Origin of the sequence: Rhizobium mayense (genome assembly GCF_030272705.1) — a bacterium.
Lineage (GTDB): Bacteria > Pseudomonadota > Alphaproteobacteria > Rhizobiales > Rhizobiaceae > Rhizobium > Rhizobium mayense.
The window spans coordinates 228704-457675 of the sequence record NZ_JARFYM010000002.1; the positions used below are offsets into that span (position 1 = coordinate 228704).

Annotated in this window: 218 protein-coding genes (2 of these 218 only partly in view); 124 read left to right on the forward strand and 94 right to left on the reverse strand. The window is 59.4% G+C overall.

All coding sequences use genetic code 11. The features are described 5' to 3' along the window. Both PY649_RS03735 and PY649_RS03740 read left to right on the forward strand, forming a co-directional pair. Nucleotides 1–209, forward strand: partial view of a YoaK family protein gene (locus tag PY649_RS03735; protein ID WP_285866812.1) — the 3' portion only. Its footprint begins 538 nt before the window's first position; only the last 209 of its 747 coding nucleotides appear in the window; its start codon lies beyond the left edge, outside the window; the stop codon is at nucleotides 207–209. A gap of 179 nt (nucleotides 210–388) precedes the next feature. Then, a complete protein-coding gene (locus PY649_RS03740; protein WP_285866814.1) occupies nucleotides 389–1159 on the forward strand; it encodes a gamma-glutamyl-gamma-aminobutyrate hydrolase family protein in 771 nt (256 codons plus the stop codon). 9 nt (nucleotides 1160–1168) lie between these two features. On the opposite strand, the gene PY649_RS03745 is transcribed toward PY649_RS03740, so the two are convergent. Next, nucleotides 1169–2203, reverse strand: coding sequence for an aldo/keto reductase (locus PY649_RS03745; protein WP_285866815.1), 1035 nt, complete (start codon nucleotides 2201–2203; stop codon nucleotides 1169–1171). Between the two features lie 93 nt (nucleotides 2204–2296). On the opposite strand from PY649_RS03745, the gene PY649_RS03750 reads away from it, so the two are divergent. After that, nucleotides 2297–3199 carry a LysR family transcriptional regulator gene (locus PY649_RS03750; RefSeq protein ID WP_285866816.1) on the forward strand — a complete coding sequence of 301 codons (903 nt, stop codon included), beginning with the start codon at nucleotides 2297–2299 and terminating at the stop codon, nucleotides 3197–3199. A gap of 81 nt (nucleotides 3200–3280) precedes the next feature. On the opposite strand, the gene PY649_RS03755 is transcribed toward PY649_RS03750, so the two are convergent. The 6 genes from PY649_RS03755 to PY649_RS03780 form a co-directional block, all read right to left on the reverse strand. After that, nucleotides 3281–4702, reverse strand: coding sequence for a hypothetical protein (locus PY649_RS03755; protein WP_285866817.1), 1422 nt, complete (start codon nucleotides 4700–4702; stop codon nucleotides 3281–3283). Continuing rightward, complete coding sequence (locus tag PY649_RS03760; protein WP_285866818.1) at nucleotides 4699–7545, reverse strand: peroxidase family protein; 2847 nt, start codon at nucleotides 7543–7545, stop codon at nucleotides 4699–4701. The genes PY649_RS03755 and PY649_RS03760 overlap by 4 nt, the downstream gene beginning before the upstream one ends. A 170-nt stretch (nucleotides 7546–7715) precedes the next feature. Continuing rightward, nucleotides 7716–9434 (reverse strand): thiamine pyrophosphate-binding protein, encoded by a 1719-nt coding sequence (locus tag PY649_RS03765; protein WP_285866819.1) that lies wholly within the window; start codon nucleotides 9432–9434, stop codon nucleotides 7716–7718. A 440-nt stretch (nucleotides 9435–9874) separates the two neighbouring features. Continuing rightward, nucleotides 9875–12436 carry a patatin-like phospholipase family protein gene (locus tag PY649_RS03770; protein WP_285866820.1) on the reverse strand — a complete coding sequence of 854 codons (2562 nt, stop codon included), beginning with the start codon at nucleotides 12434–12436 and terminating at the stop codon, nucleotides 9875–9877. Between the two features lie 123 nt (nucleotides 12437–12559). Next, nucleotides 12560–13354, reverse strand: coding sequence for a bestrophin-like domain (locus tag PY649_RS03775; protein ID WP_285866821.1), 795 nt, complete (start codon nucleotides 13352–13354; stop codon nucleotides 12560–12562). A 223-nt stretch (nucleotides 13355–13577) separates the two neighbouring features. Next, complete coding sequence (locus tag PY649_RS03780) at nucleotides 13578–14528, reverse strand: sensor domain-containing diguanylate cyclase (RefSeq protein ID WP_285866822.1); 951 nt, start codon at nucleotides 14526–14528, stop codon at nucleotides 13578–13580. A gap of 245 nt (nucleotides 14529–14773) precedes the next feature. Here PY649_RS03780 and PY649_RS03785 point away from each other — a divergent pair, with 245 nt between their 5' ends. Beyond that, entirely contained in the window at nucleotides 14774–14989 is a 216-nt protein-coding gene (locus PY649_RS03785; protein WP_285866823.1) for a hypothetical protein, read from the forward strand. Next, entirely contained in the window at nucleotides 14946–15431 is a 486-nt protein-coding gene (locus PY649_RS03790) for a sulfatase/phosphatase domain-containing protein (RefSeq protein ID WP_285867184.1), read from the forward strand. Before PY649_RS03785 ends, PY649_RS03790 begins: the two co-directional genes overlap by 44 nt. A gap of 70 nt (nucleotides 15432–15501) precedes the next feature. Here the strand turns inward: PY649_RS03790 and PY649_RS03795 are convergent, their stop codons facing one another. The 9 genes from PY649_RS03795 to PY649_RS03835 all read right to left on the reverse strand — a co-directional run bounded on the left by PY649_RS03795 (nucleotide 15502) and on the right by PY649_RS03835 (nucleotide 22368). After that, a complete protein-coding gene (locus PY649_RS03795) occupies nucleotides 15502–16161 on the reverse strand; it encodes a peroxiredoxin (protein WP_285866824.1) in 660 nt (219 codons plus the stop codon). A 116-nt stretch (nucleotides 16162–16277) separates the two neighbouring features. Next, nucleotides 16278–16862, reverse strand: a complete 585-nt coding sequence (locus PY649_RS03800) for an RBBP9/YdeN family alpha/beta hydrolase (protein WP_285866825.1) — start codon at nucleotides 16860–16862, stop codon at nucleotides 16278–16280. 73 nt (nucleotides 16863–16935) lie between these two features. Continuing rightward, a complete protein-coding gene (locus tag PY649_RS03805) occupies nucleotides 16936–17079 on the reverse strand; it encodes a hypothetical protein (RefSeq protein WP_285866826.1) in 144 nt (47 codons plus the stop codon). A gap of 15 nt (nucleotides 17080–17094) precedes the next feature. Continuing rightward, nucleotides 17095–17280 carry a hypothetical protein gene (locus PY649_RS03810; protein WP_285866827.1) on the reverse strand — a complete coding sequence of 62 codons (186 nt, stop codon included), beginning with the start codon at nucleotides 17278–17280 and terminating at the stop codon, nucleotides 17095–17097. A 146-nt stretch (nucleotides 17281–17426) separates the two neighbouring features. Next, on the reverse strand, nucleotides 17427–18203 hold the full coding sequence (locus PY649_RS03815; protein ID WP_285866828.1) for an ABC transporter permease: 777 nt from the start codon (nucleotides 18201–18203) through the stop codon (nucleotides 17427–17429). Nucleotides 18204–18205: 2 nt separating this feature from the next. Then, nucleotides 18206–19024: an ABC transporter permease gene (locus PY649_RS03820; protein ID WP_285866829.1), complete on the reverse strand. Its 819-nt coding sequence runs from the start codon at nucleotides 19022–19024 to the stop codon at nucleotides 18206–18208. Between the two features lie 33 nt (nucleotides 19025–19057). After that, nucleotides 19058–20134 carry an ABC transporter substrate-binding protein gene (locus PY649_RS03825; protein WP_285866830.1) on the reverse strand — a complete coding sequence of 359 codons (1077 nt, stop codon included), beginning with the start codon at nucleotides 20132–20134 and terminating at the stop codon, nucleotides 19058–19060. A 22-nt stretch (nucleotides 20135–20156) separates the two neighbouring features. Further along, entirely contained in the window at nucleotides 20157–20999 is an 843-nt protein-coding gene (locus tag PY649_RS03830; protein ID WP_285866831.1) for an ABC transporter ATP-binding protein, read from the reverse strand. 13 nt (nucleotides 21000–21012) lie between these two features. Then, a complete protein-coding gene (locus PY649_RS03835) occupies nucleotides 21013–22368 on the reverse strand; it encodes an LLM class flavin-dependent oxidoreductase (RefSeq protein ID WP_285866832.1) in 1356 nt (451 codons plus the stop codon). Nucleotides 22369–23042: 674 nt separating this feature from the next. Between PY649_RS03835 and PY649_RS03840 the strand changes: the two genes are divergently transcribed. Then, nucleotides 23043–23852, forward strand: coding sequence for a mechanosensitive ion channel family protein (locus tag PY649_RS03840; protein WP_285866833.1), 810 nt, complete (start codon nucleotides 23043–23045; stop codon nucleotides 23850–23852). A 97-nt stretch (nucleotides 23853–23949) separates the two neighbouring features. Here PY649_RS03840 and PY649_RS03845 read toward each other — a convergent pair whose 3' ends face one another. Beyond that, nucleotides 23950–24228 (reverse strand): hypothetical protein, encoded by a 279-nt coding sequence (locus tag PY649_RS03845; protein WP_285866834.1) that lies wholly within the window; start codon nucleotides 24226–24228, stop codon nucleotides 23950–23952. A 174-nt stretch (nucleotides 24229–24402) separates the two neighbouring features. On the opposite strand from PY649_RS03845, the gene PY649_RS03850 reads away from it, so the two are divergent. The 3 genes from PY649_RS03850 (at nucleotide 24403) to PY649_RS03860 (ending at nucleotide 25882) form a co-directional block, all read left to right on the forward strand. Further along, nucleotides 24403–24927 carry a hypothetical protein gene (locus PY649_RS03850; RefSeq protein ID WP_285866835.1) on the forward strand — a complete coding sequence of 175 codons (525 nt, stop codon included), beginning with the start codon at nucleotides 24403–24405 and terminating at the stop codon, nucleotides 24925–24927. 152 nt (nucleotides 24928–25079) lie between these two features. Then, a complete protein-coding gene (locus PY649_RS03855) occupies nucleotides 25080–25244 on the forward strand; it encodes a DUF1328 domain-containing protein (protein ID WP_285866836.1) in 165 nt (54 codons plus the stop codon). 419 nt (nucleotides 25245–25663) lie between these two features. Further along, nucleotides 25664–25882, forward strand: coding sequence for a hypothetical protein (locus tag PY649_RS03860; protein WP_285866837.1), 219 nt, complete (start codon nucleotides 25664–25666; stop codon nucleotides 25880–25882). A gap of 24 nt (nucleotides 25883–25906) precedes the next feature. Here PY649_RS03860 and PY649_RS03865 read toward each other — a convergent pair whose 3' ends face one another. The 4 genes from PY649_RS03865 to PY649_RS03880 form a co-directional block, all read right to left on the reverse strand. Further along, nucleotides 25907–26536 carry a ParB-like protein gene (locus tag PY649_RS03865; RefSeq protein ID WP_285866838.1) on the reverse strand — a complete coding sequence of 210 codons (630 nt, stop codon included), beginning with the start codon at nucleotides 26534–26536 and terminating at the stop codon, nucleotides 25907–25909. A gap of 610 nt (nucleotides 26537–27146) precedes the next feature. Then, on the reverse strand, nucleotides 27147–27410 hold the full coding sequence (locus PY649_RS03870) for a hypothetical protein (protein WP_285866839.1): 264 nt from the start codon (nucleotides 27408–27410) through the stop codon (nucleotides 27147–27149). A 37-nt stretch (nucleotides 27411–27447) separates the two neighbouring features. Next, entirely contained in the window at nucleotides 27448–28113 is a 666-nt protein-coding gene (locus tag PY649_RS03875) for an acyl-homoserine-lactone synthase (RefSeq protein ID WP_285866840.1), read from the reverse strand. Between the two features lie 79 nt (nucleotides 28114–28192). After that, nucleotides 28193–28936: a LuxR family transcriptional regulator gene (locus PY649_RS03880; RefSeq protein WP_285866841.1), complete on the reverse strand. Its 744-nt coding sequence runs from the start codon at nucleotides 28934–28936 to the stop codon at nucleotides 28193–28195. Nucleotides 28937–29062: 126 nt separating this feature from the next. On the opposite strand from PY649_RS03880, the gene PY649_RS03885 reads away from it, so the two are divergent. Together PY649_RS03885 and PY649_RS03890 are read left to right on the forward strand one after the other, a co-directional pair. Then, the gene (locus PY649_RS03885) at nucleotides 29063–29272 is read left to right on the forward strand and encodes a hypothetical protein (RefSeq protein ID WP_285866842.1); all 210 of its coding nucleotides are present in this window, start codon (nucleotides 29063–29065) and stop codon (nucleotides 29270–29272) included. Nucleotides 29273–29581: 309 nt separating this feature from the next. After that, nucleotides 29582–30007: a hypothetical protein gene (locus PY649_RS03890; RefSeq protein ID WP_285866843.1), complete on the forward strand. Its 426-nt coding sequence runs from the start codon at nucleotides 29582–29584 to the stop codon at nucleotides 30005–30007. Between the two features lie 401 nt (nucleotides 30008–30408). Here PY649_RS03890 and PY649_RS03895 read toward each other — a convergent pair whose 3' ends face one another. The 7 genes from PY649_RS03895 to PY649_RS03925 all read right to left on the reverse strand — a co-directional run bounded on the left by PY649_RS03895 (nucleotide 30409) and on the right by PY649_RS03925 (nucleotide 39191). Further along, nucleotides 30409–32169 carry a glycerol-3-phosphate dehydrogenase/oxidase gene (locus tag PY649_RS03895; RefSeq protein ID WP_285866844.1) on the reverse strand — a complete coding sequence of 587 codons (1761 nt, stop codon included), beginning with the start codon at nucleotides 32167–32169 and terminating at the stop codon, nucleotides 30409–30411. Nucleotides 32170–32228: 59 nt separating this feature from the next. Continuing rightward, nucleotides 32229–33758 (reverse strand): FGGY-family carbohydrate kinase, encoded by a 1530-nt coding sequence (locus tag PY649_RS03900; protein WP_285866845.1) that lies wholly within the window; start codon nucleotides 33756–33758, stop codon nucleotides 32229–32231. 90 nt (nucleotides 33759–33848) lie between these two features. Further along, nucleotides 33849–34691 (reverse strand): DeoR/GlpR family DNA-binding transcription regulator, encoded by an 843-nt coding sequence (locus tag PY649_RS03905; protein ID WP_285866846.1) that lies wholly within the window; start codon nucleotides 34689–34691, stop codon nucleotides 33849–33851. A gap of 172 nt (nucleotides 34692–34863) precedes the next feature. After that, nucleotides 34864–35811 (reverse strand): D-ribose ABC transporter substrate-binding protein, encoded by a 948-nt coding sequence (locus PY649_RS03910; protein WP_285866847.1) that lies wholly within the window; start codon nucleotides 35809–35811, stop codon nucleotides 34864–34866. Between the two features lie 115 nt (nucleotides 35812–35926). Continuing rightward, a complete protein-coding gene (locus tag PY649_RS03915; RefSeq protein WP_285866848.1) occupies nucleotides 35927–36979 on the reverse strand; it encodes an ABC transporter permease in 1053 nt (350 codons plus the stop codon). 23 nt (nucleotides 36980–37002) lie between these two features. Beyond that, entirely contained in the window at nucleotides 37003–38547 is a 1545-nt protein-coding gene (locus PY649_RS03920) for a sugar ABC transporter ATP-binding protein (protein ID WP_285866849.1), read from the reverse strand. Continuing rightward, nucleotides 38544–39191, reverse strand: a complete 648-nt coding sequence (locus PY649_RS03925) for a DUF2291 domain-containing protein (RefSeq protein ID WP_285866850.1) — start codon at nucleotides 39189–39191, stop codon at nucleotides 38544–38546. Before PY649_RS03925 ends, PY649_RS03920 begins: the two co-directional genes overlap by 4 nt. Nucleotides 39192–40061: 870 nt before the next feature. Here PY649_RS03925 and PY649_RS03930 point away from each other — a divergent pair. The 16 genes from PY649_RS03930 to copC all read left to right on the forward strand — a co-directional run bounded on the left by PY649_RS03930 (nucleotide 40062) and on the right by copC (nucleotide 56928). After that, on the forward strand, nucleotides 40062–41615 hold the full coding sequence (locus tag PY649_RS03930; RefSeq protein WP_285866851.1) for an FGGY-family carbohydrate kinase: 1554 nt from the start codon (nucleotides 40062–40064) through the stop codon (nucleotides 41613–41615). 69 nt (nucleotides 41616–41684) lie between these two features. Continuing rightward, entirely contained in the window at nucleotides 41685–43196 is a 1512-nt protein-coding gene (locus PY649_RS03935; RefSeq protein WP_285866852.1) for a glycerol-3-phosphate dehydrogenase, read from the forward strand. Between the two features lie 21 nt (nucleotides 43197–43217). Beyond that, nucleotides 43218–44150, forward strand: a complete 933-nt coding sequence (locus PY649_RS03940; RefSeq protein ID WP_285866853.1) for a sugar phosphate isomerase/epimerase family protein — start codon at nucleotides 43218–43220, stop codon at nucleotides 44148–44150. 121 nt (nucleotides 44151–44271) lie between these two features. Then, a complete protein-coding gene (locus tag PY649_RS03945; protein ID WP_285866854.1) occupies nucleotides 44272–45222 on the forward strand; it encodes a sugar-binding transcriptional regulator in 951 nt (316 codons plus the stop codon). Between the two features lie 92 nt (nucleotides 45223–45314). Continuing rightward, entirely contained in the window at nucleotides 45315–46091 is a 777-nt protein-coding gene (locus PY649_RS03950) for a DeoR/GlpR family DNA-binding transcription regulator (protein ID WP_285866855.1), read from the forward strand. Beyond that, a complete protein-coding gene (locus tag PY649_RS03955; protein ID WP_285866856.1) occupies nucleotides 46088–46873 on the forward strand; it encodes a triose-phosphate isomerase in 786 nt (261 codons plus the stop codon). Before PY649_RS03950 ends, PY649_RS03955 begins: the two co-directional genes overlap by 4 nt. Further along, nucleotides 46870–47325, forward strand: a complete 456-nt coding sequence (gene derI / locus PY649_RS03960; protein WP_285866857.1) for a D-erythrulose-4-phosphate isomerase — start codon at nucleotides 46870–46872, stop codon at nucleotides 47323–47325. Before PY649_RS03955 ends, derI begins: the two co-directional genes overlap by 4 nt. A gap of 329 nt (nucleotides 47326–47654) precedes the next feature. Beyond that, the gene (locus tag PY649_RS03965; protein WP_285866858.1) at nucleotides 47655–49379 is read left to right on the forward strand and encodes an ABC transporter ATP-binding protein; all 1725 of its coding nucleotides are present in this window, start codon (nucleotides 47655–47657) and stop codon (nucleotides 49377–49379) included. 310 nt (nucleotides 49380–49689) lie between these two features. Further along, complete coding sequence (locus PY649_RS03970) at nucleotides 49690–50385, forward strand: FadR/GntR family transcriptional regulator (protein ID WP_285866859.1); 696 nt, start codon at nucleotides 49690–49692, stop codon at nucleotides 50383–50385. Next, nucleotides 50382–51548: a PLP-dependent transferase gene (locus PY649_RS03975; protein WP_285866860.1), complete on the forward strand. Its 1167-nt coding sequence runs from the start codon at nucleotides 50382–50384 to the stop codon at nucleotides 51546–51548. Before PY649_RS03970 ends, PY649_RS03975 begins: the two co-directional genes overlap by 4 nt. A gap of 48 nt (nucleotides 51549–51596) precedes the next feature. Continuing rightward, nucleotides 51597–52856 carry an ABC transporter substrate-binding protein gene (locus PY649_RS03980; RefSeq protein WP_285867185.1) on the forward strand — a complete coding sequence of 420 codons (1260 nt, stop codon included), beginning with the start codon at nucleotides 51597–51599 and terminating at the stop codon, nucleotides 52854–52856. 90 nt (nucleotides 52857–52946) lie between these two features. Beyond that, nucleotides 52947–53882, forward strand: a complete 936-nt coding sequence (locus PY649_RS03985) for a carbohydrate ABC transporter permease (protein ID WP_285866861.1) — start codon at nucleotides 52947–52949, stop codon at nucleotides 53880–53882. Nucleotides 53883–53885: 3 nt separating this feature from the next. Continuing rightward, entirely contained in the window at nucleotides 53886–54716 is an 831-nt protein-coding gene (locus tag PY649_RS03990) for a carbohydrate ABC transporter permease (RefSeq protein WP_285866862.1), read from the forward strand. Nucleotides 54717–54720: 4 nt separating this feature from the next. Then, a complete protein-coding gene (locus tag PY649_RS03995) occupies nucleotides 54721–55779 on the forward strand; it encodes an ABC transporter ATP-binding protein (RefSeq protein ID WP_285866863.1) in 1059 nt (352 codons plus the stop codon). Between the two features lie 76 nt (nucleotides 55780–55855). After that, entirely contained in the window at nucleotides 55856–56272 is a 417-nt protein-coding gene (locus PY649_RS04000) for a hypothetical protein (protein WP_285866864.1), read from the forward strand. A gap of 287 nt (nucleotides 56273–56559) precedes the next feature. Next, nucleotides 56560–56928 carry a copper homeostasis periplasmic binding protein CopC gene (copC, locus tag PY649_RS04005; protein ID WP_285866865.1) on the forward strand — a complete coding sequence of 123 codons (369 nt, stop codon included), beginning with the start codon at nucleotides 56560–56562 and terminating at the stop codon, nucleotides 56926–56928. Between the two features lie 87 nt (nucleotides 56929–57015). Here copC and PY649_RS04010 read toward each other — a convergent pair whose 3' ends face one another. Continuing rightward, nucleotides 57016–57684: a methyltransferase family protein gene (locus tag PY649_RS04010; RefSeq protein ID WP_285866866.1), complete on the reverse strand. Its 669-nt coding sequence runs from the start codon at nucleotides 57682–57684 to the stop codon at nucleotides 57016–57018. A gap of 281 nt (nucleotides 57685–57965) precedes the next feature. Between PY649_RS04010 and PY649_RS04015 the strand changes: the two genes are divergently transcribed. The 4 genes from PY649_RS04015 (at nucleotide 57966) to ehuR (ending at nucleotide 63062) form a co-directional block, all read left to right on the forward strand. Further along, nucleotides 57966–58460 (forward strand): Lrp/AsnC family transcriptional regulator, encoded by a 495-nt coding sequence (locus PY649_RS04015; protein WP_285866867.1) that lies wholly within the window; start codon nucleotides 57966–57968, stop codon nucleotides 58458–58460. Nucleotides 58461–58581: 121 nt separating this feature from the next. After that, nucleotides 58582–60078, forward strand: a complete 1497-nt coding sequence (locus PY649_RS04020) for an NAD-dependent succinate-semialdehyde dehydrogenase (RefSeq protein WP_285866869.1) — start codon at nucleotides 58582–58584, stop codon at nucleotides 60076–60078. A 34-nt stretch (nucleotides 60079–60112) separates the two neighbouring features. Further along, a complete protein-coding gene (locus PY649_RS04025; protein WP_285866870.1) occupies nucleotides 60113–61492 on the forward strand; it encodes an aspartate aminotransferase family protein in 1380 nt (459 codons plus the stop codon). A 139-nt stretch (nucleotides 61493–61631) separates the two neighbouring features. Next, on the forward strand, nucleotides 61632–63062 hold the full coding sequence (gene ehuR, locus PY649_RS04030; protein ID WP_285866871.1) for a MocR-like ectoine utilization transcription factor EhuR: 1431 nt from the start codon (nucleotides 61632–61634) through the stop codon (nucleotides 63060–63062). 45 nt (nucleotides 63063–63107) lie between these two features. On the opposite strand, the gene ehuA is transcribed toward ehuR, so the two are convergent. From ehuA to eutB, 8 genes are all read right to left on the reverse strand, one after another. Beyond that, nucleotides 63108–63872 carry an ectoine/hydroxyectoine ABC transporter ATP-binding protein EhuA gene (gene ehuA, locus PY649_RS04035; RefSeq protein WP_285866872.1) on the reverse strand — a complete coding sequence of 255 codons (765 nt, stop codon included), beginning with the start codon at nucleotides 63870–63872 and terminating at the stop codon, nucleotides 63108–63110. Continuing rightward, complete coding sequence (gene ehuD / locus PY649_RS04040; protein ID WP_285866873.1) at nucleotides 63869–64561, reverse strand: ectoine/hydroxyectoine ABC transporter permease subunit EhuD; 693 nt, start codon at nucleotides 64559–64561, stop codon at nucleotides 63869–63871. Before ehuD ends, ehuA begins: the two co-directional genes overlap by 4 nt. After that, on the reverse strand, nucleotides 64558–65223 hold the full coding sequence (gene ehuC, locus PY649_RS04045) for an ectoine/hydroxyectoine ABC transporter permease subunit EhuC (protein ID WP_285866874.1): 666 nt from the start codon (nucleotides 65221–65223) through the stop codon (nucleotides 64558–64560). The genes ehuD and ehuC overlap by 4 nt, the downstream gene beginning before the upstream one ends. Before the next feature lie 94 nt (nucleotides 65224–65317). After that, nucleotides 65318–66175 (reverse strand): ectoine/hydroxyectoine ABC transporter substrate-binding protein EhuB, encoded by an 858-nt coding sequence (gene ehuB, locus PY649_RS04050; RefSeq protein WP_285866875.1) that lies wholly within the window; start codon nucleotides 66173–66175, stop codon nucleotides 65318–65320. A 103-nt stretch (nucleotides 66176–66278) separates the two neighbouring features. After that, complete coding sequence (doeB, locus tag PY649_RS04055; protein WP_285866876.1) at nucleotides 66279–67295, reverse strand: N(2)-acetyl-L-2,4-diaminobutanoate deacetylase DoeB; 1017 nt, start codon at nucleotides 67293–67295, stop codon at nucleotides 66279–66281. A gap of 9 nt (nucleotides 67296–67304) precedes the next feature. Then, entirely contained in the window at nucleotides 67305–68483 is a 1179-nt protein-coding gene (gene doeA / locus PY649_RS04060; protein WP_285866877.1) for an ectoine hydrolase DoeA, read from the reverse strand. Then, complete coding sequence (gene eutC / locus PY649_RS04065) at nucleotides 68480–69496, reverse strand: ectoine utilization protein EutC (protein ID WP_285866878.1); 1017 nt, start codon at nucleotides 69494–69496, stop codon at nucleotides 68480–68482. Before eutC ends, doeA begins: the two co-directional genes overlap by 4 nt. Continuing rightward, nucleotides 69496–70470 (reverse strand): hydroxyectoine utilization dehydratase EutB, encoded by a 975-nt coding sequence (gene eutB / locus PY649_RS04070; protein ID WP_432761323.1) that lies wholly within the window; start codon nucleotides 70468–70470, stop codon nucleotides 69496–69498. Before eutB ends, eutC begins: the two co-directional genes overlap by 1 nt. Before the next feature lie 381 nt (nucleotides 70471–70851). On the opposite strand from eutB, the gene PY649_RS04075 reads away from it, so the two are divergent. After that, on the forward strand, nucleotides 70852–71736 hold the full coding sequence (locus PY649_RS04075) for an AraC family transcriptional regulator (protein ID WP_285866880.1): 885 nt from the start codon (nucleotides 70852–70854) through the stop codon (nucleotides 71734–71736). 138 nt (nucleotides 71737–71874) lie between these two features. Here PY649_RS04075 and minE read toward each other — a convergent pair whose 3' ends face one another. The 13 genes from minE to otnK form a co-directional block, all read right to left on the reverse strand. Next, nucleotides 71875–72135 carry a cell division topological specificity factor MinE gene (gene minE, locus PY649_RS04080; protein ID WP_285866881.1) on the reverse strand — a complete coding sequence of 87 codons (261 nt, stop codon included), beginning with the start codon at nucleotides 72133–72135 and terminating at the stop codon, nucleotides 71875–71877. After that, nucleotides 72132–72947, reverse strand: coding sequence for a septum site-determining protein MinD (gene minD, locus PY649_RS04085; protein ID WP_285866882.1), 816 nt, complete (start codon nucleotides 72945–72947; stop codon nucleotides 72132–72134). Before minD ends, minE begins: the two co-directional genes overlap by 4 nt. A 32-nt stretch (nucleotides 72948–72979) precedes the next feature. After that, on the reverse strand, nucleotides 72980–73717 hold the full coding sequence (gene minC, locus PY649_RS04090; RefSeq protein ID WP_285866883.1) for a septum site-determining protein MinC: 738 nt from the start codon (nucleotides 73715–73717) through the stop codon (nucleotides 72980–72982). Between the two features lie 288 nt (nucleotides 73718–74005). Next, complete coding sequence (locus tag PY649_RS04095) at nucleotides 74006–74710, reverse strand: EAL domain-containing protein (protein ID WP_285866884.1); 705 nt, start codon at nucleotides 74708–74710, stop codon at nucleotides 74006–74008. 326 nt (nucleotides 74711–75036) lie between these two features. Then, nucleotides 75037–75375, reverse strand: coding sequence for a slr1659 superfamily regulator (locus PY649_RS04100; RefSeq protein ID WP_285866885.1), 339 nt, complete (start codon nucleotides 75373–75375; stop codon nucleotides 75037–75039). Between the two features lie 8 nt (nucleotides 75376–75383). After that, nucleotides 75384–75950: a slr1658 superfamily regulator gene (locus tag PY649_RS04105; RefSeq protein WP_285866886.1), complete on the reverse strand. Its 567-nt coding sequence runs from the start codon at nucleotides 75948–75950 to the stop codon at nucleotides 75384–75386. Between the two features lie 4 nt (nucleotides 75951–75954). Beyond that, the gene (locus PY649_RS04110) at nucleotides 75955–78315 is read right to left on the reverse strand and encodes a SpoIIE family protein phosphatase (protein WP_285866887.1); all 2361 of its coding nucleotides are present in this window, start codon (nucleotides 78313–78315) and stop codon (nucleotides 75955–75957) included. Then, entirely contained in the window at nucleotides 78312–79490 is a 1179-nt protein-coding gene (locus PY649_RS04115; protein ID WP_285866889.1) for a class I SAM-dependent methyltransferase, read from the reverse strand. The genes PY649_RS04110 and PY649_RS04115 overlap by 4 nt, the downstream gene beginning before the upstream one ends. Beyond that, a complete protein-coding gene (locus PY649_RS04120; protein WP_285866890.1) occupies nucleotides 79487–80005 on the reverse strand; it encodes a ubiquinone biosynthesis methyltransferase UbiE in 519 nt (172 codons plus the stop codon). The genes PY649_RS04115 and PY649_RS04120 overlap by 4 nt, the downstream gene beginning before the upstream one ends. Nucleotides 80006–80082: 77 nt before the next feature. Beyond that, nucleotides 80083–81750 (reverse strand): putative bifunctional diguanylate cyclase/phosphodiesterase, encoded by a 1668-nt coding sequence (locus tag PY649_RS04125; protein ID WP_285866891.1) that lies wholly within the window; start codon nucleotides 81748–81750, stop codon nucleotides 80083–80085. Nucleotides 81751–82192: 442 nt separating this feature from the next. Then, nucleotides 82193–82399 (reverse strand): KTSC domain-containing protein, encoded by a 207-nt coding sequence (locus PY649_RS04130; RefSeq protein ID WP_285866893.1) that lies wholly within the window; start codon nucleotides 82397–82399, stop codon nucleotides 82193–82195. A gap of 188 nt (nucleotides 82400–82587) precedes the next feature. Next, nucleotides 82588–83226, reverse strand: coding sequence for a 3-oxo-tetronate 4-phosphate decarboxylase (gene otnC / locus PY649_RS04135; RefSeq protein ID WP_285866894.1), 639 nt, complete (start codon nucleotides 83224–83226; stop codon nucleotides 82588–82590). Next, nucleotides 83223–84512: a 3-oxo-tetronate kinase gene (gene otnK / locus PY649_RS04140; RefSeq protein ID WP_285866895.1), complete on the reverse strand. Its 1290-nt coding sequence runs from the start codon at nucleotides 84510–84512 to the stop codon at nucleotides 83223–83225. Before otnK ends, otnC begins: the two co-directional genes overlap by 4 nt. A 295-nt stretch (nucleotides 84513–84807) precedes the next feature. Between otnK and PY649_RS04145 the strand changes: the two genes are divergently transcribed. From PY649_RS04145 to PY649_RS04160, 5 genes are all read left to right on the forward strand, one after another. Further along, nucleotides 84808–85554, forward strand: coding sequence for an SDR family oxidoreductase (locus PY649_RS04145; RefSeq protein WP_285866896.1), 747 nt, complete (start codon nucleotides 84808–84810; stop codon nucleotides 85552–85554). Between the two features lie 42 nt (nucleotides 85555–85596). After that, nucleotides 85597–86631 (forward strand): RNA polymerase subunit sigma-70, encoded by a 1035-nt coding sequence (locus tag PY649_RS04150; RefSeq protein WP_285866897.1) that lies wholly within the window; start codon nucleotides 85597–85599, stop codon nucleotides 86629–86631. A gap of 154 nt (nucleotides 86632–86785) precedes the next feature. Then, nucleotides 86786–86971 carry a hypothetical protein gene (locus PY649_RS35030; RefSeq protein WP_349644406.1) on the forward strand — a complete coding sequence of 62 codons (186 nt, stop codon included), beginning with the start codon at nucleotides 86786–86788 and terminating at the stop codon, nucleotides 86969–86971. An 826-nt stretch (nucleotides 86972–87797) separates the two neighbouring features. Continuing rightward, complete coding sequence (gene rpsU / locus PY649_RS04155) at nucleotides 87798–88034, forward strand: 30S ribosomal protein S21 (RefSeq protein ID WP_285866898.1); 237 nt, start codon at nucleotides 87798–87800, stop codon at nucleotides 88032–88034. 65 nt (nucleotides 88035–88099) lie between these two features. After that, a complete protein-coding gene (locus PY649_RS04160) occupies nucleotides 88100–88294 on the forward strand; it encodes a hypothetical protein (RefSeq protein WP_285867186.1) in 195 nt (64 codons plus the stop codon). A 3-nt stretch (nucleotides 88295–88297) separates the two neighbouring features. On the opposite strand, the gene PY649_RS04165 is transcribed toward PY649_RS04160, so the two are convergent. Then, complete coding sequence (locus PY649_RS04165) at nucleotides 88298–88639, reverse strand: uracil-DNA glycosylase family protein (RefSeq protein WP_285866899.1); 342 nt, start codon at nucleotides 88637–88639, stop codon at nucleotides 88298–88300. 368 nt (nucleotides 88640–89007) lie between these two features. On the opposite strand from PY649_RS04165, the gene PY649_RS04170 reads away from it, so the two are divergent. From PY649_RS04170 to PY649_RS04180, 3 genes are all read left to right on the forward strand, one after another. After that, nucleotides 89008–89406: a DUF1236 domain-containing protein gene (locus PY649_RS04170; protein ID WP_285866900.1), complete on the forward strand. Its 399-nt coding sequence runs from the start codon at nucleotides 89008–89010 to the stop codon at nucleotides 89404–89406. 140 nt (nucleotides 89407–89546) lie between these two features. Beyond that, nucleotides 89547–89726, forward strand: coding sequence for a hypothetical protein (locus PY649_RS04175; protein WP_285866901.1), 180 nt, complete (start codon nucleotides 89547–89549; stop codon nucleotides 89724–89726). A 53-nt stretch (nucleotides 89727–89779) separates the two neighbouring features. Beyond that, nucleotides 89780–90508 carry a DUF1236 domain-containing protein gene (locus PY649_RS04180; RefSeq protein WP_285866902.1) on the forward strand — a complete coding sequence of 243 codons (729 nt, stop codon included), beginning with the start codon at nucleotides 89780–89782 and terminating at the stop codon, nucleotides 90506–90508. 181 nt (nucleotides 90509–90689) lie between these two features. Here the strand turns inward: PY649_RS04180 and PY649_RS04185 are convergent, their stop codons facing one another. Together PY649_RS04185 and PY649_RS04190 are read right to left on the reverse strand one after the other, a co-directional pair. After that, nucleotides 90690–91340 (reverse strand): hypothetical protein, encoded by a 651-nt coding sequence (locus PY649_RS04185; RefSeq protein WP_285866903.1) that lies wholly within the window; start codon nucleotides 91338–91340, stop codon nucleotides 90690–90692. A 373-nt stretch (nucleotides 91341–91713) separates the two neighbouring features. Beyond that, nucleotides 91714–92418 carry a transcriptional regulator NanR gene (locus tag PY649_RS04190; protein WP_285866905.1) on the reverse strand — a complete coding sequence of 235 codons (705 nt, stop codon included), beginning with the start codon at nucleotides 92416–92418 and terminating at the stop codon, nucleotides 91714–91716. 184 nt (nucleotides 92419–92602) lie between these two features. Here PY649_RS04190 and oiaX point away from each other — a divergent pair, with 184 nt between their 5' ends. The 18 genes from oiaX to PY649_RS04280 all read left to right on the forward strand — a co-directional run bounded on the left by oiaX (nucleotide 92603) and on the right by PY649_RS04280 (nucleotide 113284). Then, nucleotides 92603–93862, forward strand: a complete 1260-nt coding sequence (oiaX, locus tag PY649_RS04195; RefSeq protein WP_285866906.1) for a 3-oxo-isoapionate-4-phosphate decarboxylase OiaX — start codon at nucleotides 92603–92605, stop codon at nucleotides 93860–93862. Between the two features lie 5 nt (nucleotides 93863–93867). Further along, nucleotides 93868–95202 (forward strand): four-carbon acid sugar kinase family protein, encoded by a 1335-nt coding sequence (locus PY649_RS04200; protein WP_285866907.1) that lies wholly within the window; start codon nucleotides 93868–93870, stop codon nucleotides 95200–95202. 95 nt (nucleotides 95203–95297) lie between these two features. Further along, nucleotides 95298–96125: a phosphogluconate dehydrogenase C-terminal domain-containing protein gene (locus tag PY649_RS04205; RefSeq protein ID WP_285866908.1), complete on the forward strand. Its 828-nt coding sequence runs from the start codon at nucleotides 95298–95300 to the stop codon at nucleotides 96123–96125. A 78-nt stretch (nucleotides 96126–96203) separates the two neighbouring features. After that, nucleotides 96204–97145, forward strand: coding sequence for a D-ribose ABC transporter substrate-binding protein (locus PY649_RS04210; RefSeq protein WP_285866909.1), 942 nt, complete (start codon nucleotides 96204–96206; stop codon nucleotides 97143–97145). Between the two features lie 76 nt (nucleotides 97146–97221). Beyond that, entirely contained in the window at nucleotides 97222–97866 is a 645-nt protein-coding gene (locus PY649_RS04215) for a DUF2291 family protein (RefSeq protein ID WP_285866910.1), read from the forward strand. A 2-nt stretch (nucleotides 97867–97868) separates the two neighbouring features. Then, nucleotides 97869–99416 carry a sugar ABC transporter ATP-binding protein gene (locus PY649_RS04220; RefSeq protein ID WP_432761318.1) on the forward strand — a complete coding sequence of 516 codons (1548 nt, stop codon included), beginning with the start codon at nucleotides 97869–97871 and terminating at the stop codon, nucleotides 99414–99416. Then, nucleotides 99413–100477 (forward strand): ABC transporter permease, encoded by a 1065-nt coding sequence (locus PY649_RS04225; protein ID WP_285866911.1) that lies wholly within the window; start codon nucleotides 99413–99415, stop codon nucleotides 100475–100477. Before PY649_RS04220 ends, PY649_RS04225 begins: the two co-directional genes overlap by 4 nt. A gap of 2 nt (nucleotides 100478–100479) precedes the next feature. Continuing rightward, complete coding sequence (locus PY649_RS04230) at nucleotides 100480–101514, forward strand: Gfo/Idh/MocA family protein (RefSeq protein WP_285866912.1); 1035 nt, start codon at nucleotides 100480–100482, stop codon at nucleotides 101512–101514. Then, nucleotides 101511–103394 (forward strand): D-apionate lactonase, encoded by a 1884-nt coding sequence (gene apnL, locus PY649_RS04235; protein ID WP_285866913.1) that lies wholly within the window; start codon nucleotides 101511–101513, stop codon nucleotides 103392–103394. Before PY649_RS04230 ends, apnL begins: the two co-directional genes overlap by 4 nt. 58 nt (nucleotides 103395–103452) lie before the next feature. Beyond that, nucleotides 103453–104472, forward strand: a complete 1020-nt coding sequence (locus tag PY649_RS04240) for a dihydroxyacetone kinase subunit DhaK (RefSeq protein WP_285866914.1) — start codon at nucleotides 103453–103455, stop codon at nucleotides 104470–104472. Then, complete coding sequence (gene dhaL, locus PY649_RS04245; RefSeq protein WP_285866915.1) at nucleotides 104469–105113, forward strand: dihydroxyacetone kinase subunit DhaL; 645 nt, start codon at nucleotides 104469–104471, stop codon at nucleotides 105111–105113. The genes PY649_RS04240 and dhaL overlap by 4 nt, the downstream gene beginning before the upstream one ends. A gap of 84 nt (nucleotides 105114–105197) precedes the next feature. Beyond that, the gene (locus PY649_RS04250; RefSeq protein ID WP_285866916.1) at nucleotides 105198–106451 is read left to right on the forward strand and encodes an extracellular solute-binding protein; all 1254 of its coding nucleotides are present in this window, start codon (nucleotides 105198–105200) and stop codon (nucleotides 106449–106451) included. Nucleotides 106452–106553: 102 nt separating this feature from the next. Next, complete coding sequence (locus tag PY649_RS04255; RefSeq protein ID WP_285866917.1) at nucleotides 106554–107453, forward strand: carbohydrate ABC transporter permease; 900 nt, start codon at nucleotides 106554–106556, stop codon at nucleotides 107451–107453. Further along, a complete protein-coding gene (locus tag PY649_RS04260; RefSeq protein WP_285866918.1) occupies nucleotides 107450–108337 on the forward strand; it encodes a carbohydrate ABC transporter permease in 888 nt (295 codons plus the stop codon). The genes PY649_RS04255 and PY649_RS04260 overlap by 4 nt, the downstream gene beginning before the upstream one ends. Before the next feature lie 38 nt (nucleotides 108338–108375). Beyond that, a complete protein-coding gene (locus PY649_RS04265; protein WP_285866919.1) occupies nucleotides 108376–109890 on the forward strand; it encodes a DUF5060 domain-containing protein in 1515 nt (504 codons plus the stop codon). A gap of 22 nt (nucleotides 109891–109912) precedes the next feature. Continuing rightward, nucleotides 109913–110977: an ABC transporter ATP-binding protein gene (locus PY649_RS04270; protein ID WP_285866920.1), complete on the forward strand. Its 1065-nt coding sequence runs from the start codon at nucleotides 109913–109915 to the stop codon at nucleotides 110975–110977. A gap of 163 nt (nucleotides 110978–111140) precedes the next feature. After that, a complete protein-coding gene (locus tag PY649_RS04275) occupies nucleotides 111141–112124 on the forward strand; it encodes a mannonate dehydratase (RefSeq protein WP_285866921.1) in 984 nt (327 codons plus the stop codon). Nucleotides 112125–112429: 305 nt separating this feature from the next. Beyond that, a complete protein-coding gene (locus PY649_RS04280) occupies nucleotides 112430–113284 on the forward strand; it encodes a transporter substrate-binding domain-containing protein (protein WP_285866922.1) in 855 nt (284 codons plus the stop codon). A gap of 68 nt (nucleotides 113285–113352) precedes the next feature. Here the strand turns inward: PY649_RS04280 and PY649_RS04285 are convergent, their stop codons facing one another. Genes PY649_RS04285 through PY649_RS04295 form a run of 3 tightly spaced genes read right to left on the reverse strand, consistent with a single transcriptional unit; the run spans nucleotide 113353 to nucleotide 115849 of the window. After that, on the reverse strand, nucleotides 113353–114273 hold the full coding sequence (locus PY649_RS04285) for a polysaccharide deacetylase family protein (RefSeq protein ID WP_285866923.1): 921 nt from the start codon (nucleotides 114271–114273) through the stop codon (nucleotides 113353–113355). Between the two features lie 14 nt (nucleotides 114274–114287). Then, complete coding sequence (locus PY649_RS04290; RefSeq protein WP_285866924.1) at nucleotides 114288–115049, reverse strand: SDR family NAD(P)-dependent oxidoreductase; 762 nt, start codon at nucleotides 115047–115049, stop codon at nucleotides 114288–114290. Between the two features lie 14 nt (nucleotides 115050–115063). Next, on the reverse strand, nucleotides 115064–115849 hold the full coding sequence (locus tag PY649_RS04295) for an IclR family transcriptional regulator (RefSeq protein WP_285866925.1): 786 nt from the start codon (nucleotides 115847–115849) through the stop codon (nucleotides 115064–115066). A 101-nt stretch (nucleotides 115850–115950) separates the two neighbouring features. Between PY649_RS04295 and PY649_RS04300 the strand changes: the two genes are divergently transcribed. From PY649_RS04300 to PY649_RS04310, 3 genes are read left to right on the forward strand one after another with little or no spacing between them, the layout of a single operon-like run. Further along, on the forward strand, nucleotides 115951–116694 hold the full coding sequence (locus PY649_RS04300; protein WP_285866926.1) for an SDR family NAD(P)-dependent oxidoreductase: 744 nt from the start codon (nucleotides 115951–115953) through the stop codon (nucleotides 116692–116694). A gap of 15 nt (nucleotides 116695–116709) precedes the next feature. Beyond that, nucleotides 116710–117435, forward strand: a complete 726-nt coding sequence (locus tag PY649_RS04305; RefSeq protein ID WP_285866927.1) for an ABC transporter permease — start codon at nucleotides 116710–116712, stop codon at nucleotides 117433–117435. Next, nucleotides 117432–118118, forward strand: coding sequence for an ABC transporter permease (locus tag PY649_RS04310; protein WP_285866928.1), 687 nt, complete (start codon nucleotides 117432–117434; stop codon nucleotides 118116–118118). The genes PY649_RS04305 and PY649_RS04310 overlap by 4 nt, the downstream gene beginning before the upstream one ends. A 50-nt stretch (nucleotides 118119–118168) precedes the next feature. Here PY649_RS04310 and PY649_RS04315 read toward each other — a convergent pair whose 3' ends face one another. Then, nucleotides 118169–119080 (reverse strand): LysR family transcriptional regulator, encoded by a 912-nt coding sequence (locus PY649_RS04315; RefSeq protein ID WP_285866929.1) that lies wholly within the window; start codon nucleotides 119078–119080, stop codon nucleotides 118169–118171. Between the two features lie 96 nt (nucleotides 119081–119176). Between PY649_RS04315 and PY649_RS04320 the strand changes: the two genes are divergently transcribed. Together PY649_RS04320 and PY649_RS04325 are read left to right on the forward strand one after the other, a co-directional pair. Further along, a complete protein-coding gene (locus tag PY649_RS04320; RefSeq protein WP_285866930.1) occupies nucleotides 119177–120052 on the forward strand; it encodes an aldo/keto reductase family oxidoreductase in 876 nt (291 codons plus the stop codon). A gap of 161 nt (nucleotides 120053–120213) precedes the next feature. Continuing rightward, the gene (locus PY649_RS04325) at nucleotides 120214–120888 is read left to right on the forward strand and encodes an HAD family hydrolase (RefSeq protein ID WP_285866931.1); all 675 of its coding nucleotides are present in this window, start codon (nucleotides 120214–120216) and stop codon (nucleotides 120886–120888) included. Between the two features lie 20 nt (nucleotides 120889–120908). On the opposite strand, the gene PY649_RS04330 is transcribed toward PY649_RS04325, so the two are convergent. Beyond that, a complete protein-coding gene (locus PY649_RS04330) occupies nucleotides 120909–121931 on the reverse strand; it encodes a LacI family DNA-binding transcriptional regulator (protein WP_285867188.1) in 1023 nt (340 codons plus the stop codon). 94 nt (nucleotides 121932–122025) lie between these two features. On the opposite strand from PY649_RS04330, the gene PY649_RS04335 reads away from it, so the two are divergent. From PY649_RS04335 to glgB, 5 genes are all read left to right on the forward strand, one after another. Next, nucleotides 122026–123219: a phytanoyl-CoA dioxygenase family protein gene (locus PY649_RS04335; protein WP_285866932.1), complete on the forward strand. Its 1194-nt coding sequence runs from the start codon at nucleotides 122026–122028 to the stop codon at nucleotides 123217–123219. Between the two features lie 98 nt (nucleotides 123220–123317). Beyond that, entirely contained in the window at nucleotides 123318–124139 is an 822-nt protein-coding gene (locus PY649_RS04340; RefSeq protein ID WP_285866933.1) for an SDR family oxidoreductase, read from the forward strand. A 203-nt stretch (nucleotides 124140–124342) separates the two neighbouring features. Then, nucleotides 124343–127573 (forward strand): maltotransferase domain-containing protein, encoded by a 3231-nt coding sequence (locus tag PY649_RS04345; protein WP_285866934.1) that lies wholly within the window; start codon nucleotides 124343–124345, stop codon nucleotides 127571–127573. Beyond that, entirely contained in the window at nucleotides 127574–130852 is a 3279-nt protein-coding gene (treS, locus tag PY649_RS04350) for a maltose alpha-D-glucosyltransferase (protein WP_285866935.1), read from the forward strand. Further along, on the forward strand, nucleotides 130852–133059 hold the full coding sequence (gene glgB, locus PY649_RS04355; RefSeq protein WP_285866936.1) for a 1,4-alpha-glucan branching protein GlgB: 2208 nt from the start codon (nucleotides 130852–130854) through the stop codon (nucleotides 133057–133059). The genes treS and glgB overlap by 1 nt, the downstream gene beginning before the upstream one ends. Before the next feature lie 70 nt (nucleotides 133060–133129). On the opposite strand, the gene treZ is transcribed toward glgB, so the two are convergent. Next, nucleotides 133130–134866, reverse strand: coding sequence for a malto-oligosyltrehalose trehalohydrolase (gene treZ / locus PY649_RS04360; protein ID WP_349644407.1), 1737 nt, complete (start codon nucleotides 134864–134866; stop codon nucleotides 133130–133132). Between the two features lie 178 nt (nucleotides 134867–135044). Between treZ and treY the strand changes: the two genes are divergently transcribed. The 3 genes from treY (at nucleotide 135045) to PY649_RS04375 (ending at nucleotide 142160) form a co-directional block, all read left to right on the forward strand. After that, nucleotides 135045–137546, forward strand: a complete 2502-nt coding sequence (gene treY / locus PY649_RS04365; RefSeq protein ID WP_285866938.1) for a malto-oligosyltrehalose synthase — start codon at nucleotides 135045–135047, stop codon at nucleotides 137544–137546. Between the two features lie 80 nt (nucleotides 137547–137626). Next, nucleotides 137627–139702, forward strand: a complete 2076-nt coding sequence (gene glgX / locus PY649_RS04370) for a glycogen debranching protein GlgX (RefSeq protein WP_285866939.1) — start codon at nucleotides 137627–137629, stop codon at nucleotides 139700–139702. A 280-nt stretch (nucleotides 139703–139982) separates the two neighbouring features. After that, nucleotides 139983–142160 carry a CHASE2 domain-containing protein gene (locus PY649_RS04375; protein WP_285866940.1) on the forward strand — a complete coding sequence of 726 codons (2178 nt, stop codon included), beginning with the start codon at nucleotides 139983–139985 and terminating at the stop codon, nucleotides 142158–142160. Nucleotides 142161–142193: 33 nt separating this feature from the next. On the opposite strand, the gene PY649_RS04380 is transcribed toward PY649_RS04375, so the two are convergent. The 4 genes from PY649_RS04380 to queC all read right to left on the reverse strand — a co-directional run bounded on the left by PY649_RS04380 (nucleotide 142194) and on the right by queC (nucleotide 145251). Beyond that, nucleotides 142194–143237: a FecR family protein gene (locus tag PY649_RS04380; RefSeq protein ID WP_285866941.1), complete on the reverse strand. Its 1044-nt coding sequence runs from the start codon at nucleotides 143235–143237 to the stop codon at nucleotides 142194–142196. Nucleotides 143238–143450: 213 nt separating this feature from the next. Further along, nucleotides 143451–144188, reverse strand: a complete 738-nt coding sequence (gene queE / locus PY649_RS04385; RefSeq protein WP_285866942.1) for a 7-carboxy-7-deazaguanine synthase QueE — start codon at nucleotides 144186–144188, stop codon at nucleotides 143451–143453. Next, entirely contained in the window at nucleotides 144185–144541 is a 357-nt protein-coding gene (gene queD / locus PY649_RS04390; protein WP_285866944.1) for a 6-carboxytetrahydropterin synthase QueD, read from the reverse strand. Before queD ends, queE begins: the two co-directional genes overlap by 4 nt. Next, complete coding sequence (gene queC / locus PY649_RS04395; protein ID WP_285866945.1) at nucleotides 144541–145251, reverse strand: 7-cyano-7-deazaguanine synthase QueC; 711 nt, start codon at nucleotides 145249–145251, stop codon at nucleotides 144541–144543. Before queC ends, queD begins: the two co-directional genes overlap by 1 nt. 201 nt (nucleotides 145252–145452) lie before the next feature. Between queC and PY649_RS35145 the strand changes: the two genes are divergently transcribed. Together PY649_RS35145 and PY649_RS04400 are read left to right on the forward strand one after the other, a co-directional pair. Beyond that, a complete protein-coding gene (locus tag PY649_RS35145) occupies nucleotides 145453–145710 on the forward strand; it encodes an invasion associated locus B family protein (RefSeq protein WP_432761324.1) in 258 nt (85 codons plus the stop codon). A 220-nt stretch (nucleotides 145711–145930) separates the two neighbouring features. Continuing rightward, nucleotides 145931–146842 carry a hypothetical protein gene (locus PY649_RS04400; protein ID WP_285866946.1) on the forward strand — a complete coding sequence of 304 codons (912 nt, stop codon included), beginning with the start codon at nucleotides 145931–145933 and terminating at the stop codon, nucleotides 146840–146842. A gap of 139 nt (nucleotides 146843–146981) precedes the next feature. Here the strand turns inward: PY649_RS04400 and PY649_RS04405 are convergent, their stop codons facing one another. After that, a complete protein-coding gene (locus PY649_RS04405) occupies nucleotides 146982–147143 on the reverse strand; it encodes a hypothetical protein (RefSeq protein ID WP_285866947.1) in 162 nt (53 codons plus the stop codon). Between the two features lie 502 nt (nucleotides 147144–147645). Here PY649_RS04405 and PY649_RS04410 point away from each other — a divergent pair. The 11 genes from PY649_RS04410 to PY649_RS04460 are packed head-to-tail and all read left to right on the forward strand — an operon-like array spanning nucleotide 147646 to nucleotide 159328. Further along, nucleotides 147646–149406: a substrate-binding domain-containing protein gene (locus PY649_RS04410; RefSeq protein WP_285866948.1), complete on the forward strand. Its 1761-nt coding sequence runs from the start codon at nucleotides 147646–147648 to the stop codon at nucleotides 149404–149406. Between the two features lie 28 nt (nucleotides 149407–149434). Next, on the forward strand, nucleotides 149435–150652 hold the full coding sequence (locus tag PY649_RS04415; RefSeq protein WP_285866949.1) for an ABC transporter substrate-binding protein: 1218 nt from the start codon (nucleotides 149435–149437) through the stop codon (nucleotides 150650–150652). Between the two features lie 30 nt (nucleotides 150653–150682). Beyond that, a complete protein-coding gene (locus PY649_RS04420) occupies nucleotides 150683–151594 on the forward strand; it encodes a carbohydrate ABC transporter permease (RefSeq protein ID WP_285866950.1) in 912 nt (303 codons plus the stop codon). Further along, nucleotides 151591–152418: a carbohydrate ABC transporter permease gene (locus PY649_RS04425; protein WP_285866951.1), complete on the forward strand. Its 828-nt coding sequence runs from the start codon at nucleotides 151591–151593 to the stop codon at nucleotides 152416–152418. Before PY649_RS04420 ends, PY649_RS04425 begins: the two co-directional genes overlap by 4 nt. Nucleotides 152419–152421: 3 nt before the next feature. Next, the gene (locus tag PY649_RS04430; protein ID WP_285866952.1) at nucleotides 152422–153201 is read left to right on the forward strand and encodes an enoyl-CoA hydratase/isomerase family protein; all 780 of its coding nucleotides are present in this window, start codon (nucleotides 152422–152424) and stop codon (nucleotides 153199–153201) included. A 2-nt stretch (nucleotides 153202–153203) separates the two neighbouring features. Continuing rightward, the gene (locus tag PY649_RS04435; protein WP_285866953.1) at nucleotides 153204–153962 is read left to right on the forward strand and encodes an SDR family NAD(P)-dependent oxidoreductase; all 759 of its coding nucleotides are present in this window, start codon (nucleotides 153204–153206) and stop codon (nucleotides 153960–153962) included. Further along, on the forward strand, nucleotides 153962–155044 hold the full coding sequence (locus tag PY649_RS04440) for a hypothetical protein (RefSeq protein WP_285866954.1): 1083 nt from the start codon (nucleotides 153962–153964) through the stop codon (nucleotides 155042–155044). The genes PY649_RS04435 and PY649_RS04440 overlap by 1 nt, the downstream gene beginning before the upstream one ends. Before the next feature lies 1 nt (nucleotide 155045). After that, nucleotides 155046–156098 (forward strand): ABC transporter ATP-binding protein, encoded by a 1053-nt coding sequence (locus PY649_RS04445; protein WP_285866955.1) that lies wholly within the window; start codon nucleotides 155046–155048, stop codon nucleotides 156096–156098. Continuing rightward, on the forward strand, nucleotides 156098–156958 hold the full coding sequence (locus PY649_RS04450; RefSeq protein WP_285866956.1) for an SMP-30/gluconolactonase/LRE family protein: 861 nt from the start codon (nucleotides 156098–156100) through the stop codon (nucleotides 156956–156958). The genes PY649_RS04445 and PY649_RS04450 overlap by 1 nt, the downstream gene beginning before the upstream one ends. After that, nucleotides 156955–158088: a type 2 periplasmic-binding domain-containing protein gene (locus PY649_RS04455; RefSeq protein ID WP_285866957.1), complete on the forward strand. Its 1134-nt coding sequence runs from the start codon at nucleotides 156955–156957 to the stop codon at nucleotides 158086–158088. The genes PY649_RS04450 and PY649_RS04455 overlap by 4 nt, the downstream gene beginning before the upstream one ends. 16 nt (nucleotides 158089–158104) lie before the next feature. Next, nucleotides 158105–159328, forward strand: coding sequence for a CaiB/BaiF CoA transferase family protein (locus PY649_RS04460; protein WP_285866958.1), 1224 nt, complete (start codon nucleotides 158105–158107; stop codon nucleotides 159326–159328). Between the two features lie 42 nt (nucleotides 159329–159370). Here the strand turns inward: PY649_RS04460 and PY649_RS04465 are convergent, their stop codons facing one another. Next, nucleotides 159371–160699: an aminotransferase-like domain-containing protein gene (locus PY649_RS04465; protein ID WP_285866960.1), complete on the reverse strand. Its 1329-nt coding sequence runs from the start codon at nucleotides 160697–160699 to the stop codon at nucleotides 159371–159373. A 102-nt stretch (nucleotides 160700–160801) separates the two neighbouring features. On the opposite strand from PY649_RS04465, the gene PY649_RS04470 reads away from it, so the two are divergent. The 5 genes from PY649_RS04470 (at nucleotide 160802) to PY649_RS04490 (ending at nucleotide 165695) form a co-directional block, all read left to right on the forward strand. Beyond that, nucleotides 160802–161779, forward strand: coding sequence for a substrate-binding domain-containing protein (locus tag PY649_RS04470; protein WP_285866961.1), 978 nt, complete (start codon nucleotides 160802–160804; stop codon nucleotides 161777–161779). Between the two features lie 44 nt (nucleotides 161780–161823). Further along, nucleotides 161824–162714 carry an ABC transporter substrate-binding protein gene (locus PY649_RS04475; protein ID WP_285866963.1) on the forward strand — a complete coding sequence of 297 codons (891 nt, stop codon included), beginning with the start codon at nucleotides 161824–161826 and terminating at the stop codon, nucleotides 162712–162714. Beyond that, on the forward strand, nucleotides 162711–163655 hold the full coding sequence (locus tag PY649_RS04480) for an amino acid ABC transporter permease (RefSeq protein ID WP_285866964.1): 945 nt from the start codon (nucleotides 162711–162713) through the stop codon (nucleotides 163653–163655). Before PY649_RS04475 ends, PY649_RS04480 begins: the two co-directional genes overlap by 4 nt. Nucleotides 163656–163669: 14 nt before the next feature. After that, entirely contained in the window at nucleotides 163670–164431 is a 762-nt protein-coding gene (locus PY649_RS04485; RefSeq protein WP_285867189.1) for an amino acid ABC transporter ATP-binding protein, read from the forward strand. 79 nt (nucleotides 164432–164510) lie between these two features. Then, on the forward strand, nucleotides 164511–165695 hold the full coding sequence (locus PY649_RS04490; RefSeq protein ID WP_285866965.1) for a M20 aminoacylase family protein: 1185 nt from the start codon (nucleotides 164511–164513) through the stop codon (nucleotides 165693–165695). A gap of 81 nt (nucleotides 165696–165776) precedes the next feature. Here the strand turns inward: PY649_RS04490 and PY649_RS04495 are convergent, their stop codons facing one another. From PY649_RS04495 to PY649_RS04520, 6 genes are all read right to left on the reverse strand, one after another. Continuing rightward, entirely contained in the window at nucleotides 165777–166190 is a 414-nt protein-coding gene (locus tag PY649_RS04495) for a curlin (RefSeq protein ID WP_285866966.1), read from the reverse strand. 174 nt (nucleotides 166191–166364) lie between these two features. After that, nucleotides 166365–166766: a curli-like amyloid fiber formation chaperone CsgH gene (csgH, locus tag PY649_RS04500; RefSeq protein ID WP_285866967.1), complete on the reverse strand. Its 402-nt coding sequence runs from the start codon at nucleotides 166764–166766 to the stop codon at nucleotides 166365–166367. A gap of 71 nt (nucleotides 166767–166837) precedes the next feature. After that, nucleotides 166838–167275, reverse strand: a complete 438-nt coding sequence (locus PY649_RS04505; protein WP_285866968.1) for a curlin — start codon at nucleotides 167273–167275, stop codon at nucleotides 166838–166840. Nucleotides 167276–167600: 325 nt separating this feature from the next. Further along, entirely contained in the window at nucleotides 167601–168440 is an 840-nt protein-coding gene (locus PY649_RS04510) for an alpha/beta fold hydrolase (protein ID WP_285866969.1), read from the reverse strand. Between the two features lie 13 nt (nucleotides 168441–168453). Then, the gene (locus PY649_RS04515) at nucleotides 168454–169089 is read right to left on the reverse strand and encodes a TMEM175 family protein (protein WP_285866970.1); all 636 of its coding nucleotides are present in this window, start codon (nucleotides 169087–169089) and stop codon (nucleotides 168454–168456) included. A gap of 34 nt (nucleotides 169090–169123) precedes the next feature. After that, on the reverse strand, nucleotides 169124–169834 hold the full coding sequence (locus tag PY649_RS04520) for an alpha/beta fold hydrolase (protein ID WP_285866971.1): 711 nt from the start codon (nucleotides 169832–169834) through the stop codon (nucleotides 169124–169126). A gap of 150 nt (nucleotides 169835–169984) precedes the next feature. On the opposite strand from PY649_RS04520, the gene PY649_RS04525 reads away from it, so the two are divergent. The 3 genes from PY649_RS04525 to PY649_RS04535 all read left to right on the forward strand — a co-directional run bounded on the left by PY649_RS04525 (nucleotide 169985) and on the right by PY649_RS04535 (nucleotide 172327). Next, on the forward strand, nucleotides 169985–170605 hold the full coding sequence (locus tag PY649_RS04525; RefSeq protein WP_285866972.1) for a CGNR zinc finger domain-containing protein: 621 nt from the start codon (nucleotides 169985–169987) through the stop codon (nucleotides 170603–170605). A gap of 284 nt (nucleotides 170606–170889) precedes the next feature. Beyond that, entirely contained in the window at nucleotides 170890–171585 is a 696-nt protein-coding gene (locus PY649_RS04530) for a GntR family transcriptional regulator (protein ID WP_432761319.1), read from the forward strand. A gap of 67 nt (nucleotides 171586–171652) precedes the next feature. Next, entirely contained in the window at nucleotides 171653–172327 is a 675-nt protein-coding gene (locus tag PY649_RS04535) for a GntR family transcriptional regulator (protein WP_285867190.1), read from the forward strand. 9 nt (nucleotides 172328–172336) lie between these two features. Here PY649_RS04535 and PY649_RS04540 read toward each other — a convergent pair whose 3' ends face one another. Continuing rightward, nucleotides 172337–174226, reverse strand: coding sequence for a bifunctional sugar phosphate isomerase/epimerase/4-hydroxyphenylpyruvate dioxygenase family protein (locus PY649_RS04540; protein WP_285866974.1), 1890 nt, complete (start codon nucleotides 174224–174226; stop codon nucleotides 172337–172339). Nucleotides 174227–174471: 245 nt separating this feature from the next. Between PY649_RS04540 and PY649_RS04545 the strand changes: the two genes are divergently transcribed. The 7 genes from PY649_RS04545 (at nucleotide 174472) to PY649_RS04575 (ending at nucleotide 179911) form a co-directional block, all read left to right on the forward strand. Beyond that, on the forward strand, nucleotides 174472–175302 hold the full coding sequence (locus PY649_RS04545) for a transporter substrate-binding domain-containing protein (RefSeq protein ID WP_285866975.1): 831 nt from the start codon (nucleotides 174472–174474) through the stop codon (nucleotides 175300–175302). A 110-nt stretch (nucleotides 175303–175412) separates the two neighbouring features. Further along, on the forward strand, nucleotides 175413–175862 hold the full coding sequence (aroQ, locus tag PY649_RS04550; RefSeq protein ID WP_285866976.1) for a type II 3-dehydroquinate dehydratase: 450 nt from the start codon (nucleotides 175413–175415) through the stop codon (nucleotides 175860–175862). Next, nucleotides 175859–176527, forward strand: a complete 669-nt coding sequence (locus PY649_RS04555; RefSeq protein ID WP_285866977.1) for an amino acid ABC transporter permease — start codon at nucleotides 175859–175861, stop codon at nucleotides 176525–176527. Before aroQ ends, PY649_RS04555 begins: the two co-directional genes overlap by 4 nt. Nucleotides 176528–176537: 10 nt before the next feature. Then, entirely contained in the window at nucleotides 176538–177182 is a 645-nt protein-coding gene (locus PY649_RS04560) for an amino acid ABC transporter permease (RefSeq protein ID WP_285866978.1), read from the forward strand. Between the two features lie 79 nt (nucleotides 177183–177261). Beyond that, nucleotides 177262–177990 (forward strand): amino acid ABC transporter ATP-binding protein, encoded by a 729-nt coding sequence (locus tag PY649_RS04565; protein WP_285867191.1) that lies wholly within the window; start codon nucleotides 177262–177264, stop codon nucleotides 177988–177990. Between the two features lie 15 nt (nucleotides 177991–178005). Continuing rightward, nucleotides 178006–179091 carry a Gfo/Idh/MocA family protein gene (locus PY649_RS04570; protein ID WP_285866979.1) on the forward strand — a complete coding sequence of 362 codons (1086 nt, stop codon included), beginning with the start codon at nucleotides 178006–178008 and terminating at the stop codon, nucleotides 179089–179091. Then, entirely contained in the window at nucleotides 179084–179911 is an 828-nt protein-coding gene (locus tag PY649_RS04575) for a shikimate dehydrogenase family protein (RefSeq protein WP_285867192.1), read from the forward strand. The genes PY649_RS04570 and PY649_RS04575 overlap by 8 nt, the downstream gene beginning before the upstream one ends. Nucleotides 179912–179973: 62 nt before the next feature. On the opposite strand, the gene PY649_RS04580 is transcribed toward PY649_RS04575, so the two are convergent. Continuing rightward, nucleotides 179974–180942 carry a GlxA family transcriptional regulator gene (locus PY649_RS04580; protein ID WP_285866980.1) on the reverse strand — a complete coding sequence of 323 codons (969 nt, stop codon included), beginning with the start codon at nucleotides 180940–180942 and terminating at the stop codon, nucleotides 179974–179976. Between the two features lie 189 nt (nucleotides 180943–181131). Between PY649_RS04580 and PY649_RS04585 the strand changes: the two genes are divergently transcribed. The 3 genes from PY649_RS04585 (at nucleotide 181132) to PY649_RS04595 (ending at nucleotide 183132) form a co-directional block, all read left to right on the forward strand. Continuing rightward, the gene (locus tag PY649_RS04585; protein ID WP_285866981.1) at nucleotides 181132–181266 is read left to right on the forward strand and encodes a hypothetical protein; all 135 of its coding nucleotides are present in this window, start codon (nucleotides 181132–181134) and stop codon (nucleotides 181264–181266) included. Nucleotides 181267–181412: 146 nt separating this feature from the next. Beyond that, the gene (locus tag PY649_RS04590; protein ID WP_285866982.1) at nucleotides 181413–181826 is read left to right on the forward strand and encodes an organic hydroperoxide resistance protein; all 414 of its coding nucleotides are present in this window, start codon (nucleotides 181413–181415) and stop codon (nucleotides 181824–181826) included. A 13-nt stretch (nucleotides 181827–181839) separates the two neighbouring features. After that, nucleotides 181840–183132 (forward strand): epoxide hydrolase family protein, encoded by a 1293-nt coding sequence (locus tag PY649_RS04595; RefSeq protein WP_285866983.1) that lies wholly within the window; start codon nucleotides 181840–181842, stop codon nucleotides 183130–183132. Nucleotides 183133–183333: 201 nt separating this feature from the next. Here the strand turns inward: PY649_RS04595 and PY649_RS04600 are convergent, their stop codons facing one another. Next, nucleotides 183334–184206 (reverse strand): undecaprenyl-diphosphate phosphatase, encoded by an 873-nt coding sequence (locus tag PY649_RS04600; protein WP_285866984.1) that lies wholly within the window; start codon nucleotides 184204–184206, stop codon nucleotides 183334–183336. A 293-nt stretch (nucleotides 184207–184499) separates the two neighbouring features. Between PY649_RS04600 and PY649_RS04605 the strand changes: the two genes are divergently transcribed. From PY649_RS04605 to PY649_RS04615, 3 genes are all read left to right on the forward strand, one after another. Then, a complete protein-coding gene (locus tag PY649_RS04605; protein WP_285866985.1) occupies nucleotides 184500–184805 on the forward strand; it encodes a hypothetical protein in 306 nt (101 codons plus the stop codon). A 545-nt stretch (nucleotides 184806–185350) separates the two neighbouring features. Then, nucleotides 185351–186187 (forward strand): creatininase family protein, encoded by an 837-nt coding sequence (locus PY649_RS04610; RefSeq protein ID WP_285866986.1) that lies wholly within the window; start codon nucleotides 185351–185353, stop codon nucleotides 186185–186187. Next, nucleotides 186184–187356: a YncE family protein gene (locus tag PY649_RS04615; protein ID WP_285866987.1), complete on the forward strand. Its 1173-nt coding sequence runs from the start codon at nucleotides 186184–186186 to the stop codon at nucleotides 187354–187356. The genes PY649_RS04610 and PY649_RS04615 overlap by 4 nt, the downstream gene beginning before the upstream one ends. Nucleotides 187357–187378: 22 nt before the next feature. On the opposite strand, the gene PY649_RS04620 is transcribed toward PY649_RS04615, so the two are convergent. Then, a complete protein-coding gene (locus tag PY649_RS04620) occupies nucleotides 187379–188761 on the reverse strand; it encodes a sensor histidine kinase (RefSeq protein WP_285866988.1) in 1383 nt (460 codons plus the stop codon). Further along, nucleotides 188739–189422, reverse strand: coding sequence for a response regulator transcription factor (locus PY649_RS04625; protein ID WP_285866989.1), 684 nt, complete (start codon nucleotides 189420–189422; stop codon nucleotides 188739–188741). The genes PY649_RS04620 and PY649_RS04625 overlap by 23 nt, the downstream gene beginning before the upstream one ends. Before the next feature lie 229 nt (nucleotides 189423–189651). On the opposite strand from PY649_RS04625, the gene PY649_RS04630 reads away from it, so the two are divergent. From PY649_RS04630 to PY649_RS04670, 9 genes are all read left to right on the forward strand, one after another. After that, a complete protein-coding gene (locus PY649_RS04630) occupies nucleotides 189652–190341 on the forward strand; it encodes a response regulator transcription factor (protein ID WP_285866990.1) in 690 nt (229 codons plus the stop codon). A 175-nt stretch (nucleotides 190342–190516) separates the two neighbouring features. Further along, the gene (locus PY649_RS04635) at nucleotides 190517–191728 is read left to right on the forward strand and encodes an efflux RND transporter periplasmic adaptor subunit (protein WP_285867193.1); all 1212 of its coding nucleotides are present in this window, start codon (nucleotides 190517–190519) and stop codon (nucleotides 191726–191728) included. Then, entirely contained in the window at nucleotides 191725–194883 is a 3159-nt protein-coding gene (locus PY649_RS04640) for an efflux RND transporter permease subunit (RefSeq protein ID WP_285866991.1), read from the forward strand. The genes PY649_RS04635 and PY649_RS04640 overlap by 4 nt, the downstream gene beginning before the upstream one ends. Then, entirely contained in the window at nucleotides 194867–196300 is a 1434-nt protein-coding gene (locus tag PY649_RS04645) for an ABC-2 transporter permease (protein WP_285866992.1), read from the forward strand. Before PY649_RS04640 ends, PY649_RS04645 begins: the two co-directional genes overlap by 17 nt. Further along, nucleotides 196297–197028: an ABC transporter ATP-binding protein gene (locus PY649_RS04650; RefSeq protein ID WP_285866993.1), complete on the forward strand. Its 732-nt coding sequence runs from the start codon at nucleotides 196297–196299 to the stop codon at nucleotides 197026–197028. Before PY649_RS04645 ends, PY649_RS04650 begins: the two co-directional genes overlap by 4 nt. A gap of 119 nt (nucleotides 197029–197147) precedes the next feature. After that, the gene (locus PY649_RS04655) at nucleotides 197148–198206 is read left to right on the forward strand and encodes an ABC transporter substrate-binding protein (RefSeq protein ID WP_285866994.1); all 1059 of its coding nucleotides are present in this window, start codon (nucleotides 197148–197150) and stop codon (nucleotides 198204–198206) included. Further along, complete coding sequence (locus PY649_RS04660) at nucleotides 198203–199237, forward strand: FecCD family ABC transporter permease (protein WP_285866996.1); 1035 nt, start codon at nucleotides 198203–198205, stop codon at nucleotides 199235–199237. The genes PY649_RS04655 and PY649_RS04660 overlap by 4 nt, the downstream gene beginning before the upstream one ends. After that, nucleotides 199227–200015 carry an ABC transporter ATP-binding protein gene (locus PY649_RS04665; protein ID WP_285866997.1) on the forward strand — a complete coding sequence of 263 codons (789 nt, stop codon included), beginning with the start codon at nucleotides 199227–199229 and terminating at the stop codon, nucleotides 200013–200015. Before PY649_RS04660 ends, PY649_RS04665 begins: the two co-directional genes overlap by 11 nt. After that, nucleotides 200012–200740, forward strand: coding sequence for a molybdate ABC transporter substrate-binding protein (locus PY649_RS04670; RefSeq protein WP_285866998.1), 729 nt, complete (start codon nucleotides 200012–200014; stop codon nucleotides 200738–200740). Before PY649_RS04665 ends, PY649_RS04670 begins: the two co-directional genes overlap by 4 nt. 31 nt (nucleotides 200741–200771) lie before the next feature. Here the strand turns inward: PY649_RS04670 and PY649_RS04675 are convergent, their stop codons facing one another. From PY649_RS04675 to PY649_RS04705, 7 genes are all read right to left on the reverse strand, one after another. Continuing rightward, nucleotides 200772–201848: an ABC transporter ATP-binding protein gene (locus tag PY649_RS04675; RefSeq protein WP_285866999.1), complete on the reverse strand. Its 1077-nt coding sequence runs from the start codon at nucleotides 201846–201848 to the stop codon at nucleotides 200772–200774. Nucleotides 201849–202005: 157 nt separating this feature from the next. Continuing rightward, nucleotides 202006–202959 (reverse strand): SIS domain-containing protein, encoded by a 954-nt coding sequence (locus tag PY649_RS04680; protein WP_285867000.1) that lies wholly within the window; start codon nucleotides 202957–202959, stop codon nucleotides 202006–202008. A gap of 31 nt (nucleotides 202960–202990) precedes the next feature. Continuing rightward, nucleotides 202991–203833, reverse strand: a complete 843-nt coding sequence (locus PY649_RS04685) for a carbohydrate ABC transporter permease (RefSeq protein WP_432761325.1) — start codon at nucleotides 203831–203833, stop codon at nucleotides 202991–202993. A 35-nt stretch (nucleotides 203834–203868) separates the two neighbouring features. After that, entirely contained in the window at nucleotides 203869–204774 is a 906-nt protein-coding gene (locus PY649_RS04690) for a carbohydrate ABC transporter permease (protein ID WP_285867002.1), read from the reverse strand. Between the two features lie 18 nt (nucleotides 204775–204792). Beyond that, entirely contained in the window at nucleotides 204793–206064 is a 1272-nt protein-coding gene (locus PY649_RS04695; protein WP_285867003.1) for an ABC transporter substrate-binding protein, read from the reverse strand. A gap of 13 nt (nucleotides 206065–206077) precedes the next feature. Further along, entirely contained in the window at nucleotides 206078–207046 is a 969-nt protein-coding gene (locus PY649_RS04700; protein WP_285867005.1) for an N-acetylglucosamine kinase, read from the reverse strand. Beyond that, nucleotides 207043–207846: a DeoR/GlpR family DNA-binding transcription regulator gene (locus tag PY649_RS04705; RefSeq protein ID WP_432761326.1), complete on the reverse strand. Its 804-nt coding sequence runs from the start codon at nucleotides 207844–207846 to the stop codon at nucleotides 207043–207045. Before PY649_RS04705 ends, PY649_RS04700 begins: the two co-directional genes overlap by 4 nt. A 125-nt stretch (nucleotides 207847–207971) precedes the next feature. Between PY649_RS04705 and PY649_RS04710 the strand changes: the two genes are divergently transcribed. After that, complete coding sequence (locus tag PY649_RS04710; protein WP_285867007.1) at nucleotides 207972–209258, forward strand: D-tagatose-bisphosphate aldolase, class II, non-catalytic subunit; 1287 nt, start codon at nucleotides 207972–207974, stop codon at nucleotides 209256–209258. Between the two features lie 131 nt (nucleotides 209259–209389). Here PY649_RS04710 and PY649_RS04715 read toward each other — a convergent pair whose 3' ends face one another. The 6 genes from PY649_RS04715 to PY649_RS04740 all read right to left on the reverse strand — a co-directional run bounded on the left by PY649_RS04715 (nucleotide 209390) and on the right by PY649_RS04740 (nucleotide 216994). After that, a complete protein-coding gene (locus tag PY649_RS04715) occupies nucleotides 209390–211018 on the reverse strand; it encodes an MFS transporter (protein WP_285867008.1) in 1629 nt (542 codons plus the stop codon). Nucleotides 211019–211513: 495 nt separating this feature from the next. Next, nucleotides 211514–212710: a glycoside hydrolase family 172 protein gene (locus tag PY649_RS04720; RefSeq protein WP_285867009.1), complete on the reverse strand. Its 1197-nt coding sequence runs from the start codon at nucleotides 212708–212710 to the stop codon at nucleotides 211514–211516. 28 nt (nucleotides 212711–212738) lie between these two features. Continuing rightward, entirely contained in the window at nucleotides 212739–213587 is an 849-nt protein-coding gene (locus tag PY649_RS04725; protein WP_285867010.1) for a carbohydrate ABC transporter permease, read from the reverse strand. Then, entirely contained in the window at nucleotides 213577–214521 is a 945-nt protein-coding gene (locus tag PY649_RS04730) for a carbohydrate ABC transporter permease (RefSeq protein WP_285867011.1), read from the reverse strand. The genes PY649_RS04725 and PY649_RS04730 overlap by 11 nt, the downstream gene beginning before the upstream one ends. 59 nt (nucleotides 214522–214580) lie before the next feature. After that, entirely contained in the window at nucleotides 214581–215933 is a 1353-nt protein-coding gene (locus tag PY649_RS04735; RefSeq protein WP_285867012.1) for an ABC transporter substrate-binding protein, read from the reverse strand. Between the two features lie 56 nt (nucleotides 215934–215989). Then, on the reverse strand, nucleotides 215990–216994 hold the full coding sequence (locus tag PY649_RS04740; RefSeq protein WP_285867013.1) for a LacI family DNA-binding transcriptional regulator: 1005 nt from the start codon (nucleotides 216992–216994) through the stop codon (nucleotides 215990–215992). A 203-nt stretch (nucleotides 216995–217197) separates the two neighbouring features. Between PY649_RS04740 and PY649_RS04745 the strand changes: the two genes are divergently transcribed. The 3 genes from PY649_RS04745 (at nucleotide 217198) to PY649_RS04755 (ending at nucleotide 218495) form a co-directional block, all read left to right on the forward strand. Then, nucleotides 217198–217515 carry an ArsR/SmtB family transcription factor gene (locus PY649_RS04745; protein WP_285867014.1) on the forward strand — a complete coding sequence of 106 codons (318 nt, stop codon included), beginning with the start codon at nucleotides 217198–217200 and terminating at the stop codon, nucleotides 217513–217515. Then, nucleotides 217512–217997: an SRPBCC family protein gene (locus PY649_RS04750; protein ID WP_285867015.1), complete on the forward strand. Its 486-nt coding sequence runs from the start codon at nucleotides 217512–217514 to the stop codon at nucleotides 217995–217997. The genes PY649_RS04745 and PY649_RS04750 overlap by 4 nt, the downstream gene beginning before the upstream one ends. Before the next feature lie 84 nt (nucleotides 217998–218081). Beyond that, nucleotides 218082–218495: an MAPEG family protein gene (locus tag PY649_RS04755; RefSeq protein ID WP_285867016.1), complete on the forward strand. Its 414-nt coding sequence runs from the start codon at nucleotides 218082–218084 to the stop codon at nucleotides 218493–218495. Nucleotides 218496–218528: 33 nt separating this feature from the next. On the opposite strand, the gene PY649_RS04760 is transcribed toward PY649_RS04755, so the two are convergent. Continuing rightward, nucleotides 218529–219728, reverse strand: a complete 1200-nt coding sequence (locus PY649_RS04760; RefSeq protein WP_285867018.1) for an ROK family transcriptional regulator — start codon at nucleotides 219726–219728, stop codon at nucleotides 218529–218531. 226 nt (nucleotides 219729–219954) lie between these two features. Here PY649_RS04760 and PY649_RS04765 point away from each other — a divergent pair, with 226 nt between their 5' ends. The 6 genes from PY649_RS04765 to PY649_RS04790 all read left to right on the forward strand — a co-directional run bounded on the left by PY649_RS04765 (nucleotide 219955) and on the right by PY649_RS04790 (nucleotide 226016). Beyond that, nucleotides 219955–221193 (forward strand): extracellular solute-binding protein, encoded by a 1239-nt coding sequence (locus tag PY649_RS04765; RefSeq protein ID WP_285867020.1) that lies wholly within the window; start codon nucleotides 219955–219957, stop codon nucleotides 221191–221193. Between the two features lie 74 nt (nucleotides 221194–221267). Continuing rightward, nucleotides 221268–222152, forward strand: a complete 885-nt coding sequence (locus PY649_RS04770) for a carbohydrate ABC transporter permease (protein ID WP_285867021.1) — start codon at nucleotides 221268–221270, stop codon at nucleotides 222150–222152. Continuing rightward, nucleotides 222152–222997 (forward strand): carbohydrate ABC transporter permease, encoded by an 846-nt coding sequence (locus tag PY649_RS04775; RefSeq protein ID WP_285867023.1) that lies wholly within the window; start codon nucleotides 222152–222154, stop codon nucleotides 222995–222997. Before PY649_RS04770 ends, PY649_RS04775 begins: the two co-directional genes overlap by 1 nt. Then, nucleotides 222994–224016 carry an SIS domain-containing protein gene (locus tag PY649_RS04780; protein WP_285867025.1) on the forward strand — a complete coding sequence of 341 codons (1023 nt, stop codon included), beginning with the start codon at nucleotides 222994–222996 and terminating at the stop codon, nucleotides 224014–224016. Before PY649_RS04775 ends, PY649_RS04780 begins: the two co-directional genes overlap by 4 nt. After that, nucleotides 224017–224946, forward strand: coding sequence for a PfkB family carbohydrate kinase (locus tag PY649_RS04785; protein WP_285867027.1), 930 nt, complete (start codon nucleotides 224017–224019; stop codon nucleotides 224944–224946). It abuts the gene before it with no gap. After that, the gene (locus PY649_RS04790; RefSeq protein ID WP_285867029.1) at nucleotides 224943–226016 is read left to right on the forward strand and encodes an ABC transporter ATP-binding protein; all 1074 of its coding nucleotides are present in this window, start codon (nucleotides 224943–224945) and stop codon (nucleotides 226014–226016) included. The genes PY649_RS04785 and PY649_RS04790 overlap by 4 nt, the downstream gene beginning before the upstream one ends. 14 nt (nucleotides 226017–226030) lie before the next feature. Here PY649_RS04790 and PY649_RS04795 read toward each other — a convergent pair whose 3' ends face one another. The 4 genes from PY649_RS04795 to ada form a co-directional block, all read right to left on the reverse strand. Further along, a complete protein-coding gene (locus PY649_RS04795) occupies nucleotides 226031–226780 on the reverse strand; it encodes a 2OG-Fe(II) oxygenase (protein WP_285867031.1) in 750 nt (249 codons plus the stop codon). After that, nucleotides 226777–227343, reverse strand: a complete 567-nt coding sequence (locus tag PY649_RS04800) for a methylated-DNA--[protein]-cysteine S-methyltransferase (RefSeq protein ID WP_285867033.1) — start codon at nucleotides 227341–227343, stop codon at nucleotides 226777–226779. The genes PY649_RS04795 and PY649_RS04800 overlap by 4 nt, the downstream gene beginning before the upstream one ends. Nucleotides 227344–227488: 145 nt before the next feature. Continuing rightward, nucleotides 227489–228142, reverse strand: a complete 654-nt coding sequence (locus PY649_RS04805; RefSeq protein WP_285867035.1) for a hypothetical protein — start codon at nucleotides 228140–228142, stop codon at nucleotides 227489–227491. Nucleotides 228143–228226: 84 nt separating this feature from the next. After that, on the reverse strand, nucleotides 228227–228972 hold the 3' portion of the coding sequence (gene ada / locus PY649_RS04810; protein WP_285867037.1) for a bifunctional DNA-binding transcriptional regulator/O6-methylguanine-DNA methyltransferase Ada. 346 nt of this gene lie beyond the right edge of the window; the window shows 746 of its 1092 coding nt (coding positions 347–1092); its start codon lies beyond the right edge, outside the window — the gene reads right to left on this strand; the stop codon is at nucleotides 228227–228229.

Here is a 228972-nt window from a genome sequence, read left to right on the forward strand (position 1 = left end):
CTCGACATAACCTGACCAAGCTGCGGCTGCACCTGTACACCATCGCTGCCTTCCTGATCGGCGGCATTCTCGGAGTCGTCATCTACCGCGCCGTTGGCGGCTACCTTCTCATCATAGCCGCGGTTTTGTTGACGGTGATCGCGCTGGACGCAATTCGGCGCGCGAAAAAGACGCTGTCCGCTCTGGGCACCGTCTCGTCGTCGTCCTGATTTGCCCCGCGCTCATCGTCCGCTCTGTTCAGATTATCGGAATTGTGTATTTCGATTTAGGGCCGCGATAGTTCTTGCGCGATCGTCGCACCAGCGGCGATAGTGTCGATCGCCGTCACGGATGAGCCTGATGATTTAGGCGCGCGGCAGGCATTTGCGACTTGAAGGTGAACCAGAAAATGACGAGACCCGTGATCGGCGTAATCGGGAATGCCCGTCTCATGGAAAGCCAATATTCTGCCCAACACGTCGGAGAAAACAATCTTCGCGCCGTAGCTGAGGTCGCCTGCGCATTGCCGCTGATGTTTGCCGGCAACCCGAAACTTACCAATATTCCGGACTTGCTGGCCATCGTCGACGGTGTTCTCCTGACAGGTGCAAGGGCCAATGTGCATCCGAGACACTTCAACACCGCGCCGGATCCCAAGCATGAGCCTTATGACGAGAATCGCGACGCCTTGGCATTGCCGCTGATCGAGGCGTGCGTGGCCCGTAGCCTGCCTGTTTTCGGCATATGCCGTGGTTTTCAGGAAATGAACGTTGCCGCCGGCGGATCGCTGCATCCCGAAATTCGCGAATTGCCCGGACGCATGAACCACCGGATGCCGCGCCTGGAGAATGGCGAAATCCACCCTGATCCGGAGGTGGTTTTTGCCGACCGCCACGATGTCCGGCTTGTCCCGGAGGGAACCTTCGCGCGCATTCTTGGCCGGGACGTGATTCGGGTAAATTCCCTTCACGGACAAGGCATTCTCGAACTCGGCGAAAGGGTTGTCGCCGAGGGCATTGCGGAGGATGGCACGATCGAAGCGATCCGGTTCAAGGATGCTTCGGGTTTTGCGCTCGGCGTGCAATGGCACGCCGAATACGATCCTCAAATCAATCCCGTAAACCGTGCCTTATTCCAGGCGTTCGGCGACGCGGTGAGAAGGCATCGGGAAAGCCGCTAAGCAGAAACGTCAAACAAGCGGCGGGTTCAATTTGGCAAACCCTTCCTGGCGCCTGTAGGGAAAATAGGGATAGGGCGCCGTCACCAAGCTCGCCCGATCCAGCCTGTCGATCTGTTCCTTCGTCAGCGACCAGCCGACGGCACCGAGATTCTGGCGCAACTGTTCCTCGTTGCGCGCGCCAATTATGACACTTGAAACAGTCGGCCGGTTGATGAGCCAGTTGATAGCGATCTGCGGTACTGTCTTGCCCGTTTCAGCCGCGATGCCATCGAGCGCCTCGACAATGTCGAAGAGCTTTTCGTCATCGACCGGCGGGCCGTAGGCGGCAGTGTCGCGCAGGCGGCTTTTCTCGGGGAGCGGTTGGCCGCGGCGGATCTTGCCCGTCAGCCTGCCCCATGCAAGTGGGCTCCAGACGAGTGCGCCGACATTCTGGTCAGCGGCGAGCGGCATCAGTTCCCATTCGTAGTCGCGGCCCGCAAGCGAGTAATAGACCTGATGCGCCACGTAGCGCGGATAGACATGCTTTTCCGCGACCGCCAGCGATTTCATGAGTTCCCAGCCCGCGAAATTGGAGGCGCCGACATAGCGAAGCTTTCCCGCTGTCACCAGACGATCGAGTGTGGAAAGCGTTTCCTCGACCGGTGTCGAGGCATCGAAGGCGTGCAATTGCAGCAGATCGATATGGGCCGTCCCGAGGCGGCGCAGAGCGTCGTCAACCGATTTGATCAGCCGCGAGCGCGATGTTCCCCAATCGCCCGGTCCGTCGCCCGTTGGAAGTGCGGTCTTGGTCGAGATCAGGACGGCATCCCGCCTGCCCCGTATCGCCTGGCCAAGCACCTCTTCCGATGCGCCAGCTGAATAGACATCGGCCGTATCGAAAAGATTGACGCCGGCTTCAAGGCAGATATCGACGAGACGCCGCGCCTCCACTGCATCCGTTGTCCCCCAAGCTCCGAACAGCGGGCCGCTGCCGCCAAAGGTGCCCGCTCCAAAGCTTAGTACGGGCACCCTCAGTCCAGATGCGCCGAGATTTCTGTATTCCATTGGTCTGTCTCCTGCCGTTTCAACAGAGATAGACGCTGCATCTAATGTGATATAGATTGCCTCCAGGAAATGCATTTGTGATTTCAATTCATCATGAGCCGTCAGGACATTAATCGCTCCGGCGAGATGGAAGTCTTCGTGCGCGCAGTCGAACTCGGCGGCTTCACCGCAGCGGCAGCAGCCTGCCGCATGACGCCGTCGGCCGTCAGTAAACTGGTCACTCGTCTTGAAGCGCGCCTCGGTGCGCGCCTTGTCAACCGCTCGACAAGGCGCCTGCAGCTGACGCCGGAGGGATGCGCTTTCTATGAGCGTAGCATCACGATCCTCGCAGATATCACGGAGGCCGAGCGGTACGCCTCGGCCGGTGAGCAGGCGGCGGGACGCATTCGCATCAATACCAGTGGCTCTTTCGGCAATCATGTATTGGCGCCGCTCATTCCCTCTTTCATGGCGCTGCATCCCGCCGTCTCGCTCGATATCTTTCACACCGACAGGGTCGTGGATTTGATGGAGGAGCGAGCCGATGTTGCAATCCGCACCGGCCCGCTCAAGAATTCAAGCCTGACCGCCCGCAAACTCGGCGTCGCACGCAGGGTCATCGTTGCCTCACCGGACTATCTCCGGCGTCACGGCGCGCCGAAATCGCTTGCCGAGCTCGAAAAACATTGCCGCATCGGCTTTTCCTATTCCCGCGTCATCGAAGGCTGGCCCATGCGGCGCGGCGGCGAAACAATAACAATTTCTGTTACGCCGGGCCTGCAAGTCAGCGATGGCGAAGCCATGCGCCATCTTGCGCTTGCCGGTGCCGGCATGGCACGGCTTACTGCCTTCACGGTCAAGGCAGATATCGATGCGGGCCGTCTCGTGGTTGTTCTCGAGGAGCTCAACCCAGGCGATGTCGAGGAATTTTATGCCGTCTACATCGGTCAGGGCGGCCCCCTGCCCGCGCGTGTCCGGGCGCTTCTGGAGTTCTTGCGTGACAATGTCAGACTGTGACGAGAAACGGTCTTCAATCATCTCTTTATGACCGGTTGCGGTAATCCTACCAGACATCCCGGGAACGCGCCCGCGCGCTCGTCAATGCCAGTCCTGATGATGGGAACGGTGAACGTCCGTAAGCCCATTTCTGAAGAACCGGTCGTAGTAGTCGATCTCGACGTGATGCGCCTGCAGCCAGACACCGGGCACGTGGATCGCATCGCAATGGGCGGGGAACCGGCCATGCGTTTCGTAGATATAGGTGCAGATGTCCCGCGCACAGCCGATGACATCGTCATTGTAGACGGCAGCTTCCGCCAGATAGCGCTTGCCGTAGTCGTCCTTATAGATCTCGGCAAAAAGCGCCTGGTCATTGAAGAGACCGTTCTTGCCGAACTTCTCCTCGACGACCGCGGCAACGGCGTCAGCCATGCTGTCGTAATAGGGTGGCGACATGCCCTTGATCAGATGCTCCCCCTTGAAACGCAGTCCGATCGGGTTGCTGCGCAGGTTGGAATAGCGTGGCAGCGGTACCTGCCAGCGCAGGATGTCCATCAGGCGCCAGCGTGGCGTCACGACATCGAAGCCCAGCATGGGGCCGTAAGTCTTCAGGAATTTCGGATCGCCGAGGAGAACCGGCGGGCTGATGGAGCCATGGATCCAGGCGCCGAGCCCCATGGCATCAGCAGTCAGGAATATGTTCTGCAACAGCAGGTCGGCCTCGATCTGCGTGCGCAGAGAACCAATGACGCCGAGCGGGATCTTGATATCCTTGTTCAGAAAGCCCTTGTCCACCCAGCGCTTTACGCCAGCGAGCCGATAGAAGTTGCGGTCGTCGACGATTGCCGGCCGGGCGCCGTCGGGCTGGGTCAGAAGGTACATCATGCCGTTGATATACTGTCGCGAGAGGTCGACAACCGGCAGGAAGATCGTCGTGCCCGGTAGGTTCGACAGGAAGCGATTGGAATCGAGATAAGCCGGAAAGGCACGCTTGCCGTCCGGAACGTCGAGGCGGTGATCGAGAATGCGCACCTTCGCCTCTGCTGCCCGGGCGATCAGCCTTTCCGCTGTCAGCGCTTTCTCGCCGTCCGGTGGCGGCGGCAATTTGCGGATGAAATAGGTGCCGCTATCGTTGATCATGAAGAAATGCGTGCCCTGGGCGTTGTCGGGGCTGCCGGCGGTGCGGCCCTCCATGACAAGGTTCGGCTTGGCCATGATCGGCTGATGCGTGGCTGGATCTTCAAAGGGCCGGTCGGGCATGGTGAGCCCCGTCGAACCCGTGATGGCGATCAGCATCGCCTCTTCGAGCTCCGAAAGAGGTTCGCGCGGATTTTGCGACTCGTAACTCATCGTCCCGGCCAGCACCGAGCTTCCCTGGCTAACACGATGGGTGCGCCGTCGCCATATCGTCTCGATCAACGGCCTGCGGAAAAGCGCGTCGAGCCCGCGATTGCCGGTCGAGGTTCCGGCCGCTGTCGGGCTTGTTGGCGAAAGGTCATCCGCTCCGGGTATGTCCGTCATGATGCCCTCCTTTCCAGATCCTGCTTTTCTCCGCCGAAGAGGACAGGCCGCCAGGGCACGAAGGCGCTGGCATTGCGCGGCAGCATCGACGCCAGATCCGGGCAATGCCGCAGGATCAGGCTCGTCATGCCGTTGTTGGCGATCCAGTCCATCCCGAAGGGCGAATAGACTTCCGGACGGAAGTCCACCGTCAGGAAGCGATCACTCTGCAGCCGGCGTGACGCCATGAGGATGAAGATGCGGAAAGCCGTGTCGCTGAAGCCGAAGCCTTCCGGCGGCGGTTCAGCAAAGAGACCAACCACCGTGTCGATGCGGTCGATGTCGCCGTAGATCTCCTTGAGCAGCCGCACGTCCTCAGGATTGGTCGACAACTCCTCCCAATGCTTGATCCGCGGCCGGTGCAGGCCGGCCCTGAAATCATTGTAGCGCGGCACGCCACGGCGCCGCGTCCGCACGAGGTCGACGACGGAAAGATCGATGATCTCCTTGTCGCGCGTGAACGCTTGGAGTGCGCGGGGGAAATTGTGCAGCGTGATGGCGCCGGGATGGGCCGTGCCGAAGGAATAGAGCGTGTTGCGAAGACCGTATTGCCGCATCATCTCATCGGCGCCCGCGCCCTGGATGTCCATGAAACTCTTTTCGGCGATCCTGGCACCCGTCTTGTGGTTGTAGAAGCAATAATCGTCCGGCAGCAACGGATGCATGCGGTAAACGGTGACGAAATCCTCGGTCAACGAATAGGGCGTGCCGTGATGGTCCGGCATCGTCTTCGGAATGCCGGTGGAGGCATGCGCGTCTACCAGCCAGAGGCCCGCCTTTGTCAGCCAGTCATTGGCGGGCGGGCCGTTCCAATTGCTGGAGAGGCCAACCTCGATCGCCTTGGTCGCAAGGATTGCCGGCGTCCATTCGACCGTGTGGATCTTGGCTATCAGCGCCGAGACGATCAGCCTGGCGGTCTGGTAGACGCGTTCGTCCTCCCAATTGCCATATTGGCGTCGAAGCTCGTCGCAGAGCAGATTGTGTTCACGGGCAAACAGCGTGTGCATGGCGCTCAAGCCGAGCCACCAGCTCTCGTTGAAGCCCGTCACTTCGAAGCCGTGGACGTCGACCGGCAGGTGCCCGTCGACAAGGCGTATCTTCGGACCCTCGCGCAGATCCTTGGCTTTCTTGCTGTCGGGACCGTAAACCTCCGATCCGTCCCACCAATGCGAAGCAGCATTGCCGAAATAGATGGGTGGCTTGCCGTCATAGCCGCTGATCTCCATGTTTCCGGCAATTCGCATCACGTCTTCCGGCTTGCCACCGACCTCGCTGGTCCATTTCATGCCGGCGGGAAGGCCCACGACGACGTCCTTTTCTCCGAGCGGATGGCGGGCATGGTTGACCCAATCATGGACCTGAAACTGGATCCAGGCGGCAGCGAGGATGTTGAGTGAGCGCGCCGGAATGAACGTGTCACGATGCAGCAATTGCTGCGCAACCATCACCGGATTGGGCGTGTCGAACAGTTCGGGCGCAAAAACCGGCGGGAGGTTGCGGCCGAAGGTCGAGCCGACGGCGCCCATCTTCGGCGCCGACAGATCGTTGAACGTGCCGTCATAGGTCCGCATCTGCCGCTCGCCTTCGGCAATAGCCGGCGGCGGCGTCGGGCGAGCGACCGGCGGCGCCTCGACCGGGTCGGTCCCGATCAGGTTCTTTTCGCGCAGGACGTAGCGGAAAGCGTCGAGATTGAGCAGGCTCAGCCGCAGCGGCAGCCGGTGCCAGACGATGAACCGGTTGATGACGAGAAAAGCGCTACGCGCAATGCTCCCCGCCACCCGATTGCGAAGCGGAACCGGGGTCGTCCAGCGGAAACTGTGGCGATAGGCGGCGCTCGCATCGTAGACCACCTTGCGTGCCCGGTTGAGATTGCCGAGCGGCCTGAAGGCATCGGTCGTGTTCCAGGGGTTGAAAGCCAGTTCGTCGACAAGGCGGGCATTGGCAATGGTTTCGGCATCGCCAGTCTTCGGTTTGCTGACCTGGAGGTCTGCCACCTTGATCGGAGGCGAGGCGGTCTCCGTCCATTCAATGGACGTGTCCTCGATCGGCGTCGACCTCGGGTCGGCGAAAAGCTGGAGACAGAGTTCGTAATTGATGTCCCCGACCTCCAGCCGCCGGGCAAGCTCTGTGGAGAGATAGCCAGGATCGGTCTCGGAAGGATCGGGAGCATGCGGCGCATTCGGTGCCGGACGGAAGAAATAGCGCACCGCCAACCTGTCGCCCCAACAGATCGCGCCGCGGCTCCAGAATGTCTCAAGCGCCAGGCTGCGGATTTTACGATTGCGTCCGGTCGTGACGTTGCGGATCATCCGCAGGGTTTCGGAGGGCCCGAAAGTGAAGGCGAGGCCGATCACCCCAAAGAGCCGGCTCAAGCCTCCGCCCGCCGTTGCCTTGGCGAAGGCAACGAACTGCTTGGCGTCGCGTGCATGGGAAACGGGGAAATTGGTCGCCAAGAGATCGTGCTTCTCCTGATCCGAGACATTGATCCGCACCGCCAAGCCGCGCAGATCGGGTTTATAGTCTGGCTGACCGTAGCCGCTGGCATTGGAGAGGCGCAGCATCGCGGAATAGCTCTTACCGGGCTCGGCAAACCCGAACCTAAGATTTTCGGGCAGATCATCGACGAACTTCAGCTCTGCGTCGATAGCTGCAAAGACCGCCTTGCTGTGAAACGCGCGCTGAATATCGGCCGCCTTGGCATAGGCGCGCGTCTTGTATTGGACACGCATCATATCCTGAGCGAGGCCCTCGAATGCCAAGCGCTCGGCCTCCACTCCCCCTTGATAGGACTCACTCCACTCCATTCTCGTTCACCCTCCTTGAACGCATCGGACAATGGCTTCTGGCGCACCGTGCCGATGGGAATGCATGGGATTGAAAAGAGGCGGACGATCCCCCGTTTTCCCGCCGCCGTCCGCGATGCGACCGAGAAACGCCTTCTGATCTCGGCCCATTGCGCCGACGAACAAATTGGTTATTGCATACCCCGACCCGGGAGAATCCGCTCCTCGACCATTTCCGCGATACCAGACAGAAGCCCTTTCGGCGAAGGACTGTAATGCGGCAGCGCAAGTCGCGTAATGTGGGCATCGATGATCGTGGGCTTGCCTGATGCGAGTGCCTCGTCGAAGGCTCTTTCGAACTCGTCGATCGTCTCCACCCTGTATCCCTGTGCGCCGCAGGCCCTGGCATAGGCGACGTAGTCTGGATTGCCGAATTCCACCAGACCCGATTCCGCGTAAGCTTCGAGCTGATAAAGCTTGATGAGCTTAAACTCGCCGTCGTTGAAAATGATCCAGATGACAGGGATGTCGTATTGAACGGCGGTCAGAAGCTCGAAACCCGACAACAAATAGCACCCGTCGCCACAGCCAACGATCACGGGACGGTCAGGATTGGCGCATTTGGCGCCAAGCGCGCCATTGACATGTCCGGCCATCGGCCCGAACCCGCCGGGCTTGCGGAAGAACTGTCCCGGCGAAAGCTCAAGATAATAGCCGAGCCAGGCGAGGTGCGCGCCCGCATCTGCAAGCATAATGGCATTCGGCGGCAGGCGCTTGGAGACCGCTTGGGCCAGCTGTCCGGGATGGATATCATCGGTGAGATGGACGATCCGCTCCGCGTCGTAGTCGCGCCCCACGGCAGGCCGAGGTGGCACGGCGGCAGCCTTCGGCCATATTTCCTTGTTGAGCGCCGCGACCGCGCGTTTCGCATCGCCGATGATGGCGGCGTCTGCCTTATAGACCTTGTCGATCTCGCCGATATCGATGTTGATGTGGACGAGCGTCTTGCCAGTCAGGAGGTCATCGCGAAAATTGAAGGTGGCGTGCTGCGCGAAGGAATTCCCCACCGCAAAGATCACATCGGCATCGAGGAAAGCCTTCCAGGCCGCGCTGTGGCCGCTGTCGCAGAACACACCGACAGAGAGAGGATGGCGCTCCGAGATGATGCCTTTTCCATCGAGCGTCGTCGCGAACGGTATCTGATAGCGCTCCAGGAGTTCCGTCAACTCCAGGCCCGCGCCGCTGCGAACGGCCCCGAAGCCGATCAAGGCCAATATCTTCTTATTTTTGGCAATAGCATCCGCCAGAAGCCCAACAACCTCGCTCACCCGCTTGGGATCCGGTAGCACTGGACGCCGCTGGAGATTGATATCGCGGTAGTTGTCAACGGATACGCCATGATGCGTCAGGTTTTCCGGGACATGGATGTGAACCGGGCCAGGGCGGCCGTCAAAGGCCAGATTGACGGCCTCTTCGACAACGTCGCAGGTTTTGGCAGCATCCGTTAGCAGAAACGACTTCTTCGTGGTGGCCGCGAACATCGCCTGGGAATCCGGAGTGCGACTGACGCCGGAGGTTTCGTTCAGTGCGCCCTTTCCCTTCCAATCGAGGGAGGCGTAGCCGGAAACGGCCACTACCGGATAGGAATCCGACATGGCAACGGCCAGACCGGAGAACAAATTGAAGGCGCCCGGCCCCGCAGTCGCAAAGCAAAAGCCCAAACGATCCGAATGCATGGCATAGCCGCACGCCATGAACGAAGCCGCCTGTTCGTGGCGGGTAATGACGGCCTTGATTGAGGAATGTTTGAGGGCAAGCATGAGACCTGCGGCATTCTCGCCGGCTCCGCCAAAAGCGGCACCGACCCCCACTCCCTCAAGTGCCTTTACGATCGCCTCGTAGACTCTCATCGAGAACACCCCCCAAACGCACATATGGACTGGTGCGCCTATTTCCCAACTGCGCTGTCAATACGGAAAGACACTGCTTCTGCGTTTCAAGCATTCGCAAATATTAGGAAATATCTATAAGAGCCAAATCTGCCTGCTCAGACCCGTCGCGTTCCGCGCGAAAAAATCCAAGCAACCGAAGCTGAAATATGCTGTCGAATCAAACTGCGACTAGACGGGATGATGGCGCTATCCCTTATCGTTCCGACCATCTTTGCGCATTTTGAAATAAACTTCAACCTCAGATTACCACAAGGAAATAACGTCGAACCGCGGCTCCGATTATCTCGACCATAACAATGTTTAACGCAGTTTTTCTAGAGCAATTTATGATCGAAAACCCACCCAGTCAGACCGCAGCCGCTGTCGGGTCCGCCGAGGAGGCATGCACATGGCTGTCTCTAAAGTCGCGCGCTGAAGCGGTCGCGCGTCTGTGGCGGAACATTGAGCAATGCGAGTGCCGTTAGAAGCTCATCGCTCCACCCGGCTGGCAAAGCCGATGGCTCAGCGAACTCATCGGCGCCACTGAGAAAGTGCTGGACGGCATGGAAGCCGAGCGCACGATAGACCTCGAACTGCTCCTCGCTGAAAAATTGATCGAGCGTCGTCTCGTGCGGAAACGTCGGGTTCCGCCGCTTATAGTCCATGATGTAGTCATTCTCGTCGCCGGTTAGCGACGACTTCACGTAAAGCAATATGCCCTTCTCGTCCTCACCATATTCTATGATTCCGACGGCGGCATGAGGTCCCCTGGATTTTATTGGCCCGCCGGTATTGGATGCCATCTCGTTGGCCACTTCCAATGTTCTCTTCTGGATGTGCTGCCAGGGAAGCTCGATGCGGATACCGAGATCGATGCGCGCCATGACCTGGAGCTTCACGAAAGACTCAAACGTCATGCTCGGGTCAGCTTCCGCGTCGATGGCAAGGATGACCTTGCAGCGGCGGCGCAGCAATTCGTATATGCCGAGATTTTCGATATGGCCGCCGTCGGTCAGATAGACATTCAGCTTTTTCTCATCCAAACGACCCGCGGTTTCATTGGCGAAATACCAAGTACCGAAATTCGACCACCACCGGTTCCACCAGCGACGCAACGCGTCGAGCCTTGCCGGATTGGCAAGCCAGTAACCGAGACGGACGTTCAGTAAGGAAAGGCTGAAGGTCAATATTCTGACGGTATGGTTTCCCATATTCGCGGATGCTGCCGCACCGGACGTGGCCATCGCTGTCGCAAGACTGAGCGACGGGACAACATCCTCCATCTCCTGCGTCGCCACATAGCGCGTTGCCTGGCTACCGATAAACAACGGGCTAAAGATGAAATTGTCGGCATTGCGACCACGCTTGTTGAGGGCCTTCGACGCGATCAGATTGATCGTGGTGTTGACAAGAAGATAGGGCGAATAGGCGGCTCCCCGGCTCCAATGGCCTCTCCCGGCATCGAACTGTTTTAACGACGAGAATTTCCAGCGGTCGACATCGATCGATGGCTTGTTGCTTCCAAGACGTACACGCTCAAACAGGAAGGCCCGACTGAGACGGTCCCGGTAGAGCTGGTTGAGCGAGTTGGAGTTGGGACCGATGAAGAGGCAGACGAAGGCGAGCAGCAAGGCGACCCACAGATAGAGCGACCCGATGGCACCGAGCCTCCCGATCGCAGGGATATGGTCCGCGACAAGGGCAGACGCCGCAGAAAGCCATGACGGCGCGACGGGCGTGGGCGGAGGAGCAGAGCCCAGGTCGGCAACGGGCGTAATCTCCCAGAAACTGAGATAGAGATAGGAGACCCATAGCAGCAGCGGCACGACGAGGGCGGCAAGATAGAGGGCGATGCGGCTCGCATATTTCTGCAGCGCTGCCGTCCAGGTCGCCTCTCCAAGCGTCGCTCTCGCGATGTTGGCGAGCTTCTGTGCCGCGCCGATTAGCGCGAGCGCTGTAGGGAGGAGGACGCTGGCGAGCCCGGGAACCACATGCGCGATGGCCAAAAGGAGGCTCTTCAAGCCGCTGTTTTCAAGACCAGCAATGTTTGCCTCAGCGGTCGTTGATCCCTCGAACATACCGCTGAGGATGAGCGGTTGCAGTTCGAGGAGAAAGGCGCCGGCGATGACAGCCACAAGCCAACCGAGCATCCATGCAAGCCGTTCGCGCGTCACCAACTGGCTAGTCTGAAATGTCAGGGAGGTTGCGATCGCGCTGACGAACATCAGGGCTAAGACGACGATGGTTACATTGATCGTCAATGTAAAGGCTTCCAGGCCCTTGATGGTGATCAAGGGTAGCCCGCTGCCGCTGAGTGGAAAGCCGACGATATCCGGCTGCCCTAGATCGGTGGAACGAGGATTGCAGGCGACGGTGAATACGGCAAGTAGAAGCAGGATTGGCAGGACGATCAGCGCGTTCACCAGCAGTCCGCGCATCAAAAGCGCAAAGCTCGTCAGATAATCGATCGTTCCGTTCGGGACGAGGAAGTTCGAATAGTTTCTGAGATGCTGGATTTCCGGCGTCTCCTGGGAATCGAGCTTGCTGGCAAAAGGAAACGTATAGGGCTCCTGCATCATGCCCGAGACGATGGATGTACCGATGTAGCCGCCGCCGGACACCGTGGAGAGATAATCGAACGCGTCGAAGACATGTGGCTCGCCATCGCGCGTCAGCGAATCCAGCGCCTGCGAGGCACCCAGGCAAAAAGCGGCGGAACGGATGCCGCCGCCGGAAAACGAAAGCCCGGTCAGGTTGCTGCCGGTCTCCATCCGAACCGTGCCGCGCCTGCTTGTCCCAGTATAGTCCTGCGACAGTTTCGCGGCATGACGGGGGACGTGGAACCTCATGCCTGCGGCGCCTTGCGTTGTCGAGTGGCGGTGGGCGCGATCCGCTTCGACGCCGCCACTTTGTAGTGACTCCCGCCGGAAATTGACGACATCCAGCTCCCGTTTGAAGATTGCTTCGAAATCCAGGGTCATGCGCCCCACCCATCACCGAGAACGGTTGTCGCCCAAAAAAATGCGCCCTAGAACTGTATCAGAAATGTCTTGCGGCGTAAGACGCATTCTCGTCCCACGGAGCCACGTCCGATCCCGCGTCGGCTAACGCAACATGTCCTCCAGCGCGTTCCGCATGGATGTGCTCGGTATTCCAAAGACACCACCATAGGGCTTGTCCAGATCGGCGATAACGAAGATGACAGTCGAAATCGCTAGCGCCCCAATGCCGATCGCAACGACCGTGAAGCGATTATGCTTCGCCTGAAGGCCAAAGCTGACAAAAACCAACATTAGCCAGAACATCAATACGCGCGAAAAGAGACCCGACATCGTGCCTTGCGCATCCTCGATCACGGCCTCGCGCCGGTGCATGACGTCGTCAAAAGACAGGCGGCAAGCAGCAAGCTGGTTCTGATGAAATGCATCCTTTGGGTCGAGCGCTGCAAGTGACAGCCCGACGCCGGTAATTAGCGCCTTCAAAGTGCTGTCCTCACCGACGCGCGCGACTCCTGCCAAATTGGGAAGCACGACGCCGGCCGGCTTCTCCTCCTCAGGCCAAGTGCTCGCGATAACGCCGGCGGTATATTCGCGCAGAACAGCTCTCATGGCTTCGGTTTCCGCTCCATAGCCCTGCAGACATTGGTCGAACGCAGCAAGGCTTGCGGCATACATGCGGCGATCACGATCGGTGGTATCGAAAGAAGACTTCACCGATGCCAAGAGCAGGCTGAGAACCAGGGCGGTGAAGGTCACAAGCAGGCCCGTCACCAGCCGCAGCGCCTCGATGTTGTGATCCGAGAGATGCTGATCCGACAGCCGCTGCCTCAAGTAAAATCCAAGGGCCGCGCTCGCCGCCAGCAAACCGAACGCCACGAAAGCCAACTGAATTTCGCCCATGATCCCGTTGCCAGCTTGGTTTGCGTTCAATCCTCATCGCGCCGGGTCCAGTGCAAACCCGGTCGCGCTGTTTCCAAGATTCGAGAAACAGTCCCCAATTTATAATCCTGCTATTCCCGGACTAGCGCAAGCGAGAGCGCACCGCTCCATCATTTTAGGCTCTTCATAAAGGTCCAGCATAAGTATGTTCAGCTGAAAGCGAAGAATAGCTGCGCCAAAAGAGCTATCGCTTTCCTTCGGAAGGCGAATCTATATTGATCTGCAGCCGGTCGCGGCCGGCGACTTTGGCGCCGTAAAGGGCAAGATCAGCGCGTCGATAGACTTCTGCCAGCATGTCGCCCCCTCTGGCGACGGCCAGGCCCGCCGAGAACGTGTAGGAAAAATCCGACGGATCCGGAAGCGGTCTGCTGTCGCGCACGATCGCGAGCATGCAGTGAATGATACTCGCGGCTTCATCAGTGGACGTCCTTGGCATGACCAGGACGAATTCCTCTCCCCCCACTCGGCCGAAACAATCTGTTCGACGCACCTGAGCCTGGATCAGCCCGGCGAAGTCTCTCAAAATCATGTCGCCGGCGTGGTGGCCAAGACTGTCATTGATATATTTGAAATTGTCGATGTCGAAGATGGCTAGGCATCCGAGCGTTTGATCGGCGGCAGCCGGCACTCCCAGCAGCTCTTGCAGCCGTGCCATGACATAGCGCCGGTTGGCGACGCCGGTCAGCTCGTCCGTCTGCGCAGCTTTGATCGCCACATCGCGATCTTGTCGCAGGTCACGTTCGTTCGCCCTGATCCGAGTGATGTCGCTGGCAATACACAGCATCCAACCGTTTTCGCGCACGGTCTCCGTCATCCAAAGCCAACGACCGTCGTGGAGGTCCGTCTCGAAGGCGCGAAAGCTCACTTTGCCGCGCCGCGACTGCGTGGAGCGCAGCCATTCTTCGAAATTCACCGCGGCGATCACCGTGCCCCGCTTCAGACTATAATTGCACCGCATAATATCCGCCCAAAGCGGCTGCTGATCGGTCGCGATAAAGAAGGCTGAACGAAATGCGGGATTGGCAAATTGCAGTCGATCTTCAGCATCGTAGAGCGCGATCAACACCTGGGTGTCCGCCGCCATCGGGCCGAGCTGTTCAAGAAGTTTTCTTGTGTCGTTGTTCAGGGAAATCATTGTCCACTTCGCAACAAGGACTCGGAGCTTTGAACCTAAATGCTATAGCGGAAAAAATTCGTAAAGCTAAAATACCGACTTGCTTAAGGATCGTGTCGCTCTGACGCACCGCGGCCCCATTCCAGCCGTCACGGCCAGAGGGCCGGCGGGGTGATATGCGCATTGAAAAACCAGGCAGACACCGGTCGCGCAAGCGAATGCGGTGACGAGATCTGGTCTGTCACCGCATCGCGCGAAGCCGCAAGATGCTGACAAGCGCCGAACTCGACAAATTTACGGAAGACGGGACGGTCAACAAGTGGCTCGCCGACTTCGATAAGATGTTCCAGGAGTTCGGAACGGTCAAAAACCCGCTTCCGCCGGAGCAATATTACGAGGCAAAGCTGTTCGCCCGAGCCAAGCGTCCGCGTTCCCGCGATCGTCTGGTCGCCGGGCCGTGTCCAATCCGGGCGTGTCGTTGACGATCTCGTATCGCTATTCGATTTCGGGCCGACAATCCTGGAACTAGCCGGCCTGCAGAAACCCAAGTGGATGGAAGCCCGCTCGCTGCTTCCCTATCTGACGGGCGAGCAAACGGAAGCTCGGGAATTTGTTTTCGCCGAACATGCGGGCGACCGCATCCTGAGCGGCACCGAGTTCATGACGATGATCCGCGACAGGCGCTGGAAACTCGTCCACTTCGTTGAGAGCGACGAAGGTCAGCTTTTCGATCTTATCGCCGATCCGCAAGAGATCGACGACCTGTGGGATAAAGCCGAACATCAGGACACGAAACGTCTGCTGATCAACGAAATTCTCAAATGGCGCATTCGCAGCGATCTGAAGACACAAGGCTGGACGGAAGCAATCGTCCAAGCCGGCGCCGGCCATAGTCCGATCAAGAAGACACCCGAAGCCCGCTGAAGCCAGGGCGATCGGCTTCGTAAAGAGGGAACGCGGCTCGGATCTGAGACGCGTTCCCGAGTGTGCCTACTTAGGCCGACGGCTGCTTCGTCTTGCGGAGATAGGGCAGGATAGTGTCGAACGCGCCGAAACGGGTGATGGCGTCCTCGTTGGATACGGCGGCGGTTATGATGACATCCTCGCCCTGCTGCCAGTTCGCCGGCGTGGCAACCTGATGCTTCGCGGTCAATTGAATGGAATCGATGGCGCGCAGGATTTCATTGAAATTGCGGCCCGTCGTCATCGGATAGGTCAGGATCAGCTTGATCTTCTTGTCGGGGCCGATGACGAAAACCGAGCGCACGGTGGCGTTGTCGGCGGGCGTGCGGCCTTCCGAGCTTTCACCAGCACCGGCCGGCAGCATGTCATAGAGCTTCGCGACGTTGAGGTCCTTGTCGCCGATCAGCGGATATTCGACTTCGAAACCGGTCGCCGTCTTGATGTCGCTCTTCCACTTGCTGTGGCTTTCGACCGGATCGACGGAAATGCCGATGATCTTCACGCCACGATTGGCGAATTCCTGCTCGAGGCCCGCCATTGCGCCGAGCTCGGTCGTGCAGACCGGTGTGAAATTCTTGGGATGCGAAAAAAGCACCGCCCAGCCGTTGCCAATCCAGTCGTGGAATTGAATCTGTCCACGGGTCGTGTCGGCGGTAAAATCGGGTGCGATATCGTTGATACGCAGGCTCATGGTGTATCCTCCAAATAGTGGATCGTCGTCCTTGTTAAGATAATTGACGACTAAAGTTGGGTTCAAAGAATCTGCCAAAGGATGGCGTTTAATGCTTTCAAAGAAAAGCCTTCTTGTTAAACGGTCGCACCAGCCGCGGACATTGAATTCCGCGGTCTCCGGCGTCTAGCGCGCACCTTCAGCATCTCCAGCATGCCATACCCACTCGGCCAGCGCCCGAAGCCGCTCGCGACATTGATATGGCCCGCAAGGCCGATATTCCGGATATCGGACTTCCAGAGGTGCCCGAACAGCGTAAGGCGGTCAAGCGTCATATATATGTCGTTCAGGCTTCCGATCGCCATGCTGGGAAAGGGCAAAGCCTCGGTGGGCATGGTTCCGAAAGAGATATGCCCCGCATGCAGCGCCTCGGCCGCCGGAAGATCACAGGGCGCGACGAGCAACGCGCCTTTGACTCGTTGCGCCGTCGGGCGGCCCGCCAGCCTCGCGGCCAGCACGCAACCGAGGCTGTGAGCGACGATGTACGCATCCCCCGCCTCCTCCAGCGCCGCGTCAAGCCTCGTCATCCACGCTCGCAGGTTTGGATGATCCCAATCCTCCTGATCCAGCAGACGGCAATCCGGCTGATCCTGCAGCCAGTAATGTTGCCAATGCCCCTCTCCCGACCCAAACAGACCCGGCAAGATCAGCACTCTGCTCATCACAGCCCCATCATCGCGATTTGAAGATGCGGCACGCGCCGCGCGAAGGGTTCGCAATCAGGGGAATTGAGCATCAGATCACCCTCGCCACGAGCGCGAACAGAAATACGAACGACGAGACGACCGAGCAAACTTCGATACCATGGACGAGATGGGCTCGGGCGGTGTTCGGAAACCGTTTCACAACCGGTCGTCGCAGATCGAAAGCCAGTGCCATGACCTGCCTCCTTCCTCAATACCAGGGTGCCGGTGTAGAGCACCAATAGTAAAACTCGTAGTCGCGAGCCGATCGCTCACGATCGTCATCCGAAGTGATTGGTCTTTCGATCGGTTTGCCGAGAGCGCCCGGCTCGCTCATTTGGCGGGGCGCAAGACGGCTGAGGGCTATCTTCAAGCCGCTGATGAAGTCGAATTTCATGCGATCCTCCATCTCGTTGATCGGGCCGCGCGTTCGTGGTCCAAGCTTCGACAGGCCATCGATGACCAGATTTTGTCTATAAAAATACTGGATTAAAAGGAACGACCGTCTTTCCTTGCTTGGAAAACAGGAAAACTGTTTCGTCCTCAGGGCGTCTGTTTCGGCCGCCAGCGCAGCAGATAAGATTCCAGGACATGGGCAAGACGATTCAATGAGAAACCGACAAGACCGAGAACGAGAACGCCGACCATCACGAGAGCCATGTCGAACCGCTCGCGGCCGGCGATGACCAGACCACCAACGCCCCGGCCGACAGCGAGGAAATATTCGGCGCCCACGGTCGCAAGCCAGGCATAGATCAGGCCGAGATGCACGCCTGTCGCGATCGAGGGCATGGCCGAGGGGAGATAGATGCGCAGCACGCGCTGCCTCGCGTTGAATTTCAAGGCGCGTCCGACCTCGATCAGATCGTCCGGTGCATCCCGCATGCCGTCATAGGTATTGAGCACGATCGGAATGAACGAGGCCAGCGCCACGAAGACAATCTTCGCCTGTTCGCCGAAACCAAACCAGACCGAGATCAGCGGTATCCAGGCGAGAAGGGAGATCTGCTTCAAGCCGTTGAAGGTCGGCATGACCAGCCTGTCGGCAAGGCGCGAGAGCGCCAGTACCGTCGCGAAGGTGACGCCAAGAACGCAGCCGATCAGAAAACCGGCGATATTGCGCATCAGGCTGGAGCCGAGTTCGCCGATGAGATCGTTGTCGATGAGCTCGCGCTTTGCTGTGCGTGCAACATCCTCGAGAGATGGTAGAAAACGCGGGTCAGCAAGTCCGGTTCGGCTCGATACTTCCCAGGCAATGAATATCAGGATCGGCAAGGTTATGCCGCGGCGGAACCGGACTGTCCTGCTTGCGGTCGCCATCGTCAGATCTCCTGTCGCTTCCAGCGCTGGATCAGCGTCTCGGTGCGATCCAAGCTCTTGTCCATGATGAAACCGACGAGGCCGATGGCGATCATCGCGACGATGACGGTATCGAGCCAGAACATTTGCCGCCCCCATACCAGCAGGTAGCCGAGTCCTTCCGACGAAGCCAGAAGCTCGACCCCGACGAGCGAAGTCCAGGAATGGGTGAGGCCATAGCGAATGCCAGTGAACATGGCGGGCACGGCGCCGGGCAGGACAACCAGCCGCAAGGTTTGCCAACGGCTGAAGCGCAGAGCCCTGCCAACCTCCAGATATTTCGGCGAGACGCCACGAATGCCGGTGAAGGTATTCAGTGCCATCGGCACGATCGCGCCCTTGGCGATGATGATGATCTTCAGGGTCTCCTCAATCCCGACGAGGAGCATCAGGAGTGGTATCCAGCCAAGGGTCGGAATCTGTGCGAAGGCGAGGAAGAGCGGCTTTACATAGTCCTCGACCCTCTCCGAAAGCCCCATCGCAATGCCGAGGACGAGGCCAGCGCTTGCGCCGAGGGCGAAGCCGATGACGACCCGGCGCAGGCTGACGCCGGTGTGATAAAGGAGTTCGCCGCTGACGATCATGTCCCGCGCGGTTTGATAGACGTAATTGGGCGGCGGCAGGATCTGTTCGGGGAGCCAGCCTCTGGCGGAAGCGATCCACCAGAGGACGATCAGCACAAGAGGCAAGATCAGGCCGGTTCCGGCGATGATCAGGCGCTTTCGCCATGGCTGTGCCGGATGGAGGCCAGCATGCCCGGCAGTTTCGAGAAACGCGGTCATGCCGCCTCCTTCACCCTGTCCTTCGGATTACGATCAGGACGCAACCGGCTTTCCGTCCGCACCATAGGGCTGCCAGAACTTTTGCAGGCCTAGCCGTTCCAGCGAGTTGTTGAGATATTTCGGCTCGAACCAGCCGTTGAGATCTACCTCGCGGCGAATGAGGCCGTATTCCTTGCTCTTCACCGCCTGCTCCTTGTACAGCGAAACGAGCAGATCATCGATCAGCGGCGAGTTGCGGTAGGCGAGCTTGTCGTTTCGGAAAAATTCGTCGAGTACCGGGATCGGCGTACCGGCCTTGTGCCAGAGTTCCAGCAATGCGCTACGATTCGACTCGTCGGACGACCATTGGGCCGCCTTCACGAAAGCGTCGACGACGCGCTGCGTAATATCCGGATGCGCATCGATGAAGGCTTCGCGGCCGATGATTCCGGCGTTGCGGCCGAAGCGAGGATCATCCCCCTTCGTCGTATAGACGATGTCGGCGGAGCCCTTGGCTGCGAGATTTATGAGATCGGTATCACCGAATGCGGCATCGATATCCTTGCTAGCGAGAGCCGCCACCGTTCCCGCACTATCGAGATTGATGACTTGCAGGTCGCGCTCGGTCAGCCCATGCGCCTGCAGTATCTTGATAGCGGCCAAGTGGCCGTTGGTGCCGCGCTGCAGGGCAACCTTGCGGCCCTTCAGATCCTCGATCTTTCTGATATTGGAGTCCTTGGCGACCGCCAGATAGAGCGGTTTGCGCGCGCCACTGGCGAGAAGATATTTGGTCTTGAGACCGGTAGCACGCCCGATCAGCGCGGGCAGGTCACCTTGATAGGCAAAATCGAGCTGGTTGTTGGCAAAGCCCTCGTTCACGGCCGGGCCGGCGCCCTTGAAGAAGGTCCATTCGACCTTGATGTTCGGATCATTGGCGAACTCCTTCTCCAGATATTCGCCGGCGCGGGCGGTCGCTGCCGAAGTGCCTTCCGAATAGGGGCGATTGTCGACACCGATCGCTGCATAGCCGACATGGATGACCAGGGGCTCTTCCGCATGGGCGGAGGCGGCAAACATGCCCAAGACGAAGACTACACCGGCCGCCAGACGAGAAATATTTGTCAGTTTCATAAGGTTGCTCCGTTTTTTTGATTTATCTTGCGATTGCGACGGCCGGTCTGGCATCGGCCGGTCGCTGGCTCACGCCGGATGAGACCGGGCGCGAACCGGACAGTGGTTGCGTCGTGGCATTGAGACTTTCCAGAACACGATTGCGCACTGCGGCGAGCGCGTTTGAGGTTCGTTCGCGCAGGCGCGGCAATTCCACCGGAATGATTTCACGGATGCGGCCGGGCCGCGGCGACATGACGACGACGCGGTCGCCGAGATAGACCGCTTCATCGACGTCGTGCGTCACCAGCACCATGGTGATCCGCTCCTTGGCCCAAATCTCCTGCAGCTCGTCCTGCAGCCGTGCCTTGGTGATGGCGTCGAGAGCGCCGAAGGGCTCATCGAGAAACAGTACGTCCGGGCGATTGACCAAGCCGCGGGCAATGCCGGCGCGTTGGGCCATACCGCCCGAAAGCTGATGCGGATAGGCGTCGGCAAAGCCGGAAAGCCCGACGAGTTGTAGATGCTCGTCGACGAGCCGTTTCTTCTCGGTCTTGCTGTGCGCGGAATTTTCCAGTCCGAGCGCCACATTGCGGGCGACCGTCAGCCATGGGAAAAGCCGAGGTTCCTGGAAGACGATGCCGCGGTCGAGACTGGGCTCCGTGACCCGCTTGCCTGCATGTGTGATCGAACCGGATGTGGCAGCATCGAGCCCGGAGCCGAGGCGCAACAACGTCGATTTTCCGCAGCCGCTGGCGCCGACGATGGTGACGAACTCGCCCTCGGCAATGTCGAGGCTGACATCGTCCAGCGCCGTCAGGCTTTCGCCATTGACCTGGAACCGCCGCGTCACATGGCTGATCCTCAGATGGGAAGGATTGCTCATCGTCTTCTCCCGCCTATTCGGCAGCAACGGCCGCGCGGGCCGGATGCTGCGGCACGCGCAGACCCAGATTTTCGCGCAGGGTCTTGCCTTCGTATTCGCTGCGGAAAAGGCCGCGACGGCGAAGTTTAGGCAGAACGTGCTCGACAAAATCGTAGAGACCGACCGGCAGATGCGGCGGCATGACGTTGAAGCCGTCGGCAGCGCCGGTCTTGAACCATTCTTCCATCTGGTCGGCGATCTGCACCGGCGTTCCGACGATCTGCCAGTGGCCGCGGGCGCCGGCCACGCGCAGGTAGAGCTGGCGGATGGTCAGATTTTCACGGCGGGCAAGATCGAGAAGCAGCTTCTGCCGGCTCTTGCCGCCGTTGGTCTCCGGCAGATCTGGAACAGGTCCGTCGATCGGATATTGCGAAAGATCCACCCCGCCGGACATGCCGGCGAGCAGGGAGAGACCGACGACAGGATGGATCAGATCCTGGATCTGTTCGAATTTCTCCTGCGCTTCCGCCTCCGTGCGGCCGATAACGGGAAAGATGCCCGGCATGATCTTAAGGTCATCCCTGGCGCGGCCATATTTCGCGAGACGTCCCTTGAGGTCGGCGTAAAAGGCCCTGGCATCGTCGATGGTCTGGTGCGCGGTGAAAACGACCTCTGCTGTGCGTGCCGCGAGCTCCTTGCCGGGATCGGAGGAGCCCGCCTGTACCAGCACCGGATGACCCTGCGGTGCACGCGCGACATTCAGCGGGCCACGTACCTTGAAGTGCTTGCCCCTATGATTGAGGATGTGCTGCTTTTCGGGATCGAAATAGATCCCACTTTCCTTGTCGCGCGGAAAAGAGTCCTCTTCCCAAGTATCCCAGAGGCCGCGCACGACGTCGGCGAACTCTTCGGCCCGGTCATAACGTTCGGCATGGGCATAGTGTTCGTCCCGCCCGAAATTGTGGGCTTCGTGATCACTGGAGGAGGTAACGAGATTCCATCCGGCGCGTCCGCCGCTGATATGGTCGAGTGAGGCGAATTTGCGGGCGATGTGATAGGGCTCATTGAACGAGGTCGAGGCTGTGGCGACGAAACCGATATTCTTGGTGACGGCGGCGAGAGCCGACAGCAGGGTGATTGGCTCGAACTGCGCCACATATCGAGTAGCGGTGCGATGCAGGGCTTCCGTGTCCGCGCCGCGCGTCCCGACACCGTCCGCCATGAAGATGAGATCGAATTTCGCCGCCTCCGCAATCTGGGCGAGCTCGACATAATGCGCAAAATTCGACCCGGCGTCGGCCTGTGCGTCGGGATGGCGCCAGGCGGCGATATGGTGGCCGGTCGGATAAAGGAAGGCTCCAAGCTTTAGCTGACGTTGTCTGCCGGTCATCGTTCTCTCCTCGATGGCTGTGAGGAAAGGCTAACAGCAAATGCTATAATCTATAGAAATTATATTCTATTTAAGCGGACCGCATCGGATTTTGTCGATGCTCGCGGGGCCCATCGTGCGGACAACGTTCCGCCCGACGGGCGAAGGATCAAAAAGCCGGTCCGCCACTGAAATATTTCGCTTGATACCTCGACTGGATAATCCGTTGAAACGCCCGTTTTGTCGAAAGCGCTAATACATATTGGCGACTATTGGAGCGCCTTGGCATGTGGCAATTTTCTAATGGAATTCGGGGCGGTGCTGAGTCGAAGAATTTCGTGCAGCTACAAGGCGGACAGATGACTGCTTTGCGGCGGACTGAATGAAGAGAACTCGCTGCTAACCGCCAGAAAGCTGCGAGTTCTTTTCGTCTTGTGCACCGCCTGACAGCTGAAATCTCTTCCAACCAGGAACGAGCGTTTACCAAGGCTCACTAAAGGGTAGCCGCATCGCGCAACATTTCCCGACTGAGACGGAGTCCTTGGCCCGCAGTCGCATGTCATCGCCATCTCGATATCGATCGGGCAGTCAGGCTTTATCCGCGCAAAAATTGCAACATCTTCATTGAAAACGAATTCAGCGGACTATTTCAGACCAAATCATAGTTGCCACTGCTTGAAGGGATGGCTTTTCCGATGGAAAATCAACCGGTCAACCTCATCCTCGCCGCGCGCGCCGCGTTCAGCCAAGCAGCGGCGCTGGTTGTACAATACAGCTTCTCCATTCTCGGCGCGATTATTCTTCTCATTGCTGGTTGGATTCTATCCGGAGTGGTCAGCCGGTGGGCCTACAAGGGCCTGTCAAAAATTCATGGGATCGATGAGACGCTTGCCCGCTTTTTTGAAAGCGTCCTGCACTACAGTATTCTCATCTTTGTCTTCGTCGCTGTGCTGGCGCAATTCGGCATTCAAACAGCATCAATCGTTGCCGCTCTCGGTGCGGCCGGCTTGGCAATCGGCCTGGCTTTACAAGGCACGCTCCAAAACATTGCAGCCGGCATCATGCTTCTGGTCCTGAGACCGTTGCGTGTGGGGGAGCATATCCAGACAATCAACGTCGAAGGAACTATTGTCGAAATAGGCTTGTTCGCGACCGAAATGAAGACAGCCGATGGCCTGTACCTGATGGCTCCTAATTCCACGCTCTGGAATACAGCGATCACAAATCACAGCCGCCAAGCCAGCCGACGCCAGCAACTGTCGGTCGCCGTGGGCAATGACGTCGATATCGACATCGTGACGCAGACGCTCCTCGAGATCGTAAAATCGGACGAACGTGTGCGCAAGGATCCGCCGCCACGCGTCTATTCAGACGATCTCACCGCTGAGAAAACGGTATTGATGATAGAATACTGGGCAAGGACCAGGGAATGGTCAGAGACGCGTCACGACATGATCGACCTGCTGAGACGTGGCATTGCCGCTAAAGGCATCATGCTCAAGTAGAACGAGAAAATGGCGACGACGTCCAGCCGCAAGTCTTTTCAGGGGCGATAGGACCTATCGCCTCCCTTTGGCCATGTCCTCACACATCGGGAATTATTCAGGACGCTTTGCCGACCGCCTCCGCGTATTCGGCGAACGTCCTGGATATCCCTTGACCCGCGTCGTCATTGGCAAGCAGCAACACGCGGATGGGGAAGAGCATCGCCTTTTGGTTGGCTTCCGAAAGGCCGCGGGCTTCTCCGTTGACGCCGTGCCGCGCACGTTCCAACGCCTGCTGCACCTCGCCACGAGAAACGATGCCGCTGTCGACAAGAAGAGCATTGATTGAAGCGATGGCGGTGAGGAGACCTTCGAGTTGTAGGTTGGCGGTGTTCAAGGTTCGACTCCTTCGTGGATGAGAGGTGGCTATAAACGGCATTCTGTTCTTGAAGTTCCGAACGCTGGCTGGCGCCTGGCGCAACTGCGATGCGACGGTTGTCAGAGGTGTCGCCACGATGATGACTGAATTGCGTGGTGTTCCCTTCTTTTCCGGCAATGGGACTATTTACGCATGGAATGGATTAATCGCTACATCGATCAACCGCTGCTCGATGGCGCAGCTAATTGGCTTCGAACCTGGCATACCTTTTCCAGGCAACCTCCAGAGCGGCTCGAGCCTACCTGGCATCTCGCCGTGCTCTCGTCTCTTTTGATTGCCGCCGAACATTGTCTGCAAGGCTCCGAGTTCATACTCAGCATTTCAGTTCTCATCATGCTGGCACTTCCTTCCGCATGGAAGCTCCTTTTCTCGAAGAAAAAGACCGATACCTATGGTCGCCGAGAATATGCGCTACTTAGGACAGCCGCATTCGCAAGACGGGAGGCAGAATGGTCAGTGCGAATGACCGTCTTGATCCTGTCCGCGGGCCTTCCATTCTTCACCGGATCAGCTGACGCGACGGGCGCATTTTTTGTGTTCGGAGCAAGTATTTGGTTTGTCCTGACGGCACCCGTTAAATTCTACCTTCAGGCGGCAGAACCGCCAGAACCCAACGAGGGCGACAGATCGTTCCAACGCGGCGTCCAATTTGGATAGCCCGCGGGGGTCTTTGCCATCGAACCTGTTCCCGGCTTGAAAAGCCGATACCCTAGCTGGGCCGAAAGCTCAGCTAAGGCTGGGGGCATGACGTCTCGGAACCAATATCAATGAACTCCGTTATCTCCCACATGAATCGAAAGGAGATCGCAATGCTTTACTACGCTCTGGTGTTCTTTGTTGTGGCGCTGATTGCCGGTGTTCTCGGATTTGGGGGCATCGCGGGCGCCTCTGCTTCGATCGCCCAATTTCTATTCTTCCTTTTCTTGATTTTGTTTGTCATCTCGCTGGTCATGCAGGTGGTGAGACGACCATAAAAGCAAGAAAGAAGCAGCGTTTGTAACAACAACCCGGCTAAGGGATCGCAGCTTCGGCGATGAGGAAGCATTGAACTTCCGATGACCGCTCGGGGGAGAGAAGGTTTATTTGGATAAAAAGGCCCTATCCGGGTGATGGATAGGGCAAATGATAGTCCAGCTGTCGGGCGCGGGCACGTCCGACGGTTGATTTAGAACATATTTTTATGACAACTTCTATACGTAATTTGGCCTACCCGATCGACGGCAGTAGGTCGCGACGGATTTTCGTAATACTAGCTGATTTTCATCGACGCCGCCGCTCCAACCTCCCGCTTCCAAGCAGCGCGATAACACTTATGTGATAGTCACCATGGCCAGGTTGACTCGCAATTTGCGCGATCTAAGCTTCAGTTCTGAACTATTGTTGAGGTGTCGCCATGACTTATTTCGAGGAGACGCGAAGAATAGCATGCGAAAATGACGCCGGGCGCCGCATCGTCATTATCGAACAGTTGAAATGGCCCAAATTTGCCTTCGCGGATCGGCCGGTTGGCCCCGTCTTCGACTACATGACGGAAGACGGCCAGATCGCCAACAAGCTGGACGACGAGAATTTCCTTTTGCTGCTGACGGATGAAGTCTTCCACCGCGCCTAACTGGGCGTAGCTGAGCCTGCAGATTTATTCGGCAACCCGGCCGCACCAGCCTGGCAGGTAATCAGCATCCTTGCTCTTGGCAAACTCCAGCGATTTTTCCAGCGCCGCATCGAAATCCCGATCGACTTCTTTGCGCTTTAGGCGGCGGCGCAGGAAATCCGCCCAGAGAAATTCGCTGAACGGTGTTGTATCCTTGGCAAAGCCGCCGGCACGCCGCAACTCGCCCGCCAGCGAACGGAATGGATCATCGACCAGATCCTTGATGCTTTTTGGAATATCTTCGTAGCCGCGTCGTTTGCCGTCCTCATCGAAGGGATGCATCCAGTCGTGGCAATCCATTACGAACCAAAAGGAATCCCCATCAAGCCTCGAAAGATCGGCCACCGCCGTCACCAGAACATCCTTTACGCCTTCCTCATAGAGCGCAAGGGACAGGTGATGATGGTCGATGACATAAAATCGGCCGCGCGGCCCACGAACCGCTGGCATCATGTGATTTCCCAGAAATTTTCCGGCTTTTTCGCCATGGGCCTCTGCTGTCGCACGCCACGCCTTTCGCTTGGCTTTAACCTCGCGCATACCAACGGTTATCTGGGTAGGCCTAAGTTCCTCGATTGGAACAGGATGCAGGATCGGTTCGCGCGCCATAGCCATCAGAAGACCCTCCGCACAGAGATATTCCAGCAGATTAACACAACCGACGCGTCCGGCAACTCGCCCGAGGGCAGTAATTTAGCATAACGGCATATGTAATTGACGCTGTGCCGATTGTAGCCGCTCGACTTTTTGCCAGGACAGCCGATCACTGATCTCCATTTCAGTGACATGCAAATCGAGGCGACGGCGATTGGAAGCCGACAACGGCATTCCTCGGGAATGCGGGACAATGACATCCGCGATTTCGCCAGCCCGCAGTGCACAATAGGCGAGAAACCGCCGCGAATGGCAAGCTTCGCACATCCCTCATAAAAGATACTCCTAATGCGCCACTTGGATCGGCGCAAATAGAGAAGGGGGATATAGTGATGGGCTACGACTGGGATGGCGTGAAATCACGCCGCATGCGTGCATTGAAGCTTGGCATATCTCTGTTTATCTTCGCGATGACATTGGTAGGGCCAACAATGTTCCTTTTGCATTTTCGGTGAGGTTGGCGCTGCCGCGTGAATGGCGGACCCATTTCTGTTCGCCATGGGTGAGTGATTGGGTCGACGAGGACGCCGACCCAATGACATTGGATACCCAGACGCCCGCGTCAGAAACTTTAAGTGTGAGGGAGAACCAGCAGATTCTCCCGGCCGTTTTGCATCGCGATCCGCTCTTTCTCACGAACAAGCCCTCCGAGGTCGATATCGGGGTCACGATCCGGATCCAAGCCCTCCCAGTCCAGCGCCACTTGCAACAGCGCCATATTCGTAAGGTGGACGAGGTTACGAAGCTGTAGCGCTTCGGCTCTTTCTTTCGCTGCGGAAATCAGCCGGAACATTCTGGCAAATTCACGCGCTCTCAGGGTATCGTCTTGGGGCATGCGCGCCTCCTATTTCCAGAGACGAAGATCGGGTTTTTCATGCCGCGAGCTCCAACAGTCGGGTCGCGACAGATCGTTCGGGTTTGGGGCGGGCATATAGTGGAGCCGACACGTTGAGCATCATCCGCATGTTCCGGAGAACACGCTGCGAGACCTCGAATGCACCGCAGCAGACGGGAAATCTCCCATATCCGTCGCAGCGGCCAAGTTCCTCGACTTCGGCACCTGCCCGCTTGTACACACGCTTGAGATAGGGTTCGTAGTTGGAGATCATGGTGTGGATGCCATGGTCGAGTGCACATTCGCAAAGTGCGAGCAACAACAAGCTAAAAGCCCGGCCCGCATCGATGTCGGGAAAATCACGTGCGACGGCAGCTTCGTCGATACACATGCGCGTGCCTTCCCAAATTCCCGGGGCAACTAAGTCTGTTGCAGCTGGAAACGTATCTCGAAAGACGTCGTAGAGGAGCGTCGGCCCTGTCGTCGGCATTAGCCGTACGCCTCCGTAAAACCGCATGCGGCGCTCGTCGCACCAAACAAGGTAGGCGGGGCCGAGAGCATCATAGCAGTCGCGTTCATAAGGCCCAACGACAGTTACGTCCCAGCCGAGCGTATCGGCAAAGATCGCCTTCCGAAGGCGAAACATCTGATCGAGGATGTTCGCATACTTATGATATTCATGAGCTTGGATGACTATGAACATTTTCGCCTCCAACAGTTTTTGTCGCAAGGCAAGAATGAGCCGGAAAACCGCGGTCGGGAATTCCCTCAAATGGAGCCCCTCATTTGAGGGGATAGGTCAGGGGAGTGATGATGCGGAGCTGGACAGCTTTGGTTGTGGCTGCCGATAGGGTGGCGCAACCCAGCTTGAATCGCGCCGTCTTCAGATAATCGCGCGTCGTATGTTCGGAGATGTCGAGAATCAGCGCAATGTCCTTGTAATCCTTGCCAAGTGCTGTCCAGTGCAGACACTCGATCTCCCTCGGGCTCAAGGATGGCACCGGATCATGCTCGCCATAGAGCTCCAGCATGGCTTTGCCATGGATGAGATGGGCGAGTTCCGTCCATTCCATTCGGCAATTTGCCACCAATTCTTGCCACCTATCGATCGGCAAATCGGAGTTGATCGAAAGCAACGATCTGCGCCTGGCCTTGTCGGCTACGGGAATAGAATAACCGTTGCCGCCGAGACCATGTTTCTGCGCGTCGACCAATAGCGCATAGGCCTCTGGCGTCGGCTCCACCTCGCTCCAGTCAAACGGAAGCTGACGGAGAAAGCCTTCCCTGACAACGGGATCAATCTTGACATAGCCATGGAGAAGATATCGGGAGACCCAGGCATCGGGATAGGTGGTGCGAACAAACGGCGCGTCGATCCTGTCCATGATGGTCTGCGCGAGATGGTAAGTCACATAGTCGACGTCATATGCCGCCTGCAGAGACCGAATGGCGGTGTCGACATTGGACGCCGCTTTGATCTCGTTGAAGGCGTGCTCGAATTTTGGGCTGTCTAAACTTCCCCGCATGATGCATCACCCAGCTACATCATGATCTTACCGCGAGATCGGTTCGACAAACAAGAGCATCTCCCCACATATGAGGGGAATGACGTTCGCAAACACGGTCCGCTATCTTTGGCTTAGGAGAGCGATATGGGCCAGTCGGATGAAGCCGAGCAGGCGGTAGGCCAAGCCGCCACTGGACTAAAAACGAGCTGGCACGATATGGCCGGCTCGGAAGCGTTGATACGCGCACTGATCGCGGAACGAAGCCAACGGACAAACGAAGCGCTGTTCTGGATTCGGGTCTATCGTGCTCTGTCCTCCGAAGACATCGACGCAATCCCCCCTTTTTTGCGATGAAGGCCCGCAGGGGCCTGCTATATTTGCGACGACTTCCACCAACCGTGCGCAACTCTCTGAGACGCCCTCAGAAGATGGCATCGGGCTTCATCGGAATCTGTAGTGCCTGCTCCATCATGCCGGAATCCGGCGAAGCGGATCTCGCGCAAACGGAGCCGAAACCCAGTCCCCGGCCTTTTTGACAGACTTCTCATGCCGTCTCGTCGGACTAATCACCGTGGAGTACTTTACCGCTCGCTGGCTTTGTAATGTAATAGGGACAAAGCACAATTTATTGTCTTCGAAGTAAAAATCACAGAGGGGTCAAAGATGCGCCTCGTAGCGATTTTATTTCTTATTGCCGGCTTCGCGTACGACACTGCGCACGCTTTTCAGGAATGCAATGGAAACCCGCATGTTCGTGTGATGTGGGAGAAGCAAATCATTGAAGTCGACGGCACCTTCTTCCAAATGAAAAAGGAAAAACTCTCCAAGAAGACTGGGCGTCTCGTCGGACACGACATGGTCTTCGTTCACAACGGCGCCGGTAGCGACACCCTCATTCGACACCGCGTTTCCACCTCCTATAACTGCGTCGCCGGCGAAGGTAATGTTGGCCTAAAGCAGGCGGATGTGCAGGGGTATCAGGCCAACCCCCTTATAGAGGACAATTCTCCACCTGCGGATGCGACCATCACGGGCAGCCGGTCTAGCGCCGCCTCTGGAAAAGGACACGGCGGCGGCAAACACAAATAGGTAGCCTCCTCTGCCTCGTGACAAACAAATTCGTCACACAAATATTGAGGCGACTTTACACAATAACCAGCAAGAGGGCGGCTCATCTTCTTCTCGGAAACCGCCCATAAAAATAGATGATAATCAAATTATTAGTGCAGCACGCTGGAATTGTAGAAAAGCATCGTTGATCAACAAGGCGAAAGGCTGGAACCTCCGCGACTTTCCGAGATGGGAAGAAGATTGTCATAAATTATGTGATCTTGTTAGTTTAGGCTGTTATGAAATTTGATGGGATGCCAAGAGCCTTCCGTGAAGTTTTCGGGAAGTCCCACCAATCCCGACTTATTCAAGACATTAAAACAAACAAATAAAGCGGCTCGGCGATCCTTTGCATCGCCGAGCCGCTTTCCGATAACACCTCAAGCGGAAGTCGGGCCTGCCGTCGTTCTGGCTTCCGAAAATGCGCGCTCAGCCCCGTCTTCCAGCCGCCGGCCATGAAAGGTCGACATGGTGGTGACGACCTCTTCGATTTCTGCTGTAAGCCTTTGTTCCGTCCATCCAAGCGCCTCGGCGGCAATTGCGCCGATATCGCGCAAGCCTTGCATGGTCAACGCACCCTCGATCGCAAGCGTCGTGCGCCGGAACACCACGTCTGAAAGATGGGTGACAAGCTCTTGCCGCACGATCCAATCGATTTCCAGAGCACTGTAATGCGAAGCCCCGGAGAGGCGCACGGTGTCGGTATGTGCCGAGGGATATTCGAGGATCGCTGTGGCAGTGGTTCCATAGCGGCTCAAGAGCTGGTCGATACGCTCCGGCGCTGTACCGGTTCGTTTCGCAGCAGCGCGCACCCATTCTCCGCGCGCCGCCGAATTTGTCGGGAAATCGCGTCCACCGCCGATCGCCAGGTGTTTTGTGGATTGGCTACGAACGCGGTCCAGGCGCTTGAGAACGAGATCTGCAACCTCCTCGGCGAAGCCACGGAAGGTCGTCCACTTGCCGCCCACGAGGGAGACGATCGCAAACGGACGATCCGACTGCGGCTCGACTACCGGCGCGGAATGGTCGCGGCTGATCAGGCCCGGCGACGACGCGTCCGAAGCCGGCAGAGGCCGGATGCCGCTATAGCTGTAGACCACCTGCTCCCGCCCGAAACGAAGACTTGGCAGCAGCGACTGGACGCTTTCGAGGAAATAGTCGATCTCCGGCTCTTCGCACCGGACATTGTCGGGATCGTCACAGGGAATATCCGTCGATCCGACCAAAGCGAGACCGAGATAGCTATAGACGAGGCAAATACGGCCGTCGTCGGCTTCGAAGTAGATCATATGGCCGTTCAGGCCGCGCACGAGCTCGGGGTGATCGAGCAGGATATGCGAACCTTTCGTACCGCCGATAAGATGCGAGGGCGCGCCGAGCAGATCGTTGACGCGGTCGATCCAAGGGCCGGCGGCGTTGACGACAAGCTTCGGGGAAGCGGAAAATGTCGTGCCGTCGGCTCGCTCGAAGCTGAGTTTCCCACCCGCCGACGACGTCAGCGTGGTGAAGTTTGCGGCCAGCGCGCTCTTGTTGGCCTGAAGTCCATCCATGACCAGTTCATAGACGAGCCGTTCAGGCCGGCTGATCTTGGCATCGTAGTAAATGCCGCCCGCCACGATATCGGGGGTGACATGCGGCATTTCCTTGAGCGCGCGCTTCTTCAGCAGGAACCGGTGGCGCGGCATGACGCGGTTGCGCGACCCGAAAAAGTCATAGAGTGCGAGCCCAATCTTGATGAGAACGGCGCCGCGGCTGCGGGGGGCCGTCGTTGAGCCTGTCAGCGTGCGCAAAGCCGCCCATATGCCTCGCGTCCATGAGAAAATCGGGATGAAGGTCGGCAGCGCCTCGACGCAATGCGGCGCGTTCTGAAGCAGGAGATTGCGTTCCAGCGTCGACTGGGCAACCAGGCCGAACTCGCCCGTCTCCAAATATTTTAAGCCGCCATGAATAAGGCGCGACGGCGCAGCGCTCGTTCCCGACCCGAAGTCGGCCTTGTCGACGATGAGACAATTGACACCCTGGGCGGCAAGATCACGAAATAGCCCGGCGCCATTCACGCCAGCACCAAGAATGACGACGTCTATGTCCTTGTCCGGCAATGTCGCAAATCGTTGTTTCAAATCAGCGGTGATATCGGTCATACCATGGTTTCCTACTGAACTGCCGTTGGCGCGAGCTGCCCGCGCGGCGGCCAATTGTCCTAATCTCGCGATTCAGCGGGGGCGAGGCGGCCGATCTTCGGCCAGATTGGGGTCATCGCCTTGGCGATCTCCCGAAAGAGATCGTATCTCTCGCGATAATAGATGCTGCGGGATGCATCGGGATGGCAGGTTCTGGCAATTTTGCCGACGTCGCGGGGATCGCTCTGCGGATCCGCATAAAGACCAACACCCGCACCCGCGCAAACAGCTGCGCCCCAGGCCGCCGCCTCGTCTGTCTCCGTCACAGTCACCGGAATGCCCAGCACGTCGGCGAACATCTGGACGACCCTCGGATTGCGGGAAATACCGCCGGCAAGCCGCGCCTCCCCAAAGGCAAAACCGTCACTCAGGGCATCGACATGGATCTTATGATTGAAGGCAATTCCTTCAAGGACCGCCCGCAGCATGTCGCCGCGATCATGCCAACCGCCCAGGCCGAAGAAGCCGGCGCTTGCGGAAGCGCCATAGGGCGAGCCAAACAGATAAGGGTGAAAAAGCGCAGTCGAGGGACGCTCGAATGCGGCATCTATCTCGGGCGCCAGCAGCGCATGGATCGACCCGCCGGAGGCTTCGCTGCTTGCGCGTTCGCTGGCACAGAGCCGGTCGAGAAACCAATCGTAATTCGCCGTCGAAGCCGGAGAGATCGACATATTGTTCCATTGACCGGCCGCAATGGCATTGCGGCAGAACCAGCGCCTGTCGACGCGCGGCTCGGACGACAAGGTTTCGTTGATCGAGTAGGTGCCGGCAATCACCGCAACCACGCCGGAGGCGTAGCCACCCGCACCGAGAGCGGACGCGGTGACGTCGTGCAAGCCGGCCACGACAGGCGTTCCTTCGGCAAGACCCGTACGCGCGGCGGCAACCCGCGTCACATGGCCGACGACCTCGTCGGAACGGGCGGCCGGCGGCAAGGCATCGGCCAGTGCCTCCAGCCCGAAGAGCTTGAGTGCATCCTGCGAATAATCCTGGCTTCTGACATTGGTGAAGGAGGTACTTGCCTCTGTGCGATCGGTGCCGATCGCCTCGGTCAGGCAAAAGCGAAGCCAGTCCTTGCAGCTCATGATATGGCCGATTTCCGCAAATCGGCTCGGCTCCTGCTCCTTGACCCAGGCAAGGAGCGCCGATGGCGCCGAGACATGCGGCAATTGCCCGGTGAGCTCTATGGCTTCGTCGGCGACCGGACTTTCGAGCCAGCGATCGACGACGGCCCCTGCCCTGCTGTCGAGCGACAGGATCGCATGCCCCAGCGGCCTGCGGGACCGATCGAGCATATAGATGCCGTCACCGTGAGCGGTTGCGGCAACCGCCTGTATGTCGGACGCGGGACGCTTGCTGAGGCTGATCGCTTCAGCGATCGCGTCCGCTGTCGCCGTCCAAAGCTCATCCATGTCCCGTTCGATGTGCCGGGCCTTGGGTATGAACTGCGTGACCCGCCGCCGCGCGACTGCAATCGGCGTTCCGTCGATATCGAAGATGACAGCCTTTGTGACCGTCAGACCGCTATCAATTCCGAGCAGACTCGGCATTTTCATTACTCCGGATAGTGGAAAGGCCACAGGCATGATCCGGTCTGCGAGGAGCTGGCCGCTTTCCGGCCCCGCCTTTCATCGCCACTGTCATGACCGGCCCCCATCGCCCTTGGCGATGACAACATTGATATCTTTGGACCGCATGCGATCGATGTGGACGGACGGCGTCTGGTCATCGACGATCACTGCGTCAAACTCGCTGAGTGCCGCGAAACTGTGCAACGCGCGCCGCTCGAATTTCGTATGGTCGGCCAGAAGGACGCGTCTGACGGCGCTGTCGAACATCGCCCGTTTCGTGTCGACTATTTCCGGTGACTGATGGAAGACGATATCGTCGGTGATCGCCGACATCGAAATGAAGGCGGTATCCGCCCTCAGCCGGGTGATCTCGTTGATCGTCATTCGCCCCATGAAGGCGTTGCACCAACTGTAATACTGGCCGCCGAGGGCCAGAAGCGTCACGTCATGCATCCCCTTGAGCGTATTCATGAGGGTCAGCGAATTGGTGATCGCCGTCAGCGGAACCTTGGCGGAGAGATGGGCGGCCATCTGCAGCACGGTCGTGGAATCGTCGAAGAAGATCGCCTGGCCGGGCTCGACGAACTGCATCGCCGCGGCGGCAATCGCTTTCTTTTCGGCCGCCTGCCGGTTTGAACGATAGACATCGCTGGACTCGATGAGGCTGGTTGCGGCGGCCGTGACGATGCCGCGCGTCTTGCGGAAAAGACCGCGGCTTACGAGCTCGTCGACATCGCGATGAGCAGTCATCAGACTGATTCCGAACCTGTCGGTCAGATCCTCGATACGCATGGAGCCCTCCGTCATGACGGCCTCGGCAATCATCTGCCGGCGAACGAGCTGGCGGGTATGCCGGCTGTCACTTGGCAATTCGTCCAAGAGGGATGCTCCTAAGCTTGTCTTCCGTGTCACTTGAGCCTCTGCCGCTGAATCTCGTCGATGTCAGTTTCGTACAGCGAATGCAGTGCGAAGGCAAAAAGAGGAGTTGGAACAACCCTTTGCATTGCGCATGTCCTGGCCGTCGCCCGCGAATTTGCAGCGGCCGAATAGAGGGAGCGCCGCTGCCGGCGCTCCCCTGTTGTCATTACTGCTGCAGGACGAACGGAGCCGTGTACTTGTCCACATTGTCCTTGGTGATCAGGATGCAATCGAAGAGCTGCTTCTCGCTCTTGGCGCCGGTTTTGCCCGTCTTGATGACGTTGTCGGCCTGCTTGACGGCTTCCGCGGAGAAAGTCGCAACCGGCTGCAGCACCGTGTACTGCAGTTCGCCGGCTTTAATAGCAGCAACCGCATCCGGCGAACCGTCAAAACCGCCGACCTTGATCTTGGCGAGCTTGCCGGCTTCCTTCAGCGCGGCAATTGCGCCAAGCGCCATTTCGTCGTTGCCGGAAATGACGCCGACGATGTCGGGATTGGCCTGCAGCATGGACTGCATCTTGTCGTGACCCTGGGTGCGATCCCAGTTGGCTACTTCCTTGGCGACCTTCTGGAGGTCCGGATACTGCGTCAGCACCGTCTCGTAACCGTTGGAGCGGGTTGCGGCATTGTTGTCGGACGGAGCGCCAAGCAGCTCGGCATACTTGCCCTTGTCGCCGACGCTTTCGACCCACTGCTGGGCGCCAAGTGCGGCACCCTGCGCATTGTTGGAAACGAGCTGCGCCTTGGCGAGACCTTCCTGGTTGATTTCAGCATTGACGAGGACGACCGGGATGCCGGCAGCCACTGCCTTCTTCACGGCGCCGACCGAGCCATCGGCATTGGCCGGGTCGAGGATGATCGCGACGGACTTGTTGGTAATTGCGGTGTCGATCAGATTGCTTTCAGTATTGGTATCGCCCTTGTGGGCGGCGACGGTCGCGGTGTAGCCCAGCTTCTCAGCCGTTGCCTTCGCGATATTGCCTTCCGTCAGCCAGTAGGGGTTGGCCGGATCATTGACGATGATCGTCATCTGACCAGCGGCCCATGCCGCTCCCGTCAGAAGCGGCGCCACCGCGACAGCCGTCATAACAATACGCAAACCTTTTTTAAACATTACTCTCTCTCCCATTTGATGAGGTCAGATAAAACCGGCGAACCGGCGGTGCTTTCCGCAATCGGCGGGCTGTTCGAAGCAGGTCTGCCGTCGTGGACAAGTTCAGTTGCGATCGTCAGGCCGATTTGGTCCGACGGCCGTATTGGATGCTGTTCATGAGAACCGCGAGCACGATGACTGCGCCGGTAAAAACGGTCTGCCAGTAGGCGGACACACCGATGATGACGAGACCGTCCGATAGGAAGCCGATGACGAAAGCGCCGAGCATGGTGCCGCGGACAGTGCCGCGGCCGCCGGTGAGCGCCGCGCCACCGATCACAACTGCTGCGATCGCGGTCAATTCATAGGTGGTGCCCGCGGTCGGACCGGCCGAGGTGAGCTGCGACGACAGCACCAGGCCGGCAATGGCGGCGCAGACACCGGAAAGAACATAGACGATGATCTTCACGCGCTTGACCGGCACGCCCGACAGGTCGGCCGCGCGCTCATTGCCGCCGGAGGCATAGAGCCACCGACCGAAAGCCGTGCGGCTCAACACCACACCGCAGATGATCGCCAGCGCCGCCAATACGACGACGCCGATCGGAATGCCTGCCAGGCGGTTGAAGCCGAGCCAGTCAAAACCGGTATTGCCGAGTTCCGGTCGACCACCGAGATTGTTGTAGGTTAACCCGTTCGTCATCAGCAGCGCGATGCCGCGTGCCACATAGAGAACGCCGAGCGACGCTACGAAGGCTGGCACGCGCAAATAAGCAATCAGCACCCCGTTCACCGCGCCCACCACTGCGCCGAGGGCGCAAGTGATCACGACGACCGCCCAGACGGGCGGGTACAGGATGACGCCGAAACTCTGCAGCGTCACGCCTTGCATCATGAAACCGGCGATACAGCCCGCGAGCCCGAGCGTGGAACCGACGGAAAGGTCGATGCCGCCGTTCAGGATCACCAGAAGCATGCCGATTGCCAGGATGCCGAAAATCGCGACATGCGAGGCCATGATCAGGAAATTGTTGAGCGTGAAATAATAGGGCGAAAGAAACGAAAAGACTGCGATGATGATGATCAGCGCGAAGAACGCGCGACCCTCGAGGATCAGCCGGACAATATTGGTATCCCGCTTCTGCCCGTTGGCAACCGCTTTCTTTTCAGTGATATTCGTGACTGACATAATCAGTGCTCCATAATTGCCGGCTAGTGCGCGACCACTGCTTCGCCAGAGGCGGCCATGATCTTCTCTTTGGTGACGTCGGGGCCGAATTCGGCGGATATCTTCCCTCGGCGCATGACGATGATGCGGTGGGCAATGCTGAGGCATTCGCCGACTTCCGAGGTCGAATAGATCACCGCCAGGCCCTGCTTGGCGCGTTCGGCCAAAAGCTTGAAGACTTCCGCCTTCGCGCCGACATCGATGCCGCGGCTTGGTTCGTCGAGCAGCATGACCTTGGGTTCGGTCGCCAGCATCTTGCCGATCACGACCTTCTGCTGGTTGCCGCCCGAAAGGGAGCCGATCGCCGCGTCGCCGCCGTCCGTCTTGATATGAACCTTGCGGATCGAGTCGTTCACCAGCTCGCGCTCGCGCCCGCCGGAGGTCAGCAATCCCTTGGTGAACGCGGCGATGCTTGCGAGAGAAAGGTTGGAGCCGACCGTCATTGTCTGGACGAGGCCATCACGCTGGCGGTCTTCAGGCACCAGCACCAGGCCGTTGGCGATGCGTCCGGCAATGTTGAGATTGCCGACGTCGCGGCCTTCGAGCAGAACCCTGCCGCCATCAGATCGAAGACGTCCCGCGACGCATTCGAGCAGCTCGGTGCGGCCTGCCCCCATCAAACCATAGATGCAGACGATCTCGCCGGCGCGGACCTGCAGCGAAAGACGGTCCACTGCTTTGTAGGCAGCGCCGGAAGGGCCCGGAACCGTCAAATCTTCGAGCGCGAGCGCCACGTCACCGATCTTGTGGCCGCTGGGCGGACTTCCGAGATCGAAGTTTTCGCCGACCATGTTGCGGACGATCCATTCGAGGTCGATGTCCTTGCGCTCGGCATAAGCCGTCATGTTGCCGTCACGAAGCACGACCGCGTGGTGGGTGATCTGAAGCGCTTCTTCGAGATGGTGCGAGATATAAACGATAGAGACGCCGCGGCTCGTCAGGTCGCGAATGACCTTGAAGAGAACCTCCACCTCGCTGGCGCTGAGCGCCGAGGTGGGCTCGTCCATGATGAGGATGCGCGAATTGACCGACAGCGCGCGGGCGATCTCGACGATCTGCTGCTGACCGAGGCGAAGATCCTCGACAGGGGTCAACGGATCGATCTCCTCCTCGAGTTCCGCCATCAGGGCGCGCGTCTGGCGCTCCTCTTCGGCAAAGTCCACGCCGCCACTTTTGATGATCTCGCGGCCCATGAAAATATTGTCGCGGACATTGAGATTGGGAGCGAGGCTCAATTCTTGATGGATAATCGAGATACCGCATTCACGGGCATGGGTGGAGGAGGAAAACGAAACCGGTTGACCGTCAAGGACGATCTCGCCGGAACTCGGCTGAACGACGCCGGAAAGGATCTTCATCAGCGTCGACTTGCCCGCGCCGTTTTCGCCGAACAACGTGGTCACTTGGCCGCGGTGGATGTCGAAATTGACGCCCTTCAGAGCATGAACGTTACCATAGGATTTTGCGATATTGCGGGCGGCAAGGACGACCTCGCCCCGCGCGCCCTCATTTTGCGGCGCTGCACTCATTTGACTTCAACCTTCACCGGAGTGACGAGCCAGTTTTTGGGATTGATGAGCTTGAAGACGCCGACAACAGTCGCAGACTTGCCCGAGAGATTGTCGACGTCGAGTCCGGCAAGAACGGTCTTCTTCATCTCATTGTTGATTGCCGAGCCCGCATCCTGATATTCGATCTGATTGGTGAACTGGCCGAATTCGATGGTGCCCGTGGCATCGCGCAGGTCGGTGCCGTTGACGGCCGGACCTGTCTGGACGCGCACGACGACTTCGCCCGGCAGCCCGTCGACCTTAAGCTCGTTGTAATTGGCCTTTCGCGCACCGAAAACACCGGTCAGCGAAACCGGCAGAACCGGACCGGTACTCGTGGCCACACCGTATTTGTCGCCCGCCGCCTTCTTGTCCGCCGCAATCGCGTTGGCGAGATCGGGAGCATCGACGGCACGCTTTTCGACATTCGCCAACACTTTCGGGAATTCCTGAACGCCGTAGGCCTCCGGTGAGAACGCCTGCTCGCGCACGTCATTTTCGGAACCGATCTTGACGACGGTCGTATCGAAGGCGATCGCCGCCACAACAACCACGGCAGCGGCCACCGCAGCCAAAAGCGTGAATTTCGGCTTGGAAGCCGCGTTTTGAATTTGTGCACTCATGTTCGAAAGACCTTCGGCGCTATCGGCCGGATTGCTCTGTTGACAAGGAAACGGAAAAGGCCAGTCGCTGGCGGCCTGTCTTGGCGGAACGGCGTGCCTCGTCCACCGACACGCTTGTCCGGGTGTGAAGCCGGACTGCATCTTAAAGCGGAATGGCTCATCGAAGTTCCTCCTTGGTTGCCGGTGCTTGTCTCCTCCAATCACCTAGCCTCGCAACAAAAGCATGTGACATTAGCTGCGATAGAAATATGTTATTAACGCCACAAACCATGTTATAACTTTTTCGTCGTGTCAACGGCCCCTCGTCGCTTCAGCGGTTTCGTGACACATTTTCCATTTGCGAGACAGACCGAGTTGCAATGACCACCACATTCGCCGCCATCGCAAGCGCCTTGACATCCGCCAAGCTCGACTCAAGTTTCATAAACGAACCAGCGCTTAAATATCCTATTGAATATCAATAGTATTTTGCGCCGTGCGGTTAAGTTACTTGACGAGCCTCACCTTGATCGAGGCCGCACCGCTACTCAATCGCACAATGCCCGTCTTTCGAATTTCAATTGCTTCCGAAAGATCAGAGCCAATTGACATCATCTATTTTATATGAAAAAAATTACATTGCCAGAAAAAAATTACGCACACCATGATATCTTTGTGTTATAAGGTGATCGCGGGTTAAGGCGGGCAAATTCGAGCTTATTGAGGTTTCGGCGCGTGCGCGGTTCAATGAAGGCGATAAGGCGCCGCCCAGCGTGCCGTAGTCATCTTGGGCATGCGGCATCAAGAGGGCTGTGGAGGAACGAGGAATGGTTATGACACAGGAATTGGCCGCCGCTGAGGCACGTCTTGACGCGCCGGAGCTGTCGCTCGATGCTTAACAACGAAACGATCATCATCGGAATCGATGCGGGAACCTCCGTCATCAAGGCCGTAGCCTTCGAGCTTTCGGGCCGACAGATCGCATTCGCCTCCGCGCGCAACCAATACACGATGGGAGACGACGGCTCCGCGACACAACCGCTTGGGCGAACATGGTCGGACTGCATCAGCGCCCTGCGCGGGCTCGCCGACAAGGTTAGCGACCTTGCCGCGCGTACCGCCGTCATCGCCGTAACCGGCCAGGGCGACGGCACATGGCTCGTCGGCTCCGGCAACATCCCCGTCGGCGACGCCTGGCTTTGGCTGGATGCGCGGGCAGCCTCGACCGTTAATCGCCTGAATAGCCGTCCGGACAATCGTGCACGCTTCGAGGCAACCGGCACCGGGCTCAACACCTGCCAGCAGGGCCCTCAGCTCGCGCATATGGACCGTTATATGCCGGAGCTTCTCGATCGTGCCGAGACGGCCCTGCATTGCAAGGATTGGCTCTACCTCAATCTCACTGGCGTTCGCGCGACCGACCCGTCGGAGGCAAGCTTCACCTTCGGCAATTTCCGCACGCGTCGATACGATTCCGTCGTCATCGATACGCTCAGCCTCAATCACAGGAAGTCCCTTCTGCCCGAGATTATCGAAGGAACCGAGATCACGCATCCGCTGTCGGCGGATGCGGCAGGCGCGACCGGCCTGTTGGCCGGCACGCCGGTCTGCCTCGGTTATGTCGATATGGTCATGACGGCGCTCGGCGCCGGAGTTCGAACCGCCGGCCAGAATGCCGCTTGCTCGACAATCGGTTCCACGGGCGTGCATATGCGCGCCAAGGCGGTCTCCGACGTCCAGCTCAATGCCGAGGGCACCGGCTATGTGATCACCCTGCCGATACCCGGCATCGTCACCCAGGTTCAGACCAATATGGGCGCGACGATCAATATCGACTGGATTCTGCAGATTGCCGCCGACCTGATGTCGGAAGCCGGCAAGCCGGTTGCCGCCTCCGACCTCATTTCGCGGATCGATGCATGGTTTGCTGAGAGCCGCCCCGGCTCCATTCTCTATCATCCTTATGTTTCCGAAGCGGGAGAGCGCGGCCCCTTCGTCAACGCCCACGCCCGTGCCGGGTTCACCGGTCTCTCCATTCGCCACGGTTTTCCAGATCTAATTCGCGCCGTTGTCGAAGGGCTCGGCATGGCGACGCGCGATTGTTACGCGGCCATGGGAAACATGCCGCTTGAACTGCGCATAACGGGCGGAGCGGCACGTAGCAGCGCGCTGCGTCAATCGCTCTCGGCCGCGGTCGACGCGCCGGTCAGGATTTCCGAACGCCAGGAGGCGGGAGCCGCCGGTGTCGCCATGATGGCCGCGGTCGCAATCGGTGCCTACGCGAACATGGACGACTGTATTGCCGAATGGGTGACGCCGCTGCTTGGCGAAGCCGAAGCGCCCGACGCGGAACAGGCGCGCCGCTGCGATCGATTGTTCGCCGCTTATGTGGACGTACGGCAGGCGATCACTCCCGCATGGGACATGCTTGCCGCGCAGCCATGAGGATAGGCAAGCCACCCGCATGGGCAGACAGATGATTTTTGATGCAGAAGGCATCTTAAGGAGCTTGAAATGACTGAATCCGAAATCCTCGATCTGTTCGTGATCGGAGGCGGTATTAACGGCGCAGGCATCGCCCGGGATGCAGCCGGTCGAGGCCTCTCCGTCATGCTCTGCGAGAAAGACGATTTGGCTGAGGGCACGTCGTCCCGCTCTGGGAAGCTTGTTCACGGCGGCCTGCGTTATCTGGAATATTACGAGTTTCGCCTGGTGCGCGAAGCCTTGATCGAGCGCGAGGTCCTGCTGAACTCCGCAAGCCATATCATCTGGCCGATGCGTTTCGTGCTGCCGCACAGCCCGACGGATCGCCCAGCCTGGCTCGTCCGCCTCGGCCTCTTCCTCTACGACCACCTGGGCGGCCGCAAGCGGTTGCCCGGCACCCGCTCTCTCGACCTACGTCGCGATCCGGAAGGCGCACCGATCGTCGATCAATATACCAAGGGCTTCGAATATTCCGATTGTTGGGTCGACGATGCGCGACTCGTGTTGCTGAATGCGCTCGATGCGGCCGAGAAGGGCGCTCAGATCCTGACGCGCACTGCCTGTGTCAGCGCTCGCCGCGAGAACGGCAGCTGGGTCGTCCAGATGCGCGACCAGCGCTCCGGCGACCTGCGCACGGTGCGGGCACGCGTCCTTGTGAACGCTGCCGGCCCATGGGTCAACGATATCATCGGCCGCGTCGCCGGCTCCAACAGCCAGCGCAAGGTCCGGCTCGTCAAGGGCAGCCATATCATCGTCCCGAAATTCTGGAGCGGTCAGCATGCTTATCTGGTTCAGAACCATGACCGGCGCGTGATCTTCATCAATCCTTACGAGGGAGAGATGGCCCTTATCGGCACCACGGATATTCCCTACGAAGGCAAGCCGGAAGAAGTGAAGGCCGACGAGCAGGAGATGGACTATCTGATCGCCGCCGTGAACCGCTATTTCAAGGAAAAACTGCGCCGTTCCGACGTGATCTCAAGCTTCTCCGGCGTGCGTCCATTGTTCGACGATGGCAAAGGCAACCCTTCGGCTGTGACGCGCGACTATGTCTTCGATCTTGACGAGACCGGCGGTGCGCCAATGCTCAACGTTTTCGGCGGCAAGATCACGACTTTCCGCAAGCTGTCCGAACACGCGCTGCAGAAGCTCGCCAAGTTCTTTCCCAAGATGGGCGGCGACTGGACCGGTGCCGCGACATTACCCGGCGGCGACATTCCGAATGCCGACTACACCAGCTTCGCCGACACGCTGCGAGGGGCCTATCCCTGGATGCCGCGCACGCTCGTGAATCACTACGGCCATCTCTATGGGGGACGGACCAAGAGCATCGTGGGCGACGCCACATCGCTCGCCGGCCTTGGGCGCCATTTCGGCGGCAATCTCTACGAGGCGGAGGTGCGCTACCTTGTTACTTACGAATGGGCACAGACCGTGGACGATGTTCTCCTGCGGCGCACTAAGGAAGGCCTGCATATGACCGCTCAGGAGAAAGCGGATTTCTCGGCTTGGTTCGAAAGCGAACTGGCTCTGGCCGCCTGAGATATCCAAGGAGCCGACTCTATGCCATTGACACTTTCGCTCAACACCAATCCGCTTGTGAACCGTTTCGCCGAGCCGGACGACCTCATCGAGACGGTTGCGCGCGACCTCAGAATCCGCGATCTGCAATTGACGCATGAATTCATCAATCCGAGCTGGCGGGCGCCGGTGATCCGACGGCTGACCCGCACGATGCGGGCGGCGTTAGAGCGCACCGGCGTTCGCGTCACCTCGGGCATGACCGGCCCCTATGGGCGCCTCAACCATTTCGGCCATCCCGACGCCGATGTTCGGCGCCACTATGTCGACTGGTTCAAGACCTTTGCCGACATCATCGCCGATCTCGGCGGCCAGTCGGTCGGCACGCAATTCGCTATCTTCACCTACAAGGATTTCGACGATCCGGCACGGCGGGAGAGCCTCATCCAGGTTGCGATCGATTGCTGGGCCGAGGTTGCCGAGTACGCGCGTTCGGCCGGCCTTTCCTATGTATTCTGGGAGCCGATGAGCATCGGCCGCGAATTCGGCGAGACGATCAGCGAATGCATCAAGCTGCAGGACCGCCTGACGGCGACCAATCTCGCGGTGCCGATGTGGATGATGGCCGATATCGATCATGGCGATGTCACCTCGGCAAATCCCGACGATTATGATCCCTATGCCTGGGCGCGCGCCGTTCCCGAGGTTTCTCCGATCATCCACATCAAGCAAAGCCTGATGGACAAGGGCGGCCATCGGCCGTTCACAGCGGAATTCAATGCGAAGGGCCGCATCCAGCCGGCGCCGTTGCTGCAGGCATTCAAAGAAGGCGGTGCCCAGAACAACGAGATCTGTCTCGAGCTGTCGTTCAAGGAACGCGAGCCCAATGATCGTCAGGTTGTCTCCCAAATCGCCGAAAGCATCGCCTTCTGGGCGCCTCATATCGACACTGGCGCAGGCGATCTGCGCATCTGATAGTTGCAAGAACCACGTAGGGCTTTACGACATCTCGTCACGGCATCGAATTTGATTCTCGATCAGCAATGCCGCAACAGCAATGAAGCCAAATGCGGGACGGAATGGAAGGGGACAATTGATGGTCGATGCGGATGAGTCGCTCGCCGTGCGCGCCGCCTGGCTGCACTATGCGGGCGGATTGACACAGTCGGAGGTGGCCAAGCGCCTTGGCGTGCCCTCCGTCAAGGCCCACCGCCTGATCGCACGGGCGGTGGCCGAAGGCGTGGTCAAGGTGACGATCGACGGCGATATCGTCGAATGCGTGGAGCTCGAGACCCGGCTGGCGGAACGTTTCGGCCTGCAATATTGCGAGGTGGCGCCGGATCTTGGTGAGGAAGGTTTCGAGTTTCGTGCTCTTGGGCAAGCCGGTGCCGGCTTCCTGAAGCGGGAGATCGAGCGCGGCGACAACAAGGTCATCGGCCTCGGCCACGGTCGAACATTGTCATCGGCCGTGCACCATATGCCGAGGCTCAATGCGAAAGGCCTGCGATTTGTCTCTATGCTCGGCGGGCTGTCGCGAAACTATGTGGCCAATCCCTATGACGTGATGCACCGCATCGCCGAAAAGACCGGCGCGCATGCCTATATGATGCCCGTGCCGTTTTTTGCCAATACGGGCGAAGACCGCGAGGTTATGCTTGCGCAGCGCGGGGTCAAAGAAGTGTTCGATCTTGCCAACAATGCCGACCTCAAACTTGTCGGTCTCGGCACGGTCGATACCGATGCGCAGCTTGTCCTCTCGGGCATGGTTGAGCCGCGCGAAATCGCGGAAATCGCAGCCTCCGGCGGCGTGGGCGAAATTCTGGGACATTTCTTCGACGCTGACGGGCGCATTCTCGAGACGACGCTGACGGCGCGAACCCTGTCGGCCTCCTTGCCGCGATCGAAAACCGAAAGGCTGGTCGCCTTGGCGGGCGGCGTTGCGAAGGCCGAGGCCATCCGCGCAGTCCTCAAGAGCCGCTGTCTTTACGGCCTGATTACCGATGAACGAACTGCCCAGGCGCTTCTGGACCCTGCCGCAATCACATAGAATTATAACAAAGTAACAAAATTTACGTGGAAATTTGTGATAAATGTGTTATATTATTGGGTATGTGATCGGGAGAAAACCGGGGCGCCAAGGTGAAGCGAGAAGAACGGCAACAAGCGATCATCAATTTGCTCATCGAGCATAAGAGCGTCGACCTCGACGACTTGGCCGATCGCTTTGCCGTATCGAAGATGACCATTCATCGCGACCTCGACGATCTCGAACAGGCGGGCGTCGTCCGCAAGATCCGAGGCGGAGCGACGATTGACGCTGGAGTGCAGTTCGAAAGCGACTTCCGCATCCGCGAACGCCAGGGAAATGAAGCCAAAGTCGCCATGGCGCGTCGCGCGCTGGAGCTTGTCGAACCGGGCATGACCGTCATGGTCAACGACGGCTCCATGGCCGCCGTTCTCGGCGAAATGTTGTTGCAGAAACGGCCGCTGACGCTGATCACCAACAATGCCGCAATCATCGAAAGGCTGAAGAACGAAAGCGCCATCACGCTGATTGCGCTGGGCGGCATATATTCTCCGAAGTTCAATGCGTTCTTGGGCGTGGTAACGGAGGAGGCGCTGTTTCGCCTCAGGGCGGATATCGCCTTCATCTCGACGCCCGCTGTTTCCGGCACCCTTGCCTATCACATGGACGACAACGTCGTGCGCGCGAAGCGGGCGATGATCGCCTCTGCAAGCAGGACCTGCCTGCTGGTCAATCACCAGCGCATAGGACATACCGCCCTGCATGTCATGGCCGATCTCGCCGATTTCGATGTCATCATTACCGACAGCGCTCCCGAGCCTGCCGCTGTCGAGCAGCTCGCACGCGCCAACATCAACCTGACCATCGCCTCGAACTGGGAGACGACATGAGCGCCACACCTCGATTCTGGATTGGAACCAGTTGGAAGATGAACAAGACGCTGGCGGAAGCCAGCAGTTATGCCGATGCGCTACGTGCCGCCGATGGCGAACGGGATCCGCGGATCCAACGTTTCGTCATTCCGCCGTTTACGGCGGTGCGTGAGATCAAGGCTCTGCTTGCCGACACCTCCGTCAAGGTGGGAGCGCAGAATATGCACTGGGCCGATCAGGGCGCCTGGACTGGCGAGATTTCGCCTCTTATGCTCAAGGATTGCAATCTCGACATCGTCGAACTCGGACACTCCGAACGCCGCGAGCATTTTGGCGAGACCAACGAGACGGTCGGTCTGAAGACCGAAGCCGCTATCCGCCATGGCCTGATCCCGCTCATCTGCATCGGCGAGACGCTGGCCGACCGGGAAAGCGGTCGGGCAACGGACATTTTGAAAACTCAGGTTCTCGGTGCTTTTTCGAAGCTGTCCGAACCGCAGAAGGGTGCGCAGATCCTTCTTGCCTACGAACCTGTCTGGGCAATCGGCGAAAAGGGAATTCCCGCCTCGCCTGACTATGCCGACGCACGCCACGCCGAGATCGTATCCACCGCGCAAGCCGTGCTCGGTCGCCGAGTCCCCTGCCTCTATGGGGGATCGGTCAATCCGGGGAACTGTGAAGAACTTATAACGTGCCCGAACATCGACGGGCTTTTCATCGGTCGCTCGGCCTGGAACGTCGAGGGTTACCTCGGCATCCTCGCCCAATGCACCGCCAAACTCCAAGGAGACGAACGTTGAAGATTGCAATTGCAGGAGACAGTGCGGGCGAAGGCCTCGCAAAAATTCTCGCCGAGCACCTCAAGGGCCGCTACGACGTGCAGGAAGTTTCGCGTACGGACGCGGGTCCCGACCCGTTCTACGCGAATCTTGCCGATCGCGTCGCCTCGGGCGTTATCGATGGCACCTATGACAAGGCAATCCTCGTCTGCGGCACCGGCATCGGCGTCAACATCTCGGCCAACAAGGTGCCCGGCATCCGCGCCGCGCTGACGCATGACACCTATTCGGCCGAACGCGCCGCACTGTCGAATAACGCGCAGATTATTACGATGGGCTCGCGCGTCATCGGGCCGGAACTTGCCAAAGCCATCGCCGAGACCTTCCTCACACACACATTCGATGAAGAGGGTCGCTCGGCCGGCAATGTGAAGGCCATCAACGAACTCGACGCGAAATATAACGCGCGTTGATTTGGACTGTGCAGGCATTGCCGTGTGTCGTAGCTTCCAGTCGACACGCGGCAATGACGCCTCAATAATCCAGGAATAACGTAGCCGCGCCAATTCCTCAGGGAATTGCAGCGTAGCGCACCAGATGAATCGCCGCGCGTCACGACACCTGCCGTTGGGGATGACAACGCCTGGTTCGTCAGCTATAAGGTCCCTGCGACTCATGAGGGAGATCAGTTAGATGAGAAAATTCGGCACCCATCAGCGCTGAACAGCGACGCCGAATGCGGACTGCTGTTCAGTCCATCCTTGTCTAACAAATTGATCTCTCGTGCCCTTGGAGGGCATCCATGTTTCGTCGCTTCTTTTCCTATTATGCGCGTTACAAGACCCTGTTTTTTCTCGATTTTGGCTGCGCGGTCGTCGCTGGCCTTCTCGAGCTGGGCTTTCCGCTGGCGGTCAAGCTCTTCGTCGATGAGCTGCTGCCAGGCCGTGACTGGGGTCTGATTGCCGCAACCGCTGCGCTGCTATTGATCGTCTATGCGCTTAACACCGGCCTGATGGCTGTGGTCAACTATTGGGGCCATGCGCTGGGCATCTCGATCGAATCCGACATGCGCCGCCAGGCCTTCGACCACATCCAGAAGCTCTCGTTCCGGTATTTCGACAACAACAGAACCGGGCATCTGATCACCCACGTCACCAAGGATCTCGAGGAGGTGGGCGAAATGGCCCACCACGGGCCCGAAGATGTCTTCATCGCCATCATGACCTTCGTCGGCGCCTTCCTGCTGATGTTTTCGGTGCAATGGAAGCTGGCGCTGCTGACGACGATCATCGTGCCGTTCATGACCTGGCTCGTCAGCCGTTACGGCGCCAGGATGACATTGAACTGGCGCAGCCTGTTCAACAAGGTGGGAGACTTCAACACCCGAGTGCAGGAGAGCGTCGGCGGCATCCGCGTCGTCAAAGCTTTCGCCAACGAGGATTACGAAAGCCGGCTCTTTGCCCGCAGCAACGAGGACTACAAGGCCACCAAGCTCAACGCCTATGCCTATATGACGGCCAGCGTCGCGCTCAGCTATTTCAGCACGCGCTTCGTGCAGCTCGTGGTCATGGTGGCTGGAACCTGGTTCGTGGTTTCCGGCGAACTGACCTATGGCGGCTTCGTCAGCTTCCTTCTCCTGATCAATGTCTTCTTCCACCCGATCGACAAAATCACCACGGTGCTCGAAATGTATCCGAAGGGCATCGCCGGCTTCAAACGCTTCCTGTCGCTGATCGACACGCAGCCCGACCTCGCTGATCGCCCCAACGCGATTGCGGTCGACCATCTCAAGGGCGATATCGTCTACAAGAACGTCAGCTTCGGCTATTCGGATCACGGCACGATCTTCGAAGGCCTGAACCTGCAGATATCGGCCGGAGAAACCGTGGCCTTCGTCGGTGCTTCGGGGACTGGCAAGACGACGATCTGCTCGCTGCTGCCGCGCTTCTACGATGTGACAGCTGGCAGCATCACCATCGACGGCATCGACATCCGCGACATGACGCAGGCCTCCCTGCGCAGCCAGATCGGCATCGTGCAGCAGGACGTCTTCCTATTTGGATCGACCATTCGCGAGAACATCGCCTATGGGCGGCTTGGCGCGAGCGATCAGGACATCATGGAGTCACTGCGTCGCGCATCGCTCGACGAATTCGTCTGCTCCCTGCCGGACGGTCTCGACACGGCGACTGGCGAACGCGGTGTGAAGCTCTCGGGCGGGCAGAAGCAGCGCCTGTCCATCGCGCGCATTTTCCTCAAGAACCCGCCGATTCTCATTCTCGACGAGGCAACGTCGGCGCTCGACACGGCAACTGAGTATGCCATCCAGCAGGCGCTGGCAGAGCTCTCGAAGGGACGCACGACCCTCGTGGTGGCGCATCGGCTGGCGACCATCCGCAATGCGGATCGCATCATTGTCATGGGATCGAACGGCATCGTCGAACAGGGTACGCATGCTGAACTGCTGACCAGCGGCGGCCGCTATTCACGGCTTCACAACGCCCAGTTCGGCGCATTCTCGCGATAAAGACGCGCATTTTCATGATCGAGCCCGGCCTCGGTCGATGAGCATCGACTGTAGCTTATGATCCAAGGGCGGTTTCCTCGGAACCCGCCCGTTTCATTTGGTGGCCTAGCGATCCTTTTCGCCGCCATCGGTGAGGCCCGTACGAGTGAAGCGATCGCCTCATCCTCATCCGCCAACCGCCATCTCACATAGTTCCGGCGAACCCGCCGCCGCGACATCATAAGATGGTTTCGAAAAAAGCGCTGGTGAACGACAAAAAACGATTGACCTGATGGCAGATGTCAGACCAATTTATGACATGGCAAAGACAATGCTCACCCCTCTCCCGTCGATCGACCGGACGCGCCAAGTTATCGACGCGCTGTCCGATTTCATCGAGTCCTCCAAGCTCCAGGCGGGCGACCGGCTGCCGACCGAGCGTGAGTTGGGGGCTGCCCTCTCCGTGGGGCGCTCGACGGTCCGGGAAGTGATCACGCATTTCCAGGCATTGGGTGTGATGGAAACCCGCAAAGGCAGCGGCACCTATCTGCTGAAGCCGGTTTCGAAGGCGACCATCCATATGCCGTTGTCTCTCGACACGGCACATCTGCGCGATGCGCTGCTACAGACGCTTGAGGTTCGTCGCGGCATCGAATGCGAGGCCGGAATGGTTGCCGCCAAGAAACGCACGACCAAGGATATCGCGATCATCGAGGAGAAGCTCGACGAGATGGAGCGCGTCCATATCGCGAAGGGCACCTCCGGTCCGGAAGATCTTGCGTTTCACCTTGCCGTCTACGACGCCACCCACAATCCGTTGTTCAAGCAGCTTCTCGAACAGATGCGTGGAACTTTCGAGCGCTTCTGGACCCACCCCTTCGACCGGCAGGACTTTGCCCGCCGGTCCTTTCCCTTTCACCGCACGCTGTTCAACGCAATCGTCGCCCGGGATCCCGAGGCGGCACGCGCCGAAACATTGAAAATTCTCGACGTCGTCGAGGAAGACATCAAGGAAATGTCCAAATGACTGACGGGCTAGAGCCGTTCGAACTCGCTTCTCTGATCACGGCCCATGACGACGGCAATTTCGCCGAGGCCGTGGTGCCGCCGATTTTTCAGACATCGCTTTTCACCTTTGCCGATTACGACGACATGATCGCTTCCTATCGCGGCGAGAAGGTACGGCCGATCTATACGCGCGGCCTCAACCCGACCGTGCGCATGTTCGAGGAAATGCTGGCGAAGCTGGAAGGCGCAGAGGATGCACTCGGCTTTGCGAGCGGCATGTCAGCTATCTCGTCGGCCGTGTTGAGCTTCGTCGAGCCCGGCGATCGGATCGTGGCGGTCAAGCATGTCTACCCGGACGCCTTCCGCCTCTTCGGCACGATCCTGAAGCGCATGAAGGTCGAGGTAACCTATGTCGATGGCCGCGACGAGGAAGCCGTTGCCAAGGCGCTGCCCGGCGCCAAGGTTCTTTATCTAGAAAGTCCGACGAGCTGGGTGATGGAAGCCCACGATGTCGGTGCGCTCGCGGCGCTCGCCAGGCAGCATGGCGCCGTTTCCATGATCGACAACAGTTGGGCCAGCCCCTATTTCCAGCGGCCGTTGACGCTTGGCGTCGATCTCGTCATCCACTCCGCCTCCAAATATCTTGGAGGCCATAGCGACGTCGTTGCCGGTATTGTCGCCGGCTCGAAGCAGATGATTGCGCGCCTGAAGGCCGAGGCATACCCTTATCTCGGCGGCAAGCTTTCGCCTTTCGACGCCTGGTTGTTGATCCGTGGCCTTCGCACTCTGCCGATCCGCATGAGGGCGCATGAGACGGCCGCGATGACGATCGCCAAACGGCTGCAGGAACTCGATGTCGTCGAACAGGTCTGCCATCCGGGCCTTGCCAACCGATTGCCCGCCGGCCTCAACGGCACCTCGGGCCTGTTTTCATTCATCTTCCGCGAAGGCGTCGATATCCGCGCCTTCGCCGATCACCTCAAGCTCTTCAAACTGGGTGTGAGCTGGGGTGGGCACGAAAGCCTGATCGTACCGGGCGAGGTCGTGCTTCAGCAGAAGGCACAGCCGAATTCCGCGCATACCTTTGGTATCAACGCGCGGTCCGTACGTCTCCATGTCGGTCTCGAAGGAACCGAGGCATTGTGGAGAGATATCGAGGAAGCGATCGCCGCCGCCTCATAAGAGCATCAACCTAAGAGGAACACCTAAAAAGGGGAACTGAGCATGAAAATGAAAACACTGATCACCGCAACACTTTTCGCCACGATGATGGCGGGTACGGCACTCGCCGACACCACGCTGAAACTCGTCGAAGTCATCACCAGCCCGGAACGCACCGAGACGCTCAAGTCGATCGTCGCCAAGTTCGAGGCAGCCAACCCCGGCACGAAGGTCGACATCATTTCCTTGCCCTGGAACGAAGCCTTCCAGAAGTTCGCGACCATGGTTTCGGCCGGCGACACGCCGGACGTGATGGAAATGCCCGACACCTGGCTGTCGCTCTACGGCAACAACGGCATGCTCGAAAGCCTGGAGCCCTATCTCGCCAAGTGGGAGCATACGAAGGAACTGACGCCTCGCGCCCTGGAACTCGGCCGCGACGTTAAGAACACGGCCTATATGCTGCCTTACGGCTTCTACCTGCGCGCCATGTTCTACAACAAGAAGCTCCTGCAGCAGGCCGGCGTGAGCGAGCCCCCGAAGACGCTGGACGATTTCGTCAAGGCATCCGAGGCGGTCTCCAAGCTTCCCGGCAAATACGGCTACTGCATGCGCGGCGGCCCCGGCGGCCTGAACGGCTGGATGATTTTCGCGGCCTCCATGGCCGGCGACAACAAGTACTTCAAGGATGACGGCACCTCGACGATGAACGGCCCGGGCTGGGCCAAGGGCATCGAGTGGATGGTCGACCTCTACAAGAAGGGCTATGCGCCGAAGGATAGCGTCAACTGGGGCTTCAACGAAGTCGTCGCCGGCTTCTATTCCGGCACCTGCGCCTTCCTCGACCAGGATCCGGATGCCCTGATTGCAGTCGCCGAGCGCATGAAAAGCGATGACTTCGGCGTAGCACCGCTGCCGAAAGGACCGGATGGCAAGTCCTTCCCGACCATCGGCTACGGCGGCTGGTCGATGTTCTCCAGCAGCCAGAACAAGGATCTTTCCTGGAAGCTGATCGCAACGCTCGAAGGGCCGGAAGGCAACCTCACATGGAACAAGAAGATCGGCGCACTGCCGGCCTATACCGCCGCTGAAAAGGACCCCTTCTACGCCGGCGACCAGTTCAAGGGGTGGTTCCAGGAACTGGCCGATAAGAACACGGTTCCGACCGTCATGCCGACCTATCTCGAGGAATTTGCCTTCTTCAAGGATTCGCTCGCCATCAAGACGTCGCAGCAGGCACTGCTCGGCGATATCTCGGCAAAGGATCTGGCTGATCAATGGGCCGATTATCTGACCAAGGCGCAGCAGAAGTTCCTCGCCAAGAAATAAGTTCGCCCCCCGGCGGCGGAGCAATCCGCCGCCGTTTTTCCGCACATGAAACAGACGGCGTCCGAACGCCGCGAACGGGAACTTTGGCCGATGACCATCACCGCCGACATGCTCGACAGGCGTCACGACCGCAGGCCGTGGCTGAAGCGCCTTGCCGATGCCTCGGAGCCCTACCTCTATAGCGCCCCCGCGCTCATCCTCATTATCGCCGTCATGCTGGTGCCGCTCGTAATCGGTATTTCCTACGCATTTCGGGATATCCAGCTGCTCAACCCGTTTTCCGGCGGCTTTATCGGCCTGCAGCATTTCCGCGATCTTTCAAAGGACGGCGCCTTCTACTGGGCGCTGAAGAACACGCTCTGGTGGACCGGCGCGTCGGTCGTTTTGCAGTTCATCTTCGGACTGATCCTTGCCCTGCTGCTGGACAAGCCGTTTTTCGGCAGGGCGATCGTCCAGGCACTGGTGTTTCTGCCGTGGGCTGTTCCGTCCTTCCTTGCCGGCTTGAACTGGGCATGGCTTTTCAATCCCGTGATCGGGCCTATTCCGCACTGGCTCTTCGATCTCGGCCTGATGAAGGAGCCGGGCAATATCCTTTCGGATCCCCAATATGCGATGTGGGGACCGATCGTCGCCAATGTCTGGTGGGGTATTCCCTTCTTCGCCATCACATTGCTCGCCGCTCTCCAGGCAATCCCGCGCGATCTCTATGAAGCCGCTTCCATCGACGGTGCGGGCTGTTTCCAGCGCTTCCGTTCGATCACGCTCCCCTTCCTGGCACCGACGATCGCCATCACAGTGCTGCTGCGCACGGTCTGGATCTCGAACTTCGCCGACCTGATCGTCGTAATGACGGGCGGTGGGCCGGCCGACCGCACCCAGATCGTCGCAAGCTACATCTTCACCCAGGCCTTCAAGCGGCTCGATTTCGGCTATGCCTCGGCCATCGCGCTGGTGCTGCTCGTTCTGCTGCTCGCCTATTCCATGTTGATCATCCTGCTGCGGCAGACCCTGCTGGCCAAGGATTGAACCATGAGACGATCAATCATCCCCACCATTGCGCATCGCCTGGCAATCCTTTGCTACGTGGTATTTGCGCTCTTCCCGCTCTTCTGGCTGCTGAAGGTGTCGGTCACGCCGAACGACCTGCTCTATACGGAAGGCGTACGTATGTGGCCGTCGCGCACCACGTGGGAGCACTACGCTTTCGTGCTGCAACACAGCGACTTTCCCACATTCTTTGAAAACAGCCTGATCGTCTCGGCCTCGACGGCGATCGCCGTGACCATCTGCGCATCGCTTTCCGGCTACGCGCTCTCGCGCTTCACCTTCCGCGCCAAATACTGGATCGTTGCCCTAATGCTGCTGACGCAGATGTTTCCGCTGGTCATGCTGGTGGCGCCCATCTTCAAGATCCTGACGCCGCTGCATCTGACCAACAGTCTGACCGGCCTCGTCATCGTCTACACGGCTTTCAACGTGCCCTTTGCCACCTTCCTGATGCAGTCCTTCTTCGACGGCATCCCGAAGGACCTCGAAGAGGCGGCGATGATCGACGGAGCGACGCAGTTCACCGCGTTCCGGCAGATCATTCTGCCGCTGACCCTTCCCGGTATTGCCGCCACACTTGGTTTCGTCTTCACGGCCGCCTGGAGTGAGTTGCTGTTCGCGCTGATGCTCATCAATGGCAATCAGGCAGCGACCTTCCCGGTCGGGCTTCTCACCTTCGTTTCGAAATTCTCCGTGGATTTCGGGCAGATGATGGCCGCGGGCGTCATGGCGCTCATTCCGGCCGGCCTCTTTTTCCTGCTCATCCAGCGTTATCTCGTGCAGGGCCTGACGGCCGGCGCGGTCAAGGGATAGTCAAATGGCATCGATCGATATCCAGAACGTCAAGAAAGCCTATGGCCACGTGCAGGTGCTGCACGACATCGATCTCAGGATCAAGGATGGCGAATTCGTCGTCCTTGTCGGCCCGTCCGGCTGCGGCAAGTCAACGCTGCTCAGGATGATCGCCGGTCTCGAGGACATTAGCGGCGGCGAGATCCGCATTGCCGACAACCGCGTGAACGAGCTTCATCCGAAGGACCGCGACATCGCCATGGTGTTCCAGTCCTATGCGCTCTATCCGCATATGAACGTCGCCGGCAACATGAGCTACAGCCTCAAGCTCCGGAAGATCGCGAAGGACAAGATCGGAAAAGCCGTCGCGGCCGCGGCGTCGAAGCTCGGGCTCGACCCGTTGCTCGAACGCCGTCCAAAGGCGCTTTCCGGCGGGCAGCGCCAACGCGTCGCGATGGGTCGCGCCATCGTGCGCCAGCCGAAGGCCTTCCTATTCGACGAGCCGCTTTCGAACCTTGACGCGCGCCTGCGCGAACAGATGCGAGCCGAAATCAAGAAACTGCACGGTGATCTCAAGGCGACCTCGATCTACGTGACCCACGATCAGATCGAGGCGATGACATTGGCGGACCGGATTGTTGCCATGCATGGCGGTGTGGTCCAGCAGGTCGGCAGCCCGCTCGAGCTTTACGATCGCCCCGCCAATCTCTTCGTGGCCGGCTTCATCGGCTCGCCCGGCATGAATTTCCTGGACGCGACTTACGAGGCCGGCGGTTTGAAACTGAAGGACGGAACCATCGTCTCGCCTTCGGTATCGCCGAATCTGCCGGCCGGCGCCAAGGTGACACTCGGGATTCGGCCGGAACACGTGGTGCTATCGGCTGACAACTCCGGCATCAGCGCCGATGTGGAGCTCGTAGAGCCCACCGGTTTCGGCATTATCCTCCATCTTTCGCTCCACGGCCTGCCGTTCAAGGTCTTCACGCTCGATCGCGAGGTGCTGAAGGCGGGGCCGACGGTGAAGGTGATATTCCCGCCGCAACAGGTGCATGTCTTCGACAGCGAGGGAAAACGGGCCGCATAGCAACGTCTCAGGAGGCTGCAATTGCCGCATTGAGCTTGCTCGGCTAACGTCTTAGGAACGTTGTCGGCAAGCGGGCATGGGGACGTCAGTGGGAAAGAAGCTCTCGGGGACAACGCAGTGGATGGTGCGCATCTTGTGCGCTCTCGCGCTGACGTTCGTCGGCTTCGCCCATCAGTCGCCCGTTTCCAACACCGATGAGCTCACGCCCGCCCAGCTGGCGCAATACCAGCTACCGGACGGAACCCTGCCGGTTCTGTGCGTCATCTACAAGGGGACGGACGGCAAGGAACACGCCAAGACGCATGCGCCGGGATGCGAGGCATGCCGGATCGCTGCGGCGACCTTGCTTCCCGCGCCGCCGACGGATGTTTGCGAGCATCTCGCCTCTATCGACCATGACGTGCTCGCACCGAGAACCGAAGCTTTCCATCGCAAGCTCTATCCGCCGAACACCGGCCCCCGCGCGCCACCCTTCCAACAGATCCTTGCCTGAGCCTGCGTTGCGGCGGGTGCCGTGACGCTTTTTATCAACGGCGGCCGAAGATGCACGAGACCTGATCGTGCCGGCTGCGGGTGGATTGCCTCATGTTGATTGTCGGACGCGAAACCGGTTGCCTCGGCATCCTGAATGCGTGGCACATCCGCGTAAGGCGCTGTCGAAACGATCGCTCCTCCCGGCAGACATTTTTCCCCACGTCGCCGTCCAATATGTGAAGGGAAAATCCAATGTTCACTAAAGACCAGAGAACCCGTGGATCATCAACCAGAAGGAAGATCAACATGCCCCGGACGAAGAAGCTCGTTCTTATTGCCGCCGCAGCCAGCCTTGTATTTGCCGGCCAGGCATTCGCCCACGCCCAGCTCAAATCGGCCGTGCCGGCTGCAGACAGCACGGTGAAACAGGCACCATCAGAACTCGACCTTACCTTCACCGAAGGACTGAACCTCAAGTTCAGCGGCGTGAAGGTCACCGGTCCTGGAAAGGCCGCGGTAAAGACAGGCGAAGGCATGCTGATGAACGGGGATAGCACGCTGATGGTCCCGATCACTGACAAGCTGACAGCCGGCAAATACACGGTGGAGTGGCATGCCCTTTCCGCCGACGGCCATAAGACCAACGGGACCTACAGCTTCACCGTCGCGCCATAGCACCGCCGATACGGCGGCGATCCGCCTGATCGCTTGATGCCATACGCTGGCCCGTGCGATCAGGCTGATCTTTTCGGCGGATACGGTTTACCAAACGTATGGAACGAACCGATATCGCACGCGCGCCGCATAATCTTGATAGCCGCTCAGCTCCGCGGTTAAAGCACGCTCCTCATGCACCGCCCGCCAGGCGATACCCAAGATGAACACTGCGGAGAATGCGAGGCCGCGCCAGGAGCCAAGCATTAGCGGCATGCCAATAAGGAAAAACAACGCGCTCGCATACATCGGGTGACGAACAATGGCATAGGGGCCGGTATCGATCACTTTCTGATCTTTTTGGATCTTCACCACCGGCGCAGCAAAGGCGTTCTCGCGAAACGTCCACCAGGTGCCGAGCATGTTGACCAGCATGCCAAGCCCGCCAAGCACTTGAAGCCATGGCGGCACCGCTCGGAAGCCGGTCCGAGCCGCGTCCCAACCCATGAAGTACAGCCAGCCCAAGAAGGCAAAAACGAAAAACGTCAGCCAGACGCGATCCCATGGCTTTTGATCACGCTGTAGCGGGGATGCCATACGTTCACGCAGCAGCCGCGGGCTATGCTTCGACAGCCACAGGATCATCGCTAAGCCGCCGAACACGAAGAAAGCAATCAAGACCCAGGCGCCCGGATAAACCAGCGTACCCGCCGGCCAGAGGATCAGCCCAGCAATGAAGATCGACCAGGCCAGGAGCTGGAGCAAATAGATCGCCATGGCGCACTCCAAAAACCATCAGCAGGAGAAACCGGAGGCGCACCTAGAAACAAGCACGCTTCTCCCAACAACGCCATTTTGACCAATAAATAAAATCAATTCGACGTTGATATTGTTCCTCGCAGAATGCGACCGGATTCCTATGCTGTCGCGATTCCGAATGCAGCCGCCTTAGGGTAGACCAATTCCTCAAAGGGTCCGATTCCGGGATATGCGCTTGTCAGTCCCGGTATTGAATGTCATTGGTCGAGTCGTCAGCTAATTCACAAGCAGTTCTCCAAATGAAACTTGATGCAATCGATTTGCGAATATTGGACGCCATTCAACGGGATGGCCGCATCACCAAACTGGCGCTCGCGGAAAAGGTGGGGCTTTCGCCGACCCCTTGCTGGCTTCGCCTTCGCAAGCTGGAGAAGGCCGGCATCATTACCGGCTATCATGCCCATCTGTCGGTTCGCCGGCTCGCGGCGGTTGCAAGCATCATGGTCGAAGTCACACTCGCCAACCATCGCCAGAGCGACTTCGAACGTTTCGAACGAGCTATCTCCACCATTCCCGAAATTGTCGCCTGCTGGTCCGTCGGCGGCGGCGTCGATTACATTCTGAAGATCATGACGCCCAATATCGATGCCTATCAGCGCCTGATCGATAGCCTTCTGGATCGCGATCTCGGCATCGAGCGTTATTTTACGTATATCGTGACGAAGACCGTCAAGGACGAGACCGTTCTTCCGATCGCCGATCTCCTTTCCACCGAGCCTCAGGGCGACGAATAGAGAATCTCTCTACGACTACCCTGCTCTTTAGGCCCTTCCTCTCTTCCAGTCGCAACCAATGGACAATCTCTCGCGGCACTCCGTGAGAACATTGAGGCACCTGGAAAAGAGAGGTTTGCCGATGACCGCACTGCGCGCCCGACCCACCTATCATGAAGCCCTATCTCGATTGAACGACCGGCATTTGCTGCGAGACCTTTCCTATGTCGGCGGCCGATGGGTCGCCGGCAAGACGGGCGCGAGCTTCAACGTCGCCGATCCTGCCTCTGTTACGACGCTTGCCTGGGTCGCAAGTCTCGGTAGGGATGAAACAATTGAGGCGATCGATACCGCGGCGGCCGCGTTTCCAGCCTGGCGCTCGCTCCTGCCGCAGCAGCGAGCATCGATCCTGCGCAAGTGGCATGAGCTGATGCTTGCCGCGAAGGAGGATCTGGCGCTGATCATGACGCTGGAACAAGGCAAGCCCCTCGCCGAATCCCGCGGCGAGATCGACTATGCTGCCGGCTTCATCGAATGGTATGCGGAGGAAGCCAAGCGGATCAATGCCGAGAGCGTCACCAGCCACCTGCCGGACACGGAAATGATCGTCCGCAGGGAGGCATTGGGTGTCGTCGGCATCGTTACGCCCTGGAATTTTCCCTCCGCCATGCTCACCCGCAAGGCCGCGGCAGCCCTCGCCGCTGGATGCACCGTCGTTGCCCATCCATCGTCCGAGACGCCGCTGTCGGCGCTTGCCCTTGCCGAACTCGGTGAGCGTGCCGGCCTTCCCGCCGGCGCCTTCAACATCGTCACCGGCGACGCCTCAACGATCGTCGGCGCTCTCTGCGAGGATGCCCGGGTGCGGGCGCTGAGCTTCACCGGCTCGACCGGCGTCGGCAAGCTGATTGCCGGGCAATGCGCTGCCACCATGAAGCGGCTGGTGATGGAGCTCGGCGGGCATGCGCCCTTGATCATCTTTGACGACGCCGACCTCGATCGCGCCGTCGACATTGCCGTCAATGCCAAGTTTGCGACGTCGGGCCAGGATTGCCTGGCCGCCAACCGCATCTTCGTGCAGCGCTCGATCATGGAACCCTTCGCCGCGGCCTTTGCCAAGCGGATAGCAGCCCTGAAGGTCGGTGACGGACTGACGGACGCCGTCGATATCGGCCCGCTGATGCACGAGCGAGCCGTGGCGAAAGTCGAGGAACATGTGGCCGATGCGCTGAATCGTGGCGCAAGGCTTGCCGTCGGCGGAAAGCGTCATGCAGCAGGGCCGCTCTTCTTCGAACCGACGCTGCTGGTAAATCCGTCACCGGCTGCGTTGATCATGCAGGAGGAGACCTTCGGACCGGTCGCCGCGGTAACGTCATTCGACACAGAGGCCGAGGTCGTCGCGCGCGCCAACGATACCGAATACGGGCTCGTCGCCTATGTCGTGACGCAAAACGGCGCCCGGCAGATGCGCCTCGGCCGGGCTCTGGATTACGGCATGGTGGCGATCAATCGCGTCAAGATCACCGGCGGACCTGTTCCCTTCGGTGGCTGGAAGCAATCCGGCCTCGGCCGGGAGGGCTCGCGCCACGGCATCGAGGCTTTCACCGAGCTCAAGTATCTCTGCATCGACACGGCTGCCTGACGGGCCTCCCACTCTCAGCACAAGGAAAAATATCATGTTGGACAAACGGAACGAACTGAATGCGTGGGACAGGGATCACTTCTTTCACCCTTCGACCCACATGGGTACGCATGCGCGCGGCGAAACGCCGACCCGAGTCATCGGCGGCGGCGAAGGTGTCTACATTACCGACACCAACGGCAAGAAGAGCCTCGATGCCTTTGCCGGCCTCTACTGCGTCAATGTCGGCTATGGCCGGCAGAAAATCGCTGATGCCATCGCCGAACAGGCAAAGAACCTCGCCTACTACCACGCCTATGTCGGACACGGCACGGAAGCGTCGATCACGCTCTCCAAGATGATCATCGACCGGGCGCCGAAAGGCATGAGCCGCGTCTATTTCGGCCTTTCCGGTTCGGACGCCAACGAGACAAACATCAAGCTCATCTGGTATTACAACAACATCCTCGGCCGGCCGGAAAAGAAGAAGATCATTTCCCGCTGGCGCGGCTATCATGGATCAGGCGTCATGACCGGTAGCCTCACCGGCCTCGAACTCTTCCACAAGGCTTTCGACCTGCCGCTCGAACCCATTCTGCATACCGAGACACCCTACTTCTTCCGCCGACCTGATCGGTCGATGAATGGGGAACAGTTCGCGCAATATTGCGCGGACAAGCTCGAAGAGATGATCCTGTCCGAAGGTCCGGAAACGGTCGCGGCCTTCATCGGCGAGCCGATCCTCGGCACCGGCGGCATCGTTCCGCCGCCGAAGACCTATTGGCAGAAGATCCAGGCCGTGCTCGACAAGTACGACGTCCTGCTCGTCGCCGATGAGGTCGTCACCGGCTTTGGCCGCCTCGGAACGATGTTCGGCTCGGACCATTACGGCATGAAGCCGGATCTGATCACCATCGCCAAGGGTCTGACCTCGGCCTATGCGCCGCTTTCCGGCACCATCGTCTCAGACAAGATGTGGCAGGTGCTCGTGCAAGGTTCCGATCAGCTCGGCGCCATCGGCCATGGCTGGACCTATTCCTCGCACCCGATCTGCGCGGCTGCGGGCATTGCCAATCTCGAACTGATTGATGAACTCGGCATCGTCGAGAATGCCGGTTCGACCGGTGCCTACTTCCGGTCCGAACTTGCCAAGGCCGTCGGCGATCACAAGCATGTCGGCGAGGTCCGGGGCGATGGGCTCATGGCGGCCATCGAGTTCGTCGAAGACCGGGACGACCGCAAGTTTTTCGATCCGGCGAAGAAGATCGGCCCGCAAATCGCGGCAGCTCTGCTCGAGCGCGGCGTGATCGGTCGGGCTATGCCTCAGGGAGACATTCTCGGCTTTGCGCCTCCCCTGTGCCTGACGCGCGACGAAGCTGATATCGTCGTCAAGGCGACGGCGGAAGCGATCAAAAGCGTATTTTCAAACCTGTGATGCGGTGCCAGTAGGCGCGAGGCATAAATGAGGATCGCTCAGTCTGTTGTTGACAATGGACTGAGCGACTTGGCTTGGTCATCGCCATGCCGCATTGAATGGTGTACATGGATGTCCTGCAATTGTACCGGATCAATCCATGCTTCGTCATGATTCAAAAGACCAGCACAGTGATGCCTGGAAACCAGTCCTCCAGCATCGCAAGGGCGTGACCAAGCATAAGCTGCTCACCGACAAGATCATTTCCGATATCGACGAAGGCATCCTGCCAGTTCATACGCAGATGCCGACGCATCGTGATCTCGCCCATGCGCTGGGAATTTCGGTTCAGACCGTGAGCCTCAGCTACAAGGAAGCAGAGCGACGCGGCTATTTGCGCGGCGAAGTGGGTCGCGGCACCTTCGTCCGCAGTCGCATCACCGAACGTGCCGACAGCTTCATGCTCGACCGCGATCCAAGCGGCAGCGCCGACCTTTCCATCATCCGGGCCGTTTATACCGAAGCACACGAGCGATCGGCGCGCGAACTGATGCAGGCTCTCGCCGAAAGCGACAACAGCAGTTTCATGCGGCCGTGCCGGCCGATCGCCGGTCTCGATGCCCATCGCGCCGCGGCGCGGACCTGGCTGGCGCGCCTGTCCGTCAATGCCGACCCCGATCGTATCCTGATCACGAATGGCGCTGCCCATGGCCTTTTCCTGGCCGTGGCCTCTGTGGTGCGCCCCGGCGAGGTTGTCTTGACCGAGAACCTCACCGATCACGGCATTATTGGCCTCGCCAACGTGTTGGGCTTTACGCTACGCGGCCTGCCGACCGATCGCGAAGGCATCTTGCCAGAAGCTTTCGAGGCGGCCTGCGCAGTCAGCGACGTGTCGGCGCTGGTCATCATTCCCTCGCTCGGCAACCCCACGAGCCATGTCATGGGTGCGGAGCGGCGCCGTGCCATCGCCGACATCGCGCGCCGGCATGGCATCTTCGTCATCGAGGACGAGGTCTATAAGCCGATGCTGCGGGATCCCCTGCCCTCCATGCCCGATCTGCTGCCCGAACTCGGCTTCTTCGTCACGAGCTTTACCAAGTCGGTGATGACGGGCTTGCGCATCGGCTATCTCGTCGTTCCGGCGCACTTCTCCATCCGCGTCGCGTCGATCCTGCGCGTCACGGGGTGGAGCGCCACCAATGTCGTCGCGGAAATGGCCTCACGCTGGGTTCTGGATGGTACCGCCGATGCACTGATTGCCGTTCAGAGAAGCGAGGCACAGGCCAGGCAGGCGATCGTATCGGAGGTGATGGGTTCCTTTGTCGCCGGCAGCCACCCTCTCTCCCTATGCGCATGGTTGTCACTTCCCGAGCGTTGGACGGAGGAGGGGCTTGTCCGCGCACTAGCCCGCAAGGGTGTCGCCGTCACACCATCCGATCCATTCGTCGCCGGAGGCGACCGGCCGGTCAGCGGAATTCGCATCTGCCTCGGCGGTCGCCTGTCACACTCGGCCCTTCGCTCGGCGCTCGAAACGGTTCGCGGCGCCTTCGAGCAATTGCCGCCAATTTTCGACGTGGGATCAATCGCTTAGAATAAGAACCGGCGCCGGATACATCCGGCACAAGTTCCTTTTCGGTCACAAGACGGAGCGCAGAAACTCCTTGGTGCGATCTTCGTTCGGAGCACTGAAAATCGCTTCGGGCTTGCCCTCTTCGCAAATGCGACCCTTGTCGAAGAAGCAGACGCGATCGGACACCTCTCGCGCGAACCGCATTTCATGGGTCACCAGCAGCATCGTCAGATCGTGCTCGTGGGCAAGATCACGAATGACGCCGAGCACTTCTCCCACGAGTTGCGGATCGAGCGCGGACGTCGGCTCGTCGAACAGCAACACGCGCGGGCGCATGGCAAGGGCGCGGGCTATGGCGACGCGCTGCTGCTGGCCGCCAGAAAGCTGACTTGGATAGTGATCCTTCTTCTCGGAAAGACCGACCATGCGCAAGAGCTCGATGGCGCGAGCCTCCGCTTCCGCCCGGCTCAATCCGAGCACGCGCGTCGGCGCCTCGACGATATTGCGCAGCACAGTCATATGCGGAAACAGATTGAAGCTCTGGAATACCATGCCGACATGCGTGCGGATCTTGCGCAGATGTGCCTCGCTGGCGAGGAAGCGTCCGCGGCCGTTTTCCTCGTGGTAGGACATGCCGGCCAGATACAACGTGCCTTCCTGGAAAGGTTCGAGCGTCATCAGGATGCGCAGCACTGTCGATTTGCCCGAGCCCGACGGTCCAATCAAGGTCACCTTCTCGCCGGGTGCGACTTCGAAACAGAAATCATCGAGCACGGTAAAGTTGCCATAGCGCTTGGTGACGTCGTGAAAGCGGATCAGGGATTCGGTCATCTCAATGCAATTCCATGTTTCGGCAACGCCTTCTCGAGCCAATGAATGGCCGCCGAGCAGACGAGCGTGAGGATGAGAAAGATCAGGCCAACCATAGACAGCGGCACCAGATATTCGAAAGTCCGGTCGCCGATGAGGTTGGCGAGGTTCAGCATGTCGACCACAGTGACGACAGACAGAACCGGTGTCTCCTTGAGCATGGAGACGAGATAGTTGCCCATGGCCGGGATGATGCGCGGGATTGCCTGTGGGATGATGATGTCCCAATAGGTCAGGCCGCGTCCCAAATTGAGCGCCGTCGCCGCTTCCCATTGGCCGCGCGGCACGGCATCCAGGCCGCCACGATAAACCTCCGAGGTATAGGCCGAATATTGCAGGCCGAGTGCCAGCGCTCCGGTGAGAAAGGCCGGCAGGACGATCCCGTAGATCGGCAACACATAATACAAGAAGAAGAGCTGCACGAGCAGCGGTGTATCGCGCAGGAATTCAATAACCAGCGCCGTCGGCCAGGAGATCGCCGCGATGCTGCTGCGTCGCAGAAGCGCGAACACCAGCCCAAGAACCAGGGCGATCGCAAATCCAGCCGCCGCCGCCTCCAGCGTCACGATCAATCCGATGCCGAGAATCGGCAGGATCGATAGTGCAAAGGAGAGCGTCGATGTGGTGTCCCAAGTGAAGCCATACATCATGCCGGCGCCCTCCCCGGAAAGGCGGCGCCGCGACGAAAGATCGTCTCAAGCCAGCGCATGAAGGCAAAGAGGATAAGCGCCATGATGAAATATCCCATCAGCGTCAGTGAGTAGATCGTTACGCTGTCCAGGGTGATGTTGCGCAACTGCTGCGCCTGGAACGTCAGGTCGCTGATCGAGATCAGCGACACCAGCGCCGTGTCCTTCAGGTTCTGGACAGCAAGGTTGCCGAATGGCGGCATCATCTCCACCACCGCCTGGGGCAGGATGATATGGAAGAGCGTCTGTCCGTGCCCGAAGTTCAGGGCGCGTGCCGCTTCATGCTGCGTGTCGGGAACCGACTGTAGCGCACCACGCACCACTTCCGCGCCGTAGGCACCGATGTTCAACGCCAGGCCGACGACGCCCGTCGTGATTGGGTCGAATGATATTCCGATCAGCGGCAGCGCATAATAAAGCCAGAAGAGCTGCACCAAGAGCGATGTGCCCCGGAATATTTCTATGTAGATCAGCGCGATCCAGGAAAGCAGGCGCCCGGCGGCGAACCTGGCAAGACCGGCCGCGAAAGCAAAGATCGCGCCGAGCAGCATCGATGTGACGGCGATGATCGCCGTCACCTCTGCGCCCTTCAGCAGCGCTGGAAGATAATGCGTCCAGCTCATGTCAGGGTTACCTCCGTCCGCAAGATGCAAGGGGGCAGATCGGCCCAACCCTTGCCCACAGGCAAGGACCAAGCCGATCCGGATATCGCCAGCCTCACTTGCCCGCGCACAGGTCTTCCGTGTTCTTGGTCCGCGCAGCCTCGACGCTTTCGGCGCTCAGTCCGTAAGACATCAGGATCTTCTTGTAGTCATCCGTCTTCTTGAAGGCGGCGAGCGCGGTGTTGAACGCCTTGTAGAGATCCTTGTCCTCGGGCCGGAAATCGAAACCGCCATAGCTTCTGACCGACTTGCCCTGAATGATCGGATCGGTGAAGGGAGCTGCCTGCTCGACATTCGTGCCGCCCTGAACCAGCTTGGCGACCGTCAGCTCCGTTGCTGCATAGGCATCGGCACGGCCGGTCTGGATGGTCGAGAGCGCGTCGGCGTTGGCCTGGATCATGACGATCTGAGAGTCCGGAATGCCGAGACCATGGAAGAAGTCGAGCTGATCGGCACCCGATACGATTGCCACCTTGAGAGACGGATCCTTCTTGATATCCTCATAGGAATGCAGCTTCTTCGGATTGCCCTTCGGCACCAGCAGACCTTCGCCGTAGCTTGAATTCGGCGTGGTGAACTGAACCTGCTTGCAACGCTCAGGCAGGATGTTCTGCTCGGCCGCAACGAAATCGAAGCGCTTGGCCTTCAGGCCGGGAATAAGCGATCCGAATGGCGTCACGGTCCAATCGACCTCCTTCACGCCCATCGACTTCAGGACGGCATTGGCAACATCAGGACCGATGCCCTTGGCCGCGCCGCTCTCGTCCATATAGCTGTAGGGGACCTCATTGGCGCTGGCGCCGCGGATATAACCATCCTTCTTGATCTGGTCGATGCTGGTAGCATGGGCAGAAGCAGCTAGGCCGATGGTCAGGCCCATGGCGGCAAGGCTGCGGTAAAAATTCGATGTCATCGTTCACTCCTCTGTGGTTGAATTCCGTCATCGGCTGTCCGGTGTTCCGGATCTTTGCCGCAACGGGGTGGTGATCCGCGCCGCGCTACGGCGGCGCGGCAATTCAGGTCCCGGCTGTCAGCGTTGCGACGACAGCCAGGCAATCTCCAGTCTTGATGAGACCGGGGAAATGACGTGCGGCAAGGATACCGTCCAGTGCTGCCCGATGCTCAAACGGTGCCGAGCCAGTGCGGCCGATTGGATGGACACGGGCAATGATTTCTCCGGCCGCAACCATGTCGCCTAGATCCTTCACGGGTTCGAAAAGACCATCCGTTTCGGCGAAGACGAAGCAATCGGAGGACGGCATATCGAGCCACTGCGTTGCTTCGGCCTCCGGCGCGCCGGCAACAATACCGGCCTGCTTCAAGACGTTCAGAACACCACGCTTGGCAATGGAAGCCGTACGCGCTGATATGGTTCCACCGCCCGAAAGCTCGGTCGTCACAAAAACCTTGCCCATCTCCTCGGCGGTCGTGTCGTACATGCCGACCGCATCGATCTCGATCATCCGCATGGAATAGGGCGCGGAGAACGCGGCAACGGCATCGAAACAAGCCTTTTCCTGCCGCTTATCCGGCAGCGCATGGGCTGCGGCATAGGGCAGGAAATCGAGCGTTTGGCCGCCGGAATGGAAGTCCAGCACGACATCGGCCAGCGGCAACAGGTAGCGGGTAAAATAATCGGCGATTTTTTCCGTCGGGCCGCCGTCAGACCGGCCCGGAAAACTGCGATTGAGATTGCCCTTGTCGATCGGCGACGTGCGAGTACCCGCTCGGAAGGCGGGATAGTTCATCGCCGGGACGATGATGACCCTGCCCTTGATCTCTTCTGTCTTCAGAGTCCGGGCGAGATCGAAGAGCGCGACGGGCCCCTCATATTCATCGCCATGGTTGGCACCGGTCAGAAGCGCCGTCGGCCCATCGCCGTTTTTGACGACGCAGATCGGGATCATGATCGAGCCCCAGGCGGAATCGTCGCGTGACCAGGGCAGGCGCAGGTGACCATGTTGGATGCCTTCACGATCGAAATCGACAGTCGGCGTTACGGGTGATGGGCGTGTGATCGTCATGCTGTTCATGTCCGGTGATCACTTCACAACCAGTTTGCGGGGCACGTTGGACAGGCATTCGACGCCGGTCTGCGTGATCACGATGCTTTCGGTGATCTCCATACCCATGGTTTCTAGCCAGAGACCCGTCATGAAATGGAAGGTCATACCGGGCAGCAGTTCCGTGCGGTCGCCGGGGCGCAGGCTCATGGTCCGCTCACCCCAATCCGGCGGATAGGAGAGACCGATCGAGTAGCCGCTGCGGTTGTCCTTGACGATCCCGTATTTCTTCAACACCGCGAAGAAGGCATTGGCGATGTCCTCGCAGGCATTGCCAGGTCTAGCGGCGGCAAGACCGGCCTCCATGCCTTCGAGCGTCGCCTTCTCGGCATCGAGGAAGGCTTGCGTCGGCTTGCCGAGGAAGACGGTTCGCGACAGCGGGCAGTGATAGCGGCGATAGCACCCTGCAATTTCGAAGAAGGTGCCCTCGCCGTCCTTCATCGGCTTGTCGTCCCAGGTCAGATGCGGCGCGGACGCATCGGCGCCCGAAGGCAACAAGGGAACGATCGCGGCATAGTCGCCACCGAAGCCATCTGCGCCACGGATGCCCGCGTCATAGATTTCAGCCACGAGATCGGATTTGCGAACGCCTGGCTCGACCTTTTCGACGATCCGCTTGTGCATAGCCTCGACGATGCGGCCAGCCTTGCGCATATAGTCCAGTTCGGTCGGGCTCTTGACAGCGCGCTGCCAGTTCACGAGCCCCTGGGCATCCTTGAAGCGTGCATTCGGCAGATGCTTGACCAATGAGGCATAGGCAGCCGCCGTAAACCAGTAATTGTCCATTTCGACAGCGATCGAGGCATTGGCCCAGCCGCGCTCCTCGATGATCTTGGACAGCAGATCCATCGGGTGGCGCTCGTTCGACTGCACATAGTGATCGGGATAGCCGATGATGTTGTCGTGGCTGAGATAAGCGGTGCGTTTCGCGCCGTTGGCATCCTGGCCGCGTCCATACCAGATCGGCTCGCCGGAGCCGGGCACCAGCACGCATTGATGCACATAGAAGGACCACCCGTCATAGCCCGTCAGCCAATGCATGTTGGACGGATCGGTCACGATGACGAGATCGACGCCTGCCTGCTCCATGGCGCGCCGCGTCTTGGCAAGCCGCTCGGCATATTCGGAGCGGGTGAAATTGAGGGTCGGTTCGCTCACGCTGGGTCTCCTGATGCTTTTGTCGTTTCAATTGCTTGTCCGGCGCCTGCCTGGACGGCGCGGCGATGGGCAAGCGTGGCAATGGCCGTGTCCTGGACGCCGGTGCCGGTCAGATCGCAAAAGGTGATTGCTTCGTTTGACTGACGACCGGCCGCCTGGCCGCTGATGATGGCGCCGAGTTCGGGGAAAGCCGCGTCCGCGCTCACAAGTCCCGCGGCGATAGCATGATGCAATTCGCCGAGCCGGCGGGTCTGCTTCAGGCTGTCGGCGACATAGAGTGTGGCGCGCAGGATCGCTGCCGGATCGATCTCGTTCTTGTGCTCGGCATCCGAGCCCATGGCGGTGAGATGCTGGCCCGGCTCCAGCCAGGAGGCGTCGACAATCGGTCTGTCCGAAGGGGTGGTAGTAACGATGATGTCGGCGCCGCCGCAGGCCTGGTGGGCGTCAGCCTCGGCCGAGACCGGGAAACCGAGCTCCGCCGTCAGCTCCCTGGCAACTTGTTTCGCCTTTTCCGTATCGCGTGCCCAGATACGGGCTGCCTCGATCGGCCGTACCAGAGTCAAAGCGCGAAGCTGCAAACGTGCCTGCATGCCGGCGCCGAAAATTGCCGCGACCCGAGCGTCCGGGCGGGCAAGATGCTTTGCGGCAACGGCGCCGGCGGCGGCCGTTCGCACATCCGTCAGATAGCCGTTGTCGAGCAAAAGCGCCTCGACCAGGCCGGTATGCGCCGACAGCAGCATCATCAACCCGTTGGTGCTGGGCAGACCGATTGACGGATTGTTGAAAAAGCCCGGGCTTACCTTGATCGCGAAACTGTCGAGATCCGGCACATAGGCCGTCTTGACATCGACTTCACCGCGATGAGCGGGAATATCCAGCCGCATGATCGGCGGCATCTCCACCGCCTTGGTCGCCAGGGCCGCAAAGGCTTGCTCGACGCAATCGACCGCATCCCCGTCAAGCTGCACGATTCTACGCAAATCGGTTTCCGTCAGCACAAGCACGCGCGCCATCACGCCACTCCCGTCTTGATGTCGTCGACAATCTTGCGATGGACCGCCGGATCGATGTTGCCGCCGGACACGACGATGGCCGTCGGGCCTTCAGGCTTGACCTTACCGGCAAGCAGCGCCGCGATACCGACCGCACCCGCCCCTTCGACGGTCTCGCCTTCGACCGTTGCCGCATGGCGGACGCCTGTTGCTAGTTCGTCCTCGGTGAGCAGGATCACATCGTCGAGAAGGTCGCGGCACATCGCAAATGTCAGGCGATTGTCGAGCCCGATGCCGCCGCCCAGCGAATCCGCCAGGGTTTCAATCTCGTCGACTTCAACGGGTGCGCCAGCGGCAAGGCTTGCTGCCATCGCTGCTCCCAGCTCCATCGATATGCCGATGACCCTGGCCTTTGGTCGCCTGCCTTTGATCGCAGCGGCAACGCCTGACGCCAATCCGCCACCCGACAGAGGCACGAGGACAAGCGCCACATCCCACGGGTCGTCCGCGATCTCGAGTCCGATAGTTCCCTGGCCGGCGATCACGCGGGCATCGTCAAAGGGCGGCACGAAGCTCATGCCTTCTTCACTCACCAAGCGCTTGACTTCGCGCATGGCATCATCCTGAGAACGGCCAACGATGCGGACATCGGCCCCAAGGCTGCGGATCGCCTCGACCTTGTTTGCAGGCACGAGCGCCGACAGGCAAATGGTCGCCCGCGCGCCCAATGCCTTGCCGGCATGGGCGACTGCTCTGCCGTGATTGCCCGTGGAGGCCGTTACCAATCCGCGAGAACGTTCCTCCTCGCTGAGACACAGGATCGCATTGGTGGCTCCGCGAAGCTTGAAGCTGCCGGTTGTCTGGTGATTTTCCAGCTTGAGAAACACGGGCGCGTCGGATTGAAGGGAAAGCGCCTGCGACCGCAGCAAGGGCGTGCGGAGAACGTGTCCGGCAATGCGCCGCCGTGCCTCTTCGATATCGGGCAATATCACCATTGCCGTCATCGCGCAGTCCGTTGCTTTGGAAGGGCTGTGACTGACGTCAGCACGATTTCATGTCTCTTTCACGATTGATGTTCATGACATCAGCGTGAAAGAGACAAAAGATCATGTCAATCTGAATATTGTTTCATTACAATTTTGAGGTGCTTAATCGCGCGACACGACCCCTTCGGGGCGACCCGTTCGTGGGTTCGAGGCTAAATTTACTCAGTCGGGAAATGTGGATGACACGGGTTATCTGCTCTGCGCGCCGTTCGTTGACAAATTGTGCGTAGCCCTTGGCAAGGTTCTGCGAACCGTGAGAAAAACCGCAAGATCGGTCGAGCGCGTCATTCCGGCGTGCGCTTAGCTGGTGCTGCCACGGAGGACAAAACGATGAAGGCGGCGCTTCAAAACTACCATGCCCGGATGCAGCGGGTGTTGGATCATATAGACCGGCATCTGGACGATGATCTGGACCTGGACGCGCTGAGCAGCGTCGCAGCCTACTCGAAATATCACTTACACCGGCAGTTCACAGCGACCTTCGGGCTATCCGTGTATCGCTATGTCCAGCTCGCCCGCATGAAGCGCGCATCCCGATGCCTGGCCTCGGACGACGCCCAAAGCGTCACGGACATAGCGATGGATGCCGGCTACGATGCGCCGGATGCTTTCGCCCGCGCCTTTCGGCAACGATTCGGGCAATCGCCTTCGTCGTTCCGGAAATCCCCCGATTGGGATCCGTGGCTCTCGGCCTTCGGGCCGCTCGACAACGCGAGGAGCAAACTCATGCAGATTATATTTACCCACGACGACGTGACGATCCGCAACGTGCCTCCCACGCCAGTGGCGGTCATGGAGCATCGGGGCGACCGCGCGACGCTGGAGGCTACCTTCGAGCGGTTCCGCGCCTGGCGCAAGGCCGCCGGCCTATCGCCAGAGACCAGCCCCACCTTTACGGTCTTCCGTTCCGAAAGGACCCCCGCGGTCCCGGCCGACTACGCCATGGACCTGTGCATCGGGACTGACCAGCCGATCGCGCCGGACGACGCGCAGATGAAGGCCGGTATGATCCCCGGCGGACGTTGCGCGGTGCTGCGCTACCCCGGCAACACCCAAAATCTCGAGCCCGCCGCGCTCTTCCTCTATCGGGACTGGCTTCCGGCCAGCGGCGAGGAAGCACGCGACTTCCCGATCTATTGCCGGCGGCAGCTTTCTCTCATCCCGGAGGTGCCGGCACATGAGGTGGTGGTCGAGCTGTTTCTGCCGCTAAAATAGCGCCCTGCGACGGCGGCCAGTCCCTTCCGATTGCAGGAAACGGACAGGCCGCAATCCACCAAATCTCGGTCTTTGTGGGTTCGCGGCCTGGTTCAATTGCTCGGGTACGCTGCTGTATTGGTAACCCCGAGCGGCTCTTCAAGCAGCCTGGACAACTGCGTTCAGCGGGATTTCCACGTCGATTTCCAGGGTCGAGACGTGCTCGTTGCAATCCATCTTGACTTGCACCTTATCGCCCTCGAGCTGCACGTGCTTTGCTATCACGCCAAGGATTTCCTCCCTCAGCAGCGACACCAGGTCCGAACCCGCCGACGAGCGTTCGTGGGCGAGAAGCACTTGCAAGCGTTCCCGCGCCGCCGGTGCGGTTCTTTGCTTGCCGAATAGACGAAAAATGTTCATGCCGCCCTCCGTCCGAATATCTTGCCGAATATGTTCCGCCTTTCGCCAGGAATTGTGATCGGCAGAACCTCGCCGGTGAGCCTGCGAGCCGCATCGAAATAGGCCATCGCGGGTGCGCTGCGGGTATCGGCCAGCGTGACGGGGGCGCCGATATTGGAGGCGCGTAGAACATCCATGCTTTCAGGAATGATGCCGAGGAGCGGAATGGACAGAATCTCCAGCACATCGTCGACCTTGAGCATATCGCCCCGCTCTGCGCGGGTAGCGTCGTAGCGGGTCAGGAGCAGGTGCTTCTCGATCCGCTCGCCGCGCTCGGCCTTGGCGGTCTTGGCATCCAGCAGGCCAATGATCCGGTCCGAGTCGCGCACCGACGAGACTTCCGGGTTGGTGACGACCACCGCCGTGTCGGCGTGGCGCATGGCCAGGGTGGCGCCGCGTTCGATGCCTGCGGGGCTGTCGCAGATGATCCAATCGAAATGCTGCTTCAAGTCGTTTATGACGCGCTCGACACCCTCAGGCGTTAAATTATCCTTGTCCCGGGTTTGCGAGGCCGGTAGCAAGAACAGCGTCTCCAGCCTTTTGTCGCGGATTAGCGCCTGGGGGAGCTTGGCGTCGCCATGTATGACATTGATCAGGTCGTAGACGACCCTCCGCTCCGCGCCCATGACAAGGTCCAGATTCCGCAGCCCGACGTCAAAATCGACGACGACGACTTTATCATTTCTCTGCGCCAGGGCCGCTCCGAGTGCGGCAGTCGAAGTCGTCTTGCCAACCCCGCCCTTGCCTGACGTGACTACGATGACTTTCCCCATCTTGCTCTCCTCTGTCCTGGCCGGCTGTCGGCTCAGATAAGTTTCTCTGCCATGATCGCGTCACCCTCGAGCCAGAGCTGGACAGCCTGTCCGCGAAGGTTGGGGGCCATGTCTTCCGCCATTTTGTAGATGCCGTCGATCGCGACCAGTTCGGCCTCAAGCTTGCGGCAAAAGATGCGCGCCGATGCGTTTCCGACCGACCCAGCCATGGCTCGGCCGCGCAAACTGCCGTAGATATGGACCGACCCACCGGCGATGACCTCTGCGCCTGAAGCGACCGATCCGATAACGGTGACATCGCCTTCCGGGAAGATCACCGACTGACCCGAGCGTACCGGTTCCCGGATGACGATGGATTGGGTCGCCGGACGAGTGTCTGTCGCCGCTGGCTTACCGCACACCTCGACGACTGGCTCCTTCGCCGGAGCCTCGTTTACAGGGACCTCGATATCGGAAACCGGCCGACCACCCTTGAGCGCGGGAGGCATGCCCGGCCCCAGGATAGAAGGGCGCGCGCCCTCAATACCCATGATGCTGACATTGCGTCGGGCAAGCTCTCCGATCAGGTCCTTCAGCTGCGACCGGTCAATCGACAGGTCCGTCAGGTCGAGCACGACCGGCCGTCCTAAAAAGAAACCCGCCGAACGCGCGGCGAGATCGTCCAACCTGATCAACCAATCTTCGATGGGAAGATCCGGGGAAAGCATGACCGCCAGGAAGGAACGGCCTTTAATGCGGATCGAGCGAGCGTCTGTTAGCACTTTGGTCATCTGTGTGAATAATTCGTTGACCCTGTGTACCGCCGCCATGGTTAATAAATAGTTAACGCGATCAAGGTGACCCCCAGCATCGCATCGCCAAGACGCCAATTTTATTGGGGAATGTCAGATACTTATGACAGTGACCGCCGATCGGGGCTGTGTTAAGGAAGTCATCAAAAATTGGAACGGCCACGAGAACTCGTCGGCGCCGTTATCGAGGCCATAGATGCGGGGGCGCCGAAAGAGGCGAATTGGCCGCTTAGTGGGAAGAACTGAGCAATCGTCTTCCGACTCAGATCATTGATTCGGTAGCGCGGCTGGTTTTCCGAACAGAAAACCTTGCACATGAGTCGCGCCGGAAGCGCGGGCAGCATCCAGGTGTTCTTCCGTTTCGATGCCTTCGGCAACGATGATCGGGGCGACGCAAGACGCAAAGCCGACGAGATACTGCAGGCTGTTCTGCCCCTTTTCAGAGATCCGGACATTCCGCACCAGCGAAGGTTCGATCTTGATTATGTCGGCCGGGACTGTCAGCAGCCGGGCAGGCGTCGCCATGCCTGCTCCGAAGTTGTCGATGGCCACGCGGCAACCAAGCGCGCGAACGGCCGCCAGCCTTTCGACACCCTCGTTCACCAGCGGATAGGTCTCCGTGATTTCAAGGATAAGCCGCGAAGCGAGTTCTGAACGGCGCTCGATTTGACGGAGAATCTGCTTCCAGTGGTCTCGGTCGGACAGATTGGCAGCCGAAATGTTGCATCCGAGCACAAGATTTTGATCCTTGGCCAGCCTCGACAGAACGAGATCCAGCATGCGTGCATCAAGATCGAAGGAAGCGAGGGAAGATTCCAGATAAGGTGCAAAAGTGCTTGCACTGTGAACGACGCCACGAGCGTCCGAAATCCGCGCGAAGCACTCCCAATAGAGTACCTCCTCCGGAACATCAATTTGGCTGACCTTTTGTGCGGCAAAACTCAATCCGCGATCGGAAACAGCCTTGGACATAATGGGAAGCGCCTCCAGCGATGCTGTTTTCAGTCACGATTTTCGACTGTGGGCGGGGGCCGCCAAACCTCTTTATGCGAATTTTCCGGCAACGGAAACGATACAACCGAACGGCGCTCCCGGGTCAATTGAATTTCGTATGTTAGTAACTTATAAGTACATCGGATGGGGTAATTGTGTCAAATCCTCAATCACTGCGGGATTTTATGCAACCCTGTTTTTCTATTGAAAGCAGTGCCCGCTCCCTCGCCGTAAGCAATCCGTCATCAAAAGCTTACGCGATTCGGCTCTCCAAATCAGAGCCAAATGCCATAAGCATTGCAAAATCAACTGAGCCGGAGGTCGAGGTCGCGATAAAGCTTCTTCAAGTTTGGCAGGGATTTTTGTTGCCACGAAATCTGTTTGGAACCGCGCACCGTCATATGCACATCGGCGCGTTTGCGGGCCTCTATCGTCAGTTTCGCTAGCAGGTTTATACCCGACGAGTTCAGAAACTGGAGCCCCGTGAGATCGAGTGTCAGCCGTTCAGGGTGTTTCTCGAGCAGATCCATCGCTAACTGAAAGATCGGAGCATAGGCGTCCGATCCCGACAAACGCATAGAACCTTCGAAGAACACAACGTATCCTTCAGTCCAAACACGAAATGCCTCTCCTCTGATTTCCATGGTCAAACTCAGCCATTTTGAACGGAAGGGACTGGTAAGGCAGCATAGGTCTCCAGACGCGTTCGACCGCTCGGCCGGTTCGCATCAAATACCCACGCCAATTCAGCGTCATAGTCGCTCATCAGCGTCAGTAAGCCAAGGCCGGACTCCGTGCCGAACGTCAGCGCGGCGTTCTTCTCAATTTGCCGAATGAGCAGCTCCGCCGGATCATCGGCGGTGATGTGCGAAAGCAGATGCTGAAAACGTGTTGCATTTTCGTTGTCGATAAAATTCGAAACCTTCATCCGAAACCGTTCTCCGTCGATGGAAGCCGAAATATCAATCTCCCCGGACACACGAAACTTCACGGCATTTTCGATGAGTTCATTCGCTACATAGCCGATGTCATGGCGCACCTGATGGTAGACCTGACGTAAGCGCCTGTAACGCAAAGCCGTTATTTCAGCGATAAAATCGGAGGTCATCGAACAATGGGACCAACTCAGATCGAGCGGTCCGTCAAGCAATCGAAGAAAAGTGGCACTACCTGCACTGCTTGTTACAAGATCTGCCAGCCCAAACACGACGATCGCCATGTTATCACCTATGTCTCATTACAACCAGAGTTATGTCATCGTGAATCTTCTGCGACCCAATATAAGTCATGAGGTTGTCCAGAATGCCGTTCATCACATCCTGGGCACTGCCGCCATAAAGATCACGGGCCGATTCACAAAGCCGTTCAATCCCATACAATTCGCCCTGCCGGTTTTCGGCTTCGGTGACCCCGTCCGTATGCAGGATGATCATGTCGCCGCTTCCAAACGTGACGTCTCTGGTATCGACAAACTCGGAAATATCTGAATCGATCCCGACCGGAAGCCCGAGGTCGACAGTTTCGATCCGCTCAACCTCTCCGCCTTGTCTGACAACAATCAGATCCTCGTGTTGGCCGGAGAGCGTCAATCGCTCCCCGTCATAGTCGAGAAAGGCAAGGGTCAAGTGTTTGTCGGTTTTCGTGCGCTCGATATTCTTGTAGATGGTGCGGTTGAGGTCGTTCAGGAATTTCGCGGGATCGGTCTCTCCGGCCTCCTGCAAGGCACGCGCCACGGACTGAACCATCAGCATGAGCACGCCGCTTTCAAGGCCGTGACCGGTAACGTCCCCTATTCCGATCTTGAGCCTTTTTCCGTCTTGCAGGATATCGTAATAGTCGCCGCCGACCTCATCGGCTGGACGCATGAAAGCGGCGATCTCAAGCTGTTCGATCGCCGCCAGCTCGTTTTGGCGCGGCAAGACCATGAGCTGTATCCTTTGGGCGACAGCCAACTCGGCACCGAGGCGAACGTTCTCGCTCTTCAATTGCGTGTTCAGTACCGAGATTTCCTCTTTCGCCTCGGCAATTTCCTTTGTTCGTTCCTCCACCATCGTTTCGAGGTTTTCGGTGTGGAAGCTTATGTCCTCCGCCATGCGGTTGAATGCAACGCCGGCCTCGCCGACCTCGTCGCGCGACGCGATATCGACCCTTACCGAATAGTCTTTTGCTTGGATACGCCGCGCGGCGCTGGCGAGCGCGCTGATGCCGCTGGTGATGCGCTTCGAAACCGCAAATACCGCCGCAGTGACAATCATCAACGATATGCAGATCGCAAGGATCTGATAGAGAAGAATGCGGTTTGTCGCACGCGATATTTCGTCCTGTGCGGCAAACAGAGAGGCATAGATTTCCCGTTCCGGCACGACGATCCCGAGCGACATCGCTTCCTTTTGAACAGGCCCGGAAACCCAAAGGTTCGTAGGCGCGATCTGCTTGACGACAACCAGGTAGGGGATCTTCTCGCCCTGCTCGTCTAGCGAAATATGCTGAATCACGCCGTCACGGTCCAAGGGGAGCGTTGCCAGCGCCTTCTGCGTGCTGTTGCGGAATGAGCGATCAAGGCCGGTCACGCCCTTGTCGCCGGTGTCGCTGGAGGCCCGCAAGCCAATGATCTTCTCGCCTTCATGGTTGATGGCAACCACATTGCCATTCGACATCGTCAGGAAGCCGAAGCCGGTGTCGGCAACCTTCACGCTCTCGACGATGCCGGCCAGTTGATCCAGCGTGATGTCGGCTCCGGCGATACCGGCAACGTCCCGGCGGTCAGGTGACCAGAGAGGATTGAAGAAGCTGACGATCAGCTTGCCCGTAATCGCGTCGGTATAGGGAGCAGTCTGCGTGATATCGTCCGCGACGGGGCGCGTGCCCGGCTGACGAGCCCACTGCTGCCAGGATTCGTATAGGCCCGGAAAGAAAAAATCCCAGAAATTGGCCTCGTTGTGCCCCGGATAGAGGCGGTCAAAGGTCTGCGCCTGAGTGGTGTAAGGCACAGTCCTGAAGATCGGCCGTTCCTTGGGCCCGATATAATACATCTGCAGCTTGGAATAGCCGTTCTTCAGCAGGTTCGGCGCAACGAGATCGACAACCGTGCTGGTCTCGATGTCCTTTTCCACTGCAGGCAGCGGCTGATGATTTTGGTCGAGCAAATAGCCCCAAACGCTGATCACCGAGGTCGAACCCGGAAGATTTTGGGCCCAATGACCTTTTGGATCATAGACAAGCTTTATGGCGCCAGGTTCGGACCGCGCCAGCGCCTCGCCGATCGCGTCATTTCGGTTGGGATGATCAATCTGCGCCTGAAGAACGCCGGCGAGTGTTTTGACGTCCGAATGCACCTGATTGAGAAGCAGCCCGACGCGGGCAGCCGTCGAGTCCGCATAGGACTGGATATAGTCCTGGCTCGCCCGTTCAAGACCCTGGCCCACTTCGGATGTGGCGTCGCGGGACAATCGCTGCACGTTCCACAGCGCCAATCCGCCGCTGACAAGAAGGTCAAAAAGGACGGCACCTCCCACGACGAGGACAAATTTCGCTCGAAACGACCAGATGCTGGGAATGGCAAATGGACCGATTTTCCTGTTCATAGCGGCTTCCGCCCGGAGGCCGCCCATATGGGCCAGCCGGCATAACCTTTCGGATGAAGGGCAGCGAAGATGTGATCCTGGAAGCCCTGGCGGAAACGCTTGATGAATTCCGATGTGTCGCCCCGGCGAACAGACATCTCGCCGGCATAGACGTTCTCCCAGGCGGCGATCACATCCGCAAAGTCTTGTGGATCGCCATCGAGGTTGCTGACCATGAAGCTTTCCATCTCGATGGCCTCGAAGCCCGCATCCCGCAGGAGCCGGCGGCTTTTGGGCCCCATTTCGACATCCATGTCGAAATGGCTGAACAGCGTCGCCACTTCGTTATAGGTCCATTGTATGCTTGCCGCCCGTGGCTCACCAAGACAGTGGGAATTCTTTTCATTCGTTATGTAAACACGCCCGCCGGGCTTGCAGATGCGGTAGAGTTCCCTGAGCAGGACATCGGGCCGATTGAAGATTTGCAGCGAATGGCGACAGGTCACCAGGTCAAACTGATTGTCTTCGAGCAGCATCTCAGATGCGTCGCCGTAGGTATATTCGATATCGCGGATATCGAAATCGGCAGCGACCCTGCGTGCATAGTCAAGACTGACGGCAGAATGATCGAGCGCCACGATTCTCGCCGGCTTGAACTCCTTATGGACCAATACGGCGAAATCACCGATCCCACAGCAAATGTCCGCCATCGCAATGCCGGCGCGCATGCCGTGGCGCGGCAAAATCTCGCGTTCATGACGCCAGGTCATTTTCGTCTGGGTCCGCAGGATGGGAATGAAGCTCTGGTCTTCGACGAAAGTCTGTCCCGGATAAAAGGCGGCGTCATACGCCTCGACGGCGATTTTCGGTTCGATGGCGCTCAGATGATGGAATGTCCTGGTCGCCCAGCCAACGACACTGGACGTCACCACAACGAAACGAAGGTCTCGCCGTGCGCGGCTGGCATTGACCAAAAGGCGCGCCAAGGCGTGATAGGCCGTCGCATTCATATGAATGAGACGTTTAACATTGATGTAGAACACGCCTCTGACTTGATTGATGCTCTTTTCGAGCAGGGCAGTCGTCTCGGCGATTTCGATGGGCGACAACGGCCGCAGGATGCCTGAGAGCGAAAACTCCTGACTGTTCAGGTCGAACTGAGCTGAAAACAGCGGAACCGGTTCGTGCGAGCTCAATTCAGTAATCCCTCCACCGGAATGTCTAATATCACCGTGAGAGCCCGGCCATCCACCTCCCGCAGCGAGAGCGACGCGTCGTAGTTGATCGCCAAGCCAAGCAGGATGATGTCTTCCTGAACTGAGTTTTCGTCGGCAAGCGCGTCGAGGTAACTTTCCAGCGCGCCGCTTCCCGAAGCCTTGGCAGATGCATCACGGTACAGATGCCGTTGCTCGGGAGTACATGGGAAGGTCAAGGCGATCCGCTCCAGGTGATCCCCTCGGGAAATATCGCAGTGAAGCCGCCCGGGAACACTGCCTGAGCGGAAGGAGATCTCAAAAAGCTCGTTCAGCGCGGATGAAAGGAGATTGGCATGCCGGACCGGATCGCTTCGATCATGACTCACCATGCGCGCAACGTAATTCGACATCTGATTGCAATGGAGCCAATCCGACATGAAAACTTCCATTTCCATTTCCAACTCCAGCATGGGGCGAAATGGTAAAGCGGTGCGGTTCGTGCTCTGCTCGCTCAAGGCCGATCCCCCTGAATTGCCAAATATTCGCGACGATCCGAGGGGCCAGTCTGACAGGTCCCCCGAGCTCCCACTGTCTATTTTTCGTGGTGCCACCCCGCCGTGTCGTTGCGCCGGAGAAAGTCTAGGACCGAAGAGGCGGGCAGAGGCTCGCCAAGAAAATATCCCTGCAAACGATCGCAACCAGCGGCGATGAGCCAAGTGACTTGAGCTTGATCTTCCACGCCCTCGGCGGTGACCTTCATTCCCAGCCCATGCGCCAGCGCAACGATAAAGCGGACGATCGTCTGGCTCTTGGGGTCGCTCGTCAGATCCCTAATGAAATATTTGTCGATCTTGATGGAGTCGAAGGGGAAATTCTTCAAATAGCTTAGAGAAGAATATTCCGTGCCAAAGTCGTCGAGCGAGATCTGAATACCGAGGACATTGAGGGTATTCAACGTATCGAGATTGTTGATCGTACGCTCGAGCAAAACACCTTCGGTGATTTCGAGCTCAAGGCGTTCAGCCGGAAATCCGATCGTGTCGAGCGTCTGCGATACCCGGTCGGTGAAGCCTCCGGTCAAAAACTCTGCGGGCGACAGATTGACCGCGACCGTACAGTGTGACGGCCAACTCATTGCCTGCCGGCAGGCTTCCTCCAACACCCACTGACCGATTTCCGGCATCATTCCATCGGCCTCTGCCACTGGTATGAACGCCGACGGTGGGATGGCACCCATGATCGGATGCTGCCATCGCAACAAGGCCTCGAAGCCGACGACAGACCCCGAAGAATCCACCAACGGCTGGTATTCGATAAAAAATTCGCCGTGCTGAAGCGCGACACGCAGGCTCCGTCGTAACAACTCTCTCTGTTCCAAAACCATCATCATGGCTGGCTCGAACGTTCGAGCGCGTCCCCTTCCCTCACTTTTCGCAGCGTATAGGGCGATGTCGGCGGCGCGCATCAGTTGATCTTCCTCATTGCCATCGCGAGGGGCAAGCGCTACGCCGATACTTGCGCCTGAAAACACCGCGATGCCATTCACCAGGAATGGCCTTTTAAAGGCGCTTACCAGCGAATCCGCCAACCGCTCCGCCTCTGCCGGCTGGTCATCCCGGAGCTGAATAATGGCAAATTCATCGCCTGCCAGCCGGTAGGCCGTTTCATCCGGTCCCAGAACGTTGCGGATGCGCTCGGCGGTTTGCTGCAAGACGATATCACCTGCAGCGTGACCCAGAGTATCGTTAATCGGCTTGAACTCGTCGAGATCCAACTGCATCAGCGCGATAGCTGTTTTTCCGTCCGATAAGGCATCGCGCAGTCGCGCGCCGAACTGTCGCCGGTTCGGTAGATCGGTCAGGGCATCGTGATTGGCTTCATGCAGCAGAAGCGCCCTGTCTACGTCTTCGGGCGACGGATTCCGCTGAAGCGAGTTCCTCGTCTCAATAACCGCGAGACCATTGGTCGGCCGAAATAGAATGAGATCTGATAGCGCTTCGCCGGCTCTTTGGACCTGCACATTCCGCGGCCATCCAATATTACTCGTCTGTTCCGCGAATATATTCATGCCCGGATCCTGCAGCTCCGGGTATATCCCAAACAGCGTGGCATGAGAGGTCTTGTCGTCGCCGTAGAAACTCCTGAACCTCTCGGACGACATTATGAGATTGAAATCGCTATCATAAAACGAAAAAAGCACTTCATGTGCGCTACCTGTCGGCAGAGGTATGTCGGACTTAAAAACGCTACTGGCTGCCATTCCGGTCTCCGTCTTACCTGGGAACTTTCCGGCTTCGTAATCGCTTTCAATTTCCTCTCGTCTTAGGACTTAACGGACCGACAACCCGGATACTCGCCATACGGCAAGGATCAAATGTATATTTCGAATATTCTGCATAAATAATTTAATAAATAACGAACCCCAGCTGCTGCACTTGCTCGATTTCGAATGACAATCCGCATCGCGAGCAACGCCACACTGATAGCAATTCGCAAATTCTCATTTACATTATGCTAATGAAATCAGTGCTGTCAAACGTTCAACCCCCGTTTGCGAAATACACGCAAAACAGGCTCTGGTTACGCAATTACTTTGATTGACTGCTTCCGCCTTCGCTCGGCGAAATGGGGACTCGCTGTTCGCAGCGACCCCTTCGGAGTATGGGCTACATATCTATAGCCCATCACCCAACATCGAGCGCCTAAGCTACGCGCTCGAAACGCGTACGAATATGTTCAATATAGTGCTGGCCAGGAGAGGAGGCCTCTACCATGGCCAAAGCAGCCTCTTCCGGAACGCCCGCAAAATGCCGCTCCTCGCCGTTCTTGAAACGAATATAAAGACGGCCATCGTCAGGATGGAAAAAGACGGATTTGATAATCCGCGATGAAACTGGAAGCTCTTTCATGGTCACCTCGCTTTTGAGGTTGTTGTGCCATCAAAACTACAACATCGAATGAAGTGACCTAGTTAAGAGAATGTAGCGTTTTGCTTAAAAATCTAGCGATTCTAGGCTATTAACACTTCGATACCTGATGGAACGGGCTGGCTGCGCCAGCCCGGCACGATGGCCGTTCGCGCGAAAGAGCAGGCGAGCTATTTGCCCTTTCCGAAGGTGACGAGCAGCTCTTCGATTTGGGCCGCGTTCAAGGTGTTGTGCGGAAGCTGGCGCATCACCATGATGAGTTTTGCGGTTTCCTCCAGCTCCTCGGCAGCGAAGACAGCGCCTTTGAGATCGGGACCGGTGACCACCGGTCCATGATTGGCGAGAAGAACGGCGGCGACCTCGCCCTTCAGCGCCCGGATCATGTCGCCCAAGGCAGGATCGCCCGGCCTCACATAGGAGAGAAGCTTCACTTGGCCGACGCGCATGACGACATAAGGCGTGATCGGCTCGATGCAATTGTCCGAATCGACGTCGGAGAGGCATGACAAAGCCGTGGCGTAGGTCGAATGCAGATGCACGACCGCGCCGGTCCCAGCACGCGTCTCGTAGAAGGCTCGATGCAGGAAGACCTCTTTCGACGGCTTGTCGCCGGAGATATGGACGCCGTTGAGATCCAGTTTCGAAATCCTGGCGGGATCGAGAAATCCCAGGCAGGAATTCGTGGGGGTGATCAGGATCCCATCGTCCACGGCAACGCTGATATTGCCGGCCGATCCGACCGAATAACCGCGTTCGAACAGTGATTTCGAGAGCAGTACCAATTCCTCTCGAATTTTTGCCTCCGTCACGCCAGCCTCCCTTCTTCCGGCAGCTTGCCTTCCATAAGGGCAAGAGCGCGTTCAAAAAAATCCCGCTGTCCGAAATTGCCGGATTTCAGCGCCAAGGCCAGCGGTGCCCTGTTCGTCAACACGGGCACGCCCGGCGCAATCTCCGGCCCGATCGTCAAGGCATCCAGATCAAGCGCCGACACGACGGCACCCGACGTCTCGCCGCCGGCAACAACCAAACGTCTGATACCGCGACTGACGAGCTGCCGGGCAACTGCCGCAAACAGATTATCCAGATGTCCGGCAACGGTCTCCCGGCCGTAACGTTCCTGCAGAGCCGCGACCTTCTCCGGTGTGTCGGAGGAGTAGACGAGCGGCGCCTCCCCGACATGCGCAAGCACGAAATCGGTTACCGCATGAACATCGAGCGCGCCGTCCATCACCGCTTCCACCGCGATCGGCATCACCGGATGATATTCGGCGTGGTAGGCAACCTGCTGCAGCGTCGCCTGCGAGCAACTGCCTGCGAGAATAGCCTCCGGTCCTGTAATGCCTTCAAAAGCGCCGCCCGCCGGTTTTGCCAATCTGTCGGCGGCGAAGTTCTTTGCCAGCCCAAGGGCAATGCCCGAACCGCCGGTCAGCAAAGGTACTCCCGCAGCCGCCTCGCCGATCTCCAAAAGGTCCTCATCCGAGATCGCGTCAACGACGACAAGGACTTCGCCTTGACGGGAACCCTCTTCGAGAGCGTTGCGAATAGCGTCGCCGCCGTTGCGCACGACGCGCCAGGGAACAAAGCCGACCGGCTCTCGGCATTGAAGCCGCAGCCACCGTCGCAGGTCACTGTCCGTCATCGGATTCAACGGGTGGGTGCGCAGGCTGGACTCGTTGAGCGGGACGTCGCCCACAAAGAGATTTCCTTGATAAAGCGTCCGACCCGCGCCCGGAAAGGCCGGACAAACGATGACACCCCTCGCTCCAAGAGCGGATGCCAGCGCCTCCCCCACCGGGCCGATATTGCCTTTCGGGGTCGAATCAAAGGTGGAGCAATACTTGAACACGATCTGCTGGCACCCCTGCTCCCGGAGCCACGACAAGGCCCGCAGCGACTGCGCCACGGCCTCCGCGGCCGGTATCGAGCGCGTTTTCAATGCCACGACCCCGGCTTCGCAATCGGCCGGCGCAGGCTTGTCGGGAATGCCCAGGAACTGGGTTGTCGCGAGCCCTGCGACTGCGCCGTACCCTTTGGCTATGGTGTTCGCTATGTCGCTCGCGCCGGTGAAGTCGTCGGCAATCACGCCCAGGAGCATTTAAATTCCTCCGATAATTCCACGCGCCGCCCCGCGCGGCGGGAAGATAGCCCGACTTGTCACCGCTGTTGAGAGGCCAAAGCAGCAAAAATAATGTCGAACCGAGCGGCTCCAGTGGAAAACCTATCAGCGTCAAAGGAAGCCGCCGGCATTCTGCTGGATGAATTGTCCGGCTTTTGAATCGCGTCCACCTTAAAAAATTTCTGACCTCGCACCGATGATTTCCGCCCACTCGCGCTGTCCTAATCAATGGGCGCGCCTGGATGGTCCGGCGGCCCGGACAGAGAGGTGATCCATGGGATCGTTACAAGGTCAGAATGTCGTTGTGGTAGGCGGAAGCCGGGGTGTCGGCCGCTCGATCGCAGAAGCCGCCCTGAGCGAGGGAGCGACGGTGTTGACAGTCGCGCGGGGGGAACTCGCCCTGGCGCATTTTGCCGGGGAGAATCCGGGCGTGAAGACACTCGCGGTCGACGCGACCGCGGACTCTGCACCCAAAGAAGTCTTCGCCGCGCTGGGGCCGGATGTACTGGTGATCTGCGCAGGCGCTATCCCTCCGGCTGCGCCCGTGCATGAACTAAGCTGGCAGGCGTTCTCCGCAAACTGGGAAACGGACGTCAAAGCGTCGTTCCTATTTTGCAGGGCTGCTCTGCGGGGTCCACTCAAGCCGGGAACGCGGATTATCCTGATCTCCAGTGGCGCGGCCTTGAGCGGAGGCCCGCCGTTTTGCGGCGGCTATGCCGGTGCAAAACGCATGCAGATGTTCCTGGCGAACTACTGTCAAAAGGAATCGGATCGGCTTGGACTCGGCCTGCATTTCATGGACCTCGCGCCTATGCGGATCATGCCCGACACCGGCGTCGGCAAGGCCGGCGTTGACGGCTTTGCGGCCTATTCCGGCATCAAGCCTGCGGACTTCATCGCCGGCATGACCGACATGCAAACGCCGGCCGATGTTGGAAGGGCGGTGGTCGCGCTCGTCACGGGGAAATCGCAAGTCGGCTCCTTCGCGGTGAGTGGAAGCGGACTTGCGCCGGCCGCCTGAGGCGCGCGTAATACAAACCGGTCTCAGAATGAGGAAAGCCGCATGACAGACGCTCACGCACCTCGCGAGCCGGAACGCCAGCAAAGCCAGCCGGTCCTCGATCGACTGGCCTTCGAGCAGTTCACGAAAACCCATCGCCGCGAGATCAAGCTGCACTGTTATCGCATGATCGGCTCACTGCATGAAGCGGACGACCTCGTCCAGGATACGCTTCTTCGCGCCTGGCGAGCGAGGTCGGAGTTCGATGGGCGAGGTTCGGTTCGCGGCTGGCTCTACGCGATCGCGACCAACACTTGCCTCAACGCCCTTAAGGCGAGGTCGAGGACAGATCGGATTCTGCAAGAGCCTGGACAACCGCCCTCTCATGGTCGAGCCACGGGCGGGCCGATAGCCGAGGTCACCTGGCTGGAGCCTTATCCCGACGCGGAGCTTCCTGACCTCGTTGATGGCGATCCCGGTCCGGAAGCACGGTATGAGACCCGCGAGGCCGTGCAGCTCGCCTTCGTCGCCGCCATCCAGATTCTGCCGCCCAGGCAACGGGCCTCCTTGCTGCTTTCGGACGTTCTGGGCTGGTCGGCTGCCGAAACGGCGCAATTGCTGGGCGGGTCGATCGCTTCGATCAACAGCGCATTGCAGCGGGCGCGCGCAACGTTGGTGGCGCGATATCCTCAGGGACGTCCCGAGTACCGATCGCAACCGAACCCCGAAGAAGGCCTGCTGCTTGAACGCTACATGCGGGCCTGGCAAGCCGCCAATCTCGATGGCTTCATCGAGCTTTTGCGGGAAGATGCCACCTATCACATGCCGCCCTGGCGGGAATGGTATCAGGGACGCGAAGCGATCCGCGGTTTCTTCGAGACTGTCTGGGCCAATTTCGGCGGCTTCCGCGCGGTGGCAATCGGAGCAAATTCCCAGCCGGCGGTCGCGGTTTATGCCCGCAGCCACCATGACCCTGCGTGGCAAGCCCATTCCCTGCATGTGATTGAGCCCGGCGAAGGTGGAATTGCCTCTCTCACGGTCTATGTGCCGCCACTTGGCTCCAAATTGTTTTCGGCCTTCGGCCTGCCGCCAGCTTAGCTGTTCGGCGGCCATATATCGTTGCATCTGACTCGAGGATGTGATGCGCGAGATCGAGGGTGCAGACCGCGGCGATGTGGGCTGTCATTTCATTTAGAAATAACTTATGAACATAAGCTTCGTGGCTGCGTTCCTGCATGAGGAGGAATGTCCGATGAAGAATATCGAAAACCGACAGGTCAAACGGCCAGGCCCCCGCGAGCTGGACGTCGAAAAGCATTGCAAGAAACACGGTGTCGACGCCGCCGAAACCAAGAAGCTGGTCAGGCTCTTGGGTCGGCACGCTCCGCTTCACGAACTACATGCCAATGCACCACCGAAACAACCACGGTGGCGGTAACTTTTGCGAACTGCCAGCGATACACAGCCGTCTGTGATCAGAGTTCAAAGATCAGTCCTGGCACTTTCGCCCGTGCCCGGCTTTTGCGCCCAAGAGAACCGGATGCACGAACATCATCCGAGGTGTATAATCGCGCATGGACAGGCAACTCGTAGAACAGCACCTGAAATTAGCAAAGCAGCACGTGGCTCAAGGCCGCAGACATATCATTCGGCAAAAACAAATCATCTTCGAACTCGCGCGAGACCAACACGATACCTCGCAAGCCCGCCGGCTCCTGTCTACCTTTGAGGAACTGCAACTGATGCATGTCGCCGAGCGGAATCGTCTCCAAAAGGAGTTGGAGTGGATGAGGCCGTAGGCAACAGCGGGTTGACGGAGCGCCATGAACAGGCCGAAGAGCGAGGCGGGGTAAGGCGCCTCCATCTTGCAAAGGCTTAGTCCGTTACCCATCTAATGTCGTGAGCGCCGCAAGGCTGCGCGTATTTTTATCGCGTCGGAGCACGTGTTTCGCCGGAAGTACAGCGAGAGCATTGTCAGCGGCTCTAATGCCCACTGCCCGTTTGCGTGATGGGCATTCCCACTATTCCTTATCGTTTACGCCGGCCGGATGGTCGGCAGAGGATTTCTATTGAACAAACCAAACATCGCTGCCGCGCCCGCGGCGGTGAAGCCGCGCGAGCGCGATGAGGCCGTAAGGCGGCCTGACAAGAACTGGAAGCCGTATCCCTGCCTTCTCACACGCCGAGAACTGCAGGAGTTGGTCGCAAAACAACTCGGCTGACCGGCAACCATTTTGCCAATCACAACAAAAAAGGAGAACAGAATGCAAGTTCTAGTTAGAGACAATAATGTCGAGCAGGCAATCAGGGCGCTGAAAAGAAAGATGCAGCGCGAAGGGCTGTTTCGGGAGCTGAAGCAGCGGCGAGCTTACGAGAAGCCCTCCGAACGCCGCATTCGGGAAAAAGCGCAGGCCGTCAGCAGATATCGCAAAGCCGCCCGAAAGAAGATGCAGCGAGAGGGCCTTCTCGCCGCTCCCAAACGAAGATCATCGGCACGATAGACAGACACCGCCGGAGCCGCCCTTCAATGAGGCGGCCCACCGTTGAAGGAAGGAAGGGTTGAATGATGGACGAATTGTATAGCGTGACCGTTTCCGAAGAACGGCTTGAGGATTGCCGCGACGTCATCGAGCCCGACTTGCAGGATCTGATCGAACGAACGATCGGCTCCGGCTTCTCCCGTGAGGAGGTGCTGATCGCGATCAGCGAATTGGCGGCCGAGGATTTTGCCGTGGCCGCGAAGATTCCGAGCGTTCACTAAGGCTCAGTGCCACAGGAAACGTCGGATCTTCTTTAGATCCTGGATGAAGGCTAGTCGGCTCCTATCCTTCTCATCCGGTTCCCGGATCCTTAGAAGAGCCGAGGGATGGATGGTGACGAGAACATCCAACTGCCCGGGAGGATGCAGGATGCTGCCGCGGTCGCGCATCACCCGCACCTTCGACCCCAGCAGGGAGGACACGGCCGTCGCACCGAGCGCCACGACCAGCTTCGGCTTCAACAGTTCAAGTTCGGCGCTCAGCCGGGGTGCGCCGAGCGTCGTCGCATCCGCGTGGTCGCGCTCGAGAGAAGCACCAGTATCGGACAAGCGATGTCTGTCGAGCATGGAGTTTACCGCGAATTGAGAGAGCACCCGTGCTCAACTAATCGCCGGATGCATCGTTCCGCGTCGTTTCGATCAGAGCCATCGAGGAACTCTGGCTCCTGCATGTCAAGCTGAAGCGCCGCTCGTTTCAATGGTTTTGCTGAGGCACGGACATCATCCTGCCAACGGGCTGCGGTCAGCCAAGCTCATTCGCCACATACAATCTGCAATAGTTCTTTCAGCGTTGTGGGACCTTGGTCCCAACCAGGTGAGACAAAGGTCCCAACTCACCCCGACTGAAGCCCCAAACCCGGAACTGACGCGGCTCCCAATTGTTTTTCCTAGGCTCCGCTACCCGCGGACGAATAGGAAACTCAAAGGAGAATCTGATGAAAGCGAAAGTACTTAGTATAGCAGCCATCTCCCTTGTCTTGGCGAGCGGCTCTGCTTTTGCACAGTCATCGACCGTTACCGGCGCCGCAGGCGGCGCAGCAACAGGTGCCGTCGTGGGTGGCCCGGTAGGGGCCGCGATCGGCGGTGTTGCGGGCGCCATTGTCGGTACCGCTATCGATCCGCCGCCACGGAGAGTTGTGACTTACGTAGAAGAACAGCCGATCCCCAACGATTCTGTCGTCGTTAGGGAGAGAGTCGTCGTCGGCCGGCCGTTGCCGGAAACGGTCGTGGTTCGAAGGATTCCGGATAATCCGAAATACGCCTACGCGGTGGTCAACCACGAGCGCGTTATCGTTGAGCCTCATTCACGGAAAGTGATCCGGGTGCTCGAGTAATCGAATATTGAAGAGCCCGACCGCTCTCCAATCCCTCCTCCCAAGCAAGACACGAGCCTGGCGCCTCCCCAGCGCCGGGCGCCAAAACGACGAAAGACTGAAGACACGAGCATGTGCGCTCGGATTGGGCGCGCATAACGATGGCAGTTCCGACCCATGCCTGGTCGGTTGCGATCACAACCAGCAACAGCTTCGGCTATTACAACGCGGACTATCACTCCGGATCGACGTATCGCGTCCGAGGCAATGTCCGCCATCATCATCTCCATCACATGAGCAGGACGGTGGAAACAAACACGATCACGGCCGGCTTATCGTGATGCAACAGCGTCCTTGCCGTTGATTGGCATCAGCGCACCAGAAGGAGTTCAAGGTGACTCGCAATCTGTTCTACATACTCTTGGCGTCCGCCGCCCTAAGCCTCTCCCCAGTGGCTCATTCCGTCGCAACTGCGCAAAATTCGCAGGATTCGACCATCCTGCCGAAAGCCAGCACGCCCAAGGGCGGATCCGGTGAGACGCAGAAGCCACAAGGCGGAATCATGGAAAAATCGCCGGGCGCAAACTCGACGACCAAGCAGGGTTCTGGAGAACCCGGATCGTCCGACACCCAGCCAACAGGCAAAACTCCGAGCTCCGACACAACCCAGAAATCCGGAACGAGCACCGACACCCAGAAATCCAACTCCGAGGACACTCAGCAAACGACAACACCAGGTAAGACGCAGACAGATCAGTCCAAGTCCTCGACTGGCAACAACGGCACCAGCGGAACGGCAAAGACCGGCAGCAGCAATTCCCAGACGGACACTACTCAGGAGAATACCGGGAAGAGCTCAACCACCAACATCGCCGTCGAACAGCAAACGCAAGTACGGCAGGTGATCAAGCAAGTTCATACCCAGCCGGTGCAGCAAACGGAAATCAAGACCGTGTCCGTGGGCTCCGACATTCCCCGCTCGATAAGGCTAGAGGTACTTCCATCGCGAATCGTAAAGATCGTGCCGGAATACAAGTCATATCGGTTCTTCGTACTTGATGATGGTCGCATCGTAATCGTGGACCCGAACACGTTCAGGATCATCTTTATCCTGGAGGCCTGACAAGGCCAACAGCATCGAGAGTCATCGAACAGGCCATCAGGACGCGCGATGTCTCTCTCGATGCTTCGACCAGTCTGAATATTGAAGCAATCGCTACGGGCTTATTATGGCCTAAAACCAGACAACCCGTTGCGAATCCGATTTCCGAAATTGGAGGGGCGCGTCTCATGAACCGCATCTGCTACCATTTGATGCGATAATCCACCCGCACATCGCCAGTAGGCGTCAACGTCAGCGGATCGTTGAACGAAGCGCTCAGATTGAGATTGGGCGCGATCGGCTGGTTGAATGCCAGCGTGCTGGAAAAGTCGAGATCCGTCATCGCGCCGCTCGCCGAGATCGACGTTCCGGACCAGGGAAAGATCATCGTCACCCCTTGCGAGGCGGTGACCGAAGCTGGCGCGGCCTGCGTCGTCACATAGCTCATGTTCAGCGAACCCAAGGTCTGCATGTCGATATCTTTCGAGAAGATCCAGCTTTGTGAACGGCCAAGGTACAACGATCCGCTGCCCCTCAGCGTGTCCATCCTCAGTCCCACCTCGCGGCGCGAGTCGCCGGCAAGATTGCGGCGATCGTCGACCGCTTTTCCCCACACCGTGGCGAGTTCGGAACCGCCCAGGATTCTCCCGCCGGGCGCGCCTGCGAGACCGAGATCAGCACCGGCGCTCATCTCCCAGGCCATAGGCAGCCGAAAGCCGATTGTCGTCTGATAGGTCCGCGGGGCAACCTTCGCCGGTGACCAGATCACCAGATCGCTGGCGTCTGCGGTCTGCAGGAGCGCCGTGGTGCATAGGGGAACACAAAGAAAAGTGCGTGTTAAAACAAGTCTCATCGCAAAGCCCAATTGTGCTGATGTCAGCGCCGGCACGCTAGGGCGCTGCATCGACAGCCGAATACAATGCGAAGATCGCATTTCGGCCTCGGATTGGTTTGGTTGATAAGCGCCTATCTAACGGTGCACACCTGCCTTTTAGGCATTTGCACCGCCGCCGCGCGCGACAAAATGCCTGCGCGCATCAAGCAGCTCACGGCCGCAAGAGTTCCATTCAAGGGATGGCTTGTAAACCCTTACGTCCAAGTTTTTTGCTGCGGTGCACATTTGCCGCACCCGTCTCGTCTTGGTGACGAAGGCCGGGGCGCATGGTTCTATTTCTTGTCTTCCGAATATCGTTGAGATCAACATCGGACAGAAAGCCGATCGCTCTCTATTTGCTGTAGAGGGCTCTTGACCGCTCCAGATGCTTCAGGACCGCCGCTTCCGCGCCGTCTGCATCATGGACGGAAAGCCGCTCCAATATTTCTTCGTGTTCGACAAGCGTGAACTTTTCCTTGCCCGTCCAAATTAGCATTTCCGTATGGTAGGTCTTCAGCCACGCCAGCATTGCCTCGCTGACGGCGACGAAGATCGGGTTTCCGGAAATCTGAGCGATCCGTGTGTGAAACTGCATGTCTGCCGAAATGAAATCCTCGGCATGCCCCAGAGAGGCCCGCTGACGTTCGATAATCTCTGCGAGATCGGCGATATCTTTTTCAGTTGCCCGTGGCGCGGCCTCCCGGGCCATTCCGCGCTCGAAGAATATGCGCGCGCTCTTCAGATGCTCGAGAGAGTCCGAAGACTGAGACAGCATGATCTTCGCGGTCAAATCGACCTGTCGGAAAATCGATTTCGCGGTCAGCTTAAGGACTTTTGCGCGTTCACCATGCGAGATGCTGACCAATCCCATGCTGGCGAGGGATTGCATCGCCTCGCGGATCGCCGGGCGCCCAACGCCGAAACGCTCCATGAGAACACGCTCGGACGGCATCTCATCGCCGGGCTTGAGTTCTCCCGACGTAATCAATCGCTCTAACCGGTCGAATACTTCGTCGGAGAGCTTTCGACGTACGATCTGTTCGATTGGCTGGCTCATGACATCTCGCTCACTCAAAGCTTTTCTCCCTTATGCAATTTCAAATAACGCCGAGGAAGCCCGTTCAAACCGATTGAAAGCCTATTGAACAAAAAAATCGTTGCACAAGTTGGAATACTCATTATACCAGATCACGAGTTGACGCCACGACAAAATCGTCGGCGAGAGGAGCAACGGGCTATTTATGAACATTGTCATCACCTACCGTATCGAAACGCCGGGCCAAATCGAGGCGATGGCTGACAAGATCGCCAGCGATCAGTCGACAGGCACTTTCGTGCCGGTTCCCGGCGAGACGGAAGAGCTGAAATCCCGGGTGGCGGCGCGGGTCCTGGGTATCCGGCGGCTGGAGGATGCGGATCGGCCGACATGGCCGGAAGTTGCTGCCGGCCACGGACCCCTTCATCGGGCCGACGTCGATATCGCCTTTCCGCTCGATGCCATCGGCACCGATCTCTCAGCCCTGATGACGATCGCTATCGGCGGCGTCTATTCGATCAAAGGCATGACGGGCATTCGCATCGTCGACATGAAGCTGCCGGAGGCCTTTCGCGGCGCGCATCCCGGTCCGCAATTCGGTGTTGCCGGCAGCAAGCGCCTGACGGGCGTTGAGGGACGCCCCATCATAGGCACGATCGTCAAACCGGCGCTCGGTCTTCGCCCCCTCGAAACGGCCGAACTGGTCGGCGAACTCATCAGCTCTGGCGTTGATTTCATCAAGGACGACGAAAAGCTGATGAGTCCCGCCTACTCGCCTCTCAAGGAGCGCGTCGAGGCGATCATGCCGCTGATCCTCGATCACGAACAGAAGACCGGGAAAAAGGTGATGTATGCCTTTGGCATCTCCCACGCCGATCCCGACCAGATGATGCGGAACCACGACCTCGTCTTGACAGCCGGCGGCAACTGTGCCGTCGTCAACATCAATTCCATCGGCTTTGGCGGCATGAGCTTCCTCCGCAAACGCTCTGGACTGGTGCTGCACGCGCATCGCAACGGCTGGGATGTCTTGACGCGCGATCCTGGCGCCGGCATGGATTTCAAGGTCTATCAGCAGTTCTGGCGTCTGCTCGGCGTCGATCAGTTCCAGATCAACGGCATCCGCGTCAAATATTGGGAACCGGACGAAAGCTTCGTTGAGTCCTTCAAGGCTATCAGGACGCCGCTGTTTGATCCATCCGATTGCCCGCTGCCCGTTGCCGGCTCGGGCCAATGGGGCGGCCAGGCACCGGAGACCTACCAGCGGACAGGTCGGACCACGGATCTGCTCTATCTCTGCGGCGGCGGCATCGTCAGCCATCCCTTTGGACCGGCTGCCGGCGTTCGCGCAATCCAGCAGGCCTGGCAGGCGGCCGTCGCGGACATCCCGCTCCACGACTATGCCAAGGACCATCCGGAGCTCGCCGCTTCGATCGCGAAATTCAGCGACGGCAAGGGCGCGTGACGGCTATGGGCAATTTTCTCATCAGCTATTACGGCGACGACTTCACCGGCTCCACCGATGTAATGGAGGCCCTGGCATCGAACGGCGTTCCGACGGTGCTTTTTCTCGGTGTCCCCGACGGAGCTCTGCTGGAGCGCTTCAAGGAATGCCAAGCCATCGGTATCGCCGGCACAAGCCGCAGCGAAACGCCGGAATGGATGCAGGAGCATCTTGTTCCGACATTCGAGTGGCTGAAAGGTCTCGGCGCGGACATATGTCATTACAAGGTCTGCTCCACCTTCGATTCCAGTCCGCGGACCGGCAATATCGGCAAGGCGATCGAGATCGGCAGGGACCTTTTTGCTCAGTCCTTTGTGCCGGTCGTGGTCGGAGCGCCGCAGCTCAAACGCTATACCGCCTTCGGCCACCTCTTCGCTGCCTATCAGGGCAAGGTCTATCGCATCGATCGCCATCCGGTGATGAGCCACCATCCGGTCACGCCGATGGATGAAGCCGATCTGGCGCTGCATCTGGGCAAGCAGACCTCCCTCCCCGTTAGTCTCGTTGATCTCCCGACCCTGGCGGTCGCGGACGTGGACCTGCAGGTCGACGAACTTGCGGCCAAGGCCGACGGCATTATGCTTATGGATGTCGATAGCCCGGAAACACAGGCCGCGGTCGGAAAGCAGCTTTGGCGGCTTAGAGCGAATAACGGCTTCTTCGTCGCGGGCTCCTCCGGCGTCGAATACGCGCTTCTCAACGCCTGGCGTTACGAAGGTCTGATCGGCGAGCGCCCCGTTTTCACCTCGCCGGGAAAAGTCGAGCGCCTCGCGGTGGTTTCCGGCAGCGTCTCGCCGACAACCGAACGGCAGATACGCCAAGCCATGACCGACGGTTTCGACGGCATCGACGTCAATCCCCTGGCGCTCGTCAGCGAAAGCGGTGACCGGGCGATCGAAGACGCGATCAATGCCGGCATTGCCAGCCTGAAAGCCGGCCGCAGCGTCATCCTGCACACGGCGCTTGGTCCTTCGGCCGATCGCGGTGACGCTATCGACCGGGTTGCCGGCGCCCGGCATCGGCTCGGCCAAGCTCTTGGCGTCATTCTGCGTCGGATGGTCGAAAGTGAAAAGCTTTCCCGCGCGGTTATCGCTGGCGGCGACACGTCGAGCCACGCGCTGAAGGAACTGCGCGTGGAGGCACTGACGGCGCTGCTCCCGCTCCCGCAGACGCCGGGGTCGCCGCTTTGCGTGGCCCACGGCAGCTACGCTCCGACCAATGGATTGCAGATCGCGCTGAAGGGCGGGCAGGTTGGATCGGACGGGTATTTTGCACAGATCCGGGATGGAAGAAGCGCTTAAAAAAAGTGAGCGCTACCATTTAAGATGATGGCGTGCTCATTGACTCATTATACCACTTGCGATACCACAGTTTGAAAACTGACGAGGTAAAAAACATGACTGCAATTGCTCTTTTCGGTGCCGGCGGGAAAATGGGGTACCGGCTTTCCAAAAATCTGAAGGGTTCACGCTTCGATGTCCGTCACGTCGAAGTGAGCGATGCCGGTAAGGCCCGTTTGAAGAACGATCTCGGCCTGTCATGCGTGCCTGTGGACGAGGCTCTTGACGGCGCCGAAGTGGTCATTCTGGCCGTTCCGGACACGGCTATCGGCAAGGTCGCCGCCGGGATCGTCGATAAGCTGAAGCCCGGGACGATGGTGGTGGCGCTAGACGCCGCGGCACCTTTTGCGGGCCACCTGCCGAAGCGCGACGACCTGACCTATTTCGTCACCCATCCCTGCCATCCGCCGATCTTCAACGACGAAACCGATATGCAGGCGAAGAACGACCACTTCGGCGGCCTGTTCGCCAAGCAGCATATCGTTTCCGCGCTGATGCAGGGGCCGGAAGCTGCCTACGCGCTCGGGGAGGAAATCGCCAAGATCATCTGGGCGCCGGTCATGCGCTCGCACCGGGTCACCGTGGAGCAGATGGCGATGCTCGAGCCGGGGCTTTCGGAAACCGTCTGCGCATCGCTGCTCGTCGTGATGCGCCAGGCCATGGACGAGTGCGTCGCCCGCGGTGTGCCGGAACAGGCCGCTCGCGACTTCCTGCTCGGCCACATGAACGTCCTCGGGGCAGTGATCTTCAACGAGGTCGAGGGTGTGTTCTCTGATGCCTGCAACAAGGCGATCGAATTCGGCATTCCCGCATTGATGCGCGATGACTGGAAGAACGTCTTCGAGCCCAAGGAGATCGCCGACAGCATCCGCCGCATCACCTGAGCAAAATCCCGGGAGGGCTGGCCCCTCCCTTCACCGCCCTACCGGGAATAGGGCCTGTTTCATAATCGGGAGGAAACCATGAAACTGACACGCAAACTGACACTTGCCGCCTTTGCCGGCGCTCTTGCCTTGGGCACCGCAATGCCCGCCTTCTCGGCGGACCTGATCGCCATCATCACGCCCGCGCACGACAACCCGTTCTTCAAGGCCGAGGCCGTCGGCGCGGAAGCCAAAGCGAAGGATTTGGGCTACGAAACGCTCGTCATGACGCATGACGACGACGCCAACAAGCAGTCGGAAGTCATCGATACGGCGATCGGCCGCGGCGCGAAGGCCATCATCCTTGACAATGCCGGCGCCGATGCGACGGTTGCTGCCGTCAAGAAGGCCAAGGATGCCGGCATCCCCTCCTTCCTCATCGACCGCGAAATCAACGCCACCGGCGTCGCCCTCGCCCAGATCGTTTCCAACAACTATCAGGGCGCGCAGCTCGGCGCGCAGGAATTCGTCAAACAGATGGGCGAAAAGGGCAATTACGTCGAGCTGGTGGGTAAGGAATCCGACACCAATGCCGGTATCCGCTCGCAGGGCTATCACGACGTCATCGACGATTATCCGGACCTGAAACTGGTTGCTAAGCAATCGGCGAACTGGAGCCAGACCGAAGCCTATGCAAAGATGGAAACCATCCTGCAGGCGAACCCGAACATCAAGGGTGTGATCTCGGGCAATGATACCATGGCCATGGGCGCGATCGCAGCACTTCAGGCTGCCGGCCGCAAGGATGTGATCGTCGTCGGCTTCGACGGCTCCAACGACGTGCGCGACTCGATCAAGGCCGGCGGCATCAAGGCGACCGTGCTGCAGCCCGCTTATGCACAGGCCCAGATGGCGGTTCAGCAGGCCGATGCGTACATCAAGAACAAGACGACTCCCAAGGAAGAGAAGCAGCTCATGGATTGCGTTCTCATCAATGCAGGGAACGCCGACAAGCTTGAGACTTTCGCACTGAAGAATTGACGGCGGACCGAGCACTGCGGAGGGCGTGGCAAGGCCGCGCTCTCCAGACTTTTTTCTTGAAATTGAGGTGCATTGCATGTTGAGGATCAGAGGCGCTGTTGTGGTCGTCATGTTGGCCGCAGCACTGCCTGGCTGTAAGATCATCAAGACGCCGACGGCCGAGGAAAAGGCGGCGCAGGCGGCAAAAAGCGCCTTCGATCCCGCAGCCAAGGTCGATGCGATCTGGCAGTCGCAGGCGGTACCTGACCTTGAAAAGCGTGCCGGCGACCTCAAAACGGTGATGCAGGCTGCGACATCGAACCCGGACGAGGCCGGCGCAAAATACGGCAATCCGCATAAGCAGAGCACATCGCCCTGGACCTATGCCGTGAAGCTTAACGGCAAGATCGTCGCTGCCGACACGGCTTCCCGTGCGGCAACGATCGACGTCGATGTCGACGGTGACGGCAAGGCGGATGCGAAGGTTCAGATCGGTCCGGCAATCCGCGGCACCGCATTGCGGGACGCCTTGGATTTCGTGGACTTCAACGAATTCAAGAACCAGATCGAATGGGCGCAATTCGGCAAGGCGTTCAACGAGAAGGTGGACACGTCCTTTCTCGTTTCCTTGCCGAAAGACGGCTTGACCGGCAAGACAGTCAATGTTGTCGGCGCGTTTCCGCTGCCGGCATCCGGCCAACTGCCGCTGATCACCCCTTCGGCGCTGACGTTGGGACAATAACCATGAGCGATACGAACCAGGAAGACATCATCCTTCGTCTCGAGGACGTGTCCAAGGTTTATTCGGGCATCGTCGCGGTCAAACGCGCGAACCTCGAACTGCGGCGAGGCGCGGTCAATGTGCTGGTCGGAGAAAATGGGGCCGGCAAATCGACGTTGATGAAGATCATCGCAGGCGTCGAACGCCCGACCGCCGGCCGGATCCTCCTTGAGGGAGAAGCCGTTCATTTCGACAGTCCGGCCGACGCGCAGGCACGCGGCATCGGCATGATTTTCCAGGAGCTTAATCTTTTCGCCAACATGACGGTCGCTGAAAACATATTTGCGACGCGCGAAATAACGCGCGGCATTCTCGGCATCGACCACAAGGCGCAGATTGCCAGGGCCAACGAATTTCTGAAGAAGCTCGACGCGGGCATCAATGCCGAAACCATGGTCGAGGATTTGCCGATCGGGCAGCAACAGCTCGTCGAAATCGCCAAGGCCATTTCGCTCAATGCCCGCATCCTGATCATGGATGAGCCGACCTCGGCGCTTTCGGCAGCGGAAGTCGACATTCTTTTCAAAGTGATCGCCGAACTGAAGGCGCAAGGCGTGGCGATCGTCTATATCTCCCACCGGCTGGAAGAGCTGATGCGGATCGGCGATTACATCACCGTCCTGCGCGATGGGCAGATCACCGGCCAGGCGATGGTTCGCGATATCGACACGAAATGGATCGTCCGATCGATGATCGGATCCGATGCGAAGGATTTCGCCAAGGACAGCGGCCATGCGATCGGCAAGGAAGCCTTCCGAGCCGAGGACATCAGCCTGCCGCGGCCGACCGGCGGCCTTGCGGTCGATCACGTCTCGCTCTCCGTTCGCGCCGGCGAGATTCTAGGCATCTATGGCTTGATGGGCGCGGGCCGTAGCGAGTTCTTCGAATGCGTCATGGGCCGGCATATGCATTCGACCGGCAAGATCTTCATCGACGGCGTCGAGGTTCGCGAACGCGACACCACCCGGCGGATCCGGAAGGGCTTGGCGTTGATCCCGGAAGACCGGCAGCGCGAGGGTCTCGTGCAGGTGCTGTCGATCGCCAGCAACCTGACGCTTGCGAGCCTCGGGCGTTTCGCTCGCTTCTTTTTTCATATCGATGCAGGCGCTGAGAAAGAGGCTATTCGCGACATGATCCGCGACCTCTCGATCAAGGCGCCCAATCCCGATTTCGAAGTGACATCAATGTCCGGCGGCAACCAGCAGAAGGTCGTCATCGGTAAGGCCTTGATGACCGATCCCAAGGTCCTTCTGATGGACGAGCCGAGCCGAGGCATAGATGTCGGAGCCAAGGCCGATGTTTTCCGTACCATGCGTAGGCTCGCCGGCAAGGGTCTCGCAATCCTGTTTTCAACCTCCGACCTTGAAGAGGTCATGGCGCTTTCCGACCGCATCGCCGTCTTGAGCAACGGCCAGCTGGTCGCCGTCTTCGACAGAAACGAGGCGACGGAAGAGACCATTGTCGCAGCCTCGGCCAAGGGACACGGACATACAAGGAAACTCGCGTCATGACCGCGGATACATCTTCTTCTTTTGCGGCCAAGCGGTCGAACGGCTCTGTACTCCTGACGCTGATGAAACTCAGGACCTTCATCGCACTCTTCGCCGTGATCATCTTCTTCGCCATCTTCGCGCCGAACTTCACGTCGACGGCCAACATGATCCTGATGTCGAAGCACGTTGCGCTCAACGCCTTCCTGGCGATGGGCATGACCTTCGTCATCGTCACCGGCGGCATCGACCTCTCGGTCGGCTCGATTGTTGGCCTGTGCGGAATGGTTACCGGCGCGCTCATCCTCAACGGCGTCGAATTGCCGATCGGATATACCGTATACTTCAACCTCTATGAGATCGTGCTGATCACCCTTGCCGTCGGTATCGGCTTCGGACTGATCAACGGATTGCTCATCACCAAACTCAACGTTGCGCCCTTCATCGCGACGCTTGGAACACTTTATATCGCGCGCGGCATGGCATTGCTGTCCTCTGACGGCCAGACTTTTCCGAACCTGGTCGGCAGGCCGGAGTTCGATACGACCGGCTTCGATGTCTTTGGCGCGGGAAGGTTGTTCGGCCTCCCCGTCTCCATCTGGATTCTCATCGTTCTTGCGCTGATTGCCGCTTATGTCGCCCGGTCGACACCGATCGGCCGGCATATCTTCGCCGTCGGCGGCAACGAGCGCGCCGCGCGCATGTCGGGCATTCGCGTCGATCTGGTGAAGATCTTCGTTTACATGTTCTCCGGATTGTGTGCTGCCATCGTCGGCATCGTCATTTCCTCGGAGCTGATGGCCGCGCATCCGGCGACCGGCGAGAGCTTCGAGCTCAACGCCATTGCCGCGGCCGTCCTCGGCGGTACTTCCATGTCCGGCGGACGCGGCACGATCGGGGGTACGATCATCGGCGCCTTCGTCATCGGCATTCTGTCCGATGGCCTAGTGATGATGGGGGTTTCATCCTTCTGGCAGATGGTCATCAAAGGGCTGGTTATCATCATCGCCGTTGTTGTCGATCAGGCGCAGCGCCGTCTCCAACAGCGCGTGACACTCATGCAAATGGCAAAGGCAGGTTAAGAATGACGGAACTCAGGGGTGCGCTCATCGGCTGCGGCTTCTTCGCGGTCAATCAGATGCATGCGTGGAAGGACGTCAAGGGCGCGACGATCGTCGCGATCTGCGATCGCGATCCGGAGCGATTGAAAATTGTCGGCGATCAGTTCGGCATCGAGCGGCGTTATAGCGACGCGGCAGCTCTTTTCGCCGATGGCGGCTTCGATTTCGTCGATATCGCGACAACGGTGCAGAGCCACCGCGCGCTGGTGGAAATGGCGGCGGCCCATAAAGTCCCCGCCATCTGCCAAAAACCGTTTGCAAAAACGTTGAGCGACGCCAGAGCCATGGTCAAGGCTTGCGCCGACGCTGCGATCCCCTTGATGGTCCACGAGAATTTCCGTTGGCAGACGCCGATACAGGCAGTGAAGAGCATACTTCAATCAGGAGTCATCGGCGAGCCGTTCTGGGGCCGCTTCTCCTTCCGCTCCGGCTACGACGTGTTTTCCGGCCAGCCCTACCTCGCCGAAGGCGAACGCTTCATCATCGAAGATCTCGGTATCCATACACTCGATATCGCACGCTTCATTTTGGGCGACGTCACGACGCTCACCGCGCGCACCAAACGGGTCAATCCGAAGATCAAGGGCGAAGATGTCGCGACCATCATGCTCGACCATGAGAATGGAGCAACGTCGATCGTCGACGTAAGCTACGCCACCAAGCTCGCAACGGAGCCCTTTCCCGAAACGCTGATCGAGATCGACGGTACGTTGGGAACGATCCGGCTCTCGCAGGGCTATCGCCTTGAGGTCAATAGCCCCGAGGGCACGACGATTTCGGATGCCTCGCCCAGGCTTCTCCCTTGGGCTTCCCGCCCATGGCACAATATCCAGGAAAGTGTGCTGGCCATCCAGCAGCACTGGACGGACCGCCTCGCATCGGGCGGCGAAACGTCCACATCGGGCGCGGACAATCTGAAGACCTTCGCCCTTGTCGAAGCGGCCTATGACAGTGCTGCTAACGGCAGGACGGTCGATATTGGAGCAATGCTGCGATGACCGCTGCGATCGACCCATTTCAACTCTATGGGACGCGTGAGACCGAAGTTCCGCCGCAGCGGCTCACCGCCGGCAGGCTTGCGGTCGATTTCAAGGACGGTAGTCTCCGCACGATCACCTATGACGGAACCGAGGTGCTCCGCGCTGTCTCCTATCTCGTGCGCGACCGCGATTGGGGTACCTACGCCCCGCGGATATCGGACCTGACGATCGATCAGCGCGACGATGCATTTTCCGTGGGTTACCTTGCACATTGCGCTGGCCCTGATGACACAGACCTCGAAATCCGCGTGCAAATCTCAGCCGAGGCCGGAGGTGCTGTGGTCTTTGAAGCGGAAGCGCTATCCAAAACCGGCTTCGAGACGAACCGCTGCGGGTTCTGTATCCTTCATCCGATCGTCGGCGTAGCGGGTACGCCGGTCTCGGTAGAACATGTTGACGATCGTTGCGAGGACACGCGTTTTCCCGATCTCATCGAGCCATGGCAACCCTTCAAGGATATGCGCGCGATCACGCATACCGTCATGCCGCATGTCACGGCCGAATGCCGGATGGAAGGCGATACCTTCGAGATGGAAGACCAGCGCAACTGGTCGGATGCCTCCTATAAGACCTATGTCCGCCCCCTCGCGCTGCCCTGGCCTTATCAAATACCGGCCAACCAAGCCGTCAGACAGCGGATCGTCCTCAAGATCGCCGACAAGCGCGAGGCATTGACTGCTCCTGCATCCGTCTCGTCTGGCGGGCGAGCAGTCACGATCACGACGGGCGACAAGAGCGGCAAGATGCCATCGATCGGGCTGATCATCACGCCGGAAGAGGCGAAGGCCACGCTCGGAGCCCGTGACGCCTTGGCGGAGATCGGGCCGCAGGAATTGCTCTTTCATTTCGATCCGAATGCCGGTCATGACACGGCTGCCTTCAAGACATTCAGTGCCATCGCAAGGCTCCATGCCGGCACGTCGACTCTCGAAATCGCGTTGCCGTGCCGGCAGTCGCCGCTTGCCGAAGCGCAGGAAATCGCGGCTTGGATGCAGGCGGCAGGTTTCAAACCGGACGCGATCATCATATCCGCTTCCGTCGACCGGCAATCGACCCCTCCGGGCAGTCAATGGCCGGAGTGCCCGCCGCTTGAAGAGATCTATGCGGCCGCTCATGCAGCATTTCCGGGTGTGCGGCTTGGCGGTGGCATGCTCAGCTACTTCACGGAGCTCAATCGCAAGCGCGTCCCTTCCGGACCGCTCGATTTCGTCACCCATTGCACCAACCCGATCATACACGCGGCCGATGACCTCAGCGTCATGCAGACGCTCGAAGCACTGCCGTTTATCACACGGTCGGTGCGCGCCATCTACGGCGACAAGCCCTACCGCATCGGACCCTCGACCATCCCGATGCGCCAGAACCCTTATGGTAGCCGGACGATGGACAATCCCGCCGGTGGGCGCATTCCGATGGCAAACACGGATCCCCGGCACAATGGTCGTTTCGCGGAAGCTTTCGCACTTGGCTATGCAGCCAAAGTGCTCGACGCTGGGCTGGAATGCCTGACGCTTTCGGCGTTGACGGGGCCGTTCGGCGTGATGGCCGGCGAGAATGAACCGTCTCCGGCCGGCGGCAGGCGCCCGCTCTTCAACACGGTCGCTACGCTTGCCCGTCTTGCCGGCGGCCAACGGCAGGAGTGCGTGTCATCCGATCCGACTGCCATCCTTGCGTTCGTCGCGGCGCCGGCTGACGGAGTACCGCAATTGCTGCTGGTGAACATCACAGCCACGCCACAACAGGTCGAACTGGGATCCTTCACCCCAGCCGAGAAACTCGAGAGCGGGAGCCACGCGCTCGCGCCTTTTGCCGTTGCTTCGATCACGCTGAAGGATTGACCTGACACCCGAGAAGCGCAACTTAGTCTTCCGAATCGAGATGAGCTGGAGGACTGGCGTGAAGACAAAGAAGCTTATCAATGACGGCGCAGCCGCCGTGGACGAAATGCTGGCGGGCATTCTGGCCGCTCATCCCCGCCACGTGCGCGCCGTCGAAGGATCGCCGCGATCGATCGTTGCAATTGAGGGGCCGCGGCCCGGCAAGGTTGGGATGGTCGTCGGCGGCGGGTCAGGCCACGAGCCAACCTTCCTAGGCTATGTCGGCAAAGGGCTTGCCGATGCGGCAGCGATCGGAAATGTCTTTGCCTCTCCGCCACCGGACCCGATCATCGAATGCGCCAAGGCGGTCGATGGCGGTGCCGGCGTCCTGTTCTTGTATGGCAATTATGCCGGCGATGTCATGAATTTCGATATGGCGGCCGAGATGCTCGCCATGGATGACATCGAGGTCCGCACCGTGCTGACGACCGACGACGTCGCCTCCGCTCCCATCGACCAACGGGACCGCCGGCGCGGCGTCGCCGGTAATGTTTTTGTCTTCAAGGCCGCCGGTGCGGCCTGCGATCTGATGTACAGCCTGGACGAAGTGGTGCGGATCGCGCGATGGGCAAATGACCGCACCTTCACGATGGGCGTTGCGCTATCGCCCTGCTCGCTGCCTCAGACGCTGAAGCCGAATTTTCAGCTTGGCGACGACGAAATGGAAATCGGCATGGGCATTCATGGCGAGCCGGGCGTTGCCCGCGGTCCGCTGAAGTCCGCCGATCAGGTAACCGCGGAACTGCTCGATAAAATCCTCGGCGAGATGAAACCCGTACGAGGCGACCGGGTGGCCGTGCTTGTCAACTCGCTCGGCTCGACGCCGTTGATGGAGCTCTACATCATGATGCGGAAGGTCAAGATGATGCTCGACGCAGCGGGCGTAGAGATCCATTTGTCGCTGGTTGGCAATTACTGCACGTCGCTGGAGATGGCCGGCGCCTCGATCACGCTGATGCATTTGGACGACGAATTGCAGCGACTGATCGACCATCCCTGCGATTGCGCCATGTTCCGTTCGGGCGAAGCAAGCCGATGACCAAGACAATTACCGTCGACGATCTAAAATCGCTTCTGAACCTTATCGCGGAGGCGATGACGCGCGAAAAGAGCCGTTTGTGCGAGCTCGACGGCGTCATTGGCGATGCCGATCATGGCATCGCCATGGAGCTTGGATTTTCGGCCGCAGCCCAAGCGGCTGCGGCGCTGGATCCGGCGACATCGGACCCCACGCTCGTCTTCAATACGGCTGCGAAGGCTTTTTTGAATGCCGTTGGCGCGTCCTCCGGCCCTCTCTACGCAACCGCCTTGATGCGCGCGGGTGCCTCGGCAAAAGGAAAGTCATCCCTAACCGATGATGACGTGGTCGAGGTTTTCGTAGCCTTTGCCAAAGGCATTCAGGACCGTGGCAAGGCCGAGGTTGGGGAAAAGACGATGGTCGACGCCTGGGCGCCCGCGGCCGCCGCCTGTCGGGCTGCGCGGGAAAAAGGAATGCCGCTCGCGACCTGTCTTTCGGACGCTCTGGTCGCCGCGGAAGCAGGGACGGAAGCAACTAAGGATATGGTCGCCACAAAAGGGCGCTCGTCCAGGCTTGGAGAGCGCGCCTTAGGGCACATCGATCCGGGCGCCGCCTCAGCAACCGTCGTCGTCTCGTGCTTCCAGGCCTTCTTCTCACCTTAATGATGATGAGCTCATCATACCAGTTGACATGTGCCGGCTGATTTGACAAAACCGCCCTCAGCATTGTTCAGAGGAGGACGGGAAATGCTCATCAACTCCAAATATGCGAAACGATTTGCCGCGATCGCGATTGCCGCGGCAGCTTTTGCGGCAACGAGTGTCAAGGCGCAGGACCTGACGCTTTGGACGCTCAATTTCGACAACGACGCCGCAAACACCGCGCTGAAAAAAGTGGCGACGGATTTCGAGGCCGCCAACCCCGGAACGCACATCGAAATCGTGCAGCGCGCGGTCGATGAGCACAAGACCGCCCTTCGCGTAGCAGCCGGCTCCAGCAAGGGACCCGATATTTATTTCAGCTGGGCGGGGCTTGGCCTTGGCGGCGAATACGTGAAGGCCGGCCTGTCGCTGCCGCTGGATAAATATTACACGCAGTATAAGTGGGCCGACGAGCTGCTTCCCTCCGCCGCCGCATTCGCCGACCTCTATGCGGGCGGCAAGCATGGCGTCCCTTTCACCTTCAAGGGCGAGGCGGTCTACTACAACAAGAAGCTGTTCCAGCAGGCAGGCATTACCGAAGAGCCGAAAACCTATGAGGAACTCCTTGCAGCTGCGGAGAAGCTGAAAGCCGCCGGAATTCCGGCCTTCACCTTCGGCGGCTCGGTCAACTGGCACGTCATGCGCCTGATGGACGTCATCCTGGAGACCAAGTGCGGTGCCGAAAAGCACGACGCGCTGATGGCGATGAAGACGGACTGGACGAAGGAGCCTTGCGCGACAGAAGCCTTCACCGAGTTTGCCAAGTGGACAAAGGACTATACGCTGCAGCCCTTCATGGGGATCGACAACAAGCAGTCCTACAGCCTGTTCACAGCCGGTCGCGCCGCGATGATGCTCGAGGGAGACTGGCTTGTCAGCCAGTTGGAAGGCAGCGGCGCCAACCTCGACGACTATGGAATTTTCCCGTTCCCGACGAACACCAATCGCCTCTACGGGTTCGCCGAATACAATTATGTGAGCACGAAGAGCAAAGATCCTGATCTGGCTGCGAAATTCCTGGACTATTTCCTGTCGACCAAGGTCCAGCAGGATCTGGTTGGGCAGATCAGTTCGACTTCGGTCAACAAGAACGTCCAGTATGCCAATCTGAAGCCGCTGGAGGCGAAATGGCTGGATATCTTCAAGAACTACGGCAAGGTCTATATGAACGGCGACCAGGCATTCCCGCTTGACGTGACGACCGAATATTTCCGCGTCATCAACGACGTCGCGGCCGGAAATATCGAGCCGGCCGATGCCGCCAAGCAGCTGCAGGCCTTCATCGCAGGTCGAACCTGAGTCCTCCCAGGACACCGGTCAGCCCCGATTGTCAATCGGGGCTGACCGTTATCAGACCCAAATGCCCATGCGCACGCCGCCGGCCGTCCGGAGCAGATGAGAATGTCATTGCGAAATCGAACACATGACCCCCGCGTCCAGGCATTCCTACTGCTCGCCCCGGCCATGGCAATTTACGCGATCTTTGCGCTCTATCCGATGCTGAATGTCGCGATCCTGAGCTTCCAGAAATGGAACGGGCTCGATCCACAGCGTCCCTTCGTTGGCCTCGCGAATTATCAGTATATCTTCGCGCACGACCCGGTTTTTTGGGTCGCCTTCAAGAACACGGTCATCTGGACCATCATGTGCCTGGTGTTCCCGCCGATGGTGGGGCTTCTTTTGGCGCTGAGCCTCAATCAGAAGATCTTCGGCCGCAACACGTTCCGCGCCATTTTCTATCTGCCGGTCATCATCGCGCCGATCGCCGTCGCGACCATGTGGAAATGGATGTACGATCCATTCTTCGGCCTTTTCAACGAAATGCTGACATCCATGGGCCTCCAGCGCTGGATCAAGGACTGGCTGGGCGACCGCAACATTGCGCTTTATTCGGTCTTCGTCGCCTATCTCTGGCAATCGGTCGGCTTTTCCATGGTTCTCTTCCTGGCGGGGCTGCAGAATGTCTCGCAGTCTCTGGTCGAGGCGGCCCGCATCGACGGCGCTGGGCGCTGGGCCGTCTTCAAGCACGTTACCCTTCCCGCGCTGCGTCCGACGATCACGATCGTGCTGGTGTTGTCCATCATCTCATCGCTCAAGGCCTTCGACATCGTCTACGGCCTGACCGGCGGGGGTCCCGCGCAGTCCACCCAGATGCTAGCGCTCTGGGCGTTTACGCAGGCCATGCAGATCTTCGATTTTGGCCGCGGCGCAGCAATCTCGGTGGTGCTGCTGCTGATCACCATCGCCATCGTCGTTCCCTACCTGCGATGGACGCAGAAGCATGAGGAGGCCGAGCAATGACCGCGACGTCAGCCGAACCCATTGCCGCCACGTTCGATACGGCTGCCGTCGGCAAGCCCAGACGCGATCCAATCCTGATTGGCTTGTGGATCGCGCTTATCCTCGTCGCGCTGATCTGGGTCGCACCCTTCGTCTTCATCGTTTTCACATCGTTGAAGACGAAAGCCGCGGTGACCAGCACCGGCGCCTTCATGCCGCCTGTTCATCTTGCCTTCGAGAATTACGGCAACGCCTGGAGCCGCGGAAATTTCGCCAGCACTTTCTTCAACAGCGTCATCATCACGGTCATCAAGGTTCCGCTGGGACTGGCGCTATCGGCAATGGCGGCCTATGCGATCGCCAAGATACCGTTGAAGAGCGGCAAGGCATTGCTTCTTCTCGTCGTGTTCGGCACGATGATCCCATTCCAGGTCATGCTGGCGCCGCTCTTCACGCTCGTCAATTCGCTGGGCCTCATTGATACCTATCCCGGCGTCATCCTGCCCTATATCGCCTTCGGCGTCCCCTATCAGGTCTTCATCCTGCACGGCTTCTTCAAGGGCATTCCGAAGGAGTTGTCGGAAGCCGCTCTCATCGACGGTGCGAGCCATTTCACGATCTTCCGCAGGATATTCCTGCCGGTTTGCCTGCCGGTGCTCGCCGCTCTCCTGATCCTGGATTTCGTTTCGACCTGGAACGAATTCGCCATGGCGCTGGTGCTTCTGCAGGATCAGCACATGTGGACGCTGCCGCTCGGGCTGATGTCCTTCCAGGGGCAGTTTTCCAGCGACTATGGCCAGCTCAACGCGGCGATCGTCATGACCGTGCTGCCGGCAACGCTCGTCTACCTCATCTTTCAGCGATATTTCGTCTCCGGCCTCACCTCCGGCGCCGTCAAGGGCTGATCAATCACCTATTCGGCAAGTCTTTCGAGGAGAATATCATGTCCAGTGCAACCGTCGAAAAATGGGGCGTCTTCGAGGCCGCGTTCAACGGGCCTTCGGGCGGCAATCCCTATCTCGACGTGGCATTCGATGCCGTTTTCAGCCAGAACAGCCGCGAGGTCCGCGTGCCCGGCTTCTACGACGGCGACGGCATCTATCGCGTCCGCTTCATGCCCGACTATGAAGGCGAATGGTCCTTCAGGACGCGTTCGAAGACCCCCGAACTCGACGGCAAGACCGGCTCGCTCACCGCCGGCAAACCCTCGCAGAGCAATCACGGTCCGGTTCGCGTGCGCAACAAGTTTCATTTTGCCTATGCAGACGGTAACCCATTCCTTTCCTTCGGAACGACCTGCTATGCCTGGACGCACCAGCCGCTCGACATGCAGGCGCAGACGTTGAAGACGCTGAAGAAGGCGCGCTTCAACAAGATCCGCATGGGAGTGTTTCCGAAGGATTATCCTTACAACGTCAACGAACCCCTCTACGCCTGCTTTGAGAAGGGCACCGACGGCAAGGAGGATTTCAATCGACCGAACCCGGTCGCCTTCCGGCATTTCGAAAAGCAGGTGGCCGCACTTTGCGAGCTCGGCATCGAGGCCGACATCATCATGTTCCACCCCTATGACCGCTGGGGTTACGCCGACATGTCGGCCGAGCAGGATTTCCGCTACGTCGCCTATCTCGCTGCACGGCTTGCCCCCTACCGGAACGTCTGGTGGGCGCTGGCCAATGAATATGACTTCCTCCTCGACACCAAACCTCTGCAGCAGTGGGACCGTTATTTCCACATTCTCGAAGAGAACGATCCCTATGGCCATCTGAAGTCCATCCACAATGGCGAGCCGACGATGAACTTCGATCATCGCAAGCCGTGGGTGACGCATACCTGCATTCAGAACTGGGACGTCAAGCGCACGCAGGAATGGCGCGAGGCCTATGGCAAGCCCGTTGTCAACGACGAGCCGGAATATGAGGGTAACATCATCCAGTCCTGGGGCAACCTCACGGCACAGGAACTGGTGCATCGTTTCTGGATCACCGTGACCCGCGGCGGCTATGCCGGCCACGGCGAAACCTATTCGCATCCGGAAGACCTGATCTGGTGGGCCAAGGGCGGAGAACTGCGCGGCGAGGCATGGAAGCGTATCGGCTTCCTGCGCGATCTGCTGGAGCAGGACGTCGTCGACGGCTTGGAACCGATGGCATCGTTCGGTGCATGGCCTTGGACGCGCGTTTCCGGCGCGCGCGACGGCGACCTCCGCTACATCTATCTCGGCGAGCACCAGCCCGTCATCTGGTCCACAGGGCTGCCGCTGGACGGCACCGACTACGATGTCGATATCATCGACACCTGGGAGATGACGATCACGCCCGCAAAGAAAGTGGATGCTCCGATCCCGCACCCCACGCGGCACGGCGCAATCGTGCGCGGCGGCAAGGCGGATGCGGCCTTTGGCGTCGAACTGCCGGGCAAGCCATATCAGGCCCTTCGCATCCGCAAGAAGAACTGATCGGGTCTACAGGAGGAATTTCATGTCCGGATTGGCCATCAAGAACGTCAGGAAGTCCTACGGAGCGGTGGATATCATCCATGGCGTCGACGTCGATATATCGGACGGCGAATTCGTCATTCTTGTCGGGCCGTCGGGTTGCGGCAAGTCAACGCTTCTGCGGATGATCGCAGGCTTGGAGGACATCACCGGCGGCGAGATCTCGATCGGCGGCCGTGTGGTCAACAACTTGCCGCCCAAGGACCGCGACATCGCGATGGTCTTCCAGAACTATGCGCTTTATCCGCAGATGACGGTCGCGCAGAACATGGGCTTTGCGCTGGAGCTTGCCGGCGCGAAGCGGCCCGAGATCGAAAAGAAAGTCGGCGAAGCGGCGCAGATCCTCGGACTTCAGCCGCTGCTTGGCCGCAAGCCTGCACAGCTTTCCGGCGGACAGCGCCAACGCGTCGCCATGGGACGTGCCATCGTGCGCGATCCGAAAGTCTTCTTGTTCGATGAACCGCTTTCCAACCTCGATGCCAAATTGCGCGTCAAGATGCGAGCCGAAATAAAGGCGCTGCATCAGCGGCTGAAGACGACGATCGTCTACGTGACGCACGATCAGATCGAAGCAATGACGATGGCCGACAAGATCGTCGTGCTGCAGGGCGGGAAAGTCGAGCAGATCGGAACACCGCTCGAGCTTTACGACCGGCCACGAAATGTGTTTGTGGCCGGATTCCTCGGGTCGCCGGCGATGAATTTCCTGGAAGGCAAGCTCACAGGCGGCTCGAATCCGAAGCTCCAGTTGCCGAGCGGTACTTCCATCGAGCTTCTGGCGGCCCCGACGCAAGCAGAGGACAGGAACGTGATCATCGGCATCCGTCCGGAAGACATATCCTTTGCGACCGACGACGGCGTGCCGGCTACCGTCACCGTGGTTGAGCCAACCGGATCCGAGACCCATGTGGCCTTGGAGGTCGAGGGCAAAGAAATCACTTGGGTCATGAGAGAACGTGCCGAGCTGACGCCGAGCCAAACGGTGAAGATTTCTCTCAAATCGCCGAATGTTCACTTCTTCGACAAGGGTACCCAGCAACGCCTGTAGCTGTTTTTGCGCATCGGGATCACCGGAATCAGAAAGTAATATTTTACCAAACGGGAGCGACAACGCAGAAAGTCTGCGCGGCCGATTGCCGCAAACGCATTTTATAGGGGGAATCCGGGTACTCGACGCTTAACAATCGAGATGGTCGAGAGGAGGATTTCATATGTATGTCGGCACGCAATTCCAGGCTCGGGACGACGATGACTATCGCGTCATGGCGCAATTGGGGATCAAGCATGTCAATGCCGATCCTGCCGGCAATCCGCACGACTGGACGCCGGACATTCTAAAGGCCCACCGCGCGCACATCGAGAGCTTCGGCCTCAATCTCGATATGATCCAGCTCCCGCTGAGCTCGCGCGTGATCGAGCAGCAGTATAGCCCGGACATCCTGACGGCCGGACCGAACCGCGATCGCCAGATCGACTCCATCTGCCGTCTGATCGAGAATGCCGCTGCCGCCAGCATACCCTCCGTCAAATACAATCTCAATATTATCGGCATTCCCCGCACCGAATTGGAAGTTGGCCGCGGCGGATCGCGGAACGAAGCCTTCCGCTGGGAAAAGGCCGATCACGACGCGCCACCCTCGATCGCAGGCATTCTCAGCGAGGAGGAGAATTGGGAGCGTATCGATTATTTCCTGGCGCGCGTCGTTCCCGTCGCCGAGTCCTGCAAAGTGCGGCTTGCCTGCCATCCGCACGATCCCTATACGCCGCCCGGTTATCGCGGGGTCACCCGCGTTCTTGGAAGCGTCGAAGGCTTGAAGAAATTCGTGCAGATGCACGAAAGCCCCTTTCACGGCTTGAACTTCTGCCAGGGCACGGTCGGTGAGATGCTCGATAATCCGGCCGAGGAAATTTTCGACGTCATCCGCTGGTTTGGAGAGAGGGGCAAGCTCTTCAATGTCCACTTTCGCAATATCCGCGGCCGCAAGCTCTCTTTCATGGAGACCTTTCCAGAGGAAGGCGACATGGACATGTGGCGGTCGCTGAAGACGTACGCCGATGTCGGCTATCAATATATGATCATGCCGGATCACGTGCCGCGCATTTCCGGGCGCGATCCGGAAAATACCGCCTTTGCATTCACCTACGGCTACATTACCGCCATGTTGCAGGTGCTGGAAACGATACGTGATAGCTAGTCACTAGAGGCCAGATCGAGCGGCCTGCACGCCCATCGCCCCGCGCAGGCGACTTGGGCCGAAATTATTGATCCACAACCGATCTCACTCCGCGAAAATCTATGTCGCGAAGAGCCCGGACGGCTGCGAACAAAAGCCTTGAAGTTATGGGATGCAGGGTCAATCCAGCCTGGTCATGTTCATATATATGAACCAAATTCTTCTTGACGAACGCCAGGGCTAATCGGACAGTTGAGGCGGCTAAGTTCGACAAAGATGCTGGAACGCAATGCGTAACCGGCCCGCCCCCAGAGAAAGGAAGACTAATGACAAAATTCTCCACCATGACCAGAGGTGCGATGGCCGCCGCCCTCGGCGTGCTGATCGCCGCTGGCGCTGAGGCCAAAGACTGGAAGGAAGTCAATATTGGCGTGGAAGGCGCATTCCCGCCCTTCAACATGTCTGGATCCGACGGGACGCTCAGCGGCTACGACATCGATGTTGCCAACGAGGTTTGCAAGCGCGCGAACTTGACGTGCCATCTCATCGCGCAGGACTGGGATAGCCAAATTCCGAGCCTCAATGCCGGCAAGTTCGATGCCGTCTTGACGATGGGACCGAACGAAAGCCGTCGCAAGGTCATCGATTTTACCGTTCCCTATGCGGTCACGGCGAACGCGCTCCTGGTTTCCAAATCCGGATCGCTCGGGTCGCTGCCGCATGGCGGCGAGGCGGTCAATGTCAATGACGGCTCCGCAAAGCCGATCATTGATGAGCTGCACAAGGCTCTGGACGGCAAGATCGTCGGCGCGCCGCTATCGACCAGCCAGCAGCAATTCATGGAACAGACCTTCGGCGACGTCATTCAGGTGCGCACTTACAAGTCGTCGGAGCAAACCGACCTGGATCTCGCCTCAGGCCGCATCGATGCCGAATTCAACAATATCGTCTATCTGAACAGCGTCGTCTCCAAGCCGGGCAATGAGGACCTCACGATCGTCGGTCCCCTCTTTACGGGCGGCGTCATGGCAACGGATGTCTGCTTCGGAGTCCGCAAAGGCGATTCCGATCTGCAAGCTATCCTCAGCAAGGCCATCGGTGAAGCCGTCGCCGACGGTACGCTCAAGAAGCTTTCCATGAAGTGGTTCAAGATCGATGTGAGCCCCAAGCCGAAGGCTTGATTGCAGGCGCACTCATTGAAAAAGCCGGCCGCACACGCGACCGGCTTTTTCGTATCTGCGAGCCGGTCTTAAAGACCGGCGTCCTTCTTGACGTAACGAACGACCTGCTCGTGGGTCGCAAACCAGACGTCCTTTTCGGCGCGGATGCGTGTCAGCAGTTCGTCCAGAATCCAGATGCGCGAGCGGTGGCCGATGATGTCGGGATGCATCGTCAGTTGGAAAAGGCCGCCTTCGGCCTTCGCCTGCTGGAATTCGCGCCAGAAAATGTTGAAGACCGCTTCAGGCGATGTATAGGGCCTAAGGCCCGTCCAGCGGTTCATGTCCATATAGACGGCGTCGTCACGGATCCATTCGACAGGAAGCTCCACAACGCCTGTCCGCTCTCCATCCATCAGCAATTCGTAGCAATCGTCGTCGGCCATGAGGGAAGAATCGTAGAGAAGGCCCATTTCGCGGGTGATCTGCAGCGTGTTGGGGCTGAAATCCCAGGAAGGCGTGCGGATGCCCACCGGCCGCCTGCCGGTCACCTTTTCCAAGGCTTCTGCTGCGCGCATCTGCAGATCGCGTTCCGCTTCAACCGGCAGGATGGTGTTACGCTCATGGATCCATCCGTGGATGCCGATCTCATGCCCCCGCGCGACGAGGGCACGCTGCTCATCGGGATAGAGCAAGGCTGAGACGGCCGGTACGAAGAAGGTCGCGGAAACCTCGTGCTTCTCCAGCAGGCCGGAAATCCGGGGAATGCCCTGCCGGGGGCCGTACTGACCTTGCGACAGCCGGCTTGTCGATTGGCCGCCATCCCTCAATTCGGATGTTTCGTGGTCCGAGTCGAACGAGAGGGCAACGGCGCATTTCGCCCCTTCGGGCCAGACTTCGGGTGCAAGCCTTCGTCCGGCGGAAACTCTTCCAACCGTCTTGCGCCATTGTTCCTCGGGCCACTGCCAGGGTTCCAGCGCCGTGGCTTCGGGGCTTGCCGCATCATATGTCATTTCATACTCCGATATTAATGGCCGCCATCGACCGAAAGGACCTGGCCGGTGATCCAGTCCGCTGCATCCGACGCCAGGAAGAGGGTTGCGGCCGCGATATCCTCGGGCTTTCCGAGCCGTCGGCGCGCAATAGAACGGATCACCGCCTGCTGCTTTTCCTCGCCATAGGATGCCCATTGGCGCTCGTAGTCAGGACTGGTGCGCAGAAAGCCGGGCGCTACGGCATTGGCTGTGATGCCGCAGGGGCCGAGTTCATGGGCAAGCTGCCGGATAAGGCCCAGTTGCGCCGCCTTCGCGCTGGCATAGGCCTGAATGCCCGTCATGCTGACGCCGAGGCCGGCGCCGCTGGAAATCGCGATGATGCGGCCATAACCTCGGGATTTCATGCCCGGAATCACCGCCTGAGCGACCGAAAAGGCTCCGCGGACATTGACATCATAGATCGCATCCCAATCCTCGAGCGGCACCTCTTCGGCGGGTCGATGCTTTTGTCCGAGAACGCCTCCCGCGACATGGACCAGAATGTCCACGCCTCCCTCCTCGGCTTCGATCCTGCCGACGACTGCGTCTATGCTTGCCCGATCGGTCACATCGAGAAAGCTGGCTTTCAACCTACCGGTCCCATCGTTCGAGACCATCGTCTCGAGCTCCTCACGCAGAACGTCTGTCGCGATGACATTGGCGCCACTTTCGACAAATGCTCTTGTTATCCCGTGGCCGATACCGCGCGCGGCCCCGGTGATCAAAACGGTGCGGCCCGCAAAGTCGATGTGCATATGAGATTTCCCCTTCAGGTCTGTACAGTCGGCGGAACTTCGCCCTTGAAGCCGTTGCGCAAATCGAACTCCCGGGCGCACTGCAAAAGCGCCTCGAGGATCCTGTCGCGATTCATGGCAAAGCGCGCGGTGACGACGGCGACATTGAGGGCGCCCACAACCTTGCCAGCCGCATCATGAACCGGCGCGGCCAGGCCGGAGCCGCCGATTTCGACCTCCTGATCGCTGATGGAATAGCCCCGAACGCGCGTTTCGGCGATGATCCGTCTGATCTCGCCGCGGTCGACGACCGTGTGGTCCGTGTGCTTCACAAGGCGTTCCGATGCGAGATATTCGTCGATCAACCTCGGTTCCAAGGCGGCAAGCAGCACGCGGCCTATGGCGCTGCAATAGGACGGGAAAGAACCTGCAAGTTCGGAATCGTAACGGATCGTCTGCTTGCTGACGCACTTGGCAATCGTCTTCACACGCCGGCCAGGCGACGGAACGCCGAGAAAGGTGCTCTCTCCGGTATCATCCCTCAGCTTCTGCAATATGGGCTGGGCGATGGCAATGAGCTGCGCATCTCTTCCGGACGTCCAACCCGGCCCGCTACGGCAAGCTTCGTTCAGCCGATAACGTTCCGGTTCCTCGCGCACGGCATAACCACGCGACACAAGCGTCTGAAGCAGGTTGAAGGCGCTGCTTTTGGGATAGTCGAGTTCCGCCACGATCTGGCGCAGCGAGAGGGGTTCGCTCGCGCGCGCCAGCAGCTCCAGAAGCTCCAGTATACGGCCGGCGGATTTGACATCATTGTTCATATATGTGAACCATATTTCTATTGTGGAATGGAGTTCAATCGATAACACTGCCAATGTCAAGGACTGAATGGCCGACATCGAGATCGAAAGGATGAATGCAAATGGATCGAACCGCAATCGTGACGGGTGGTGCAAGAGGCATTGGCAAGGCTTGCGCCATTGGATTGGCCAAAGCCGGTTTCGATATCGCGCTTGTCGATCTGCTCGAGCCGGAGATGCAGGCAACCGCATCGACCATTCGTGAGATCGGTCGCCGTGCAGCCGTCTATCAGGCCGATGTTTCCAACTTCGCTCGCGCGGGTGAAATCGTCTCAGATGTCGAGAAAACCTTCGGTCGCGTCGATTTCCTGCTGAACAATGCCGGCAAATCGAACCCGACCGGCATACTGGAGATCACTGAGGAGTCTTTTGATCGAACGATCGCGATCAATTTGAAGAGCTGCTTCAACTATATTCATCATGCGGCGCCCATTATGTTGGGCCAAGGCGGTGGCCGGATTGCGAGCATCTCTTCCCTGAACGCTCTTTCCGGCGGCGTCACGGCCGCAGTCAGCAAGTTTGCCTATGCCTCAGCCAAAGCCGGTATCCTCGGAATGACGCGGGCGCTGGCCAAGGAGCTGGGGCCAAACATATCCATCAACGCGATCTGCCCCGGCGTCATCCAGACCGAGATCGACACGCTATTTACGGGCGAACGCGAAGCGGAAACCGTATCGGGCATCGCGTTGGGTCGCCTTGGCTGTGCCGACGACGTTGCAAATCTCGTCGTTTTCCTAGCAACCTCCGAGCCGCTGTTCATGACCGGGCAAGCGCTCGTCGTCGACGGCTTTCAATTCAAAGTTTGACGCTCACGGATACCGATGCAGGCGCATATTCCTTCCATCATGGAAATTATCGGCTTCGGGCCCCGCGGATGGGGGCTCGCGCTGCTGCTGGCGACCGGCGTTACCTTTGCGGTCGCGCTCAGCGGCTTTGCCCTCGGTGCCGTCTTCGGCATAGTGGGCGCAACCGCGAAGCTCTCCAGGCGCCGTTGGGCTCGACTGTCCGCGGATGTCTACACAACGGTCCTGCGCGGCCTGCCGGATCTCCTGATCATCTATCTCTTCTATTTCGGCGGCAGCGTTCTCCTGACCTCCATCGCGCGGTTCTTCGGGTCCAGCCAGTTCCTGGGACTTCCTGCATTTCTTACCGGAACGCTGGCGCTCGGCATCGTCGCCGGCGCCTATCAGACGGAAGTGCTGCGCGGAGCCTATCTCGCCGTTTCTGCCGGACAGGCGGAAGCCGCCAAATCCCTTGGCCTGTCTCGGTGGCACACGTTTCGCATTGTGCTGGCACCGCAGATACTGCGCTATGCGCTGCCGGGCCTCGGCAATATCTGGCAGCTCGTGCTGAAGGATTCGGCGCTGATTTCCGTCACCGGCCTTGTTGAGCTGATCCGTCAGGCGCAGATCGGCGCAGGCAGCACGCGCGAGCCCTTCCTGTTCTACATCGTCGCCGCCGGGCTCTACCTCGTCATCACATCAGCCTCGAGCGGCGCTTTCCGTCTTGCGGAGACCCGGTCCTATCGCGGGGTGCCTCGGCGATGATCGACCTCGCGTTTTTTGCCGATACCTTTCGCCAGCTGCTCGGTGGTTTGCCGCTGACACTCCTCCTCACCGGAATTGCGACGGTGGCCGGCCTAGTATTGGCGCTCCTCCTGGCAGCGATGCGCTTGTCTTCCAATCGCCTTTTTGACTGGCCGGCGCGTTTCTACATTTTCTGCTTCCGGGGATCCCCGCTGCTTGTGCAGATCTTTCTGATCTATTACGGCCTCAGCCAGTTTCCGGAATTGCGCAGAAGCATTCTCTGGCCTTATCTGCGCGATCCTTTCTGGTGCGCCTCGCTTGCCCTTTCCCTGAACACTGCGGCCTATGCGAGCGAGGTGTTTCGCGGTGGATTTCTGTCGGTTCCGAAGGGAATGGTCGAGGCGGCACGCGCCTGCGGCATGTCGCGATCCCTGACATTTCGCCGTATCATTGCCCCGCTTGCCTTAAGGCAGGCACTGCCGGCCTACGGCAATGAAATCATCCTCATCGTCAAGGCATCGTCGCTTGCTTCGACCGTCACCCTCATGGAAGTCACGGGCATTGCGGCCGGAATCATCGCCGAAACCTATCGACCCATAGAGGTTTTCATCTGCGCCGCGGCTATCTATCTCACGGTAAACTTCATCGTGACGCGCGCCGCGCAGGTGGTCGAATATATAATCACGCCCGAGCGGCGATCCTAATATGTTGCTCCGCGTTGAAACTGAGCCGGCATACCATGCGCCGACCGACGTCAAGCCCACTGGGCCGATGCCTTGACGAAGTCGATGAAGGCCCTCAGCGGCGCGGGCACGAGGCGTCGCCCGGGATAGTAGAGGAACGGCCCAGAGAAGCGCAGCCACCATGGTTCGAGGATGGGCTCGAGCGCACCGCTGTCGAGATGCGGGCGCAGCCAGTCCTCGAAGAGGTAAACGATCCCTGTACCAGCAATCGCGGCATCGACGGCAAGATCGGTCGCGCCACCCAGCCGGACGATCAGCGGCCCCGTGCAATCGACCCGCAGCACCTCACCGTCGCGCTCGAATTCCCATGGCGTCGTCATCGCACCACTGGCAAAGCGGCCTAGCAGGCAGGCATGGCCAAGCAGCTCGCTCGGGTGTTGCGGCCGGCCATGGCGATCGAGGTAGGCTGGCGAGGCTGCGGCCGCGTAGCGCTGGACGCGCGGCCCGATCGGCACAGCGATCATATCCTGCTCCAGCCGCTCGTCATATCGGATGCCGGCGTCGCAACCGGCAGCCAGCACGTCGACGAAACTCTCCTCGGTGATCACCTCAAGCCGGATGTCGGGATAGGCCGCAAGGAATGGCGGAATGATGTTGGGCAGCACCAGCCGCGCAGCGCTGACTGGTACATTGAGGCGCAACGTCCCTGCCGGCCTGTCGCGAAACCTGTTGACGACGTCGAGGGCCGACTCCACCTCGGTCAATGCCGGGCCGAGCCGCTCCAGCAAGCCCTTGCCCGCCTCGGTCGGAACGACACTGCGCGTGGTTCGGTTAAACAGTCTGACGCCCAGCTGCGTTTCGAGACGGCGAACCGCTTCACTGAGAAAGGAGGGGCTACTGCCGCTTATGCGCGCTCCCTCGCGAAAACCGCCTGCACGCGCCACCGCAACAAAGGCGTTGAGATCACCGAGATCGACTTTCATTGTTCGCCGCTCCGCACAAGCTGTGCCGGTTGTATCCGATTTTCATGCAGTGCGACAGCGCCTATCTTCCGGTCACCTCTTGAAAGGAGTTAGCTCATGTCCATCATCGAACAGTCCGGAACCTTCAACCTTGGCGACCGCAGCGTGAAGCGGCTCGGCTACGGCGCCATGCAGCTCGCAGGGCCTGGTGTATTTGGCCCGCCTCGAGATCATGCAGCTGCGTTGGCATTGCTGCGCGAGGCGGTCGAGAGTGGCGTAAACCACATCGACACCAGCGACTTCTATGGCCCGCATGTTACCAATCAAATCATCCGCAAGGCGCTCCATCCCTATCGCGACGATCTGGTCATCGTCACCAAGATCGGCGCGCGGCGCGGCACGGATGGCTCATGGAACCCAGCCTTTTCGCGCGAAGAGCTGACAAAGGCAGTGCACGACAATCTCCGCAATCTGGGCCTCGATGTGATGGAGGTGGTCAACCTTCGTATCATGTTCGATGTGCATGGCCCTGCCGAAGGGTCGATCGAAGCGCCTCTGACAATCCTGGCCGATCTGCAGCGGCAAGGTCTGGTCCGTCACATCGGGCTGAGCAACGTCACGCCCAAGCAGATCGCCGAAGGTCGGGGGATCACCAAGATTGTCTGCGTGCAAAACCAATACAATCTGGCGCATCGGGCCGACGATGCCCTGATCGACGATCTTGCCCGCGACGGCATCGCCTATGTGCCGTTCTTTCCGCTCGGCGGGTTCACGCCGCTGCAATCGTCCACCCTGTCTGATGTCGCCGCACGCCTCGGTGCCACGCCCATGCAGGTGGCTCTCGCATGGCTGCTGCGTCGCGCCCCGAACATCCTTTTGATCCCCGGCACCTCGTCCGTCGGTCATCTGCGAGAGAACCTCGCCGCCGCCCGGCTCATGCTGCCGGACGACTTGGTCAAGGAGCTGGACCGCATGGCGAGTATCGCCTCCTAAGGTATCAATAAATCGCGGCTGATCCGAAGCTACGCCAGGTCCTCGCCCTTGGCGTAGCGGAGGCGCCAAAGTTAACGGCGGAGAACAGAAAAACCTCTTCTGCGCCTCTTCCCCATTGATGCCTTTCGCGCCGCCTCTAGATCTGGACCATGGAGAGCACGATGCGCATCGAACATGCCTTTCTATTCGACCTTGACGGCACGTTGGTAGACAGCGTCTATCAGCACGTGCTTGCCTGGAAAGAAGCCTTGGACGCGGAGGGCATAGAGCTCTCGATATGGCGTATCCATCGAAAGATCGGCATGAGCGGCGGGCTGTTCACCAATCAGCTGCTTCGTGAAACCGGAATGGCGATAACCGACGATACGAATGAACGGTTGCGGCGGCTTCACCTCGAGGCGTATCGCCGGCTCGGCGCCCAGATACGGCCCCTTCCTGGTGCAAGCGAACTTCTCCAGTGGCTTAAGGACGCCGGGATCCTGTTTGCGATCGCCACAAGCGGCCGCATGGAAACGGCGGCGGTCAATATTGCCGCTTTGGGGATCGACCCGAACGCATTCCCGATCATCACCCGAGACAAGGTCAAATATGCCAAGCCCGACCCGGACTTGTTTATCGCGGCAGCCGAGGCTCTGGGCGTTGCAATAGAAAATTCAATCGTCGTCGGAGATAGCATCTGGGACATGCTTGCGGCCACGCGTTGCAAGGCACTGGGGGTCGGGCTGCTCAGCGGCGGCTACGGTCGGGAAGAGCTCAAGGATGCCGGGGCGATCCGAGTCTATGAAGATCCGGCCGATCTTCTCTATCACATCGATGAAGTGGGAGGCCGGCGCTAGGCGGCGAAAGCACCGCCAAATCAGTTCTGCGCGGGCATATTATGCGGCGTGATAATTTCCACGGCGGATAGCACCGCGGGCGCGACGCGTCCTTTCACCAGACCGTTCATAATCGCTCGAAACGCCGAACGCGCGTCCGTTCGCAGATCGTGATGCAGCACAAAGCCGATCTTACCCGCGGCAAGCAGTGCACGATTGTCCGCATCGAGATCATGCGCGACAAAAATCCGGATCTGTCTGCCGGCCTCCTCGAACGCAGCGAGCACGGCCCTGTTTCCGCCACCAATGGAATAGACCGCATTGATTGCCTTATCCGCCGCGATGGCGCGGACGGCGAGCATCCCGGTAGCGGCGTCGGAGCCGTGACCTTCACTGATTTCGGCAACGCCGATGTCAGGATAGCGCTCGCGAAGAACGCGGCGAAAGCCGATCTCTCGCTCCTCCTCGCCGCGAAAGCGGCCGCTTGACAGCGTCACAAGCACCCTGGCGGCTGCTCCACCAAAGCAGCTGCCGATAAGGTAGGCCGCCGTCTCGCCGGCGGCGCGATTGTCGGCGCCGGCGTAAACCGCACGGGAAGAATTCGGCAGGTCGGTCACCAAGGTGACGACGGTAATCCCGGCTTGAGTCGCACGCTCGACCGCAGCCACGACTTCGGGAACGTCGGGAGCCTTCAGCACAATTCCATGGGTGCCTCGTAGCCGGATGCGATCGAGCAGTTGCACCAGTTCAAGGGGCTTCATGACTTCGGCAAAATGAAAACGGCAGCGGAAGACCGTCGGCAAAAAGGTCGTTACTTCCGCTTCGAAGGCCGCACGGACTGCATCGGAAAAGCGCGCTGGCGTCTCCATGACGATATCGATCGCCAGCGTCCGTCCGCTCACTGCGACACCCGCCTGCTGTTTTTCCAGCTCCTCGATCGCCGCATTCACCCGCATCTCTGTTTGCCGGCGCACGCCAGCCCGCCCGTTCAGCACCCGGTCGACGGTGGCTGTGCTCAGTCCGGCTTGAAAGGCGATGTCCTTGACGAGAAATGGATGCGACAAGCGGTTCATTCTGATGGTTTTTTGATGGGTTTGTGATCTATAACACACCAGTATCTGCCGTATAGTGCCTTCATCAGAGATGGAGGAACATCTGATGAAAACCGACAATCTTCAGAAACTGCGTGCCGATCGCGTCTGGCTGACCGAGGATGCCTGCGACCTCGGCGATTTCCGGGCGCTCGCCGAGAAAACCACCTCGCTTTCAGACTATCCGACCGCCGGTCACGTCGAGAAAAACGTCCTAATCTACGATAGCCGCAAGGTTTTAGCGGCCATCGCCGATCCGCAAGGCCGCCGCGCCGTGCTCGCTGAAATCTGCGAGGCCTTCGGGGAAGGCCCGGGCGTCGTCGTGTTCAAACATGCCTACGAGGATCTTTCCGTCATCGACCGCGCCAGCGCGATTTTCGACGATATCATCGAGGAGCAACGCCGTACGGCCACCGGCGGCGGCGATCATTTCGCCAAGCCGGGCGCCAATGACCGCATCTGGAATTCGCTGGAAAAGCATTGCCTCGCCGATCCCGAAAACTTCGCGGAATATTACGGCAATGCCATTGTCGCGATTGCCAGCGAAGCCTGGCTCGGACCGAACTACCAGATGACGGCGCAAGTCAATCGCGTCAATCCGGGCGGTGCAGCACAATCCGCCCACCGCGACTACCACCTAGGTTTCCAACCATCGAGCGTGATCGAGCAGTTTCCGGCCCATGTGCACAGGCTCTCGCCGGTTCTGACCTTGCAGGGCGCGGTTGCCCATTGCGACATGCCGCTCGAAAGCGGGCCGACGCTCTTCCTGCCGCACAGCCAGACTTACGTGCCAGGCTATCTCGCGCTGAAATGCCCGGAATTCCGCAATTATTTCGATCGCAACCACATTCAGCTTCCGCTCGAAAAAGGCGATGTCGTCTTCTTCAATCCCGCGCTCTTCCATGCGGCCGGCAACAACCGCTCGACCGATATCAAGCGCGTGGCAAACCTGCTGCAGATTTCCTCGGCCTTCGGCCGCGCCATGGAAACGGTCAATCGCGAACGCATGAGCGCCCGCCTGTTTCCGGCGCTGAAGGTGCTAAAATCCGCAGGCAAGCTATCCGAGACCGAAGTGTCGAACGCGATTGCCGCCTGCGCAGAAGGCTATTCCTTCCCCACCAACCTCGACCGCGATCCGCCCCTCGGCGGACTCGCGCCGAAGACGCAGGCGCAACTGATGCATGAGGCGCTGGAGGGGAACTGGAGCGACGAAGCTTTCACCAAAGCTCTCGCTGAGCAGGCTGAGAAGAAACTCACCTGACGGCGCCGAAGGCGCCGGATCAAACACAATACCAAAGCCTCTTGCGCCGCGAGGGGCTTTTCGCACGTCACATCAGACCAATTCCGGGAGGAAACCACATGAGCACAGACCACAGCCGTCTCGACGGCAAGATCGCGATCGTCACCGGCGGCACACAGGGGCTCGGCGCCACCATCGCCCGCCTGTTTGCCGATCGCGGCGCCAAGGGCATCGTCATCTGCGGCCGCAACGAAGCAAAGGGTAAGGCTAAGGCTGGAGAGATTTCGGCCGCAACAGGCGCCAAGGTCGTCTACGTCAAAGCCGATCTCGGCAAGGTGGAGGATGCGCGCAATGTCGTGCACGTCTGCGATCAGACGTTCGGTCGCGTCGATGCGTTGGTGAACGCCGCCGCCATCACCGATCGCGGCACCATTCTGGACACCAGCCCCGAGCTTTTCGATGCCATGTTCGCCGTCAATGTCCGGGCGCCGTTCTTCCTGATGCAGGAAACCGTCAAAGTCATGCGGCGCGAGAGGATCGAGGGCACGATCGTCAATATCGGCTCGATGTCGGCCAAGGCCGGCCAGCCCTTCATCGTCGCCTATTGCGCCTCCAAGGGCGCGCTGGAAACCCTGACGAAAAACACCGCCTACGCGCTGCTGCGCAACCGCATCCGCGTCAACGGCCTCAACATCGGCTGGATGGCCTCAGAAGGCGAAGACCGGATCCAGAGGGAATATCACGACGCACCGGCCGACTGGCTGGAAAAGGCCGCAGCGAGCCAGCCCTTCGGCCGGCTGGTTGACCCGCAAGAGGTGGCCCGCGCCTGCGCCTATCTTTCGTCGGCCGAATCCGGTCTCATGACCGGCTCGGTCATCTGTTTCGACCAGTCAATCTGGGGCGCTTACGACGGATCACCGCATCCGATAGCGGCGCTCTGAAAAATCGCCAAACGATCGGCGGGGCGGCGACGCAGGCAGCGCGGTCATCGCCGCCGATCGCCGTCAGCAGATCGTAATAAGGCAATCGCGGGATCTGCCAAAAGGCAACGTCTCGGAGCTAGCCCGACGGCTCCCACGATGAAAAAACGGAACAAGGAGCGTCCACGAAAGTTCTGATTGCAAACCAACGTGAGCAGCGTGCGATGACATCATCTGCGAACGAGGGCTTTCAGAGCACTCCACCTCAAATCTATTACGTCAATCCCCTCCTCCTCCGGGGAGGCGATGCGTGGCGGGAGGTTTTCGATCATGCCAAAGACGCCGGATTCGATGCGGTTCTAACCGCACCTCTTTTCGAACGGGGCGAAAACAGCGTGTTTGCGCCACGGAATTTCGAAAACCTTGATCCTGAACTCGCGCTTGGAACATCCCTCGCCGCTGGCTTGGGGACTTTGGCGATGGCCGCCCGAGAACACGGCCTGGCGCTCATGATGGACCTTGTGCTCGACAGGAGGGCGCGCGATGCATCCGAAGAATTTCGCCCGCTTGACCCGAGGCTCTCGCCTCTGGACGCGAACAGTTCACTCATCACACCCACCTCAGACGATCAACGGTCGCAGTTACTAACAGAGTGGACAGAACGGCTGCAAACACTGACCCGACTTGGCATATCGGGTTATCGCTGCCTGGGCGTCGATCGTGTCCCACCGGAACTGTGGCGATCGCTGATCTCCGCGGTCCGGAAAACAGCGCCGAACGTACAGTTCTTTGCCTGGACGCCCGGTACCGCCTTCACGGTGAGAACCGCATTGGGCGGCGTCGGCTTTGACGGCTGCTTTTCATCGATGGCCTGGTGGGACTTCGACCAAAGCTGGTTCATAGACGAGTATCGCGTCCAGCAGCCACTTGGCTGGCAAATCGCCTTTCCGGAACCGCCGTTTGCCAAGCGGATAGCCCACGGCACCGAAAGCCGGGAAATACTCGAACGACGATCCATAAGGGCGTTGCGCCTAGCCACCTCGCTTGGCGGCGGACTCATGATCCCGATGGGATTTGAATACGGCGCAGGCTTGCCGCTCGACCCGACCCACGGAGACGGATCAGGATTGCGGGGCCTTCGTTATGATTTGGCTTTCGATATTTCGTCGGAAATTCGTGCCGTCAACACGCAAATCAGTGCGAGCGGCGCGAGGTTTCATTCGTCGCTTTCTCTCATTCGCAGCGCAAACGGACCGGTATCGGCTCTACTTCACGCGGAAGAAGAAGACCTTCGGAATGCGGACCGCGTACAGATCATCCTCCTCAACAGTGACCTTCGACGAAGCGCTCCTGCCCCTATGATGGCGTTGCGCGAAGCGGCCTCGGGCTTTTTGCCATTCACGAATGGCATCGACGCTGCCCTTCGCTTGCGGGCGGGAGAAATCATCGTGTTCGAGGCAACGGCCTCGACGCCGATCATATCGGCGCCCGCGTTCGAAATTGCACAGGCGACTGCCTCGCCGCGTCTGACAATCGAAAACATCATGCCGCGCGTCGACGATGGACGGTTTCCGGTCAAGCGGATCGTCGGTAACATCGTCTCCGTCGAAGCTGACATCTTTGCCGACGGGCATGATCCGATCGCCGCTGCCCTGCTGTGGCGCTCCACGGATGCAAGCGCATGGAATGAAATAGAGATGCGGCTGGTGGAGAACGACCGCTGGCATGCTGAATTCCCGCTGGAACGGGTTGGCCGGTATGAGTTCGCAATTGAGGCCTGGAGGAACCTGTTTGCGATCTTTCGCTATGAGCTGTCGAAAAAGAATGAGGCGAGGCTCGATCTTAAGCTTGAGATCCAGGAAGGAATGAACCTCATTCGTGCTGCGCTTGCGGAGACGAAGGACACCCTTCGAGCTGAGTTGCAGGCCCTGCTTCAGAAGCTGGAGTTATCTTCGCAAGCCGAGCGGACGGCAATTCTGCTCAATTCGCATACGTCCGACCTGATGGCGCGAGCCGACAAACGACCATTTCGGATTCGCTCGGCAGCGAGCACTGTCGATGCGGAGCGAAAGGGCGCGGCATACGCAAGCTGGTACGAGATCTTCCCGCGGTCGCAGAGCGGCGATCCGCACAGGCATGGCACCTTCGACGACGTCATCGCCAGACTGCCGGCCATTCGCGACATGGGCTTCGATGTGCTCTATTTTCCACCGATCCATCCGATCGGTTCAACCAACCGGAAAGGCCGCAACAACAGCCTGAAAGCCGGGCCTGACGATCCAGGAAGCCCCTATGCCATCGGCGCTGCCGCCGGCGGGCACGACGCCATCCATCCGGAACTCGGCACCTTCGACGATTTTCGTCGACTGATCGAAGCAGCGCGGGACCATGGCCTGGAGATCGCGCTTGATTTCGCCATCCAGACGTCACCCGATCACCCCTGGCTCAAGCAGCATCCGGGTTGGTTCGACTGGCGACCGGATGGAACGCTCCGTTACGCTGAAAACCCGCCCAAAAAATATGAGGACATCGTCAACGTCGATTTTTACACCACGGACTCGGTGCCCGGACTATGGCTTGAGCTGCGGAATGTCGTGCAGCTATGGGCGGATCAGGGCGTAAAGCTGTTTCGTGTTGATAATCCTCACACCAAACCATTTCCTTTCTGGGAATGGCTGATCAATGACATTCGCACGCGGCAACCGGATGTTATTTTCCTGGCGGAAGCATTCACCAAGCCGAAAATCATGTATCGGCTGGCAAAGCTGGGCTTTTCGCAATCCTACACCTACTTCACCTGGCGCAATGCCAAATGGGAGCTCGAGCAATATATGCGGGAGCTCACTCGGACGGCCGCGAAGGAATTTTTCCGCCCACATTTTTTTGTCAACACGCCCGATATCAACCCCGACTTTCTGCAGGACGCCCCTCGTCCGGCCTTCCTGATCCGCGCCGCGCTTGCGGCAACCCTCTCAGGTCTTTGGGGTGTCTATAACGGCTTTGAACTTTGCGAAGGACGGCCCGACGCCAAGCGAAAGGAATATGCCGACAGCGAAAAATATGAGATCCGCGCCTGGGATTATGATCGGCCCGGCAACATCATCGCCGAGATTCGGATGCTCAACCGGATCAGAAGCGAAAACAGCGCTTTGCATTCGCATCTGGGGCTAACGCTTCTCAATGCACCTAACGAAAATATTCTCTTTTTCGAAAAAGCGAACCCGGCCCGCGACAATGTACTGCTCGTCGCCATCAGCCTTGATCCCGATCATCCGCAGGAGAGCGAGATCGAAATACCGCTCTGGCACTGGTCGCTTGGAGATGACGGCACGTTGGACGCCGAGGATCTCATCGGCGGCGGTCGCTTCAGTTGGACCGGCAAACAGCAGAGGATCAGGCTTGATCCGCAAAGCCTGCCCTTCGCGATCTGGCGGGTCCGGTCCAGGGAGGCATGAATGGACAAGATGCACCGCGACAGGGAACTCGACCCGCTCTGGTACAAGGATGCGATGATCTACCAGCTCCACATCAAATCGTTCTACGATGGCAATAACGATGGCGTCGGCGATTTTGTGGGGCTGCACCAAAAGCTCGACCATATCGCGGCGCTTGGCATCAACGCCATTTGGCTCCTGCCATTCTTCCCCTCGCCGCGCCGCGACGATGGTTATGACATTGCCGATTATGGCAACGTCAGTCCGGACTACGGAACGATGGAGGATTTTCGGGCCTTCGTGGACGCCGCCCATCAGCGCAATATCCACGTCATCATCGAACTCGTGATCAATCACACCTCGGATCAGCACCCGTGGTTCCAACGCGCTCGTTTAGCGGCGGCAGGGTCACCCGAACGGGACTTCTATCTGTGGTCGGATACCGATCAGAGATTTTCAGAAACCCGCATCATTTTCGTCGATACCGAAAAATCCAATTGGACATGGGACTCGGTCGCGGGCGCCTACTATTGGCACCGATTCTACTCGCACCAGCCGGATCTGAACTTCGACAATCCGCTTGTGATGGAAGAATTGCTGAAAGTGATGCGCTTTTGGCTGGAAACGGGCATCGACGGCTTTCGTCTGGATGCTATCCCCTACCTCGTCGAGCGGGATAACACGATCAACGAGAACCTGCCCGAGACCCACGCGATCCTGAAGCGGATACGCGCGGCGCTGGATTCGACCCATCCTGGCGTGATGCTGCTGGCGGAGGCCAACCAATGGCCGGAAGACACGCGCGAATATTTCGGGGACGGCGACGAATGCCACATGGCGTTTCACTTTCCGCTGATGCCGCGCATGTACATGGCGATCGCCAAGGAAGATCGTTTTCCGATCACCGATATCCTACGCCAGACGCCGGAAATTCCGGACAACTGCCAATGGGCGATATTCCTGCGCAATCATGATGAGCTGACGCTCGAAATGGTGACCGACGCCGAGCGCGATTATCTCTGGGAAACCTATGCCTCCGATAAGCGAGCGCGCATCAATCTCGGCATCCGCCGGCGTCTTGCGCCGCTGATGGAGCGCGACCGCCGCCGCATCGAACTCATGAACGCGCTTCTCCTGTCCATGCCGGGGACGCCGGTGATCTATTACGGTGACGAAATCGGCATGGGCGACAATATCTACTTGGGTGACAGGGACGGCGTCAGGACACCCATGCAGTGGTCTCCCGACCGCAACGCCGGTTTTTCGCGTGCGGACCCTGCGCGGCTCGTTTTGCCGCCGATCGCCGATCCGCTCTATGGATTTGAAGCCGTCAACGTCGAGGCGCAAAGCACGGATGCCCATTCGCTCCTGAACTGGATGCGCAGGATGCTGGCGCTGCGCGGCAAACATCCGGCGTTCGGACGCGGCTCGCTGCGTTTTCTTTCGCCGGACAATCGGAAGATCCTCGCCTATCTTCGCGAATACGAAGACGAAACCATTCTCTGCGTTGCCAGTCTTTCTCGCCTGCCGCAGGCCGTGGAGCTTGACCTGTCGCAGTTCGAGGCGCGTGTGCCTATAGAACTGACGGGCATGTCGCCATTTCCGCCCATTGGCCAATTGACCTACCTGTTGACGCTACCGCCTTACGGCTTCTTCTGGTTCCAGCTGGTCGCCAATGCAGATGGCCCGGCCTGGCGGACAGCCCCTCCCGAGCAGCTTCCCGACCTGTTGACGATGGTCATCCGCCGGAACCTGCTGGAATTGATGGATGAGCCCAGACATTCGAACATTCTGAATTCCGAGATTCTGCCGGCTTATCTCTCCAAGCGTCGCTGGTTCGGAGCGAAAGACCAGACACTGCAGGCGGCCCGGCTGATTTCTGCGACCCCGATACCGTTTGCCGAAGGCGTCGTGCTTGGTGAACTGGAGGCGACGCTTCCGAACCATACGGAATCCTACCAACTTCCGCTTGCCGTGGCGTGGGATGATACGCAGCCCCCGGTCCTCGCCCAGCAGCTCGCGCTGGGCCGCCTGCGCCAGGGCCGGCGCGTCGGCTTCCTGACGGACGGATTTGCCATGGATGCGATGGCGCGCGGGATCGTGCGCGGCCTTTGCGAACGGTCTCATACCACCGGCCGCACGGGAACCATCGAGTTCATCGGCACCGATCAGCTCGATCATCTCGATATGGTCGCCGACATGCCGATCCATTGGCTCTCGGCGGAGCAGTCGAATAGTTCGCTGATCATCGGCGACTTGGTCATCATCAAACTGATCAGACATATCTTTCCCGGCATGCATCCGGAGGTCGAGATGACGCGCTTTCTGACCCAGGCCGGCTACGATCACACCGCCCCCTTCCTGGGAGAGGTTGCCCATACCGATTCCGGCGGACGCCGATCCACTCTCATCATCGTCCAGGGCGCGATCCGAAACCAGGGTGACGCCTGGAACTGGATGCTGAACAATCTTCGCCGCGCCGCCGATGAGTTCGCCTTGAGCGATCCAACCGCCCAGCCGCGCGACGATTTCTTCCAGTCACTGACCAACTTCGTCGGCATGGTCGGTCAGCGGCTCGGCGAGTTGCACGTGGTTCTTGCCCAAAGCACCGAGGAGGAGGCTTTCAAACCGATGACCGCTGCCGATGCCGAGGTCGCGTTGCTGAAGAAAGCTATCACCGGCGAAGTTGCGTATGCGTTATCGAAGCTGGCGGAACTGAATGAGACCGTCGATCCGGACATCGATGCTCTGGCGAAGCCGCTTCTGAAGCGCCAGGCAGCGATTATCGACTTGGCCGATACGCTAGCGGAAAGCGTCCGCGGCACGCTCATGACACGCGTGCATGGTGACTTCCATCTCGGCCAGATCCTCGTCAGCGAAGGCGATGCGGTGATCATTGATTTCGAGGGCGAGCCCGCGAGGAACCTTGCCGAGCGCCGGGCCAAGACAAGTCCCCTGCGGGACGTGGCAGGGTTGTTGCGATCACTCAGCTACCTCGCCGCGACCGCCGACCTCGACAATGATGCCATCATCGAGCACGAGAACGAGCGTCGACGGAAGGCCATTGCGCGTTTCGCCGGGAATGCGGAACGAGCTTTTCTGCACGCTTATTTCGAAGCAATTTCGGCCTCGGCGGCACTGTCGATGCCGCTCCAGCAGCGGCGCAGAATTCTCCACGCCTTTCTCCTGGAGAAAGCTGCTTATGAAGTGGCCTACGAGGCGCGGAACCGGCCTAAATGGCTGCCCATTCCATTGGCAGGGCTTTCGAGCATCCTGTCCAATCTTCTGGAGGCTCGCTAGTGGATATCGAACGCTCCGATCTTCTCGCCGACATCGGACAAGACGCGATCGCGGCGCTGACGCAAGGACGCCATGGTGATCCGTTTGCCATCCTTGGGATCCATAAGCACGGCCTGTTCACGATCGTGCGGGTCCTCATGCCCGGTGCAGACGCGGTGGATATCATCGACACCGCGAGCGGCAATGTCTTGACTACCTGCCAACTCGTTCATCCGGCCGGATTGTTTGCCGCCGCCATAGCGTCAAAAATGGACTACAGCCTTCAGATCAAGTGGCCGGACGCGGTTCAACTGACTGAGGATCCCTACAGCTTCGGGCTTCTGCTGGGCGAACTCGATCTTCATCTGATTTCCGAGGGAACCCACTACAATCTGAGCCGGACCCTCGGCGCCATCGCAATGGAGATCGACGGTATAGCCGGCGTTCGCTTTGCAGTGTGGGCACCGAACGCGCAACGGGTCTCCGTGGTGGGAGATTTCAATTCCTGGGACGGCCGGCGCAATCCCATGCGCCGGCGGGCACCCGCGGGCGTTTGGGAAATCTTCATTCCACGGCTGACGCCCGGCGAGCGCTATAAGTTCGAGATTATCGATGCGCATGGCGCCCGCCTTCCGCAGAAAGCCGATCCGGTGGCGCGGGCGAGCGAAGCTGCCCCTTCCACCGCCTCCATCGTTGCCTCCTCAACGCCGTTCCGCTGGAGCGACGACAAGTGGCTTCACTCTCGGCAATCGCGAAATGGCCTGGAAGGCGCCATCTCGGTCTACGAAGTGCATGTGGGTTCCTGGCTTCGAAATCTTCAGGACGGCAACAGGTCTTTCGATTGGATCGAACTCAGCCAGCGGCTCGTACCCTATGCGCACGACATGGGATTCACTCACATAGAGTTGCTTCCCATAATGGAACACCCGTTCGGCGGTTCCTGGGGCTACCAGCCCCTCGGCCTTTTCGCGCCCACCGGACGCTACGGTACGCCGGAAGACTTCGCCTATTTTGTCGATCGCTGCCACGGAGCAGGTCTGGCGGTGATCCTGGACTGGGTGCCCGCGCACTTTCCGACCGATGTCTGGGGCCTCGCCCGCTTCGACGGCAGCGCCCTGTACGAACACGGGGACCCCCGGGAAGGTTTCCACGGGGATTGGAACACTTTGATTTACAATCTCGGCCGCAACGAGGTGAAAGGCTTCCTGATAGCCAGCGCTTTGGAGTGGTTGGAGCGCTACCACGTGGATGGCCTCAGGGTGGATGCGGTGGCTTCGATGCTCTACCGCGACTACAGCCGCAATGAAGGCGAATGGATTCCCAATCAATATGGCGGACGGGAGAACCTGGAAGCGGTCGAATTCCTCAAGCACTTGAACAGCATTATTCATCAGCGATGCCCGCACGCACTCATGGTCGCCGAGGAATCCACGGCATGGCCCGGGGTTACAAAACCACCGGAACAAGGCGGCCTGGGCTTTGACATCAAATGGAATATGGGCTGGATGCATGACAGCCTCACCTACATGTCGAAGGATCCCTTCTACCGCAGCCATCATCATGACATGATGACCTTCGGCATGATCTATGCCTATTCCGAACACTTCATGCTGCCGCTCTCCCATGATGAGGTGGTCCACGGAAAGGGCTCCCTTCTGACGAAAATGACGGGCGATAACTGGCAAAAATTCGCCAACCTTCGGGCCTACCTCGGTTTCATGTGGGGCTATCCCGGCAAGAAACTCCTTTTCATGGGTGGGGAAATTGCCCAGCATGGCGAGTGGCAACACGATCAATCCGTGACCTGGGATGTCCTCGACCAGCCGCGACACGCGTGCATGCAGCGTCTGGTAAGGGATCTGAATGGCCTTTATGGCAGGGAGGAAGCCCTGCAATTCGGCGATCTTGATCCTCAGGGCTTCGAATGGGCCGTCGTCGATGACGCGGCCAATTCCGTTTTCGCGATGCTGCGGTTTCCGCAAGATCGCTCCTATTCGATCCTTGTCGTCTCGAATTTTACGCCCGTCCCCCGCTACGACTACCGCATCGGCGTTCAAACGGAAGGCATATGGGTCGAGGAGTTCAATAGCGATGCCCAGGAATATGGTGGCTCCGGCTTGGTGAACGGAGTGGTGCCGGCGACCTTGTCTTTGCTGCATGGGCGCCCTGCCACGCTGTCTCTGCGATTGCCACCGCTGTCCACCATCTTCATCAAAAGCCCTCGATGACTGCGAGCGCCTCCCGAGCACGATCCGGCGGAAGCTCGTCCGCTGGAATATCCTGATTTCTTCTTGTCGATCATCCGTCCGTCTTCGGGGGTGAGAGGCTCCAGACCACCGCCCAAGGCCCGAGATGCCCGCTTCCGCAATCGCCTACCCTGAATATGGAACAGGCTTTGTGAGGTATTCTTGCTTCGATGGCCTCATCAGATAGGTTCGCCGCGAGATAAAGGATTGAAGGCCCCAATCGCCACTTTACTGAAACGAAACCTGCGGTTGCATCATAGTTGGCCGAATGGCCGCGCGCGTCCATCAAAAGCGGCACGATCCTTTCATACCTTAACGACAGAAGCTGCCGATAATAATCACCGAAGATCTTGTCTCGTCCCAGGTTGTCCCAACATAGCTTGGCGCTACGAAACGTATTTTCGGATGTAGGATCGGGTACGTCATCTGCCTCGAAGCCCGGCAGGCGTGACAGCTCTTCCCTTCTTCCGCTTTTGACTTTCTTTTTCAGCTCTTCATCGAGGTCGCAGAAAAAAGGAAAGGGCTCAGCCGCGCCCCATTCCTCGCCCATGAACAACATCGGGATTTGCGGAGACAACAGATAGACAGCCGCAATTGCCTTCAATGCCTCGATGGGATGGGACGCGATCATCCGGTCGCCCATTGCCCGATTGCCGATCTGATCGTGATTCTGGATGAACGAGACGAACGCAGTGGGCGGCAATCCCGCACTGGGCGCCCCCCTCGCCTTCCCGCGATACTCCATTTGCTCTCCTTGGAACACGAAGCCTTCGGCGAGGGCGCGGCCGATTTTCGAGATATTGCCGGCATAATCCTTGTAGTAGCCGAATGTCTCGTCCGTCGCCGCGACATGGAGCACGTGATGGATATCGTCGTTCCACTGTGCCGTGAAATGCTGAGGTTTTCCATCCACATCCCGGGTTAAAAGCGCGGAATTGTTGTCCTCATTCTCGACGATGAGATGGATTTGCCGCCCCGGGATCGCCCTCCTGACTCTTTCCGAAAATTCGCGCAGGATATGCAGGTCGCTATCATCCTTGATGGCATGAACCGCATCCAATCGCAGTCCATCCATTCGAAATTCCGTCAGCCAGTAGATTGCGTTTTGGATGATAAAATCTCGGATGATACGGCAGCCCACGCCATCATAATTGATGCCGCTACCCCACGGTGTCTTGTGCTTGTCGGAAAAGATAGGCGCGTAGAGCGGCAGATAATTTCCCTCCGGGCCAAAGTGGTTATAAACGACATCCAGAAAGACACAGATTCCACGTCGATGCGCTGCATCCACAAGCGCCTTTAAATCTTCGGGGCGGCCATAGCTGCTGTCTGGCGCGTAGGGCAGAACGCCGTCGTAACCCCAGCCGTATCGTCCGGGAAAATCGCTGAGCGGCATGAGCTGGATCGCCGTAATGCCAAGCTGCGCCAAGTGATCGAGCTTATCAATCGCGGCAAGAAAAGTGCCGGCTTCGGTAAAGGCTCCGACGTGCATTTCGTAAATGACCATCTCTTCCCAGGGACGTCCGTTCGAATGCTTTGCCTGCCATGCGAACGTCGGATTGATTATTTCACTCGATCCGTGGACGTCCCTCGGCTGGAACCGCGATGCCGGATCCGGGACCTCGATGCCGTTCGAAAGGATGAATTTGTAAAGGTCTCCCGGTCGGGCTCCTGACACGTCGGCAAGATGCCACCCGTTCTCTTGCGGTTGCATCTCCCATTCGCCGCGCGCCTCGATCCTTACCCTGACCCGTTCCTGGAGGGGTGCCCATAAACGGAACCTGATCATACGGTCCTTGATATCGGGGCCGAATTCGATGTTGCTCGACCGCATGCCGTTTCCCGCCGTTCCAAAAAATCTAAAAGTTCCATCGATCTCGAACGCATTTCAGGTGTTCGTGTTCCTTGGCGGAGGGAACAGATTTCATCCGCTCCCGTTAAAAATCGGAATGATGCGAGAGGGCACCATGAGCACTCCGACGTCCACTTACCGCTTGCAATTCCGCGGCAGCGTAACATTCGACCGGGCGGTCGAGCTCGTTCCTCACCTGAAGAGCCTCGGCGTCAGCCACCTCTACGCCTCGCCGATTTTTACCGCCACGAACGGCTCGACACACGGCTACGACGTCGTCGATGTAAATGAGATCGACCCGGCGATCGGCGGCCGTGACGGTTTCGATCGACTGGTAGCGGCTCTAGAGAAGGCCGGGCTCGGTTTGATCATAGATATCGTTCCGAACCATATGGCTGCTTCACTTGAAAACGCCTGGTGGCGCGACGTTTTAAGGCACGGCAGGCACAGCTCCTATGCCCGGCATTTCGATATCGATTGGAGCGAGAAACTGACATTGCCGCAGCTCGGTAAGCCTATCGGCGAGGTTCTGGCCGCCGGCGAGCTCCAACTCGTTCACGATCCTGCCAAGGGTCTTCTAACGCTCGCATATTTCGACAAGCGGCTCCCACTGAGTGATGACAGCATCCACCATGTGCTGAACGAAACTGGCGGGGATTTCGAAAAACTTCGTGCTCTTTCCATGGATGCAGAGAGGATGAAACAGTTGCTTGCCGAGCAGCACTGGCAGTTGCTCTACTGGAAAGATCGAGCCCAGCATCTCAACTATCGTCGCTTCTTCGAGGTCGCCGGCCTTGTCGGCATCCGGGTGGAAGATGACCAGGTTTTCGAGGACACGCACAGGCTGACAATGGAGCTCGTTCGCTCCGGTCGGGTCCAAGGACTTCGCATTGACCACATTGACGGCCTAGCGGATCCGAAGACCTATCTTGAGCGGCTGCGCCAAGCCGTCGGCCCTGACACATTTATTGTGGTCGAAAAGATCCTCGGGAAGGGCGAGACATTGCCGTCGACCTGGCCTGTGTCGGGGACCACCGGCTACGAATTCATCTCGGCCATGGCAGAGCTTTTCGTCGCCAGTGATGGATTGGAGACAATAAGCGCGGCATATGAGGTCATCGGCGAGGAACATGCCGATTTCAATGCCGGGCTGCGCGCTGCAAAGCTGCTCATGATCCGACGCAGTTTTGGTGGCGAGGTGGCGCGCCTTATCAGACTGGTTCAATCCATTTATCCCGCACTTGCCTACAGCGACATCTCGTCGGCGCTTGACGAATTGTTGGTCGCTTTTCCGGTCTACCGTACCTATGGCTATAGGGGGCTGCTGACAGAACAAGACGAGGCCGTCCTTGATGCTGCTGTCGAAAAAGCTCGAGCCAAATTGCCGGTAACTGCGGATTTGGAGATCATAGGACGTCTTTTGCGCGGGGAAATCGAAGGCGATGCAGCCTTTGAATTTCGAACCAGATTTCAGCAGCTTAGCGGGCCAATCATGGCAAAGGCCGTGGAGGATACCCTCTTTTATCGATACAACCGGCTGATTGCGACGAATGAGGTGGGCGGCGAACCGGGCGAGGCGCCGGGCGGCGTTGCCGCCTTTCACCAGATGATGGCCGACCGCCGCAAGCATCAGCCACATGGCCTCTCGACGACCTCGACGCATGACACGAAGCGCGGGGAGGATGCGCGGACTCGCCTCTATGCTCTTTCCGAACGCCCTGAGGCTTGGATCGAAGGCGTGGAACGCTGGCGCGAACTGAACAAGGCATTTCGCAGCAATTTTGCTGACGGTCCGGCACCGGAGCCCAATCTCGAGTGGATGCTTTACCAGGCCCTTGCCGGAATTTGGCCGGAGGATTTCGAACAGAGCCCCAAGGCGGAGTTACGAAACCGATTTTTAGCTTATGCCGAAAAGGCGATACGGGAGGCAAAGCTTCGAACCGATTGGGGCGCGGAAAACCCGGATTATGAAAACGCAGTGCTGAACTACGCCGAGGCCCTGGTTTCTCCCGACAACCAAGACTTTCTGAAGGATTTCCAACAGACTTTGAGCTCCTTCGTCGAACTTGGCTATTTGAACAGCCTGTCTCAGACGCTGATCAAACTTACGGCACCCGGCATCGCCGATATCTATCAGGGAGGCGAAGGCTTGGACCTCAGTCTGGTCGACCCCGACAATCGCAGACCGGTCGACTTTGGAGTATTCACTACAAGGCAGGCTGGCGATGGCAAGGAGTTGCGGGCGGCATCGCTGAAGCGCCAGATTATCACCAGCGTGTTGCGGCACCGCAATCGCTATCCGCAACTCTTCCTGGGAGGCGATTACCTGCCGCTTCAAGTCATCGGGCGACGACAGGAAAATCTCGTCGCTTTCGCGCGAACTCATAAGGAGCAGACGACAATAACCATTGCCACGCGCCTAATGAACAAGCGGGCCACACCTTGCCTGGCCGAAGCAGGATCCGATTTTTGGGAAGACACAGCGGTGCTGATACCGTCATGGCTCGGTAGGCGAATGCGGGATCTCCTGACTGGGAAATCGGTCGATACCGGCCATGTACTGGCGTCGTCGATCCTTGCGGACCATTCGGTCTCATTTCTTGTTACGGACGCTTAGCGGCACCAATCGCATGCCATTTTCCGGAACAAAGCTTGTCGTCGCGGGTTTCCCGCAGGCCCGCAACGACGAGAAGATTGATGGCCCAAGAAATCAAAGGGCGTGATATACAGCCGGGTGATTTTACCCGCCTGGGGGCGAACTACGATGGCGATGGCGTCAACTTTGCACTCTTCAGCGCCCACGCCGAAAAAGTCGAGCTCTGCCTGTTCGACGAAGCCGGAAAGGCAGAGATCGAACGGATAACCCTGCCGGAATTCACGAACGAGATCTGGCATGGCTACATTCCCGGCTTAAAGTCCGGCGCACTTTACGGCTACCGAGTTCATGGGCCATATGATCCGGAAAGCGGTCACCGTTTCAATCCAAACAAACTGCTCGTCGATCCCTATGCCCGGGAGCTCGCTGGAGACATTGAATGGTCTCAAGCGCATTTCGCCTACACCTTGGATAGTGAGGACGCGGATCTTTCTTTTGACGAAACAGACAGTGCACCGGTCATGCCGAAGTGCCGTGTCATCGATCCAAACGAATACGACTGGAATGGGGACCAAAAGCCGTCGGTTCCGTGGGCAAAGACGATCTTTTATGAAAGCCACGTCAAAGGTTTGACCCAACTCCACCCGGCAATTCCCGAGGAGCTGCGCGGCACCTTTGAAGGGCTTGGCCAAAAAGACATTGTCGACTACGTCAGGAGCCTCGGCATCACGTCGATCGAGCTGCTGCCGATCCACTTCTTCCCCGACGATAGCCATCTGCTCGACAAGGGGCTTCATAATTATTGGGGATACAATACGGTTGCTTTCTTTGCGCCGGCATCGCGCTACTACGGCCCCAAAGGAATCGCAGGCTTTCGCGACATGGTGCGTGCCTTCCACGACGCCGGCATCGAGGTGATCTTGGACGTCGTCTACAACCATACCGCCGAGGGTAACGAGCTTGGCCCGACCCTCTCGTTCAAAGGCATCGATAACTTTTCCTACTACCGCAACCTTCCTGATCAGGCGCGGTACTACATCAACGATACGGGCACCGGAAACACGGTCAACACATCGCATCCGCGCGTGCTGCAGATGGTGACGGACTCGCTTCGCTACTGGTCAGAGGAGATGCATGTCGATGGCTTCCGGTTCGACCTAGGCACAATTCTCGGTCGTGAACCGCAAGGGTTCGATCAACGCGGCGGCTTTTTTGACGCTGTCGGCCAGGACCCGGTGCTTTCCAGGGTCAAGCTTGTCGGAGAGCCGTGGGATATCGGTCCCGGCGGCTACCAGGTCGGTGGCTTCCCGCCCGGCTGGGCAGAGTGGAACGACAAGTACCGCGACACGGCCCGGGACTACTGGAAGGACATTGACGGCACGACCCCGGATTTTGCAACGCGCGTTCTCGGCTCGGGCGATGTTTACGACCTTCGGGGACGCCGGCCGTGGGCCAGCGTCAACTTCATCACCGCGCATGACGGCTTCACCCTGAATGACCTCGTCTCCTACAACGACAAACACAACGAGGCCAATGGCGAGGACAACAACGACGGCCATAACGACAACCGCGGCTTCAACTACGGCGTCGAAGGCCCAACGGAAGATGACGGCATCAACACTGTGCGCGATCGCCAGAAACGCAATTTCATCGCTACCCTGTTCCTATCCCATGGCACCCCGATGCTGCTTGCCGGCGACGAGTTCGGGCGCAGCCAAATGGGAAACAACAACGGTTATTGCCAGGACAACGAGCTGAGCTGGGTGCACTGGCAGAACCTGCCCGAGAGCGCCGAGATACTCCGTGTATTCACCAAGCGCATGATCACGCTTCGACAACGGCATTCGATCCTCCGGCGGGAAAACTGGCGTGACGGCTTGTCAGTAACGTGGCTCAACCCAGGCGGCGGCGAGCAGACGGATGAGCAATGGCAGGATGCGGGCAGCACGACGATAGGCCTGCGCCTATCGCGCAAACAGTCCATCGAAGAAGGATGGGACGACGTGCTGATCCTGTTCAATCCGCACGAAGGACCCGTGCCCTTCGCCCTGCCGGATACCACAGGCTGGATAATGGAAATCACCACCTCAAGACCAACGGATCAAGCCAGACAGATCGTCGACCTGGAAAGCTTCGTGCTTGAGGGCCGGAGTCTTTCAATATTGCGCGCAACCTGAAGTCGACAGGAATACCTCGGCCAGCCCCATCCGGGAGTCATCATTCCTAGTTCAAAGTTCAGCGGGATCGACGGCAGTGCGAGCGCGACTGCGAGACTCATGCTAGACATCGTGATGTGGCAGCCTTGTTCTGTACCTCTCGATACTTTGCTCATTGCGTCATCTACAGGAACAAGGCAGCATATTCTTCATTGGCGCGGCGGCAGGCCAATAGACCTTAGTATTTCTTTCGCAATGCTACTTATCGCGGGGACGTTGGACGAGGGGGACTGGCACCATAATGGTGACACGCGCGCAGCAGATCGGCGTCATTATCGGCTTGGCGATTGTCGCAGCGCTGACGATCCTGCGGGCAAGCGATCCCCAGTTGCTAAGGCTCGCCCGTGATTTGACATTCGACCAATACCAGCGCCTGGTGCCGCGGACTTTCGAGAACCAGCCCGTGCGGGTCGTCGACATTGACGAAGCGTCGCTGCGCGAGTTTGGCCAATGGCCGTGGCCAAGAAATCGGATTGCCGCTCTTGTGGACAGGCTCTCCGAGATGGGTGCATCCGCTATCGCTTTCGATGTCCTTTTCGCAGAGCCCGATCGCCTGTCGCCTCGCAATGTCATTCGCGACGTCACAGGCGTTGATCCCGCTTTTCTTGGCCAATTGCCTGATAACGATGATATTTTTGCCCGATCGTTGTCCGGAAGGCCGGTGGTGCTGGGCTTCGGCCTTTCCAATGAAGGAAACTATCTGCCGCCCGTCAAAGCTGGTTTTGCCTACACGGGCGAAAGTCCTTTCGGTGCGCCGCCTGCGATCAAGGCCGCGACACCACTGCAACCGCAATTGGAAGCCAACGCTGCCGGCATCGGGCATATCAGCCTCAATCCGGGCGCCTCATCCGCGGTGGTACGCGCGGTTCCGCTTTTCCTCAGTGACGGCAAGCAGCTTTACCCCAATCTTGCGATCGAGGCGCTGCGCGTTGCACAGGGAGCCTCCACTTACATACTGGACAGTGCGCCGGACGCGCCGAACACGATAACGCGGGTCAAGATCGGGGATTTCGTGGTGCCGGTCACGGCGACGGGTGAGCTCTGGCTCTATGTCAGCCCCGACACCAAGGAAAGATATATTTCCGCAAGCAAGGTGCTCGCGACCGGGGACCTCTCCCCCGATATCAGAAACGCCATCGAAGGCAGTATCGTGTTCGTCGGGACCTCTGCTGCTGGCCTGCAGGATATCCGCACGACCGCGCTCGATGAAAACGTGCCGGGTGTCTCCATCCATGCACAGGTTGTCGAGCAAATCCTTTCAGGCCGCTTTCTTTCCCGACCGGATTGGGCAAACGGACTGGAAATCCTGTCCATCGCCGTGCTGGGTAGCCTTCTGGTAGTCCTGACCACTTTCGTCACTCCGGCCGTCGCGCTGGCCTGCGGTTTGCTGATCACTTTCCTCGCCCTTGTCGCCTCCTGGGCCGCCTTTCTCTACGCGGGACTTCTCTTCGACCCGCTGGCACCGATCGTTGCCGGGTCCATCACGCATTTTGCCGCGACGGCATTCCGCTTTCTCGTGACCGACCGGGAGCGCCGCGACGTGCGGCGGGCCTTCGGCCATTATCTTTCACCTTCCCTGCTCTATCGCATCGAGCACACGCGCGATGCCCTGCGTCTCGGAGGAGATGAGCGCGAATTGACTGTCATGTTCGTCGATGTGCGAAACTTCACGCAGATCAGCGAGCAGATGACGCCAAGCGCCTTGGTCGCGTTTCTCAACACGCTGCTCGATGCACTGAGCCACCATGTCATTGCCAATGACGGCACGCTCGACAAGTTCATCGGGGATTCGATCATGGCCTTCTGGAACGCTCCCATTGATGTGTCCGACCATGCCGGCAAGGCCGTCCGTGCGGCCCTCGGCATGCGTGAAACGCTTGCGCGCCTCAACAGCAGCGATGCATTCGGCTTCGGAGACGAGCGACAGGTCCGGATCGGGATCGGCATACATACCGGGCTTGCCTGCGTCGGCAATATGGGCGCGGAGACACGGTTCAACTACTCCGCTGTCGGGGACGCTGTGAACATTGCCGCTCGAATCGAATCCGCCTGCAAGGACATCAGTTTCGACATTCTGGTGTCCGAAACCACGGCAAGCTTGCTGTCCGATTACGCCCTGCTCGAAGCCGGATCGCTGACGCTGAAGGGAAAGAGCATGCGAACCAATCTCTTTGCTGTGGTCGGCGATGCGCGTCTGGCAAGGTCTGGCGAATTTGTTGAACTCCACGCAGCGCACAAGCGGCTGATCGACGCTATGCGAACACATCAGACGGGCACCCGCAAACTCATCGGCGCGGCAAAACTCAAGGCGCAGGCCGCGGCAGCGGGATTGCTGCAGGAGTTCTATGGCCAGATCTCGCGCAGAGCCGCGCACTTCGCCGACGAGCACGCAGATAGAGCCGATCACGCCGACACCTGAAGCGCATCGCGATCTCTGACGCTCGCGCTTTAGCTACCGATGATGATGCCCGCCATCATTGTCGCCGTTATCGCCGCCTTGGCCGTCGCTGTCTTGATTGTGATCGCCCCATCCATGGCCGCTCCTGTCATGGTGACGATCATGGTGGTCGTGATCATCATCATGGTCGTCCTTGTCGTGATCGTGATGTTTATCCGGCTTGTCAGGCGTGCTCGGCGGGCTTGGAGCAGCAGGTGTACTGGGGGCTGCCGGCGTACTGGGCGCGGCCGGCGCCTCCGCGCGTGGCGATTCGGGTGCGCTGGGCGTGCTCGGTGTACTGGGAGTATCGGGTGGTGACGGCGCTGGACTACTGGCCGGATTGCTGCGTGGGGATGTACCGTTTGGCCGGTCTCTCATCGCGGTCGATAGGCCACAATCGCCGCCGCCGGCAAAAGCCATTCTTCCCGAAAGCGTTTGGTCGCCAGACAGAAACGGTAGAGCTCGCTGGTTGCCGAGCGTCTTGAGAATATCGCGATTGACCCTGCGCGGTTCACTGATCTCGCCATTGCGTTTGGCGACTACGCAATCGCATTGCGCCTTCAAATTCCTGCAGCCGCCCGCACCACAAAATTGAGCGGCGCCGTTCAACAAAACGACCGCTGTCGTGCCATTGGGGCCGACATAGAAATCAAACGCTGTACCGCGCACACCGATCGTTCCGGCTGGCGTTACGATTTGGTAGGCCGAGTGGTTCGAATTTCCGCTCATCCAGCGAAAAGTACCCTTCGCGGCGTTAATGGTGAGCTTCTTGACCGAACCCGAGTCATCGAAGACGAATTTGTCGATGACCACGGAAGAGCCGGCTCCGACTGCCAATTTCGTGCCATCTCGAAAGGTGAACTGACCAAGACCGGAAATGGATGTGCGAATGCGCTCGTCCCGGTGGACCGGATCATCGACCGCCATCGGACCACCGGCGCCGGAAACTTCAGTTTTGATCAAAACCGCTTCGCCGACCTTCTCGTCGGCTTTCGAAGGTAGCGGAGCGAACAGCGTGACGCTCAGCATAGCTATTGCGGCGTCACGCAGATACACCATCCAGACCCCCACAAAGATTATCTATGTTTTACCATAGGATAGCCGTTGGCGCCCATCATCCATTCTGAGTATAATGTATGTAGCCAGCGCTACTGGCGGGTATGGTTTTGGCCGAAACTGAACTCCGATATAGTTATATTTGGGCTTCTTTGGAAACTCTTCTTCGCAACTATCACGTTTGGATTATTAGGGTCTGGCGTCTCGTTTCAGTTGCTAAACACCGCGCTTGTTACCCCAAAGCAGAACATGCAGTTGGGGCAGAACCCGTGCCTCGAACCATCCATCATCCGTCACCTTGTCAACGAGCCAGCGCATCCGGTCCATGATGCCGTCTATATCGATCGTTGCGTCGTCCTGATCGGGTAGAGGCGGCGTGTGGTTGCCGGGCTGCAGATAGACCGGCAGGTGCGGATAGCGGGCGGAGGCATCGCGCGCATAGGCATAGTCGCGGTCATCGAAAACGACGATCTTCAACGCGATCTGCGGTCTATCGCCCGCCTGGCGAAGACAGTCCCCGAATGCATCCCAATCCGTTGCCATGCCGCTCGACGGCGGCTTCGGGCTGAGCACCAGCACATCGAGATCGCCGAACCACTCTTTCGCGATGCTCGCCTGCGTTTCCAGCGCAAAGCTGTAGCCAAGACCATGGCCGTGGGCGATCAGCGGCCCGAGCGGCTGGATCGCCGGATTGCCGCCGGAAAGCGAAACCATCAGCGGCTTGCCGCCGGAAAGCAGGGTCACCTCCCGCCAGATCTCATCGACCAACATCGGTTGCCATTGGTCGCGATAATCGCTGTCGACCGCGTGTAGCGTATCGCACCAGGAACAGCGGTAATCGCAGCCACCGGTCCGCACGAACACGGTCGGAAGGCCGATCAATATTCCCTCGCCCTGGATTGTTGGCCCGAATATCTCACTGACGCGGATCGGGCTCTCTCGCGCCTCGCTCATGGCCGATATTCCGCCCAGGTCTTCGGTGTCTCGCTGACGCGCACCGCCGAAGTCTCGGGCAGCCTCTGCCTGCACCAATCATAGAAGTGCTTGGCCAGATATTCCGACGTCACGCGGTCATGGCCAAGAACCTCGTTCAGATGTCGGTGGTCAAAGCGCTCATCGATGTAGCGCTTCAGCGGCGCTAGCTCGTGATAATCCCGGACAAAGCCGTCAGCATCGAGCTCGGCGGCCGAAAGCTCCACCTCGACGATATAATTGTGCCCATGCAGCCGGGCGCACTGATGGTCAGCAGGAAGATGCGTGAGTTGATGTGAGGCCGAGAAGTGAAATTGCTTGGTGATGCGGAACATCACTTCACCTCCTCGGCCGAAAAGCCGGCCGTCGTCGCAACCCAGAAATCTGGATCGTCATATTCCGTCGGATCTTCGACACCGGCGAGCTGGAAGGCCTCGCGCCGTTCGACGCAGGTGCCGCAACGGCCGCAGTGACGAATGCCGCCCTTGTAGCAAGACCAGGTCTCGGCAAACGGCGTGCCGTTTTTCGCGCCGTCGGTCACGACGTCTGCCTTGGAGACGGTGACAAAGGGCGCATAGAGCGAAACGCTGGCGTAGCCATCGAGGGCATGGTTCTGCATTTGCTGAAAGGCATCGATGAAGCCCGGCCGGCAATCTGGATAGATGAAATGATCGCCGCCATGAACGGCAACGGCGACAGCGTCCGCTTTCTGCGTGGCGGCAAGGCCGAAGGCGATCGCGAGCATGATGGCGTTGCGGTTCGGAACGACGGTCGCCTTCATCGTTTCCTCGGCATAATGTCCGTCCGGCACTTCGACGTCATCCGTCAAAGCCGATCCGGTCAGGTGCTTGCCGATGGCAGTAATGTCGATGATATGATGCGGCACGCCGAGGCGCTTGGCGCAGGCGGCGGCAAAATCCAATTCCTTGCGATGCCGCTGTCCGTAATCGAACGAGATGAGTCCGATGAGTTGATGTTCCGCCGCGACTTTATGGGCAAGCGAAACGGAGTCCAGTCCGCCGGAGCAGACGACGATGGTCTTCATATTTTGGATCCCTTGTTTTGACCGGGTGGGCTGCGACCGGATATTTTAGCTTTCCAAAAGCTATGCGGGGTCACTAGCAGCAGATCCCGTAAGAAGCAAGGCGTGCGCGATCATTCAAACAAGATCGCTCTGACGTCGTTGGCCGCTGCAGCGGCGCCTGGCGGCGGCCGACGATAAGTCGACCGCAACGCAAATCGCAGAATTGCGTGGAAGCCCCGCGTCAAGATCGACGTCAGCGGTGCGTATAGCGCCACGATGCCGGTAAGCCGCTGGGCGTCGCAGGACTGCCTCATCGAAACAAATGTCGATAACGCTCTGCTTGATGCCATGAAGACGAAACCCGCGGCCACCGTCACGGTGACAACTCCGGACGGGAAAACCATACCGATCAAACTGATACTTGACGGCTTTCCAGAAGCGTTCGCAGCGACGAAAGCCGCAGTCCGGGGCGGCAAGTAGCCTCAGCCCGCACCAAAGCAGCCACCATTCCACTTTTGTCGCAATCGCGGTAGGCACCGTACTTCGCGGCATATCGCGTTCGGCGTCTTAATCTTGTTTCTTAAACTTAACAGCACATCTCCGAAGACAAACAAACCTTTAGTATTTATGGGATTACAAATATAGAATATTGCGGCAAAGAATTTGACTAAACAAAGATAATGAAAGAATTCTGGCGTCAATGGCCTTCACAGCAAAAGAGCTCAGCCAAAACGAGAACTTTCTGTCCGCTATATTGCGCAGCGCGCATGAGCTCATGGCGATATACGACGAGAACCCTCGTATAGCCTCGATCTTTGCCGCACAACAAAGATGGCTTCTGGCGCATGCCGGCTATGCCCTGTTTCTCGGCTACCCAGATAATCCTGCGCCCGCACTCTATACGGGCCGGTTTGTCGATTTCGCAGTCAAGCACAAAATCGCGAGCCGCAACACGGCGGCTGCCTTCCTGAAGGAAATGATTGCCTATCGCTTCGTACGGCCGATCGTCGGCAGCTCCGACCGCCGCATTACCTTGCTAGAGCCCACCGAGATGACCAGTGAATACCTGGCCCGCTGGATCTATACGCATTTGCTCGTCCTGGACATGCTGGACGGCGGCGACAGGATGGCCAGAACGACCGCCAGCGCCGGCTCGGTGCTGCGAATGCAGCCAATGATCGCCAAGATGATCCTGGACAGCGAAAGCCTGAGGGATCCCGGCGTGACCTTCGCTCTGTTCAACTGGGCGACCTCCGGCGGCGTGGTGATGGACTATCTCATCTCCCGAATCAGCAAGATCGATCCCACCTCGGACAAAGTCTTGATCGGCGCGATCTCACCGAAGGTCATCCAGAGCCAATTCATGATTTCGAGCGCTCATCTGAAGCGGCTTTTGAAACAGGCAACAGACCTCGGAAGCGTCGGCTGGGTCGGCGCTCCCGGCAGGAGCAGCTTCTGGCTTTCCCGAAACTTCGTCGCGGAATATTGGAACTACCAGGCCGAGAAATACGCAATCGTCGACACCGCCTACCAGGCGGTTCTCGGCCTGCCGGACTATTCAGCCCAATCTAGCGAAGAGTTTCTGGCGCGAGCGCTCGCAATTTCAGCGTAAGAGCAACGACTCGCAAGGCTGAAGCGGCCGCGCCTTCCGATTGAATGTCGAGCAGTGTTCGGTGAGGTGGATGCTTGCCCCGCACCCAGGACGGCTTTTATGGCACCATTTGAGGATGGCGGGGCAAGGATCAATGAGCTCAGCGCTCGTCGGCGGGCGTGGGGACGATCTTGTCGGCTGCATCGATCTCCGGCACGACCTTAAACGGTGAGCGCTCGACCTGAACCAGCCGCCACTCGTTTTCCAGACGATCGACCACATGTGCGGGTATCTCCTTCCGCACCGTTTCACGCTCTTGCATTAAGGCCTCCCTTATAAAGACATTAGCTGAATGCCATGGGAGAAATGCTTTGTAAATCACAGCATTAAAAAGTTTAAACGATTGAATTTATTTTAATCGATTAAAGCCGTGTCCGCGGATGTGGACATCATTTGTAACGGCTATGGTTTGAATGTCATCGTAGCCGCTCCCCGGCTCGCCTTGTCGTTATCCGCATAAGCTTCGACGGCGGCCCCGAAGTCGGCAAGGCATCGGACGTGGGGTCGATCCTGCCGATCGTCCGAGCACCGGAAAGACGTATGAGGCGTTCGCAATCCCCGATGTTGAGCAGCACGAGCCGAGGGCTATTACGCTATGAGCTACCGCTACTGAAGGCCACCTCGCTGCGGCAACGATGGCCGCGACCCAAAATGATCGAATTTGATCATTTTCTGCTGAAATGATGTCCATCTCGCTCCCATCGGCATGCATTTTTATTGATGTGGTCCATCAATTCTACAAAATTGCGCCAAGAGGAGACCAAATGATCAAAGAGCAAAGGCACGCGAGGATCCTTTCCATATTGCGCCGGCAGGGCGTGGTCAGCATGGAGGAGTTGTGCCAATCGATGCCCGGCGTCGCCGCTGTCACAATCAGGCGCGATTTGGCGCAACTGGACGAACTCGGTGCTCTCCGGCGACGCCATGGTGGCGCGGTCCTGCCGGATGACGCACTCGTTCGAGCGAACGGAATTCTCCCGGGAACCGAATTGAGCCCTTTGGAATCCGATCTCGACTCCCTGAATGCCGTCATTCTTCCGCCCATTATCGGCCGTGGAAGCAATGTCCTGCGACGCGAAATCGTTCGCCGCGGAATTCCGTTCATTGCGGAAAGTGCCGCCCAGGAAGGTGGCGCCTATCTCGGACCGGACAACTTCACCGCAGGCGTCGAACTCGGGCGACTGGCGGCAACCGAAATGGCTGGCAAATCCGTTTCCATGCTGCTGATCGGCGTTGCCGAATTGCCCAACACGCGCGAGCGGGTCGCCGGTTTTGAGGCGGGTTTGGCGGAGGGCGGCCTGCGACCGGCTGCGGTCCATCGCGTGAATGGGCAAGGCAGCTACAGGATCGGCCTGCGTGTCGCCCATGACGCCTTTGCCGCCGACGAGGCAATCAATCTTGTTTTCGCCGTCAACGATCATGCAGCTATCGCCGGTATAGAGGCAGCCGAGCGCATGAAGAGGCGGGTCGCTGTCTATTCAATGGGCGGCGAGAGTGCCGGTTTCATGGCACGGCTTGCGGAAACGGGGCCGCTACGCGCCGTCGGCGCTCTGTTTCCGGAGGTGGTGGGTCGTCTCGGCATCGACATGGCGGTGCTCGGAATACTCGGGCAAACCCTGTCCGACACTGTCACGCCGCATGCCGTCATCACGCCGCAAACGCTTGCCGACTATTTCGAAGACGGGACGGAAGGCTGGCGACTGAAGGACGATGTTCTTGAGCGGTTGAGCAGTATCCGGCTCGGGTTCAACGCGAAGCTTCTGCGTTCCCGCCGCATCGGTTTCCTGCCGCATTATCCCGCCCACGATTGGTACCGCAGCATGGCAAGCGCCATGCAGGCGCGATGCAAGGCCTATGGGGCGACACTCGTGGTCTCGCCACCGCATCACGGCATTTCCGCGGAAATCGCCCGGCTGCGCCGGGAAATCGCGAAGACGGCCGTACTGCTGCTGCGGCCCGGCATGGTCGTCGCGCTCAATGACGGCCAGGCGAACCTTTTCCTGGCAGAGGAACTGCGCAACACCGCTGCGCGAAAACCGGAGCAACTTCAGGGCGTCACTATCGTGACCAATTCGCTCGATGTGCTGCATGCCTTGGAGGACATGTCCGCTATCAAGGTGGTCCTGACGGCGGGAGAATACCAGAAGGCCGATCGTTGCCTTGTCGGGCCGAGCCTCGGAGTCATTTTCGAGCAGGTTCGCCCGCATCTCGCGTTTATCGCGACGGATGGCATCACGCCGAGTTTCGGCCTGTCCTCGCTGGACGAGCGGCGCGCACTCGCCGCCCGGCGGATCATCAACGCGGCGCAGGTCACGATCGCCCTTGCCGATAGCGTCGCGCTCGGCTCCGACGCCAACCATCGCATCGCCGGCATTTCGCAGATCAGATCCGTGCTCACGGACGACGGCGCCTTGCCGGAGGATCGGCAGCGCTTGCGTTCGGTCGGCGTCGACGTGCTGATCGCCGGCGAAGCCCCTTCCGAGCCACCGGTAGAGGTGGACGGAATCTATCAAAGCCAAATCTAGAACAATCGCATACCAAGGGAGGAGCATCATGACGAAACTATTATTGAAGGCAGTCACGTTAGGAGCAGCATTGCTCGCGGCAGGTTCAGCGCTGGCGCAGCAGACGACACTGCAGTTCTGGGACAACCAACAGACCGAAAGCGGCCTGTCGGGCGTTCAGAAGGCGGCGGTCGAGCGGTTCATGAAGGAAAACCCCGATATCAAGGTCGAGGTGACGACCGTTCCCTATCCGGAATATCAGCAGCGTCTCCTGACCGCAGTGCAAGGTGGTAACGCGCCGGATGTCGCGACTTTAGACCAGATCTGGGTCGGCGCCTTCGCCAAGGCAGGTGCGATTGCGGATTTGACCGGAAAGGCGAGTTCCGCTGGCATTTCCCGCGACGGCTTCTTCGGCGGCGCATGGGACTCGGCGGTGCTGGACGGCAAGCTTTACGGCATCCCGTTCAATGTCGATGTCTGGCAGTTCAGCTATTATAACAAGGCGTTGCTGGATGCGGCCAAAATCGACCCCGCCAGCCTTGCGACCTTCGACGGACTAAAGACTGCGGCCGATAAGCTGACGGCAAATGGCAAATTCGGCGTCGGGCTCTTCGGCCATAAGGGCGAAGATACCGTCGTTGTGGGCAACTCCTTCATCTTCTCGAATGGCGGCCGCATTCTGAAGGAGGACGGCAGTTGCGCGTTGACGGAAGCACCGGCAGTCGACGCGCTGACCTATCTGCAGGGCCTGGCCAAGTCGGCGCCAGCCGGCATCCTGAATGCTTCCTCTGGCGACATGCGCGAACTCTTCCTCAACGGCTCGCTCGCTATCGAGTTCTGGCCAGCTCTGGAACAGCCGACCTTGCAAAAGAGCAAGCTCGACTGGGGCTTCGTCAACGGAACGGCGCCAGCGGACAAGACGCCTGTGGGAACCTTCGGCGGCTGGAACCTCGCAGTCTTCCAATCGTCGCCGCATCAGGAAGCAGCTTGGAAGTTCATTCAGTTCATGGTGCGTGAGGACGTCAACGGCGACGTGGTTGACCTCATCCCCGCCAACAAGAAGGCGGCCGAGGCCTTCCTGCAGAAGAACCGCAAGGATCCGAAGGCCATCATGACGCAGCTCGACAACGCCAAGGCGCGCCCGCTCTCGCCGCGCTACCTTGAGCTTGCCGACGCCCAAATCGCGATGTTCCAGGACATTTATGGTGGAACCGATCCGAAAGCAGCTGCCGCCAAGGCGTGCAGCATCATCGATACCCTCAAGTAATTCCACCTTCTACCGCATCCCGAAATCGGGATGCGGTACCAGGACAAGGTCATTCCCATGCGCCAAGATCGCTGGTTACACTGGCTGCTTCTTGCTCCCGCCCTCATCGTCATGGCGGTCATGCTCTACTATCCGATGTTCGGCACCGTTTATGAGAGCTTTCATGAAACAAGTTTTCTGAATCCCAATCCGAAGTTTGTCGGCTTCGCGCTCTATCAACGCGTCCTCGCCGACGGCACATTCTATACGGTTCTGCTGAATTCTGTCTCTTGGACGCTCGGCGTTGTCCTGCTGCAGAACATCCTCGGCTTTCTGACCGCACTTCTTCTCAATCAGCAGCTTCCCATGCAGGGCATGCTGCGGGCCATCGTTCTGCTACCCTTCATTCTGCCGGGCGTGGTTGCGGCCATTCTCTGGCGCTTCATGTATGATCCGCAACTCGGCCTGGTGAATTCGCTGCTGCTGCAGACGGGCTTGATCGACAACAGCATCGCCTGGCTTGCCGATAGCCGCATGGCCATGGCGTCCGTCATCATCGCAGCGGTCTGGAAGGGTTTTCCGTTCTCCATGTTGATCTATCTCGCTGCCTTGCAGAACGTCGATCAGAGCCAGATCGAGGCTGCAACGCTCGATGGAGCCGGCCCGGTGCGCAGGCTCTTCGACGTGACGCTGCCGGCCATCCGTGATGTCGTCGTCGTCAATATCGTGCTGACGCTGATCCTGACCTTCAACTACTTCGACATCATCTGGGTGCTGACCAAGGGTGGTCCGCAATCGGCGACCCACATCTTCCCGACCAAGATCTTCGAGACGGGCTTCGGACAATTCCGCTTCGGCGAGGCCGCCACCTATGGGGTGTTCTCGATCCTCGTGCTCGCGGTTCTCGTGGCGCTCTATGCCATCGTCCAGGGCGGAGCCAATCGCCGGAGGGCTGCGGCATGAAACAGACCCGGTTTACCCGTCTCGTCTTGATGCTCCTGCAGCTTCTTCTGGCGGCTGCTGTTCTGCTGCCCTTCTTCTGGATGTTTTCCGTCAGCCTCAAGCCGGCGACCGAGCCCTTCGCAATTCCGGCCAGGCTTTGGCCGAGCAGCCCGACGATCGACAATTATGTGACCGCATTCCGTCCGGAATTCCGGACCTACTTCTTCAATTCGCTCGTCGTCTCGCTCTCCACGGTGGTTATCACCGTGACGCTGGGATTGCTTGCGGCCTATAGCTTCACTCGGGCACAATTGACGGCGATCTCCGCTCTGGTCGGGCTGGTCGTCCTCGCGCAGATGTTTCCGCATTCCGCCATCATCATTCCGATCTACAAGATGATGCGCGGGGCAGGCCTGTTGAATACCTATTGGTCGCTGATCCTGGCCTATGTCTCGGTCACACTGCCGGTGGCGATCTGGATGCTGCGGGGTTTCCTTTTGAAGCTTCCGGCGTCGATCGAGGAATCCGCCGCGGTTGATGGAGCCACGCCGATGCGGGTGTTCTGGGACATCGTTGTGCCGCTTTCGCGCCCAGGCCTGATCGCGACCGCCGTCTATGTGCTGATCGTCACCTGGCAGGAATTCCTTTTCGCCCTGTCCTTCACGTCAACGAAGGACATGAGAACCCTTCCCGTCGGTCTCAACGATTTCATCGGCCAATACGGCATTCGTTATGGCGAGCTCATGGCGTCCTCGGTGATGGTTTCGCTGCCCGTCATGGCCATCTTCTTCTTCCTACAACGCTATTTCGTCGCCGGCATCACCGCCGGTGCGGTGAAAGGTTAGACCATGGCGCTGATCGAAACATCAGATCTGCTTCCTGGCATCCGCCAGATCCTTTTCAACAGGCCGGAGAAGCTGAACGCGCTTTCGACGCCGCTGATGCGTGAATTCGAAACGGCGCTCGACGATGCCGTAGCCGATCGCGACGTGCGCGTCGTCGTGCTGCGGGGCGCCGGCGGCAAAGCCTTCGTGGCGGGTGCGGATATTGCCGAATATCAGGGCGACAAGCGCGCGGAGTTCATCGCCTATCAGCTCAATTCCCGCCGCGTGTTCGATATGCTGGAACGTATCGCCAAGCCGGTGATCTGCGCAGTCGATGGTTTTGCGCTGGGCGGCGGCTTTGAAATCGCGCTCTGCTGCGACATCCTGATCCTGTCAGAGGCGGCACAGCTCGGTCTTCCGGAAGGTCGGCTTGGCCTTTGCCCGGGCGGCGGGGGGACGCAAAGGCTTATGAGAGCGGTCGGAAAATATGCTGCCTCCGATCTGCTCCTGGCGGGTTGGCGACTATCGGCCCCACGAGCATTGCAGCTCGGCATCGCTGCCGATGTCGTTCCGGCAGAAGATATGGATGAGGCGATCCTGCGGCGGGCGCGAGCCTGCCTGAAAATTGCGCCACTCGCGGCAGCCGAAATGAAACGGCTGCTTCGGGAGGGCGCAGGCGTCGATATCGAGACCGCCAAGAGCCTGGAACAGGAAGTGCTGTTCCGCCTCTATTCGACGGCCGACGGACAGGAGGGGATCGATGCCTTCCTCGAAAAACGCGATCCCCAGTTCAGGATGGAATAGCCATGGAATTCGAAGGTAAAGTCGTTGCCGTGACGGGCGGCGCGAAGGGCATAGGGCGCTCCTGTGTGGAGCTGTTTGCGGCGCGCGGCGCGCGGGTCGTCTTCTCCGATATCGACGACGCAAGCGGCGAAGCGTTGGAAAAAGCTCTCGGTCAATCCGTGGCCTTCATTCATGGCGACGTGCGTAAGCTAACCGACATGCAGGCCATGGCCGCGCTTGCGCAGACGCGCTTCGGTGGTCTGGACATCATCGTCAATAACGCAGCAATCGCGCTTAACGGCGTCATCGACGAGATCGACGAGGAGCGCTGGACGACCGTCATCGACACAAACCTGACGGGCTTCTGGCGAACGATGAAGGCCTGCGTTCCGCTCCTGCGCGAGCGTGGAGGCGGCGCCATCGTCAATCTTTCCTCCGTGCAGGGCTTGATCGGCTTCCAGGGCTGGCCGGCCTACGCCGCCGCAAAGGGCGCGATCATCGCGCTGACGCGCCAATGCGCCATCGATCTCGCAAAGGCCGGCATCCGCGTAAACGCGGTTGCGCCCGGAACGATCATGACGCCGATGAACGAAAAGATCTTCGAGGAAACCGAGGACGCGCAGGCGTTGATCGACAGCTGGAACCGCGCCCATCCGATCGGCCGATTCGGCCAGCCGGCGGAAGTGGCCGAGCTCGTCGTTTTTCTGGCGTCCGACAGAGCCAGCTTCATTACCGGCGAGATCGTCCGTTGCGACGGCGGCCTCGCGATCAGGGGGGAATGATGAGCGACCTTTTCTCCATTGAAACCGCCTCCGGCGCACTGCAATTCGATGGCGCGGTCGGCAATATTCCTCAACTGCGTCTTCGTTCAGGCGAACGCTGGATCGAACCGCTGCATGTCGCACCCTGGCGCGATGAGCCGGACGTGCAGACCAATCCCGCGATCTCGCCTGTCGAACGCAGGCTCGCCGGTGATTTCTTTTGCGCGCCATTTGCCGCTTCCGTCGATCCGGCCGTGCCGGGCCATGGCTGGACGGCAAACAGCGCCTGGAAACTGCAGGCCCGCGCCGCAAGCTGGCTGGACTTCGTGCTGGTACGCGACGTCTCAGGCGCAATGATCACGAAGCGCCTGGTGCTCGCCGATGACGCGCCGTTGCTCTATCAGCAGCACATGATCGAAGGCGGTCGAGGCGCCCTGCCCGTCGCGCATCACCCGATGTTCCGTCTTTCCGGACGGGGGAGGTTTTTTACCTCGAAAAAGAAGATCATCCTGACGCCGGCGCAGCCTCTGGAACCAGGGCGCTCCTGCCTAGCCTATCCGACGCGCTCGACGGACCTCGAAAAGGTCGCGGGTGTGAATGGCGGGAATGTCGATCTTACCCACTGGCCAATCGGGACCCGCAACGAGGATTTCGTTACGCTCGTCGAAGAGCCAGGATCCGTTCTCGGCTGGTCCGCAGTCATTCGCGAGAGCGAAGACGATATCGTCTTCTGCCTGAAGGACCCCTCGGTCCTCCCCGCGACGATGCTGTGGTTCTCGAACGGCGGGCGCGACTACGCACCGTGGAGTGGCCGGCATCTGGGCGTGACCGGCATCGAGGATGGCTGCGCGCCCGCGCTGGGTGGCGAAGCGGAGGCCGGACGGCCGAATCCGGTCTCGGGCGAAGGTGTGGCGACCGGACTCTCGTTGGCCGCGGGCCGTCGTCACGTGATCCGCCACGTCATCGGCGCAATCGCCCGCCCGCCTGGCTGGACCGAGATCGCAGATATTTCGGCCAGCGCCGACGTGCTGGCAATTCTGGATGGAGCCGGGCGCCGTATCGAGCTGCCCTGGCGCCAAGATTTCCTGAAAGGACGCAATTGAAATGGCCGCAATCGAGTTGCGTAAGCTCACGAAGAGCTTTGGCGCCTACACCGCACTTGGCGGGCTGGATCTGATCATCGGCGACGGAGAATTCCTCGTTCTGCTTGGCCCGTCTGGCTGCGGCAAGTCCACGACCATGCGCATCGTCGCCGGCCTCGAAGAGCCGACGTCCGGGGATATCCTGATCGGCGGACGCAGGGTCAACGAGATGCCCGCTCGCGACCGCGACCTTGCGATGGTGTTTCAAAACTATGCCCTCTATCCGCATATGACCGTCGGCGAGAATATCGGCTACCCACTCAAGATCCGCAGGCTGGAGCGAGCCAAACGCGAAGCGCTGGTTCGTGAGGCGGCGCAGAGGGTGGATATGCTGCATCTCCTGAGCCGCCGTCCGGCGGAGCTTTCGGGCGGCCAGAGGCAGCGCGTGGCGCTTGCCCGCGCGATCGTGCGCAAGCCGCAGGTCTTCCTGATGGACGAACCGCTTTCCAACCTCGATGCCAAGTTGCGCACCGTGATGCGCGGCGAGCTCAAGAACCTGCAGCGCGATCTTGGGGTTACGACCATCTACGTCACTCACGATCAGGTCGAAGCAATGACATTGGCGGACCGTATCGTGGTGCTGAACAAGGCCGTGATCCAGCAGATCGGCACCCCTGCGGAAATCTACGCCCGACCCGCCAACACGTTCGTGGCAGCCTTCATCGGCTCGCCGCCGATGAACCTGCTGCCCGGTCATGTCTCGGGCGGCCGGTTCGAAAGCGATGGCGGGCGATTTGCGCTCAGCCAGCCGGACGGTGAGATTATCCTCGGCGTGCGGCCCGAGCATGTCAGGCTCGCCCCCCAGGGAGGTGGCCATTTCACTGGCACCGTCTTTTCCTCAGAATTGTTGGGCGATTGCACCATCCTCACCGTCAAGGCCGGTGATACCTTGATCGCGGCAAAGCTTGCGCCGGAAGACGGGCGCACAATCGGCAGCACGGTCGAACTGAGTTTCGAAGCCGGGCGCATGCACATCTTCGATGCGGCGAGCGGCGAGCGGCGGGGAGAGGCCTGATGTCGTCTCCACTTCTATCCCGCGACCGGATGCGCGTCTTCTTCGACGGCATCTGGAGCGAGCCACGGCTCAGCCATCCGGAGGGCGTGGCGATCGGCCCGGATGGCTGGATCTGGTGCGGCAACCACGATGGCGATATCTGCCGTATCGCGCCTGATGGCAATACGATCGAACGAATCGCCGAAACAGGCGGCTTCATTCTCGGCCTGGCATTTGATGGCGATCGCGCGCTCTACGTCTGCGATCTGAAACATGCCGCAGTATTCCGGCTCGATCTGTCCACGCATGATCTTGCCCGTCTTGAAGCACCCGGGCTGCGTATTCCCAACTATCCCGTCATCGATCGGCGCCGGGGGCGGCTTCTCGTTTCCGACAGTCACGATTCCGAACGCGCAGGACCCGGTATCTGGTCTTTCGATCTTGCCGGTGGGCCGGGCGAGCTTTGGTGCGACCGCGCTTTCACCTTCGCAAATGGCCTCGCCATGCGATCGGGCGAAGAGGCTCTCTATGTTTGCGAGACCTTTGCCCAGAGCGTCTCGCGTGTCGCGATCGAACCCGATGGCCGTGCTGGAGCGATCACACCCTATGTTACAAACCTGCCCGGCTACCCGGATGGATTGGCTTTCGACGACGGTGGCAATCTGCTGATCTCGCTCTATGAGCCCTCGCGCATCCTGCGAGTGGACGCGGCAGGCACGGTCAATGTGCTGGCGGAGGATCCGACGGCGCATGTGCTGTGCCATCCGACGAACGTAGCCTTCGACGGCAACAAGCTCTACGCGGCCAATCTCGGCCGTTGGCACATTGCTGTTGTCGATTGCGATATCGGCGCAACCTCTCTCTGGAGGGCGACAGCATGACCTTCATTGGTCTCACCTGGGATCATCCTCGTGGTTACGATGCGCTGGCCGAAACCGCGCGCCGCGTCAACGAGGGCCGCTCCACGCCGCTGATCCATTGGAACAAGCAGCCGCTCGAAGGTTTCGAGAGCGCCCCCATCGCCGAGCTTGCCGAGCGCAATGACCTGCTCGTCATGGATCATCCGCATATCGGCGAGGCGGTTGCGGAAGAGTGTTTCCTTCCACTCGAAGATCTCTATCCGACCGAACTGCTGCAGGCTTGGCAGCGCGATAGCGTCGGCCCATCGGCAGCCAGCTACCGTTGGGACGGCCGAACCTGGGCTCTGCCGCTGGATGTGGCGACGCAGGTCATGGCGCGCCGCATCGATTACATCGCGGAACCGCCACGCGATTGGGAAGAGGTTGTCGAGCACGCGCGGCATCTGCCCGTAGCCCTGTCGCTCGCCGGCCCGCACGCGGTCCTGACTTTAATGTCGATGGTCGCAGGCGCTGGGGGGCAGGTCGCCCGCGAAGATTTCCTGTCGGATATTGAGGCGGCCAGCGCGCTCGATATCATGAATCGGCTTTACGCGCTTCGGCGCGCCGGCAGCGAGAGGCTCAATCCCATCGCCCTACTGGAAGCCATGGTGCGAAGCGAGGACATCGCGCTCGTGCCCCTGGTGTTCGGCTATGTCACCTACGCATTTTCGCGCTACGGCGCCCGTGCCATCGGCTTTAGCGATACCATCCGTGCCGCAGGTGGCAAGGGCGGCGTAATCGGCGGCACAGGCATCGCCTTCTCGCGCCGCTGCCACCCGACAGCAGACCTTCTCGCGCATATCGCCTCGCTGCTCTCGATGCGCACGCAGATCGAGATCTTCCCCGCCTTCGGAGGTCAACCCTCTGCGCGGGCGGCTTGGCAGGATGCGGAGGTCAACGGCCTGTGGGGAGAGTTCTACCGCAATACGCTTAGCACCGCCGAGACAGCGCTGCTGCGCCCGCGCTTCGATGGCTATATCGCCTTCCAAACGGCGGCGGCCGAATGCATCCGTGCGGCGCTGGAGCGTCGTGAAAACCCCGAAACTACCCTTTCTTACCTTCGCAGCCTCTGGCGCCGGGCGCGCCACGGAGCCCGAGGGCATATCGAATAGATCAGAGGATGATGACATGACCGAAGCTTCCACTCCCGCCGCCCTCACGGGCATCCGTATCCTCGATTTCTCGCATCTGCTGCAGGGTCCCTTTGCAACGCAGTTGCTTGCCGACATGGGAGCCGACGTCATCAAGATCGAGCGGCCGGGCAAGGGCGATCTCTTCCGCTCGCTGACCTTCCGCAACAAGTGGGTCGGCGGCACAGAAAGCCCGAATTTCCTTGCCTGGAACCGCAACAAGCGTTCCATCGCCCTTAATCTCAAATCGCCGGAAGCCAAGTCCGTCATCATGGAGATGGCAAGGAGCGCCGACATCGTCGTCCAGAATTTCCGACCCGGCGTGTTGAAGGCGCTGGGCTATGGCTACGAGGATTTTCGCGCTATCAACCCGCGCATCATCTACTGCTCGGGTTCGGGCTATGGCGAGGACGGCCCCTATGTGGATCGTCCCGGCCAGGACATGCTTGTCCAGGGTCTGACCGGCATTATGGCCGCGACCGGCCAGGCCGACGCACCGCCAACGCCGGTCGGGGCCGGCTTCTCCGACCAGATCGGTGCGATGAACATGGTCTATGGCATCCTTTCCGCGCTCTATTGGCGCGAGAAATCCGGGCTCGGGCAGGAGGTCAAGGTCAACCTTCTGGCGGGCATGCTTGCCCATCAAAACCAGGAAATGGTCATGGCCCTCAATTTCAACGAGGATTTCCAGCGCCCGCGCTCGGGTATCGGCCATCCCGGCATGGATGCACCGTTTGGCACCTATCCGACGAAAGACGGCTGGGTGACGATCGCCATGAGCCCCTATCGCACACTGGTCGGCGTGCTCGGCAATGACGAGCTTCTCGCCTACGACGATCCGGAAAAGCTGTTTGCGCAGCGCGACGAGATCTGGCGCAGGCTTGCCGTCGAAACAGGCAAATGGACGAGTGCGGACTTGATGGAAGCCCTGCTGGCGGCCGACATCTGGTGCGGCGAAGTCAAATCCCATCTTCAGGCGGCCGAAGACCCGCAGGTGCGCCATATGCAGCTGGTGACGAGCTATGAGCATCCGCGCGCTGGAACGGTCAAGGTCGTTGCTCCGGCGGTGCGCCTTTCGGAAACACCCGCAACGATCCGCCAGCCAGCCCCCCTGGTCGGACAGCATACCCGCGAAATTTTGCGTGAGTTCGGCTACTCGGATAAGCAGATCGGCGACTGGCTTGCTTCGGGTATGGCCTATGCTGACGAGCCGCGGGGTTAGCTGAATGGTCGCAAAGGCATAAGCGCCAAGCAATAAGCCTCGTCAGGTGTGAATGGAGGCAAGCGCGATAGCGTCCGCGACTTCCTCAAGTCGTTCGGAGAGTTTGGCCGTCGCAACGCGCAAGTGGCTGCTGGGCAGGATCGAGAACTTTGCACCCGGATGCACCGCAATGCCGCGCGCCGCGAGCGTTACCATTGCGAAGGGTTCGGAGGAGACTGGTATCCAGGCGCACAGCCCTTCCCCGTGGTGTGCTTCCACGCCGCGCTCACCCAACGCATCGATGAGGCCGGCCCGGCGCTGATGATAGATTTCGCGGGCATGATCCAGGCAGGCCGCCGTTGCCGGATCGCGCAGCAGCCAGGCGACCGCCGCTTGCAGGATTCGGCTCGTCCAACCGGCACTGAAGCTGCGATAGGATTGAATCTGCTCGACGATCGCCCGCGAACTCGACAGCACCGCCAGCCGCAGATCCGGCCCATGTGTCTTCGAGTAAGACAGGATATGGATGACGCGATCGGGATAGAGATGCCCCATCGAGTGGCGTGGCGCCGTGGAGATATCGGCAACGCCATCGTCCTCCACGATCAATGTGTCCTTGTCCCGAAGTATCTCTGCGATGCTCGCCATGCGTGCCGAGCTGACGCTCTGACCTGTGACGGAATGTATACGCGGCTGAAAGATGAAAGCGACCGGGCGATATTTCAGCGCTTCTTCGAGCGAAGACGGCAGCGGCCCCTCCTCATCGCATTTCACCGAAATGATGCGCGCACCGCGATCTTCCAGAATATCCAGAAGGCGCATGCCGGTCGGGTCTTCGATCGCAACCGCAACGCCCGGCATGACCAGCGCATTGATCAAGGTGTAGACGGCATTATAGCCGCCATTGGTCGCCAGGAATGCCTCCGGCTCGTAAGGCCAGGTCTTCCTGACCTGCTCCTCCAGCTCCGGCAGGATGCGGCTGCGTTCGTAACTGTTGAGATTCTCAGCCGATGCTCCATAGGCCATCGCCGCTTCCAGCTTCGGCAGCAGTTTCACATCTGGAACGGCCGCCGTGAGGTTCAAAGCGTCGCTGCCATAATCACCGACGCTTGCAAGCCGCGCCGGCTTGGCGACGAAACGATCACCGCTGACCCATGTGCCATTCCTACCGCGGCCACTGATGATCTTCTGACGTCTAAGCTCGCTCCACGCTTCCGACAAAGTCGCCGGGCTTACGCCGAGCGCAAAGGCAAGGTCGCGGATCGGTGGCAGCTTGGTGCCGACCGTCAGCGCGCCGGCGCGGATCAGCGCGCTCGTTTCAAGCGCGATACCGCGGATCGTCCGATCGGTTAGCTTTTCCGCAAACCATTTCGCGTCCCGATCTTCGCTCATTCTTCGCACCATTTTTAATGTTCAATAACGTAATAACATTTGATCGCGATATTTTGAACATTTACTCAATGGAAAAGCAAGTTTTCTCCGCGAGTGTTTTTCATGCCCATTACTCTTCGCCTTGCCCTCCGTGACTGGGACTACATGACGCCTTTGGTCCTGGGCGACGTCTCCTCTTCAAAACTCGACATCAAGGTGGATCGGGTCGGCACGCTTATCTCCCATGTCGGCAAGAGCGAGGCCCACGATGCAGCGGAAACCTCCTTCAGCCGCTATACGCAATTGCGTATCGACGGTGACGACAGCGTGGTCGGCATACCGAATTTCATAATGCGCGGTTTCCGCCACCGCTGTGTTATCACCACGAAAGACAGCCCGATCACGACCTTTGCCCAGCTCGCCGGCAAGCGTATCGGCGTCACCGGCTGGCGTGACTCCGGCAACACCTGGACGCGTGCGGCACTCCGTCGGGAAGGCGTAGGTGTCGAGGATGCCATGTGGTATGCCGGTCGCCTTACCGTGGCCCATCCGATCGTTGACCGCCTCGACGGGTTCGGCCGTCCCGGCCGTATCGAGGCGGCACCGGGCGAAAGACCGATGGTGCATCTGCTCGAGGAGGGTCGGCTCGACGCAATTTTTACGCCTTTCATGCCGGACGGCTATTTCGCCGGCGGTTCTGGCTTCCGCCAGGTCCTGCCGGATTTCCGAGCTGCCGAACATCGCTATTTTGCAGATGTGGGTTATGTACCGGGTATGCACCTGATCGGATTTAAAAAGGAATTCGTCGCAGAGCATCCGTGGGTCATCGCCGAGCTGAGCAACCTGATCGATGAATCGCAGCGCGTCTGGCTGAGCAAGCGGCGCAAATATGCCGACACCACGCCCTTCATGCTCGATGAGCTGCTGAAATCGGCATCCGAGCTACCCGAAGGCTGGGATGCGAGCGGCTTTGCCGCCAATCGCAAGATGATCGCCGATTTCGCTGGTGAACTGCATGTGCAGGGCATCCTGCCGCGGTTGATGACGCCGGAAGAACTCTTTCCGTTCGACATCGACGGCAGCCGGACGAGCGCGGCCTAACCATCGATTGAAAATCAGAGACACAAAGCAAAAGGGGAATGAATATGTCGCTGAAGAAAATGACCTACCTTGCCGTGGCAAGCCTGATGATGTCGGGCGCCGCCTTCGCGCAGGATGCTGGTCTGCCGAAACTCTCGGTCAACGCCGATCTGCAGGCCAAGCTACCGGAAGCGATCCGCACCGCCGGCAAGATGATCTCCGTCAACAACGGCTCGTTCCCTCCCTATGAAATCGTCACCGGGACTAAGTTGACCGGAGCCAGCGCCGACCTGACCGATGCGATCGGTCAGGTGCTCGGCGTGAAGATCGAGCACGAGAGCGTCAGCGGCCTGCCTGCCATCCTCGCAGGCATCAATTCCGGCCGCTATCAGTTTGCCTTTGGCCCGATCGGCGATTTCAAGAGCCGCGAGGAGGCCAATGACTTCGTCGACTGGGTGCAGGAATACGTCGTCTTCGCCGTTCAAAAGGGCAATCCGAAGGGCATCACCTCGCTCGACACCGCATGCGGCCAGCGCATAGCCGTCATGGCCGGCGGATCGGCCGAAAAGGTGATCCAGGTTCAGGCCGAGAAATGCAAGACAGACGGCAAGGCCGCGGTCGAGGTTCAGTCCTTCACGGACCAGCCAAGCTCGATCCTCGCCGTTCGCTCCAAGCGCTCCGACGCCTTCTTCTCTTCGCAGGCACCGCTCACCTATTTCGTGTCGCAGGCAAACGGCCTGCTCGAGCTGACCGGCGTCGGCCAGAAGAACGGCTTCGAAGATCTCTATCAGGGCGCCGTGGTGCCGAAAGGCTCGCCGCTCGGTCCCATTCTGAAGGATGTCGTCAAGGTTCTCATGGACAACGGCACCTATGCCGCCATCATGAAGAAATGGGGCCTTGAGAACAACATGATCAAGGAACCGGGTATCAATCTTGGCGGGACGTTGCCAAAATGAGCAGAAATGCCGGAAACATCGCATCGCCATTCGGCGATGCGTCCGAACGCGATGTGGCGAATGCCCACACACCGTTCCCGAAGGGCCGTGTGGCGGCCTGGGTCATAACACTGTTGATCGCGGCCTATTGCGCCTGGTCGGTCGGCCATAACGAAAACTTCGGCTGGCACGTCGTCGCCCAATATTTCTTCGATCCCGTCGTCATCAGCGGCCTCTATGTCTCTCTCGGTCTGACTGTTGTTGCCATGGCCTTCGGCATCGTGCTCGGCCTGCTGTTGGCGATCGCCCGACTGTCCAAGGATACGCTCGCAAGCTCCCTGGCCTCGCTCTACATTTGGTTCTTCCGGGGCACGCCGCTGCTGGTACAGCTGATCTTCTGGTACAATCTCTCCACGCTCTTCCCGACGCTGTCGATCGGCATCCCCTTCGGCCCGACATTCATTAGCTGGGACACGAATTCGGTCATCAGCCCGATGACAGCGGCCATCGCCGGCCTGGCGCTCAACGAAGCGGCCTATATGGCTGAGATCATTCGCGGCGGCTTGCTCTCGGTCGACAGGGGCCAGTTCGAGACGGCGGAAGCCTTCGGCATGACGCGTATCCGTGCGCTCCGCCGCATCATCATCCCTCAAGCCATGCGCTCGATCGTGCCGCCGACGGGCAACCAGCTCATCAGCATGATCAAGGCAACGTCTCTCGTCAGCGTCATCGCGATGGCGGACCTGCTCTACTCCGTGCAGTCGATCTATAACCGCACCTTCGAGGTCATCCCGATGCTGCTCGTCGCGGTCATCTGGTACCTGCTGATCACGTCGGTGCTGAATATCGGCCAGAGTTACATCGAGCGCCACTATAGCCGCGCCGACCGCCGCGCCGGCACAACAAAGGCCGCAAAGGACAGCACACCGGCGCTCGTGCCGGCACAGGAGGCGGGTCAGTGAACCCTATCGTCAATATGCCGCCGCTGGTACAGGCGCGTAACGTTCACAAGTCCTTCGAGAGCCTCGAAGTGCTGAAAGGCATCGACCTCGATGTGACGCCGGGCGAAGTGGTCGTTATCCTCGGGCCATCGGGATCGGGCAAATCGACCTTCCTGCGTTGCATCAATCATCTGGAATCGATCAATCGCGGATCGATCGAAGTGGATGGAGAGCAGATCGGCTACCGGCTGAACAAGGGGCGACTTGTAAAGCTGTCCAACCATGCGATCGCTCTGCAGCGGCGCAAGATCGGCATGGTGTTCCAGCAGTTCAATCTCTACCCGCATATGACGGCGCTGCAGAACGTCATCGAGGCACCGATCGGCATCCACGGCGAAAGCCGGAAGCAGGCGACCGAGAATGCGCTGGCACTGTTGGACCGCGTCGGGCTTTCAGCCAAGGCCAACAACTACCCGCGGCAGCTTTCCGGCGGCCAGCAGCAGCGCGTGGCGATTGCGAGAGCATTGGCGATCAAGCCGAAGCTGATGCTGTTCGACGAACCGACCTCTGCGCTGGATCCTGAACTCGTCGGCGAGGTGCTCGCCACCATGCGCGACCTTGCCAAGCAGGGCTTGACGATGATCGTCGTTACCCACGAGATCGGCTTCGCCCGCGAAGCGGCAGACCGAGTCGTCTTCATGGACGGCGGCAAGATCGTCGAGCAGGGCAAGCCGGAGGATGTAATCGGCAATCCGCAGCATCCCCGCACAAGAAGCTTCCTATCGCGCTTCATCTAGCGCGGCAGCACCATCATCAGTTAGGCCGGCACGCAATATGGCGGATGGCGGCTCAAGCGAACAAACCTTTGGAATTGCCATGACCCTCGACAACGATTTCGCACGCCTGTCGGACTTCGAACCGATGAAGGCCGAACTGACCGGCATCCGCGAGCATCTTCACGCCAATCCCGAGCTCTCCTTCGAGGAAGCGAAAACCGCGCGATTCGTGGCCGAGAAACTGGAGGCTTGGGGCTACGAGGTGACGCGCAATGTCGGCGGCCATGGCGTCGTCGCCCGGCTGACAGTCGGAGCCGGCAAGAAAAGCATCGCAATCCGCGCGGACATGGACGCCCTGCCGATCGTCGAACAGACCGGCCGCCCCTATGCGAGCAAGGTGCCGGGCAAGATGCATGCCTGCGGTCATGATGGCCACACGACCATGCTTTTGGGCGCCGCTGAATATCTAGCCCGCACGCGCCGTTTCAACGGCACAGTGAACCTGATCTTCCAGCCAGCCGAAGAAGCAGGCGTCATCAGCGGTGCACAAGCGATGATCAAGGACGGCCTGTTCGAGCGTTTCCCCTTCGACGCGATTTTCGGCCTGCACAATCACCCAGGCGCCCCGGAAGGTACTTGGCTGATGCGTTCCGGGCCGCTGATGGCGGCAGCCGATACCGTCGAGATCACCATCACGGGCAAGGGCGGCCATGCCTCGCGGCCGCATCTGACCATCGATCCCATCGTGGTCGCCTGCAATCTCGTCGTCAGCCTACAGACGGTGGTTGCCCGCAGCATCGACCCGACGCAGACGGCTGTCGTGACGGTTGGCACCATCCACGCCGGCGAAGCATCGAATGTCATTCCCGAAAGCGCGAAGATGGCGCTAAGCGTGCGCTCCTTCGATCCGAATATCCGCGAACTTCTCGAAACGAGAATTCGCAAGCTGGCGCAATCCGTCGCCGAAGGTTACGGCGCCAGCGTCGATATCGACTACGTCCACGGCTATCCGGTCGTCGTCAATTCGGAGAAGGAAACCGAATTTGCGCGCATGGTGGCCGAGGAACTCGTCGGCGCAGATAACGTCGGCCTATGCAATCTCATTCCAGGCAGCGAGGACTTCTCCTATTTCCTGGAACACAAGCCCGGCAGCTTCCTGCGCCTCGGCAACGGCGTCGATTCCCCAATCCTGCACAGCGCCAAATATGACTTCGCCGACGAAAGCCTCACTGCTGGCGCCGCCATGTGGGCGCGACTGACCGAGCGCTATCTCGACGCAGATTAGCAGGGCAGGGATTTCGGGCGGCGAGTGCACTCAGGGCTGCCGACAAAGACGCCTTCCCGGCCAAACCGTGCGTGCGATGGGTTACCAGCCATAGCTGAAGGTGACGCCGCTGCCACCGTCGCCATCCTGTTCGATATTGGCGGCGGTGCGCCTGCCGAACTGGAAAATGCCGTAGGCATTGTCATTGCCATTCTGCTGCAGAGTGGCGGAGTGGCCATCGCCCCGCTGCTGGATGATACCAAGATCACCGCGACCGTTCTGGCCGATGCCGGCGGCATTGCCGTGTCCCGATTGGCGGATGCTGGCGTTGTGCCAGCCGCGATACATCGAATAGAGACGCAGACCGGTTGCCAGCACGCCAGCGTCTTCAGCGCCGGGCGGTGCATAGGTCGCCGAAATCCAACCTCCGGCCTGAGCCGGCGCGGTCAGAGCCACCTGACCTATGCTGCCGGCAAGAAGAGCAGCGGCAAGCGTCTTGAACATGATGCGGGTCATCCCTCGTCTCCATTTTTCGGCTGCCTTCAGCCTGGAAACAACTTTCCCATATTGCTGCTGAACGGCGCCGGAATTCGCCGTTCAACTGTCGTTCAATCTTCTTCGGCTCAGCAAAAAGGGCGCCGAAGATCGACGCCCTCTTACTCAACGGATTCGCAAACGAGGCCGATGCGATCAGGTCGCGCCACCAACCCGTTGCGTGCAGCCGACGCGCTGACCACCGACGCTCATGTCGAGCACGGCGTCATAGACACCACCTTTCGCATCGAGGGTTACGGTGCCGAGCGTGGCGGATTGGCCTGGCGCGGCATGAAAGTCACCTGACTGTTCGATATTCGTGCCACCGGTACGGCCGACGCTTTCGACATGGAAGGAATAGGTGCCGCTCACGCTCTTATCGGCGTGAGCGACCGCCTCCAGCGCCAGCATGCCGCCCTCGGGCGTGGCACTGATCTCGCAGCGCAGCGGCGCGCCGGACTGGCCTGCACCGGCCATGGTCGCGAGCGCACCCGCGGAAACCAGGACCACGGCGAGTGCCGTCGTGATGCGGCGGGGATGATTGACGATGCCATGCATGGTTCGTCTCCTAGAGGTTCGTCAGCGGCGACCGCGGTAATTTTCCGCGGCCGCTCGGCTGATGCTGCCGATCACGGGCAAGCCTGGACGAAGGCGGCGACGTTGCCGCTGCCGCCCTGGCTGACGTTGGCGTTGCAGCCATGGCCCACCTGCACGCCAGCGGCGATGTTGCCGTTGCCGTCCTGGGTGAGGATCGTGGTGTGGTTGGAGCCGAACTGACCGATGCCGGCGACATTATGGTTGCCGTACTGGTAGGTGGCACCATAGTTGCCGACACCTTGCTGACCGATGGCCGAAAGATTGTGACTGCCGTATTGCTGGCCGACCATTCTGTTGTAGCCTCCGTCCTGATAGACCCGGATACGGTTTCTGAAGCCATTCTGGGCACCGCCCGCCGAGTTCGACCAGCCATATTGCTCGATGTTCACATCGTTGGCCATGGCAGGGGCAACGGCGGTAAGGCCGACAAGAGCGACAAGCGCGGATGCGATGAGAGAATTGCGGATCATGAGAGCGTCTCCATTGGCGGACGGGACCGCGGGTTGAACAGCTTCCTTGTAAGCGATGCCGTTCGAACGGATGCTGAAGGCACTATTCAGTTGCGGTTCAGAAGGATTTACGCCGGGTGGAGATGACTGCGGATCGGCGCACGCGCGGACGAACGTAGGTCGCCGGAAGGCGCTCCGATGCGTTTGATCGGCGGTCACGCATCGATCACAAGCTTCGAAAGGTCCTTGGCTAGTCTAGCCGGATGGCGGTCGCCTGACCGGTGCCCTGGCTGGCACCGGTAATGATAGCGACTGTGTCGGACACGGCTTCGCTCTTTTGCGAGCTTCAGCCAAGGAAATCACGGATTGCAGCGGCAATTTCTCCCGCATGAGTTTCGAGCGCGAAGTGACCAGTCTCGAAAAACTTGATCACCGCCTCCGGAATGTCTCGGCGAAAGGCCTCAGCACCCGGCGGAAGGAAGAAGGGGTCGTTCTTGCCCCAGACCGCGAGGAGGCGTGGCTTGTGGTTGCGGAAATAGTCCTGGAACGTTGGATAGAGCGCCACATTGCTCTTGTAATCGCCCATGAGATCGAGTTGCACAGTTTCTGCGCCCGGCCGCGACAGGTAGAAATTGTCCAGTGAATAGCCGTCCGGCGAAATCCTGGCGGCATCCGGAACGCCGTGGGTGTATTGCCAGATCGTCGTCTCCGGTCCCAGGAATGCCTTCAGTGCGTTGCGGTTTTTCTCCGTCGCATTCTGCCAATAGGCCTGGATCGGGTTCCAGCCCTCGCTGAGGCCCTCCTCATAAGCATTGCCATTCTGGGAGATAATGGCCGTGATGCGCTCCGGATGTTTCACCGCCAGACGGAAGCCGGTCGGCGCGCCGTAGTCGAAGACATAGACGGCATAGCTATCGAATCCGACGATCTCGGTGAAACGGTCGATCGTGTTTGCAATGCTATCGAAACTGTTGGCGACAGGATCGTCCGACTGGCCGAAGCCCGGAAGGTCAGGCGCGATGATATGATACCGGTCTGCCAGCAGCGGGATCAGATCGCGGAACATGTGGCTCGAGGTTGGAAAGCCGTGCAGCAGCAACAGTTTTGCGGCGCCCTTCGTGCCTGCTTCGCGATAGAAGATCTTGGTGCCATCGACTGTGACTGTGCGGTAGGTGATCGTGGTCATGGTGATGTTTCCTTCAGTTGATGTGGTTGGGGCTGTGATGGGCGGCGGCCGGCGACCGCCGTGTTGCTGTTGGCCGGCTAAAAATCTCAGGTCGCAGGTAGAGCAGCAGGGCGCAGCAGATCAGGCCAAAGCCGAGGAGCGGCAGAGCTGGCGCCGTCAGGCCGGCGGCGATGAACGTGGCAAGACCGAGCAGGGTCCGCCGGCGGGCAAGCCTCCGGGTCTGTTCAGGCACGTCAGCGACCGCGGCATGATTGAGAATTTCTCGCTCGAAAAGCAGGTAGGCTAGATTGACGAGCACAAACACCGCCGCATAGGCGGCGACTGGAACCGGTGCCAGGTCCGTGCGTGCCATCCAGGCCGTCGTAAAGGGCAGCAGCGAGACAAGGAACAAATGCGCGAAATTGATCCAGATGAGTTTCGGCGAGGCATAGGGCACCAGCCGTAGCAGATGATGGTGATTGACCCAGATGATGGCGATGAACAGGTAGCTCAGTCCATAGCTCAGCAGCGTCTGCCCGAGTGCGAGAATGGCTTCAACGCTTGCACTCTCGGGCGCCTTCAGCTCCAGCGCCATGAGCGTAATTATGACGGCGATCATGCCGTCCGAAAACGCACCGACGCGCTCTGTCGTAACCTTGTGCTCGTGCATTTGCCTGCTCCTCAAAGTCGATTGGCCAGTGAATTCAGGTCCCGGCAACACTTGCCGCGGCTTCACGGATGACTTGCAGCACCGCCTCCGGCGCAGTCACCATGGGTGAATGATCGACCGGGAAAGACCGCTGAACCGCCTGCATGCGGTCTGCCATGAAGCGCTGGTTGGCAGCGGCGATCATTCGGTCATCTTCGGCGACCAGATACCAGGAGGCACGATCCTTCCAGAGCGGCCGCGCGACTGGCGCCATGATGCAGGCGGGCGATATCGGCCTTTGCACAGCGGAAAGCACCGCCAGTTCGTCGTTACTCGCGTTCTGTGCATAGGCTGCCGCGAAGGCTTCACGCGGATAATAGATCGATCCGTTTTCGTCGGGCGCAAGCTGCGGCGCATGCGGATCGAGTTCGCCGCGATAGAAGACATCGGCAACCGTCTCGCCTTCGTCCGGAGCGAGAGCCGCGACATAAACGAGCGCCTTTACATTTTCATTCCTCACACCAGCGATAACCGCTCCGGCGTAGGCATGGCCAACGAGAACAACCGGTGCCGCCACACGATGCAGCGCATGCTCAAGCGCTTCGACGTCGTCGGCATAGGATGTCAAAGGCAAGGGTGCCGCGGTCACGGCAAAGCCCTCGGCCGCAAGCGGCTTGATCACCTTCGACCAGCCGGAGCCATCCGCCCAGGCGCCATGGACGAGCATAATGTGCGTAGTCTGCTGATGCGTTGACTGAGGTGACATCCAAGTTCTCCTTCGTAACCCATTTGATCGACGCAAGCAGGTTACTATCAGAAAACGTAACTTGTCAATAGGCATTGGATAGGTTACATATGAAGAAGGTTTTCGAGAGGCTGCCATCTGTTGCAGGTGGCAGCCGGAATAGGATTTGTGATGGATAACCACTCTCCCGCCCTTTTTCTGGGCGACGCGCTGGCACTGGATTTCCTGAATTCGGTGGCAACGCCGGTCGATGAGCCGGTGGATTGGATCGAGGATGGCGAAGGCTTGTTGCGCTGGCTTAAGCAGACAGGCCTCGTCTCGCCGGAAGCACTTGAGGCAATGCGCGCGCAGGCGCTGCCGGGCGAGTTGGATAAGGTCGCCGATCAGGCAAGGAACTTGCGCGAGTGGTTCCGGACTTTCGTCCGCGGGCACAAGGGAAAGCCGTTGACGCCCGACGCGCTCACCGAGTTGGAACCACTGAACCGCCTGCTGGAGCGCGACGAAGGTTACAGCCGCGTGGTCGCGCGACAGACGGATGAAGGCCAATCGTTGGAACTCCAACCTATGCGCAAGTGGCGCTCGCCGGAAGCATTGTTGCTGCCGGTCGGCGAGGCTCTTGGCCGCTTCGTCTGCACCGAAGATTTTTCGAATGTAAAGGCGTGCGAAGGCCCGTCTTGCACCCTGCTGTTTGCCGACCACACCCGCGGCCACCGCAGGCGCTGGTGCAGCATGGCGCTTTGCGGCAACCGCGCCAAGCAGGCAGCCCACCGGCACCGACACAGGCTGACGTAACTTGCCGCTGCGCTCTTGCCCGGATGGGAGCTACGCAGCAGAACTGCCGTAGCTCGATTCGAAGCCAGTTTCCACGCCTTGAGGCAACTCAATCCCCAGGGCCTACGAGGCCGGTGCCGTCTACAGGCGCTAATTTATCGAACTTGTTTTTGAGACAGCCTGGGTGCAAACGCCGCGAAACTTGGCCGGCCTGATGTCCGCTAGTTTCAATTTCTTTGGCTTTGCCCAACGACCATGAGCTGCTTTGATAGAAGTTGCCTGAATAGCGTGATCGCCGTATACCTATGACAAAATCCGTAATATCGGAGAAAACTTTGGATCGGGTGGTCTTGAACGAAACGATTGCTGAGAGCAGCTATCGACAAATCAAAGCAGATATCCTTTTCGGTCGTTTGCGCCCTGGGCAAAAGCTGAAGCTCGAAACCTTGAAACTCGCCTACGACACAAGCGTCAGCACTCTTCGAGAGATCCTGAACCGCTTGACATCGGAAGGGATGGTCGTCGCCGAGGGGCAGCGCGGCTTTGAGGTCGCCCCCATCTCAAAGGACGATCTGTGGGAGATTGCGGGCTTGCGCTTGCTTCTTGAAGAACACGCACTTGAACAATCTTTCGCGCGTGGCGATGTCGACTGGGAAGCGGGGCTGATGGCCGCGCACTATAAGCTTGCCCGTATGGAAGAGATAATGGCCTCGGGGGACACAAGCAGAACGGAAGACTGGAAGCGCTACGACTGGGAATTCCATCAAGCGCTCATTTCAGCCTGCGGATCGCGCCTATTGATGGAAACCCATTCTTCGATCTTCGACAAATATCTGCGCTATCAAATGGTGGCTTTGTCTTATCGTGGTCGTGTAGCCGAACAGGAGCACGCGCAACTCTTGGAAGCCGCGCTACGGCGAGACAGCACGACGGCCAAAACCATCCTTAAGCGCCATATCGAGGGCGGAGTTGAACACGCCCTCCTCAAGCACCGACTCTAAAGCTCGCAGTTCGATTATGCACGGACCGTCCGGATTGTCGGTCGGCGCTCGTTACATCAGGGACACCATGCTGAAGCCCGCACAAGAATCTTACGAAACTGTCAGTGACGTCGTCCTCCGCCGGATACGTGACGACATCATATCAGGCGAATTGGCGCCGGGCGCAAAGATCAAGCTCGAACAGGCAAAGGAGCGGTATTCGATCAGCGTCTCTTCTCTTCGCGAAATCTTGAACAGGCTGACGACCGAGAATCTAGTCGTTGCGGAGGGCCAGCGTGGCTTCGAGGTCAGTCCCGCCTCCGGTAAGGAGCTTGCGGAGCTCGCTGATCTTCGTGTCGTTCTGGAAACGCATGCGATCGCGCTCTCCTTTGCCGCAGGCGACCTGGAGTGGGAGGGAAGGATTGTTGCAGCTCACCACAAACTCGCGACCGCCGAGAAGACGCTGCTGTCCGGGGATGCATCGCGAACTATCGATTGGGTACGATATGATTGGGAGTTCCACCAGGCGATCGTCTCGGCCTGCAACTCTTCGACGCTGATGACGGTACTTTCGTCCGTCTTCGATCGCTTTCTGCGTTATCACATGCTGGCACGCAGTTTCCGCGGCCGAGCGGTTGTCGATGATCATCGGCTCCTTTTTCAGCTTGCTTTAAAGCGCGATATTGAAGGCGCCCAAGCGGCCATACGTCGCCATATCCAGAGCGGGCTGGATCATGTACTCAATAGCGGTCGAATTCCGTAGCGCTTCGAACTAGATAGCATCTCTTGGAAGCCCCTCTGGACGCATCTGTTTCTTCAGCGCTGCAATCCGGAAGATCGCGTTTGGCGCCCCATAGCCGCGATAGCCGCGGCGCTCCACCACCTCGAAGAAAAACCCCTCCCCGAAGGTGCCGCTGTAGAGCTGAAAATACTCACCCTCCTCATCGCGGTCATAGAGGATGTTCTGCGCTTTCAGCCGTTCAGTCAGCTCCGGATCCAACCCGAAGCGGGCTTCCACGTCGTCGTAATAGTTCGCCGAGATCGGCAAAAACTTGAAACCCTTAGCGCGCAAGCGTGCGGCGGTTGCGAAGATATCATTGGTCGAAAACGCGAGATGCTGAATGCCCGAGCCGAATTTCTCGGCGATGAAATGGCCGGCGAGCGTACGGCGGTTTTCAGCACCGTTCATGGTGACGCGAAGTGTCCCAGCCTTGCTTTCGATCACCTGACTGCGCACCACGCCGGAGGGATCGATGATATCGACCACGGGGGTTTTGTGGGTCTCGAAGATCGAAGTGTAGAAAAGCAGCCAAGTCAGCATTTCGTCATAGGCGACCGTCTGGGCGATGTGGTCGATCTGCAGGAGACCGGCGCCCTCGCCTCCACCCTCCTCCGCGACCGTCTCGAAATCGATCTCGGAGAAACGGCCGAGCGGGCTCTTCTGATCGATGAGATAGATCAGCCCGCCGCCGACACCGCGGATCGCCGGCAGCTGCAACTCGCCTTCGGCGACGGCCTGGGCGAAGGGTTCGGCATCGAGCGCCAGGGCACGGGCATAGGCTTCCGCGGCATCATCGACGACGAGTGCCATCGCATAGGCGAACGTGCCGTGCACGGCATAGGTGGCATTGGCAAAGCCCAGCGGATCGACGTTGATGATGATCCTGATGTCGCCCTGCTGAAAGAGCGTCACTTTCTTGGAGCGATGCACGGCCACTTTGCGGAAGCCGAGCGCTTCGAGAATACCGACCAGCTCCACTGCCTCCTCGTCATCGGTTGCAAACTCGATGAAGCCAACGCCTTTGACGGCAGCGCGGTCCGGCATCTCGGCGCCAATCGGGGTCTCTACCTTGCGGCGGATTTGGTCAGCCAGATAGATCAACGAGCGGTGGCCGTCCGCTGCGATCGCCCGTGTTGAGCCGCCGCGGAACTGGTCGTTGAATATCTCCAGCGAGAAGAAGCCATCATATCCGGTCGAGGCCACGGCCTCGGTAAATTCCGTGACCGGCAGATCGCCCTCTCCCGGCATGTTGCGGAAATGCCTGGACCAGTAGAGCAGGTCCATATCGATCAGCGGCGCATCGGCAAGCTGCACGATGAAGATCTTTTCCTTGGGGATCGAGCGGATGGAATTGATGTCGATCTTGCGCGACAGGGAGTGGAAACTGTCGAGGATCAGCCCGACATTGGGATGGTCTGCACGCCGCACGATCTCCCAAGCATCGCGATGGTCGTTGACGTAGCGGCCCCAGGCAAGCGCCTCATAGCCCACTTTCAGCCCGCGTTTGGCCGCCCGCTCCCCCAGCTCGCGAAAATCGGCTGCCGCCCGGTCGATACCGCCAAGGGCTGCTTGCGAGACATTGGAGCAGACGAGCACCATGTCGGTGCCGAGCTCCTGCATGATGTCGAACTTGCGCTCGGCGCGATCGAAGGTACGCCCGCGCAAAGTCTCCGGCATGCCCTCGAAATCGCGGAAGGGCTGGAAGAGCGTGATGACAAGGCCGAGATCCCTGGCCATCTTGCCGACATCGGCCGGGCTGCCGTCAAACGCGAGAAAATCATTCTCGAAAATCTCCACGCCGTCGAAGCCGGCGCGCGCTATCGCTTCCAGTTTTTCCGGCAGTTCGCCTGAGATCGTGACAGTCGCAATCGACGTCTTCATGGCTCGCAATTCCTCCTTGCTTGGGCCGCGACGGGCAAACCGCCGTCCCCTCCTCATGGCATTATGGCGAATGTCGGGATGATTTCAATTCAATTGACCAAATGCAAAGTCTCATATGATTTTCGAAAACTATGTTGATTTATGGATTCCCCTCTGTCAAACATGAGGACGAACAGTCGGGAGAGGATGACTGTGAGGCCACCAGTGGAGTCACTTGCGCGGCCGTCTAAAAGGAGGAGGATTTTATGCTGAAGTCTTTGCTGACGCGGCGTGGCGCCATGCTGGGTGCCGCCGCTCTCGTGGCCGCTATCGGGCTTGCAAACCCGGCTGCTGCCGTCACGCCAGAAGAAATCAAGGCCCGCGGCAAGCTCATCGTGGGTATCCAGGGCGATAACCCGCCATGGGGCTTCGTCACCAGCGCCGGCAAGCAGGATGGGTTTGACGCCGATATGGGCGCGTTGTTCGCCAAGGAGCTCGGCGTTGAAGTCGAATTCGTTCCGCTCGAAGTCAACAACCGCATCCCGGCGCTGACAAGCGGCCGCGTCGACGTCTTGTTTGCGACCATGGCGATGCTGCCGGACCGCGCCAAGGCTGTACAGTTCAGCAAGCCTTACAATGCCAACGCCATTGTTTTGATCGGCCCGAAGAACAAATCGATCAAGACCAACGCTGACATGGCGAACCTGACCATATCCGTTGCGAAGGGCGCCGCGCAGGACACGCAGGTCACCAAGAATGCGCCGGCTTCCGCGACCATCCGCCGCTTTGACGGCGACGCGGCCAGCGTCCAGGCGCTCGTTTCCGGCCAGGTCGAAGCCCTCGGCGGCAACATCTTCTATATGGACCGTGTGGAAAAGGCCCGGCCCGGCGAATTCGAAAACAAGCTGGAATTCCAGAAGCTCTATAACGGCGCCTGCACGCGTCTGAGCGAAAAGGAAATCAACGCGTCGCTCAATACCTTCATCGACAAGATCAAGGCCAATGGCGATTTGAAGAAGATCTATGACAAGTGGATGAAGGTGCCGGTTCCGGAATTCCCGGAAAGCATCGAGGGCATTCCGTTTACGGCGAACTGAGCCACACGCTCGTTCATTAAGAGGGACCCGGGCGGACATTTCGATGGCCGTCCGCGTCACCCGTATCCCCAAGACCAAACCTGAAGCCTTGCCTGTTTGAGGTGCGCGACATGACCAGAACCATCTTCGTTCTCAACGGACCGAACCTCAACCTGCTGGGCGAGCGCGAGCCCACCATTTACGGCTCAACGACGCTCGCCGATATCAGGCAGATGTGCCTTGCCAAGGCAAAGACGCTCGGCTTCGAGATCGATTTCCGCCAGACGAATTTCGAAGGTGAGCTGGTGGAAAGCGTGCATCAGGCCCGGAAGGACGCCTGCGGCATCATCATCAACCCCGCCGGCTATACCTTCACCTCGATCGCGCTGCTCGACGCGCTGAAAACCTTCGATCCGCCGAAGATCGAGCTGCATATTTCCAATGTCCATGCCCGTGAGGAGATCTACCACAGATCTCTCGTCTCCCGCATCGCGACCGCCATCATGATCGGCTTTGGCGCCCGCGGTTACGAGCTTGCCATGGAGGCGATGGCCGGCATGGTGGGAGCAGCGAAGTCATGAACTATCACCTGGATTTCACGCCCGTCATCGATGGCCTGCCGAGCCTGCTGCTCGGCTGTCTCGGCACGATTCTGCTGGCGCTCTGCGGCATGATCCTCGCCGTCATCATCGGTATCGGCGGGGTGGCACTCAGGGATGCCCCCATCAAGGCACTGCGCTGGCTGGTGATCGGCTTTGTCGAGCTGATCCGCAACACGCCCTTCCTCGTGCAGATCTTCTTTCTGTTCTTCGCTCTGCCGCTGATCGGCATCCGCCTAGACCCCACCCCGACAGCGATCATAGCACTTGGCATCAATGGCGGCGCCTATGCGATCGAGATTATCAGAGGCGGCGTGCAGTCCATTCCCAAGGGACAGATGGAAGCGGGCCTGGCGCTCGGCCTGCATAAGGTCCAGGTCTTCCGGCTGATCATCCTGAAGCCGGCGCTCAGGGCCATCTACCCCTCGCTGACCAGCCAGTTCGTGCTCTTGACGCTATCGACCAGCATCGTCTCGGCCATCTCGGCCTATGAGCTGACTTCGGTCGCCCAGCGCATCGAATCCGACAGCTTCCGCAGCTTCGAGGTCTATTTCACCATCACGATCTTCTACCTCATCATTTCCTGGCTGATGATGCGCCTCTTCGCGCTCTTCTCGGCCCGCTATTTCACCTATCCGGTCAAATGAGGGGCTAGTCATGGGCAGCGAAGAATTCATCTTCCTTCTGATCGGCCTGAAATGGACCGTGCTCCTCTCGGTCGTCGGCTTCGTCTGCGGCTGCATCGCCGGCCTTGCCGTGGCGCTCGCGCGCACCTCTGGCATACCGCTCTTGGAGCGCGCTACGGCCGCCTATATTGCCGTCTTCCAGGGCACGCCGCTGCTCATGCAGCTCTTCGTCACCTATTACGGGCTGGCGCTTATCGGCTTCAAGCTCGATGCCTGGGAATCGGTGGCGATCGGCCTGACGCTGCATGCCGGCGCCTATCTCGGCGAGATCTGGCGCGGCTCGATCGAGGCCGTGCCGCGCGGCCAGACGGAGGCGGCAAAGGCGCTCAGTCTCAAATATGTCTCCCGCATGAAGGATGTGATCCTGCCGCAGGCAATCCGCATCTCACTGCCGGCAACGATCGGCTTCCTGGTTCAGCTCATCAAGGGCACGTCGCTCGCCTCCATCGTCGGCTTCACTGAGCTGACGCGCGCCGGCAACATCATCTCCAACCAGATATTCCAGCCGCTGACCGTCTTCGGCATCGTCGGCACCCTTTATTTCCTCATGTGCTGCCCGCTGACGATCATCGGCGCGCGCCTGGAGCGGCGCTTTAACGCCGCCCATGCGCGGTGAACCGGCCACAGAGATCGATGGAAACGAGACCATGACGACAACAACTGGCCCCGACCCGAACGCCATCACGGGCGACACCATGATCACGATGAGCCACGTGGAAAAATGGTACGGCGCCTTCCAGGCCTTGCACGATATCAATATCGAGGTGCGCCGAGGCCAGCGCATCGTGCTCTGCGGCCCCTCCGGCAGCGGAAAATCGACGCTAATCCGCTGCATCAACCATCTAGAGGCTCACGAGAAGGGCGATATCCGCGTCGGCGGCATCCTGCTCGGCAGTCAGGCCAAGGCGATCGACGCGATCCGGCGCGAGGTCGGCATGGTCTTCCAGCAGTTCAACCTCTTCCCGCATCTGACTGTGCTTGAAAACTGCATGCTGGCGCCGATGCGCGCCCTCCGCCTTCCCAAAGCCCAAGCGGAAGAACGCGCCCGCACCCTGCTCGCGCGCGTCAAGATTATTGAGCAGGCGGCGAAATATCCCGCGCAGCTCTCAGGCGGCCAGCAGCAGCGCGTCGCAATCGCTCGCGCACTTTGCATGCGCCCGAAAATCATGCTGTTCGACGAGCCCACGTCGGCGCTTGACCCGGAGATGGTCAAGGAAGTTCTCGATACGATGATCAACCTCGCCGAAGAGGGCATGACGATGATCTGCGTGACACATGAGATGGGCTTTGCCCGCCAGGTCGCTGACAGAGTGATCTTCATGGCGAGCGGCGCAATCGTCGAGGAGGCCCATCCGGCCGAATTCTTCACCAATCCCCGCCACGAGCGAACGCGCAAGTTCCTCGGCGAAATCCTGCGCCACTGAATATTGGAAAAGCCTATGGCGACCCATCAGCAAACGGCGGCATTGAAGATAGCGGTCATGGGTGCCGGCTTGATTGGCCGGCGGCACGTTGAGGGAATTATGCTTGAACCTCAGGCGATGGCTGCCGCCATCATCGACCCCTCGAGCTCTGCTAGAGACTTCGCATCCGCGAAGAACATCGCCTGGTTTCCTTCGTTCAAGCAAGCAGGAGACAAGATAGCGCTCGACGGCGTCATCATAGCGACTCCAAACCAGCTTCATCTTGAAAATGCACTGGAGGCGATCCATGCAGGCCTGCCGACGCTGGTCGAAAAGCCGATCGCGCATAATGCCGACGCCGCAGAAATCCTTGTGAGGGAGGCCGAGAAGACAGGCGTCCCAATCCTCGTCGGCCATCACCGCCGACACAATCCGGTGATCCGGGCGGCAAAGCGTGTGCTCGATGATGGCCGCCTCGGGAAGATCCTGATGGCGCACGGCAATTTCTGGGTCGCTAAACCAGATGACTATTTCGATACTCAGTGGCGGCGGGAAGCGGGAGGTGGCCCGATCCTGATCAACCTGATCCATGATGTCGATCTCTTCCGCTTTTTCTTTGGTGAAGTGGAGAGCGTTCATGCCATGCAGGCAAATCTGGCAAGGGCGCATGCCGTCGAGGATACCGTTGTTGTCGTGCTGCGCTTCGACAGCGGAGTCCTCGCAACGTTGAGCGGCTCGGATGCGGTCGCCTCTCCGTGGAGTTGGGAAATGACGGCGGGAGAAAACCTGGTCTTTCCCCGGCAAGACCAGCTTTGCTACCAGATCGGAGGCACCGCCGGTTCGCTTTCAATTCCCCAGCTAACCTTGTGGACGAATGCATCGAAGCCGAACTGGCTGGAGCGCCTCGCCGAAGAGCAGGTTCATTTCACACCGGCTGATCCGCTTGCCGTTCAGCTCAAGCATTTCTGCGACGTCATTTGCAGGAAAGCCGACCCTCTGGTCACTGGACGAGAGGGACTTGCAACGCTTCGTGTGATTGAGGCCATCAAGCTTTCAGCAGAAACAGGGCAGACCGTCCATGTCAATAACCGGCCGCCGGCAAGGAGCGGGCATGATGATTAGCGGTACCACGCGGCTCATCGCGCATCTCGGCTATCCGACAGGGACGTTCAAGGCGCCACTGATCTACAATCCCTATTTCGAAAAAAATGGCATTGATGCAGTTGTCGTGCCCATGGGCTGCAAGGCCGAGGATTATCCGTCGTTCCTGAAGCTGGTTTTCCGGCTATCGAATATTCACGGCGCCCTCATCACCATGCCACACAAGATCACGACCATGGGCCTGATCGACGAGATATCGACGAACGCTAACGTGGCGGGATCCTGCAACGCGGTCAGGGTCGGCGCGGACGGGCGGCTTATTGGCGACATGTTCGATGGAGAAGGTTTCGTCCGCGGGTTGCTTCGCAAGGGACAGAAGGTCTCGGGGACCAACGTGCTGATCGTCGGTGCCGGCGGCGTCGGGTCAGCGATCGCCGCATCTCTTGCAGCAGCGGGCGCCCGGCGGATAGCGCTCCATGACGGCAACAACGCCGCATTGGTCGGCCTTCACAGGCGATTGAACACCTACTATCCGGACATAGAGGTAGCAGCCGGCTCCCCTGACCCCGCGGGTTTCGACGTCGTTGTCAATGCGACACCGCTCGGCATGCAGAACGGCGATCCCCTGCCGATCGACGTTTCGCGCCTGTCTCCTAACACCTTTGTGGGCGAGGTCGTTATGAAAGCGGAGATCACGCCGCTTCTTGCCGCTGCTCGCGCCAGGGGATGCGCCTACCAGGTCGGCACCGACATGCTGTTTGAGCAAATCCCCGCATATCTCGAATTCTTCGGATTCCCGTCGACAACCGCAGAAGAATTGAGGGCCGTCGCGAAATTATGAGGCATTTTTTATGAACGCATTCGTGCGACAAGCCTCATCCGACGCCAGTACCCCAGAAACGTCTAGGCTTCGACGGCGCTTTCCGCGATGTCAATGTGATCGCTGCGGCCGCTTCGCCTGATTGCCTGCGGCGGCTGTCCGAACGCGCGTAGGAAGGCGCGGCGCATTCGATCACGATCTTCAAAACCCGTCTGGCGCGCAATGACGTCTATCGGATGGCGACTCTGCTCCATCATCAGCCGGGCTGCTTCGACACGCAGGCGCTCGACGACCCTGGCGGGTGGCTGCCCGGTCTCTGCCTGGAACGCACGGCTGAACTGGCGCGGACTGAGGTTGGCGACCTTTGCCAGTTGGGTAACGGAAAGCTCGGTTTGAAGATTGCGACGCGCGTAGGCTAGGGTGCGCTGAATCCGGTCAGACTTAGGAACGATATCCAGCAACTCCGAAAACTGCGACTGCCCTCCAGGACGTCGGTGATAGACGACCATCTTGCGTGCGACGGAACGCGCTATCTCGGTACCGAAATCCTGCTCCACCAGCGCGATCGCCAGATCGATCGCCGCACTCGCACCCGCCGAGGTCCAAATCGAGCCGTCATTGATGAAAATTCGATCCTCCTCCACTTTGACCTTCGGATAGCGAGAGGCAAGTTCGCGCGCATAGAACCAATGCGTGGTGGCCCGCTTGCCGTCGAGCAAGCCGGCTTCGGCAAGGACAAAGGCGCCGGTGCAGGCGGAAACCACGCGACGGTGGCGGTCCGGAGCGTCCCGTAAGCCTTGGATCAACTCTACCGGCGGCGGGACGATAATCAGGCTTCCGGCTACCATGAGCGTATCGAAGCTGCACTGCCCAAGTTCCACAGTGTCGATCCCCACGCCGATGGAGCTTGGCACGAGCCCTCCGGCGACCGACACAGGGATCACCTCATAGGCCGGTTCTGGCGTGGCGCGGTTGGCAAATTCAAATGCCGACAATGCCCCCAGGGAAAGCAGATGGAAGCTCGGATAGACCAGGAAACCGATGCTCTGCATGGCGCTCACCAGCAATGTTCCGGAACGTCCTATCTATGACATTGGTGTCACAAAATCACAATCCACACGCCTTTGCGGGGCGTTCTACACTTCGATACACTTCGGGCAATTCTCCATATATCTCAGATACATTAGGCCCATAAAACCTCCCTGTCGTCGCGAACGGAGCGCAACCACAGGAAGGTAAACATGACTAAGATCGCACAGGCTTACCTACAGAAAAGCGGCGCAGGCCACCTCGTCGCCCTGACGATGGGCGCCATCATGCTCGCTCTGGCCGCGTATTCCCAAATGGCAAGCGCCGCCGACGTCATCTCAGACTGATGCGCCCGGGTGGCGATCATCCGCAATGTCTCAAAACGCCGTTTATGTGACATTTGTGCCATGAGGCGGCGCGCCCACATTTGTTTCGCGGACGTGCAGATCATTCCGATCGAAACCGCGCGTCGCAAGAAGAAAGGATCGAAACCATGACCACGAAGATACTCTACACAGCCCATGTCCATACTGTCGGTGGCCGTGAAGGCGCGGCACACAGTTCCGACGGACAGCTTGAAATCAAACTCGCTACGCCCGGCTCCAAGCGTCCTGGAACCAATCCGGAGCAATTGTTCGCCGCCGGCTGGTCCGCCTGCTTCGAGGGCGCCCTTACTCGGGCGGCGAGCGAAGTCGGCATCGCGCTGCCTGCCGAGACGGCCGTCGACGCTGAAGTCGATCTCAAACTTGACGAAGTCGACGGCTTCTCGATCAGCGCCCGGCTCGCCGTGAGCATACCCGGGATCGAACGGGATGTGGCGCAGTCCCTCATCGATCGCGCCCACGCGATCTGCCCCTATTCGAAGATGGTCCGCGGCGGCATCGAAGCCGCAGTTGCCTTGGCCTAACAGGAGACGTGACATGTCAATCATCGATAGCAAACTCGACCGCCGCAATTTCCTCGCCACATCAGCGGTTGGCGCCGCCGTCGCGCTCAGCGCTCCGCTCATCGCCAAGGCTCAGGCCATCGGCAACGTCAGCGATGCGCGGATACGGCCCTTCAGCTTCCATGCTTCGAACGAAGCGCTTGCCGACCTGCGCGCACGCATCCGCGCGACGAGATGGCCCGAGCGCGAGACCGTAGGGGACGCCACGCAGGGCGTGAATCTCGCCACTATGCGCAAGCTCGCGGATCATTGGGCGAACCATCACGACTGGCGGAAAGCCGAGAAAACCCTGAATTCCTATCCGAACTTCGTCACGGAGATCGATGGCCTCGACATTCACTTCATTCATGTGAAGTCGAAATACCCGAATGCATTGCCGATCATCATCACGCACGGCTGGCCGGGTTCGATCATCGAGCAGCTGAAGGTCATCGGCCCGCTGACCGATCCGGTCGCCTATGGCGGCACCGAAGCAGATGCGTTCGATGTCGTCATCCCCTCGCTTCCCGGCTATGGCTTCTCCGGCAAACCGACCGCAACCGGATGGGATCCCCAACACATCGCCCGGGCATGGGTCGAGTTGATGGAGCGTCTCGGCTACAAGAAGTATGCCGCCCAAGGCGGTGACTGGGGAAATGCGGTGACCGAGCAGATGGCGCTTCTCAAGCCGGCCGGGCTGATCGGCGTCCATACCAACATGCCTGCAACGATTCCGGACGAGATCGCGAAGCTCCTGCCCGACGGTCCAGAACCGGCAGGTCTGAGCGACGACGAGCGCTATGCCTGGGGCCAGCTCGCTTTCTTCTACAAGCACGGGCTGGGCTATGCGCAGGAGATGGCGAATCGACCGCAGACGCTTTACGCACTTGCCGATTCCCCGATCGGATTGGCGGCCTGGATGCTCGATCATGACGACCGCAGTCGCGATCTGATCACGCGGATCTTCGACGGCGCTAACGAGGGTCTATCGCGCGATGATATCCTCGACAACATCACGCTCTACTGGCTGACCAATACGGCGGTTTCGTCGGCGCGGCTCTACTGGGAGAGCAAGCTCGCCTTCTTCCAGCCGAAGGGCATTGAAATCCCGATGGGTGTCAGTGCGTTTCCGGACGAGATTTACACCGCGCCCGAAAGCTGGACCCGCAAGGCATATCCCAAGCTCGTTCACTACAGCCGACTGCCCAAGGGCGGGCATTTCGCCGCCTGGGAGCAGCCACAGTTCCTGACGGAAGAACTGCGCGCAACCTTCCATACGTTGCGTTAACCTTTGCGCATTGAGGCACCGGCATGGCACTGACGATCACCACAATCCTCGTCGCTTTTGCCGGTGTCCTTCTTATCTGCTCATGGAAAGGGCATTCAGCGGCAGTTCTCGACCCGAAAACCGGCACCGGCTTTCGGGTCGATGCGCAGAGTCAAGAAGTTGGAGCGTCCGTTGTCCATCCCATGCGGACGCACGGCGCATTTAGCTCCAGCCAGCGTAGAATACCCCTGCCAGGATGACGATGCCCAACACGCCGCGATAGATGACGAATGGCCAGGTGGAGAAACGCTCCAGAAAGCGCATGAGACCCCAGATCGTCACGAAGGAGGAGATGCTTCCCACGATCAGCCCGACGGCCAGAATCGACCAGCCTTCGAGCGACAGATGCGCGCGATAGAGCTCGAACAATTCCTTCAAGCCCGCCAGCGTGATGGCCGGAATGCCAAGCAGGAACGAGAACCGGGCCGCCTCGTCCCGTTTGAAGCCGAGAAACAGGGCAGCGGTCAGTGTCGATCCCGATCTCGAAACACCGGGGAAAAGTGCCCCGACCTGCGCCACGCCGACGATCAGGGCGTCAAGGATGCTCATCTTCTCCATATCCCGTCGATGCCTGCTGTAGAGCTCGGCGAGCGCAAGCAGGCCAGCCATGACGATGCAGGAAACGCCGATGACCCACAGGCTCCGCAATGGCGAGCCGCACGTGTTCAGCTTGGAGGACAGCAACACGCCTCCGATCACGATCGGCACCGTAGCAAGGACGATACCGAAGGCGAGCCGCAGGGCCGGCGAAGACCAATATCCCTTCCTTAGCGCGACGATTGATTCAGACGCCACGTATCGGACGTCGCTCCAAAAGTAGGATACGATGGCGGCTAGGGCAGCCAGCTGCATCGTCGCCGAGAACGCCGATCCCGGGTCCTGCCAGCCAAGAAGCGCCGGAACGAGCCGCATATGCGCGGTCGATGATATGGGCAGCAGCTCAGTCAATCCCTGAACGACTCCCAAGGCCGCCGTTCTCGTATATCCAAGGGCAACGAAGCCCGTATCCAAACCTTGCGTACAAACGTCAGCCACGTCTCAGCACCTCCGTTTCGACTGGTATCGCCGCCCCAATCTGTTTGATTGTCGGCGCGGCTTCCCCTGTGCTTGCAGATCAAGCTGAAATGTACCTTAAGAAATGGAGGCAAAGCTCATTTGACGCCGATGGCATCGGCAGAAAAAATGGCGATATCGCCGATCACACAAGGGATGCGATATATCTCCACCCAGACAGGGCAGGATAGAGAGGGGTCGCGCAAAGTTTGGGTTGACCGTTTTCGATGGCGAGGCGAAACTTGCGGCCGGCAGCAAGACAGGAGAAAAATGCGATGGATGAACCAGATCGCTGGCGACACATGGCAAGCGCACCGAAAGACGGCAGTCGGATCCTGGTCACGATCCGCGCGTCCGAACAAGGGCCGGCGGAAGTTGACCTTGCCTATTGGTCGAATGGCGACCAGTTCAGCGCAGAAGGCTGGCGCGCCTCCGATTCCTCGCCCGGGCACATCATCGAATATGCCGAGCCGGAATTGAAGTGCTGGATGCCCATGCCCTCCGCCAATCTCAATCGCACCTCAATGCCCTCACCTTGGGAAGGCGACGACGCCCAGCAGCTCGACGGGTCAGGGATTTAAGAACCCGCTCCGCCATGTGGCGATGATTCGGTACACGGCGGTGGCAAAATCTGGTTGAGCTATCCACAACCATCCTTTGATAATTAGCCGATCCCTGTGCGAATGGCACAAGGCACTTTTGTGTATCACGAAAAGCCGTCGCTTGAACTCATGCAGTCTGCTTAACCCGGGCCGGTTTCAGACGCTGGCGCGTCAGCCCTGCCAAGCAAGAATTCGGCAGCTTTTTGAGAATTGTTGATCGTTACATATTTGCCGACCCTTCGGGTCTCAATGGTTATCGGGTTGTTCCATGATTGCTTCGTCATCTGTATCCTCCCCGCCATCAATCTAGGCAGAAGCTTCCATGTTCCGGCCGGCCGGAGGAATGCCGAATTGGAATTAAGCCTTTGCTTGAGTGGTCGCGGCCTCGATCAACGCACCTCTGCCGCGTGCAGCCGCTTCTTCGATCTTAATAGTTCAGACAGTTGTTGCCTTTACAATTCCGTAAGGTGACGGAATGAACGTCAGAATATATTGCTGAAAGTGACGCGCATTTGTGAGGCACAATGATCGCTCGGCACAGTTTTAGCTTCATCGGGAGCGTCGTCGCAATTTCGTCTGCGTTCTGGCTCTTCTCAACCAGCCCTTCGAATGCATCGGTCCTGCTCGAAGATCAAACCTGGACAGAGCTGCGCGATCTTATCAAATCCGGAACGGCGACAATCATCGTGCCAATCGGCGGCACCGAGCAAAATGGCCCGGCCATGGCGCTAGGCAAACACAACGCGCGGGCAAAGTATCTGGCTGAACGGATAGCCGAGCGGCTTGGAAACGCCCTGGTTGCCCCTGTGATCTCCTATGTTCCTGAAGGTTCGATCGACCCGCCGACCGCCCATATGAAATTTCCCGGCACCATCACGATCAGCGACAAGACCTTTGAAGAGCTCCTCGAATCCGCATCGCGCAGTTTCAAACTGCACGGATTCACGACTATCGTTCTCATAGGCGACCACGGGAGTTACCAGGGCGACGAGCGTGTCGTTGCCGATCGCCTCAATCGAGAATGGAGCAAAACGCCGGTCCGCGTATTCGCGGCCACCGAATACTATGAGATCACAGAGCGCGCCTATGTCGAGAAGTTGTTGTCGTCCGGCGCAAAGCGCAGCGAAATTGGAACGCATGCCGGGTTGGCCGATACATCGCTCACGCTCGCTATCGATCCGTCGATGGTGCGCATGGATCGGATTCTGGCGACCCCGAAGCTGGGCGCGGCGGACGGCGTCTACGGTGGTGATCCGACGCGCTCGTCTGCCGAGCTTGGCAGGCTCGGCGTAGACCTGATCGTGCAAGGGACGACCGAAGCGATCCGCAAGTTCGTCGCAACTCGGCGGACATTGCAATGACTGGAAGGCATGGATGTTTCTCGACTATTGTCGCATCATTTGTGTACTTGGCCGCCTTGCAAGCGACCTCAGCTTCGGCCGGATCCTGCCCACCGGACTGCGGCGAACCGGCAGCGCCGCCCAGCGCCGTCAACATTTACAGTGAAACAACCGCCGACCATTTATCTCCAGCGACGCTAGACGCGCTACCGCGCGTCTATGTTCCAAATCATGCGTCAAACACCGTATCCGTCGTCGACAGCACGACGCTTAAGGAAGTCGACAGATTTCCAGTTGGACGACAGCCGCAACACGTAGTTCCCTCTTGGGATCTTAAGACGCTTTGGGTCACCAACAATGCTAGCCGCACGAAGATGGGCAGCCTGACGCCCATCGATCCAAAGACAGGAAAGCCTGGCAAGACCATTCCGACAACCGATCCCTACAATATGTATTTCATGCCGGATGGGAGCTCGGCCATCGTTGTCGATGAGGCGTATAAACGGCTGGACTTGCGCGACCCGCAAACCATGGCAATGAAGTCATTTATCCCAACTCCCACGTGCCATGGCGTCAATCATGCGGATTTTGCCGCCGACAATTCCTATGCCATCTTCACCTGTGAATTCAGCGGAGGCGGTCTTGTGAAAGTCGACCTGTCGACCAAGAAAGTTGTCGGCAGCCTCAAATTGTCCAAGAGAGGAATGCCCCAGGACATCAGGCTTTCGCCCGACGGCAAGGTTTTCTACGTCGCCGACATGATGAATGACGGTGTTTTCCTAATCGATGGCGACAGTTTTACCGAGATTGGCTTCATTCCAACGGGTATTGGCAGCCACGGTCTTGTCGTCAGCCGCGACGGCACCAAGCTCTATGTCGCCAACCGCGGTTCCCGCAAGATGAAGGGCGCCAGTCCGCATGGTCCGGGAAGCGTGACCGTGATCGATTTTGCAACGCGATCGGTTACCGCCCAATGGCCTGTTCCCGGTGGCGGAAGTCCCGATATGGGGAACGTCAGTGCTGACGGCACGCAGTTGTGGCTGTCCGGTCGGTTCGACGGCGAGGTCTACAAGTTCGACACCATCTCCGGCGCCGTAACAAAAGTCCGGGTTGGTGTGGAACCGCATGGCCTAACGGTCTGGCCACAACCTGGCAGATACTCTCTTGGCCACACCGGCAACATGCGGTAGGTCGCGTCCCAAAGTACACAGCCTAATACTTCGAGGCGCCCGATGCGATCGGATAGCGCAGCGAGACGGAGGCCCCCATCGTCGGCTGGTCAATAACGACAACCATTCCATGCAGACGGGCAACGGCCGCTACGAGGCTTAGCCCCAGGCCGTTGCCCGGCGCCTGGCGACTTCGTTCCGTCCGATAGAAGCGCCTGACTATGGCCTCGCTCTCCCGTTCTGGAATTCCCGGTCCGGTATCTGAAACTGCGACGCCGATCCCCTCCGGCCCGTCAAGGATTCTGACCGAAACGCGCCCTCCTTCCGGCGTAAACTTAATTGCATTGTCGACGAGATTGCCGATCGCCTCGAACAATAGGCTCGGCTCGCCGGGTATGGTGGCATCCGGCGAGCCCTCGACTGAGAAGCTGATATCTATTGATTTTTCTTCAGCCGCTGGCTCGTAAAAATCGAGTGCATCCGCGGTCACGGCGACAAGATCGACCGGTCTGAAGCCGGACCGGCGGACGCCATCCTCGATTTCGGAAATCTTAAGCAGCGCGCTGAATGTTCTAAGGGCAGCTTGTGTCTCGCCGATGGCTTCGTCAACGCCGCGGCGATAGTCGTCCATTGAGGAGGCGCGACGTTGGACCCGCTCAAGACCGGCCAGCAGACGCGTTAGCGGTGTCCGCAAATCGTGAGCAATATTGTCGCAGACGCCCTTGACCTCGTGCATCAACCGCTCGATCTCGGCGAGCATCTCATTGACCACATTCGCCAGTCGCGCGACGTCTCCTGAATTCCCTTGCGCCGGCAGGCGCTTCGAAAGATCGCCTGCCATGATGTCGCGCGCGGCACGCGTGATACCATTGATTTGGCCAACGACGCCGGTCCCCACTATCGCGGCGCCCGCCAGCCCTATGGCAGCTATGATGGTTCCGGCAAGCAGCATCGCGCCGGAAAGCACTTCGTCGAACTCGCGCAACTCACCGATGTCTTGCGCGATCAGTAGCCGGTGTCCAGACGCGAGGTGGTGGACCACGCCGCGGAAATGCGTATGCCCCGGAGATCCCTGAATTTTGAAATCGAACAAACTATCTCCGTCAGGAGCCGTTGACGGAAGCAGAATGTCGCTGCCGGCCACGCGAACTCCGGCTTTGTCGAACAATGCGATCGGGCGCTCGACATCCGCCCCTCGCGCTGTCCGGCCTCCCAACCGAAAGACGATGTCATCGATAGGACGCTGGGCAAACTCCTGCACTTCGCTCTGGACCCATTCGTCGACCTTGTTCTGCATGAAGTTCTTCGTTTCAAGATACATGAAACCGAAGAGCACAAGGGACGCGAGTCCGAACAACGCCAGGAACGACATGGACAGGCGAAAGCTGGTCGTCCGGCAGATATCATTTAGGCGCTGCAAGAACATAGCCCGAGCCCCTGATAGTTTGAATCATGGAAGCGGCACCCGCTTGATCGATCTTGCGGCGCAACTTGCTCACATGTACGTCGATCAGATTGGTCGGCTCGTCATAGCGATAGTGCCAGACTTCCTCGAAAAGCATCGTTCTGGTGACGATCTGACCTGCATGCTGCATCAGATATTCCAGAAGACGGTATTCACGTGGCAGCAGATCGATGACTTCGCCTGCTCGGCGTACCACGTGCCTCAGAAGGTCCACTTCCAGATCACCGACGCGCAGGACTGTCGCGACAATCGGGCCGGATCGCCGCTTCATGAGAACGTCCAGTCGTGCCGTCAATTCCAGGAACTCGAATGGTTTGGTCAGGTAGTCGTCCCCGCCAGCCTTGAGGCCGCGGACACGCTCGTCTACCGCCGACAATGCACTCAGGATGAGCACCGGTGTCTGCACGCCCGCAGCGCGCAGCGCCGCAAGGACGCCGAGTCCGTCGACATCGCCCGGCAGCATGCGGTCGAGAATGATGGCGTCAAACGTCTCCGCAATAGCCTTAAGGATGCTTTCACGCCCGGTGGCCACCTGCTCGACACGATGGCCAGCATCGGCAAGCGCGGCCTCGATCTCCTCCGAGGTTCGCTCATCGTCTTCGACCACCAGGATTCGTGACATCGCATTTCTCCGGCACCAGTTGCCAGCCGTGTCGACTCAGGTCTACCGGCCCAGCGCGTGCAGCCACTATCTCACTTGAATATCAGCCTATGCTTCGCACGAACATGAAATCTAATTAATCTTGGCTTTTCCGCAATGTGCACCCAAGTATGTGAGCCGAATCGCGGGGTCGGCTTCGCTAGCGACCGGTGTCGTTGAATCGCGCAATCTCGCATCGGACGGCAAAATCATGCGTATCCTGATCGTAGAAGACGATGAAAAGACCGCCGCCTATTTGACACGGGGTCTGTCGGAGAGCGGTTACATCGTCGACCGGGCGTCCGACGGCGAAACCGGCCTGACCATGGCTCTGGAGGGCATCTACGATGCCATGATCCTGGACAGAATGCTTCCAGGGATGGACGGTCTCGATATCGTGCGGCGTCTACGTGGCGATCAGCTCGAGCTGCCGATCCTCATGATTAGCGCACTTGCCACCGCCAGCCAACGGATCGAGGGCCTTCGCGCTGGTTGCGACGATTATCTCGTCAAGCCCTACGCCTTTTCTGAGGTACTTGCCCGGCTCGAAGCACTAAGCCGCCGCGCTGGCCGCTACGGCGACATCACCATGTTGCGCGTGGGCGACCTTGAGCTCGATCTGCGGCGCCGAAGTGCAGCACGCGCTGGACGGCCGATCGCGCTTCACCACCGCGAGTTCTTGTTGCTTCAGACATTGATGCTTCATGCGGGCCAGGTCGTCACCCGGTCCATGCTGCTCGAAGCGGGCTGGAATTACGACTTCGAACCGCGTGGCAACATTATCGAAATGCACATTCATCGCTTGCGACGCAAGCTCGACAACGGCTTCGATACCCAACTTATTCAGACCGTGCCCGGCGCGGGCTACATGATTGCCTCGGCAGGTACTCGCACGCCCTGAACGAACGAAGTCGGACAAGGCGACTGCCATCCTGAATCGAATTTCACGTTCGTGAGACGCCGGCTCCATCGAAGGGCGGCCATGATGCGAATCCGTCGCGGGGAATGCAACGGGCCGAGGCCCAGTCGTGTCCTTGCGCCGCAACGGATGATGGTGGAGACAGTTTGTGAAAAACATGGACGAGCAGCGACCATCTCGCAGCAATGGCTGGCTGCGGGCGCTCGTGACAACCCTTGTGCTCGGCGCTATTTTCGGCGGCGGCTTGTTTGTCTTGCAGCCCAATCACGGATGGCCGTTCCCGCAAGCTAAAAAGAACAGTGACGCCGCCCCCTCCTCGAAGCCCGCGGCAATTCCGGTGACAGTGGCAAAGGCCTCGACCCGCGATCTCCGAATTGAGCGATCCGGCCTCGGCACGGTGATTTCGCTCAATGCCATCGACGTCAAGTTCCGTGCCGACGGACAGTTGCAGACGATAGGCTTCAAGGAAGGCAGGGACGTTCAGGCCGGAGATGTCCTCGCGCAGATCGACCCGCGCCCCTACCAGGCCCAACTTGCGCAGTCCGAGGCTGCCTATCAGAAGGACCAGGCATCCCTCAACAACGCGAGAGCAGATGAGGCTCGCGCCGAGAAGCTAGGTTCCTCAGGCGCGGGAACGAACCAGGCGGTGGAGACAGCCAGGGCCCAGGTCGCCGTTTTCACGGCAGCCTTGGCAGGCGACCAGGCGGCGATCGATGCCGCCAAACTCAACCTCGAATTCACGACGGTAAAGGCGCCGATTGCCGGGAGGGCGGGCATGAGGCAGGTCGACGAGGGCGCCGTCGTCCACGCAAGCGACTCGACTGGTCTCGTCAGCATTACGCAGATGTCTCCCATCGCCGTACGATTCTCCCTTCCCCAGGACGACTTGCCGGCGCTTGTCGCGGGGCAAGCACAAGGCGATCTTGCCGTCGCCGTCGACAGTCGCGACGGTAGCCGTCACCTCGCAGATGGAAAGCTTGAGGTCATCGACAGTCAGATCGACGTCGCAACGGGCATGGTTCGGCTCAAGGCCGTTTTTCCCAACGATGCACGCGTGCTCTGGCCCGGAGAACTTGTCGACGCTCGCGTTCTCATAGGCGTTGATCATGACGCGACCGTCGTTCCCTCTGCCGCTGTCCAGAACGGCCAGGACGGTTCGTATGTCTTCGTCGTCCGACCGGACAAGACGGTGTCCGCCGTTGCAGTCAACACTGGCCTCACAGTCGACGGTTATACCGCACTGCTGTCGGGCGTGTCGTCCGGCCAGGACATTGTCCTCGACGGCCAATCGCGATTGACCAGGGGAAGCCTAATCAGTCCCAGGACCGAGACCGGCGACTCGAACAAAGCACAGGGGCCGTCGACATGACGCTTTCGGAGGTTTTTATCCGCCGCCGGATCGGCACGGCCTTACTTGCTCTCGCAATCGTCCTGCTCGGCGCGGTCGCCTATTTCAGCCTCCCGGTGGCACCCCTGCCGCAGGTCGACTTTCCGACGATCCAGATCCAGACCAGCTTGCCGGGGGCAAACGCGGACACGATGGCGACCTCAGTCGCCACGCCGCTTGAAAACCAACTCGCAAACGTGTCCGGCATCACGCAGATGACCTCGTCAAGCTCGTCCGGCCAGACCAATATTACGCTCCAGTTCGATCTGACGCGCGACATCAACAGCGCCGCCCAGGATGTTCAGGCCGCCATCAACGCCGCCACAGGCAATCTGCCCAAGAACCTCCCGAACCCACCAACCTACGAAAAAACGAACCCAGCCGAGGCGACGCTCCTGACGCTTGCCCTCTCCTCCGATCTAATCCCTCTCACCGATCTTGATCACTACGCAGAAGACGTCATCGCTCAGCAGCTCTCTCAAATGACCGGCGTAGGGCTGGTGGATTTCCATGGTCCCCAGCGGCCGTCGGTGCGCGTTCGCCTGGACCCCGACAGGCTTGCGTCGCGCGGCCTCAGCCTGGAAGACATCAGAAGCGTGATTTCCGCTCAGACTGTCAACGCCCCCAAAGGCTTATTGAGTGGATCCGACCGGGCGGTCGTTCTCAATGCCACCGACCAGATCATCGACGTGCCATCCTACGAATCCATGATTGTCGCCTACAAGGACGGCGCCCCGATCCGGCTGCAGGACCTCGGCACGGTTATGACCGGCCCTCTCGACACCCATCAGGCTGCCTGGTTGCAGTCGAAGCACGCCGTCATGATCGACATCCACAAGCAGCCGGGCTTCAACGTCATCGAGACAATCCAGCGGATCAAGGACAGGCTGCCGGCGCTTGAAGCCGGCCTGCCAGCGGCCGCGAAACTGTCCGTCGTCGGGGATCGCACCCAAACAATCACCGCGTCGGTCAATGACGTCCAGATCACGATGCTGATCACGATCGCACTTGTTGTCATGGTGATTTTTGCATTCCTCAGAAACATCTGGGCCACGCTCATTCCAAGCATCACGATCCCGCTGTCGCTGTTGGGCACGTTCTGCGTCATGTATATGCTCGGCGACAGCCTCGATAATCTGTCGCTGATGGGCCTCACCATCGCAGCCGGATTTGTGGTCGATGACGCCATAGTCATGATCGAGAACATCATCCGTCACATCGAGATGGGCAAAACCAAGATCCAGGCGGCGATCGATGGCGCGAGCGAGGTGGGTTTCACCATCATATCGATGACGGTGTCGCTCATCGCGGTGTTCATCCCCATTTTGCTGATGGGAGGAATCGTTGGCCGCCTTTTTCGAGAGTTCGCGGTCACCGTGAGCGTTGCGGTCCTGATGTCCGGCCTCGTTTCCCTTACCGTGACACCGATGCTTTGCGGATGGCTGATCCATCATGAGCAGGAACGATCGCATGGGCGACTCTACCGGGCGTTTGAACGAGCGTTCGACGCCGCGGCGCACGGCTACGGCGCCTGCCTCGACGTCGTCCTGCGACACCGGTTCATAACACTTCTGATCACCCTGCTGACATTGGCCACGACGCTCTGGCTCTACACCGTGGTTCCCAAAGGCTTTCTGCCGCAGCAAGATACCGGTTTCATCCAGGGACGAGCGCAGGCGGCGACGGATATCTCGTTCCACGCCATGTCGAACCGGATGCAGGAACTCGGGAAGATCATCATGGCCGATCCGAATGTCGACAATGTCGCCTACTGGATCAACCCGAGCCCCTCTTCGGCCATTGGCCAGGTGCAAATCAATCTCAAGCCATTCGGCGAACGCCAGGCGACCGCGGCCCAGGTGATGGCTCGATTGAAGAAGGCAACCGCAGCCGTGCAGGGGCTGACTCTTGGCATGCAAATCCGGCAGGACATCCAGGTGGGCGGCCGTCCTTCCGCTACACAGTACCAGTACACGCTTCAGGATGGCGATACCGCCGAACTCGCACAATGGTCGGACGCAATGCAAAAGGCGATGTCGTCCATTCCGCAAATTCAGGACGTGACCTCCGATCGGGAGGCAGCCGCAACCAGCGCGACGCTCGTCATCGACCGCCCAACCGCCTCACGGCTCGGTGTGAGCGTGCAAGCCATCGACGACGTGATCTACGACGCCTTCGGCCAGCGTCAGGTCGCGACCTTGTTTACGCAAGTGAGCCAGTATCACGTGGTCGAGGAACTCGATCCCTCCTTCCAACTGACGACGGCCGCTCTCGACCACCTCTTCGTACGCTCGTCGACAACCGGAGTACTGGTGCCGATGCGCGTCCTTGCTTCCGTACATGATGGGGTGATGCCAGTGACCATCAACCATCAAGGCTCGCTGCCCGCGACAACGCTGTCCTTCAACCTCACGCCGGGGACGTCACTCGGCCAGGCTGTCGACGCCGTTCATGCCGCCGAGCTGACTGTTGGCATGCCGATTACTGTGGCAAGTACATTCCAAGGAACGGCGCGCGCGTTCCAGGATTCGCTGCGCACCCAGCCGTGGCTGCTGCTGGCCGCCGTGGTTGCCGTCTACATCGTTCTCGGCGTTCTCTACGAGAGCGTGGTGCATCCGCTGACCATCATTTCGACCCTGCCCTCAGCGGGATTGGGTGCCTTGCTTGCGCTCCTTGTCTGCGGCCAAGATCTTTCGATCATGGGCATGATCGGGATCATTCTGCTGATCGGCATCGTGAAGAAGAACGCCATCATGATGATCGACTTCGCCCTTGACGCCGAGCGCGAGCAGCACCTGCCGCCTGAGGCTGCCATTCGCCAGGCCTGCCTGCTGCGTTTTCGTCCCATCATGATGACGACCTTTGCGGCGCTGTTCGGGGCGCTGCCTCTGGCGCTCGGCACCGGGCCAGGATCGGAGCTCCGCACGCCGTTGGGAATTGCCATCGTTGGTGGATTGCTCATTTCCCAAGTCCTCACTCTGTTTACCACGCCGGTGGTCTACCTGGCCTTTGGCGGCCTGGCCTCGCGCGGGCGTCACTTCCGCCGTGCCGTTGCCAGTGCGCCTGCACAGGATTCACCGACGGCGGCTCTCTCGCCAAAGGAAAGGAGGTCGGGGTCTCATGCTAACGCTCTATAGGGAAGAACTGCGCGCTCTGATGCGCGGACGTTTCGCCTGGCTGGGAGTTGCAGTCGTCCTGCTAGGAGTGGGCGGGCTCTCCGCCGTGGCCTCCCAGGACAGCTGGCTCGACGGCTATGGCGTCATAGCCTATTTCCTGGCCCCCATCTGCTTCCTGCCTCTGTCGGCCGGAACGATCGCAAGTCCCCGTGCAACCAGGTTTGTCGAGAGCGTCTTCACCGCTCCTGTAGGCCGCGGCAAGTGGTTCCTTGCCAAAATCCTCGTGCTACTGACGGTCGCTCTCGCTTATTATGTTGCCGTTGCACCTCTTGCGGCCGTTTATATCGCCAATGTCGGCATGCCGTTTCTGCTTGAGATGTATCTCCTTTGGACGCCCGGCATCCTCCTGGTCAGCATCGCGGTCGGCACGCTCGTCGGGGTCATGTTCATCGGGCGAAGCGTGGCTCCCCCTGTGGCGACGGGCGTCGGCATCATGCTTGTCTATGCCGTGCTGACACCGCTGCAGGAACTGCTCGTTACCCGAGGGTTCGGCGCCACCGCGATGGGGCATGTGACCTTGGCCAGTCCGCTGGTGCTTCTGAAGAACGGATTGGGCTTCACGCTTGCGACCGGCGAAGTTCCCGACACAGCTACAAGCACCTGGGTTTGCCTGGCGATAGTCGTGATCGGATCATTTGCTCTATCCGCATGGATCTTCCTGCGGGCGCAGGGGGTCGAGTCCTGGGAAACAAGTTCGCGACAGCGTTGGGTCATCGCCCTCGGTGTTCTGGCGCTCGTACTGGTACCCATGGTTTTCGGCGATACCAGCTACACCAAAGCCGCGCCTGCGCAAAACGGCGCGCCGTCCATACCCGGTCTTTTCCTGCGCGGCGGCGGCCAACTTGCGCTTGTCGAGCCCTACGAACCGCTTCCGGCCTCCTGCTGCGACACCCTGCTCAACCGCGACAAGTGGCCCTCGCTTCCGACCGGCCAAGCAACGCGCCAGGATCTGCTTTTGTTTCTTCCGGTCGACGTGACGCAAAGGCTTGTCCACCTGGACGTTCACGTCGTCGGCCAAAGCGGACTCGATATCCGAGTGTTGCCCCGTGATCTTTTGCGAAATCTTGAGACACACGTTTATCCGGCGGGCATCGGGCCGACAGATGCAGATGGACGTCGCGTTGAAACCGGATGGGTCGCCCGAATTCCTGTCGACATCGTTCCAACCGCGCCTTGGGACATAGGTGGCATTCGTTACCCGCTCGACCTCGACGCAACCTACGCTGTCGATGGCGGCTCACAACCGTATACGCTGAAGGCGCGCGCCGCGGTTGAAGCCCACGTTCCGAACGCGCTAGCGGAAATGGCGGTCGTTGGCGCCGTTGTCCCCATCGTCTGCATCGGCGCAATGCTCAATCGCTGGAGGCGAACGCGATGACCGACTTCGCTATCGAGACACGCGCTCTCACCCGCAGCTTCGGCCCCCTGGTGGCAGTCGACGGTATAAGCTTCAAGGTGGCGAAAGGCGAGCTCTACGGATTCCTTGGTCTCAACGGCGCCGGCAAGACCACCACCATCAGGATGCTGACCACTCTTCTGCCACCAACGTCGGGGAGCGCGAAGCTATGGGGCCATGACGTCGCTTCCGAGCCGCTCGCTGTGCGCCAACTGATTGGTCTGGTCAGTGACGAAACCAGCGAGAGCCAGTCAGACTGGACGGCGCGCGAGTACCTCGCCTACTTTGCCCGGATACGCGGGATCGAAGGCGTCTCCGACACAGTCGAACGCTGCCTGACCAGCGTGGGGCTGGCCCATCAGTTTCGCGGCAAGCTGATCGGAACTTACAGCACGGGCATGAAGCGACGCGTCGAAATCGCGCGCGCCCTCCTCGGCGGCCCAAAGGTGTTGTTTCTCGACGAGCCGACGCGCGGCCTCGATCTCCCTGCAAAGCGGGAAACGTGGAGACTATTGAAAGACCTTGCGTCGCAGGAAGCGGTCACGACATTCTTGAGCAGCCACGACGCGCAGGAGATCCGGACGCTGTGCAGCGAGATCAGCATAGTCGCCGCCGGAAAGCTGGTGTTTACGGGGCCGACTCGGGATCTGGGAAGCGACCTCGACACATTCGAGGACCGGCTGATCAAGTTGCTGACGTCAAGCAACTAGGGCGTCGCTGCGCGATGCCGCATATTTGACGAGAACGAAATATCCGACTGAATATAACGTCGTTGTATACGGCCGAATATCATGCTAGCGGTCGGCCTCTTCCTGGAGGGACCCATGTCATGATCGCTCGTCTCACGTCCGTTGCAAGAATCGCCATTGCTATCAGCGGTTTATTGCTCGCCACACCCGCCCTCGCCGACCGTGTCGTCACTGATCAGATCGGCCGCCAGGTGGATATTCCCGACACGGTGAACCGGGTCGTGATCCTGCAACACCAGACGCTCAATATTGCGGTGCAGCTCGACGCGATGGACAAGGTCGTCGGTGTTCTCGACGAGTGGAAGAAGCAACTTGGCGCCAACTACGTGCGGCTTGCCCCGCAGCTTCCGAACCTCGCCATGCCGGGCGGTCTGACGAAGGTCAATATCGAGGAACTCCTGAAGCTGAAGCCGGACGTGGTTTTCGTCACCAATTATGCGCCGGCCGACATGGTCAAGCAGATCCAGGATGCGGGTTTGGCGGTCGTCGCCATCTCGCTGCTGGACGTGCCGCCGGAAGAGGCGGTGAAGCTCAACCCGACCGTCAAGGACGAGCCGGCGGCGATCGACGCCGGTTTTGCAACCGGCGTTCGGCTGATCGCCGACATTCTCGGCCGCAAGGACAAGGGCGAGGAAATGATCGCCGTTACCAAGAAGACCCGCAAGCTCGTCGCCGACCGTCTTGCCGACATCCCGGAAGACAAGCGAGTGGCGACCTACATGGCGAACCCGGATCTCACGACCTACGGCCGCGGCAAATATACCGGTCTGATGATGGAGCGCGCAGGCGCCCGCAACGTCGCCAACTCAATTGCCGGTTTCAAGCAGGTGACGATGGAAGACGTGCTCAAATGGAATCCGGCTGTCATCTTCGTGCAGGAGCGCTACCCAACCCTCGTCGAGGAAATCAAGAAGACCGCTTCCTGGCAGACGATCGACGCGGTGAAGAATGGCCGAATCTACCTGATGCCGGAATATGCCAAGGCCTGGGGTTATCCGATGCCGGAAGCCATGGCCCTCGGCGAACTCTGGATGGCCAAGCAACTTTACCCCGAGCGTTTCCAGGATATCGACATGCAAAAGGAAGCAGAGGCCTATTACAAGGAATTCTACCGCACCGACTATCGCGCCGCACAATGAGCGGTGATGCCTTTCCCCGACGCCAGCCTCAGGTTGTTATCGCCATTTTGGTGATCCTGCTGACGCTCGTGGCAGTCTCGTCCTTGGGGATCGGCCGCTACGACATACCGTTCACGCGAGTGGTGCAGATCCTCTGGGCCTCAATCTCTCCGTCGGATGTGCCGGTAACGCCGACCGAGGTGAATGTCGTCTTTACCGTGCGTATGCCACGCATCCTGCTGGCGCTGTTGGCGGGTGCCGGCCTGGCGCTGTCGGGGGCGACGATGCAAGGCGTGTTTCGCAATCCGCTGGTTGGGCCGCAGGTGATGGGCGTGTCTTCGGGCGCGGCTTTCGGCGGCACGCTCGCCATCCTCCTCAGTTTTCCGCGCTACGGCCTGCTAGGTTCAGCCTTCGTCTTCGGCCTTTCGGCACTAGTGCTGGTTTATGCGCTGAACGGCGTTGTGGCTCGCCGCAACATACTAGCACTGGTGCTCGCGGGCGTCGTCGTTACCGGCTTCTTCGGAGCGCTGGTCAGCCTCGTCCAGTATCTGGCTGACACTGAGGACAAGCTGCCCGACATGGTCTTCTGGCTGCTCGGCAGTTTCGCCACTGCCAACTGGGAAAAGTTCCTGCTGATCGCCGGGCCGGTGCTGATCGGCAGCCTGCTGCTGCTCGGCCTGCGCTGGCGCATCAATCTCTTATCGGTCGGCGATGAGGACGCCCGCGCGCTCGGCGTCAATGTCGAGCCGCTGCGCTGGTTCATTCTCGTCCTCGTTTCCTTCATCGTTGCCGCACAGGTCGCCGTCAGCGGCATCATCGGCTGGGTCGGTCTCGTCGTGCCGCATATGGCGCGTATGTTGGTCGGCCCCGACCATCGGGTGATGATGCCAGCCTCGCTCATCATCGGCGCGCTCTATCTGCTCGTCATCGATACGGTGGCGCGCACCGCGACCAGTACGGAAATCCCGCTCGGGATCCTCACCGCGCTGATTGGCACGCCGGTTTTTGCCCTGGCCCTATGGCAGACCCAGCGAGGCGGCCGTGGGTTCTGATCCGGTCCAACTCAGCATCGAAGCCGCCAGCCAGTCTTATGACGGTGAGCGCTGGCAGTTCCGCAATCTCGACTTCGACCTCAGATCGGGGGAGATCACCGCCATCCTCGGTCCGAACGGCCGTGGCAAGTCCACGCTGCTGCGAGTTCTCGCAGGCCTTCTGAAGCCGACGGCCGGCAAGACGGCACTGAACCCACGCACCGGTTTCGTGCCGCAGGAATTTTCCGGTTCCTTTCCCTATTCGGTGCTGGACGTGGTGCTGATGGGTCGGGCTCGGCATATCGCGCTCTTCCAGACGCCAAGGAAAATCGACATCGAGAAGGCGATGGAAGCACTTGAGGCCATCGGCATGGCGCATTATGCCCCGCGCAGCATCGATGCGCTCTCCGGCGGCGAGCGGCAGCTCGTGCTGATCGCCCGAGCGCTCGCCGGCGAAAATGCGGTGCTGCTGCTCGACGAACCCGCTTCGGCGCTCGATCTGAAGAACCAGGATGTGATGCTGTCGCTGCTTGGCGCGCTTGCCGATCGGCAAAAGCTGGCGATTGCCTTCACCACCCATCAGCCGAACCATACGGTGACGGTCGCGGACAAGGTCCTGCTGATGCTGCCGCAGGCGCGAACGATTTTTGGCGCAACCAACGACGTGATGACCGAAGCCAATCTCGAAGCGCTCTACGGCATTCCCGTTCGCTCCGCGCGGCTCGACAGCGGCGAACGCGAGGAAACCATCTTCGTGCCGCTTTTCCGGCAGAGGCCGCGAAGAGGAGATTTGTCATGACAGAGGCCGTCCAGGTTCTCTCCGCCGGCAGCACGCGGCATGCCTTTCCAGCCATCATCAATGCTTTCACGGAGGCAACAGGCATTGCGGTTTCGCTTTCGCTTGGGCCGGCGGGCCTGCTGCGGGAGCGGATCGAAGCCGGCGAACGCTTCGACCTTTTCGCCTCGGCCAACATGGAACATCCGCGACGGCTTGCGGTAGCCGGCGTAACGGAAGAAGCGATCTGTTTTGCCCGCAACCGGCTCTGCGTGATCAGCCGCGCCGATCTCGGGATGACCACGGAGAACTTTCTCGATGTCCTCTCCGACCCGTTGGTGAAGATCGGTACCTCGACACCGGGCGACGATCCCTCCGGCGACTATGCTTTCGAGGTGTTCGACCGTATCGAGACAAAACATCCCGGCATCGGCACGGCGCTCAAAGCCCGCGCGCGGCAATTGGTCGGCGGCCGTAACTCGCCACCCACTCCACCCGGCAAGGGCGGCGGCTACCTTATCACCGACGGCGAGGCGGATCTGATGATGAGCTATTATTCCAACGCGCGCTTGCTCGAACCAGACCCGGCTTTCAGGGTTGTCGACATCCCGGCTGAGTTCTCGCCCAAAGTCGAATATGGCCTCGCTCTGCGCAAGGGGGCGCCCAATGAGGCCCGGCGGTTGCGGGATTTCATGATATCGACGGGCGGACAGGAGATATTGAAGGGCGCTGGCTTTTCAAACATCTAGGCGTGAAACCCATGCCGCTCTCTTCGGAACACTAACTCAGTCTGGCGCCATCCGACTTTCGGAAAATGTGGATCTTGTCCGGAGCTGCCGTCAGGGTCAATTGGTTCGCGCTGCCGGCCTGCAACCGTTCACGCAATGCCACGGCAACCGGTCGATCATTCACTTTTCCATAGACATGCGTCTCGGCGCCCGTTGGCTCGATCGCCTCAACGTCAAAGGGAAGACCGGTGTCGCTTCCCATGTCGGCAAGCTGCCAATGCTCTGGGCGAATGCCGACGACAACAGGTTGGCCTTCCGAAACGTCGATCGCGTCGGAAACGCGAATCCGGGACGCCCCAATTCGGGCAACGCATCGACCATCTTGCCGTTCGATGGTCGCATCCAGCAAGTTCATCGACGGGGAGCCGATGAATGTGGCCACGAAAAGAGTGGCTGGTCGATCATAGAGGTCAAGCGGGGAACCGACCTGTTCGATCCGGCCTTTGTTGAGGATCACAATACGATCGGACATCGTCATGGCTTCCATCTGATCATGCGTCACGTAGATGGAGGTCGTGGCAAGCCTACGCTGCAATGCCCTGATTTCCACGCGCATCTGCACGCGCAGCTTCGCATCGAGGTTCGATAGCGGCTCGTCGAACAGAAATACCTGCGGACGGCGAACGATGGCCCGACCCATGGCGACACGCTGACGCTGCCCGCCCGAGAGCGCCTTCGGAAGGCGGTCGAGATAGGGCGTGAGATTCAGCATCTCGGCGACTTCACCCACCGCTTTGCGTATCTCAGCCTTGCCGACATTGCGCAGACGCAGGCTAAAGCCCATGTTCTCGGCTACACTCAGATGAGGGTAAAGCGCGTAGTTCTGAAAGACCATGGCCATGTCGCGGTCTTTCGGCTCGACCTCATTGATGACCGAGCCGTTGAGCGCGATGGTGCCGTCCGTAATGTCTTCCAGACCCGCTACCATCCGCAAGAGGGTTGACTTACCGCAACCGGACTCGCCGATCAGCGAAACAAATTCGCCGTCTTCGATCCTCAAGTCGAGGCCGTGAATGACTTCCACGTTGCCGTATTTCTTCTTCAGGCCGGTTATCGCCAAGTTTGCCATTGCATATTCCAGTTTCGCGGAAAGGGAGGACCGCCGTTGGCGGTCCCCACTGCATAATTCCTTAAATCGGAATCGATTTAAGGATAAAATTATGCAGCAGATTTAAAGTGCTACAGCGACCTTTGCGCGTCACATGTGACGCGCGGCGCTGTAGATGCTACGACAGCACGACCACCTTGGTCAGGTGGCGAGGTGTCGTCGTATCGATCTTCTTGGATTGAGCAATCCGCTCCCCGAAAATCTGCAGTGCCGGCAGGATTTCGGGGATACGCGCCAGTTGCTTGCCGACCAGCGGTATCGAAATGTCGCCGGGGCCGCCGAGGCCGATCACCTTGCCGCCCTTGTCCTGGATTTCGCGGGCGAGCTTCGCCTCCTCTTCGAGCGTATCTTCACTATAGAGCAGAACCACCAGCGAGCCTTCGTCGATCAGGCTGATCGGACCGTGCCGATATTCCATCGGATGGAAGGTCTGAGCGTAGCTGATGCTCATCTCCTGCAACTTCAAAGCACCCTCGGAGGCAATGCCATAAAGAGCACCTGCGCCGAGATAGACAAAGTGTCGACGGCCGGCGATGACCGAGGCATCGACATCGTCCAGGACAGATAGGGGGCCCGCAGCCACCTTGGTGATGGCGCTGTCCAACGCGACGCCTGCCAGTCGCAGGCCAGCAATCAGCATCAGACTGGCCGAAGAAGTCATCACGACACCCTCCTGCGGGTGCGTCGGCAAATAGACCGTCTCGTCCGCTTCGCGGGCGATAGAACTATCCTTCTCACAGGTGACCGCTATCGTTCTGAGTCCGGCAGCCCGGCTGGCATCGACAGCCTGAACCGTTTCCGTGGATTCGCCGCTGCGCGACAGGGCGACGACAACAACGCCCTCGCGGTCGGCGACATAGCTTGATGGGCGACGCGCCCATTCGCCACCCGGTACGGCAAGCGCGTTGCGACCGTTGACATTGAAGGCCGAGGCGATCGTCTGGGCAAGATAATAGGACGTGCCACAACCGACCACGACGACGCATTCTGCGTCGATCGCCGGCATGTCGGCATCAAGCGCCCCTTGCCAGAAAGGGAATTGTTCCTTGATGACGCGTTCGGTTACATTCATTGCGGTATTTCCTTGCTGTGTGAGGGGAGGATTACTTGGTTGCGCCCGCCATGAGGCCGCTGACCAGAAAGCGGTTGAGAAACAGGACGACGAGGACCGGCGGTACGATCGCGACGATGCCTGCGGCGTTGATGAGGCCGTAGTCGACGTAATTGCGGCTCACGAACTCCGGGATCAGCACCGTCAGCGGCTTGGTTGCCAGCGTCGGCGAAAAGACCAGAGGTACCAGGAACTGGCCCCATGCATTGAGGAAGGTAATGATGGCTGCGGCGATAAGGCCGGGAGCGGCAAGCGGCATAACGATACGAACGAGCGTGTAGACCTTGCCGGCACCGTCGAGCCAGGCCGCCTCCTCGAGCGACAACGGCATGGCCTGATAAACGCTGCGCATCAGCCACAATGCCAACGGCAGAAAGGCGGAAACGTAGATCAGGGTGACGCCGAGATAGGTATCGACCAGCTTGATCGCGATCATGATCCGATAGAGCGGGATCATCACCGTGTAGGCAGGGATCGCCAGAGTGGCAACGACCACGACAAAGATCGCATCGCGGCCCGGAAATCGAAGGCGCACAAACGCATAGGCGCTGAAGGCTGCAATCACGACAGTGAGGATCGTCGCTCCCACGGAGGTGATCACGCTGTTGATCAGGGCTTGCGAAAATTGCGGCCAGACGGATTGCACCTCATTGCCCTGCGAAACGCTGGAGCTGCCCAGCAGCTTTGCGTAATGCTCGAATGTCAGGTGGGCAGGCCAGATATGCGGCTTGGCCGAAACGAGATCGGTCGGCGGCGTCAAGCTGGTGACGATGGACCAGTAGATCGGCCCCAACGACCATATGAGAAGGAGGACGACGGCGAGCGTCAGACCGATTTTTCCGCCAATGCGCTTCGTGTTGCGGGACAGCATCAGTCGAACCTCGTTTCGCGGTAGACTTTCAGGACATAGAGAAGCGAGATCAACAGCGAGGCGAGCATGGCAAGCAGCGACAACGCCATGCCCAGCGAGAACTTCATGTTCTGGAAGGCGAACATGTAGGTCTGGATGATCACGGTACGCGTATCGAGGCTTGCGCCACTCAATATCCACGCTTCGTCGAAAAGGTTGAACGCGAAAACTGTCGACTGGCTGAGCGCGATGGCGAGGCCGCTGGCAATCAGCGGCATCGTGATGAGCCGAAAGCATTTGAAAGCCCCGGCGCCATCGAGCTTGGCAGCCTGGTAGAGTTCCCCCGGGATGCTCTGGAGGGCGGCAAGCAGGATCACCGCCGTCAGCGGCATCATGCGCCAGACATGGACGATCGTCACGAGGAAGAGCGCCACGTATCTGTTATTGAAGAACACCACCGGAGCGGAGATCAGTCCAACCGACTGCAAGATGCCGTTCAGTAGGCCATAGCTCGGATTGTAGATCCATAGCCAGACGACAGCATTGACGACGGGCGGCAGGCACCATGGCAAAACGACCGCAGCGAGAAGCCATCGACGCCCATAGCGGATCCTGTTCAGCAAAAGTGCGGTGCCAAGGCCTCCAAGTGTTTCCAGAATGACGGCCATGACCACGTAATAGAACGTATTGATCCAGGACTGCCGCACCGCCGGATCCCGAAACAAGTCGACATAATTGCCAAGACCGACAAAGGGGGTGCCCGGATGCATCGGGTTGATGCGATAGACGCTGTCGATCATCGTCGACAACAGGGGCACGACCACCAGACCGCCCATGATGACGATCACGGGAATGACGAAGGCCAGCCCCAGTTCGACCTCGCCGCGACGGCGGCGAGATCCTTGTTGTGACGACGATGCAATCATGACATCAACTCCGCCGGCTCAGTCCTGAGACGCCGACTGGGCAGCCGCGGCGATCTGCTGGATTGCCTGGTCGACCGTCAACTGGCCCTTGGCAGCCTGATTGATGGCGGCTGCGACAGCGGAGGAGAATTCCGGATACCAGCCAGGGGTGCCCTGCGCAAAGACTGGCTCGACGGTTGCTGCCTGCTTGAGCAGGACATCACCATCCTTCAGCGCACCCTGATTGTTCAGCGCCTTCAGGACGCTGAGACGCGGCGGCATGTTGCCGAGCGCCTTGTAGCCGGCAATTTCAGTTTCGGGCTGCAGCATGAAGTTGACGAAGGCGGCAGCGGCCTTGGCATTTCCGGCGGCGGCCGGGATACCGATCGCTTCGGGCAGGCCGATGGTGCGCGAGGAGCCCGTCGTCGACGGCATCAGCGCAGCGGCGACATCATTGGAGACCTGCGACTTCGACGGATCCGCATAGACCGATAGGTTGCCAGCCCATCCGGCAACGTCGAAGCTGATCTTTCCACTCTTGAAAAGTTCCTGAACTTCAACGTCCTTGAGGCCCGTCATCGACGGATCGATCAGGCCGTCTTTCATCGCCTGAATCTCAAAGCTGAGCGCCTTGTAGCCGGCGGAGTTGGGATCCACGAAGAGCGGTTTGAAGTCCTTGTCGAAGAGATCGCCTCCGAACGCCTTGGTAAGGAGGTACCATGCCGTCGACGTGCCTTCGGTCGCCGAAAGCGGCAGTCCGATCGGATAATCGGCGATCTTGGCGTCCTTGATGGCCTTGGCGTCTTTCAGCAGTTCGTCCGGCGTCGTCGGCGGGGTATTGATGCCGGCCTTGGAAAGCTGCGCCTTGTTGTAGATCAGGACGCGGAAGTCGTTGCTGTAAGGGACCGCCAGCAATTTGCCGTCATAGGTGAAAATCTTCGCAGTCGGCGCGTCTGCGACCGCGCTGGCATCGACGGCGCCGTCGAGCGGCTGGTACCACTTGGAAGCGCCGAACTGACCAACCCAGGACCAGTCGACCTCCGTCGCGTCGCCCGGCGCCGCATTGGCGACAGTCGAGGTCACTATCTTGGTATGAATGTCATCCCAGCCGAGCGTTTGCGCGTTGAGGACGATGCCGGTCTTGGTCGTGAAGTCGTCCGTCATCTCCTTCGGGAGCGTGCCCCAGGGCGGAAGAAGGACGGTAAGGTGCTGGCCGGCCAGCGGCTTGGCATCGTCGGCCATCGCACCCGTGGAAACGGCGAACTGCAGAAGCGCGGCACTCGCCATCAGTACGGTTAGATATCTCTTCATTGATATTCCCCTTTCATTGCGTTGTTGATTGAAGAATCTGTTGCAGTGATCTTTTGAGTTGGCCGATGAAGGCCGCATCGGTCTTCCAGCCGGCAAGCTGTGCCGCGCGTAGAACAGCGCCGCCGATGGGCGGCAAAACGGGATCGCGCGGGTCACTTCCAATTCGCCGCCTCACTCCATCCAGGATGACGGGATTGGCGAAGACGCCACCGGCGTAGCTCCATGGCTGTCGCACGCTGCCGGGTGTCGAGACGAGGCGCTCCGCTGCAAGCACATGAGCAGCGAGATGATCGCAAGCGCGGTCCAGCAGCCCTTGTGCAGTCAAGGACCCGGACGCAGCGAGCGCGGCAGTGATTTTTGCGACACCGGCTATCGCCGTACGCTGATTGCTGAGGGAATAGACCCAATCGATCAGTCGGTCGGAGGTGATCGAGAGTCCATCCAATATCCCCTGCGCGAACTCGCCGGCGTCCGTTAGCCGGCCGTCCAGCGCCTGGCTTGCGATCGACAGGCTCTCGCGGCCGATCCAGCAGGCACTGCCTTCGTCTCCGAAGGCATCGCCATAGCCGCCGATCCGGTAATGACGGTCGCCTGGACCATTGCGGCTTGCCCACGCCATGGAGCCGGTGCCGGCAAGGACCAGGACGCCACCACCCGTCGCGAAGGCGCCATCGAACGCAATACGCACGTCGTTTTGGACGACAACTTTCGAGGTTGGAAGCAGGGTTGCCGCCGCTTGCTTCTGTTGATGCGTGAAGTCTTCAATCTCGTCATGGAACGACAGGCCGAAGGCGGCCGCCAGCGGCGCCTTGCGTCCTTGCGTCGCCTCACCCACTTGGCGAGCCAATGCGGCTTTCCATTCGTCGCTTGCAGTCGGGTCGAGACTGGCGCCGGAACCGACGGCGAGCACGGCGCCGGTTTCTTCCGCAAGCGCGATCAGCGTTTTGGTGCCGCCGCTATCCAGACCAAGGACGTAGCTCATCGGCGTTCATTCTCTCGATAGGGCGCTTCGGTGACGGTGGACCCGAGATTGTTCATGCGCGCTCGCCATTCGTCCGTCACCTTGTGATCGGTGAACACCTTCAAATCACTATCGAGCGGGGCGACGCGATAGGTCAGCCGGTGTCCGAACTTGGAGGAGTCGACAAGCAATGCCTTCTTCGCCGATCGAGCCAGCATCAATTCGTTGACCCGCGCTTCCTGTTCGTCGAGGCTATAGAGGCAGCCGTCGTCGGCAATCGCGCCGGCACCGAGAAAGAGCTGATCGAACCAGAGCCGTCCCAGCGCGCTTTCCGCGATTGGCCCAACCATGGACGCGTTTTCAGGGCGCAGTTGGCCGCCGATCAGGGTGATGCGGAGATCGCTGACATCCATCAGCACCTGAGCGACGGTGACGCAATTGGTGAAGATCGACAGCGGAATCGGATCGAGCCGCAGGCGCCGAGCAAGCTGCAGCACGGTCGTGCCGGCATCGAGAAAGACAGTGCTCTTCGGCGTCAATTCCTCGAAGGCGGCGTCCGCGATCGCGCGCTTGGCGGCAAGATTCTTTTGCTCGCGCAATTCGAAGGCGACTTCGGTTCCTGCCGTATCGGCAATGCGTGCGCCGCCATGGGTGCGCACGATCGCCCCTTCTGCCTCCAGGGCAAGAAGATCGCGTCTGACCGTCGGCAAAGACGCTCCGACGGCATCGGCGATCGCCTGGATATGGCTGAATCCGTGGCTGTAAAGATGCTGCCTGATTGCAGACAGCCGATCGTCCTTCATGAGCGCCTCCTTCCCGATTGGTCGCTACCTTCTTTCCGATAACGATCAATGTCAATCTAAAAAATGATTGAATGTGATCGAACTACCGCATAATGGTGACTTATATCGATTTTATTTAATGTGACCCACTCGGAGGACAATGAATGGCTCAACAGAACCCGCTCCAGGACATCGCTCGCTGGAATGCGCGCGAAGTCGGCTTCAGGGGCATTCCCTCGATCTGCTCGGCCCACCCGCTCGTCCTCCAAGCGGCAATGCTGCGCGCATTGAAGACGGACTCACCGCTGCTGATCGAGGCGACCTGTAATCAGGTCAATCAGGATGGCGGCTACACCGGCATGCGGCCATGTGACTTTCGCCGCTTCGTTGAGGAGATGGCCGCTCGCACAGGCTTCCCGACGGATCGCATCATCCTTGGCGGCGACCATCTTGGCCCGAACCCCTGGAAGTCACTCGACGCTGAAGAGGCAATGGGAAAGGCCGTGGAGATGGTCAGGGCCTACGCCGCGGCCGGATTTACCAAACTGCATCTGGATACCAGCATGGGATGCAGGGGCGAGCCGATTGCCCTTTCAGATCAGCTCACTGCCACCCGCGCCGCGCGGCTCGCCGCTGCCGCCGAAGACGCCGTCAGGGGCACGGAGGGTTGTAAACCCGTTTACGTGATCGGTACCGAGGTGCCGATCCCAGGCGGCGCGATGGAGGAGCTCGGAATTCTCGAAGTGACGAAACCGGACGCTGCTATCCGCACCGTCGAAATCCATACCGACGCTTTCGCGGCGGCCGGCGCCGGCGAAGCCTTCAAGCGGGTCGTAGGTGTTGTCGTTCAGCCGGGCGTCGAATTCGGCAATCACAACGTCATCGATTATGTCCCCGAAAACGCGGAGGCGCTCAGCGCAAGCCGTAGTCGGATGCCAGGGATCGTCTTCGAAGCACACTCGACCGATTACCAGTCACGCCAAGCCTTGCGCCGCCTGGTCGCCGATGGTTTCGCGATCCTCAAGGTCGGCCCGGGTCTTACCTTTGCTTTGCGCGAAGCGCTCTACGGTCTCGACCAGATCGCGACGTTCCTGCATCCGCAGGCACGCGAGCACGCGCTACAGACTGTCGCTGAAGACGTGATGCTGGAGCAACCGAAGGATTGGCAAAAATACTATGAAGGGAGTGCCGCCGACCAGCATCTGCAGCGCCACTTTTCCTACAGTGATCGGATCCGCTATTATTGGCCACATGACCAGCTGACAGCGGCCGTCGACGAGCTGCTGACTTTGCTTGGCGAAGCGGCCATTTCAGAGACCCTGATCAGCCAGCACCTTGCCAGGATCTATCCTCACATCCGCTCAGGCGCGGTGGAGCCGAAGGCGCATGCGATCGTGATCGCGTCGATCGATCTCGTTCTCGAGGACTATTTCGAAGCCTGCCGCGGTTGACCGAAGCGGAATGGCCTACCGGCAACGCAGAGCGAGGGAACCTTCGAGCAGCTGTCAATCCGCGTCCAAAATTACACGCCTGAACACATCTCTCCCGGCAAACTTGGCACGGGAGAGATGTTGGCATACCGCTAAGTCGCGTCGAGATAGGGTTTCAAAGGCGTGTCATCGCGCGTGGGGACCGTCTGTCTTTCAATCAGATGATGGACCGTGGGCGGCTGTCCACCACGGTGCAGCGCGTCCAGTCGTTCAGCGATCTCGGCATCTGCATATGTCTGGCGCTGGCTGTGCCGCACATATTCGATCCACGTCGGCAAATGATAGCTTTCCGTCCAAATCTGCGGTTTTTCGAGGTCGCGCAGCAATGCCCATTGTTTCGCACCATCGCGAATTCTCGCTCTGCGGCGTAGAGCCATCTGGGTCAGGAATTCCGATGTATCCTGCTGGTCGATGTTATATTCCACGGTGACCAAGATCGGACCGCTCCTCAATCGCAAATCAAGCTGCAATTGCGGCTCACTGAACATGTTTGCGGGATCGAGGTTGAGCGATTCGAAGTCAGGTTGGCGCAACAGAATGCCCAGCAGGCCACCGATAACCAGGGCAGCGCTGGCGATAAACAGTGCACCGGAGATGCCGTTGATGTCGGCAAGTGCGCCCCAGGCCCAGCTTCCTGCCGCCATGCCGCCGAAAGTGGCGGTCTGATACAGCGAGAGAGCACGCCCGACGACCCATCTCGGTGTGGAGAGCTGCACTGTAACGTTGAACAGGGAAAATGCCTGTACCCAGGCTACGCCCGCCGGCATAAGAAGCAGGCAGCTCAGCCACATCTGGTGGCTCAGAGCCAGAAACGCACAGCTGACTGCCAGCGTGAGGAAGGCGCCCCGGATCACCCATTCATTACTCAAGAATTCACGGATGCGTCCGATCAAAAGCGCGCCGCAGATCGCGCCAAAGCCGAAGAAGCCTAGCATGATGCCATAGGTAATCGCCGTGCCCTTGATCTGGTCGCGTGCCACCAGCGGCAACAGCGCCAGAATTACAATTGCGGTCAAGCCGAAAACAAATCCGCGACACATCACCTTAAGAAGGTTCGGTGACATCAAGACGTAGCGAAACCCCGCCGACATCGCGCTACCGAAGGATTCTCGCGGCAAAGCATCTCGGGTGCGATTGTTGTTCCAGCGCCACAACGCAAAAATGAGCGCGAAATAGCAGAATACGTTGAAAAGAAAGGCGAAGGGTGCGCCCGCAGTCGCGACGATGACGCCGCCGATCGCGGGGCCAATGCTGCGCATCAGATTGTAGCTCATGCTGTTGAGCGCAACGGCCCCCGGCAGATGGTCGCGCGACACGACATCTCCCATGGAGGCCTGCCATGATGGATTGTGGAGGGCGCCGCCGCAGCCGATCAAGAACGTGAAGCTGAGAAGCAGCCACGGCGTCAAAGCATGGGCATAGGAAAGAACCGCCAGTGTCGCAGATATGGACAGCATCAGTAACTGCGCGACCAGCATGATCCGCCTTCGGTCGAAATTGTCGGCCAGCGCCCCCGCGGCGAGCGAAAAGATCATCACCGGCAACGTCGTCGACGACTGGACCAATGCCACCATCCCATGGGAGGTGGCCAAGCTCGTCATAAGCCAGGCCGCACCGACCGCCTCGACCAGGCCTCCGAGATTCGAAACCAACGTGGCGGACCAAAGAAGGCGAAAAGTCTTCGATTGAAACGCGACGAGCGGAGAGGTTCTATTGGACATGGCAGCTTTTCTTTGATTGCTTGCCTCGCTACAGGGGCGCAACGTAGCGGACGTTCGGGCCGAGTCGGCTTTGATTTTATCGTGGTCTGCTAATTTTGGAACGATAATAGAAAAAATTTTCTAAATGTCTGGTCCGGGAATTTGATGGGGTTCTACTTAGCGCCCGGATCAAAGGATGCGCTATGGGCTGGGTTCTTCATCGGAGCGCGTCGGACGGCAATGACGGTCCGTCGAACGGCGCCTCCCGAAGGCCGGATAGTGGCTTGCATCCGACCTGTGCAGCATCACCAATTTCCCCTGTGCTGGGCTGAGTGATGGGCGGCTTTCTGATTAACGCGCCGCCCCTTTGATAAAGTTCGCGCCAAGGCCCCTCCTGGCAGCCTTTGAACGGCGTCGAACCATAACACCCTAGAGACCCACGATCTCGTTGATCGGAAAGCGCCCGCCCTCGGTCGACGCCGCTCCCGACACCACGGTGTCCGCCAGTTGTCCGTGCTATCCCCTCGCCTTCTTCACGGCGATCTCCATCTCCTTGAACGGCCGCCGGAATGTCGGCACTCGCTCGGCCACGTCGGGAAATTTGCCGAACGGCTTGTGCGGTTCGGCCTGATACCAGAAGCCGACGGATGAGACGTCGTCCGAGCGGCGGTTGGCGTGGCCATGCTCAATCGTCACGCGGATGCGCTTGTGAAAGATCGCCGGGTCCTCGATGTGCCAGCGGTACAGCGTCACCGGCTCAGTCCAGTTCGAGCCGCCGGCGGCGATGATGCCGTGATAGGGGGCGCTGTAGTCCTGTGTCGGGCACCAGGCTGTGTTGAAATAGTCCTCCGTGCCGGTGCCGTGCAGCGTCGGCGGCCATGCGTCATTGACGCCGGGGGCGGATTCGTCGCGCGGTTCAATCAGCGTTGCCTTCGGCCCGATGCGCGGATCGGGCTTGCGCACGGTATCCGGGACCGAAAGGCCGGGCTCGCCGTCGATGAAGATCATGTCGTCGCCCTCGCCATACCAGTCCCAGACCTCGGAACGGCGGCGGGAATAGACGCTGTAGAGTACGCCGACATAGTGACCCCGTCCCTCGGCCTCGAGGATCGTATAGTTCTCCTTGCCGTCGACATTCTCGCCGCCGAACAGGTATTGCTCGTTGGTCAGACCTTCGTCGCTCATGCCCTCGGGCCGCGACTGGCGATATTGGGCGTGGAAGCGGCCCATGTCCTCTTCGAGCTTTTCGTGCAATTCAAGGTCGACATAGTAATAGAACAGGAGGTCGTGCTCGGCTTCGTTGGTTACCGTCAGCTTCATATGCGAGCCGAAAGGCATCGGAAAATAGCAGTTGAAAGCTTTGCCGTCCTCAGGGCTCGCCTGCATGGGCAGGCTGGCATAATTGGCGGTGCGGCCATGACCCATGCCGAAGAAATCGCCGATCGGTGCCTCGATCGAGGGCTCCGTCTCGCCGTCCCAATAGGCGCGCAGCGTGATCTTGCGCAGGAAATTTTCGCTTTCGCAGGCAAGTGTCGCCCAAATATGCGTGATGATGCCGGTGCCCGCGTGCTCGGCGATGACTTCCGTCTTGCCCCGCTCGATATGGAAGCGGTCATCATTGCCCCCCGTGCGGTCGTAGCTCGAAAATCGCCGTGTTCTGGCCTGGCGAAGTTTGGCAAGGCCGCGAAGGGGCGATAGGCCGAGAGTGCTCATAAAAAGTCTCCTGTCTTGAACGGACCGGCTATTTCAGGCCGCTAGTTTTCAATGAATCCATGATCTGCCGCTGGAAAATCACGAAGAGGATGAGGGTCGGAATGGCAACGATCGTGGAGGCGGCCATCATGTAGTTCCATGATGCCGAATATTGGCTTTTGAAGTTGGCGATCCCGAGCTGCACCATCCAGAGATTGGGATTGGAGCTGATGGTGAGGGGCCACAGAAAGGAGTTCCAGTTGGCCAGGAAGAACAGGATCGCCAGCGCCGACATTATGGGACGGCTAAGCGGCAGGATCACGCTCCAATATATGCGCCAGTAGCCTGCACCGTCGATGACCGCGGCCTCTTCGATCTCGCGCGGCAGAGAGAGATAATATTGACGCAGGAGGAAGATGCCGAAGGCGTTGAAGATCGCCGGCACGATCAAGCCAGCATAGGAGTTGATCATGCCCATCGCCTTGACGATGATGAAAAGAGGCACGATCACAACGGGCAGGGACACCAGGAAGGTCGAGAAAATCGCCAGAAAGATGATCTCCCGGCCAGGAAAACGCAGCCGCGCAAGCGCATAGCCCGCCATGGTATGGAAGAACAGCGCTACGACCGTGACGGTCGCGGAAACGAAGAAGCTGTTGAGCATATAGCGAATGAAGGGAACTTCCGTCAGCACATAGACGAAATTGTCGAATGTCGGCGATTGCGGCAGGAGGTTCGACGAAAAGGATTCTGCGGCCGGCTTGAAGGCGATCGACACCATCCACACCAGCGGAAAGAGCGTCATCAACGCGATGATTGCCGTGATCAGCATCCATAGGCAACGCACCAATGTCACCTGCGCACCGGAGAAATAGACGGGACCTCGTTCATTCCGCATGATCGAAACGCCCTCCCTGAGTGACGGCAAAGAAGATTGCCGTGACAATCATCAGGGCGATCACAAGGATCGATGACATGGCGGCGGCATAGCCAAAGGCGCCGAAGGAAAAGGCTTGCTGGTAGATGTAGACGATCAGAACGGCCGTCGAATTCGCCGGGCCGCCCTTCGTCATGACGTAGATGATGTCGAAGGCTTGGGCGCCGGCGACCGCTGCGACCATCGATACCATGATGACAAAGAAACTCGTCGGTTTGAGGAGCGGCAGCGTGATGTGACGGAACCGTGCAACAGGACCGGCTCCATCGATCATCGCCGCTTCATAATATTCTTTGGGAATGTCCTGGAGACCGCCGAGGAAGATCAGCATGTAGAATCCCATAAGGAACCAGACGCTGACGAAGGTTACGGTGACCAGTGCAAAATTCGGATCACCGAGGAAGGAAATCGCGTTGAGACCGAGTGCCGACATGGCCTGGCTGACGATCCCGATCTTGTCGATCACCATGAATTGCCAGACGACCGCCACGACGACGAGGCTAATCATATTCGGCGCAAAGAACATCGAGCGCATCACGGCATTGAAGCGGTTGGTCTGCTGCACGAGGAGGGCAAGGCCGAGCCCGCTGACATAAAGCGCCGGAACGAGCATGACCGCATAAAGCGCAGTCGCCCTCGCGCCCTTCCAGAACAGCGGGTCATGCCATATGCGAATGTAATTCTTGGCGCCGACGAAACTGTAGTCGCCAAATCCGTTGACCTCGAACGCGCTTAGCGCCAAGGACAGCAGCATTGGCACGCCCAGAAACAGGAATAATCCGAGCACATCGGGCAGCACAAAGAGATAACCTGCAACCCATTCCCGGTGTCTGGCCGACAGGCCCTTTGGCTTGGCATGTACATGGCTCGTCGTCGAATCGGTAATAATTGTCATGATCATCATCCCGAGACGGAGGCGGCCGCATCCTTTGCCGAAACGGCCGACATTTCATCCTAGAGGATCGGGGCACCGCTATAGGACGCGAGGAACGCGTCGAGCTGCTGCGAGGCCGCGGTGGCGGTCGCCTGCGGGTCGGCGCCACCGAGCTGGGTCTGCTGAATGGCGTCGGAAATGATCTTGTAGACCTCCGGCGGTACCCGCGGCTCTGCACGGGCGCCCGGATAAACGTCCTTGGCGAACTTGTCGATCATGCCGGTCTTGAACGCGTCGCCGCCGGCCCCGAGGGCGCTCTCCCGCGGCGGCATATCCGACTTGCCCTTGGTGCACCAATCGGCGACTCGTTGAACGGAATCCTTGTCCTTGGAAGCCAGCGCCCATGCGCAGAACTGGGCCGCGGCATTCGGATTCTTACCCTTGGCATTGGCAACGAAGGCCCAACCTCCACCAACCGTGACATATTTTCCATTTGGCGGGGTCGGCAGACGAAAGACACCATATTCGAAGTCCTTCGCATTGCCCTTCAGCTGCGAAATGCCCCAGATGCCAACATTCTGGATCGCGCAATAACCCGAGCCCAGATTGGCGACCGTGTCATTGGCGCCCGTCCCCATGACCTGGCGTGGCGCAGCGCCGGAATTGACGGCATCCTGCCAGAATTTCAGAGCCTGCACCGTCGCTGGAGAGTCAAAGGCGCTCTTGCCGTCCTTGCCCTGAAACTCGCCGCCGCCCTGCCAGAGGAACGGATACCAGGTGAAGTTCTGGTAGTAGCCAGGCTGGGTTTCGAACAGGACGCCAAAGCGCTTCGGCGTCGTGAGCTTCTTTGCGACTTCGAGCAGTTCGTCCCAAGTCTTGGGCACGTCGTTCTCGTTGAGCTTGGCTTCTTCGAAGGCCTTGACCGAGTAGTACATGGCCATTGGCTCCACTTCCATGGGAATGCCATAGATCTTGCCGTCGACCATGCGGCTGGCTATCACGCTGTCAGGAAAATCCTCTTTGGCGGTGATGTGCGGCGTCAGGTCCTGCAATACACCGCCATTGTAGTAGCGGAGGAAATCGCCGGGCGAGATGATGAAGATATCCGGCCCCTCTCCGGAGGCGAAGGCGGTCGCCAGCTTCGGCCCGTTGATATATTCAGAGTTCGGGACATATTCGAGCTCGACCTTCTGCGGATTGCTGTCGTTCCACTCCGAAACCGCTTTCTCAAACCAGTCGACCTGGCTCTGTACGGGGCCGCCGGGCGCATAAAACTGCCAGAACTTCAGTGGCGCTTCCTGGGCGCGGAGCGCCATTCGGCCAATATAGGGAAAACCGCTCAGGCTAGCGGCAGCGCCGCCGGCAAGCACGGCGCCTGCCTTGATCACGCCTCGACGAGTGACAGCCACAGTCGATTTGTCCATTTTTGTCATGCATACCTCCCTTGGTGCAAACGGCCGCCGAACTCCCCTCCGGCGGCGACTCGGATTCATGCGGTGTCGAATTGATGCAGAATGCAGGGGATAACCTCCGAACGAGGCGGCCCCACATAGCTTCCAGTCAGTCGCTCCATCAGCATTTCCGTTGCCCGATGCGCCATCAGCGACGGCGTATTGCCAACCCGGGTGATGCGCGGACGGACATATTCGAGCTGCGGCTGGTCACCGAACACTGCAATTCCGATATCCCTGGGTACGCTGACACCGCGGTCGAAGAACGCTGCAAGCGCTCCCGCCGCCATCAGGAAATTGCCGAAGAAGATGACCGAGGGCAGATCGGAGCCTTGCGTGGCAAGCAACCAGTCCACCGCTTCCTCCCCGGAGGGAGCGAGATAGCTGCCTTCGCGGCGCAGTTCGGCGCGCGGTTCGATCCCGTTGTCCCGCAAGCCCTGCTCGAAGCCAGCCGCTCGCGCCATGGCTTCCGCGAAGAACGACGGACCGGTTAGCTGCGCGATGCGTCTGTGCCCCTTCCTAGCGAGATAGGCGCCCATCTGGTACCCGCCGCCGAAATCGTCGATCTTGACGTTGTCGACCGCCTGGTTCGGCAGATCGCCGATGAACACCGTCGGCAGGTCGAGATCGAGCAGCGCCTCATGCATTCCATGCAGCGCGAAATCACCGACGATCAGTCCGTCGATGCGCCGATTCCGGATCTGGCGGAGATAGTGCCGGCCGTGTTCCTGCGCGTGACCGCCGGGAACGTCGGTGTTGAAGATCAGAAGATCAAGGCCGATTGCCTCGAGGTCCGACTGCGCCGCCTTGACCATTTCCGGATAGAAAGGATTGCGGATATCCGGGATCAGCATGGCCACTATATTGGTGCGGCCGGTGCGCAGGCTCTGGGCCTGCGGATTGGGCACATAGCCAAGCTCCGCGATTGCTGCCTCCACCCGCTTGCGCATATCGGCGGACACGCGATCGGCATGGTTGAGCACATGCGACACCGTGGTGGGCGATACTCCAGCTCGTTTGGCGACTTTGGCAATCGTGATCATGGCCGGACGTTAGAGGATTGCAAATCGATTTGCAAATCGATTTTTGATAAGATTTCCGGGTTGATTCATGATTCTACCCCTTCAACCGTAGCGGATGTATAATGCTCATCGGCCCACCGAACCGAAAACCGATCTCGGCTGACAGCTTGCGTTACCATTCAACGTCTGTTGACAACGTCATTAGCACAGACTTATGATAAGTCATGACTGATGATAGTGCACAACTCGCCGCTCTGACCGACCCGACCCGGAGGCTGATCTTCGAGCTGGTGGCGACGCGATCTCGCTCTGTCGCTGAAATTACGCGGGAAGTGTCCGTCTCGCAGTCGGCAGTCTCGCAACATCTGAAGGTGTTGCGAGACTGCCGACTGGTTCGTGCCGAGCCGAAGGGCGCCAGCAACATCTACCACATCGACCCGGACGGGCTTGGCCAGATGCGCGCCTGGCTCGACCGGTTCTGGAGCAAGACCCTGGCGGCATACAAGCTGGCCGTCGAGAAACCACCAGAGGAGCCACAATGAACACGCGAGTCCCCATAGCGTCGGTGAAACAGTCAGTCGTGGTCGAGGCACCAATCGAGCGCGCCTTCAAGGTTTTCACGCAGGATTTCGGCAGCTTCAAACCGCCCGAACACAATCTGCTGCCGGTACAGATCGCCGAGACGGTATTCGAGCCTCGAGTCGGCGGCCATGTCTATGACCGCGGCATCGACGGCAGCGAGTGCCGCTGGGCGCGCGTGCTGGCGTATGAACCGCCCAATCGGGTGCTGTTGAGCTGGGACATCAGCCCGCGATGGCAAATCGAGACCGATCCGAAGAAGAGCAGTGAATGGGAAGTGCGGTTCACAGCCGAGACGGCGGAGCGCACCCGCGTCGAAATCGAGCACCGCAACCTCGAGCGCCATGGCCAGGGCTGGGAAGGCGTGCGCGACGGCGTCGACAGCGATCAGGGCTGGCCGCTATACCTCAAGCGGTTCGCGGATCTGTTCGCCCGCAAGGCCTAATGATAGCTCGCTGTACAGTGCCGGGAATAAATAAGGGATCGCTGGTGTCCTTACCCACGGCGATCCCAAACGGCGGAGATCAGCATGGAAGCTTATATGCTCAGCATCGTCGGGGTGCTTGCGCTTTGCCTCCTGTCCATCCTTTTGGCTGTCTATTCTGGATCGTCCAAAGGCCGGGCCGGGGCGCTCTCCGGTCCAGTACTCCCGGCAGACGACGACAACCCGCTCTACCGCATCGACCGCGCGCACATGAACTCTGTTGAGGCGTTGGCACCTTTCGTCGTTCCGGCTGCGCTGGCGATGATGGTGGGGGTTGGTCCGACCACGCTGGCAGTGCTCGTGTGGACCTATACCGCGATCCGGCTGGTTCATCTGGCGATCTATTTGCGCGGCGGCAAGGCTGCCAGAGGCGGTAGCGTCAGAACCATCCTCTACGTTGCGGGAGCCCTGGTCACAGCAGTCCTTATCGTCGTGACCGGCGTGGCAGCCATCCGCTGAGGCATCAACAGCGGCATGGTTCGTCACGGGCTGCTAGTCTTTCAAAATTGCGGCATAGCGTGGATCGAATTCCAGGCTGATCGGTCCTGCGGCGGCGCCTAGCGCCACGGACCAGGGGTCGGCCATTCCAACTTGCAGGCGTGGAACTGTACGATCCGGGCGCTCGGCGAGCGACGGCAGCAACGGCCCCATGGCGGCGATGAGCCGATCCACCAGAATCCGCGGCGCGCTGCCGCATAGAATGACGGTCTGTGGATCGAAGACAGTTTCGATCAGATGCACGCTCCATCTGAGATCCGAGGCAGCAGTTTCGACCCATTCAACGATCCTGCGATCCCCGGTGGATACGAGGTCATGGATCTTGGCGTAGAGAATCGGATCGGCCGGATCTAGGGATAGATATTGATAGAGCGAAGCCAGGGACGCGCGATGTTCGAGCGGTGTCGACTTGCCTCCGACGGCCAGTAAGGCCATCCCGATTTCGCCGGCATTGCCGTTCGCGCCGGTATAGAGCTCGCCGCCGAGAATAAGGCCTGCACCGATGCCGTAGCCGATATAGAGGCAAACGGCATGATCCAGCCCATGCGCCGCGCCGACCATGCGCTCGGCGATCGTGGCCGCGGCGGCATCGTTTTGGATGCTGACGTCAAGGCCGGTGCCGACGGCAAGGGTTTCAAGCAGTGGAAATTTTTGCCAGGCCTCCATCATCCAGGGGTCGTCGCCATTTCCGGCGAGGCCGAAGGGACCTGGCATCGCCGCGCCGAGGCCGACGAGCCTCTGTTCGGATTGTGTTGCGATGGCCGCCAGACGGCGCCGGACGGCGGCAATGAGGTCGAGAATGACCCTGATACCCGTCGTCGGCCCACCCGAGGGAAGCTTCGCCTCCAGTCGGACAAGCACATTCCCGACGAGATCGACGGCAATCGCCCTTGTCATATGCCGGTCGATTTGGAGGCCGATGGCAAACGCTCCTTCCGGGACCAAAGCGTAGGGCGTCGAAGGCTGACCACGGCCGTTGCGTACGGTCTGCTGCGATGTCACCAAGCCGTCGCTTTCAAGCTCGTCGATGATGTTGGAAACCGTTTGTTTCGTCAGCCGCGTCGCACGCGCCAGATCCGCGCGGGAAAGTGCTCCATTGACGCGCAACGCATCGATCATCACCCGGCGGTTATGGGCACTGGTGCCTTCGTGATTGGTGCCGCTCTTGGCGCGGATCGGGCGGGTATCGTTCATGCGCAATTCCCTCTTGACACCAGTAGAATATTGAAGAAGTAATTAAGTCAAGACAATTGACTTAATAAGAAACCAAAGAGTTTCACGGGAACAACCGGGCCGAATGCGGCCCCAACAACGATCCGACAAAAACGAGGCATCCGATCCCGGCTGCCTTTTCAAAAACCGGTCGCGACGCAAGCCGCCATCGGAAATCGCGGGAAAGTCAAAAAAACTGGAGGATGGAATGTTGAAATCCATAAACAAGACGTTGCTTGGCGCCGCGCTGATCGGCGTGTCCTTTGCATCGCACGCATTTGCCGAAACGACGATCAACGCACTCTTCATGGCGCAGGCCGCCTACAGCGAAGCCGATGTCCGCGCCATGACCGACGCCTTCACCAAGGCGAACCCGGACATCAAGGTCAATCTCGAATTCGTTCCCTATGAAGGCCTGCACGACAAGACCGTGCTCGCACAGGGCTCCGGCGGCGGCTATGACGTCGTCCTCTTCGACGTGATCTGGCCGGCCGAATACGCGACGAACAAAGTGCTCGTCGACGTGTCCTCGCGCGTCACCGACGACATGAAAAAGGGCGTGCTGCCGGGCGCCTGGACCACGGTTCAGTATGACGGCAAATATTTTGGCATGCCGTGGATTCTCGATACGAAATATCTGTTCTACAACAAGGAAATCCTCGAAAAGGCCGGCATCAAGAACCCACCGAAGACCTGGGACGAGCTCGCCGAACAGGCAAAGAGCATCAAGGACAAGGGACTGCTGGCGACACCGATCGCCTGGAGCTGGTCGCAGGCCGAAGCCGCGATCTGCGATTACACGACGCTTGTCAGCGCCTATAAGGGAGACTTCCTGAAGGACGGCAAGCCGGCCTTCCAGACCGGTGGCGGCCTTGACGCCCTGAAATACATGGTTTCGAGCTATAAGTCCGGCCTTACCAATCCGAACTCCAAGGAGTTCCTCGAGGAAGACGTGCGCAAGGTCTTCGAAAACGGCGACGCCGCTTTCGCACTAAACTGGACCTACATGTATAATATGGCAAACGATCCGAAGGACAGCAAAGTGGCTGGCAAGGTCGGTGTCGTACCGGCTCCGGGCGTCGCCGGTAAGAGCGAAGCTTCGGCCGTAAACGGTTCGATGGGCCTCGGCATCACGACGGCCAGCAAGCATCCGGACGAAGCCTGGAAATACATCAGCTTCATGACCTCGCAGCCGACGCAAAACCAATATGCCAAGCTCAGCCTGCCCATCTGGGCGTCCTCCTATACGGATCCGGCTGTCACCAAGGGACAGGAAGAATTGATCGCGGCGGCAAAGGTCGGCCTCGCAGCCATGTACCCGCGCCCGACGACGCCGAAATACCAGGAGCTTTCGACTGCACTTCAGCAGGCTATCCAGGAATCGCTGCTCGGCCAGTCCTCGCCTGAGGATGCGCTGAAATCGGCTGCCGACAATAGCGGCCTCTAAGACCGCCTATGACGGGCGGCGCAAAATGCCGCCCGTTTTCAATCCAGTCCGACGAATAAAAGGGCGGCCTAAAAATGTCCGGCACCTGGATGACAACCCGCGCGTGGCTCTTGATGCTGCCGCTCCTCGTGGTCATGATCGCCGTCATTGGATGGCCCTTGGTCGATACCATCAGACTCTCCTTCACCGACGCCAAGCTCGTCGGAACCCAAGGCAATTTCGTCGGGATCGATAATTATACGAAGATGATCTCCGGTTCGAACTTCCAGCGGACCCTCGTCACGACCGCCCTCTTTGCGATCATTTCCGTTGCGGCCGAGATGGTGATCGGAGTGCTTGCCGCATTGCTGCTCAATCAGGAATTCCGTGGCCGCACGGCGCTGCGCGCACTGATGATCCTGCCTTGGGCACTGCCGACGGTCGTGAATGCGACGCTTTGGCGGCTGATCTACAATCCGGAATATGGTGCCCTGAATGCGGCGCTGACGCAGCTGGGTCTGATCGATACCTATCGTTCATGGCTCGGAGAACCCGGTACCGCGCTGGCGGCGCTGATCGTCGCCGATTGCTGGAAGAACTTTCCGCTAGTCGCGCTGATTGCATTGGCGGCGCTACAGGCCGTCCCGCGCGATATCACTGCTGCTTCGCTGGTTGACGGCGCCGGGCCGCTTTCCCGCTTTCGCTTCGTGATCCTGCCCTACCTCGCGGGTCCACTGATGGTGGCGCTTGTGCTGCGGACCATCGAAGCTTTCAAGGTCTTCGACATCATCTGGGTCATGACGCGCGGCGGCCCCGCCAACAGCACGCGTACATTGTCGATCCTTGTCTATCAGGAGGCTTTCTCCTTTCAGCGCGCCGGATCCGGCGCCTCGCTGGCACTGATGGTGACGCTGCTGGTGACCGTGCTTGCCGCCGGCTATGCTGCGCTGGTGCGCAAGACGGTGGGGAGTGCCGCCTGATGGAGCGAAGAAATCCGATTTTCACCGCATTCATCTACGTCTCGGCGATCGTGCTGGCCGCCGTCATTCTCGCGCCGATCCTCTGGCTGTTCGTCATGAGCATTTCGCCGGCCGCCGATCTTGCGGCGAAGCCGCTGCGCTGGTGGCCGCAAACGGCCGATTTCTCCCGCTATCGGCTATTGTTCTCGACGATCGAGAACAGTACCGGCGCCGCCTTCACCTCCTCGCTGCGCAATAGTATCGAGGTCGCGGGTATGGCCACGATCGCGGCAATCGCGCTTGCCATCCCGGCGGGCTGGGCCGTATCGCGCACGCCGGCCGTCGGCTGGTCGCTATCCATGGTGATCGCGACCTACATGCTGCCGCCGGTGGCGCTCGCCGTGCCGCTCTATATGGGCCTTGCCTATCTCGGCATGCTGAACAATGTCTTCGGGCTCGCGCTCGTCTACCTCACCATCCTTGCGCCGTTCACGACCTGGCTGATGAAATCAGGCTTCGATTCCATTCCGCGAGAAATCGAATCCGCGGCCATGATCGACGGCGCCGGCCTGTTCCAAACGCTGAAGATCATTACACTGCCGCTTGCCATGCCGGTAATCGCGACATCGGCGCTCTTTGCTTTCCTGCTGGCCTGGGATGAATTCTTCTATGCGCTGCTTTTCACTTCAGACCAGCGTGCGAAGACGCTCACCGTCGCCATCGCCGATCTGGCTGGCGGCCGTGTATCCGATTACGGACTGATTGCGACCGCCGGTGTGCTTGCCGCCCTGCCGCCGGTGCTGGTTGGTCTCGTCATGCAACGCGCCCTGATTTCCGGGCTGACAAGCGGCGGCGTCAAGGGGTGAACATGACCGGTCAAAAGACACGACCAGCAGGGTTGGCTGCAATCGATCGCGAAATGGCGCGCCAGCATGGCGACGCCATCGCGTCCTACGAAAGTGCTGCCGAGATGGCGGCAAAGGCAGCTGCCTCACTGAAGAGAACGGGTAAGCTCCTGCTTCTCGGCATGGGTGGATCGCATGCCGTCAACCGCGCGGTAGAACCGCTTTATCGCGCTTTGGGCATCGATACGATCGCAATACCGCTGTCCGAACAACTCGGCCAGCCGCTGTTGCTGCCGGGCCGGACCATCTTCGTAACCTCGCAATCCGGCGAAAGCGCCGAAGTCGTCCGCTGGTTCAATGAGACCGGCGGCACGGACGAGACCTTCGGGCTGACGCTGGAAGGCCACTCTTTCCTGGCAAAGACTGCGCCGTCCCTGGTCGGCGCCGGCGGTACGGAACTGGCATTTGCTGCAACACGCAGTCTGACGGTTACCTTTGCCCTCCATCTCGCAATCCTTGCCGCGCTCGGCCAAGACCCGGCGGCTGCGCTTGCCGTTTTGAAATCCCCCCAGGACGTCGATATCGCACCGGCACTTTCCGCACTTGCGACTGTCGAAACGGTCGTCACGTCCGGGCGCAAATTGCAGGGCGTCGCCGAAGCGCTGGCGCTCGGCCTGACGGAACTGTCCCGCCGCCCCTGCTTCTCGCTCGAAGGCGGACAGCTTCGGCACGGGCCGATGGAAATGCTCGGGCCAAACATTGGCGTTGTTCTATTCCGCGGGCGCGACAATACGGCAGGCCTCGTCACCGCGATGATCGTCTCCGCCGTGGAAACCGGGGCGCCGACCGTCGTCTTCGATGCATCCGGCGAGGAGCCGGTGGCCGGCGCAGTGACGCTCCGGTTCGAGCCGGCGGCTGGCCTTGCGGCAATCTTCGCCATGTTGCCGGTCGCGCAACGGCTGATGATCGCCTTTGCCGAGGCCCGCGTCGACAATGCCGGAACACCGGTCCGCTCGACGAAAATTACGCGGAGCGAATGAATGAAGCCGCTTGCAGTCATCGGCAATGTCAATGTCGACTTGATCCTTGGGCCTGCGGCGCCTTGGCCGAAGGCGGGCACCGAGATCATCGTCGACCATGACGAACTGCGCGTCGGCGGTGCCGCCGGAAATAGCGCGCTTGCCTGGGAGGGCATGGGCGTCAGCTTCGAGATCGCCGCGAATGTCGGCAGCGACGAGTTTGGCCGCTGGCTGAGCGAAGCCTTCGGCGACCGCGCGGCGCATTGGCCAGTGCGACCGGAGGGTACGACGCTTTCGGTTGGGATTACTCATCCGGACGGCGAACGGACATTCTTCACGACGCGCGGTCATCTGCCGCGTCTTGGCCTTGCGGGCGTCTTGGCCGTTCTCGACGGGCCGAAGCTTTCCGGCGGCTATGCCCTTCTCTGCGGCTCGTTCCTGACCGACGACCTGACGCAAGATTACGACGCATTGTTCGCGTGGGCCGATCAGCATCGGATCACGATCGCACTCGATACCGGATGGCCGCTCGATGGCTGGACCGATGAAAATTGTGCCGCTGCGCGTGGGTGGCTGTCGCGTTGCGGTATCGCGCTGTTGAACGAGGTCGAAGCAACCACGCTCGCGGGTCTCGACGATCCGGCAGACGCCGCGCGCCAACTTCGCTCGCATATGCCGCATGGGGCTGTTGTCGTCGTCAAACGCGGTCCCGAGGGCGCGATTGCCATCGATCAGCAGGGCGAATTGGTTGCAGTCACCGCGCCTCAGGTGAAAGTCGTGGACACGATTGGCGCCGGCGACGTCTTCAATGCCGCATTCCTGGCGGCGCTTGCCCGCGGCGAAACCCTTTCCAGCTGCCTGGCGGCGGGAACGGAGGTCGCCTCGCGCGCCATTTCCACCCTTCCCCGCAGCTATGGCAAGCTCAAGGCTTCCGAGGAGGCCACACGATGAGCGCGCTCGAAATCCTGAATATCCGCAAGACCTATGGTCAGGTCGAGACACTGAAAGGCATCGATATCTCGCTCGAAAGCGGCGAATTCCTCGTGCTGCTCGGCTCTTCCGGCTGTGGCAAGTCTACGCTCCTGAACATCATCGCCGGCCTTGCCGAGGCGACCAGCGGCGACGTGCGGATAGGCGCGCGCTCAGTTCTTGGGGTGCACCCCAAAGACCGCGACATTGCCATGGTGTTCCAATCCTATGCGCTCTATCCGAACCTGACGGTCCACCGCAATATCGGCTTCGGCCTTGAGATGCGCAAAGTGCCGACGGCAGAGCGCGACAAGGCCGTGCGCGAGGCTGCGAAACTACTCCAGATCGAAAATCTGCTAGACCGCAAGCCAAGCCAGCTTTCCGGCGGCCAGCGGCAGCGCGTCGCAATCGGCCGCGCGCTCGTGCGCAAGCCGGAAGTCTTCCTTTTCGACGAGCCGCTTTCGAACCTCGACGCCAAACTGCGCATGGAAATGCGCACGGAACTCAAGCGCCTTCATCAGATGCTGAAGACGACGATCGTCTACGTCACCCACGATCAGATCGAGGCGATGACCCTCGCCACCCGGATCGCCGTCATGCGCGACGGTAGGATCGAGCAGTTGGGCACGCCGGAGGAGATCTACAACAGTCCTGCAACGCTTTATGTGGCAACCTTCGTCGGCGTGCCGCCGATGAACCTTTTGAGGACTACCGTTCGCCCAGAAGGATTGCAGTTGCAAGGCGTAGGCACTTGCCTGCCGCTTCCCGAGCGTTTCAAAGACAAGGTCAAAGAAGGCCAGCAGCTTGTTCTCGGCATACGGCCGGAGGCATTGCGCCTGGAACAAGGCACCTTATCGATCGAAGCCGTGCCTGAAATCGCGGAGTTGACCGGCCCCGAACTCGTCGTGACCGCGCTTGCCGGAGATCAGCGCTTGACAGCTTGCCTCCCTCCGCGCACGCCAATCACCTACAATGGTAGGATGAAGCTATCATTCGACGGTGAGGCAATACATCTTTTTGACGCGGAAACAGGTCTTAGCTGCCTTCGTTAGGCCAGATGGACCGCTCATTTCGCGTCGTGAAAGATGATGCCGACGGTATGGCGCATGCCCGAGCGAAGACGGCTGACGCCGTGCCGCAGGTTGACGCGATAGCTACCCTTGGAGCCACGGACCGGACGATTATGGACCGCAAAGGCGACCGCGTCGCCCTGGCGCAGAGGCACGACCTCGACGCGGCTCTGCATTCGTGGGCGCTGTTCCGTCAGCACGAACTCGCCGCCCGTGAAATCCCTCCCCGGTTCGGAAAGCAAGATCGCCACCTGCAGCGGGAATGCAAGGTCGCCATAGAGGTCCTGATGCAGGCAATTGAAATCGCCGGGAACATATTGCAGCAGCAGCGGCGTCGGCCGCGTCTGGCCCGCATCATGGCATTGCTTGAGGAAGTCAGCATGGTTTTGGGGGTAATGCTGATCGATGCCCATGCGGCCGTTCCAGTCGTTCGCGACCTCGGCCAGCCGCGGATAGAGGGCCGTGCGCAAACCGCCAAGCAGGTCAGGCAGCGGATATCTGAAATAGCGATATTCGCCCTTGCCGAAGCCGTGACGCGCCATGTGAATCTGGCTGCGGAAATGCTCTTCCTGCGGATAAAGATCGGCGATCGCCCGGCATTCCTCGGGCGACAGCAGCTTTTCCATCACCGCACAGCCGAACCCGCTCAGCTCCTCCGATAGCTTCCGCCAATCATACTCGGCGACACGCGCCTCTGCGGATTGAACCGCAGGGGCCGATTGACCAAGTTTCGAATGGGCATTCATGCTCTGGCTTCCTTCTCGATGAGAGCGCGTTTTCGCTCGATGCCCCAACGATAGCCCGAGAGCGTGCCATTGCTGCGGACGACCCGGTGGCAGGGTATACCCAAAGCGATCGCGTTTGCTGCACAGGCGCCAGCAACCGCACGGGCTGCGTTCGGCTCGCCGATGCGACGGGCAAGTGCGGCGTAGGTTATCATGGCGCCGCATGGAATTGCGCGAAGAGCATCCCATACCCGGCGCTGGAACGGCGTGCCGCGCCGCATATCGAGCGGCAGATCAAGCCCGGCTTCTGGTCTTTCGATAAACCGAGCGACTTTGTCCACATCATCGCGGAGGCGTGGTTCGTTCGGGATCAGTCTGCTCGTCGGAAAAAGGGCCGCGAGATCATTCGTCAGGGCACCGTCGTCCGATCCGATCAGGATGGCACAGACTCCGACGGCGCTGCGCGCAACGAGAATCGTGCCTAAGGCGCTATTGCCGATCGAATAAGCAATGTCGTTCGAGGTGTCCGCGCGCGTCGCCGACAGCTCGCGCCGCGAGATGGTATCCATGTTGATGAGGTGCATTTGCTTAGCTCCATGATCCTTATGATTATCAAAAATAGAGCTGCGGCCATCCGTCCTCACTCCGGTCCTTACTTTCAAATCGCAAGTTTTCTTGGCATTTGGCGGTGCACATAATCGCGACCTGCAGGCCAGTAATGCGATCGCGTCAAACAGACCGGTGTTGTTGATCCGATCGCAATGCCTCGATCATCGGGTGAAGAATCGGTCGATATCCGGCCAGAAGTGCCATGAATGTCGATGGCGGAGTCAGCATGCCTTCGGCGTGAACGAGCCTCTGCGGCGGCTCATAGCCATGCTCGGTCCAGCGAAAAGCTCGTCCATCGGAGATCGTGTGAGCCGAACCGGATGCCACGATAACCGCACCATCCGGTAGCTCACGGAGCGGTCCCGGAAGCGCGTGTATGCGTTTGCGTCCTCGCTCCATCCGCTCGCTATGGAGGGCGGCGTCTATGACGGCTACCGGGGGCTCGGCCTGTCCCCTCGCGCCCGCCCACGCTGCGCGGAACGCCTTGGCGGCCTCCCGCCGACAGAAGAAGCAGGGACGATGGCCCGCGGCCAATGCTACGGCCTCGTCGAGAAAGAAGAGCTCGGTCCAGCTTCTGTTAGCCATGACATCACGGCGGCGGCCTTTGTATTCGCAAGTGCAAACTAGCCACGCCTTGCTCGACCAGCGCTTGTTCAAGAGCGTTTTGGTCGCCGGATCGTGGATGATGCCGCGATTGCCCGTAAACAGTCCTCGTTGCGAAATCGCGACGATATCACCGAAGGGGGTCACACGGTTCTGAAGGGGTGCGTTCATATCAGAATATTGCCTCGCTCGCGCGGCATGCGCCAGACATATCAGGATGCAGGGGCGCGATGCGGACAGATGCTCATCGGGCCTTCAGCGGACTTCGGGGGCTTCCCGATCAAGCAGCGCGCGTTTTCGCTCCACACCCCAGGCATAGCCGGAAAGCGAACCGTCATTGCGCACCACTCGATGGCATGGGATTGCGACAGCAAGATTGTTGGCTGCGCAGGCTCCAGCAACGGCGCGCACTGCCCTGGGCGAACCAATCCGGCGGGCGACCTTCGCATAGGAAACAGTCTGGCCGGCCGGGATCTCCTGCAAGGCTTGCCAGACGCGCCGTTGAAAGGCCGTGCCGCGAACGTCAAGCGGCAAGTCGATCCCAAGACCTGGCGCTTCCACGAGGCCGACGACACGTGCCACAAGCGCTTCGTAGTCGCCATCGGCGCCGATCAGGTTGGCGTTGGGGAAACGATCCTGAAGATTGCGCACCAGCGCATCGGGATCGCTGCCTAGGAGAATGGCCGCCACGCCCTTTTTGCTTGACGCCACCAGGATCGCGCCCAGCGACGATTGACCGACCGCAAATCGGATATCCTCGTTGGCACCTCCCAGCCGGTACTGGGTCGGCGTCATTCCGAGCATATCGGTGGATTTTTCGTAGAAGCGGCCGCTCGAATTAAACCCGGCATCGTAAATCGCCTCGGTGACGCTGTTGCCGCTCGCAAGGCCTTCACGGACTTTCGCCGCGCGATGGGCCGAGGCGTAATCCTTGGGCGTCAGGCCGGTTGCCGATTTGAACAGCCGGTGAAAATAGCTGGCGCTGCGCCCGGCCGCGTCCG

Excerpts from the sequence above, each read along its gene's own strand:
- queE (WP_285866942.1), bottom strand. The coding sequence starts at position 144,188 with ATGAGCGAGGCGCGAGAGAGCCCGATCCGCGTCAGTGAGATATTCGGG.
- PY649_RS04635 (WP_285867193.1), top strand. The coding sequence starts at position 190,517 with ATGGACGAGCAGCGACCATCTCGCAGCAATGGCTGGCTGCGGGCGCTC.
- PY649_RS04530 (WP_432761319.1), top strand. The coding sequence starts at position 170,890 with ATGACAAAATCCGTAATATCGGAGAAAACTTTGGATCGGGTGGTCTTG.
- oiaX (WP_285866906.1), top strand. The coding sequence starts at position 92,603 with ATGAACATTGTCATCACCTACCGTATCGAAACGCCGGGCCAAATCGAG.
- PY649_RS04695 (WP_285867003.1), bottom strand. The coding sequence starts at position 206,064 with ATGAAGAGATATCTAACCGTACTGATGGCGAGTGCCGCGCTTCTGCAG.
- PY649_RS04660 (WP_285866996.1), top strand. The coding sequence starts at position 198,203 with ATGAGCGGTGATGCCTTTCCCCGACGCCAGCCTCAGGTTGTTATCGCC.
- PY649_RS04160 (WP_285867186.1), top strand. The coding sequence starts at position 88,100 with ATGGACGAATTGTATAGCGTGACCGTTTCCGAAGAACGGCTTGAGGAT.
- PY649_RS04595 (WP_285866983.1), top strand. The coding sequence starts at position 181,840 with ATGTCAATCATCGATAGCAAACTCGACCGCCGCAATTTCCTCGCCACA.
- apnL (WP_285866913.1), top strand. The coding sequence starts at position 101,511 with ATGACCGCTGCGATCGACCCATTTCAACTCTATGGGACGCGTGAGACC.
- PY649_RS04145 (WP_285866896.1), top strand. The coding sequence starts at position 84,808 with ATGGGATCGTTACAAGGTCAGAATGTCGTTGTGGTAGGCGGAAGCCGG.
- PY649_RS03855 (WP_285866836.1), top strand. The coding sequence starts at position 25,080 with ATGCTTTACTACGCTCTGGTGTTCTTTGTTGTGGCGCTGATTGCCGGT.
- PY649_RS04100 (WP_285866885.1), bottom strand. The coding sequence starts at position 75,375 with ATGGAAATCAGAGGAGAGGCATTTCGTGTTTGGACTGAAGGATACGTT.
- PY649_RS03910 (WP_285866847.1), bottom strand. The coding sequence starts at position 35,811 with ATGTTTAAAAAAGGTTTGCGTATTGTTATGACGGCTGTCGCGGTGGCG.
- PY649_RS35030 (WP_349644406.1), top strand. The coding sequence starts at position 86,786 with ATGAAGAATATCGAAAACCGACAGGTCAAACGGCCAGGCCCCCGCGAG.
- otnK (WP_285866895.1), bottom strand. The coding sequence starts at position 84,512 with ATGCTCCTGGGCGTGATTGCCGACGACTTCACCGGCGCGAGCGACATA.
- PY649_RS04455 (WP_285866957.1), top strand. The coding sequence starts at position 156,955 with ATGACCTTCATTGGTCTCACCTGGGATCATCCTCGTGGTTACGATGCG.
- PY649_RS03955 (WP_285866856.1), top strand. The coding sequence starts at position 46,088 with ATGAGCGCCACACCTCGATTCTGGATTGGAACCAGTTGGAAGATGAAC.
- PY649_RS04200 (WP_285866907.1), top strand. The coding sequence starts at position 93,868 with ATGGGCAATTTTCTCATCAGCTATTACGGCGACGACTTCACCGGCTCC.
- PY649_RS04340 (WP_285866933.1), top strand. The coding sequence starts at position 123,318 with ATGAGCACAGACCACAGCCGTCTCGACGGCAAGATCGCGATCGTCACC.
- PY649_RS04310 (WP_285866928.1), top strand. The coding sequence starts at position 117,432 with ATGATCGACCTCGCGTTTTTTGCCGATACCTTTCGCCAGCTGCTCGGT.
- PY649_RS03920 (WP_285866849.1), bottom strand. The coding sequence starts at position 38,547 with ATGAGTGCAGCGCCGCAAAATGAGGGCGCGCGGGGCGAGGTCGTCCTT.
- PY649_RS04415 (WP_285866949.1), top strand. The coding sequence starts at position 149,435 with ATGACGAAACTATTATTGAAGGCAGTCACGTTAGGAGCAGCATTGCTC.
- PY649_RS04510 (WP_285866969.1), bottom strand. The coding sequence starts at position 168,440 with ATGACCACGATCACCTACCGCACAGTCACAGTCGATGGCACCAAGATC.
- PY649_RS03860 (WP_285866837.1), top strand. The coding sequence starts at position 25,664 with ATGACTTATTTCGAGGAGACGCGAAGAATAGCATGCGAAAATGACGCC.
- PY649_RS04075 (WP_285866880.1), top strand. The coding sequence starts at position 70,852 with ATGAAGGCGGCGCTTCAAAACTACCATGCCCGGATGCAGCGGGTGTTG.
- ehuB (WP_285866875.1), bottom strand. The coding sequence starts at position 66,175 with ATGACATCGAATTTTTACCGCAGCCTTGCCGCCATGGGCCTGACCATC.
- PY649_RS04320 (WP_285866930.1), top strand. The coding sequence starts at position 119,177 with ATGTCCATCATCGAACAGTCCGGAACCTTCAACCTTGGCGACCGCAGC.
- aroQ (WP_285866976.1), top strand. The coding sequence starts at position 175,413 with ATGACCAGAACCATCTTCGTTCTCAACGGACCGAACCTCAACCTGCTG.
- PY649_RS04560 (WP_285866978.1), top strand. The coding sequence starts at position 176,538 with ATGGGCAGCGAAGAATTCATCTTCCTTCTGATCGGCCTGAAATGGACC.
- PY649_RS04175 (WP_285866901.1), top strand. The coding sequence starts at position 89,547 with ATGGCAGTTCCGACCCATGCCTGGTCGGTTGCGATCACAACCAGCAAC.
- PY649_RS04485 (WP_285867189.1), top strand. The coding sequence starts at position 163,670 with ATGCCGCCGCTGGTACAGGCGCGTAACGTTCACAAGTCCTTCGAGAGC.
- PY649_RS04290 (WP_285866924.1), bottom strand. The coding sequence starts at position 115,049 with ATGCACATCGACTTTGCGGGCCGCACCGTTTTGATCACCGGGGCCGCG.
- minD (WP_285866882.1), bottom strand. The coding sequence starts at position 72,947 with ATGGGGAAAGTCATCGTAGTCACGTCAGGCAAGGGCGGGGTTGGCAAG.
- PY649_RS04620 (WP_285866988.1), bottom strand. The coding sequence starts at position 188,761 with ATGTTCTTGCAGCGCCTAAATGATATCTGCCGGACGACCAGCTTTCGC.
- PY649_RS04460 (WP_285866958.1), top strand. The coding sequence starts at position 158,105 with ATGACCGAAGCTTCCACTCCCGCCGCCCTCACGGGCATCCGTATCCTC.
- PY649_RS04480 (WP_285866964.1), top strand. The coding sequence starts at position 162,711 with ATGAGCAGAAATGCCGGAAACATCGCATCGCCATTCGGCGATGCGTCC.
- PY649_RS03760 (WP_285866818.1), bottom strand. The coding sequence starts at position 7,545 with ATGGAGTGGAGTGAGTCCTATCAAGGGGGAGTGGAGGCCGAGCGCTTG.
- PY649_RS03945 (WP_285866854.1), top strand. The coding sequence starts at position 44,272 with ATGGTCGATGCGGATGAGTCGCTCGCCGTGCGCGCCGCCTGGCTGCAC.
- eutC (WP_285866878.1), bottom strand. The coding sequence starts at position 69,496 with ATGGCGCGCGTGCTTGTGCTGACGGAAACCGATTTGCGTAGAATCGTG.
- PY649_RS04625 (WP_285866989.1), bottom strand. The coding sequence starts at position 189,422 with ATGTCACGAATCCTGGTGGTCGAAGACGATGAGCGAACCTCGGAGGAG.
- PY649_RS04725 (WP_285867010.1), bottom strand. The coding sequence starts at position 213,587 with ATGCGGAATGAACGAGGTCCCGTCTATTTCTCCGGTGCGCAGGTGACA.
- minC (WP_285866883.1), bottom strand. The coding sequence starts at position 73,717 with ATGACCAAAGTGCTAACAGACGCTCGCTCGATCCGCATTAAAGGCCGT.
- PY649_RS04430 (WP_285866952.1), top strand. The coding sequence starts at position 152,422 with ATGGCGCTGATCGAAACATCAGATCTGCTTCCTGGCATCCGCCAGATC.
- PY649_RS03765 (WP_285866819.1), bottom strand. The coding sequence starts at position 9,434 with ATGAGAGTCTACGAGGCGATCGTAAAGGCACTTGAGGGAGTGGGGGTC.
- PY649_RS03780 (WP_285866822.1), bottom strand. The coding sequence starts at position 14,528 with ATGATTTCCCTGAACAACGACACAAGAAAACTTCTTGAACAGCTCGGC.
- PY649_RS03965 (WP_285866858.1), top strand. The coding sequence starts at position 47,655 with ATGTTTCGTCGCTTCTTTTCCTATTATGCGCGTTACAAGACCCTGTTT.
- PY649_RS04025 (WP_285866870.1), top strand. The coding sequence starts at position 60,113 with ATGTTGGACAAACGGAACGAACTGAATGCGTGGGACAGGGATCACTTC.
- PY649_RS04400 (WP_285866946.1), top strand. The coding sequence starts at position 145,931 with ATGGCCTTCACAGCAAAAGAGCTCAGCCAAAACGAGAACTTTCTGTCC.
- PY649_RS04775 (WP_285867023.1), top strand. The coding sequence starts at position 222,152 with ATGGAGCGAAGAAATCCGATTTTCACCGCATTCATCTACGTCTCGGCG.
- PY649_RS04185 (WP_285866903.1), bottom strand. The coding sequence starts at position 91,340 with ATGAGACTTGTTTTAACACGCACTTTTCTTTGTGTTCCCCTATGCACC.
- PY649_RS03895 (WP_285866844.1), bottom strand. The coding sequence starts at position 32,169 with ATGACCGATATCACCGCTGATTTGAAACAACGATTTGCGACATTGCCG.
- PY649_RS04250 (WP_285866916.1), top strand. The coding sequence starts at position 105,198 with ATGCTCATCAACTCCAAATATGCGAAACGATTTGCCGCGATCGCGATT.
- PY649_RS03980 (WP_285867185.1), top strand. The coding sequence starts at position 51,597 with ATGAAAACACTGATCACCGCAACACTTTTCGCCACGATGATGGCGGGT.
- PY649_RS04555 (WP_285866977.1), top strand. The coding sequence starts at position 175,859 with ATGAACTATCACCTGGATTTCACGCCCGTCATCGATGGCCTGCCGAGC.
- PY649_RS04280 (WP_285866922.1), top strand. The coding sequence starts at position 112,430 with ATGACAAAATTCTCCACCATGACCAGAGGTGCGATGGCCGCCGCCCTC.
- PY649_RS03770 (WP_285866820.1), bottom strand. The coding sequence starts at position 12,436 with ATGACCCTGGATTTCGAAGCAATCTTCAAACGGGAGCTGGATGTCGTC.
- treZ (WP_349644407.1), bottom strand. The coding sequence starts at position 134,866 with ATGATCAGGTTCCGTTTATGGGCACCCCTCCAGGAACGGGTCAGGGTA.
- PY649_RS04565 (WP_285867191.1), top strand. The coding sequence starts at position 177,262 with ATGATCACGATGAGCCACGTGGAAAAATGGTACGGCGCCTTCCAGGCC.
- PY649_RS04110 (WP_285866887.1), bottom strand. The coding sequence starts at position 78,315 with ATGAACAGGAAAATCGGTCCATTTGCCATTCCCAGCATCTGGTCGTTT.
- PY649_RS04130 (WP_285866893.1), bottom strand. The coding sequence starts at position 82,399 with ATGAAAGAGCTTCCAGTTTCATCGCGGATTATCAAATCCGTCTTTTTC.
- copC (WP_285866865.1), top strand. The coding sequence starts at position 56,560 with ATGCCCCGGACGAAGAAGCTCGTTCTTATTGCCGCCGCAGCCAGCCTT.
- PY649_RS03870 (WP_285866839.1), bottom strand. The coding sequence starts at position 27,410 with ATGCCCCAAGACGATACCCTGAGAGCGCGTGAATTTGCCAGAATGTTC.
- PY649_RS04675 (WP_285866999.1), bottom strand. The coding sequence starts at position 201,848 with ATGGCAAACTTGGCGATAACCGGCCTGAAGAAGAAATACGGCAACGTG.
- PY649_RS04605 (WP_285866985.1), top strand. The coding sequence starts at position 184,500 with ATGGATGAACCAGATCGCTGGCGACACATGGCAAGCGCACCGAAAGAC.
- dhaL (WP_285866915.1), top strand. The coding sequence starts at position 104,469 with ATGACCAAGACAATTACCGTCGACGATCTAAAATCGCTTCTGAACCTT.
- PY649_RS04475 (WP_285866963.1), top strand. The coding sequence starts at position 161,824 with ATGTCGCTGAAGAAAATGACCTACCTTGCCGTGGCAAGCCTGATGATG.
- PY649_RS04785 (WP_285867027.1), top strand. The coding sequence starts at position 224,017 with ATGAAGCCGCTTGCAGTCATCGGCAATGTCAATGTCGACTTGATCCTT.
- PY649_RS04765 (WP_285867020.1), top strand. The coding sequence starts at position 219,955 with ATGTTGAAATCCATAAACAAGACGTTGCTTGGCGCCGCGCTGATCGGC.
- PY649_RS04020 (WP_285866869.1), top strand. The coding sequence starts at position 58,582 with ATGACCGCACTGCGCGCCCGACCCACCTATCATGAAGCCCTATCTCGA.
- PY649_RS04545 (WP_285866975.1), top strand. The coding sequence starts at position 174,472 with ATGCTGAAGTCTTTGCTGACGCGGCGTGGCGCCATGCTGGGTGCCGCC.
- PY649_RS04655 (WP_285866994.1), top strand. The coding sequence starts at position 197,148 with ATGATCGCTCGTCTCACGTCCGTTGCAAGAATCGCCATTGCTATCAGC.
- PY649_RS04380 (WP_285866941.1), bottom strand. The coding sequence starts at position 143,237 with ATGGTGTATCTGCGTGACGCCGCAATAGCTATGCTGAGCGTCACGCTG.
- PY649_RS04300 (WP_285866926.1), top strand. The coding sequence starts at position 115,951 with ATGGATCGAACCGCAATCGTGACGGGTGGTGCAAGAGGCATTGGCAAG.
- PY649_RS04490 (WP_285866965.1), top strand. The coding sequence starts at position 164,511 with ATGACCCTCGACAACGATTTCGCACGCCTGTCGGACTTCGAACCGATG.
- PY649_RS03840 (WP_285866833.1), top strand. The coding sequence starts at position 23,043 with ATGGAAAATCAACCGGTCAACCTCATCCTCGCCGCGCGCGCCGCGTTC.
- PY649_RS03755 (WP_285866817.1), bottom strand. The coding sequence starts at position 4,702 with ATGACGGACATACCCGGAGCGGATGACCTTTCGCCAACAAGCCCGACA.
- eutB (WP_432761323.1), bottom strand. The coding sequence starts at position 70,470 with ATGGTGATATTGCCCGATATCGAAGAGGCACGGCGGCGCATTGCCGGA.
- PY649_RS04305 (WP_285866927.1), top strand. The coding sequence starts at position 116,710 with ATGCAGGCGCATATTCCTTCCATCATGGAAATTATCGGCTTCGGGCCC.
- PY649_RS04150 (WP_285866897.1), top strand. The coding sequence starts at position 85,597 with ATGACAGACGCTCACGCACCTCGCGAGCCGGAACGCCAGCAAAGCCAG.
- PY649_RS03740 (WP_285866814.1), top strand. The coding sequence starts at position 389 with ATGACGAGACCCGTGATCGGCGTAATCGGGAATGCCCGTCTCATGGAA.
- PY649_RS04440 (WP_285866954.1), top strand. The coding sequence starts at position 153,962 with ATGAGCGACCTTTTCTCCATTGAAACCGCCTCCGGCGCACTGCAATTC.
- ehuC (WP_285866874.1), bottom strand. The coding sequence starts at position 65,223 with ATGAGCTGGACGCATTATCTTCCAGCGCTGCTGAAGGGCGCAGAGGTG.
- PY649_RS04425 (WP_285866951.1), top strand. The coding sequence starts at position 151,591 with ATGAAACAGACCCGGTTTACCCGTCTCGTCTTGATGCTCCTGCAGCTT.
- doeB (WP_285866876.1), bottom strand. The coding sequence starts at position 67,295 with ATGAACAGCATGACGATCACACGCCCATCACCCGTAACGCCGACTGTC.
- PY649_RS04680 (WP_285867000.1), bottom strand. The coding sequence starts at position 202,959 with ATGAATGTAACCGAACGCGTCATCAAGGAACAATTCCCTTTCTGGCAA.
- PY649_RS03970 (WP_285866859.1), top strand. The coding sequence starts at position 49,690 with ATGCTCACCCCTCTCCCGTCGATCGACCGGACGCGCCAAGTTATCGAC.
- PY649_RS04105 (WP_285866886.1), bottom strand. The coding sequence starts at position 75,950 with ATGGCGATCGTCGTGTTTGGGCTGGCAGATCTTGTAACAAGCAGTGCA.
- rpsU (WP_285866898.1), top strand. The coding sequence starts at position 87,798 with ATGCAAGTTCTAGTTAGAGACAATAATGTCGAGCAGGCAATCAGGGCG.
- PY649_RS03745 (WP_285866815.1), bottom strand. The coding sequence starts at position 2,203 with ATGGAATACAGAAATCTCGGCGCATCTGGACTGAGGGTGCCCGTACTA.
- PY649_RS04710 (WP_285867007.1), top strand. The coding sequence starts at position 207,972 with ATGGCTCAACAGAACCCGCTCCAGGACATCGCTCGCTGGAATGCGCGC.
- PY649_RS03825 (WP_285866830.1), bottom strand. The coding sequence starts at position 20,134 with ATGAAACTGACAAATATTTCTCGTCTGGCGGCCGGTGTAGTCTTCGTC.
- PY649_RS04745 (WP_285867014.1), top strand. The coding sequence starts at position 217,198 with ATGACTGATGATAGTGCACAACTCGCCGCTCTGACCGACCCGACCCGG.
- PY649_RS04585 (WP_285866981.1), top strand. The coding sequence starts at position 181,132 with ATGACTAAGATCGCACAGGCTTACCTACAGAAAAGCGGCGCAGGCCAC.
- treY (WP_285866938.1), top strand. The coding sequence starts at position 135,045 with ATGAGCACTCCGACGTCCACTTACCGCTTGCAATTCCGCGGCAGCGTA.
- glgX (WP_285866939.1), top strand. The coding sequence starts at position 137,627 with ATGGCCCAAGAAATCAAAGGGCGTGATATACAGCCGGGTGATTTTACC.
- PY649_RS04630 (WP_285866990.1), top strand. The coding sequence starts at position 189,652 with ATGCGTATCCTGATCGTAGAAGACGATGAAAAGACCGCCGCCTATTTG.
- PY649_RS04570 (WP_285866979.1), top strand. The coding sequence starts at position 178,006 with ATGGCGACCCATCAGCAAACGGCGGCATTGAAGATAGCGGTCATGGGT.
- PY649_RS04760 (WP_285867018.1), bottom strand. The coding sequence starts at position 219,728 with ATGAACGATACCCGCCCGATCCGCGCCAAGAGCGGCACCAATCACGAA.
- queD (WP_285866944.1), bottom strand. The coding sequence starts at position 144,541 with ATGTTCCGCATCACCAAGCAATTTCACTTCTCGGCCTCACATCAACTC.
- PY649_RS04525 (WP_285866972.1), top strand. The coding sequence starts at position 169,985 with ATGGATAACCACTCTCCCGCCCTTTTTCTGGGCGACGCGCTGGCACTG.
- PY649_RS03800 (WP_285866825.1), bottom strand. The coding sequence starts at position 16,862 with ATGAGCAGAGTGCTGATCTTGCCGGGTCTGTTTGGGTCGGGAGAGGGG.
- PY649_RS04670 (WP_285866998.1), top strand. The coding sequence starts at position 200,012 with ATGACAGAGGCCGTCCAGGTTCTCTCCGCCGGCAGCACGCGGCATGCC.
- PY649_RS04325 (WP_285866931.1), top strand. The coding sequence starts at position 120,214 with ATGCGCATCGAACATGCCTTTCTATTCGACCTTGACGGCACGTTGGTA.
- PY649_RS04640 (WP_285866991.1), top strand. The coding sequence starts at position 191,725 with ATGACGCTTTCGGAGGTTTTTATCCGCCGCCGGATCGGCACGGCCTTA.
- PY649_RS03795 (WP_285866824.1), bottom strand. The coding sequence starts at position 16,161 with ATGAGCCTGCGTATCAACGATATCGCACCCGATTTTACCGCCGACACG.
- queC (WP_285866945.1), bottom strand. The coding sequence starts at position 145,251 with ATGAAGACCATCGTCGTCTGCTCCGGCGGACTGGACTCCGTTTCGCTT.
- minE (WP_285866881.1), bottom strand. The coding sequence starts at position 72,135 with ATGAACATTTTTCGTCTATTCGGCAAGCAAAGAACCGCACCGGCGGCG.
- PY649_RS04505 (WP_285866968.1), bottom strand. The coding sequence starts at position 167,275 with ATGATCCGCAATTCTCTCATCGCATCCGCGCTTGTCGCTCTTGTCGGC.
- PY649_RS04650 (WP_285866993.1), top strand. The coding sequence starts at position 196,297 with ATGACCGACTTCGCTATCGAGACACGCGCTCTCACCCGCAGCTTCGGC.
- PY649_RS04170 (WP_285866900.1), top strand. The coding sequence starts at position 89,008 with ATGAAAGCGAAAGTACTTAGTATAGCAGCCATCTCCCTTGTCTTGGCG.
- PY649_RS03775 (WP_285866821.1), bottom strand. The coding sequence starts at position 13,354 with ATGGGCGAAATTCAGTTGGCTTTCGTGGCGTTCGGTTTGCTGGCGGCG.
- PY649_RS04720 (WP_285867009.1), bottom strand. The coding sequence starts at position 212,710 with ATGAGCACTCTCGGCCTATCGCCCCTTCGCGGCCTTGCCAAACTTCGC.
- PY649_RS03930 (WP_285866851.1), top strand. The coding sequence starts at position 40,062 with ATGCTTAACAACGAAACGATCATCATCGGAATCGATGCGGGAACCTCC.
- csgH (WP_285866967.1), bottom strand. The coding sequence starts at position 166,766 with ATGCATGGCATCGTCAATCATCCCCGCCGCATCACGACGGCACTCGCC.
- PY649_RS03985 (WP_285866861.1), top strand. The coding sequence starts at position 52,947 with ATGACCATCACCGCCGACATGCTCGACAGGCGTCACGACCGCAGGCCG.
- PY649_RS04715 (WP_285867008.1), bottom strand. The coding sequence starts at position 211,018 with ATGTCCAATAGAACCTCTCCGCTCGTCGCGTTTCAATCGAAGACTTTT.
- PY649_RS03865 (WP_285866838.1), bottom strand. The coding sequence starts at position 26,536 with ATGGCTATGGCGCGCGAACCGATCCTGCATCCTGTTCCAATCGAGGAA.
- PY649_RS04220 (WP_432761318.1), top strand. The coding sequence starts at position 97,869 with ATGAGCGATACGAACCAGGAAGACATCATCCTTCGTCTCGAGGACGTG.
- PY649_RS03810 (WP_285866827.1), bottom strand. The coding sequence starts at position 17,280 with ATGAAATTCGACTTCATCAGCGGCTTGAAGATAGCCCTCAGCCGTCTT.
- PY649_RS04795 (WP_285867031.1), bottom strand. The coding sequence starts at position 226,780 with ATGAATGCCCATTCGAAACTTGGTCAATCGGCCCCTGCGGTTCAATCC.
- PY649_RS03915 (WP_285866848.1), bottom strand. The coding sequence starts at position 36,979 with ATGTCAGTCACGAATATCACTGAAAAGAAAGCGGTTGCCAACGGGCAG.
- PY649_RS04495 (WP_285866966.1), bottom strand. The coding sequence starts at position 166,190 with ATGACCCGCATCATGTTCAAGACGCTTGCCGCTGCTCTTCTTGCCGGC.
- PY649_RS04405 (WP_285866947.1), bottom strand. The coding sequence starts at position 147,143 with ATGCAAGAGCGTGAAACGGTGCGGAAGGAGATACCCGCACATGTGGTC.
- PY649_RS03750 (WP_285866816.1), top strand. The coding sequence starts at position 2,297 with ATGAGCCGTCAGGACATTAATCGCTCCGGCGAGATGGAAGTCTTCGTG.
- PY649_RS04700 (WP_285867005.1), bottom strand. The coding sequence starts at position 207,046 with ATGAGCTACGTCCTTGGTCTGGATAGCGGCGGCACCAAAACGCTGATC.
- PY649_RS04450 (WP_285866956.1), top strand. The coding sequence starts at position 156,098 with ATGTCGTCTCCACTTCTATCCCGCGACCGGATGCGCGTCTTCTTCGAC.
- PY649_RS03830 (WP_285866831.1), bottom strand. The coding sequence starts at position 20,999 with ATGAGCAATCCTTCCCATCTGAGGATCAGCCATGTGACGCGGCGGTTC.
- PY649_RS04465 (WP_285866960.1), bottom strand. The coding sequence starts at position 160,699 with ATGAGCGAAGATCGGGACGCGAAATGGTTTGCGGAAAAGCTAACCGAT.
- PY649_RS04610 (WP_285866986.1), top strand. The coding sequence starts at position 185,351 with ATGATCGCTCGGCACAGTTTTAGCTTCATCGGGAGCGTCGTCGCAATT.
- PY649_RS04420 (WP_285866950.1), top strand. The coding sequence starts at position 150,683 with ATGCGGTACCAGGACAAGGTCATTCCCATGCGCCAAGATCGCTGGTTA.
- PY649_RS03995 (WP_285866863.1), top strand. The coding sequence starts at position 54,721 with ATGGCATCGATCGATATCCAGAACGTCAAGAAAGCCTATGGCCACGTG.
- PY649_RS04190 (WP_285866905.1), bottom strand. The coding sequence starts at position 92,418 with ATGAGCCAGCCAATCGAACAGATCGTACGTCGAAAGCTCTCCGACGAA.
- PY649_RS04265 (WP_285866919.1), top strand. The coding sequence starts at position 108,376 with ATGTCCAGTGCAACCGTCGAAAAATGGGGCGTCTTCGAGGCCGCGTTC.
- PY649_RS04010 (WP_285866866.1), bottom strand. The coding sequence starts at position 57,684 with ATGGCGATCTATTTGCTCCAGCTCCTGGCCTGGTCGATCTTCATTGCT.
- PY649_RS04125 (WP_285866891.1), bottom strand. The coding sequence starts at position 81,750 with ATGGCAGCCAGTAGCGTTTTTAAGTCCGACATACCTCTGCCGACAGGT.
- PY649_RS04445 (WP_285866955.1), top strand. The coding sequence starts at position 155,046 with ATGGCCGCAATCGAGTTGCGTAAGCTCACGAAGAGCTTTGGCGCCTAC.
- PY649_RS04470 (WP_285866961.1), top strand. The coding sequence starts at position 160,802 with ATGCCCATTACTCTTCGCCTTGCCCTCCGTGACTGGGACTACATGACG.
- PY649_RS04590 (WP_285866982.1), top strand. The coding sequence starts at position 181,413 with ATGACCACGAAGATACTCTACACAGCCCATGTCCATACTGTCGGTGGC.
- PY649_RS03925 (WP_285866850.1), bottom strand. The coding sequence starts at position 39,191 with ATGAGTGCACAAATTCAAAACGCGGCTTCCAAGCCGAAATTCACGCTT.
- PY649_RS04645 (WP_285866992.1), top strand. The coding sequence starts at position 194,867 with ATGCTAACGCTCTATAGGGAAGAACTGCGCGCTCTGATGCGCGGACGT.
- PY649_RS04000 (WP_285866864.1), top strand. The coding sequence starts at position 55,856 with ATGGGGACGTCAGTGGGAAAGAAGCTCTCGGGGACAACGCAGTGGATG.
- PY649_RS04270 (WP_285866920.1), top strand. The coding sequence starts at position 109,913 with ATGTCCGGATTGGCCATCAAGAACGTCAGGAAGTCCTACGGAGCGGTG.
- PY649_RS04295 (WP_285866925.1), bottom strand. The coding sequence starts at position 115,849 with ATGAACAATGATGTCAAATCCGCCGGCCGTATACTGGAGCTTCTGGAG.
- PY649_RS04230 (WP_285866912.1), top strand. The coding sequence starts at position 100,480 with ATGACGGAACTCAGGGGTGCGCTCATCGGCTGCGGCTTCTTCGCGGTC.
- PY649_RS04750 (WP_285867015.1), top strand. The coding sequence starts at position 217,512 with ATGAACACGCGAGTCCCCATAGCGTCGGTGAAACAGTCAGTCGTGGTC.
- PY649_RS04740 (WP_285867013.1), bottom strand. The coding sequence starts at position 216,994 with ATGATCACGATTGCCAAAGTCGCCAAACGAGCTGGAGTATCGCCCACC.
- PY649_RS04095 (WP_285866884.1), bottom strand. The coding sequence starts at position 74,710 with ATGTCCAAGGCTGTTTCCGATCGCGGATTGAGTTTTGCCGCACAAAAG.
- PY649_RS04800 (WP_285867033.1), bottom strand. The coding sequence starts at position 227,343 with ATGCACCTCATCAACATGGATACCATCTCGCGGCGCGAGCTGTCGGCG.
- PY649_RS04805 (WP_285867035.1), bottom strand. The coding sequence starts at position 228,142 with ATGAACGCACCCCTTCAGAACCGTGTGACCCCCTTCGGTGATATCGTC.
- PY649_RS04285 (WP_285866923.1), bottom strand. The coding sequence starts at position 114,273 with ATGACATATGATGCGGCAAGCCCCGAAGCCACGGCGCTGGAACCCTGG.
- PY649_RS04375 (WP_285866940.1), top strand. The coding sequence starts at position 139,983 with ATGGTGACACGCGCGCAGCAGATCGGCGTCATTATCGGCTTGGCGATT.
- PY649_RS03785 (WP_285866823.1), top strand. The coding sequence starts at position 14,774 with ATGCTGACAAGCGCCGAACTCGACAAATTTACGGAAGACGGGACGGTC.
- PY649_RS03975 (WP_285866860.1), top strand. The coding sequence starts at position 50,382 with ATGACTGACGGGCTAGAGCCGTTCGAACTCGCTTCTCTGATCACGGCC.
- PY649_RS04335 (WP_285866932.1), top strand. The coding sequence starts at position 122,026 with ATGAAAACCGACAATCTTCAGAAACTGCGTGCCGATCGCGTCTGGCTG.
- PY649_RS03850 (WP_285866835.1), top strand. The coding sequence starts at position 24,403 with ATGGAATGGATTAATCGCTACATCGATCAACCGCTGCTCGATGGCGCA.
- PY649_RS04435 (WP_285866953.1), top strand. The coding sequence starts at position 153,204 with ATGGAATTCGAAGGTAAAGTCGTTGCCGTGACGGGCGGCGCGAAGGGC.
- PY649_RS03935 (WP_285866852.1), top strand. The coding sequence starts at position 41,685 with ATGACTGAATCCGAAATCCTCGATCTGTTCGTGATCGGAGGCGGTATT.
- PY649_RS03890 (WP_285866843.1), top strand. The coding sequence starts at position 29,582 with ATGCGCCTCGTAGCGATTTTATTTCTTATTGCCGGCTTCGCGTACGAC.
- PY649_RS03875 (WP_285866840.1), bottom strand. The coding sequence starts at position 28,113 with ATGTTCATAGTCATCCAAGCTCATGAATATCATAAGTATGCGAACATC.
- PY649_RS04275 (WP_285866921.1), top strand. The coding sequence starts at position 111,141 with ATGTATGTCGGCACGCAATTCCAGGCTCGGGACGACGATGACTATCGC.
- PY649_RS04515 (WP_285866970.1), bottom strand. The coding sequence starts at position 169,089 with ATGCACGAGCACAAGGTTACGACAGAGCGCGTCGGTGCGTTTTCGGAC.
- treS (WP_285866935.1), top strand. The coding sequence starts at position 127,574 with ATGGACAAGATGCACCGCGACAGGGAACTCGACCCGCTCTGGTACAAG.
- ehuD (WP_285866873.1), bottom strand. The coding sequence starts at position 64,561 with ATGATGTATGGCTTCACTTGGGACACCACATCGACGCTCTCCTTTGCA.
- PY649_RS04580 (WP_285866980.1), bottom strand. The coding sequence starts at position 180,942 with ATGCAGAGCATCGGTTTCCTGGTCTATCCGAGCTTCCATCTGCTTTCC.
- PY649_RS03940 (WP_285866853.1), top strand. The coding sequence starts at position 43,218 with ATGCCATTGACACTTTCGCTCAACACCAATCCGCTTGTGAACCGTTTC.
- PY649_RS04615 (WP_285866987.1), top strand. The coding sequence starts at position 186,184 with ATGACTGGAAGGCATGGATGTTTCTCGACTATTGTCGCATCATTTGTG.
- PY649_RS04205 (WP_285866908.1), top strand. The coding sequence starts at position 95,298 with ATGACTGCAATTGCTCTTTTCGGTGCCGGCGGGAAAATGGGGTACCGG.
- PY649_RS04410 (WP_285866948.1), top strand. The coding sequence starts at position 147,646 with ATGATCAAAGAGCAAAGGCACGCGAGGATCCTTTCCATATTGCGCCGG.
- PY649_RS03820 (WP_285866829.1), bottom strand. The coding sequence starts at position 19,024 with ATGACCGCGTTTCTCGAAACTGCCGGGCATGCTGGCCTCCATCCGGCA.
- PY649_RS04225 (WP_285866911.1), top strand. The coding sequence starts at position 99,413 with ATGACCGCGGATACATCTTCTTCTTTTGCGGCCAAGCGGTCGAACGGC.
- PY649_RS04165 (WP_285866899.1), bottom strand. The coding sequence starts at position 88,639 with ATGCTCGACAGACATCGCTTGTCCGATACTGGTGCTTCTCTCGAGCGC.
- ehuA (WP_285866872.1), bottom strand. The coding sequence starts at position 63,872 with ATGACCGAATCCCTGATCCGCTTTCACGACGTCACCAAGCGCTATGGC.
- PY649_RS04260 (WP_285866918.1), top strand. The coding sequence starts at position 107,450 with ATGACCGCGACGTCAGCCGAACCCATTGCCGCCACGTTCGATACGGCT.
- PY649_RS03900 (WP_285866845.1), bottom strand. The coding sequence starts at position 33,758 with ATGCCGAGTCTGCTCGGAATTGATAGCGGTCTGACGGTCACAAAGGCT.
- PY649_RS04735 (WP_285867012.1), bottom strand. The coding sequence starts at position 215,933 with ATGACAAAAATGGACAAATCGACTGTGGCTGTCACTCGTCGAGGCGTG.
- PY649_RS03815 (WP_285866828.1), bottom strand. The coding sequence starts at position 18,203 with ATGGCGACCGCAAGCAGGACAGTCCGGTTCCGCCGCGGCATAACCTTG.
- PY649_RS03835 (WP_285866832.1), bottom strand. The coding sequence starts at position 22,368 with ATGACCGGCAGACAACGTCAGCTAAAGCTTGGAGCCTTCCTTTATCCG.
- PY649_RS04255 (WP_285866917.1), top strand. The coding sequence starts at position 106,554 with ATGTCATTGCGAAATCGAACACATGACCCCCGCGTCCAGGCATTCCTA.
- PY649_RS04730 (WP_285867011.1), bottom strand. The coding sequence starts at position 214,521 with ATGACAATTATTACCGATTCGACGACGAGCCATGTACATGCCAAGCCA.
- PY649_RS03880 (WP_285866841.1), bottom strand. The coding sequence starts at position 28,936 with ATGCGGGGAAGTTTAGACAGCCCAAAATTCGAGCACGCCTTCAACGAG.
- PY649_RS03805 (WP_285866826.1), bottom strand. The coding sequence starts at position 17,079 with ATGGCACTGGCTTTCGATCTGCGACGACCGGTTGTGAAACGGTTTCCG.
- PY649_RS04520 (WP_285866971.1), bottom strand. The coding sequence starts at position 169,834 with ATGTCACCTCAGTCAACGCATCAGCAGACTACGCACATTATGCTCGTC.
- PY649_RS04315 (WP_285866929.1), bottom strand. The coding sequence starts at position 119,080 with ATGAAAGTCGATCTCGGTGATCTCAACGCCTTTGTTGCGGTGGCGCGT.
- PY649_RS04575 (WP_285867192.1), top strand. The coding sequence starts at position 179,084 with ATGATTAGCGGTACCACGCGGCTCATCGCGCATCTCGGCTATCCGACA.
- PY649_RS04210 (WP_285866909.1), top strand. The coding sequence starts at position 96,204 with ATGAAACTGACACGCAAACTGACACTTGCCGCCTTTGCCGGCGCTCTT.
- PY649_RS04215 (WP_285866910.1), top strand. The coding sequence starts at position 97,222 with ATGTTGAGGATCAGAGGCGCTGTTGTGGTCGTCATGTTGGCCGCAGCA.
- PY649_RS04015 (WP_285866867.1), top strand. The coding sequence starts at position 57,966 with ATGAAACTTGATGCAATCGATTTGCGAATATTGGACGCCATTCAACGG.
- PY649_RS04690 (WP_285867002.1), bottom strand. The coding sequence starts at position 204,774 with ATGATTGCATCGTCGTCACAACAAGGATCTCGCCGCCGTCGCGGCGAG.
- PY649_RS04540 (WP_285866974.1), bottom strand. The coding sequence starts at position 174,226 with ATGAAGACGTCGATTGCGACTGTCACGATCTCAGGCGAACTGCCGGAA.
- PY649_RS04755 (WP_285867016.1), top strand. The coding sequence starts at position 218,082 with ATGGAAGCTTATATGCTCAGCATCGTCGGGGTGCTTGCGCTTTGCCTC.
- PY649_RS04345 (WP_285866934.1), top strand. The coding sequence starts at position 124,343 with ATGACATCATCTGCGAACGAGGGCTTTCAGAGCACTCCACCTCAAATC.
- PY649_RS04535 (WP_285867190.1), top strand. The coding sequence starts at position 171,653 with ATGCTGAAGCCCGCACAAGAATCTTACGAAACTGTCAGTGACGTCGTC.
- PY649_RS04770 (WP_285867021.1), top strand. The coding sequence starts at position 221,268 with ATGTCCGGCACCTGGATGACAACCCGCGCGTGGCTCTTGATGCTGCCG.
- PY649_RS03990 (WP_285866862.1), top strand. The coding sequence starts at position 53,886 with ATGAGACGATCAATCATCCCCACCATTGCGCATCGCCTGGCAATCCTT.
- ehuR (WP_285866871.1), top strand. The coding sequence starts at position 61,632 with ATGCTTCGTCATGATTCAAAAGACCAGCACAGTGATGCCTGGAAACCA.
- PY649_RS04790 (WP_285867029.1), top strand. The coding sequence starts at position 224,943 with ATGAGCGCGCTCGAAATCCTGAATATCCGCAAGACCTATGGTCAGGTC.
- PY649_RS03885 (WP_285866842.1), top strand. The coding sequence starts at position 29,063 with ATGGGCCAGTCGGATGAAGCCGAGCAGGCGGTAGGCCAAGCCGCCACT.